The sequence below is a fragment of the Sphingobium sp. YR768 genome, from assembly GCF_900111125.1.
Classification (GTDB): Bacteria; Pseudomonadota; Alphaproteobacteria; order Sphingomonadales; family Sphingomonadaceae; genus Sphingobium.
This window is the reverse complement of the sequence record NZ_FOGE01000002.1, coordinates 115,343-343,565: the sequence shown is the minus strand read 5'-3', so window position 1 is coordinate 343,565 and position 228,223 is coordinate 115,343. Positions and strand designations below refer to the sequence as shown.

Annotated in this window: 205 protein-coding genes, 8 tRNA genes, 1 other RNA gene, 4 pseudogenes and 2 riboswitches (2 of these 220 cut by a window edge); of the genes and pseudogenes, 131 read left to right on the top strand and 87 right to left on the bottom strand. The window is 63.9% G+C overall.

Translation table 11 applies throughout. From position 1 onward, the window contains the following. Positions 1-557: the start of an acyl-CoA dehydrogenase family protein gene (locus BMX92_RS04035; RefSeq protein ID WP_093012221.1), read on the bottom strand. The gene continues 598 nt to the left of window position 1, outside the view; only the first 557 of its 1,155 coding nucleotides appear in the window; it begins with the start codon at positions 555-557; its stop codon lies off the left edge, out of view. Between the two features lie 122 nt (positions 558-679). Here BMX92_RS04035 and BMX92_RS04030 point away from each other — a divergent pair, with 122 nt between their 5' ends. Then, entirely contained in the window at positions 680-1,582 is a 903-nt protein-coding gene (locus BMX92_RS04030) for a LysR family transcriptional regulator (RefSeq protein ID WP_093012629.1), read from the top strand. Positions 1,583-1,675: 93 nt separating this feature from the next. Continuing rightward, complete coding sequence (locus BMX92_RS04025) at positions 1,676-2,305, top strand: class I SAM-dependent methyltransferase (protein WP_093012218.1); 630 nt, start codon at positions 1,676-1,678, stop codon at positions 2,303-2,305. 72 nt (positions 2,306-2,377) lie between these two features. On the opposite strand, the gene BMX92_RS04020 is transcribed toward BMX92_RS04025, so the two are convergent. Further along, on the bottom strand, positions 2,378-3,001 hold the full coding sequence (locus tag BMX92_RS04020) for an RcnB family protein (protein ID WP_093012215.1): 624 nt from the start codon (positions 2,999-3,001) through the stop codon (positions 2,378-2,380). A gap of 151 nt (positions 3,002-3,152) precedes the next feature. Here BMX92_RS04020 and BMX92_RS04015 point away from each other — a divergent pair, with 151 nt between their 5' ends. Together BMX92_RS04015 and BMX92_RS04010 are read left to right on the top strand one after the other, a co-directional pair. After that, a complete protein-coding gene (locus tag BMX92_RS04015; protein ID WP_093012212.1) occupies positions 3,153-4,085 on the top strand; it encodes an ABC transporter ATP-binding protein in 933 nt (310 codons plus the stop codon). Then, the gene (locus tag BMX92_RS04010; RefSeq protein WP_093012209.1) at positions 4,082-4,852 is read left to right on the top strand and encodes an ABC transporter permease; all 771 of its coding nucleotides are present in this window, start codon (positions 4,082-4,084) and stop codon (positions 4,850-4,852) included. The genes BMX92_RS04015 and BMX92_RS04010 overlap by 4 nt, the downstream gene beginning before the upstream one ends. 52 nt (positions 4,853-4,904) lie before the next feature. Here BMX92_RS04010 and BMX92_RS04005 read toward each other — a convergent pair whose 3' ends face one another. The 5 genes from BMX92_RS04005 to BMX92_RS03985 form a co-directional block, all read right to left on the bottom strand. Further along, positions 4,905-5,225: a hypothetical protein gene (locus tag BMX92_RS04005; protein WP_093012206.1), complete on the bottom strand. Its 321-nt coding sequence runs from the start codon at positions 5,223-5,225 to the stop codon at positions 4,905-4,907. A gap of 91 nt (positions 5,226-5,316) precedes the next feature. Further along, a complete protein-coding gene (locus BMX92_RS04000; protein WP_256213275.1) occupies positions 5,317-6,627 on the bottom strand; it encodes an MATE family efflux transporter in 1,311 nt (436 codons plus the stop codon). Positions 6,628-6,803: 176 nt separating this feature from the next. Then, positions 6,804-7,733 (bottom strand): DUF808 domain-containing protein, encoded by a 930-nt coding sequence (locus BMX92_RS03995; RefSeq protein ID WP_093012200.1) that lies wholly within the window; start codon positions 7,731-7,733, stop codon positions 6,804-6,806. 112 nt (positions 7,734-7,845) lie between these two features. Then, positions 7,846-8,085 (bottom strand): hypothetical protein, encoded by a 240-nt coding sequence (locus BMX92_RS03990; protein WP_093012197.1) that lies wholly within the window; start codon positions 8,083-8,085, stop codon positions 7,846-7,848. Beyond that, on the bottom strand, positions 8,082-8,414 hold the full coding sequence (locus tag BMX92_RS03985) for a hypothetical protein (protein WP_093012626.1): 333 nt from the start codon (positions 8,412-8,414) through the stop codon (positions 8,082-8,084). The genes BMX92_RS03990 and BMX92_RS03985 overlap by 4 nt, the downstream gene beginning before the upstream one ends. 119 nt (positions 8,415-8,533) lie before the next feature. Between BMX92_RS03985 and BMX92_RS03980 the strand changes: the two genes are divergently transcribed. Next, entirely contained in the window at positions 8,534-8,839 is a 306-nt protein-coding gene (locus BMX92_RS03980; protein ID WP_093012194.1) for a plasmid stabilization protein, read from the top strand. A gap of 187 nt (positions 8,840-9,026) precedes the next feature. After that, positions 9,027-11,201, top strand: a complete 2,175-nt coding sequence (locus BMX92_RS03975) for a TonB-dependent siderophore receptor (protein ID WP_093012191.1) — start codon at positions 9,027-9,029, stop codon at positions 11,199-11,201. A gap of 98 nt (positions 11,202-11,299) precedes the next feature. Here the strand turns inward: BMX92_RS03975 and BMX92_RS03970 are convergent, their stop codons facing one another. Next, positions 11,300-11,893: a TetR/AcrR family transcriptional regulator gene (locus BMX92_RS03970; protein ID WP_093012188.1), complete on the bottom strand. Its 594-nt coding sequence runs from the start codon at positions 11,891-11,893 to the stop codon at positions 11,300-11,302. Positions 11,894-12,181: 288 nt separating this feature from the next. On the opposite strand from BMX92_RS03970, the gene BMX92_RS03965 reads away from it, so the two are divergent. The 8 genes from BMX92_RS03965 to cobJ all read left to right on the top strand — a co-directional run bounded on the left by BMX92_RS03965 (position 12,182) and on the right by cobJ (position 25,035). After that, positions 12,182-15,577: an acyl-[ACP]--phospholipid O-acyltransferase gene (locus BMX92_RS03965; RefSeq protein ID WP_256213259.1), complete on the top strand. Its 3,396-nt coding sequence runs from the start codon at positions 12,182-12,184 to the stop codon at positions 15,575-15,577. A 66-nt stretch (positions 15,578-15,643) separates the two neighbouring features. Further along, positions 15,644-15,884, top strand: a riboswitch (cobalamin riboswitch). Positions 15,885-16,044: 160 nt separating this feature from the next. Then, a complete protein-coding gene (locus BMX92_RS03960) occupies positions 16,045-17,091 on the top strand; it encodes a HoxN/HupN/NixA family nickel/cobalt transporter (RefSeq protein ID WP_093012620.1) in 1,047 nt (348 codons plus the stop codon). Positions 17,092-17,127: 36 nt separating this feature from the next. Further along, positions 17,128-17,349, top strand: a riboswitch (cobalamin riboswitch). A gap of 188 nt (positions 17,350-17,537) precedes the next feature. Beyond that, on the top strand, positions 17,538-18,575 hold the full coding sequence (cobW, locus tag BMX92_RS03955; RefSeq protein WP_093012185.1) for a cobalamin biosynthesis protein CobW: 1,038 nt from the start codon (positions 17,538-17,540) through the stop codon (positions 18,573-18,575). A 9-nt stretch (positions 18,576-18,584) separates the two neighbouring features. Then, a complete protein-coding gene (gene cobN / locus BMX92_RS03950; RefSeq protein WP_093012182.1) occupies positions 18,585-21,824 on the top strand; it encodes a cobaltochelatase subunit CobN in 3,240 nt (1,079 codons plus the stop codon). Then, positions 21,821-22,948: a cobalamin biosynthesis protein CobG gene (locus BMX92_RS03945; protein WP_093012179.1), complete on the top strand. Its 1,128-nt coding sequence runs from the start codon at positions 21,821-21,823 to the stop codon at positions 22,946-22,948. The genes cobN and BMX92_RS03945 overlap by 4 nt, the downstream gene beginning before the upstream one ends. Continuing rightward, positions 22,932-23,561, top strand: coding sequence for a precorrin-8X methylmutase (locus tag BMX92_RS03940; RefSeq protein WP_093012176.1), 630 nt, complete (start codon positions 22,932-22,934; stop codon positions 23,559-23,561). Before BMX92_RS03945 ends, BMX92_RS03940 begins: the two co-directional genes overlap by 17 nt. 5 nt (positions 23,562-23,566) lie before the next feature. Then, positions 23,567-24,289: a precorrin-2 C(20)-methyltransferase gene (gene cobI / locus BMX92_RS03935; protein ID WP_093012617.1), complete on the top strand. Its 723-nt coding sequence runs from the start codon at positions 23,567-23,569 to the stop codon at positions 24,287-24,289. Further along, positions 24,286-25,035, top strand: coding sequence for a precorrin-3B C(17)-methyltransferase (cobJ, locus tag BMX92_RS03930; RefSeq protein ID WP_093012173.1), 750 nt, complete (start codon positions 24,286-24,288; stop codon positions 25,033-25,035). Before cobI ends, cobJ begins: the two co-directional genes overlap by 4 nt. Here cobJ and BMX92_RS03925 read toward each other — a convergent pair. Beyond that, on the bottom strand, positions 25,011-25,760 hold the full coding sequence (locus BMX92_RS03925; protein ID WP_093012170.1) for a cobalt-precorrin-6A reductase: 750 nt from the start codon (positions 25,758-25,760) through the stop codon (positions 25,011-25,013). The two genes, cobJ and BMX92_RS03925, sit on opposite strands and share 25 nt — an antisense overlap. On the opposite strand from BMX92_RS03925, the gene cbiE reads away from it, so the two are divergent. The 7 genes from cbiE to bluB are packed head-to-tail and all read left to right on the top strand — an operon-like array spanning position 25,759 to position 31,410. Further along, positions 25,759-26,964: a precorrin-6y C5,15-methyltransferase (decarboxylating) subunit CbiE gene (gene cbiE / locus BMX92_RS03920; protein ID WP_093012167.1), complete on the top strand. Its 1,206-nt coding sequence runs from the start codon at positions 25,759-25,761 to the stop codon at positions 26,962-26,964. The genes BMX92_RS03925 and cbiE overlap by 2 nt on opposite strands. Continuing rightward, positions 26,961-27,326: a cobalamin biosynthesis protein gene (locus BMX92_RS03915; protein WP_093012164.1), complete on the top strand. Its 366-nt coding sequence runs from the start codon at positions 26,961-26,963 to the stop codon at positions 27,324-27,326. The genes cbiE and BMX92_RS03915 overlap by 4 nt, the downstream gene beginning before the upstream one ends. Continuing rightward, positions 27,323-28,108, top strand: coding sequence for a precorrin-4 C(11)-methyltransferase (cobM, locus tag BMX92_RS03910; RefSeq protein WP_093012161.1), 786 nt, complete (start codon positions 27,323-27,325; stop codon positions 28,106-28,108). The genes BMX92_RS03915 and cobM overlap by 4 nt, the downstream gene beginning before the upstream one ends. Further along, on the top strand, positions 28,105-29,412 hold the full coding sequence (locus tag BMX92_RS03905; protein ID WP_093012158.1) for a cobyrinate a,c-diamide synthase: 1,308 nt from the start codon (positions 28,105-28,107) through the stop codon (positions 29,410-29,412). Before cobM ends, BMX92_RS03905 begins: the two co-directional genes overlap by 4 nt. After that, on the top strand, positions 29,409-30,164 hold the full coding sequence (cobF, locus tag BMX92_RS03900) for a precorrin-6A synthase (deacetylating) (RefSeq protein ID WP_093012155.1): 756 nt from the start codon (positions 29,409-29,411) through the stop codon (positions 30,162-30,164). The genes BMX92_RS03905 and cobF overlap by 4 nt, the downstream gene beginning before the upstream one ends. Further along, a complete protein-coding gene (gene cobO, locus BMX92_RS03895) occupies positions 30,161-30,766 on the top strand; it encodes a cob(I)yrinic acid a,c-diamide adenosyltransferase (RefSeq protein ID WP_093012153.1) in 606 nt (201 codons plus the stop codon). Before cobF ends, cobO begins: the two co-directional genes overlap by 4 nt. Further along, positions 30,763-31,410 carry a 5,6-dimethylbenzimidazole synthase gene (gene bluB / locus BMX92_RS03890; protein ID WP_093012150.1) on the top strand — a complete coding sequence of 216 codons (648 nt, stop codon included), beginning with the start codon at positions 30,763-30,765 and terminating at the stop codon, positions 31,408-31,410. Before cobO ends, bluB begins: the two co-directional genes overlap by 4 nt. Positions 31,411-31,446: 36 nt before the next feature. Here bluB and BMX92_RS03885 read toward each other — a convergent pair whose 3' ends face one another. The 7 genes from BMX92_RS03885 to BMX92_RS03855 all read right to left on the bottom strand — a co-directional run bounded on the left by BMX92_RS03885 (position 31,447) and on the right by BMX92_RS03855 (position 40,312). After that, on the bottom strand, positions 31,447-32,904 hold the full coding sequence (locus BMX92_RS03885) for a GH1 family beta-glucosidase (protein ID WP_093012147.1): 1,458 nt from the start codon (positions 32,902-32,904) through the stop codon (positions 31,447-31,449). Positions 32,905-32,917: 13 nt separating this feature from the next. Continuing rightward, entirely contained in the window at positions 32,918-35,236 is a 2,319-nt protein-coding gene (locus tag BMX92_RS03880) for a glycoside hydrolase family 31 protein (RefSeq protein WP_093012144.1), read from the bottom strand. A gap of 103 nt (positions 35,237-35,339) precedes the next feature. Beyond that, the gene (locus BMX92_RS03875; RefSeq protein WP_093012141.1) at positions 35,340-36,965 is read right to left on the bottom strand and encodes an alpha-L-fucosidase; all 1,626 of its coding nucleotides are present in this window, start codon (positions 36,963-36,965) and stop codon (positions 35,340-35,342) included. Continuing rightward, positions 36,965-37,759 (bottom strand): SGNH/GDSL hydrolase family protein, encoded by a 795-nt coding sequence (locus tag BMX92_RS03870; RefSeq protein WP_093012138.1) that lies wholly within the window; start codon positions 37,757-37,759, stop codon positions 36,965-36,967. Before BMX92_RS03870 ends, BMX92_RS03875 begins: the two co-directional genes overlap by 1 nt. 17 nt (positions 37,760-37,776) lie before the next feature. Beyond that, positions 37,777-38,565: a GDSL-type esterase/lipase family protein gene (locus BMX92_RS03865; protein WP_093012135.1), complete on the bottom strand. Its 789-nt coding sequence runs from the start codon at positions 38,563-38,565 to the stop codon at positions 37,777-37,779. Further along, a complete protein-coding gene (locus BMX92_RS03860; RefSeq protein ID WP_093012132.1) occupies positions 38,562-39,530 on the bottom strand; it encodes an alpha/beta hydrolase in 969 nt (322 codons plus the stop codon). Before BMX92_RS03860 ends, BMX92_RS03865 begins: the two co-directional genes overlap by 4 nt. Next, positions 39,527-40,312, bottom strand: coding sequence for an IclR family transcriptional regulator (locus BMX92_RS03855; RefSeq protein ID WP_093012129.1), 786 nt, complete (start codon positions 40,310-40,312; stop codon positions 39,527-39,529). Before BMX92_RS03855 ends, BMX92_RS03860 begins: the two co-directional genes overlap by 4 nt. Before the next feature lie 245 nt (positions 40,313-40,557). On the opposite strand from BMX92_RS03855, the gene BMX92_RS03850 reads away from it, so the two are divergent. The 10 genes from BMX92_RS03850 to BMX92_RS03805 all read left to right on the top strand — a co-directional run bounded on the left by BMX92_RS03850 (position 40,558) and on the right by BMX92_RS03805 (position 55,574). Further along, positions 40,558-43,284 (top strand): TonB-dependent receptor, encoded by a 2,727-nt coding sequence (locus tag BMX92_RS03850; protein ID WP_093012126.1) that lies wholly within the window; start codon positions 40,558-40,560, stop codon positions 43,282-43,284. 99 nt (positions 43,285-43,383) lie between these two features. Then, positions 43,384-44,616 carry an L-fucose:H+ symporter permease gene (gene fucP / locus BMX92_RS03845; RefSeq protein WP_256213274.1) on the top strand — a complete coding sequence of 411 codons (1,233 nt, stop codon included), beginning with the start codon at positions 43,384-43,386 and terminating at the stop codon, positions 44,614-44,616. Beyond that, positions 44,613-45,878 (top strand): aldo/keto reductase, encoded by a 1,266-nt coding sequence (locus tag BMX92_RS03840; protein WP_093012123.1) that lies wholly within the window; start codon positions 44,613-44,615, stop codon positions 45,876-45,878. Before fucP ends, BMX92_RS03840 begins: the two co-directional genes overlap by 4 nt. Beyond that, positions 45,875-47,077: a UxaA family hydrolase gene (locus BMX92_RS03835; RefSeq protein WP_093012120.1), complete on the top strand. Its 1,203-nt coding sequence runs from the start codon at positions 45,875-45,877 to the stop codon at positions 47,075-47,077. Before BMX92_RS03840 ends, BMX92_RS03835 begins: the two co-directional genes overlap by 4 nt. Beyond that, positions 47,050-47,805 carry an SDR family oxidoreductase gene (locus tag BMX92_RS03830; protein WP_093012117.1) on the top strand — a complete coding sequence of 252 codons (756 nt, stop codon included), beginning with the start codon at positions 47,050-47,052 and terminating at the stop codon, positions 47,803-47,805. The genes BMX92_RS03835 and BMX92_RS03830 overlap by 28 nt, the downstream gene beginning before the upstream one ends. Beyond that, the gene (locus tag BMX92_RS03825; protein WP_093012114.1) at positions 47,805-48,149 is read left to right on the top strand and encodes an L-rhamnose mutarotase; all 345 of its coding nucleotides are present in this window, start codon (positions 47,805-47,807) and stop codon (positions 48,147-48,149) included. The genes BMX92_RS03830 and BMX92_RS03825 overlap by 1 nt, the downstream gene beginning before the upstream one ends. A gap of 11 nt (positions 48,150-48,160) precedes the next feature. Continuing rightward, the gene (locus tag BMX92_RS03820) at positions 48,161-49,768 is read left to right on the top strand and encodes a DUF5597 domain-containing protein (RefSeq protein ID WP_093012111.1); all 1,608 of its coding nucleotides are present in this window, start codon (positions 48,161-48,163) and stop codon (positions 49,766-49,768) included. 421 nt (positions 49,769-50,189) lie between these two features. Then, entirely contained in the window at positions 50,190-50,927 is a 738-nt protein-coding gene (locus BMX92_RS03815; RefSeq protein WP_143066720.1) for an ImuA family protein, read from the top strand. Continuing rightward, complete coding sequence (locus BMX92_RS03810; protein ID WP_371262274.1) at positions 50,905-52,368, top strand: Y-family DNA polymerase; 1,464 nt, start codon at positions 50,905-50,907, stop codon at positions 52,366-52,368. The genes BMX92_RS03815 and BMX92_RS03810 overlap by 23 nt, the downstream gene beginning before the upstream one ends. Continuing rightward, positions 52,365-55,574 (top strand): error-prone DNA polymerase, encoded by a 3,210-nt coding sequence (locus BMX92_RS03805; protein ID WP_093012102.1) that lies wholly within the window; start codon positions 52,365-52,367, stop codon positions 55,572-55,574. Before BMX92_RS03810 ends, BMX92_RS03805 begins: the two co-directional genes overlap by 4 nt. Positions 55,575-55,749: 175 nt before the next feature. Here the strand turns inward: BMX92_RS03805 and BMX92_RS03800 are convergent, their stop codons facing one another. Further along, positions 55,750-56,421 (bottom strand): spermidine synthase, encoded by a 672-nt coding sequence (locus BMX92_RS03800; RefSeq protein WP_093012611.1) that lies wholly within the window; start codon positions 56,419-56,421, stop codon positions 55,750-55,752. A 129-nt stretch (positions 56,422-56,550) separates the two neighbouring features. On the opposite strand from BMX92_RS03800, the gene BMX92_RS03795 reads away from it, so the two are divergent. Next, positions 56,551-57,003, top strand: a complete 453-nt coding sequence (locus BMX92_RS03795; RefSeq protein WP_093012099.1) for a hypothetical protein — start codon at positions 56,551-56,553, stop codon at positions 57,001-57,003. On the opposite strand, the gene BMX92_RS03790 is transcribed toward BMX92_RS03795, so the two are convergent. From BMX92_RS03790 to BMX92_RS03745, 10 genes are all read right to left on the bottom strand, one after another. Beyond that, on the bottom strand, positions 56,988-58,781 hold the full coding sequence (locus BMX92_RS03790) for a hypothetical protein (protein WP_093012095.1): 1,794 nt from the start codon (positions 58,779-58,781) through the stop codon (positions 56,988-56,990). The genes BMX92_RS03795 and BMX92_RS03790 overlap by 16 nt on opposite strands. Next, positions 58,778-60,892 (bottom strand): DUF4175 domain-containing protein, encoded by a 2,115-nt coding sequence (locus tag BMX92_RS03785; RefSeq protein WP_093012092.1) that lies wholly within the window; start codon positions 60,890-60,892, stop codon positions 58,778-58,780. Before BMX92_RS03785 ends, BMX92_RS03790 begins: the two co-directional genes overlap by 4 nt. Next, positions 60,889-62,031: a BatA domain-containing protein gene (locus BMX92_RS03780; protein ID WP_093012089.1), complete on the bottom strand. Its 1,143-nt coding sequence runs from the start codon at positions 62,029-62,031 to the stop codon at positions 60,889-60,891. Before BMX92_RS03780 ends, BMX92_RS03785 begins: the two co-directional genes overlap by 4 nt. Then, on the bottom strand, positions 62,028-62,921 hold the full coding sequence (locus tag BMX92_RS03775) for a DUF58 domain-containing protein (protein ID WP_093012086.1): 894 nt from the start codon (positions 62,919-62,921) through the stop codon (positions 62,028-62,030). Before BMX92_RS03775 ends, BMX92_RS03780 begins: the two co-directional genes overlap by 4 nt. An 11-nt stretch (positions 62,922-62,932) precedes the next feature. Then, positions 62,933-63,922, bottom strand: a complete 990-nt coding sequence (locus BMX92_RS03770) for an AAA family ATPase (protein WP_093012083.1) — start codon at positions 63,920-63,922, stop codon at positions 62,933-62,935. Between the two features lie 127 nt (positions 63,923-64,049). Next, positions 64,050-64,745, bottom strand: a complete 696-nt coding sequence (locus BMX92_RS03765) for a DUF4159 domain-containing protein (RefSeq protein WP_093012608.1) — start codon at positions 64,743-64,745, stop codon at positions 64,050-64,052. A gap of 136 nt (positions 64,746-64,881) precedes the next feature. After that, a complete protein-coding gene (locus BMX92_RS03760; protein WP_093012080.1) occupies positions 64,882-66,216 on the bottom strand; it encodes a TldD/PmbA family protein in 1,335 nt (444 codons plus the stop codon). A gap of 93 nt (positions 66,217-66,309) precedes the next feature. Beyond that, a complete protein-coding gene (locus BMX92_RS03755) occupies positions 66,310-67,944 on the bottom strand; it encodes a TldD/PmbA family protein (RefSeq protein ID WP_093012077.1) in 1,635 nt (544 codons plus the stop codon). A 274-nt stretch (positions 67,945-68,218) separates the two neighbouring features. Then, positions 68,219-68,295, bottom strand: a tRNA-Pro gene (locus tag BMX92_RS03750). Positions 68,296-68,400: 105 nt separating this feature from the next. Then, positions 68,401-68,700, bottom strand: coding sequence for a JAB domain-containing protein (locus BMX92_RS03745; protein WP_093012074.1), 300 nt, complete (start codon positions 68,698-68,700; stop codon positions 68,401-68,403). A 174-nt stretch (positions 68,701-68,874) separates the two neighbouring features. Here BMX92_RS03745 and thyA point away from each other — a divergent pair, with 174 nt between their 5' ends. From thyA to BMX92_RS03725, 4 genes are all read left to right on the top strand, one after another. Continuing rightward, positions 68,875-69,798: a thymidylate synthase gene (gene thyA, locus BMX92_RS03740; protein WP_371262279.1), complete on the top strand. Its 924-nt coding sequence runs from the start codon at positions 68,875-68,877 to the stop codon at positions 69,796-69,798. A gap of 117 nt (positions 69,799-69,915) precedes the next feature. After that, a complete protein-coding gene (locus tag BMX92_RS03735) occupies positions 69,916-71,211 on the top strand; it encodes a 3-methyl-2-oxobutanoate dehydrogenase (2-methylpropanoyl-transferring) subunit alpha (protein ID WP_093012071.1) in 1,296 nt (431 codons plus the stop codon). Positions 71,212-71,370: 159 nt separating this feature from the next. Beyond that, positions 71,371-72,375: an alpha-ketoacid dehydrogenase subunit beta gene (locus BMX92_RS03730; RefSeq protein ID WP_093012602.1), complete on the top strand. Its 1,005-nt coding sequence runs from the start codon at positions 71,371-71,373 to the stop codon at positions 72,373-72,375. 94 nt (positions 72,376-72,469) lie between these two features. Further along, positions 72,470-73,759, top strand: coding sequence for a dihydrolipoamide acetyltransferase family protein (locus BMX92_RS03725; protein ID WP_093012068.1), 1,290 nt, complete (start codon positions 72,470-72,472; stop codon positions 73,757-73,759). A gap of 17 nt (positions 73,760-73,776) precedes the next feature. Here the strand turns inward: BMX92_RS03725 and BMX92_RS03720 are convergent, their stop codons facing one another. Both BMX92_RS03720 and BMX92_RS03715 read right to left on the bottom strand, forming a co-directional pair. Next, positions 73,777-74,520 carry a class I SAM-dependent methyltransferase gene (locus BMX92_RS03720; RefSeq protein ID WP_093012065.1) on the bottom strand — a complete coding sequence of 248 codons (744 nt, stop codon included), beginning with the start codon at positions 74,518-74,520 and terminating at the stop codon, positions 73,777-73,779. 38 nt (positions 74,521-74,558) lie between these two features. Next, a complete protein-coding gene (locus BMX92_RS03715) occupies positions 74,559-75,035 on the bottom strand; it encodes a hypothetical protein (protein ID WP_093012062.1) in 477 nt (158 codons plus the stop codon). Positions 75,036-75,199: 164 nt separating this feature from the next. On the opposite strand from BMX92_RS03715, the gene BMX92_RS03710 reads away from it, so the two are divergent. From BMX92_RS03710 to BMX92_RS03695, 4 genes are all read left to right on the top strand, one after another. Beyond that, positions 75,200-76,354, top strand: coding sequence for an AI-2E family transporter (locus tag BMX92_RS03710; RefSeq protein WP_093012059.1), 1,155 nt, complete (start codon positions 75,200-75,202; stop codon positions 76,352-76,354). Between the two features lie 42 nt (positions 76,355-76,396). Beyond that, a tRNA-Asp gene (locus BMX92_RS03705) sits at positions 76,397-76,473 on the top strand. Between the two features lie 79 nt (positions 76,474-76,552). Continuing rightward, positions 76,553-76,629 (top strand) — tRNA-Asp (locus BMX92_RS03700). Positions 76,630-76,710: 81 nt separating this feature from the next. Then, a tRNA-Asp gene (locus tag BMX92_RS03695) sits at positions 76,711-76,787 on the top strand. Positions 76,788-76,847: 60 nt separating this feature from the next. Here the strand turns inward: BMX92_RS03695 and aqpZ are convergent. The 5 genes from aqpZ to BMX92_RS03670 all read right to left on the bottom strand — a co-directional run bounded on the left by aqpZ (position 76,848) and on the right by BMX92_RS03670 (position 79,521). Next, on the bottom strand, positions 76,848-77,579 hold the full coding sequence (aqpZ, locus tag BMX92_RS03690) for an aquaporin Z (protein WP_093012057.1): 732 nt from the start codon (positions 77,577-77,579) through the stop codon (positions 76,848-76,850). 241 nt (positions 77,580-77,820) lie between these two features. Beyond that, a complete protein-coding gene (locus BMX92_RS03685) occupies positions 77,821-78,063 on the bottom strand; it encodes a DUF2842 domain-containing protein (RefSeq protein WP_093012054.1) in 243 nt (80 codons plus the stop codon). Next, positions 78,060-78,653, bottom strand: a complete 594-nt coding sequence (locus tag BMX92_RS03680) for a 5-formyltetrahydrofolate cyclo-ligase (protein WP_093012051.1) — start codon at positions 78,651-78,653, stop codon at positions 78,060-78,062. Before BMX92_RS03680 ends, BMX92_RS03685 begins: the two co-directional genes overlap by 4 nt. Positions 78,654-78,965: 312 nt before the next feature. Further along, complete coding sequence (locus BMX92_RS03675; RefSeq protein ID WP_093012048.1) at positions 78,966-79,301, bottom strand: cell division protein ZapA; 336 nt, start codon at positions 79,299-79,301, stop codon at positions 78,966-78,968. Continuing rightward, positions 79,294-79,521 (bottom strand): hypothetical protein, encoded by a 228-nt coding sequence (locus tag BMX92_RS03670; protein ID WP_256213258.1) that lies wholly within the window; start codon positions 79,519-79,521, stop codon positions 79,294-79,296. The genes BMX92_RS03675 and BMX92_RS03670 overlap by 8 nt, the downstream gene beginning before the upstream one ends. 169 nt (positions 79,522-79,690) lie before the next feature. On the opposite strand from BMX92_RS03670, the gene tkt reads away from it, so the two are divergent. The 3 genes from tkt to pgk all read left to right on the top strand — a co-directional run bounded on the left by tkt (position 79,691) and on the right by pgk (position 84,055). Then, a complete protein-coding gene (gene tkt / locus BMX92_RS03665) occupies positions 79,691-81,652 on the top strand; it encodes a transketolase (RefSeq protein WP_093012596.1) in 1,962 nt (653 codons plus the stop codon). A 45-nt stretch (positions 81,653-81,697) separates the two neighbouring features. Next, positions 81,698-82,708, top strand: coding sequence for a type I glyceraldehyde-3-phosphate dehydrogenase (gene gap / locus BMX92_RS03660; RefSeq protein ID WP_093012046.1), 1,011 nt, complete (start codon positions 81,698-81,700; stop codon positions 82,706-82,708). Between the two features lie 144 nt (positions 82,709-82,852). Further along, positions 82,853-84,055 (top strand): phosphoglycerate kinase, encoded by a 1,203-nt coding sequence (gene pgk / locus BMX92_RS03655; protein WP_093012043.1) that lies wholly within the window; start codon positions 82,853-82,855, stop codon positions 84,053-84,055. Positions 84,056-84,075: 20 nt separating this feature from the next. Here pgk and BMX92_RS03650 read toward each other — a convergent pair whose 3' ends face one another. The 3 genes from BMX92_RS03650 to BMX92_RS26830 are packed head-to-tail and all read right to left on the bottom strand — an operon-like array spanning position 84,076 to position 86,052. After that, entirely contained in the window at positions 84,076-85,287 is a 1,212-nt protein-coding gene (locus BMX92_RS03650; RefSeq protein WP_093012040.1) for an MFS transporter, read from the bottom strand. Between the two features lie 58 nt (positions 85,288-85,345). Then, on the bottom strand, positions 85,346-85,849 hold the full coding sequence (locus BMX92_RS03645; protein ID WP_093012593.1) for a TlpA family protein disulfide reductase: 504 nt from the start codon (positions 85,847-85,849) through the stop codon (positions 85,346-85,348). Further along, positions 85,846-86,052, bottom strand: coding sequence for a hypothetical protein (locus BMX92_RS26830; RefSeq protein ID WP_143066719.1), 207 nt, complete (start codon positions 86,050-86,052; stop codon positions 85,846-85,848). Before BMX92_RS26830 ends, BMX92_RS03645 begins: the two co-directional genes overlap by 4 nt. A gap of 66 nt (positions 86,053-86,118) precedes the next feature. Between BMX92_RS26830 and BMX92_RS03640 the strand changes: the two genes are divergently transcribed. Both BMX92_RS03640 and BMX92_RS03635 read left to right on the top strand, forming a co-directional pair. Next, positions 86,119-87,024: a fructose bisphosphate aldolase gene (locus BMX92_RS03640; protein WP_093012590.1), complete on the top strand. Its 906-nt coding sequence runs from the start codon at positions 86,119-86,121 to the stop codon at positions 87,022-87,024. A 1-nt stretch (position 87,025) separates the two neighbouring features. Next, the gene (locus tag BMX92_RS03635) at positions 87,026-87,523 is read left to right on the top strand and encodes a hypothetical protein (RefSeq protein ID WP_093012037.1); all 498 of its coding nucleotides are present in this window, start codon (positions 87,026-87,028) and stop codon (positions 87,521-87,523) included. A 97-nt stretch (positions 87,524-87,620) separates the two neighbouring features. Here the strand turns inward: BMX92_RS03635 and BMX92_RS03630 are convergent, their stop codons facing one another. Continuing rightward, positions 87,621-88,748 (bottom strand): DmpA family aminopeptidase, encoded by a 1,128-nt coding sequence (locus BMX92_RS03630; protein WP_093012034.1) that lies wholly within the window; start codon positions 88,746-88,748, stop codon positions 87,621-87,623. Between the two features lie 97 nt (positions 88,749-88,845). Between BMX92_RS03630 and thiE the strand changes: the two genes are divergently transcribed. Continuing rightward, on the top strand, positions 88,846-89,553 hold the full coding sequence (gene thiE / locus BMX92_RS03625; RefSeq protein WP_093012032.1) for a thiamine phosphate synthase: 708 nt from the start codon (positions 88,846-88,848) through the stop codon (positions 89,551-89,553). 77 nt (positions 89,554-89,630) lie between these two features. Here thiE and BMX92_RS03620 read toward each other — a convergent pair whose 3' ends face one another. Then, on the bottom strand, positions 89,631-90,719 hold the full coding sequence (locus tag BMX92_RS03620; protein ID WP_143066718.1) for a hypothetical protein: 1,089 nt from the start codon (positions 90,717-90,719) through the stop codon (positions 89,631-89,633). A 215-nt stretch (positions 90,720-90,934) separates the two neighbouring features. On the opposite strand from BMX92_RS03620, the gene BMX92_RS03615 reads away from it, so the two are divergent. The 24 genes from BMX92_RS03615 (at position 90,935) to aac(6') (ending at position 113,409) form a co-directional block, all read left to right on the top strand. Beyond that, a complete protein-coding gene (locus BMX92_RS03615) occupies positions 90,935-92,047 on the top strand; it encodes a L,D-transpeptidase family protein (RefSeq protein WP_093012026.1) in 1,113 nt (370 codons plus the stop codon). Then, positions 92,044-92,625 carry a M23 family metallopeptidase gene (locus BMX92_RS03610; RefSeq protein ID WP_093012023.1) on the top strand — a complete coding sequence of 194 codons (582 nt, stop codon included), beginning with the start codon at positions 92,044-92,046 and terminating at the stop codon, positions 92,623-92,625. The genes BMX92_RS03615 and BMX92_RS03610 overlap by 4 nt, the downstream gene beginning before the upstream one ends. A 205-nt stretch (positions 92,626-92,830) precedes the next feature. After that, positions 92,831-93,394, top strand: a complete 564-nt coding sequence (gene efp / locus BMX92_RS03605) for an elongation factor P (protein ID WP_093012020.1) — start codon at positions 92,831-92,833, stop codon at positions 93,392-93,394. Beyond that, the gene (locus BMX92_RS03600; RefSeq protein ID WP_093012017.1) at positions 93,394-93,792 is read left to right on the top strand and encodes a hypothetical protein; all 399 of its coding nucleotides are present in this window, start codon (positions 93,394-93,396) and stop codon (positions 93,790-93,792) included. Before efp ends, BMX92_RS03600 begins: the two co-directional genes overlap by 1 nt. Before the next feature lie 39 nt (positions 93,793-93,831). After that, positions 93,832-94,647, top strand: a complete 816-nt coding sequence (locus BMX92_RS03595) for an inositol monophosphatase family protein (RefSeq protein WP_093012014.1) — start codon at positions 93,832-93,834, stop codon at positions 94,645-94,647. Between the two features lie 428 nt (positions 94,648-95,075). Beyond that, on the top strand, positions 95,076-95,450 hold the full coding sequence (locus BMX92_RS03590) for an NADH-quinone oxidoreductase subunit A (protein WP_093012011.1): 375 nt from the start codon (positions 95,076-95,078) through the stop codon (positions 95,448-95,450). Continuing rightward, positions 95,441-95,995, top strand: a complete 555-nt coding sequence (locus BMX92_RS03585) for a NuoB/complex I 20 kDa subunit family protein (protein ID WP_007714778.1) — start codon at positions 95,441-95,443, stop codon at positions 95,993-95,995. The genes BMX92_RS03590 and BMX92_RS03585 overlap by 10 nt, the downstream gene beginning before the upstream one ends. 1 nt (position 95,996) lies before the next feature. Next, positions 95,997-96,731 carry an NADH-quinone oxidoreductase subunit C gene (locus BMX92_RS03580; protein ID WP_093012008.1) on the top strand — a complete coding sequence of 245 codons (735 nt, stop codon included), beginning with the start codon at positions 95,997-95,999 and terminating at the stop codon, positions 96,729-96,731. Then, positions 96,731-97,966 carry an NADH-quinone oxidoreductase subunit D gene (locus BMX92_RS03575; protein WP_093012005.1) on the top strand — a complete coding sequence of 412 codons (1,236 nt, stop codon included), beginning with the start codon at positions 96,731-96,733 and terminating at the stop codon, positions 97,964-97,966. Before BMX92_RS03580 ends, BMX92_RS03575 begins: the two co-directional genes overlap by 1 nt. Then, on the top strand, positions 97,966-98,634 hold the full coding sequence (locus BMX92_RS03570; protein WP_093012002.1) for a complex I 24 kDa subunit family protein: 669 nt from the start codon (positions 97,966-97,968) through the stop codon (positions 98,632-98,634). Before BMX92_RS03575 ends, BMX92_RS03570 begins: the two co-directional genes overlap by 1 nt. Further along, complete coding sequence (gene nuoF, locus BMX92_RS03565) at positions 98,631-99,974, top strand: NADH-quinone oxidoreductase subunit NuoF (RefSeq protein WP_093011999.1); 1,344 nt, start codon at positions 98,631-98,633, stop codon at positions 99,972-99,974. The genes BMX92_RS03570 and nuoF overlap by 4 nt, the downstream gene beginning before the upstream one ends. Before the next feature lie 2 nt (positions 99,975-99,976). Further along, a complete protein-coding gene (nuoG, locus tag BMX92_RS03560) occupies positions 99,977-101,983 on the top strand; it encodes an NADH-quinone oxidoreductase subunit NuoG (RefSeq protein WP_093011996.1) in 2,007 nt (668 codons plus the stop codon). Continuing rightward, positions 101,980-103,020, top strand: a complete 1,041-nt coding sequence (nuoH, locus tag BMX92_RS03555) for an NADH-quinone oxidoreductase subunit NuoH (RefSeq protein ID WP_093011994.1) — start codon at positions 101,980-101,982, stop codon at positions 103,018-103,020. Before nuoG ends, nuoH begins: the two co-directional genes overlap by 4 nt. A 1-nt stretch (position 103,021) precedes the next feature. After that, positions 103,022-103,507 (top strand): NADH-quinone oxidoreductase subunit NuoI, encoded by a 486-nt coding sequence (gene nuoI, locus BMX92_RS03550; protein WP_004211738.1) that lies wholly within the window; start codon positions 103,022-103,024, stop codon positions 103,505-103,507. 29 nt (positions 103,508-103,536) lie between these two features. Continuing rightward, positions 103,537-104,148, top strand: a complete 612-nt coding sequence (locus BMX92_RS03545; RefSeq protein WP_093011992.1) for an NADH-quinone oxidoreductase subunit J — start codon at positions 103,537-103,539, stop codon at positions 104,146-104,148. After that, entirely contained in the window at positions 104,145-104,450 is a 306-nt protein-coding gene (gene nuoK, locus BMX92_RS03540) for an NADH-quinone oxidoreductase subunit NuoK (protein WP_004211745.1), read from the top strand. Before BMX92_RS03545 ends, nuoK begins: the two co-directional genes overlap by 4 nt. Positions 104,451-104,460: 10 nt before the next feature. Further along, on the top strand, positions 104,461-106,557 hold the full coding sequence (gene nuoL, locus BMX92_RS03535; protein WP_093011988.1) for an NADH-quinone oxidoreductase subunit L: 2,097 nt from the start codon (positions 104,461-104,463) through the stop codon (positions 106,555-106,557). After that, positions 106,557-108,104, top strand: a complete 1,548-nt coding sequence (locus tag BMX92_RS03530; protein WP_093011921.1) for an NADH-quinone oxidoreductase subunit M — start codon at positions 106,557-106,559, stop codon at positions 108,102-108,104. The genes nuoL and BMX92_RS03530 overlap by 1 nt, the downstream gene beginning before the upstream one ends. Further along, complete coding sequence (gene nuoN / locus BMX92_RS03525) at positions 108,104-109,540, top strand: NADH-quinone oxidoreductase subunit NuoN (RefSeq protein WP_093011918.1); 1,437 nt, start codon at positions 108,104-108,106, stop codon at positions 109,538-109,540. Before BMX92_RS03530 ends, nuoN begins: the two co-directional genes overlap by 1 nt. Next, on the top strand, positions 109,537-110,244 hold the full coding sequence (locus BMX92_RS03520; RefSeq protein ID WP_256213272.1) for a biotin--[acetyl-CoA-carboxylase] ligase: 708 nt from the start codon (positions 109,537-109,539) through the stop codon (positions 110,242-110,244). The genes nuoN and BMX92_RS03520 overlap by 4 nt, the downstream gene beginning before the upstream one ends. A gap of 10 nt (positions 110,245-110,254) precedes the next feature. After that, a complete protein-coding gene (locus BMX92_RS03515; RefSeq protein ID WP_093011912.1) occupies positions 110,255-111,034 on the top strand; it encodes a type III pantothenate kinase in 780 nt (259 codons plus the stop codon). Further along, complete coding sequence (locus tag BMX92_RS03510; protein ID WP_093011909.1) at positions 111,034-112,671, top strand: ribonuclease J; 1,638 nt, start codon at positions 111,034-111,036, stop codon at positions 112,669-112,671. Before BMX92_RS03515 ends, BMX92_RS03510 begins: the two co-directional genes overlap by 1 nt. Positions 112,672-112,681: 10 nt before the next feature. Next, positions 112,682-112,951, top strand: coding sequence for a DUF1467 family protein (locus tag BMX92_RS03505; protein WP_093011906.1), 270 nt, complete (start codon positions 112,682-112,684; stop codon positions 112,949-112,951). 8 nt (positions 112,952-112,959) lie between these two features. After that, on the top strand, positions 112,960-113,409 hold the full coding sequence (gene aac(6'), locus BMX92_RS03500) for an aminoglycoside 6'-N-acetyltransferase (protein WP_256213256.1): 450 nt from the start codon (positions 112,960-112,962) through the stop codon (positions 113,407-113,409). 1 nt (position 113,410) lies between these two features. Here aac(6') and glp read toward each other — a convergent pair whose 3' ends face one another. From glp to ssrA, 10 genes are all read right to left on the bottom strand, one after another. After that, on the bottom strand, positions 113,411-114,589 hold the full coding sequence (glp, locus tag BMX92_RS03495; RefSeq protein WP_093011900.1) for a molybdopterin molybdotransferase MoeA: 1,179 nt from the start codon (positions 114,587-114,589) through the stop codon (positions 113,411-113,413). After that, positions 114,586-115,056 (bottom strand): cyclic pyranopterin monophosphate synthase MoaC, encoded by a 471-nt coding sequence (moaC, locus tag BMX92_RS03490; RefSeq protein ID WP_093011897.1) that lies wholly within the window; start codon positions 115,054-115,056, stop codon positions 114,586-114,588. The genes glp and moaC overlap by 4 nt, the downstream gene beginning before the upstream one ends. After that, positions 115,053-115,844 carry an indole-3-glycerol phosphate synthase TrpC gene (trpC, locus tag BMX92_RS03485; RefSeq protein WP_093011894.1) on the bottom strand — a complete coding sequence of 264 codons (792 nt, stop codon included), beginning with the start codon at positions 115,842-115,844 and terminating at the stop codon, positions 115,053-115,055. The genes moaC and trpC overlap by 4 nt, the downstream gene beginning before the upstream one ends. Then, positions 115,841-116,833 (bottom strand): anthranilate phosphoribosyltransferase, encoded by a 993-nt coding sequence (gene trpD, locus BMX92_RS03480; protein WP_093011891.1) that lies wholly within the window; start codon positions 116,831-116,833, stop codon positions 115,841-115,843. The genes trpC and trpD overlap by 4 nt, the downstream gene beginning before the upstream one ends. 156 nt (positions 116,834-116,989) lie before the next feature. Further along, positions 116,990-117,979, bottom strand: coding sequence for a hypothetical protein (locus tag BMX92_RS26825; protein WP_143066717.1), 990 nt, complete (start codon positions 117,977-117,979; stop codon positions 116,990-116,992). Between the two features lie 7 nt (positions 117,980-117,986). Next, positions 117,987-118,577, bottom strand: coding sequence for an anthranilate synthase component II (locus tag BMX92_RS03470; protein ID WP_093011883.1), 591 nt, complete (start codon positions 118,575-118,577; stop codon positions 117,987-117,989). Between the two features lie 228 nt (positions 118,578-118,805). Next, positions 118,806-121,496, bottom strand: coding sequence for a TonB-dependent receptor domain-containing protein (locus BMX92_RS03465; protein WP_093011880.1), 2,691 nt, complete (start codon positions 121,494-121,496; stop codon positions 118,806-118,808). 88 nt (positions 121,497-121,584) lie between these two features. Beyond that, complete coding sequence (locus BMX92_RS03460; RefSeq protein WP_093011877.1) at positions 121,585-123,183, bottom strand: hypothetical protein; 1,599 nt, start codon at positions 123,181-123,183, stop codon at positions 121,585-121,587. A 268-nt stretch (positions 123,184-123,451) separates the two neighbouring features. Next, positions 123,452-123,835 carry a hypothetical protein gene (locus BMX92_RS03455; RefSeq protein WP_093011874.1) on the bottom strand — a complete coding sequence of 128 codons (384 nt, stop codon included), beginning with the start codon at positions 123,833-123,835 and terminating at the stop codon, positions 123,452-123,454. A 331-nt stretch (positions 123,836-124,166) separates the two neighbouring features. After that, positions 124,167-124,511: a transfer-messenger RNA gene (ssrA, locus tag BMX92_RS03450) on the bottom strand. Between the two features lie 24 nt (positions 124,512-124,535). Between ssrA and BMX92_RS03445 the strand changes: the two genes are divergently transcribed. Further along, on the top strand, positions 124,536-125,303 hold the full coding sequence (locus BMX92_RS03445; RefSeq protein WP_093011871.1) for an NRDE family protein: 768 nt from the start codon (positions 124,536-124,538) through the stop codon (positions 125,301-125,303). Here the strand turns inward: BMX92_RS03445 and BMX92_RS03440 are convergent. Beyond that, positions 125,300-125,956: a prolyl hydroxylase family protein gene (locus BMX92_RS03440; protein ID WP_093011868.1), complete on the bottom strand. Its 657-nt coding sequence runs from the start codon at positions 125,954-125,956 to the stop codon at positions 125,300-125,302. The two genes, BMX92_RS03445 and BMX92_RS03440, sit on opposite strands and share 4 nt — an antisense overlap. Before the next feature lie 313 nt (positions 125,957-126,269). Here BMX92_RS03440 and BMX92_RS03435 point away from each other — a divergent pair, with 313 nt between their 5' ends. The 13 genes from BMX92_RS03435 (at position 126,270) to BMX92_RS03375 (ending at position 138,402) form a co-directional block, all read left to right on the top strand. Then, positions 126,270-127,124, top strand: a complete 855-nt coding sequence (locus BMX92_RS03435; protein ID WP_093011865.1) for a type II secretion system protein N — start codon at positions 126,270-126,272, stop codon at positions 127,122-127,124. After that, positions 127,121-129,322 carry a type II secretion system secretin GspD gene (gene gspD / locus BMX92_RS03430; RefSeq protein ID WP_093011862.1) on the top strand — a complete coding sequence of 734 codons (2,202 nt, stop codon included), beginning with the start codon at positions 127,121-127,123 and terminating at the stop codon, positions 129,320-129,322. The genes BMX92_RS03435 and gspD overlap by 4 nt, the downstream gene beginning before the upstream one ends. After that, positions 129,319-130,845 (top strand): type II secretion system ATPase GspE, encoded by a 1,527-nt coding sequence (gspE, locus tag BMX92_RS03425; protein ID WP_093011859.1) that lies wholly within the window; start codon positions 129,319-129,321, stop codon positions 130,843-130,845. The genes gspD and gspE overlap by 4 nt, the downstream gene beginning before the upstream one ends. Continuing rightward, positions 130,838-132,055, top strand: a complete 1,218-nt coding sequence (gene gspF / locus BMX92_RS03420) for a type II secretion system inner membrane protein GspF (RefSeq protein WP_093011856.1) — start codon at positions 130,838-130,840, stop codon at positions 132,053-132,055. Before gspE ends, gspF begins: the two co-directional genes overlap by 8 nt. Positions 132,056-132,065: 10 nt before the next feature. After that, on the top strand, positions 132,066-132,638 hold the full coding sequence (gene gspG, locus BMX92_RS03415; RefSeq protein ID WP_093011852.1) for a type II secretion system major pseudopilin GspG: 573 nt from the start codon (positions 132,066-132,068) through the stop codon (positions 132,636-132,638). A gap of 43 nt (positions 132,639-132,681) precedes the next feature. Further along, positions 132,682-133,179, top strand: a complete 498-nt coding sequence (locus BMX92_RS03410) for a GspH/FimT family pseudopilin (RefSeq protein ID WP_177184922.1) — start codon at positions 132,682-132,684, stop codon at positions 133,177-133,179. A gap of 118 nt (positions 133,180-133,297) precedes the next feature. After that, entirely contained in the window at positions 133,298-133,669 is a 372-nt protein-coding gene (gspI, locus tag BMX92_RS03405) for a type II secretion system minor pseudopilin GspI (RefSeq protein ID WP_256213271.1), read from the top strand. Beyond that, on the top strand, positions 133,666-134,361 hold the full coding sequence (gspJ, locus tag BMX92_RS03400) for a type II secretion system minor pseudopilin GspJ (protein WP_256213254.1): 696 nt from the start codon (positions 133,666-133,668) through the stop codon (positions 134,359-134,361). The genes gspI and gspJ overlap by 4 nt, the downstream gene beginning before the upstream one ends. Continuing rightward, positions 134,354-135,343, top strand: coding sequence for a type II secretion system minor pseudopilin GspK (gene gspK, locus BMX92_RS03395; RefSeq protein ID WP_093011849.1), 990 nt, complete (start codon positions 134,354-134,356; stop codon positions 135,341-135,343). Before gspJ ends, gspK begins: the two co-directional genes overlap by 8 nt. Further along, positions 135,340-136,458, top strand: coding sequence for a type II secretion system protein GspL (gspL, locus tag BMX92_RS03390; protein WP_093011847.1), 1,119 nt, complete (start codon positions 135,340-135,342; stop codon positions 136,456-136,458). Before gspK ends, gspL begins: the two co-directional genes overlap by 4 nt. Continuing rightward, positions 136,455-136,943 (top strand): type II secretion system protein GspM, encoded by a 489-nt coding sequence (gene gspM / locus BMX92_RS03385; RefSeq protein WP_093011844.1) that lies wholly within the window; start codon positions 136,455-136,457, stop codon positions 136,941-136,943. Before gspL ends, gspM begins: the two co-directional genes overlap by 4 nt. Continuing rightward, positions 136,940-137,662, top strand: a complete 723-nt coding sequence (gene gspN / locus BMX92_RS03380) for a type II secretion system protein N (RefSeq protein ID WP_093011840.1) — start codon at positions 136,940-136,942, stop codon at positions 137,660-137,662. The genes gspM and gspN overlap by 4 nt, the downstream gene beginning before the upstream one ends. Then, positions 137,659-138,402 carry a prepilin peptidase gene (locus BMX92_RS03375; protein ID WP_093011837.1) on the top strand — a complete coding sequence of 248 codons (744 nt, stop codon included), beginning with the start codon at positions 137,659-137,661 and terminating at the stop codon, positions 138,400-138,402. Before gspN ends, BMX92_RS03375 begins: the two co-directional genes overlap by 4 nt. A gap of 3 nt (positions 138,403-138,405) precedes the next feature. On the opposite strand, the gene BMX92_RS03370 is transcribed toward BMX92_RS03375, so the two are convergent. Genes BMX92_RS03370 through kdpF form a run of 6 tightly spaced genes read right to left on the bottom strand, consistent with a single transcriptional unit; the run spans position 138,406 to position 146,217 of the window. Further along, positions 138,406-139,098 (bottom strand): response regulator, encoded by a 693-nt coding sequence (locus tag BMX92_RS03370; RefSeq protein ID WP_093011834.1) that lies wholly within the window; start codon positions 139,096-139,098, stop codon positions 138,406-138,408. Continuing rightward, a complete protein-coding gene (locus BMX92_RS03365) occupies positions 139,095-141,761 on the bottom strand; it encodes a sensor histidine kinase (protein ID WP_093011832.1) in 2,667 nt (888 codons plus the stop codon). The genes BMX92_RS03370 and BMX92_RS03365 overlap by 4 nt, the downstream gene beginning before the upstream one ends. Next, entirely contained in the window at positions 141,758-142,348 is a 591-nt protein-coding gene (kdpC, locus tag BMX92_RS03360) for a potassium-transporting ATPase subunit KdpC (protein ID WP_093011829.1), read from the bottom strand. The genes BMX92_RS03365 and kdpC overlap by 4 nt, the downstream gene beginning before the upstream one ends. 13 nt (positions 142,349-142,361) lie before the next feature. Next, a complete protein-coding gene (kdpB, locus tag BMX92_RS03355) occupies positions 142,362-144,398 on the bottom strand; it encodes a potassium-transporting ATPase subunit KdpB (protein WP_093011826.1) in 2,037 nt (678 codons plus the stop codon). Between the two features lie 12 nt (positions 144,399-144,410). Continuing rightward, positions 144,411-146,114 (bottom strand): potassium-transporting ATPase subunit KdpA, encoded by a 1,704-nt coding sequence (gene kdpA, locus BMX92_RS03350; protein WP_093011823.1) that lies wholly within the window; start codon positions 146,112-146,114, stop codon positions 144,411-144,413. A gap of 13 nt (positions 146,115-146,127) precedes the next feature. Continuing rightward, positions 146,128-146,217: a K(+)-transporting ATPase subunit F gene (kdpF, locus tag BMX92_RS03345; RefSeq protein ID WP_093012579.1), complete on the bottom strand. Its 90-nt coding sequence runs from the start codon at positions 146,215-146,217 to the stop codon at positions 146,128-146,130. 361 nt (positions 146,218-146,578) lie between these two features. Here kdpF and BMX92_RS03340 point away from each other — a divergent pair. Together BMX92_RS03340 and BMX92_RS26820 are read left to right on the top strand one after the other, a co-directional pair. Next, positions 146,579-146,830: pseudogene (locus tag BMX92_RS03340) on the top strand (hypothetical protein); the annotation flags it as partial. A gap of 252 nt (positions 146,831-147,082) precedes the next feature. Then, entirely contained in the window at positions 147,083-147,364 is a 282-nt protein-coding gene (locus BMX92_RS26820) for a hypothetical protein (RefSeq protein ID WP_143066716.1), read from the top strand. A gap of 80 nt (positions 147,365-147,444) precedes the next feature. Here the strand turns inward: BMX92_RS26820 and BMX92_RS03335 are convergent, their stop codons facing one another. Continuing rightward, positions 147,445-150,828: a hybrid sensor histidine kinase/response regulator gene (locus tag BMX92_RS03335; protein ID WP_218145732.1), complete on the bottom strand. Its 3,384-nt coding sequence runs from the start codon at positions 150,826-150,828 to the stop codon at positions 147,445-147,447. A gap of 505 nt (positions 150,829-151,333) precedes the next feature. On the opposite strand from BMX92_RS03335, the gene BMX92_RS03330 reads away from it, so the two are divergent. The 9 genes and pseudogenes from BMX92_RS03330 (at position 151,334) to BMX92_RS03290 (ending at position 162,047) form a co-directional block, all read left to right on the top strand. Next, a complete protein-coding gene (locus BMX92_RS03330) occupies positions 151,334-153,532 on the top strand; it encodes a TonB-dependent receptor (protein WP_177184921.1) in 2,199 nt (732 codons plus the stop codon). 86 nt (positions 153,533-153,618) lie between these two features. Beyond that, entirely contained in the window at positions 153,619-155,223 is a 1,605-nt protein-coding gene (locus tag BMX92_RS03325) for a tannase/feruloyl esterase family alpha/beta hydrolase (protein ID WP_218145731.1), read from the top strand. Next, complete coding sequence (locus tag BMX92_RS03320; RefSeq protein ID WP_093011817.1) at positions 155,220-156,482, top strand: MFS transporter; 1,263 nt, start codon at positions 155,220-155,222, stop codon at positions 156,480-156,482. The genes BMX92_RS03325 and BMX92_RS03320 overlap by 4 nt, the downstream gene beginning before the upstream one ends. Beyond that, positions 156,479-157,189 carry a response regulator transcription factor gene (locus BMX92_RS03315; RefSeq protein ID WP_218145730.1) on the top strand — a complete coding sequence of 237 codons (711 nt, stop codon included), beginning with the start codon at positions 156,479-156,481 and terminating at the stop codon, positions 157,187-157,189. The genes BMX92_RS03320 and BMX92_RS03315 overlap by 4 nt, the downstream gene beginning before the upstream one ends. A 300-nt stretch (positions 157,190-157,489) precedes the next feature. Beyond that, positions 157,490-157,888 (top strand): amidohydrolase family protein, encoded by a 399-nt coding sequence (locus tag BMX92_RS03310; protein ID WP_177184920.1) that lies wholly within the window; start codon positions 157,490-157,492, stop codon positions 157,886-157,888. After that, a pseudogene (locus BMX92_RS03305) lies at positions 157,875-158,075 on the top strand (transposase); the annotation flags it as partial. The gene BMX92_RS03310 and the pseudogene BMX92_RS03305, both read left to right, overlap by 14 nt. Before the next feature lie 913 nt (positions 158,076-158,988). Continuing rightward, the gene (locus BMX92_RS03300; RefSeq protein ID WP_093011806.1) at positions 158,989-159,921 is read left to right on the top strand and encodes a BKACE family enzyme; all 933 of its coding nucleotides are present in this window, start codon (positions 158,989-158,991) and stop codon (positions 159,919-159,921) included. Positions 159,922-159,976: 55 nt separating this feature from the next. Continuing rightward, the gene (locus BMX92_RS03295; protein ID WP_093011803.1) at positions 159,977-161,134 is read left to right on the top strand and encodes an iron-containing alcohol dehydrogenase; all 1,158 of its coding nucleotides are present in this window, start codon (positions 159,977-159,979) and stop codon (positions 161,132-161,134) included. 90 nt (positions 161,135-161,224) lie between these two features. Beyond that, positions 161,225-162,047: pseudogene (locus BMX92_RS03290) on the top strand (IS5 family transposase). Positions 162,048-162,074: 27 nt separating this feature from the next. Here BMX92_RS03290 and BMX92_RS03285 read toward each other — a convergent pair. Further along, a pseudogene (locus tag BMX92_RS03285) lies at positions 162,075-162,458 on the bottom strand (transposase); the annotation flags it as partial. 139 nt (positions 162,459-162,597) lie between these two features. Here BMX92_RS03285 and BMX92_RS03275 point away from each other — a divergent pair. After that, complete coding sequence (locus BMX92_RS03275) at positions 162,598-163,203, top strand: hypothetical protein (RefSeq protein ID WP_177184910.1); 606 nt, start codon at positions 162,598-162,600, stop codon at positions 163,201-163,203. 202 nt (positions 163,204-163,405) lie between these two features. Here the strand turns inward: BMX92_RS03275 and BMX92_RS03270 are convergent, their stop codons facing one another. After that, positions 163,406-164,293: a hypothetical protein gene (locus BMX92_RS03270; protein WP_143066715.1), complete on the bottom strand. Its 888-nt coding sequence runs from the start codon at positions 164,291-164,293 to the stop codon at positions 163,406-163,408. A 351-nt stretch (positions 164,294-164,644) separates the two neighbouring features. Here BMX92_RS03270 and BMX92_RS03265 point away from each other — a divergent pair, with 351 nt between their 5' ends. The 4 genes from BMX92_RS03265 to BMX92_RS03250 all read left to right on the top strand — a co-directional run bounded on the left by BMX92_RS03265 (position 164,645) and on the right by BMX92_RS03250 (position 166,707). Continuing rightward, the gene (locus BMX92_RS03265) at positions 164,645-165,397 is read left to right on the top strand and encodes a hypothetical protein (protein WP_093011792.1); all 753 of its coding nucleotides are present in this window, start codon (positions 164,645-164,647) and stop codon (positions 165,395-165,397) included. A 33-nt stretch (positions 165,398-165,430) separates the two neighbouring features. Next, positions 165,431-165,928 carry a DUF5681 domain-containing protein gene (locus BMX92_RS03260; RefSeq protein WP_371262272.1) on the top strand — a complete coding sequence of 166 codons (498 nt, stop codon included), beginning with the start codon at positions 165,431-165,433 and terminating at the stop codon, positions 165,926-165,928. 82 nt (positions 165,929-166,010) lie between these two features. Next, a complete protein-coding gene (locus BMX92_RS03255; protein ID WP_093011787.1) occupies positions 166,011-166,433 on the top strand; it encodes a hypothetical protein in 423 nt (140 codons plus the stop codon). Continuing rightward, the gene (locus BMX92_RS03250; protein WP_093011784.1) at positions 166,423-166,707 is read left to right on the top strand and encodes a hypothetical protein; all 285 of its coding nucleotides are present in this window, start codon (positions 166,423-166,425) and stop codon (positions 166,705-166,707) included. The genes BMX92_RS03255 and BMX92_RS03250 overlap by 11 nt, the downstream gene beginning before the upstream one ends. Positions 166,708-166,941: 234 nt before the next feature. Here BMX92_RS03250 and BMX92_RS03240 read toward each other — a convergent pair whose 3' ends face one another. Next, positions 166,942-167,124: a helix-turn-helix domain-containing protein gene (locus BMX92_RS03240; RefSeq protein ID WP_093011778.1), complete on the bottom strand. Its 183-nt coding sequence runs from the start codon at positions 167,122-167,124 to the stop codon at positions 166,942-166,944. 128 nt (positions 167,125-167,252) lie between these two features. On the opposite strand from BMX92_RS03240, the gene BMX92_RS27265 reads away from it, so the two are divergent. Next, positions 167,253-167,417: a hypothetical protein gene (locus tag BMX92_RS27265; RefSeq protein WP_177184919.1), complete on the top strand. Its 165-nt coding sequence runs from the start codon at positions 167,253-167,255 to the stop codon at positions 167,415-167,417. Positions 167,418-167,656: 239 nt separating this feature from the next. On the opposite strand, the gene BMX92_RS03235 is transcribed toward BMX92_RS27265, so the two are convergent. Further along, positions 167,657-167,746: transfer RNA gene (locus tag BMX92_RS03235), tRNA-Ser, on the bottom strand. A gap of 338 nt (positions 167,747-168,084) precedes the next feature. Here BMX92_RS03235 and BMX92_RS03230 point away from each other — a divergent pair. From BMX92_RS03230 to mazG, 11 genes are all read left to right on the top strand, one after another. Continuing rightward, positions 168,085-169,089, top strand: a complete 1,005-nt coding sequence (locus tag BMX92_RS03230; protein ID WP_371262278.1) for a lytic murein transglycosylase — start codon at positions 168,085-168,087, stop codon at positions 169,087-169,089. 4 nt (positions 169,090-169,093) lie between these two features. Next, positions 169,094-170,086 carry a septal ring lytic transglycosylase RlpA family protein gene (locus BMX92_RS03225; protein WP_256213269.1) on the top strand — a complete coding sequence of 331 codons (993 nt, stop codon included), beginning with the start codon at positions 169,094-169,096 and terminating at the stop codon, positions 170,084-170,086. Positions 170,087-170,134: 48 nt separating this feature from the next. Next, positions 170,135-171,298, top strand: coding sequence for a D-alanyl-D-alanine carboxypeptidase family protein (locus BMX92_RS03220; RefSeq protein WP_093011769.1), 1,164 nt, complete (start codon positions 170,135-170,137; stop codon positions 171,296-171,298). Then, the gene (gene tmk / locus BMX92_RS03215; protein ID WP_093011766.1) at positions 171,295-171,936 is read left to right on the top strand and encodes a dTMP kinase; all 642 of its coding nucleotides are present in this window, start codon (positions 171,295-171,297) and stop codon (positions 171,934-171,936) included. The genes BMX92_RS03220 and tmk overlap by 4 nt, the downstream gene beginning before the upstream one ends. After that, entirely contained in the window at positions 171,933-172,901 is a 969-nt protein-coding gene (locus BMX92_RS03210; RefSeq protein WP_093011763.1) for an AAA family ATPase, read from the top strand. Before tmk ends, BMX92_RS03210 begins: the two co-directional genes overlap by 4 nt. 102 nt (positions 172,902-173,003) lie before the next feature. Then, a complete protein-coding gene (metG, locus tag BMX92_RS03205; RefSeq protein ID WP_093011759.1) occupies positions 173,004-174,572 on the top strand; it encodes a methionine--tRNA ligase in 1,569 nt (522 codons plus the stop codon). Positions 174,573-174,576: 4 nt separating this feature from the next. After that, positions 174,577-175,350, top strand: a complete 774-nt coding sequence (locus BMX92_RS03200; protein ID WP_093011756.1) for a TatD family hydrolase — start codon at positions 174,577-174,579, stop codon at positions 175,348-175,350. Next, entirely contained in the window at positions 175,347-176,138 is a 792-nt protein-coding gene (locus BMX92_RS03195; protein ID WP_093011753.1) for an MBL fold metallo-hydrolase, read from the top strand. Before BMX92_RS03200 ends, BMX92_RS03195 begins: the two co-directional genes overlap by 4 nt. Then, positions 176,138-176,764, top strand: a complete 627-nt coding sequence (locus BMX92_RS03190; protein WP_093011750.1) for a retropepsin-like aspartic protease family protein — start codon at positions 176,138-176,140, stop codon at positions 176,762-176,764. The genes BMX92_RS03195 and BMX92_RS03190 overlap by 1 nt, the downstream gene beginning before the upstream one ends. Continuing rightward, positions 176,761-178,062 (top strand): MFS transporter, encoded by a 1,302-nt coding sequence (locus BMX92_RS03185; RefSeq protein WP_093011747.1) that lies wholly within the window; start codon positions 176,761-176,763, stop codon positions 178,060-178,062. Before BMX92_RS03190 ends, BMX92_RS03185 begins: the two co-directional genes overlap by 4 nt. Before the next feature lie 170 nt (positions 178,063-178,232). After that, on the top strand, positions 178,233-179,021 hold the full coding sequence (gene mazG, locus BMX92_RS03180) for a nucleoside triphosphate pyrophosphohydrolase (RefSeq protein ID WP_093011744.1): 789 nt from the start codon (positions 178,233-178,235) through the stop codon (positions 179,019-179,021). A 51-nt stretch (positions 179,022-179,072) separates the two neighbouring features. Here the strand turns inward: mazG and BMX92_RS03175 are convergent, their stop codons facing one another. From BMX92_RS03175 to dusB, 9 genes are all read right to left on the bottom strand, one after another. Continuing rightward, complete coding sequence (locus tag BMX92_RS03175; protein WP_093011742.1) at positions 179,073-179,909, bottom strand: flagellin N-terminal helical domain-containing protein; 837 nt, start codon at positions 179,907-179,909, stop codon at positions 179,073-179,075. Positions 179,910-180,076: 167 nt separating this feature from the next. After that, entirely contained in the window at positions 180,077-181,087 is a 1,011-nt protein-coding gene (locus BMX92_RS03170; RefSeq protein ID WP_093011739.1) for a 2-hydroxyacid dehydrogenase, read from the bottom strand. A 57-nt stretch (positions 181,088-181,144) separates the two neighbouring features. Beyond that, positions 181,145-182,461 carry a GTPase HflX gene (hflX, locus tag BMX92_RS03165; protein ID WP_093011736.1) on the bottom strand — a complete coding sequence of 439 codons (1,317 nt, stop codon included), beginning with the start codon at positions 182,459-182,461 and terminating at the stop codon, positions 181,145-181,147. A 113-nt stretch (positions 182,462-182,574) separates the two neighbouring features. After that, the gene (hfq, locus tag BMX92_RS03160; protein WP_093011734.1) at positions 182,575-183,057 is read right to left on the bottom strand and encodes an RNA chaperone Hfq; all 483 of its coding nucleotides are present in this window, start codon (positions 183,055-183,057) and stop codon (positions 182,575-182,577) included. 220 nt (positions 183,058-183,277) lie between these two features. Then, the gene (locus BMX92_RS03150; protein WP_093011728.1) at positions 183,278-184,648 is read right to left on the bottom strand and encodes a nitrogen assimilation response regulator NtrX; all 1,371 of its coding nucleotides are present in this window, start codon (positions 184,646-184,648) and stop codon (positions 183,278-183,280) included. Further along, entirely contained in the window at positions 184,638-186,905 is a 2,268-nt protein-coding gene (locus tag BMX92_RS03145) for a sensor histidine kinase (RefSeq protein WP_093011725.1), read from the bottom strand. The genes BMX92_RS03150 and BMX92_RS03145 overlap by 11 nt, the downstream gene beginning before the upstream one ends. 111 nt (positions 186,906-187,016) lie before the next feature. Further along, a complete protein-coding gene (gene ntrC / locus BMX92_RS03140; RefSeq protein WP_093011722.1) occupies positions 187,017-188,462 on the bottom strand; it encodes a nitrogen regulation protein NR(I) in 1,446 nt (481 codons plus the stop codon). After that, positions 188,462-189,571 carry a two-component system sensor histidine kinase NtrB gene (locus BMX92_RS03135; RefSeq protein ID WP_093011718.1) on the bottom strand — a complete coding sequence of 370 codons (1,110 nt, stop codon included), beginning with the start codon at positions 189,569-189,571 and terminating at the stop codon, positions 188,462-188,464. Before BMX92_RS03135 ends, ntrC begins: the two co-directional genes overlap by 1 nt. Then, positions 189,568-190,590: a tRNA dihydrouridine synthase DusB gene (gene dusB, locus BMX92_RS03130; RefSeq protein WP_093011715.1), complete on the bottom strand. Its 1,023-nt coding sequence runs from the start codon at positions 190,588-190,590 to the stop codon at positions 189,568-189,570. Before dusB ends, BMX92_RS03135 begins: the two co-directional genes overlap by 4 nt. Before the next feature lie 97 nt (positions 190,591-190,687). On the opposite strand from dusB, the gene BMX92_RS03125 reads away from it, so the two are divergent. Together BMX92_RS03125 and BMX92_RS03120 are read left to right on the top strand one after the other, a co-directional pair. Then, positions 190,688-191,872 carry a bifunctional 2-C-methyl-D-erythritol 4-phosphate cytidylyltransferase/2-C-methyl-D-erythritol 2,4-cyclodiphosphate synthase gene (locus BMX92_RS03125; RefSeq protein WP_093011712.1) on the top strand — a complete coding sequence of 395 codons (1,185 nt, stop codon included), beginning with the start codon at positions 190,688-190,690 and terminating at the stop codon, positions 191,870-191,872. 4 nt (positions 191,873-191,876) lie between these two features. Further along, positions 191,877-192,389: a CinA family protein gene (locus tag BMX92_RS03120; protein WP_093011709.1), complete on the top strand. Its 513-nt coding sequence runs from the start codon at positions 191,877-191,879 to the stop codon at positions 192,387-192,389. On the opposite strand, the gene BMX92_RS03115 is transcribed toward BMX92_RS03120, so the two are convergent. Together BMX92_RS03115 and lipA are read right to left on the bottom strand one after the other, a co-directional pair. Next, entirely contained in the window at positions 192,341-192,811 is a 471-nt protein-coding gene (locus tag BMX92_RS03115) for a type II toxin-antitoxin system RatA family toxin (protein WP_093011705.1), read from the bottom strand. The genes BMX92_RS03120 and BMX92_RS03115 overlap by 49 nt on opposite strands. Before the next feature lie 7 nt (positions 192,812-192,818). Beyond that, the gene (lipA, locus tag BMX92_RS03110) at positions 192,819-193,817 is read right to left on the bottom strand and encodes a lipoyl synthase (protein WP_177184918.1); all 999 of its coding nucleotides are present in this window, start codon (positions 193,815-193,817) and stop codon (positions 192,819-192,821) included. Between the two features lie 8 nt (positions 193,818-193,825). On the opposite strand from lipA, the gene BMX92_RS03105 reads away from it, so the two are divergent. The 11 genes from BMX92_RS03105 to BMX92_RS03055 all read left to right on the top strand — a co-directional run bounded on the left by BMX92_RS03105 (position 193,826) and on the right by BMX92_RS03055 (position 204,356). Next, complete coding sequence (locus BMX92_RS03105) at positions 193,826-194,464, top strand: carbonic anhydrase (protein ID WP_093011699.1); 639 nt, start codon at positions 193,826-193,828, stop codon at positions 194,462-194,464. A 16-nt stretch (positions 194,465-194,480) separates the two neighbouring features. Continuing rightward, entirely contained in the window at positions 194,481-195,284 is an 804-nt protein-coding gene (locus BMX92_RS03100; RefSeq protein WP_093011696.1) for an NYN domain-containing protein, read from the top strand. Positions 195,285-195,301: 17 nt separating this feature from the next. Further along, positions 195,302-195,559, top strand: coding sequence for an acylphosphatase (locus BMX92_RS03095; RefSeq protein ID WP_093012570.1), 258 nt, complete (start codon positions 195,302-195,304; stop codon positions 195,557-195,559). Between the two features lie 56 nt (positions 195,560-195,615). Continuing rightward, positions 195,616-196,857: a hydrolase gene (locus BMX92_RS03090; protein WP_093011693.1), complete on the top strand. Its 1,242-nt coding sequence runs from the start codon at positions 195,616-195,618 to the stop codon at positions 196,855-196,857. Next, the gene (locus BMX92_RS03085) at positions 196,854-197,873 is read left to right on the top strand and encodes an arginine N-succinyltransferase (RefSeq protein ID WP_177184917.1); all 1,020 of its coding nucleotides are present in this window, start codon (positions 196,854-196,856) and stop codon (positions 197,871-197,873) included. The genes BMX92_RS03090 and BMX92_RS03085 overlap by 4 nt, the downstream gene beginning before the upstream one ends. After that, the gene (locus tag BMX92_RS03080; RefSeq protein WP_093011690.1) at positions 197,870-199,129 is read left to right on the top strand and encodes an N-succinylarginine dihydrolase; all 1,260 of its coding nucleotides are present in this window, start codon (positions 197,870-197,872) and stop codon (positions 199,127-199,129) included. Before BMX92_RS03085 ends, BMX92_RS03080 begins: the two co-directional genes overlap by 4 nt. Positions 199,130-199,157: 28 nt before the next feature. Then, a complete protein-coding gene (locus tag BMX92_RS03075) occupies positions 199,158-199,373 on the top strand; it encodes a hypothetical protein (RefSeq protein ID WP_093012564.1) in 216 nt (71 codons plus the stop codon). A 155-nt stretch (positions 199,374-199,528) separates the two neighbouring features. Further along, positions 199,529-200,437 (top strand): PAS domain-containing protein, encoded by a 909-nt coding sequence (locus BMX92_RS03070; protein WP_093011687.1) that lies wholly within the window; start codon positions 199,529-199,531, stop codon positions 200,435-200,437. A gap of 349 nt (positions 200,438-200,786) precedes the next feature. Next, positions 200,787-201,233: a TadE/TadG family type IV pilus assembly protein gene (locus tag BMX92_RS03065; RefSeq protein ID WP_093011684.1), complete on the top strand. Its 447-nt coding sequence runs from the start codon at positions 200,787-200,789 to the stop codon at positions 201,231-201,233. Beyond that, entirely contained in the window at positions 201,233-202,858 is a 1,626-nt protein-coding gene (locus BMX92_RS03060) for a pilus assembly protein TadG-related protein (RefSeq protein WP_093011681.1), read from the top strand. The genes BMX92_RS03065 and BMX92_RS03060 overlap by 1 nt, the downstream gene beginning before the upstream one ends. A gap of 49 nt (positions 202,859-202,907) precedes the next feature. Then, entirely contained in the window at positions 202,908-204,356 is a 1,449-nt protein-coding gene (locus tag BMX92_RS03055; RefSeq protein WP_093011678.1) for a cobyric acid synthase, read from the top strand. A 57-nt stretch (positions 204,357-204,413) separates the two neighbouring features. Here BMX92_RS03055 and BMX92_RS03050 read toward each other — a convergent pair. The 3 genes from BMX92_RS03050 to BMX92_RS03040 form a co-directional block, all read right to left on the bottom strand. Continuing rightward, a tRNA-Arg gene (locus tag BMX92_RS03050) sits at positions 204,414-204,490 on the bottom strand. 54 nt (positions 204,491-204,544) lie between these two features. Continuing rightward, positions 204,545-204,621: transfer RNA gene (locus BMX92_RS03045), tRNA-Arg, on the bottom strand. A 54-nt stretch (positions 204,622-204,675) separates the two neighbouring features. Continuing rightward, positions 204,676-204,752 (bottom strand) — tRNA-Arg (locus tag BMX92_RS03040). A gap of 117 nt (positions 204,753-204,869) precedes the next feature. Here BMX92_RS03040 and BMX92_RS03035 point away from each other — a divergent pair. After that, positions 204,870-205,361: a hypothetical protein gene (locus BMX92_RS03035; RefSeq protein ID WP_093011675.1), complete on the top strand. Its 492-nt coding sequence runs from the start codon at positions 204,870-204,872 to the stop codon at positions 205,359-205,361. 52 nt (positions 205,362-205,413) lie between these two features. Here the strand turns inward: BMX92_RS03035 and ppdK are convergent, their stop codons facing one another. The 3 genes from ppdK to BMX92_RS03020 form a co-directional block, all read right to left on the bottom strand. Then, positions 205,414-208,113 (bottom strand): pyruvate, phosphate dikinase, encoded by a 2,700-nt coding sequence (gene ppdK, locus BMX92_RS03030; RefSeq protein WP_093011672.1) that lies wholly within the window; start codon positions 208,111-208,113, stop codon positions 205,414-205,416. Between the two features lie 140 nt (positions 208,114-208,253). Then, entirely contained in the window at positions 208,254-210,533 is a 2,280-nt protein-coding gene (gene glyS / locus BMX92_RS03025; RefSeq protein ID WP_093012559.1) for a glycine--tRNA ligase subunit beta, read from the bottom strand. Beyond that, on the bottom strand, positions 210,533-211,432 hold the full coding sequence (locus tag BMX92_RS03020) for a glycine--tRNA ligase subunit alpha (protein WP_093011668.1): 900 nt from the start codon (positions 211,430-211,432) through the stop codon (positions 210,533-210,535). The genes glyS and BMX92_RS03020 overlap by 1 nt, the downstream gene beginning before the upstream one ends. Positions 211,433-211,571: 139 nt before the next feature. Here BMX92_RS03020 and BMX92_RS03015 point away from each other — a divergent pair, with 139 nt between their 5' ends. Continuing rightward, complete coding sequence (locus BMX92_RS03015; RefSeq protein WP_093012556.1) at positions 211,572-212,477, top strand: TraB/GumN family protein; 906 nt, start codon at positions 211,572-211,574, stop codon at positions 212,475-212,477. Positions 212,478-212,482: 5 nt separating this feature from the next. After that, the gene (locus BMX92_RS03010) at positions 212,483-213,364 is read left to right on the top strand and encodes a TraB/GumN family protein (protein WP_093011665.1); all 882 of its coding nucleotides are present in this window, start codon (positions 212,483-212,485) and stop codon (positions 213,362-213,364) included. Here the strand turns inward: BMX92_RS03010 and BMX92_RS03005 are convergent, their stop codons facing one another. Next, the gene (locus BMX92_RS03005; protein ID WP_093011662.1) at positions 213,365-214,426 is read right to left on the bottom strand and encodes a hypothetical protein; all 1,062 of its coding nucleotides are present in this window, start codon (positions 214,424-214,426) and stop codon (positions 213,365-213,367) included. It lies immediately after the preceding gene. A 122-nt stretch (positions 214,427-214,548) separates the two neighbouring features. Between BMX92_RS03005 and argJ the strand changes: the two genes are divergently transcribed. Genes argJ through BMX92_RS02990 form a run of 3 tightly spaced genes read left to right on the top strand, consistent with a single transcriptional unit; the run spans position 214,549 to position 217,201 of the window. Continuing rightward, a complete protein-coding gene (gene argJ, locus BMX92_RS03000; protein ID WP_093012554.1) occupies positions 214,549-215,772 on the top strand; it encodes a bifunctional glutamate N-acetyltransferase/amino-acid acetyltransferase ArgJ in 1,224 nt (407 codons plus the stop codon). Positions 215,773-215,784: 12 nt separating this feature from the next. Further along, on the top strand, positions 215,785-216,582 hold the full coding sequence (locus tag BMX92_RS02995; RefSeq protein WP_093011659.1) for an inositol monophosphatase family protein: 798 nt from the start codon (positions 215,785-215,787) through the stop codon (positions 216,580-216,582). A gap of 10 nt (positions 216,583-216,592) precedes the next feature. Then, positions 216,593-217,201 carry a glutathione S-transferase family protein gene (locus BMX92_RS02990; RefSeq protein WP_093011656.1) on the top strand — a complete coding sequence of 203 codons (609 nt, stop codon included), beginning with the start codon at positions 216,593-216,595 and terminating at the stop codon, positions 217,199-217,201. Between the two features lie 9 nt (positions 217,202-217,210). Here BMX92_RS02990 and BMX92_RS02985 read toward each other — a convergent pair whose 3' ends face one another. The 8 genes from BMX92_RS02985 to BMX92_RS02950 all read right to left on the bottom strand — a co-directional run. Next, on the bottom strand, positions 217,211-217,495 hold the full coding sequence (locus BMX92_RS02985; protein ID WP_093011653.1) for a virulence factor: 285 nt from the start codon (positions 217,493-217,495) through the stop codon (positions 217,211-217,213). A gap of 74 nt (positions 217,496-217,569) precedes the next feature. Next, a complete protein-coding gene (trxA, locus tag BMX92_RS02980; protein ID WP_093011650.1) occupies positions 217,570-217,890 on the bottom strand; it encodes a thioredoxin in 321 nt (106 codons plus the stop codon). A 56-nt stretch (positions 217,891-217,946) separates the two neighbouring features. Continuing rightward, positions 217,947-221,348, bottom strand: a complete 3,402-nt coding sequence (addA, locus tag BMX92_RS02975; protein ID WP_093011647.1) for a double-strand break repair helicase AddA — start codon at positions 221,346-221,348, stop codon at positions 217,947-217,949. After that, positions 221,329-224,298: a double-strand break repair protein AddB gene (gene addB / locus BMX92_RS02970; RefSeq protein WP_093011644.1), complete on the bottom strand. Its 2,970-nt coding sequence runs from the start codon at positions 224,296-224,298 to the stop codon at positions 221,329-221,331. The genes addA and addB overlap by 20 nt, the downstream gene beginning before the upstream one ends. Beyond that, positions 224,291-225,001, bottom strand: coding sequence for a nucleotidyltransferase family protein (locus tag BMX92_RS02965; RefSeq protein ID WP_093011641.1), 711 nt, complete (start codon positions 224,999-225,001; stop codon positions 224,291-224,293). The genes addB and BMX92_RS02965 overlap by 8 nt, the downstream gene beginning before the upstream one ends. Next, positions 224,998-225,984, bottom strand: coding sequence for an aminoglycoside phosphotransferase family protein (locus BMX92_RS02960; RefSeq protein ID WP_093011638.1), 987 nt, complete (start codon positions 225,982-225,984; stop codon positions 224,998-225,000). Before BMX92_RS02960 ends, BMX92_RS02965 begins: the two co-directional genes overlap by 4 nt. Then, a complete protein-coding gene (gene tsaE / locus BMX92_RS02955) occupies positions 225,981-226,451 on the bottom strand; it encodes a tRNA (adenosine(37)-N6)-threonylcarbamoyltransferase complex ATPase subunit type 1 TsaE (protein WP_093011635.1) in 471 nt (156 codons plus the stop codon). Before tsaE ends, BMX92_RS02960 begins: the two co-directional genes overlap by 4 nt. Continuing rightward, on the bottom strand, positions 226,444-228,223 hold the 3' portion of the coding sequence (locus BMX92_RS02950) for a PAS domain-containing sensor histidine kinase (protein WP_093011632.1). It continues 569 nt past the right edge of the window; the window shows 1,780 of its 2,349 coding nt (coding positions 570-2,349); its start codon lies off the right edge, out of view; it ends in the stop codon at positions 226,444-226,446. The genes tsaE and BMX92_RS02950 overlap by 8 nt, the downstream gene beginning before the upstream one ends.

Below are 228,223 nucleotides of genomic sequence, written 5' to 3'. Positions count from 1 at the left end.
CAGCTAATGCCCTTGGGGCCGTCCTCACCGGTACGGAGCATGACGACATAAAGGTCATTCTCGCCGCCGCCGGAGATGAATTGTTTGGAGCCGGTGACGACATAATGATCGCCCTCGGAGTCACTGGCCCTGACCGCCTTCGTCTTCAGCGCGGCGGCGTCCGACCCTGCGCCCGCTTCGGTCAGGCAGTAGCTCGCCATGCGGGTCATGGGGACGAGATCGGGGAGATATTTGTCCTTGAGCGCTTGGCTGCCGAAACGGTCGATCATCCAGGCGCTCATATTATGGATCGAGATGAAGGCGCTGGTCGAGGGGCAGCCATAGGCCATTGCCTCCATGATCAGCGCCGCTTCCAGTCGGCCAAGGCCGATGCCGCCTGCTTCTTCCGACACATAAATCCCGCCGAAGCCCAGTTCCGCCGCCGCGCGGATGGTGTCGCGGGGGAAGATATGCTTTTCATCCCACTCGCCGGCATGCGGCGTGATCGCGTCGGCGGTGAAGCGCTGCGCCATTTCCTGGATCGCCCGCTGATCGTCGGTCAGGTCGAATTGGGTCATGCTCTCCTTCCGTCCTGCCGCGCGACAGGATCTGTATCTTGCCTCTCTCTTAGCAATCTAGCGATATTGCCAGCAATGGGGAAGTTGTGCATGAACGCGCTGCAAATTTGCAGGATGGGCCGATGTTCGACTGGGACGATCTGCGGGTGTTTCTGGCGGTGGCGCGGGCGCGCAAGGTGGCGCCGGCGGCGCGGACGCTGGGGATCGACGCCACGACGATCGCGCGGCGGCTGGCGCGGCTGGAAAAGGCGCTGGAGGCCGACCTGTTCGAAATGGCCGGGGGCGAGCGGGCGCTGACGCCGCGCGGGCAGGCGCTGCTGCGCCATGCGGAGGGCGTGGAAAGCGCGGCGCTGGCGGCGATGGAGGAAGTGCAGGGGCAGGAGCATCGCTTAAGCGGACAGGTGCGGCTGTCGGTCGCGGAGGGCTTTGGCGCCTGGGTGCTGGCGCCGGGCATGGGGGATTTCAACCGGCGGCATCCGGGCATAAGGCTGGACCTGATCACCGCTTCGGGCTTTCTCAATCCGTCGAACCGGGAAGCGGACATGGCGGTGATGCTGGCGCGGCCGCAGCGCGGGCGGCTGACGGTGCGGCGATTGGGCGATTATCGGCTGCACCTTTATGCCTCGCCCGCCTATCTGGAGCGGGTCGGGCGGCCGGGCAAGCCCGCCGATCTGCGCGATTGCACGCTGATCGGCTATGTGCCGGAGTTCATCTTCTCGCCCGAACTGGATTATCTGGACGAGGTGGAGGCCGGGCTGGAGGCGCATCTGCGATCGACCAGCATCATCATGCAGCATCGGATGATCGTGCAGGGCGCGGGGATCGGCGTGTTGCCGGACTTTATCGGGCGGCGCGACCCTGGGCTGATGCCGCTGATGACCGACAAGGTGGAGATCGTCCGCAGTTTCTGGCTGGTGATGCAGGATGATATGCGGCGGCTGGCGCGGATCGGCGCGGTGGCCGATTGGCTCAAGGAAAGGGTCGACACATTATCCGGTTTGCGCGATTTCCAGGACGCCGGATGATGCCATCCGGCTCGCAATCGCGCGAAAGTCAATCGACGTGGCGCTTCCGTCTCGCTAAGGGAGTCGTAATGGTTAGACGGTCGCATCTCGCACATGCAGCATAAGCCCAAGCGCAGCCGCGTGATCGCCGTGCAGAATGGCGAATTCCGTGCGCGCGCCACCGAATATCTCGATTTTCTGGCCGCCTGGGTGAAGAAGCCGCGCCAGACCGCATCGGTGGTGCCGTCGAGTCGGCATCTGGCACGGCTGATGGTGGCGAAGATCGATCCGCAGGATGGCCGCGTGCTGGAACTGGGCGGCGGAACCGGGGTGTTCACCCGCGCCATATTGGAAACCGGGCTGCCGGCCGAGAAGCTGGAAGTGGTGGAGATCAACCCGGCCTTCGCGCGCGGATTGCGGCGGCATTTTCCGCAGGTGGCCGTGCTGGAAACGCCCGCGCAGATCGTGTCGACCGCGACCGCCGGGGAGCCGGGCGACTATCAGATCGTGGTGAGCGGCCTGCCGCTGCTGGCGATGGACCGGGGCATGCACCATGATATTCTGTCCGAATCCTTCCGCATGCTGAAGCCGGGCGGCAGCTTCGTGCAGTTCACCTATTCCATGCGCCCGCCGGTGAGCCGCGAGATCATCGACGCGCTGAAACTGGATGTGGAGCGGGTCGGCCAGACGGTGCGGAATTTCCCGCCCGCGACGGTGTTTCGCTTCTTTCGGCGTGGTGAGTAGGAATGGGCGAATAGGACCGGATAATCGAAAAGGGGGCCGCATCGGGTGATGCGGCCCCCTTTTTCGTTTCGGTCAGTAGAAGGCGCCGTAGATCACGTCGACCACGCGGCGCGTCCTGATCCGCACCAGCAGCAGGTCCGGGCCATAGCGCACCCAGCGATAGCCATAGGGCGGCGCACCGATGCCGAGGCGGGCATAATCGTCATAATAATAGCGCGACGACAGGAAGAGCGACGGCAGCAGCAGGCCGATCGACCAGCGGCGATAGCGATAGCCGTGCGGATAGCGGAAGACGGGACCGGGCATCGGCCGGAAATTAGGCGGGCGTCCGGCGCCGGGGCGATGGGGCGGTTGCGGCTTGACCGGGCGCGGCGGTTGCGGCCGACCGGGACGCGGCGGCTGGATGGCGGGACCGCCATGGCCGGGGCGAGGCGGCTGAATGGCAGGGCCGCCGGTGCCGGGACGGGGTGGTTGCGGCCTTGGTGGCTGGGGTCTGGGCGGCTGGATGGCCGGGCCACCCGGTCGAGGTGGCTGGACGGATGGACCACCGGGGCGAGGTGGTTGCGGTTTAGGAGGCTGCGGTGCGGGGCGGGTGGTTGGCCGGGGCTGGTTGCCCTGATGCTGCTGTTGCTGGGCGAGGGCGAGATCGGGGGCGATGACGAGCGCAATCGAGAGGAACAGCAACGGCTTTTTCATGATGCCTACTCCGCATGACGGGCGGCGATGCTAGACCGGCGCAGGAAAGGCGGCAATGGACTTTGCTTTTGATGGCGGCGGTGCGCGCGGCGGTTGCATAGCGGGGTTGCCGCCCTATCTTTGCCGCAACGCAAAAGGGGCAGAGCCATCCATGGCATCCATCATAGAAATTAAGGGCCTGACGAAACGCTATGCGTCGGGCTTCGAGGCGCTGAAGGGCGTCGACCTGAATATCGAGGAAGGCGAGATTTTCGCGCTGCTGGGGCCGAACGGCGCGGGCAAGACGACGATGATCTCCATCATCTGCGGCATCGCGCGGGCGAGCGGCGGCAGCGTGACCGTGGCCGGGCATGATATCGTGCGCTACTATCGCGGCGCGCGCACCGCGATCGGGCTGGTGCCGCAGGAATTGCACACCGACCAGTTCGAGCGGGTGATCGACACGGTGCGCCTGAGCCGGGGGCTGTTCGGCCTGCCGCGCGACGAGGCCCATGTCGAGAAGGTGCTGCGCGATCTGTCGCTGTGGGACAAGCGCAACAACAGGATCATCGAATTGTCGGGCGGCATGAAGCGGCGCGTGATGATCGCCAAGGCGCTGAGCCATGAGCCGCGCGTGCTGTTTCTGGACGAGCCGACCGCCGGCGTGGACGTGGAACTGCGTCGGGACATGTGGAAGCTGATCGGCGAACTGCGTCAGACCGGCGTCACCATCATCCTGACCACCCATTATATCGAGGAGGCCGAGGAAATGGCCGACCGGGTGGGGGTGATCAATCGCGGCGAACTGATGCTGGTCGAGGAAAAGACCGCGCTGATGAAGAAGCTGGGCAAGAAGACGCTGACCATCGTGCTGGCCGATCCGCTGACGACGGTGCCGGCCGAACTGAGCGAATGGCATGTCACGCTGGGCGCGGACGGGCATGAGATGGAATATATTTTCGATACGCAGGCGGAACGGACCGGCGTGTCGTCGCTGCTGCGCAGGCTGGGCGACCTGGGGATCGGATATAAGGATCTGAACACAAGGCAGAGCAGCCTGGAAGATATTTTCGTGGAACTGGTGCATCAGGAGAAGGCGGCATGAGCCTCCAGAATTTTCGCGCCATCGCCGCGATCTACAAATTTGAGTTGCATCGCTTTCGTCGCACCTTGCTGACCGGGCTGCTGGTGCCGGTGATCACCACAACGCTCTATTTCGTGGTGTTCGGCGGGGCGATCGGATCGCGCATGACGGAGGTGGACGGCATCGCCTATGGCGCGTTCATCGTGCCGGGCCTGATCATGATGTCGATGCTGACGGAGAGCATCTTCAACGCCAGTTTCGGCATCTATATGCCCAAATATAGCGGCACCATCTATGAATTGCTGTCGGCGCCGATCTCCGCGACGGAGACGGTGATCGCCTATGTCGGCGCGGCGGCGACCAAATCGCTGATCGTGGGGACGATCATCTTTGCGACGGCGCATCTGTTCGTCGACATCCATGTCGCCCATCCGCTTGCGATGGCGGGCTTCATGCTGCTGATCGCGATCAGCTTCTGCCTGTTCGGCTTCATCCTGGGCATCTGGTCGCAGGGATTCGAGCAGTTGCAGGTGATCCCGCTGCTGGTGGTGACGCCGCTGACCTTTCTGGGCGGGGCCTTTTATTCCGTGCACATGCTGGCGCAGCCGTGGCAGACGATGACTTTGTTCAACCCGATCGTCTATCTTATCTCCGGCTTCCGCTGGACCTTCTTCGGCCGGGGCGACGTGGCTATCGAATATAGCCTGTTGTTCGTGGCGGGGATGATGGCGCTGTGCCTGGGGATCATCGGCTGGATGTTCCGCACCGGATACAGGCTGAAGAAATGAAAAGGGCGGCCATTGGCCGCCCGCTTTTAATCACCGGTCAGGCTGTACCCTTTCAGGCAGCCTGGCTTTCGGGCGTGACGGCAAACAGGGTCACATTCTTATATTTGTCGTCGGTTTCATTGTAGAGGCCGTACATCGCCTCGAAATTTTCATCGAGAACCTGAATGTCCGACAGCCCGACCAGCTTGAACGTGCCCAGCTTCAGCTCGCGCGGAGGCGTGCCGTTGCGGTCAGTGGTCACGGCGTCGATGAACAATTCATCGTGGCGCGTATAGAGGATGTGCGGCGCCAGCGTGACGACCATTTTATTATAGGTCACCTTCAGGCACTTCTGGAGCGCGATGGCTTCAAAAATCTCGGTCGGGGCTTGCATGATTGGCTTTCCCTGACCGATTTTGCTGATTCTTTCAATTGCTTTGTGCGCCGCACCATGTTTCTGTTGTGCAATCAGTGCGATAAACCGTTCAGGCGGGCAGCAGGCCCAGCCGTTCGCGCAGGCTCCAGCGGGTGATCAGCAGCAGGGCGACCGCGCCAAGGCCGCTGGCAAGGCCCAGCCAGATGCCGACACCCTGCATATGCAGCGGAAAGGCGAGCAGGGTGCCCACGCCAATGCCCACGACCCAATAGCCGATCAGGGCGAAGATCATCGGTACCGTCGTATCCTGTATCCCGCGCAGCACGCCGGCCCCCACGGCCTGCGCCGCGTCGACAAGCTGGAACAGGGCGGCGACGGCAAGGAAGCTGACCGCCAGACTGGCGGTGCGGGCGTTTGCCGGGTTGGACAGGTCGAGGAAGGCCGATACCAAAGTGCGCGGCATCAGGATCAGCAGAGCGGCGGCGCAGCAGGCAAAGCCGGTCCCGATCATCAGCGCCAGCCAGCCGGCGCGGCCGATGCCAGCATGATCGCGGCGGCCATAGGCGATGCCGACCCGGATGGTTGCGGCCTGACCGATACCCATCGGGACCATGAAGACCAGAGCGGCGATCTGGATCGCGACCGCATGGGCGGCGAGCGAGTCGCGGTTGATAAGGCCCATCAGGAAAGCCGAGGCGTTGAACACCGTCGTTTCGAAGCCGAGCGTGATCGCGATCGGCAGGCCGAGCGCCCACACCTGCCGATGCCGTTCGCGATCACGGGTCCAGAAGCGGCCCATAAGGCGATAGCGGCGGAAACGGCGATCGATCAGGATGACGGTCAGCAGGCCGAAGAAGAGGAAGCAGGAGGAAAGGGTGCTGGCAAGGCCCGCGCCGAACAGGCCGAGCGTCGGGAAACCCAGATGGCCGAAGATCAGCGCCCAGCCCATCAGCACATTGACCGGGATTGCCGCCAGCATGATGATGAGGCCCCAGATCGGCCGTTCCAGCGCGGCGATGAAATTGCGCAGGGTGGTGAAGCCAAGGAAGGGCAGCAGCGCCCATTGCAAGCCGTGCATCAGATGTCCGGCCTCCCGCGCCAGATCGGCATCCTGCCCCATGGCGAGCAGGATCGTCTCGCACTCCCAGAGCAGCGCCCAGGCGGGCAGCACGAAGAAGAGGGCGGCGCGCAGCGTCTGCTGCACGGTGCGGCGCACGTCGCGCACGCTGTGGCGGCGGCGGCCCCGTTCGCTGGCGATAAGGGGAGAGGCGGCGGTGACGAGGCCCATGCCGAAGAGCAGCAGGGCGTGGAACAGGTTGATGGCGAGCGCGCCTGCGGCCACGCTTTCCGCGCCCCGGCGGCCGAGCAGCAGCAGGTCGCTGGCGGCGATGGCCGACCAGGCGATATTGCCCGCGATCATCGGCAGAGCGAGCGCGATCAGCGCGCTGGCCTCTATGCGCCAGGGGGAAGGATGGGTCACGGTGCTGGTCCAGACAAAGAATGCGTGCTCCTGCGCAAGCAGGAGCCCAGGGTCGGACGTCATGGTCTGTCGCCCTAGGCTCCTGCTTGCGCAGGAGCACGGCGTTCATAAAGGCCTCAGTGCTTCTTGAACAGATGCAGCGCGGCGACGATGATGCCGCCGACCACCAGTCCGACGATCGCGCCGCCGATGGCTGTCACCAGCCAGTGCAGGATGCTGCCGATCGCGGGCACGGCATGGGCTGCGCTTTGGGCGACATGCTCGATCGTGCCGGGGATCAGGTCGATATGAAATTCGTGCAGGCCATGGACGATCAGCCCGCCGCCGACCCAGAGCATGGCGGCGGTGCCGACCACGGCCAGGATCGACATCAGGACCGGCATCGCCTTCACCAGGCTGCGGCCGATCGCCTGTGTGCCGGCACCATCCTTCTTCGCCAGATGCAGGCCGATATCGTCCATCTTCACGATCAGGCCGACGACGCCATAGACGCCCGCAGTGATCAGGATGGCGACAACGACCAGGATCAGCGCCTGTTCCCATACCGGTTCGCTCGCCACGGTGCCGAGCGAAATGGCCATGATCTCGCCCGACAGGATGAAGTCGGTGCGGATGGCGCTGGACACTTTCTGATTTTCCAGATCGGCGCTGCTGTGCGCCTTGACCGCTTCCTCCGCGACGTCATGGCCGCCCTGAAAGGCTTCGAGCAGCTTTTCCGCTGCCTCGAAACAAAGGAAGGCGCCGCCCAGCATCAGCAGCGGCGGCAGCAGCCAGGGCGCGAAGGCGCTCATCAGCAGGGCGGCAGGCAGCAGGAAAACCAGCTTGTTGCGGATAGAGCCCTTGGCGATCTTCCAGATGATCGGCAGTTCGCGATCGGGAGTAAGGCCCATGACATATTTGGGGGTGACGGCGGCATCATCGATGACCACGCCGGCGGCCTTCGATCCGGCCCGGCCGGCGGCGGCGGCGACATCGTCCAGCGAAGTTGCCGTCAGCTTGGCGATGCCCGCCACATCATCGAGCAGCGCGATCAGACCCGAAGGCATAAATTCAATCCCCTGTTACGGGCCCCCGTTGCGGGTGATGAGGCCCCTGGCCCTGCCTCATAGAGAGCGTGCATCGGGGGAGCAATGGATTGCGACGATTGGAAAAAGAGGGTCAGTAGTTGCCGGGCGGATCGCTGGCGGGGAAGCTCTCGTCGGACTGTTCGTCGACCTTGTCCCACTGGCCGGGCCTGATGCCCTGCTGCGGACCGGCATCGCGGATATAGCCGCTGAGGCCGGCGGCCTCCATCTCATCCATGTCGGCGGTGTCGCCTTCGCCCATCCATTCGCGCCAGCCCTTGAACGCCAATGCGCCAAGGCCGGTGACGATGGCCAGTTTGACCAGCCCCTTCATGCTTTTCTCTCCTGTCCGTGATGGAGATGGACCCAGTCGGCGCGATCATGGCCCACCGCTTCGGGGGCAAGGCTGATTTCGCCTTCCTCGTCAGCGCCGTCCGCCGCCGCTTCGGTTCCGGTGGGTTGGGGGAGCGACCAGCGTTCGCGCAACGCCGCGTCGATCATGGTCGCCCATATCGCCGCATCGCCCGCCATACGCATCGCGCTGTCGGGTTCTTTCATGAGCGCAAGGATGCTGCCGGCATCCTCGACGCGGGCGGGCCAGTTGTCCGGCTGCGACGCGGCGAGGTGGCGGGCCAGTCGCTCGATCAGGGAACGTTCTTCCATGGGGGTGAAACGCATGCCGGGGGCGGCCGTTCCCCGCCATCGTGACGATGGCGCATCGATATGAACATAGCGGAGGGAGAGGGGTTTGGGAGGGACGGGGCGATCATAGGAGACATGGGATGCCGCAGGGTGACAAGAGCCGCTATACCGACAAGCAGAAGCGCAAGGCCGCGCATATCGAGCAGAGTTATGAAGAGCGTGGCGTCGACCATGAGGAGGCGGTGGCGCGGGCCTGGGCCACGGTGAACAAGGATTCGGGCGGCGGCAACAAGTCCGGTTCCGGTCGTGGCAAGCCGGAAAGTCATGCGTCGGCGCGCAAGGGTGGGCGCAAGGGCGGTGAAACTTCGGCCTGCAGAAGCGCGGCGGATCGGTCTGCGGCGGCACGCAAGGGGTGGGAAACCCGGCGGAAACGGGCGGCGGGCTGAGCTGTGGCAATAAGGTGACTCTGCGCAGTTTTTGATATTGCGACGCTTGAAATTTTAAACCTAATATTGCGAAACATTATTATTAGCACTAATGCCGCGCCCGAAAGCGGGCCGGCCCCTTGCCACGGTATCTGACCGGCAGGGGGACAAGGGCAGCCCGTTCGTGATCTTTAGAACGGGGGTTGCAATGGTACGGACATATTTTCTTCTCTTCGGTGCGTCGCTGGGTGCGATCACGGCCATGCCGGCAGCGGCGCAGACGCCGGCTGACGCCGCGCCGACGGAAGATGAGATCGTCGTTACCGGCACCTATACGCTGCCCAACAAGATCGACACGGCGACGGGACTGGGCCTGACCGTGCAGGAAACGCCGCAGTCGGTCAGCATCATGACCGCGCAGCGCATCCTCGACCAGAATCTGATCAGCGTGAAGGACGTGATCGTCAACAGCGTGGGCGTGTCCGCCAACGAGGTCGACGATGTTCGCAACAATTTCTACGCGCGCGGCTTCGAAATCCGCAACACGCAGGTCGATGGCGTTCCGGCGGCCTGGACGCTGGCGGGCGGCAATGGCGAAACCAGCATCGATGTGTCCATCTATGAGCGTGTCGAGATCGTGCGCGGCGCGACCGGCCTGTTGTCGGGTGCGGGTGATCCGTCCGCTTCGGTCAATCTGGTGCGCAAACATGCCGACGCCACGGACCTGACCGGCTATGCCAGTGCCAGCATTGGCAGTTGGAACACCTGGCGCCTGTCGGCCGATGTGGCCGGTGCGCTGACGTCGGACGGTCGCATCCGCGCGCGGCTTGTGGGCCGTTATGAGGAAGGCGAAAGCTATATCGACATTCAGAAGCGCAAGAAGTGGGTGCTCTATGGCGTGGTCGATGCTGACCTGACCGACACGACGCTGGTGCGCGTGGGCATGAGCCATCAGGACACAAAGCCCAAGGGCGCGACCTGGGGGGCGCTGCCGACTTTCTACACCGACGGCACGACCACCGATCTGGCCCGGTCGCAGAGCACGGCGGCGGACTGGACCTACTGGAACAGCACCAACCAGAATATCTTCGCCACCGTGCGTCAGGAATTTGGCGACAAGTGGAACCTGACGGTCAATTACAACCGCTTGAAGAATACCGGCGATACCCAGCTTCTTTATCTCTACGGCAATGTGGATCGGGCGACCGGCACGATCGAGAGTAGCAACCCCTATAAGTCGAAGAGCGACAGCGTTCAGAACAGCATCGACGCCCAGTTGAAGGGGGCCGTCACCCTGTTCGGTCGCGATCACGAGATCGTGGTAGGCGCGCTGCATAGCGTGCTGAAGCGCCACACCGACAATTATGTCGCGCCCAACACCGAAAATAACCCGGCTTGGGGCGAAGGGCTGAACAACTGGCAGACGAACGTCCCGGTGATCGGCGCGGGCGGCGCGGACTTTGAAGAACCAATCTGGGGCACGACCGCCGTGCGCAATGAACAGGAGCGGATCGAGCAGACCGGCTATTATGGCGCATTCCGCCTGAACGTGGCCGAGCCGTTCAAGGTCATTCTGGGCGGCCGCATTTCCAGCTGGAATCAGCGGGGCTTCGCCTGGAGCGGGCCGAGCGATTATGGCGACGACAACGTGTTCATCCCCTATGTCGGCGCGCTCTATGATGTGACGCCCAACCATCGCGTCTATGCAAGCTATACCAAGATTTTCCAACCGCAGAATCTGTTCGACCGGAATCTGCGCCTGCTCGATCCGCTGGATGGCAACGCCTATGAGATTGGTCTGAAGAGCAGCTTCTTCGGCGATGCGTTGCAAACCTCCATCGCGCTGTTCCGTATCGAACAGGATAATGTCGGCCAGATCGGCGACGTCATCATCACCCCGAATGGACCGCAGCAGACCTATATCGCGGCCGAAGGCGTGACCAGCAAGGGCTTCGAAGTGGAAGCGACCGGCCAGCCGCTGCCGGGCTGGAATGTCAACGCCAGCTACAGCCAGTTCAAGGCGGAAGATGGCGACGGCGTCGCCGCGAACACCAACCAGCCGCGCAAGCTGCTGAAGATCTTCACCACCTATGATCTGCCGGGTGCGCTGGCCGGCCTGACCGTGGGCGGCGGCATCAATTATCGCAGCAAGGCCTATTCGGAGGGGCTGAACCCGGTCACGGCTGCCCCCTTCCGCTTTCAGCAGGACGGCTATACGCTGGTCAGCCTGATGGCGCGCTATGCGGTGAGCGAGCAGTTGCAGCTTCAGGCGAATGTCGAAAATCTGTTCGACAAGAAATATTACAGCCAGATGGGCTTCTTCAGCCAGTATCGCTATGGCGCGCCGCGCAACTTCACGATCGGCGCCAATTACAAGTTCTGATCGCTGCGCGGTTGATCGGTCGTTGAAGAGCGTCCTCCCCGATGGGAGGGCGCTCTTTTGCGTTCGGTCACAGGACTGCGGGGGATGACAAAAGAGTATCAGGCGATGGCCGCAGAGAGCGATTCCCGGACTCGCGCGATGGCCAGTTCGAGCGGTTCCGTCTCCCCCAGCAACAGAAAGCTGCCGTTGAGGGCGAAGGTGCAATGGCCATGCACCGTCGCGATCAGGGAGCGCGCCAGTCGGGGCGCCTGATGGTGGGTTTCGTGGGGCAATATCGCCGCGACTTCGCGCACCACCACATCGGTCAGGCCGCCGCGCCGGATGGCGAGCGTGTCGGGCATCGCCATGTCGGCGGGCAGGCGATGGTCGTAGATCGCCGTCCACAGATTGAAATTGTCGGCGGCGAAGCTGAAATAGCCCTGCACCAGCGCCGCGATCCGATCGGTCGAGGGCGATGTCAGTCGCTCTTCCAGATGCGCGGCCCATAGCTCAAAGGTGCGCGTGTTGATCGCGGCGAGCAGCAGATCGTAGCTGCCGAACACATTATAGAGCGTGCCCACGGCATAACCGATCCGCTTTGCCACCTCCCGCGCGGAAAAGCGCGCAAAGCCGACCTCCGCCATCAGGCGATGGCCTTCCTCCAGGATCAGCCCCTCCAGTTCGGCGCGGCTATGGTCGGATCGTCTGCCCATGAGAGCCGGTTTAGAAATTTAATTGATCACTGTCTAATATTTTAATTGATCAGTGTTCAATTCCGGTTTATCCAGCAGTCCTCCATGGCGAATGAAAGGTCTGTCATGCTGGTTGCGCTGCTTTTGATCCCGGTTGGTGTCGCTATCGCTGTCGCAAACGCCAGCAGGGTTTCGCTGGACCGTTCCTGTCTGATCGACCGCGATCGTAATCGGTATCTGCGCGCTGACACCGATTAACGTCTCGTCATTACTTCACGCTTATGGCCTTGATCATGAGGGGTATTGTTCATGTCCGCACCTGATCTGTCTTTGTTGGGAAAACGGCGCTTTGCGCCCTTGTTCGTCGTCCAGTTTCTGGGGGCGTTCAATGATAATCTGCTGAAATTCGCTTTGCTGTTCCTGGCCAATTTCGTCCTGTTCCGGGCGGAGCCGGGCAAGGCGGAATTGCTGGCGACGATCGCGACCGGCCTGTTCATCCTGCCCTATTTCCTCTTTTCCGCGCTGGCCGGGCAGATTGCCGACGCCTGGGACAAGGCGAAGCTGGTGCGGGCGGTCAAGGCGGCGGAAATCGTCATCATGGCGCTGGCGCTGATCGGCTTCTGGCTGCAATCGGTGCCGTTGCTGCTGACCTGCCTGTTCCTGATGGGGCTGCATTCGACGATCTTCGGGCCGGTCAAATTCTCGATCCTGCCGCAGCATCTGAAGCCACAGGAAATGATGGGCGGCACGGGCCTGATCGAGGCGGGTACGTTCCTGGCGATCCTGAGCGGGCAGTTGCTGGCCGGGGTGATTTCCGCACAGACGGCGGGTCTTGTCGCGGTCGGCGTTGCGTTGCTGGGGTTCCTTGCCAGCCTTGCCGTCCCGTCTGCGCCGCCGGTGGCGAAGGGGCTGCGGATCGATCCCAATATATTCCGCAGCACCTGGCAGATATTGAAGGCGGCGCGCCATGGGCGCGGCGTGTGGCTGTCCATCCTGGGGATCAGCTGGTTCTTCGGCATGGGCGCCGTGCTGCTGGCGCAATTCGCGCCGCTGGTGAGCGGCGTGCTGCATGCCAGGCAGGAAGTCGCCACCCTGTTTCTGCTGGTCTTCTCGCTGAGCGTCGCGCTGGGATCGTTGCTGGTGAACCGGCTGCTGCGCGGTGAGGTGTCGGCCCGCTTCGTGCCGCTGTCCGCGCTGGCGCTGGCCGGTTTCCTGATCGATCTGTGGCTGTCGACCAGCGCCTATGTGCCGCAGGGCGACGAAGCGGGCATCGCCGCCTTCGTCGCGTCGGCGGGAAGCTGGCGCATCCTGTTCGACCTGTTCGGCATCGCCTTTGCCGGGGGCATGTTCATTGTGCCGCTCTATGCGATCCTTCAGACCCATGCCCCGCGCGAGGAACGGTCGCGCACCATTGCGGCGAACAACATCGTCAATGCCGCCGTCAGCGTGGCCGTGGTGCTGGTGGTAACGCTGATGCTGGCGCGCGGCGAGAGCGTGCCCGGCGTGATCGGCACGCTGGGCTTTGCGACGCTGACCATTGCGCTGATTTCCTGCTGGCTGTTGCCCGAAACCGTCATCAAGTCGCTGTTCCGGGGGCTGTTGCGCCTGCTCTATCGGGTCGAGGTGTCGGGCGCGGAGAATATGCCGGCGGTGGGTACGCCTGCCGTGGTCGTGGTCAACCATGTGTCCTTCCTCGACGGGCTGCTGCTCGCCGCCTTCCTGCCGGGCAAGCCGACCTTTGCGGTGCATACCCGCATTGCCAGGGCCTGGTGGATCAAGCCCTTCCTGCCGCTGTTCGATGCCTTCCCGGTCGATCCGACCAATCCGATGGCGGCCAAGGCGATGGTGAAGGCAGTGCGCGAGGGGCGGACGCTGGTTATCTTCCCGGAAGGGCGCATCACCGTGACCGGCGCGCTGATGAAGATATTCGATGGTCCGGGCATGGTCGCCGACAAGGCCGACGCGCCGATCATCCCGGTGCGGATCGACGGCGCGCAATTTACGCCCTTCTCGCGCCTGCGCGGCAAGGTGCGGCTGCGCAGCTTCCCCAAGATCAAGCTGACCGTGCTGCCGCCCCGCCGTTTCAGCATTGAGGGTGAGATGACGGCGCGGGCGCGTCGCGCCATCGCCGGTCGCCGCCTCTATGACGAGATGAGCGCGATGATCTTCGCCACGTCGCGGACGGAAGAGACGCTGTTTCAGGCGCTGCTGGAGGCGCGGCATATCCATGGGGGCAAGGCGCCCGTGGTGGAGGATATCAAGCGCGAGCCGATGAGCTATGGCCGACTGGTCGTGGGCAGTCTGGCGCTCGGTCGCCCACTGGCGGCGGCGAGCCGTCAGGGGGAGGCGGTGGGCGTGCTGCTGCCCAATGTGGCGGCTGTGGTCGCGACCTTCTTCGCCTTGCAGGCGCATGGCCGGGTGCCGGCGATGCTCAACTATACGGCGGGCCTCACCAATTTGAAGGCGGCCTGCACCGCGGCGCAGATCCGCACGATCGTCACCGCCCGCGCCTTTGTCGATCAGGCGAAGCTGGGCGAAGTGGTCGCCGCGCTGGAGGCCGAGGGGCTGACCATCCTTTGGCTGGAGGATATCGGCGCGACCATTGGCGCCGGGGCGAAGCTGCGCGCGCTGATCGCCAGCCGCTTTGCCGGGCGGGCGCATAAGCGGTTGCGCATCGTGCCCGATGCGCCGGCGGTAATCCTGTTCACCAGTGGATCGGAGGGACTGCCCAAGGGCGTGGTGCTGAGCCACCGCAACCTGCTGTCCAATTGCCGCCAGTTGGCCGCGCGGATCGATTTCAACAATTCGGACATGGTGCTGAACGCTCTGCCGGTGTTCCATAGCTTCGGCCTGACCGGCGGCACGTTGCTGCCGATCCTGCACGGGGTGAAGACATTGCTCTATCCCAGTCCGCTGCATTACCGGATCGTGCCGGCGCTGGCCTATGACAGCAATGCCACGATCCTGTTCGGCACGGACACCTTCCTGTCAGGCTATGCGCGGATGGCGCATGGTTATGATTTCTATTCGCTGCGCTACATCTTTGCCGGGGCCGAGCGGGTGCGGGACGAAACGCGCAAGGCCTATGCCGACAAGTTCGGCCTGCGCATCCTGGAGGGCTATGGCGCGACCGAGGCCGGGCCGGTGATCGCGGTCAACACGCCGATGCATTTCCGCGCGGGCACGGTGGGCCGCCTGCTGCCGGGGATCGAGGCGAAGCTGGACGATGTGCCGGGCATTACGGAAGGTGGTCGCCTGTCTATTCGTGGCCCCAACATCATGGCCGGTTATATGAAGGCCGATGCGCCGGGCGTGCTGCAACCGCCGGAGGAAGGCTGGCACGACAGCGGCGATATCGTCACCATCGATGGCGAAGGCTTCGTCACGATCCGGGGACGCGCCAAGCGCTTTGCCAAGATTGGCGGCGAAATGGTGTCGCTGCCAGCGGTGGAGGGCTATGCCGCCGCGCTCTGGCCTGATGCCGAACATGCGGTCGTCACCCGGCCGGACGCGCGCAAGGGCGAGCAACTGGTGCTGTTCACCACGCGCAAAGGAGCGAAGGCGGGCGATCTTCAGGCCTGGGGTCGCGCCAATGGCGTCACCGAACTCGCCATTCCGCGCGACATTCGCGAACTGGACGCGCTGCCGGTGCTCGGCACGGGCAAGCTGGACTATGTCAGCATGAATGCGATGGCGGCGAGCTGAAGCGCCATTGGCTTGGCAAGCGCGTGATGCAGCGTTATGCCCGGCCCCGGCCGATGGGTTTACCCGTCGGCCGCCGATCGCGCCGGTGCCCCGTGAGGGGCTTTAAAAGGGAATGCGGTGCGGGGGATATCGCCCCCAAATCCGCGGCTGTCCCTGCAACTGTAAGCGGTGAGTGCGATGCATAGGCCTTTCTGAAATAAGGAAGGCAGCCACTGGGCCGGACGCTAAATCCTGCGAGGCCCGGGAAGGCCATGCGTCAAGCGTCGACCCGCGAGCCAGGAGACCTGCCGGCGTCTGGTCGCTCTTGCCCTGGTCCAGGGGATGGCCATGGCACGGTATCACTCCGTCTGAGCGACGAAAGAGCGGCGGGGGCCGCCTTTGAAACCGTGCGTCGGTCGCTGATGGTGTCCGGTCGATGCGCGCTGGCCCCTGTCTTGTCGCATGATGCCGGGGTGTTTCCTTTTCCCATGACTGACATGTCCAAATCTTCGACGCCGCGCCTGCGGCATCGCGTGACCGGATTGATGGCCGCGCTGATCGTGGCGAATATCGCCGTGTGGCTGTGGGCCTTTGGCCAGTTTCATGACCAGCCATTGATGCTGGGGACGGCGCTGCTCGCCTGGGGGCTGGGGCTGCGCCATGCGGTGGATGCCGATCATATCGCCGCGATCGACAATGTGACGCGCAAGCTGATGCAGGATGGGCAGCGGCCGATCACCGTCGGCTTCTGGTTCGCGATCGGCCATTCGGCGATCATCGCCATCGCCTCCGTCACGATCGCACTGACGGCCAGCGCGCTGAGCCGCTTCGAAAGTTTCCGTGAAGTTGGTGGGATCGTGGCGACCGGCGTGTCGGCGACCTTCCTGTTCGCGATCGCGGCGATGAACCTGATGATCCTGCGATCGGTGTGGAAGAGCTTTGCCCATGTCCGGGCGGGCGGCACCTATGTCGAGGAGGATATGGACCTGTTGCTGGGCAATCGCGGGCTGCTGGCGCGTCTGTTCCAGCCGATGTTCCGACTGGTCAGCCGTAGCTGGCATATGGCGCCGCTGGGCTTCCTCTTCGGTCTGGGCTTCGATACCGCGACCGAGGTGGCGATATTGGGCCTGTCGGCTGCCCAAGCCGCCGATGGCGTGGCGGTCGGTACGATATTGGTGCTGCCTGCCCTGTTCGCCGCCGGTATGGCGCTGGTCGATACGGCGGACGGGGTGGTGATGCTGGGCGCCTATGAATGGGCGTTCGTGAAGCCGATCCGCAAGCTGTACTACAACATCACCATCACGCTGATTTCGGCGCTTGCCGCGATCGTCATCGGCGGGATCGAGGCGATGGCGCTGATCGGCGACAAGCTGGGGCTGGAGGGCGCGTCCTGGCGGATTGCGGCGGAACTGGGCGAGAATTTCAACAGTCTGGGCTTTGCCATCATCGGCCTGTTCATCCTCTGCTGGCTGCTGAGCTTCGGCATTTATCGCTGGAAACGCTTTGACGAGATCGAAGTGCGGACGGCTGGCTGAACAAAGTTGGCTTGGCCGCCAAATTGGTCTAGGGCGACGAACATTGATCGCGCCGGTGCCCCGCAAGGGGCTTCAAATGGGAATGCGGTGAGAGGGGCTTGCCCCCTCAATTCCGCGGCTGTCCCTGCAACTGTAAGCGGCGAGCGCGATGCGCATGCTCTCCTTGCGAGAGCGGCCACTGGACCATCCGGTCTGGGAAGGCGCGCATCAAGCCTTGACCCGCGAGCCAGGAGACCTGCCGGCGTCTGGTCGCTCTTGCTCTGGTCCAGGGGATGGCCATGGCACGGTAGTTTCTTCCGTCTGAGCGACGAAATCGTGCGGCTGGGGCTGCACGGTGCGGGATGCCGGGCGCCCTGTCGCGTCCGCCCGTCGTCGCGCGTCGGCTGGCGTCCTGATGGGATGCCGGCAAGCCCCGCCTGTCGTCGTTCGGCGCGCGGGAGAGAATTATGTCCGATCTGGCCAAGCTGCCGGTCACTATCGTCACCGGCTTTCTGGGCGCGGGCAAGACCACGCTGATCAGCCATCTGATCCGCAATGCGGGCGGGCGTCGGCTGGCGGTGGTCGTCAATGAATTCGGCACTTTGGGCGTCGATGGCGACATATTGAAAAGCTGCGCCATTCCCGATTGCCCGGCGGAAAATATCGTCGAACTGGCCAATGGCTGCATCTGCTGCACGGTCGCCGATGATTTCATTCCCACGGTCGAGGCGCTGCTGGCGCTGGAGCCGAGGCCCGACCATATATTGATCGAAACGTCCGGGCTTGCGCTGCCCAAGCCGTTGCTCAAGGCGTTCGACTGGCCGGCGATCCGATCGCGCATCACCGTCGACGGCGTGATCGCGCTCGCCGATGCGGAAGCGGTGGCGGATGGGCGGTTCGCGCCCGATCTGGAAGCGCTGGAGGCGCAGCGTCTGGCCGATCCGGGCATCGACCATGAAACGCCTTTGTCCGAAGTGTTCGAGGACCAACTGGCCTGCGCCGACATGGTGCTGCTGACCAAGGCGGACCTTGCCGGGCCGGAAGGCGTCGCCGCCGCCCGCGCGGTGATTGCGGCCGAGACGCCGCGACCGCTGCCGGTGATCGAACTGGTCGACGGGGTGATCGATCCGCGTGTGCTGCTGGGCCTGAACGCGGCGGCGGAGGATGATCTGGCGGCGCGTCCATCGCACCATGATGGCGAGGATGATCATGAGCATGAGGATTTCGACAGCATCGTCCTGACGCTGGGCGAGATTGTCGATCCCGCCGACCTGACCGCGCGGATCGAGCGGCTGGCGCGCGAGCAGCAGATTTTGCGGGTGAAGGGCTATGCCGCCGTGGCCGGCAAGCCGATGCGGCTGCTGGTGCAGGCGGTGGGCGCGCGGGTGCGCCACCAATATGACCGGCCCTGGCGCCCCGACGAAGCGCGCGCGACGGCGCTGGTGGTGATCGCCGAGCATGATCGCATCGATGAGGCCGCGATCCGGGCCGTGCTGGAAGGCTGAGCCACCCCGATGCACGTCATCTTCCGCGAGACCCATGGGATCGAGGAAGCGGCTGTCCCGCAGGATCTGGGGCAGACGCCCGCCGATCTTGTCTTCCTGTCCTTTTCTGACAGCGATCTGGCCGCCTTCGCGGCGGGATGGCATGGCGCGCGCGGCGCGCTGCCGAGGTTGCGGCTCGCCAATCTGGCGGCGCTGGCGCATCCGCTGTCGGTCGACACCTATATCGAACGGACGCTCTCCGGGGCGAAGGCGATCCTGATCCGGCTGATCGGCGGCGCATCCTACTGGACCTATGGCCTGCAACAGGTCGAGGCGCTGGCGCGGACGCGGGGGATCGCGCTGGCGGTGCTGCCGGGGGACGGGCGGCCCGATACGCGGCTGGAGGCTGCCTCGACCGTGCCAACTGCTGCGTTGCGGGAACTGGCGCGGCTTTGTGACGAGGGCGGTGCGGTGGCAGCGCAGGCGGCGCTGGGGCTGCTGGCGGGCGCTGCCGGACTAAGCGGGGCGGAGGCGCCGGTTGCGCCTTTGCCGATGGTCGGGGCGTGGGATGGCGATCTGGCGTCTCCGGCGGTTTTCGAAAGCCGGACAGAGCGGCCGCGCATCCTGCTGGTCTTCTATCGATCCTATCTGACCGCTGTCGATACCCAGCCGTTCGAGGCGCTGCGTGATGCCTTCGCCGCGCGGGGTTTCGACATGATCGGATTGTTCGCGCCGTCGCTCAAGCCGGTTGAGATGCGGGATCAGATTGCGGGCCGGGTGAAGGCCTATGCGCCGGCCGCGATCATCAATGCCACCGCCTTTTCCGCGCGGGGGGAGGATGGCACGACCCCGCTCGATGGCGCGGGCGTGCCGGTGTTCCAACTCGCGCTGGCGACATCGGGACGGCGGGCGTGGCAGGAATCGGCGCGGGGCCTGTCGCCCGCCGATCTCGCCATGCATGTCGTGCTGCCCGAAGTGGACGGGCGGCTGTTTGCCGGCGTGGCGAGTTTCAAGGAAGCGCAGACGCGCGACCCCGCGCTGGAATTTGCGCGCGGCGCGCATCGGGCGCACCCGGAGCGGATCGCGGCGATCGTCGATCGGATCGCAGCATGGGTTAGTCTGCGCCAGCGCCCGGTGGCGGAGCGGAAACTGGCGTTGATCCTGTCGACCTATCCCGGCAAGGCGCATCAGATGGCGCATGCGGTGGGGCTGGATGCGATCGCTTCGGCGGAGGCGATGATCGGCGACCTGGCCGGGGCTGGCTATGCGGTCGAGGCGGCGGGGGATCTGGTTGTCGATCTTCAGGGCGAATGTCTGAACTGGCCCCTAGGCGATTATCACTGCGCGCTGGCATCTCTGCCTGCCGCGCTGCGCGATGATCTGCATGCAGCATGGGGCGTGCCGGACAGCGATCCCGATGTGCGGGATGGGGCTTTCCATTTCCCGGCTGTCCGGCGTGGCGCGATGGTCGTTGCGCTCCAGCCGGAACGCGGTTTCACGCATGATCGCGCCGATAGTTATCATGACCTGTCGCGCTGCCCGCGCCATGCCTATGTCGCTTTCTATCTGTGGCTGCGGACGCAGGGGATCGACGCGCTGGTCCATATGGGCGCGCATGGCACGCTGGAATGGTTGCCGGGTAAGGCGGTTGCGCTGTCCGACGCCTGCTGGCCCGAAGCGCTGATCGGACCAGTGCCGGTCGTCTATCCCTTCATCGTCAATGATCCGGGCGAGGCGGCGCAGGCCAAGCGGCGCATCGGCGCGGTCACGATTGGCCATGCGCCGCCACCGCTCGCGCCTGCGCGGCAGGGGGCCGGGCTGGGGCGCATTGAGGCGCTGCTCGATGAATTTTCCAATGCCGACGGGCTTGATCCGGCGCGGCGGCAGCGGTTGCAGGCTGACATAAGCGAGGAGGCGCGGGCGCTGGGGCTGGAGGCGGAACTGGGCATCGACGCCAGCCTGTCCCCGGCCGAGGCGATCAGCCGGATCGACCGCTTCGTTTGCGACGTCAAGGAAAGCCAATATGGCGACGGCCTCCATATCTTCGGCCGCGGCGAGCAAGGCGTGGCGGAGCGTGATGGTCTGCTGGCGGCGCTGGACGGGCGGCGGGTTGCGCCGGGGCCATCGGGATCGCCGCATCGGGGGCGGACCGATGTGCTGCCGACCGGCCGCAACCTGTTCATGGTCGATCCGCGCGCCGTGCCATCGCGCGCGGCGCATGCGCAGGGCATTCGTCTGGCCGAGGAATTGATCCGCCGGCATTTGCAGGACCATGGCGATTATCCGAAGGGGCTGGTGGTCGACCTGTGGGGATCGGCGACGATGCGCACGGCGGGCGAGGATTATGCCATGGCGCTGCATCTGCTGGGCGCCAAGCCGGTCTGGGATTTCGCGTCGGAGCGGGTGACGGGGATCGAAATCCTGCCGCTGGCGATGCTCGATCGGCCACGTATCGACGTGACTTTGCGGGTGTCGGGCCTGTTTCGGGACGCCTTCCCGACGCTGCCTGTGTTGTTCGGGCAGGCGGTGCGTGCGCTGTGCGAAAGGGATGAGCCGGGCGACTGGAACCCCTTTGCGGGGGCGGCGCCCGCCTCGCGCGTCTATGGGCCGCAGCCCGGCCATTATGGGCTGAACATGGGCGATGCGGCGGAAATCTATACCGACGACGCGCGCCGGGCGGCCGGTGAGGCGTGGCTTGCGGCGTCCGATCAGGCGTTGGACGTGGATGCGCGGGATGCGGATGGCCTGCGCGCGCGCGTCGCGGCGGCCGACGCCTTTGTGCATGCGCAGGATTTGCCCGAAACCGACCTGTTGCTTGCTGCCGACTATGCCGCGCATGAGGCGGGCTTTGCCGCCGCGCAGGCGGTGGTCGGGGGCAAGGCGGCGCTTTACCATCTCGACGCGCGCGATCCGGCGAGACTGGCGGCGCGACCGTTGACCGAGGAGATTGCCCGCGTGGTGCGTGCGCGCGCTGCCAATCCCGGCTGGGTGGACGGCATGATGCGCCATGGCTTTCGCGGCGGGGCGGAACTGGCGGCGACGCTCGATCATCTGGGCGCTTTTGCGCATCTGGCAGGCAGCGTGCCGGATCATCTGTTCGATCTTTATCATGATGCGACGCTGGGGCGGGCGGAGGTTCGGGCTTTCCTGAGCGCTGCCAATCCCGGCGCGCTGGCGGCGATGGAAGCGCGTTTTGCGGCGCTTCATGCGGCCGGTCTGTGGCGCACGCGGCGCAATTCGATTCTCGCCAGTCTGGGGGATGCGCCATGAGTGTGATCAAGGGATGGTGCCCCGATGCCTGGCATCCGATGGCGGCGGGCGATGGCCTGCTGGTGCGGGTGCGTCCGATGATGGGACGGATCGATGGCGCGCAACTGGCGGGTCTGTGTGACGCGGCGATGAGCTATGGCAATGGCCTGATCGACCTTACCAGCCGCGCCAATCTCCAGATACGCGGTGTGAGCGAGCGGGACTGGCGGCCTCTTGTCGCGCAACTGGTCGGACTGAACCTTGTCCATGCCGATCCGGTTATGGAGGCGCGCAACTCTTTGCTGGTCGCACCGGACTGGAAAACGGGGGATGATACGGTCTGTATCGCTGCCGAATGGGCCGATCGGCTCGCGGAGTTTCCCGACTTGCCGGCCAAGGTGGGTTTTGCGATCGATGCCGGCCCCGCGCCTCTGTTGATGGGTAAGGCGGGCGATTTCCGGATCGAGCCAGGTGCGCAGGGCGGATTGATCCTGCGCGCGGCAGGCAGGCCGACCGGCGCGGCGGTGACGCGGAGCAGTGCCGTCGATGCGCTGCTGGCCCTGGCGCACTGGTTCGTCGCCAGCGGTGGCCGCGAAGCCGGACGCATGGTGCGGCACAAGGCGGCGCTGCCGGACTGGGCGCAGGGGGATGTCGCGGCGGCGACACCTGTCCTGCCGCTACGACCGGGGCGGCATGCGCTTGGTTTCCTTTATGGCGTGCCGTTCGGGCAGATCGACGCAGCGACTTTGGCGGAACTGGCGCCGCACGCCATCCGGCTGACGCCATGGCGGATGCTGATCGCCGAGGGGGGCGAGGGCAGGGCGATCGATGGCCTGCTGCATGATCCGGCCGATCCGCTGCTGCGCGTCGATGCCTGTCCCGGTCAGCCCTCCTGCTCGCAGGCCAGTGTCGAAACCCGCGCGCTGGCGCGGGAGGTCGCGCCCTATGTGACCGGACGCCTCCATGTTTCCGGCTGTGCCAAGGGTTGTGCGCGATCCGCGCCAGCGGCCCTCTGCCTGACAGGACGCGAGGGCCGCTACGACCTTGCCCGCCATGCCAAAGCCGGCGGGCCGCCGCAGCGGGCGGGCCTTACCCATTCCGACATATTGGCCCATTTGGGAGTGACCGATGCCGCATGTCTATGAAACCGATGGCGCGGCCATCTATCGCCAGTCCTTCAGCATCATCCGGGCGGAAGCGGCGCTGGAGCGTTTCTCGCCCGAAGAGGAGCCGGTTGCGGTTCGCATGATCCACGCGGCGGGCATGGTCGATCTGGCCGAGCATATCCGTTTTTCTCCCGGCTTTGCGCAGGCGGCGCGCGGCGCGCTTGCGCAGGGCGCGCCGGTTCTGTGTGACGTGCGGATGGTGTCCGAAGGGGTGACGCGCGCGCGCCTGCCCGCCGACAATGGCGTGATCTGCACGCTGGGCGATCCATCGGTGCCCGAACGCGCGCGCGCCATGGGCAATACCCGGTCTGCCGCCGCGCTGGAGCTTTGGTGGCCGCATCTGGCGGGGGCGGTGGTGGCGATCGGCAATGCGCCGACCGCGCTGTTCCATCTGCTCGATATGCTGGCTGACCCGGCCTGTCCGCGTCCGGCCGCGATCATCGGTTGCCCGGTGGGCTTTGTCGGGGCGGCGGAATCCAAGGCGGCCTTGTGGGCGGAACAGCCCGTGCCTTGCTGCGTCGTCGAAGGCCGACTGGGGGGCAGCGCGATCACCGTGGCGGCGATCAACGCGCTGGCGAGCCGCGCGGAATGAGCAACATGCCCGGCACCATCCATGGCGTGGGCCTTGGCCCCGGCGCGCAGGATCTGATGAGCGTGCGCACCGACCGGCTGGTGCGCGGCGCGCGCCATATCGCCTATTTCCGCAAGGCCGGTCGCCCCGGTCAGGCGCGCCGCATCGTCGAGGGGATGCTGCGGCCCGACGCGATCGAGATTGCGATGGAATATCCGGTGACCACGGAAATCCCGCTGAGCGATCCGCGCTATAATGAAAGCCTGTCGGCCTTCTACGCCGATTGCACCGACCGGCTGGCCGCGCTGGCGCAGGCCGGCGAGGATGTGGTGGTGCTGTGTGAGGGCGATCCCTTTTTCTATGGGTCCTTCATGCATCTGCACAGCCGCCTGACCGGCGTGGTGCCGGTGCGGATCGTGCCGGGGATCAGCGGGATGGCGGGGGCCTGGACGGCGAGCGGCGCGCCGATCACCTGGGGCGACGATGTGCTGACGGTGCTGATGGCGACTTTGCCAGAGGAGGATCTGGCTCGTCGCATAAGCGATACCGACGCGCTGGTGGTAATGAAGATCGGTCGCAACCTGCCGAAGCTGCGCCGCGCGGTGGCGGCGGCCGGGCGGGAGGCGGAGGCTTGGCTGGTCGAACATGCGGCCATGCCGGAGCAGAAGGTGACTCCTTTGCGGGAGGCGGACAGCGTTACCCCCTATTTCTCGATCCTGCTGATCCACGGGCAGGGGCGAAGGCCATGAGCGGCTGGCTGATGGTTGCCGGTCTGGGGCCGGGCAGCGAGGCGCTGGTGACGCCGGAAGTCACGGCGGCGCTGGTGCAGGCGACCGATATTGTCGGCTATATCCCCTATGTCGCGCGGGTCGCGCCGCGCGAGGGGCTGACCCTGCATCCCACCGACAATCGGGTAGAGGGAGAGCGGGCGGCGCATGCGCTGGCGATGGCGGCGGCGGGGCGGCGCGTGGTGGTGGTGTCGTCGGGCGATCCGGGCGTCTTCGCCATGGCGGCGGCGGTGTTCGAGGCGCTGGAGGCGGGGCCGGAGGCATGGCGCGACATCGACATAAGGGTGCTGCCCGGCATTACCGCGATGCTGGCGGCGAGCGCGCGGGCGGGTGCGCCGCTGGGGCATGATTTCTGCGCGATCAACCTGTCGGATAATCTGAAGCCCTGGGAACTGATCGAGCGGCGGTTGCGGTTGGCGGTCGAAGCGGACTTTGCCATTGCGCTGTATAATCCCCGGTCGAAGGCGCGGCCGGAGGGGTTCGCCCGCACGCTCGACCTGTTGCGCGAAACCTGCGGCGATGATCGTCTGATCCTGTTCGCGCGCGCCGTTTCGACGCCGGAAGAGGTTTTGAATATCGTGCCATTGTCACAGGCGAAGCCGGACATGGCGGACATGCGTACCATGGTCATCATCGGGTCGAGCCAGACGCGGGTCATCCCGCGCGCCGGGGCGCCGATCCTCTACACGCCCCGGTCGGTTGCATGATCCAGCCAGTGAAGAACTATATGTGGATCATGGACTTCCAGCCGGTCGGGCAAAGCTGGCCGGTCGATCATCAGGACCGGCAGGCCGAGCCGCCGGGCGGCGATCAGCTTTGCCTGCGCGCCGGTGCCGCCGGCATTCTTGCAGAGGATCAGGTCGATGCCATGATCCTGCATCAGCCGCATGTCGCCATCGGCATCGAAGGGGCCGCGATCGACCAGCAGATGATGGTTTGGCAGCGCGGGCGGCACGGTCGGCGCATCGACGAAGCGCAGCAGGTAGAAATGCTGCGGCTGGGCGGCGAAGGCATCGGCGTGCATCCGGCCGAGCGCCAGCATGATGCGCCGGGCGGGGCCATCCAGCGCGGCGATCGCGCTGGTTATGTCGGGCACATGGGTCCAGCGATCGCCCGATTCCGCGGGCCAGGCCGGGCGTGTCAGGGCGATGAGAGGGACGCCGGTCTGTCGTGCCGCCATGACGGCATTACCGCTCATCATGGCGGCGAAGGGATGAGTGGCGTCGACCAGATGGGTGACGCCTTGCTGGCGCAGATAGGCGGCCAGTCCTTCCGTTCCGCCAAAACCGCCGACCCGCACCGGCACCGGCTGCGGCCGGGGATTGTCGACCCGGCCGGCATAGCTGAGCGTCGGCCGTTCGCCGCGTTCCGCCAGCAGCCGGGCGAGCGCGCTCGCTTCGGTGGTGCCGCCCAAAATCAGGATGTTGCGCATGGCTGAGCGTCCGGAAGAGCCATGGCTGACGATCGTCGGCGTGGGCGAGGATGGATGGGACGGGCTGGCATCACCGGCCCGCGCGGCGATCGACGCGGCGGAGCTGGTCATGGGACCGGCCCGGCATCTGGCGCTGCTGGGCGAACATAAGGGGCGGGCGATCGAATGGCCAGTCCCCTTTGCGGACGGCATCCCGCTGCTGCTGGCGCAGCGAGGGCGGCGCGTGGTGATGCTGGCGTCGGGCGACCCCTTCTGGTTCGGGGCGGGGAGCAGCCTGACCTGGCATCTGGAGCCGGGCGAGTGGGTGGCGCATCCCGCGCCCTCCACCTTTGCGCTGGCGGCGGCGCGGCTGGGCTGGGCGGTGCAGGATATGACCTCCGTCGCGCTGCATGCCGCGCCGGTGACGCGGTTGCGGCCGCATCTGGTGCCGGGGCGGCGGATCGTGGCGCTGCTGCGCGATGGTACGGCGGTGGGAGAGGTGGCTGCATATTTGGGCGATCAGGGCTTTGGCGCGTCGGCGCTACATATCCTTGAGGCGCTGGGCGGACCGCGCGAACGGGTGCGGCTGGTCCGCGCTGATGCGCCTATCCCTGACGATGTCGAGCATCCTGTCGCGATCGGCATCGATTGTATGGGTGAGGGAAGGGTGCTGCCCTGCGCATCGGGGATCAGCGACGACTGGTTCGACCATGATGGCCAGATCAGCAAACGGCCGGTGCGCGCGCTGACCTTGTCGGCGCTGGCCCCCCGGCCGGGTGAATTGCTGTGGGACATTGGCGCGGGGTCGGGATCGATCGGCATCGAATGGCTGCTCGCCCATCCCGCCAATCGGGCGGTCGCCGTGGAGTATGATCCGGTGCGTGCCACGCGGATCAGGACCAATGCCGATGCGCTGGGCGTTGACCGGATCGCGATCCTGACCGGTCGTGCGCCGGATTTTCTTCCCGACGGCGTGCCGGATGCGGTGTTCATCGGTGGGGGGCTGTCGCAGGCCTTGCTTGAAACGCTCTGGGTACGGCTGCCAGCCGGGCGGCGGCTGGTGGCCAATGCGGTGACGCTGGAGTCCGAAGCCCTGCTGGTGCGCTGGCAGGCGGAGAAGGGCGGCCATCTGTTGCGGATCGATCTGGCCGAAGTCGCGCCGATCGGGTCGCGGCGGGGCTGGCGCGCCAGTTATCCGCTGGTGCAATGGAGCGTCACCCTATGATCGTTGCCGGTTTCGGTTTTCGCACGGGAGCGACGGTGGAGTCGCTGCATCTGGCGCTGGAGGCTGCGCGGCATGGCCGCCTGTCCATCACCCATCTGGCCGCGCCGCAGGACAAGCTGTCTTTGCTGGAGGCACTGGCACAGGATTTGGGCCTGCCCGTCATCGGCGTCAGTCCTGACGCGCTGACCGCCATCGTCACGCCGACCCGCTCCGTTCCCAGTCTGGCCGAACGTGGGGTAGGCAGCGTCTGCGAAGCCGCTGCGCTGGCCGCCGCCGGCCCCGGTGCGCGGCTGATCGTCCATCGCTGCATCTCGTCCGACCATATGGCGACCTGCGCCATTGCCCAGAGGCCGACCATATGACCATTCACTTCATCGGCGCCGGTCCCGGTGCGCCCGACCTGCTGACCCTGCGCGGGCGCGATCTGATCGCGGCGTCGCCGGTATGCCTCTATGCTGGATCGCTGGTCCCGGCGGCGCTGCTTGACCATTGCCCGCCCGGCGCGCGGATCGTAAATACGGCGCCACTGTCGCTGGACGATATCATCGCCGAAATGGCCGCCGCTCATGCCGAGGGCCATGATGTGGCGCGGCTGCATTCGGGCGACCTGTCGATCTGGTCGGCGATGGGCGAGCAGTTGCGGCGTTTGCGGGCGCTGGACATCCCTTTCGACGTGACGCCCGGCGTGCCGTCCTTTGCCGCTGCCGCCGCTGCGCTGGAGGCGGAGCTGACCCTGCCGGGTCTCGCCCAGTCGCTGGTGCTGACGCGCACGCCCGGCCGCGCCAGCGCCATGCCGCCGGCCGAAAGCCTTGCCGCCTTTGGCGCGACCGGCGCGACGCTGGCCATCCATCTGTCGATCCATAATCTGGCGCAGACGGTGGCGGATCTGACCCCGCATCATGGCGCGGACTGTCCGGTGGCGGTGGTGTGGCGGGCTAGCTGGCCCGACCAGCGCATCGTCCGCGCGACCCTTTCCACCATAGAACAGGCCGTCGCCGGCAGCATGGAGCGCACCGCCCTGATCCTTGTGGGACAAGTGCTGGGCGCGCCAGATTTCGCCGAAAGCAGCCTCTACGCGCCCGATTATGACCGGCGTTTCCGCCCGCAATCGGCGGATTCGCACTTTGCGGAGTCCAGCGAATGAGCGTCCCCGGCCTGATGATCGCCGCGCCTGCCTCCGGCACCGGCAAGACCACGGTGATGCTGGGGCTGTTGCGGGCGCTGTGCGAAGATGGTTTGATCGTCCAGCCCTACAAGAGCGGGCCGGACTATATCGATCCGGCCTTTCATCGTGCCGCCTGCGGCCGGGCGTCCTTCAACCTCGACAGTTGGGCGATGACGCCCGGCCTGATCGATGCCATCGCGGGAGAGGCGACTGGCGCGGACCTCGTCATCGCCGAAGGATCGATGGGGCTCTATGATGGCGTCGCCAGCGTGGGCGGGACCGGCCATGGCGCGAGCGCCGATATCGCCAAACGCATGGGCTGGCCGGTGGTGCTGGTGATCGACGTATCGGGGCAGGCCCAGTCCGCCGCCGCCACTGCGCTGGGCTTTGCCCGTTTCGATCCCGACCTGCCCTTTGCCGGCGTGATCCTGAACCGCGTCGCCAGTCCGCGCCATGAGCGGCTGGCGCGAAGGGGCATGGAGGCAGCGGGGATCAGGGTGCTGGGGGCGCTGCCCCGACGCGGCGACCTGACGCTGCCGGAGCGGCATCTGGGGTTGGTGCAGGCGGTCGAGCATCCCGATCTGGATCGCGCCATCGCCGATTATGCGGCTTTCCTGCGCGCCCATGCCGATCTGGAGGCGATCCGGCAGGCGGCACGGGGGAAGGTGCTGGGGCAGGGCGATGGTCTGCCGTCGCCGCCGGCACAGCGCATCGCTTTGGCGCGAGACGAAGCTTTTTCCTTCACCTATCCCCATCTGCTGGAAGGCTGGCGGCGGGCCGGGGCGGAGATATTGCCTTTCTCGCCGCTGGCCGACGAAGCGCCCGCGGCCGACGCCGATCTGGTCTGGCTGCCCGGCGGTTATCCCGAACTCCATGCCGGGCGGATAGCGGCGGCATCGCACTTTATCGCCGGGCTGCGCCGCCATGCGCAAAGCCGCCCGGTGCACGGCGAATGCGGCGGCTATATGGTGCTGGGCGAGGCGCTGATCGACAAGGCGGGCGAGCGTCATGCGATGGCCGGGCTGCTTGGCCTCGTCACCAGCTATGCGCAGCGGCGGATGCATCTGGGCTATCGCCATGCGGCGCTGCTGGCCCCGGTCGCAGGCATGGCAGTCGGGACGGCGCTGCGCGGGCATGAATTTCATTATTCGACGATCATCGAGCAGCCGGACGCCCCGCTGGCGCATGTCACCGATGCCGATGGCGCCGCCGTGCCCGAAACCGGGTCGCATCGCGGGCATGTGACCGGCACCTTCTTTCACATGATCGCGCCTGCCCGATGATCGACCTCAGCCTCATCGGCATCGGCACCGGCGATCCGCAGCAACTCACGCTGGCGGCGATCCGGGCGATGAACGCCGCCGATCTGATCCTGCTGCCGCGCAAGGGCGAGGAGAAGAGCGACCTGATCGCGGTGCGGCGGCAGATATGCGCCGATATGCTGACCGGCGCGACGCGCATAGTCGAATTCGACCTGCCGGTCCGCCGCGCGCAGGGCGATTATCTGGGCGCGGTCAGCGACTGGCATGATGCCATCGCGCTATGCTGGGCGGCGCAGATCGCCGAGCATCTGCCCGATGGCGGCAGGCTCGCGCTGCTCGTCTGGGGTGATCCGTCGCTCTATGACAGCACGCTGCGGATCGCGGACCGGCTGCGCGGGCAGGGCATGGACCTGCGCGTCAATGTCGTGCCGGGGATCAGCAGCCTTCAGGCGCTGACCGCCGCCCATGCCATCCCCCTGAACGCACTGGCCGAACCGGTCGTCATCACCACCGGCCGGCAATTGCGTGACCATGGCTGGCCCGCACAGGCGGACAGCGTTGCGGTGATGCTGGATGGCGGCGGCGCGTTTCAGGCGATCGATCCGGACGGCGTCACCATCTGGTGGGGCGCCTATCTGGGCATGGCGCAGCAGGCGCTGATCGCCGGGCCGCTTAGCGAAGTCGGGCCGCGCATTATCGCAGAACGGGCGGCGCTGCGGGCGCGGCATGGCTGGATCATGGATGTCTATCTGATGCGGAAGGAAACGAGATGAGCGAAGCGGACGAAGCCCGCCACGCCGAAAAGATGCGCAAGAAGCAGGCGGCGCAGGCAAAGATCATGGCAAACAAGACCCAGGAAAAGGGGCTGTTGATCGTCCATACCGGCAAGGGCAAGGGCAAGACCAGCGCCGCGCTGGGCATGGTGGTGCGCGCCATCGGCCATGACATGAAGGTCGGTGTCGTCCAGTTCGTGAAGGGCGCGATGGCGACGGGGGAAAAGGCTGTGTTCGACGCTTTCCCCGACCATGTCGAATTCAAGCCGATGGGCGAAGGCTTTACCTGGAATACGCAGGATCGCAGCCGGGACATCGCCAATGCCCGCGCCGCCTGGGACGAGGTGAAAAGGATGATCGCTGATCCTGGGTATGCCATGGTGCTGGCCGATGAACTCAATATCGTGCTGCGCTACGACTATCTGCCGGTGGAAGACGTGCTGGCCGTGGTTAACGCCCGTGATCCGATGAAGCATGTGATCATCACCGGCCGCAATGCGCCCGATGCGCTGGTCGAGGCGGCGGACCTCGTCACCGACATGGTGATGGTGAAGCATCCCTTCCGGTCGGGGGTGAAGGCGCAGAGGGGCATCGAATTTTGACCGATGCCGCGCCGGATTTCGATGCGGCTTTCGGGGTGCAACTCGACGCGCTGATGCGCTGGCGACGGGACGTGCGCCATTTTCGTAGCGATCCGGTGCCAGACGCGGAGATGCAGGCGCTGCTGGCCAATGTTAGTCTGGCGCCTTCGGTCGGCCATGCCCAGCCCTGGCGGCTGGTGCGGGTGCGATCGGGCGAGCGGCGCGCGCGCCTTGCCGATCATGTCGATGGGCAGGTGCTGGCGGCGGCGGAGCGCTATGCCGATCCCGCTCAGCGTGACCAGTATCGCAGCCTGAAATTGCATGGCCTGCGGGAGGCGCCGGAAATCCTCGCCGTCTTTTCCGACGATCGGCCGGTCGCGGGCCATGGGCTGGGTATCGCCACCATGCCCGAAATGCTGCGCTATTCGACGGTGATGGCGATCCATGGCCTGTGGCTGACGGCGCGGGCGCGGGGGATCGGCATGGGGTGGGTGTCGATCGTCGATCCGGCGGCGCTGGCGGCGATGCTCGACGTGCCGGGCGAATGGACGCTGATCGCCTTGCTGTGCATCGGCTATCCGGCGCAGGCGTCCGACACGCCGGAACTGGAGCAACGCGGCTGGCAGGCGCGCGAGCCGCTGACCGACCGCCTGTTCGAACGATAGGGACGGCCCGGATCACCGGGCCGTCCTTTCATCGGCTCACACGAGCTTGTTGGTGCGCACCAGTTCGCGATACCAGTCGGCGCTGAGCTTGGGCGTGCGCTTCTGGGTCTTGAAGTCGACATGGTGGATGCCGAACAGCTTGGTATAGCCATCCTCCCACTCGAAATTGTCCATCAGGCTCCAGACGAAATAGCCCTTCACCGGAATGCCTTCGCGGGTCGCCCGCTGGAGATGGGTCATATAGTTGCGCAGATACATGACGCGGTCGGTGTCATAGACCTTGCCGTCTTCGGCGACCTCGTCGTCGGCTGAGCAGCCATTTTCGGAGATGTAGAGGCCCTTGGGCTTCCAATTCTCACTGATGGCGCGCATCCCCCAATAGATGACCTCCGGCGTGACATAGAGCCAGGGGGAGGGCATGCGCGGCGCCTGACCCGGATGGGGCAGGATCTTGTAGCCCGACGGCGCAGTCTCGTCGGCGCGGACGGTGTTGCCGGTATAGACATTGACCGACAGGAAATCGAGCGGCGCGCCGATCAGCTTCATGTCGCCTTCCTTGACCGCCGGCGCATCCTTGCCCTGCGCGGTCAGGTAGCTGTCGATATAGCGGCCTTCCATGATCGCGGTGAGGAACATGGCGTTCTCTTCGCGCACCGCCTTTTTCACCGCCTCGATATGCTCGGGGGTCTCGATCGCAGGGACATAGATGTTGGGATTGTCGGCAATGCCGACCTGCGTGCCCGATTTGGTCGCGGCGCGGATCGCCTGCACACCCAGGCCATGGGCCAGCACGCCATGGTGGCGCACCTGGTTCACGTCCTTCATCGGCAGCTTCAGGCCCGGCGCCTTGCCGCCGGTCATGTAGCTCAAATCAGTGAAGCAGCGCAGTTCGTTGACCGTCATGAAGTGATTGACGCGGTCGCCCAGCTTGCCGGCGGTGTAGCCGGCATAGTCGGCAAAGGCATAGCTGGTGTCGCGATTCTGCCAGCCGCCCGGCAGGGCATGGGGCAGATCCCAGTGGAACATGGTGACATGCGGGGTGATGCCCGCCGCCAGCAGCCCGTCGACCAGACGATTATAATAGTCCAGCCCCTTGGCATTGGGCTTGCCCCGGCCATTGGGGAAGATGCGCGACCAGGCGATCGAGAAGCGATAGGCCTTGACGCCCAGCGCCTTCAGCAGCGCGATATCGTCCTGATAGCGGTTATAGCTGTCGCAGGCGACGTCGCCGGTGTCGCCATTGGCGACCTTGCCGGGGGTGTGCGAGAACACATCCCAGTTGGTCTGGCCCCGGCCATCCTCGTTCACACCGCCCTCGATCTGATAGGAGGCGGTGGCGCAGCCCCACAGGAAGTCGGAGGGGAAGGCGAGATTGCCCTGCGGCACGCCAGCAGCAGTTGCTTGCGCGTTGACGCCCGTCGAGCCGGCAAGGCCCGCACCCAGCGCGGCGGCGGTGAGGCCCATGCCCAGTTCGCGGCGGTTGATACCCGTCATGTCTTCAGTCTCCTTATTGACCGACGATCTGCACCAGACCGGCGATCGCCTGACCGGTGGGCAGCTTCGTCTTGCTCGTCAGCGTCTTTGCCTTGCCGTCCCAGACCAGCTCGGCCTTCATGCCACCCTTGCGATAGGCGTTGGTCGTGCCATCATCGTCATAGAGGGTGAAGCGGGCATCGGCGCCGGGATAAACGCGGATGCTCTCCAGCGGCTGCTTCTCGGCCGTGCTCTTCACCTGCACGCCCATCGGCACGATCGAACCGGCCTTCACGAACAGCGGCATGCGGTTGATCGGGGCGTCGACCTCGATCGTCTGGCCACCCTCGAACTTCTGGTTGGTCCAATAATCATACCAGGCGGTGCCGGCGGGCAGATAGACAGGGCGCTTGGTCTGGCCCTGCTTGGTCACCGGGGCGACGAGGAAGGCGGGACCGAACATATATTGGTCGCCGATGTCCGACACCTTGGGATCGTTCGGGAAGTCCATGAACAGGCCGCGCATGAAGGGCGCGCCGGTGTCATAAGTGTGACGGCCCAACGCATAGATATAGGGCATCAGCGTATAGCGCAGGCGCAGCCAGTCGGCCAGGATCGGCTCGGCCGCCTTGCCATATTCCCACAGTGCCGTGCCGGGGCGCTGGCCGTGGATGCGCAGTGTGGGCGTGAAGACGCTATATTCGAACCAGCGCACGAACAGTTCGGGATAGTCGGGATAGTCCGCGCCCATCGCCGTCGCGCCGGCCGGATCGACCAGGATCGGATTTTCCGCCTTCGGGCCGCTAGGCCACTGCCAGCCGCCGATATCGCTGCCCCAATAGGCCAGGCCCGATGCGGTGAAGTTGAGGCCGGCGGGCACCTGCCGCTCCAGCGCTTCCCAGGTCGATTTGACGTCGGACGACCAGAACAGGCCGCCATTGCGCTGCGACCCCAGATAGGCGGCGCGGGCCAGGATCATGTTGCGGAAATTGGGACGGTCGCGCTCCGATCCTTCGGCGACACCGGTGGTGTGCACCAGCGGGAACAGGTTATGATAGCGGTCGCCCGACCCGATCGAATATTGATAGCCGTCGGGCACAAGATCTGGTTCCGTCTCGTCCAGCCAGAACCAGTCGAAGCCCTGTGACGCGATATTGTCGCGCAGCTTGCCCCAGAACCATTCACGCGCCTGCGGATTGGTGCTGTCGATCAGCGCGCCGGCGCGGTCGGAGCGGGAAGGCAGGCCATCTACGGGCAAGCCCTCCTTGTCCTTCAGGAACCAGCCCTTGGCCTTGAGATATTCGAAATAGCGGCCTTCGCGCTCGAAGCGGGGCCATACGCTGATGATCGACCGCATGCCCATGGCGTTGAGCTGGTCGTTCATCCCCTTGGGATCGGGGAAATAGGTCCGGTCGATGTCGAGTTGACCCATGCGGGTCCAGTAGAACCAGTCCAGCACCATGACGTCGAGCGGCAGATTGCGCTGGCGATAGCCATTGGCGATGTCGAGCAGTTCCTTCTGGCTCTCATAGCGCGCCTTGCTCTGGATCAGGCCGAATCCGGCCTTGGGGGGCAGCGGCGTCGCCCCGGTCAGCTTGGCGTAACCGGCATAGAGTTCGTCGGTCGTCTTGCCGGTGATGACGAAGAAGGACACGCGCTCGCCGACCTGAGACTGGAAGCGGGTGGAGCTGTGCAGGCCCGGCCAGACCAAAGTGCGGGCCGGATTGTCCCAGACGATGCCATAGCCCTTGTTGGTGACGAGGAAGGGCACGCAGACGGACTCGCCCGCCGGGGCATCATAGAAATGCTGGCAATCGATCTGCTTGCCGCGCAGGTCCATGAAACCTTCCTGATTCTGGCCCAGACCATAATAATGTTCGTCGGCCGGGGAATCGAAGCTGGCGCCGACCTTGAAGGTCTTTTCGCCATTCACCGTCACCGGAGACATTTCCCAGCCGGTCATTTTGGTGAGGACATTGCCGCTGGCGTCCTTCACCGACAGGCTGACCGGCGGCAGGGCGGGCGCGAAATAGCGCTCCATCTGGGTCGGCGCCTTGGGCCATGCCTTGGCATCGATGGTCAGGCTGATGGCGGAGGAAGAGAAGATATCGCCGGTCGCGTCAGTGCGGTGGGTCCAGCCCGATGCATCCGCCTTCGCATTGGGGCCTTCGCCCGGCGCGGCGGAGGCCAGGTCGGGGTCCACCGCGATCGTCACGCGCACGATGTTGGGCGCATAGGGCTCCACCGCGACCCGGCTGCCGTGACGGTCGAGCAGCGCCATCGGCTGTGCCAGCGCCGGGGCGGTGAGGCAGGACGCGCCCAGCGCGATCCATTTGAAACTCTTTGCGATCATCCCTGTAAATCCCTTGCCTTCTGTCCGTTGTGTTCCTGCGAAGGCAGGAACCCAGTCCCGCCGTCAGAACTGGGCTCCCGCCTTCGCAGGAGCACGTAAGCTTCTAGATCAGGCCATGTCCGTCGATGCGGATGGCCGGTACAAAACCGATGTTGTGCGGCATCTCTACATGGAGGCCGTCCGCATCCTGCCGGAAGCGAAGCGGGCCGCCGCCCAGCAACGCCACATGCTCGATCATGCCCTGTGTCTTGCCGCGCGCCAGTGCGCTTATAGTCGTAGATCCCTGCGCCCGGCCCAGGAACAGCGCGTAGAGCGCGCCCTTGTTGGTGGTGAAGCGGATGTCCTGCGCGGTGAAGGGCTTGGCCTTCTCCTCATTCTGCATGCCCGCGATGAGTTGCGTCGGCCCCTCGCCATAAATGCGCCAGGGTCGCGATCCGAAGATCGCTTCGCCGCCATGGACCATCCATCCGGCCATGCCGTCCAGCACCTTCTCCGTCTCGCTGTCGATGGAGCCATCGCCGGGCTGCGGGATGGAGAGCATGAGGTTGCCGTTCTTCGACACCACATCGGCGAGGCGCTGGATGACCTCCTCCGCGCTCTTGTAGCTTTTATCGTGCAGGCGCGCTTCATTGTAGAACCAGTCGCCAATGCAGGTGTCGGTCTGCCAGGGTTCGTCCCATAGATGGTCGGTGAAGCCGCGCTCCACATCCTGCACCATGCCGAAACGGGCATAGGGCTTGAGCTGCTTGCCGGTCAGCACCACGTCGATCTTGCCGTGCCATTCGATCGAGCGGTTATAATAGTCCGCCGCCGCTTCCAGCCCTACCGGGCCAAAGGGCAGTTCATGATCGTCCATATAGACCATGTCGGGCTTGTACTTCGCGACCAGATCGGTCTGGCGCAGCAGCCAGCGGGTGACATAGGCCGGGTCGTCCTTTGGCCCGGTCTCGATCCACTGGCCGTTATGGACGTCATGCCATTTGTCCATCGCCTCGATCGTGTCGATGCCATCGGGCAGCACGGCATGGCCGCCGGTATAGAGTTCGCGCGGGTCGAGCCCGTCCCACCATAGGCCCTTGCCGTCTTCCTTGCGCAGGCGGAAGGCGTCGTAGCGTTCGCCCTTGCGCGCGCCGACCGGATCATAGCCATAGGCCGGCTGATACCAGTGCCAGGCATGGGCGGCATGGTTGGACACGCCGAACTTCATGCCCGCCTTGCGAGCGGCCTTTTCCCAGATGCCGACGATATCCTTCTTCGGCCCGACGCGCAGGCTGTTCCAGGCGTGATAGCGGCTGTCGTAGCAGTCCAGATTGTCGTGATGGCAGGCCAGCGCCATGAAATATTTGGCGCCCGCCTTCTGGTAGCGGGCCATCAGCGCATCCGGCTCCCACTTGTCGGCGGTCCAGAGATTCTGGATGTCCTTCATCCCCGCGACCGACGGATGGCCGTAGGTTTTCAGGTGATGCTCGTACATCGGGTGGCCCTGCATATATAGGAAGCGGCCATACCAGTCGCCCTGCGCCGGCACCGATTGCGGACCCCAATGCGACCACATGCCCAGCTTCGCGTCGCGGAACCAGTCGGGATAGCGGTAATTGCTGACCAGCGAGGGCCAGCTAGCCTGCACCGGGCCTTTGGCCGTGCCCATCGGGCTGGCCGCGCGGGCGGCATTGGCGAGGCCCAGCGCGGCCGCGCCCGCCAGGAAGGAGCGGCGTCCGAAATCCTGCATCACTTGGCTCCCAGCGCTTTGGCGATCGCGGCCTCGGCCAGCGGGCGCATGATGGCATAGCCTTCCCTGGTCGGATGGACGCCGTCGCTCGACAGGCCCGGCTTCATCGCGCCGTCGGGCTGCGCCATCGCCTGGTGATAGTCGACGAAGGTGAAGCCGTTGGCGCGGGCATAGGCGGCCAGCCACTTGTTGATCGCGGCGACCTGCGGTGCGGGCGTCATGCCGGGGCTCCAGGGGAAGGCGGCGGCGGGGGGCACGGAGGCGATGATGACCTTGATGCCGTGCGCGCGGGCGAGGTCGGCCATTGTCTGGATATTGCCCAGCACCGTTTCCATCGTCGCCGCGCCGCTATTGCCGGCGATATCGTTGGTCATCGCCATGATATGGACGGCCTGCGGCTTCAGCGCGATCACGTCATTGCGGAAGCGCACCAGCATTTGCGGGGTCGTCTGGCCGCTGATGCCGCGATCGACCAGCCCGTTCTGGAACATGGTCGGGTCCAGATTGATCCAGTTGTCGGTGATGGAATCGCCCATGAAGACGACGCGCACCTTTTGGCCCTCGATCGCCTTGTTGGCGGCGGCATAGCGGCAGAGCTGACCGAAATCGCGGGTTAGCATGTGCAGGTTCCAGAGCTTCCAGCCGGCCTCGTCGCCGGGCTTCTCATGGCTAGGGCAGGGATCGGCGACGATGCCGACGGGGTCGTCGGCATGGGGATCGCCCGGCACCTTGGTTTCCGCATGCGCGGCGCCGGCGAGTGCCAGCGCGCAAAGAGCAGCCGTCAGGCGAACCATCCTTATCTTTCCCTTCCTCATTTCTGTCGCAGCGCCCGGTCGATCGCCTTCTGCGCGATCGGCACCATCACGGCATAGCCATTGTCAAGCGGATGCACGCCGTCCTGCGTGTAGGCGGCGGTCATCAGGCCGTTTCGGTCCACCATCGCGCTATGATAATCCGCGAACACATGGCCATGCTGCGCACAAAAAGCGCGCAGCCACTGGTTGAGTGCGACCAGTTCGGCGGGCTTGCGTTCCGCCACCACATCCTTGGCGGCGTCGCTATAGTTGTTGACCGGCAGGATCGATCCGAACACGACCTTGATATGATGAGCGGTGGCGATATCGGCCATCGCTTCCCAATTGGCCTCGATCTGGTCGGGTGTTTCCTGTTGCAGGAAGCCCTGCACGTCATTGATGCCAGACAGGATCACCACGACCTTCGGCTTCAGCGCCACGACATCCTGATGGAAGCGCAGCAGCATCTGCGCCGTCACCTGACTGCCGATGCCGCGATTGACATAGGGCTTGCCGGGGAAGCTGGCGGCGAGGTTCCAGCGATCGGTGATGGAATCGCCCAGGAACACGACACGCTGTTCGTCCGGTTTCGGCGCGGGCAGGGCGGCATTGGCGGGCGCGTAAAGATAGCGTTCGCCGAAATCCTGCATCAGGCTGGGCACCAGCTTCGCGCGGAACGGGCCAAGCCATGGCCCCCAGTCCTTCTCTGCCACGGTGCGGCGCTCGGGCGAGCTTTGATAGTCGCCCGGCGCGGCCTGCGCCGCACCTGCTGTCAGCAGGAACAGGACAGGCAGCATATATTTCATGCCGGGATCAGCCCGTGTTTCGTGGCGAACGTCGTCAGCAGGTCCGGCCAGGCCGATGCCTGCATCGTGCGGGGCAGGCGCGTGCCGAACCCATGGCCGCCATCCTCGAAAATATGCAGCGCGACCGGGCGTTTCGCCGCTTCCATCGCCTGAAACAGCGCGATGCTGTTGGCGGGCGGGACCAGTCCGTCGTCGCTCGCATGGACCAGAAAGACGGGTGGCGTGGCGGCATCGACCCGCAGTTCGACCGACCGGTTGCGGCGCGCCTGCGCATCGGCGCCTTCGCCCAGCAGATTGTCACGCGATCCTTCATGGGTGAAGGGTGCGTCGAGGCTGACCACGGGATAGATCAGCGCCGCCAGATCGGGCCGGGCCGTTTCGCGATCGGCGGCGTCGACGGGATCATAGACCTGCTCGCCATGGCGTGTCGCGAGCGATCCCGCCAGATGGCCGCCGGCCGAAAAGCCGAGCACGCCGATCCGATCCTTTGCGACACCGAGTTGGACAGCTTTGGCGCGTATCAGGCGCATGGCGCGCTGGGCATCCTGAAGCGGCACATCCTCCCGTCGCTTCCAGCCTTCTCCGGGCAGGCGATAGAGCAGGATGAAGGCGGTGATGCCGCGCGCATTCAGCCATGCCGCCTGACTGGTGCCTTCATTGTCATAGGACAGGAAGCCATAGCCGCCGCCGGGCACCACCAGCATCGCCGCGCCATTGGGGCGGGCAGGGCGGCGCACGACCAAAATGGGACGGTCGATGCCGGTCACAAAGCGATCGGGCCTGGCCGGGTCTTTGGACTGATCGTCGATCTTGCGGACGATGCGCGCGCCCGTGCCGCCGGGCGGGGTGCCGGGCCACAGGTCGATAATCTCGTCCGCTGCCGTGATCTGCGCCCCGGCAAGGCTGGGCAGGGCGGCCAGTCCGGCGGCGGCAATCAGCGCGGCGCGGCGGTCGATGGCGGTCATTGTCCATTCTCCATGGGGCGCGGCGGGATAGCCATGAACGGCGACATGGCGGTGCCGATCGCTGCGGCGGCGCTGCGCAGCATGACGTTGCAATCGTCCATGCTCACCCGGTTGGCCGCGCCATCGACAAAGGGCATGGTCAGCGCGGCGCGCGCCACGCCGCCAACCAGGATCGGCGCGGACAGATCGGTAATGCCGGTCAGCATCGGGCTGGGCGAAACGGCGCCACCCGTCGCCACGGCAGCATCCAGTCTGGCGATCAGTTCTGCCTCGTCGAAGGGGGCGCCGGTTGCGCGAATATCCTCCAGCATGGCCGCCCGCGCTTCGGGCGACTGGAAGGCGAGCAGGATGCGACCCGAATTGGACCGGAACAGCGGGCGACGATAACCGACGCGCACGGCGAAGCCCGACAGGCCCGGCGCTTCGATCGCGATGATGACGACCATTTCCGCGCCGGATACGACACCCAGATGGCAACTCTGGCCAGCCTTGCGCGCCAGATCCTGCATCAGCGGCAGGGCGGTGGAGGCGAGGTCGCGGATGGGCGGCTGGCTCATGCCCAGGGCGAAGAGCCGATTGGTCAGGCGATAGCCTTCTTCCGCCCGGGCGATATAGCCATGCTCTTCCAGCACTTGCAGCATGCGAAATATTTCACTGACCGACCGGCCGAGGGCCGTCGATATGTCAGACATGATAAGCGGCTCGGTCGCACCGGCGAGAAGCTCCAATATTTCCAGGCCCTTCGTCAGCGCGGGGGCTTGATAGCGCGTCTTCCCAGTCATTTTCCTCCCCCGAATTTATAGGCCTCTGGCTGTCGCAACCGACTGCATGGACAGCGCTTCCTAAGCGTAATCCACATGTGAAATCAATTTTTATATTTCATAATCGGAAATGTGGGAGTAATAGGGCGGCGTCTTGGTACCGCTCCCAAACGCGGCTCAGGACATGAAAGGGAAATATTTCGGCCAGTTTGCGGCCGCGAATCGAGTGAGCGCTCCGATCGGGAGCCAGGGAGAGGAAGGGTTTCATGACCAAGATGATTTACACGCCGCGTCGCGCCGTGCTGCTGGCCGGCATTTCGATCGCCAGTCTGACGCTGGGCGTCAGCGCCCATGCGCAGGATGCGACCTGCCCCGATCAGGCCACGGCCGCAGTCGATGACGGCGACATCGTTGTCACCGGCGTCCGCGCCAGCCTGTCGAGCGCGCAGGCGATCAAGCGCAACAGCGACGTGATCGTCGATTCCATCGTAGCCGAAGATATTGGCAAGTTGCCCGACCGCAACGTGGCTGAAGCTCTTCAGCGCATCACCGGTGTCCAGATCCAGCGTCAATATGGCGAAGGCAGCTCGGTCGCGATCCGCGGCCTGACGCAGGTCCGCACCGAACTCAACGGCCGCGACATCTTCACCGCTTCAGGCGCGAACCAGCTCAATCTGGAAGATATCCCGTCCGAACTGCTGGCGGGCATCGACGTCTATAAGAATCCGTCGGCCGACCTGATCGAGGACCAGCTTTCGGGCACGATCAATTTCCGCACTCGCAAGCCGTTCGACTATGACGGGCTGAAGGTGGCTGCCTCGTTCACGCAGAGCTATTTCGACCTGGTCGACAAGTTCAAGCCGTCGGCGTCGCTGATGGTCAGCGATCGCTGGGACACCGGCATCGGCGAAATCGGCATCCTTGCGAGCGTTTCATTCCAGAAGACCGCTTTCCGTCAGGACACGATCTCGACCGAGCCTTTCTACACGCTCAATCAGTCGGTCGATGCGGACGGTAATCCCGTTTCGCCGGTCGATTATGCGACCGCCGTCCAACTCGGCCGTCTTGGCCAGACCACGACCCTGCCGCACGGCACCGGCATCGGCGAAGTCTATGGTGATCGCCGCCGTCTGGGCACCGATATCGCGCTTCAGTGGCGCCCCAGCGATACGCTGGAACTGACGACCGAAGTCTTCCGTTCGGATTACAAATTCCGTTTCGACGATTACAGCTTCTTCGCCTACAGTTCGGGCGCTTCGATCACGCCTCAGCCGGGCGCGGCGTTCACCTATGCCGATAATGGCGATTTCCAGAGCGGCACCTTCATCAACGTGCCAGTCGGCAACAATACCAGCGCCCAGACCCGTCATTCGACCACGACGGACTATTCGCTCAACTTGAAGTGGAAGCCGACGAGCAACCTGACCGTCACCGCCGACGGCCAATATGTCGATGCGAAGACCAAGAATCTGCGCTCGATCTTTGGTCTGAACGGCGTTGCCGACACGCTCTATCAGGATATTTCGGGGTCGGTTCCGGTCGTGAATATCGGTTCGGCCACCGGCCTCGCCAACGCCTCGACCTACACCAGCGCCTTCTATCTCGACAATCTCAACGAGTCGAAGGCGTCGGACAAGACCGCGCGTCTGGACGCCGAATATCGCTTTGACGCCGGCATCCTGTCGTCGATCAAGGCGGGCCTGCGCTATGCCGATCGCAAGAACCGCACGATCGACACCGGCTATCGCTATACCGGCCTGTCGGGCATTCCGAGCGAGCTGGAAACGGTTGACCTCGGCGACTTCTTCCGTGGCGACGCGGATCTGTTCGGCAACATCATCGCCTTCAACCGTGGCATCATCCGCAACTATCAGAATACGCTCGATACGCTGGGCATCGCCAGCGCGCCGGCCTATACCCAGAGCGGCACGAACGCACAGCGGCAGAAGACGTTCACCGGATATGCCACCGCTTTCTTCAAGGCCGATCCGGTGGACGGCAATATCGGCGTTCGCGTGATCCGCACCAATCTCGACGTGTCGGGCTATTATCAGCAGACCCCGATCGTGCTGGACGAGAATGGCAATGAAGTCAGCGGTCCGACGGTGTTCAACCCGATCGCGGTGTCGCAGGATTATACCTCGGTCCTGCCGAGCCTGAACCTGCGCGTGCACCTGACCGATAATCTGCAAGTGCGTTTCGCCGCGGCGAAGAATATCTCGCGTCCCAACTTCACGCAGCTGAACCCCAGCCTGACCATCAGCGAGCCGGGTGAAGCCCAGCAGGACCAGATCCATACGGCCAATGGCGGCAACCCGTATCTCAAGCCGATGAAGTCGGACAATCTGGACGCCACGCTGGAATGGTATTTCTCGCGGACCGGATCGCTGACGGCAGCGGCCTTCTACAAGAATATCAAGAACTACATCCAGACCGCCGTGTCCTATCGCGACGTGACCTTCGACAATGGCAACAGCTATGAATATGAAGTCACGTCCTACAATAATGTCGCCAAGGGCAAGGTGAAGGGTTTCGAACTGGCCTATCAGCAGTTCTTCGACTTCCTGCCTGGTCCGTTCGACGGCCTCGGCATGCAGGCGAACTTCACCTATGTGGACTCGCAGGCGCCGTCGCCGGCCACGTCCGGTCCGGTCACCAACGTCCCGCTCGAACTGCTGTCGAAATATAATTATAATATCATCGGCATTTACGAGAAGGGCGACCTGTCGGCGCGCGTCGCCTATAACTGGCGCAGCAAATATGTCGTGACGACGGCGGGCAACGGCACCGGCACCCTGCCGATCTTCAACAAGCCCTTCGGCCAGCTCGACGCATCCGTCACCTATAATGTGACGGAGAAATTCGGGATCACGCTGGACGGCACGAACCTGACCAACACCCGCCGCGCGACCTATTTCGGGATCGACAGCCGTCCGCGCGACGTCGTCGTCAATGATCGTCGCATCAACCTGACCGCCCGCATCTCCTATTGATCCGCGGTGCGGGCGTTCATAGCGTCCCTCCCCTGGCAGACCGGACCCATAAAGGGCCGGTCTGCCTTCTTGGGTAGAAGAGAGGAGAGCCTGATGCACATGCCTGGAGCCAGCGTCGAACGGAGCGACCACGAACGGAGCAGCCGCGCGGCGATGGTGCTGATCACGGGCCTCTTCTTCCTGTGGGGCGTGGCGAATAATCTGAACGACGTGCTGATCGCGCATTTCCGGCACGTCTTTTCCCTGACGGATTTTCAGTCGGGGCTGGTCCAGTCGGCCTTTTATCTGGGCTATTTCTGCTTCGCCATTCCCGCCGCGCTGGTGGCGGAACGGCTGGGTTACAAGGCGACGGTGATCCTGGGCCTGCTGCTGTTCGGCGGCGGTGCCTTGCTGTTCCTGCCGGCCTCAAGCCAGCTCAGCTATGGCTTCTTCCTTTTCGCGCTGTTCGTGATTGCCAGTGGCCTTGCCTTTCTGGAGACGGCGGCCAATCCGATGGTCGCGGTGATGGGCTCTGCGGACAGGTCCGCGCAGCGGCTCAATCTGGCGCAGGCCTTCAACCCGCTGGGGTCGATCGCGGGCGTGGCGCTTGGCGCGACCCTGATCCTGTCCGACGCGCCACAGCAAGGTGCGGCCGGGGCGGCGGCGGTGCGCTTGCCCTATCTTGCCATCGCGATCGTCGTGCTGGGCTGGGCGGTGGTGCTCGCCTTCACACGCTTTCCGCGCGCCGCCACACAGGCGGAGCGCAATAGCGGCCCCGCGCTGGCGGGCTATGGCGCGTTGCTGCGGCGGCCCCGCTATCTGGCCGGAGTGGTCGCGCAATTTTTCTATGTCGGCGCGCAGGTCGGCATCTGGAGCTATCTGATCCGTTATGCCGAACATGTGATGCCGGGCATCGGCGCGCAGAAGGCGGCCTGGCTGCTGACCCTGTCGCTGGCGCTGTTCATGATCGGCCGCTTCGTGGGCGCGGCGCTGCTGGCGAAGGTCGATGGCGCGCGGCTGATGGCGCTTTTTGCAGGCATCAATATCGCTTTGTCGCTGCTGGCGGTGGCGGGCGGGCTTGTCGGCCTTGTCGCGCTGGTCGCGACCAGCTTCTTCATGTCGATCATGTACCCCACCATCTTCGCGCTGTCGCTGCGCGATCTTGGCCCGCTGACCAAGGCGGGGGCATCGATGATCGTCATGGCGATTATCGGCGGCGCCGTGCTGACCATGGCGATGGGGCTGCTGTCCGACATCAGCGGCACGATCCGCATGGCGATGCTGGTGCCCGCCTTCTGTTTCGCCATCGTCGCCCTCTATGCCCGCGCCGCGCGCCGGGAAGGAACCGCATGATCCCATTTCCCACCCTTGGCATGGGCACAGCGCCCATCGGCAATCTCTATCGCGTGGTGAGCGATGCGGAGGCGCGCGCCACGCTGGACGCCGCCTGGGATGCGGGCATCCGTTACTATGACAGCGCCCCCCATTATGGCTTTGGCCTGGCCGAACGGCGGCTGGGCACGATGCTGGCGGCGCGTGATCCGGCGGGTGAAGCTGTGGTGTCGACCAAGGTCGGGCGCCTGCTGGTTCCGACCGACGCGCAGGGCGAGAGGCATGGCTTTGTCGATGCCGATCCGTTCGAGCCGGTCTTCGACTATGGCTATGACGCCATATTGCACGCCTTCGACGGCAGCCGGGCGCGATTGGGGCGCGACCGGATCGACCTGTTGCTGGCGCATGATCTGGGCCGGGTGACGCATGGCGATGCGCATGCCGATCATCTGCGCGCCTTCCTGAACGGCGGCTATCGGGCGATGCGCGATTTGCGCGATGCGGGCGCTATCGGCGCGATCGGCATCGGCGTGAATGAAGTCGCGATCTGCGACGAACTGCTCGATCATGTGGAACTGGACATGATCCTGCTGGCGGGGCGTTATACCTTGCTGGATCGCAGCGCGGAACGACTGCTGGCGCGTTGCGCGGAACTGGGCGTGCGGGTGATCGTCGGCGGTCCCTATAATAGCGGCATATTGGCCCGCGACCTGAAAGGTCCGCTGCATTTCGACTATGCCGCGCCCAGCGCGGAGATCCTGGGCAAGGCGCAGCGCCTGTCCGACGCCTGCGGGCAATATGATGTCCCGCTGCCTGCCGCCGCGCTGCAATTCCCGCTGCGCCATCCGGCGGTCGTCAGCGTCATCCCCGGTCTGGTCGGCGCCGATCAGGTGGCCGACACGATGGCGCGGCTGGCGGTGCCGCTGCCCGATGCGCTCTGGCCTGCGCTCGACGCTTCCTTGAAAGAGACGTCCATGCTTCAGGATGATGCGCGGCTGATCCTGCTGCATCCTGACGACAATGTCCTCATCTGCGTCCGCGCGATCGAGGCTGGCGATATCCTGCCATCATCGGGTGGCACCATCCCGGCGCGCGAGGGCATCGCCATCGGCCACAAGGTCGCCCGCACGGCCCTGCGCGCCGGGGACAAGATCATCAAATATGGCGCACCCATCGGATCGATGACCGCCGATGCCGCCACCGGCGACTGGGTCCATATGCACAATATGAAGAGCGACTATATCAGCAGCCATACCCGGACCGCGCTGGAGCCGGGGGCATGATCCGCGCCTGGCAGAGGCAGGATGGGCGCAAGGGCATCCGCAATGTCGTGGCGGTCGCCTATCTGGTGGAATGCGCGCATCATGTCGCGCGGCGCATCGTCGACAAGGCCGACGATCCCGATGTCCAGTTGATCGGCTTTCCCGGCTGCTATCCCAACGCCTATGCCGCCAAGGTGATGGAGGCGATCGCCACCCATCCCAATGTCGGCGGGCTGGTGATCGTGTCGCTGGGTTGCGAGAGCTTCAACCGTGAGCGCTTGCTGGCGATGACGCGGGCGAGCGGGCGGCCAGCCGAACTGCTGGTGATCCAGGAGGTAGGCGGCACGGCGGCGACGATCGCGGCGGGGCTGGAGGCAGTTACGCGCGTGCGCGCCGCCATCGCGGATGTGCCGCGCGTTGATATGGGCGTCGAGGAACTGGTGGTGGGCACCATCTGCGGCGGGTCGGACGGGACCAGCGGCATTACCGCCAATCCCGCGGTGGGGCGCGCCTTCGACCGACTCGTGGCGGACGGCGCGGCCTGCATCTTCGAGGAGACGGGTGAACTGGTCGGTTGCGAGACGATCATGGCGGATCGTGCCCGCACGCCCGAACTGGCGGTCGCGATCGAGGAGTGCGTGCAGAAGGCCGAACGCTACTACACCATCATGGGCTTTGGCAGCTTCGCGCCGGGCAATGCGGAGGGCGGCCTGACGACGCAGGAGGAAAAGTCGATGGGGGCCTACTCCAAATCCGGCTCCTCCACGATCGACGGCATATTGAAGCCGGGCGACGTGCCACCGACGGGCGGCCTCTATCTGCTGGACGTGGTGCCCGATGGCGAGCCGCGCTTCGGCTTCCCCAACATCTCCGACAATGCCGAGATCGTCGAACTGATCGCGTGCGGCGCGCATCTGACGCTCTTCACCACCGGGCGCGGATCGGTGGTGGGGTCGGCGATTTCGCCGGTCATCAAAATCTGCGCCAATCCCGACACCGGCCGCCGTCTGGCCGCCGACATGGACGTCAATGCCGGGCGCATCCTGGAAGGCGAGGCAACGCTGGAACAGGTCGGCACGGAGATATACGACAAGGTGCTCGCCGTCGCGGCGGGGACACGCAGCATTTCAGAATCCCTTGGCCATCAGGAGTTTATTTTGACCTATAAGGCTTTCGATCCCATCGGCCCCGAATGTCTGCCGACGAGGGCGCGCGCATGAGCGGGCGGCTGGAGGGCAAGGCCGCGCTGATCACGGCGGCGGCGCGCGGCATTGGCCGGGCCACGGCGCAGCGTTTCGTGGCAGAGGGCGCGCGGGTGATCGCGACCGATCGGGATTTCGATGCGCTTGAAGGTCTGGATGGCTGCGAACTGCGCGCGCTCGACGCGACCGATGGCGCGGCGGTGCGGGCGCTGGCGGCGGAGGTCGGCCCGATCGACATTCTCGCCAATATCGCGGGCGTGGTTCATGCGGGCAACATCCTGGAATGCAGCCAAGAAGACTGGGACTTCGCCCTCTCGCTCAACATGACCGCCATGTATCACACGATCCGCGCTTTCCTGCCCGCCATGGTGGAGAAGGGCGCAGGGTCGATCGTCAACATGTCCTCCATCGCCAGTTCGGTGAAGGGCATCCCCAATCGCTTCGCCTATGGCGCGAGCAAGGCGGGCGTCATCGGTCTGACCAAGGCAGTGGCCGCCGATTTCGTGGGGCAGGGGGTGCGTTGCAACTGCATCTGCCCCGGCACGATCGACACGCCATCGCTGCAACAGCGGCTGCACGATACGGGCGATTATGAGGCCGCGCAGGCCGCCTTCGTCTCGCGTCAGCCCATGGGTCGGCTCGGCCGGGCGGAGGAGATTGCCAATCTCGTCCTCTATCTCGCCAGCGATGAAGCCGCCTTCACCACCGGGGCGGTCCATGTGATCGACGGCGGCTGGGTCAATTGATGCGGCATGTCCTGCTGATCGATCTGGCCGACGATGCGGAGGCCATCGCCCATTATGAGGCATGGCACGCATCGGGCGCGCTGCCCCCGGCGATCGGCGCCAGCATCCGCGCGGCTGATATTAGCGCGATGGAAATCTATCGCAGCGGCAACCGCCTTGTCATGCTGATGGAAACCGGCCCGGCTTTCGATCCGGCGGCCAAGGCGGCGGCGGATGCGGCCGATCCGGCGGTGCAGGCCTGGGAAGCGCAGATGGACGGCGTCCAGCACCCGCTGCCCTGGGCCGTGCCCGGCGCCAAATGGACCGAAACGACCCGCATCTTCTCCCTCGACGAACAGCCCTGAAAGGCACCTTCATGACCCTTGCCCGGCTCCTGCTCGCCGCTACTCTTTTGTCTGCGACACCCGTTCTCGCGCAAAGCGATGTCCCCCATCTTGAAACCAAGGCGGGCCGCCATGCCCTGATCGTGGATGGCGCCCCCTTCCTGATGCTAGGCGGACAGGTCAACAACAGCAGCAACTATGCCGCCCCGCTGGAAAAGGTCTGGGCGACGCTCGACCGGATCGGCGCCAACACGGTCGAAGTGCCGATCGCCTGGGAGCAACTGGAACCGAAGGAAGGCACGTTCGACTATAGCTTCGTCCAGACCCTGCTCGAAGAAGCGCGCAAGCATGACAAGCGGATCGTGCTGCTGTGGTTCGGCGCGTGGAAGAATACGGGCCTGGCCTATACCCCCGACTGGGTGAAGCTCGACAATCGCCGTTTCCCCCGCATGAAGACGAAGGACGGCAAGGATCATGGCGTCCTGTCCCCCCATGGCGCGGCCACGCTGGAGGCGGACAAGCGCGCCTTCCTGAAGCTGATGGCCTATATTCGCGATCATGACGCCCAGAATACGGTCATCATGGTGCAGCCGGAAAATGAGGTCGGCAGCTACAAGAACCCGCGCGATTACAGCGCTGCCGCGCAGAAGCTGTTCGACGGGCCGGTGCCCGCCACGCTGACGAAGGCGATGAAGAAGCCCGGCGGCACATGGGCCGGCGTCTTCGGCGATCAGGCCGACCGCGCCTTCAACACATGGTATACCGCCCGCTATATCGAGGCGCTGGCGGCAGAGGGCAAGGCGATCAAGCCGCTGCCCATGTATGTGAACGCATCGCTGGGCGATCCCTTTGCCAAGCCCGATCCCATGGCGCTGTCGAGCGGCGGGCCGCAGGGCGACGTCATCGATATCTGGAAGGCGGCGGCCCCCTCCATCGATATCGCCGCGCCCGACATTTATGATCGCGCCAGCCGCAACGTATTCAAGCATCTCGACCTCTATGCCCGGCCGGACAATGCGCTGATGGTGCCGGAAATCGGCAATGCCCGCGAATATGCCCGCTATTTCTGGGCGACGCTGGGGCGCGGGGCGATCGGCTTCTCGCCCTTCGGCATGGATGACACCGATTATTTCAACTATCCGCTGGGCGCCAAGAGCTTCGACGATGCGACGCTCCATGCCTTCGGCCAGAAATATCGTATCCTGGCCGCCGCACCCTGGGCCAAGATCGCCTTCGACCATCCGGTCTGGGGCGCGGCCAAGCCCGATGACGGCACGCCGCTCAGCAACAGCATGGGCGACTGGACGATCACGGCCAGCTTTGGCCAGTGGCAGTTCGGCCAGCGCGAATGGTTCCCCAAGGCGGACCTGCCCGCCTGGGCGACCGAACCGACCGGCGGCATGGTGGTGGCGCAATTGTCCGCCAATGAATTCCTCTTCACCGGCGACCATGTCCGCGTGGAATTTGCCCCGAAGGAAGGCAGCGCGCCGGGCGGCATGATCGTCAAGGTGGAGGAAGGCCATTTCGACAAGGGGGCTTGGGTCATGGACCGCATCTGGAATGGCGACCAGACCGATTATGGCCTGAACCTGATCGACAAGCCGGTCTGGATCAAGGTGACGATGGGGCGGTATCGTTGAGGGATAATCGGCATTCAGCCCTGGCGGGCTGCAAATGGCGGATTTCCGCGCTTCCGGTGCTCACGTACTTTTAGTACGCTGCGCTCCGGGTCGCGAAAATCCACCATTTTCGCTCCGCCATCATCTGAATGGCGATTGCCCCTGCGGGCGAGCCTTTCGAGCAGTCTGAGTTTAATCAGGATCACACAATCCCCGTTCGGGCTGAGCCTGTCGAAGCCCCGTTCTTTCTTTTCGGCATTGAAGAGAAGAACAGCCCTTCGACAGGCTCAGGGCGAACGGCTTGTTCTTGATATATTTGCTATAAGTTTGCAGTCCATGCGAGGGGCGGTCCGGGGCAATCGGATCGCCCCTTTTGCTGTGGCGGCGGTGGACATAGGCTCGATTAAAGAACATAAAGAGAACAAATTGAGCGAATCGAGATATGGCAGGCAGTATTTCCCCTTGGGGCGGCCGTTCGGCGGGACGGGACACGCCACTGGCGCAAGCGTCGATGCCGGCGCTGGCGCGGGGGCAATTGCATGAAATCCATGCGCAGGGCGCGGACTGGGCGGCAGCGCTGGCCTTCGCGCTGGCCATGGGGGAAAAGGCGCCGGACGGGGCGATCTTCGCGTTGCGCACGCCGCGTCGGCATCGCCTGCCCATGGTTTTTTCCGGGGACGGGCTGGCGCTGCTGGGCATTCGGCCCGACCGACTGACGATCGTCGAGGCAGGCAATGAGAAGGACATGCTGCGCGCGGGGCTGGAGGCGGCCCGCTGCGGCGGCGTGGGAACCGTGCTGATGGAAAGCGAGGGGCGCTTTGCCGATTATGACCTGACCGCCAGTCGCCGACTGGTGCTGGCGGCGGAAGCCTCGCGCGCCTGCTTGCTGCTGCTGCGCGGGGACGCGGAACCCCGGTCGAGCGGGGCGCAGACGCGCTGGTCGATCCGCTGCGCACCGTCGCAGGCATGGGAGGCGGAGGCGCCGGGCTGGCCGGCGGTCGACGCCGAACTGCTCCGCTATCGCGGCGGTCCCGCCGGGGGACGCTGGCGGCTGATGTGGGACGAGGATGATGGACGATTTCGGGATGCAGCCCGGCCCCAGACGGTGCCTGGCGCTGTGGTTCCCCTTTCTCGCCTGCGAACGGGCGCGGATGGGGATGCCCGGCGACAGGTCGCCTGAGCCTTCCGCGCCTGAAGCCTTCGCATTAGTGGCGCGGGTCGGCAATGCGCTGCGGCTGGCGGCGGTGGATCGGCTGGCGCTGGCGCAGGGGCTGGCGGCAGGCATGACGCTGGCCGATGCACGGGCGCGCTGCCCGGCGCTTGTCACTGTACCCGCCGATCCGGATGCGGATGCGCGCGCACTGGACCGGCTTCTGGAGGGGATGCGGCGTTTCACGCCGATGGTCGCGCTCGATCCGCCCGACGGGCTGGTGCTGGACATCAGCGGGTGCGACCATCTGTTCGGTGGCGAGGATGCGCTGGCCGATGCCGCGCGGCGGCAGGCGGGCTTTGCCAGCCGCCATGGCTTTGGTCCCAATGCCATGGCGGCGCGGGCGCTGGCGCGGCATGGCAGCGCAGGCGCGGAAGTACCGATGCTCCCCGTTGCGGCGCTCGATCTGGATGAGGGCGCGCTGGCGGCGCTGCGCCGGGCGGGGTTGCGCACGATCGGCGATCTGGCGCGCCGGCCGATGGGGATGATCGCCGCGCGCTTCGGCGAACAGGCCGTCACCCGGCTGCGGCAGATCATGGGCGAAGCGCCCAGCCCGATCGCCCCGCGCCGCCCACAGGCGCCGATCCGCGCCGACGCTCGCTTTCCCGAACCGATCGCCCGCACCGACGATATGATGGACGTGATCGAACATTTGCTGGCGCAGGTCGCACGGCAGATGGAGGCGCGTCGGCTGGGCGGGCGGCGCTTCGTCGTCCAGCTGGTGCGCAGCGATGGCGCGCGGCAGGGGCTGATGATCGAGACGGGCCAGCCGGTGCGTGATCCCGCCGCCGTGCTGCGCCTGCTGCGTGAGCGGATCGATACGATGGCCGATCCGCTCGATCCCGGTTTCGGCTTCGATTCCGTGCATCTGGCGGTGCCCTGGACGGAGGCGCTGGTCGAACGCCAGCCGACATTGCAGGGCGAAGCGCAGGCGCGGGGGGAGGCGGATGTCATCGCCCTGATCGACCGGCTGGGCATCCGCCTCGGTCCCGATCGGGTGCGGCGGCTGGAGCCATGCGATCGGCATCTGCCCGAAATGGCGCAACATCTGGTCCCGGCGGCGCGCGCCTCCACCCTCGACTGGCCGATGGATAAGGACCAGCCGCCCCGGCCGCTGCTGCTGTTCGATCCGCCGCAAAGCGTCGACGTGATCGCCGGCGTGCCCGATGGCCCGCCGCAGCGCTTCCGCTGGCGCGGCGCATTGCATGAGGTGCGGCTGGCCGAGGGGCCGGAACGGATCGCGGCCGAATGGTGGCGACGGCGCGAGGGGCATCAGCCCGGCGGCGCGGGGCGGACGCGCGACTATTACCGGATCGAGGATGGCGATGGCCGCCGTTACTGGATGTTCCGCCACGGCCTGTTCGGGCAGGAAACGGATATCCACTGGTATCTGCACGGCCTGTTCGCATGAGCGCGCCGCCCTTTGCCGAACTCGTCGCCGCGACCAATTTCAGTTTCCTGCACGGCGCATCGCACCCGCGCGACATGGTGGTGCAAGCGGCGCATCTGGGCATGACGGGCCTGGGCATCGCCGATCGCAACAGCGTGGCGGGGGTAGTGCGGGCGCATCAGGCGATGAAGGATCTGGGCGTCCTGACCGGGGGGATGCGCCTGATCGTCGGCGCACGGCTGGTCTTTGCGGACGGCACGCCGGATATCGTCGCCTATCCCATGACCCGCTTCGGCTGGGGGCGGCTGACCCGGTTGCTGACATTGGGCAATCGCCGCGCGATCAAGGGGGAATGCGAACTGCGCCTGTCCGACCTGATCGATCATGCGCAGGAGATGGCGCTGATCGCGATGGATGGCGACGCGGCTTTGCTCACGATATTGCGCGACCTGACCCCGCATCTCTGGCTCGCCGCGACCATGGGGCGGGCCGGGCGCGACGCGCGGATGCTGGCGAAGCGCATGGCGCTGGCGGCGCAGTGTGGCGTGCCGCTGATCGCCACCAATGATGCGCTTTATGCAGAGGCACACGACCGGCCGATGCAGGATATCCTGACCTGCATCCGCGAAGGGCTGAGCGTGCAGACCGCTGGCCGTCGCCTCGCCATCAATGCCGAGCGGCATCTGAAAGACCCGGCCGAAATGGCGCGGCTCTTCTCGGCCTGTCCGCAGGCGATTGCCGCGACGCAGGATCTGCTCGCCTGCATCACCTTCACGCTCGATCACCTCGTCTATGAATATCCGCATGAGCCGGTGCCGGAGGGCTGGGCGCCGCAGGACTGGCTGGAGCATCTGGTGCAGGAGAAGGCGCAGGCGCGCTTTCCCGACGGCCTGCCGCCGCGCTATCACGAGGTGCTGGACGAGGAATATCGCCTGATCCGGGACAAGAATTACGCCTATTATTTCCTGACCGTCCACGACATCGTCGCCTATGCCCGCAGCCTCGATCCGCCGATCCTGTGTCAGGGGCGTGGGTCTGCTGCCAATTCGCTGGTCTGCTATCTGCTGGGCGTCACACCGATCGACCCGGTCGAACAGAAACTGCTCTTCTCCCGCTTCCTCTCGGAAAATCGCGAGGAGCCGCCCGATATCGACGTCGATTTCGAACATGAGCGGCGCGAGGAGGTGATGCAATATATCTACCGACGCTATGGTCGCGAGCGGGCGGGTATCGCCGCGACCGTCATCCGATATCGCCAGCGCAGCGCGATACGTGAAGTCGGCAAGGCGCTGGGCCTGACCGAGGATGTGACCGCGCGCCTCTCCGGCACCGTCTGGGGCAGTTGGGGCGGGGAGGAAGTGCCCGAAAGCCGGGTGAGCGAAGCGGGCTTCGATCCTGCCAATCCCGAACTCGCCCGGCTGCGCGACATGGCGAGCCGACTGCTCGAATATCCGCGTCACCTTTCGCAGCATGTCGGCGGCTTCGTGCTCAGCCATGGGCGGCTCGACGAACTGGTGCCGATCCACAATGCCGCCATGCCCGATCGCACCTTCATCGAATGGGACAAGGATGATCTCGATACGCTGCGCCTGATGAAGGTCGATGTGCTGGCGCTGGGCATGCTGACCGCGATCCGCAAGAGTTTCGACCTGATGCGCCTGCACGATCTTGGCGACCTGATGCTGGACCGGGTGCCGGTGGAAGACGCGGCGACCTATGCCATGCTCCAGACGGGCGACAGCATCGGCACCTTCCAGGTCGAAAGCCGGGCGCAGATCGCCATGCTGCCCCGGATGAAGCCGAAAGAGTTGTACGACCTCGTCATTCAGGTAGCGATCGTGCGGCCCGGACCGATCCAGGGCGGCATGGTGCATCCTTATCTGCGGCGGCGGGCAGGGGAAGAGGCGCATGATTATCCGGGGCCGCCGGGCGATCCGTTCGAACTCAGGGACGTATTGGAAAAGACGTTGGGCGTCCCCCTGTTTCAGGAGCAGGCGATGAACCTGGCCATCACCGCCGCCAAATTCACGCCTGCCGAAGCGGATGGCCTGCGCCGTTCCATGGCGACTTTCCGCAATCGCGGGGACATGCACAAATGGCATGAAAAATTCACAGGCGGCATGGTGCGGCGCGGCTATCCGCCCGATTTCGCCGAACGCTGTTTCGAACAGATCAAGGGTTTCGGCGAATATGGCTTTCCCGAAAGCCATGCGCAGGCGTTCGGCTGGCTCGCCTATGTCTCCTCCTGGTTGAAATGCCATTATCCCGCCGTCTTCACCTGCGCCCTGCTCAACAGCCAGCCGATGGGCTTCTACGCCCCGGCGCAACTGGTCCGCGACGCGCAGCAGCATGGGGTGGAGGTGCGGCCGATCGATGTGCAGGCGAGCGACTGGCATAGCAGTCTGGAGGGGGAGTGTATCCTGCGCCTTGGCCTCAAGCAGGTGGACGGTTTTCGCGAGGAATGGGCGAAGGCGCTGGTGGCGGCACGGGGCGATGCGCCGATCCGCGACATGGAGGATCTGGCGCGCCGGGCGGGCATGCCGGCCCGCGCGTTGCACCTGTTGGCCGATGCCGATGCGCTGCGGTCGATCGGGCAGAACCGGCGCGAGGCGGGATGGGAAGCGCGGCGCGTGCCGCCTGCGCAATTGCCGCTCTTCGCGGCGCAGGATTTGCCCGAACTCGGCAAGGAAGCGGACGCGGCGCTACCCGCCATGCCTTTGGCGGAGGAAGTGGCGATCGACTATGTGACCCACCGCCTGTCGCTGAAGGGCCATCCGATGCAATTTCTGCGTGCCCGTTTCGCACGCGCCGGGGCGATCGACTGCGCGGCGGTCAATGCGGCGAAGGATGGCGCGAAGGTCCGGGTGGCGGGCGTGGTGCTGACCCGCCAGCGGCCGGGGAAGGGCAATGCGGTCTTCATCACGATCGAGGATGAAAGCGGCATCGTCAACGCGCTGCTCTGGGCACGCGACATGGAAAAACAACGCCGCGCGGTGATGGCCGCCCGGCTGATGCTGATCGACGGCGAAGTCCAGCGCAGCAAGGAAAATGTCGTCCACCTGATCGTCGACCGCGTGACCGACGCCAGCGCCGCGCTGGACGGCCTGCACCATCCCCTGGCGCGCGGTGACGAAGTGACGCATCCGGGGCAACCACGCGGCAGGCCGTCATCACATCGGCATCCCCGCGATGTGCGGATATTGCCCCGATCGCGGGATTTTCATTGAGTGCACGAGACTTTGGATGTGCTGGAATCGATGGTTTCGCGCTATTCCCCTCCCGTTTGCGGGAGGGGCAGGGAGACTTGCGCGCGGAGCGCGTTAGTCGCAGCGAGGTAGGCTGTTGCACCGTCCAGCCCATCCCCTAACCCCCTCCCGCAGGCGGGAGGGGGAGCAGTCCGCCTCACCGCTTCGTAGCGAACCAGATCACATGGCGCGGGCCTTTGCCATTGTCTCGGGCCTTGACCGCGACTTCCTCGACCAGAAAGCCCGCATTATTGAGCCGCCGGGTGAAAGCGTCGTCCGATCCCGCCGACCACACCGCCAATATGCCGCCCGGCTTCAGCGCGGCCTTGGCCGTTTGCAGCCCCGCCCGCGAATAGAGCCGGTCGTTCGCTGCCGCCGTCAGCCCGTCCGGCCCATTGTCGACGTCCAGCAGGATCGCGTCATAGGCGCCATGCCCCGCCTCGATCACCGGCACCACATCCTCGATCAACAGATGCACGCGCGGATCGTCCAGGCATCCGGCCATCAGGTCCACCATCGGCCCGCGCGCCCATTCGATGATCTTGGGCACCAGTTCGGCGACCGTCACCTTCGCCGCCTTGTCCAGCACGCCCAAAGCCGCGCGCAGGGTAAAGCCCATGCCATAGCCACCGATCAGAATATGCGGCGCCTTGCGCCCCCGCAACCGCTCGATCGTCATCAGCGCCAGCTGCTTTTCGGAGCCGCTCATCCGGCTGCTCATCAATTCGTTTCGGTCGAGCACGATCATATGATCGGCGCCGCGCCGATAGAGTTTCAGTTCCTGGCCGCCGGGCACCTGCGCCGAATCCAGATATTCGCGGGGGATCATGTCACGTCCTTCCATTCAGCGCACAACTTGCCGCGCGGCACGCGCATGGCAGCTTGGCTTCCGTCGCGCAAATGCTACAGGCAGCAGCAATTCCCTTTCATCCTATCACGGCAGGCAGTTTCCCCCTTCATGCGGTATTTTCTCGACACCGAATTCAATGGCTTTGGCGGCACGCTGATCAGCGTGGCGCTGGTCCCCGAGCATGAAGGGGACGAGGAATTCTATGTCTCCCTGCCGCTGCCGGACGCGATCGAACCGTGGGTGGAAAAGCATGTCGTCCCTTATTTGCGCCATGTGCCGCCCGCCATCGACCTGCAACTGAACCGGGTGGATGCGGCCGACCATGTCGCCGCCTATCTGGAGGGGGACAGCGATCCCGTCATCATCGCCGACTGGCCGGAGGATCTGGCCCATTTCTGCGCGCTGCTGGTGACGGGACCGGGGAAGATGGCGGGGGTGGATTTCGGCCTGCGGCTGGAACTGATCAACGCGGCGGGTTTCAGCGCGGCGGCCAACAGCCGCGTTCCGCACAACGCCCTGCATGATGCGCGGGCATTGCGCGACTTTTACATGGCGGATTGAGGCGTTTCGGCTGGCGCGGTGCGGCGGCCGAGGCGTGCGCGCTCCAGCCACCAGAGCAGGGCGCTGACCGCCAGCCAGCCCAGCCACCAGAGCCACGTTGCACCGGACTGTCCGGGCAGAGCGGCGCTCGCCTGTTTCGCTTCGGCAGCGGAGAGCAGCGCCATCGCCTTACTATTATGCGCGGCGCGCATGGTCGGCAGGGCATCGGCAGGCTGGACGTAGAAGGCGCTTGCTGCGTCCTTGCTGCGCAGCATATGCCATCCGGCCTGCGTCGGCCAATAGCCGCCATAACCGTTGATCGGCAGCACGCGCACCCGGCCATCGACCTGCGCTTCACCGGTCAGTGCGCACAACGCCATGCGCTCGCCGACCCAGCCGGTGTCCGTCAGGACGCGGCTGCCGGGTGCCGGGCGCGCGACGGTGTCGAGCAGGGCGCTCCACCAGTCGCCATACAGGTCACGCCGCCCCGTCAGGGTCAGGCCATAGCTGTCGATCCCGGTGAACAGCGCGACCCGGCCCGCACCCAGCGCCCGCCACGCGCCCAGCGTCGCGCCACCGGCATCGCGCAGCAGCGGCACGGCGTCATTGCCGCCGGGCGTCAGGCCCAGCCGGCTGATATCGGGCAGATAGTCTTCGGTGGTGGCGATATCGACGGGCGCCTCTTCGCTGCCGATGCCCTGCCGCGTGCGGGCGACGGGTTCGGCATCCACCTTGGGCAGGACCAATGGCGCGACGCCGCCGGGACCGCTGAGGCCGAAGCCAAGCGCCAGCCATTGCGATCGCGTCGTGCCGTCGATCGGTCCGCCGGGCCGCAGCACCAAGCCCATGCCGCCTCGCGCCGCCGCCAGCAGCGCGCCGCGCGCACCGGCCCAGCTTCGATCATCGACAATGGCGGCGTCGAAGCGGCGCAGGCTCGCGGCATCCAGCGCGACCGGCGCATCGCCCAGTGCTATGCCACCGCCCGCGCTCATTTGGGTGGTGACGTCATAGCCCGCGTCGATCGCCCAGCGACGCAGATATTTGACTTCCGCGCCCGGCGCACCGGCCAGGATCAGCAGCTTCGGGCGGGCGTTGTCCGCGACCCAGACCGGCACATCAGCCTGTTCGATGACGCGCTTGTCCCGCCGTACCCGCAGCGTGAAGGACGTGGCGCCTGCCGCCCGCGCGGTGCCTGCGAGCAGGACATGACCATTTTTGTCGGGCGTACCGCTATCCGTTACGCGCCCAGCCGGATCGACCAGTTCTGCCGTCGCGTTCGGCAGGCCCGTCAGCGTCACGCCAACGGTGAAGCGCGCCCCCGGCGCCACGGCTGGCGGCGGCGCGAGATACAGGATGCCGGGATGCAGCGGCGGCGGATCGAAATGCACCGCCAGACCGTGCGCGGCATCGATATCGCGCGGGCCAAGGCCATCGCCCACTATCGTCAGGCTGGTGACGCCGGGATGACGGCGCAGCGCGGTGGCGAGATCGGGCACGGCCTCCCCACCACCGCTAGCGGGCGCTTCGGGCAGCAGAACCAAAGGCGATCCGCCCGCCGTCGCCGCGAGCCGGGATGTGTTGGCGGTGGCGATGCGCAGGCTGGATGTGCTGCCGGACGTACCCGGCGGAAACAGCGCCATATAGAGCAGCCCGGCCGCCATTACCTGCAACAGCAGGAGCAGGCTGGTACGTACCGGCGAAGCAAGCGCCCCTGCCGCGCGATGCCAGAGCAGCAGGCGAATGCCGCCGATCGGCACGGCAAGGACCAGGATCAACGCGACGACGATTTGCGGGGTCATTGCGCCGCTCCGATCCTGTCCAGATAGCGCGCGCCGGCGGCATCGGCCGGGCGGCGGCGGGCGAGATGGCCGGAAGGCCGCTCCATCGCGCCCCAGAGCAAGGCCCGCAGCTTGGCGCGGCAGGCGGTGCAGCCGGGGTCTTGCCGGACCGCATCGATCGCCCCCGACAGCGCCAGCGCATCGGGCAGGCGCGTGGCGTTGGTCCGCACCCAGCCATCCAGCGGCGCCAGGTTGATCGGCCCCCGGATCGCATCCGGCCCGTCGCCCAGCGCGCGCCATGCCGCCGCCGCCGGGCCGTCCTGCTGTTCGATCGGGGTGATTTCCAACTGGCGGCTCGCCAGTCCCTCGCGCTTGCCGGTCATGCGACGAGTGGCGTCGATCGGCGGCAGTTCCGGTCCGACCCGCGACAGGAAGATGCGGGTCGCCTGCTGCACCTCCTTGATGAAGCGCAGCGCCTTATAGGCATAGGGCAGGGCCGTGTCGGGATGGCCGGTCTTGAGTTCGCGTTCGGACTGCCACATTTCATCGACCGCCTGTTTCAGGACCACGCGGGTTTCGGGATCGAGGCTGGAGGCGGGGCTTTCATCATGCGGATGGCCGAATTCCGCCAGCACATCTTCCTTTTCGCCGAAGACATTGGGTGTCGATACCGGCGGGCCGCCATGGTCATGGCCGTCGCCATCGCTATGCGCTTCGCCATCGGCGGTGGGCAGGTCCGGCGCGTCCTCATTCTCGCCGCCCAGAAACTGGCTGTAGCGGCCGCGCAATATCTGCTGGTCGCCGCCGATGGAGGCGGAACGGGCAAGATAACGGTCGGGGGCGAGGCCGCGTTTTTCTTTCAGCAGCTTCTCGATATCGATGATGATCTGGCGCTGGCTGCGGAAATAGGCGGGCAAGGTGGTGTTGACCATGCCGGTGAGTCCGCTGCTTTCGGGCGCTTTGGGGGATAGCCAGCGCAGGATCAGGCTGGGGCCGCGCACTTCCTGCGGATTGGGCGCGCGATTGTCGCGGACGATCAGTTGCACGACCATGTCGCCGCCCGCCGCAAAGCCGAAGGTGGAGAAGTCGAGGCGCGGGGTGAAGCGGCGATCGCGGGCCGGGCCGCTGCCGCTGACCGGGATTTCGCGCTCGGAAAAGGTCACATTCTCGCCCTCGCCGATGGCCAGCGTGACGCGCAGCCGGGCGCTGGCGGCGACGCCATAATCATCGGTCGCGGTAAAGGCCGGCGACCAGCTGCGCTGGCCCGGCTTCACCATGGTCAGGCTGTCGGTCAGCGCTTTCACCTGCGGTGAGGCGTCGGCGATGGCGTCGACGCGGTGGAGCGGCGGCGTTGGCCCGCGCCCGGCGGCGGGATCGACGCGGTAGAGGAAGGCGGCATCAGCGGCGCGGCTGGCGATCCAGTTCGCGCCGTCGGGGCGCAGGGCGATCGGCTGGTTGCCCAGCATCAGCAGCTTGGGTGCGCTGGCCTGCGGATCGAAACGTAGCGTCCATTCGAGGCGCGATCCTTGCGGGACGCGCGCGTCGAGCGAGCCGGAATCGCGCACCGGCAGACCGGTATAGGCGGGCGGAATGATGCGCAGATTTTGCGCGACGAGGCGGGGGACGCCGGGCTTTGCGGGCATGCCTTCGCTGCTGGGGGCAAGCGTGGGTGGACCCTCGCCGGCGCGGGGCCAGAGCATGGCGGCGGCGATCAGTGCGACCGCGAGGAGGCTGGATAGGAGCAGCAGGCGGCTGGACCATGCGGGCGCAAGGTCTTGAGGCGCGCCCTGATCGAGGCGGGCGGCGATGCGGCTGCGCTGGAGCGATTGCAGCGGCGAGGCGGGTGCTTCGTCGGCGAAGAGAAGGGCGCTGCTATCCTCCAGTTCGGGGCGTGTCGTGTCGAGGCTGCGGATCAGCCAGGGACGATCGAAACGGGCCATGCGCTGACGGGCGACGGCCAGTGCGACAGCGAGCGAGACAGTTGCGACGAGAAGGGCAGCGATGAGACCGCCCCATCGCCAGCCGAGGACGGCCAGCGCGAGGACCAGCGGCAGGGCGAGTGCCAGCGTGTCCGCAAAGCGACGGCGGCGCGCGGGCGCGATCCAGTGGGCGAACAGGGTTTCGGCGCTCATGGCGCGATGCTCCGGCGGCGGCTTGTGGCGAGCCAGCGTTCGGCCAGCACGAGCAGCGCGATCAGGATGGCGAGCCACGGGCGCAGTTGCTGCGGCGGCTGATCATAGGCGCGGCCGCCGGTCAGCGGGGCATAGTCCGTCGCGGCGACGCGGGTTGGGCTGGGCGCGGGCGTCAGCAAAGTGCGCAGTTGCGATGGGAAGTCCGCATCCAGCAGGATGGGCATTTGGGAGGGCAGCAGCGGGCGGGTGAAGCGGATCAGGCGGCCGTTACCGAGCGTCATCGCTTCGGCCAGCATCTGCCCCTCCGCATCGCGCCAGAGCGGGACCATCGCCTGATCAGCCGCAAGCCGGGTGTCGCTTGCGACGATCATGGTGCCGCCCTGCTTCACCCAGTCGACAGCGCTGTCCAACATCGTGCCGCCTGCCAGCCAGACGAGGATATGCCCCTTGTCCGGCAACGGCGCGTTGGGCGTGTTACTGTCCACTTCGCCGTTTCGGTTGGCGGGCTGCCATGCCAGCGCGGCGGCGCGGATATAGCGTAACGCTGCGCGATGATCGGCATCGGAGCGGATGGCGATTGTGGGCGGCGGCGCTACCTTGTCGGGTGCTGCCTTGGTTTCTCCGCTGATCCGCCAATTCACTTTGCGGGACAGGCGGAGGCGATCGGCATCGGCACCGTCGATGATGGTCGGCGTGACGATGGTGAGCGGGGTTTTCGCCGGCAGTTCGGCGTCCAACTGACGGATCAGGCTGGCGACGGGCAGCGGGCCGCTCGGCCGCGCGGTGTCGATCTTCGGGAAACCGGGCGCGAGCCAGCGGATACGGGCATCTGCGAAGCTGCCCTGATCGACCTGCGCGCCGGGGACCACCGCAACATAGGGGCGCGCATCGCCCGCGCCGAACAGCACCGGTTGCGCCAGCCAGAGCGCCGCCAGCGCCAACAGCGCGAGGCGCAACAGCAGCAGCGGCCATTCGTCGAAGCGCAGGCGCGACCGGGGTTTGGGCCGGGACCGCAGCCAGCGCAGCGCGGCGAAGTCGGTCGGCAGCTGTTCGCTCTTGCGCGCAATATGGATGACGAGCGGCAGGAGCATCGCCGCCAGCGCGGCCAGCGCCGTCGGGAAGAGCAGGCCCATGCTCATTGATATTCGGCCGCGCCCTGCGCCGCGAACAGGCGGTGCAAAGGCAGGTCGACCGGCTCGTCCAGATAATGGACGGCGTGGCGAATGCCGATCGCGTCCAGCCGGGCATGGAGCGCGGCGCGGGCTTCGGCGAAGCGGGCGAGAAATTCGGCGCGCAGGGCGGCGCCGTCGGCCAGCAACTCCTCGCCGGTTTCCGGGTCGCGGAAACGATAGCCGCCGTCGAAGGGGAAATCCCGTTCGGCAATGGTCAACATCTCGATCACCAGCGTTTCGCGCCCCGCTGCGGAGAGCTTTTCGGCCAGCGCCACCGCGCCTTCATCGAAACAGTCGGACAGCAGGAGGACGAGATCCTGCGCGCCGATCCGCTCCCAGACCGGACCCAGTTGGCTTTCCGGCGCAAAGCCGCGCGCCGGGCGGACGTTGAGCAGTTCCAGCAGCAGCCGGTCGCGCTGGCGCAGGCCGGTGGCGGGAGGAAGCAACGTCAGACCGTCATCGCCCAGCGCCATGAAACCGAAACGATCGCCCTGTTGCATCGCCAGTTCGCCGATGGCGGCGGCCATCGCCTTGGCAGCGTCGAGGCGGCTGTAATCGGGGCGGGTTGCGTCCGACTGACCCATGGAGGCGCTGGCGTCGATCAATATCCAGACCGCAACCGGGCTTTCCCGTTCCGCCTCCCGCACGAAGAATTTGTCCGACCGGGCGTAAAGTTTCCAGTCGATCTGGCGCAGTTCGTCGCCCGGTTCGTAAGCGCGATATTGGGCGAACTCCAACCCCGCGCCCCGGCTATGGCTCTGATGCAGGCCGATGCCATGCGACCCCACCGCCCGGCGCGTGACAAGGCGCAAGCCGCGCAGGCGGCTGCGCACGTCAGGAGGGAGAAGGTCAACCATGGCGGAAGGGATCAGGCGAGCGGAACGGCGCGGACGAGGGCGTCGACCACATCGTCGGCACTGCGCCCTTCCGCTTCGGCGGCGAAGGACAGGAGCAGGCGATGGCGCATCACCGGTACGGCGAGCGCGGTGATATCGTCGCGCGTGGCGGCGAGGCGGCCATGGAGCAGCGCGCGCGCCTTGGACGCCAAAATCAGCGACTGGCCGGCGCGCGGACCCGCGCCCCATTTCACATATTTGCGGATATCCTCCGCCATGCCTTCGCCGGGGCGGCTGGCGCGGATGAGGCGCGTGACCCAGTCGAGCAGGTCGTCGCTGAAATGGACGTCGCGGACGAGCGCTTGCAATGCCAGCACTTCCTCCCCCTGCATCACGGCAGGGACGGCAGCGGGTTTGGAACCGGTGGTCTGGGCCAGGATGGCGCGTTCCTCCGCCTCGGTCGGATAATCGACGCGGATATGCAGCAGGAAACGGTCAAGCTGGGCTTCGGGCAGGGGATAGGTGCCGGCCTGTTCCAGCGGGTTCTGCGTCGCCAGTACGAAGAAGGGCTTGGGCAGGACATGGGTCACGCCGGCATAGCTGACCGTCTTTTCCTGCATCGCCTCCAGCAGGGCGGCCTGCGTCTTGGGCGGGGTGCGGTTGAGTTCGTCGGCCAGCAGCAGGTTGGTGAAGACCGGCCCCTGCTGGAAACGGAAGCTGCGATGGCCGGTGCCATGATCCTCCTCCAGCAATTCGGTGCCGAGAATGTCGCTGGGCATCAGGTCCGGGGTGAACTGGACGCGGCGGAAATCCAGCTTGAGCGCTTCACCCAGCGAGCGGACGAGCAATGTCTTGCCCAGGCCCGGCACGCCCTCCAGCAGGCAATGGCCGCCGGCCAGCAGGCCGATCAGCAATTGCTCCACGACGTCGGCCTGCCCGACGATCGCCTGTCCGATCGCGGCGCGCAGCCCGGTCAAAGCGTCAAGGCGGGTCTGGATGTCGGCTTCGGTGAGGTCTGTCATGATAGTGATGGCCCTTAAATAATGACGTCATCCCCGCGAAAGCGGGGACCCATCTCCCAACCTTGCGGCGAGGGAGAGTGCCGGAGATGGGTTCCCGCTTTCGCGGGAATGACGAGCGATTGAATAATCACACCGACAGCGCGTACATCACGATATTGACCGCGAATTTTGTGTTGTCCTCGGCCAGGAAGCGCTTGTTGCGCCAGTCATAATCCCATTCGCAGCCATAATCCTTGTTGCTGTAGAGAACGCCCAGTCGGCCGTTCACCTCTATGCCTTTCAGATATTCGTGCACGAGATCATCGCCCCAGCCGTTCAATTCCAATCCGGTATTGGGCGGGCCGTCAAATTTGAAGAAGCTGCGGTAGAGGCCGTGGCTCTTGGGTAACTCCTTCAGCGCCTTCGGCCCGAAAATCTTCGCCATCTGCGCTTCGAAGGAACGGGCGAACAGGCCGTCTATGTCATGGTTGCAATCGTCCACCATGACGAAGCCGCCATTGCGGACATAGCGTTCGAAATTGCGCCGTTCGGCGGGCGAGAACTCCACCAGCTTGTGTCCTGCCATATAACAGAAGGGCGCGGTCAGCATCTTTGGGTCCGAGAGGGCGATGACATGCTCCTTCGGATCGACGCGCAACGTGGTGTAATCGATCAGCGAGGTGATGATGTTGGACGGCGTGCGCTGGTCCACGTCCCAGTCGCCACTGTCGTAGCGCAGGCGGGTGAACCAGAAATCGTAGCCCCCGGCTGCGGAGAGTGGCCGGGCCAGCATCGCGCTAGCCAGACCACCCGCCATCAACCGAAGAAATTCGCTGCGTGTCATGAAAACCGATCGGGCCCGGCCATGCTCCATCCTGCGGCATGGATCGTTCCCCGGCGAAGGCCGGGGTCCAGATCGGGCCGAGGAACTGGACCCCGGCCTTCGCCGGGGGACAGATTGGTCATGGCAGGCCCTGTCGTCACACCGCGTCCGACAGCGAAGTGAAGGTGAAGTCGCGCAGCTTCATCGGCGGCACGACGATGTTCATCGACACTTCGTCCGGCGGCACGCGGACCGGCTTGCCCAGCTCTTCCACATTGTTGAGCATGATGACCGGACTTTCGTTGAACCGGAAATTCTTGATCGGATATTTGATCTGCCCGTTCTCGATATAGAAGGTGCCGTCGCGAGTCAGGCCGGTGAGCAGCACGGTCTGCGGATCGACCATGCGGATGTACCAGGTGCGGGTGACGAGCACGCCGCGCTCAGTGGAGCGGACGAGGTCGGCGGTCGACTTGTCGCCGCCCGTCATCAGGATATTGCCCATCTGGCCGGCGGCAGGCTTGCCCTGTTTCTGTGCCCAGTAACGGCTATAGTTCAGGTTCACGATCTTGCCGGCCTTCACCATGTCCATGCGCTGGCGGGCGAGGCCATCGTCGTCCCACGGCTCGCAGGGGGCGACCGGGTCCCAGGGATCGGTGTAGAAATTGACCTGCGGGCCGAACACCTGTTCGCCCAGCTTGTTGCCGCCGCCCTTCTTCGACAGGAAGCTGCGGCCTTCATCGGCCTCGCGCGCGCCGAAGAAGTAGAACATGAAGCCGATCAGGCCCGCAGCCGCCATCGGCTCCAGGATCACCGTATATTTGCCCGGCTCCAGCGCCTTGGCTTCGGACGAGGCCGACGCCTTGCGCATGGCGATCTGGATGTCGCTGTCCGCCTTGAAGCGGGTGGCGTCCTGCGTGTCGGTGCCGACCCAGCCGGAACCCCGGCCATCTTCGGTACGGACGGTGCAGGTGTAATCCAGCATGGTCGAGCGCTGATAACCGAAATTGCCCTTGCTGTTGGCGATCGCGGTGAAGCTCTGATTATCCTCCAGATAGCCGGCCGCGATCAGCTTCTGCGCCTTGCAGGCGTCGATCGAGGTCTTGGCGACCTGCGCACGGTAAGCCGGGGTTATGTCGGCGGTCGACTGGGCAAATGTCGGGCTGGGCTTGTACGCCTGCTTGTCGACGGCGGGCATGAATTCCGGATTGTCGGGCGCCAGTTGCGCCAGCGTTTCGGCCCGGCGCACGACCCGCTCCAGCGAGGCGTCGTCAAACTGGTTGATGGTGGCGGTGCCGACCTTCTTGCCGAAAGCGACCTGCACGGCGAGTTCGATATCGTCGGTCAGGCCTGCGGTCGACACGTCGTTGCGGGCGAAACGGACATTGCCCTGGATCTTGCCGGTGAGTTGGGCGGTGCATTCGTCCGCCTTGGAGAGCGCGACGACCTTCGTCAGGATCGCCTTGGACTGCGCTTCGGTGAGGATGCTCATTATCTTGTCTCCCTAGGAGCCTGATCGTTTCAGGTGGAAGCGCTTTGCGTTTCCACCGGGAGCGTGAATCAGGTTCCAATCAAAATTGCAGCGTCAGCCGAGCGAACGCGCGGTGTTGATGACGTTGATGCCGTTGAAGCGCGCGGTCGATGACCCGTGCGACACGGCGGAGACCTGGGCCGGCTGGCCCTTGCCGTCGAAGAAGGAGCCGCCCAGACGATAATCGCTGCTGTCGCAGACGCCGGTGCAGGCGTTCCAGAATTCCGGGGTACGGATCTGGTAGGCGACATCCTCGATCTGCTGGGTGATCTTGCCCTGCTTGATCTCGTAGAAGAGCTGGCCGCCGAACTGCGCGTTGTAGCGCTGCTGGTCGATCGAGAAGCTGCCGTCGCCGATGATGTAGATGCCGTCCTCGACACCCGCGATCATGTCCGCGACGCTCTTCTTCGCCTTGCCCGGCTCCAGCGAGACGTTGGCCATGCGCTGGAACTGCACATTGGACCAGCTGTCGGAATAGGCACAGCCGTCCGATTCCTTCTTGCCCTCGATATGGGCCTGATCGCGGATCGCCTGATAGCCGACGAGCTTGCCATCTCGGATCAGATCCCACTTCTTGGTCTTGATGCCTTCATCGTCATAGGCGACCGCGCCCAGGCTGCCGACCTGCGTCTTGTCGGCGACGATGTTCACATTGGGGCTGCCATATTGGAAATGGCTTTCCAGCTTGTCCATCGTGGCGAAGCTGGTGCCGGCATAGTTCGCCTCATAGCCCAGCACGCGGTCCAGTTCGAGCGGATGGCCGACCGATTCATGGATGGTGAGCCAGGTGTGCGACGGGTCGAGCACCAGATCATATTTGCCTGGCTTGACCGAAGGCGCCTTCAGCTTGGCGCGCGCCTGCTTGGCGGCGGCGATCGCGTCTTCCTTCATGTCATAGCTGTTGCCGTAGACGACCACGCCATTGGGCAGCACGGTCTTGCCTGACACGGCGCCGTCCAGATATTCATAGCCAAGACCCATCGGCGCAGACAGGCCTTCACGGGTGCGGAACTTGCCGCTGGTCTTGTCGACCGCCGTGATGGTGGTCGGCGCCCAGATGCGGTGCACGTCCTGATCGATATAGCTGCCGTCGGTGCTGGCGAAATATTTCTGCTCGTTGACCAGGAACAGGATGGAATTGATGAAGTCCGCGCCCGCATCCATGGCGGCGGCGTTGACGTCCATCAGCAGCGCGACCTTGTCCTTGATCGGCACGTCCATGGCGTTCTTGACGATCGGCGTCTTCCAACTGACTTCGCCCACGCCCCTGGTCGGGGCAAGCTGCACCGGTGCGCTCTGGGTCGGGGCATTGGCCTTGGCGATGGCGACGGCCTGTTGCGCGGCCTTGGCCACGGCGTCGGCGGTCATCTCATTGGTGGCGGCGAAGCCCCAGGCGCCATTGGCGATCACGCGGATGCCGACGCCGCTCGATTCGGTGTTGACGATATTTTCGACATTGCGTTCGCGGGTGATGACGAACTGGCGCAGGTAGCGTCCGACGCGCACGTCGCAATAGGATGCGCCCACGCTCTTGGCGGCGGTCATCGCGGTGTCGGCCAGGCTCTTCTTCACCGCCACGTCGATGGCGCTGTTCAGTTCCTCGGCGGCGATGACCCTGCCGAACATGGAGGGGAGGACGAAGCCACCCATGCCCATGGCCCCAAAGGCCAGAAAATCGCGTCTATGCAAGGTAAGTCTCCTGCCTGACTATGCCCGCATGGTGCGGGTCGGATTGTGATTGGGTGACGGCGCTGGGGCCGGACCGGTGTGATGGAGGGGATCATCGCGACCCGAACAGGCGGGGTCAAACATCTTTTACGGATGCACAAGAAGTGACCCGCATAGTTTCGACAAATGTCATCTGTCGAAAAATTGCATCGGTTGGACGGAGCGCAGACGCAAAAAATCGGCGGTGATGGCTATGCCATCCCGCTGATAATTCGCTTCTTCCTGTGAAGAAAGTTGGTCGGGGAAAGAGGATTCGAACCTCCGGCCCCTGCCTCCCGAAGACAGTGCTCTACCAGGCTGAGCTATTCCCCGACCGATGCCGAAGCCGCTTTGTGGGCGGCCCCGTAAGGCAGGAGTGGGCCTATAGAGGGGGCTTTCCGGGCTGGCAAGCGGGCAATGACGATTTTTTTGCAGTCATTACAAAAGCCCCGCAGCGCGGAAGCTGAAGCGCGCATTTCCGGCCTCTATCACATGGTCGGCCAGTCGCAGGTCGAGCGGCCGCAGGCTGCGGGCAAGGGTGCGGGTCAGGGCGATGTCGCGGGAATCGGGCAGAGGGCAGGCGGTCGACCGGCGCCGTTGCAGCATGGCGATCCAGTTGCGTTCCGATTCCAGCAGATGCCGCATCACTATGCCCCATTCCTGATGAAAGGGCAGCAACCCGCAGGGACGCCAGTCCGCATCGAGTATCGCCAGCATCAGCCTGAAGTCCCTGTTCATGGAGGAAATCTTGCGGAGCGGGCAGGCTGACGGCGAGAGACAGAAGGCGCCATTATGGCGCAAAGGCGGAAGGGATCGATCCGAAATGACGCCAAGATTGGCGTGCCCGCCGCGCTGGGCTACAGCCGGGGGCAACCAGACTCACGACCGCAGGATCGCGCCTTGACCGACTCTATGCCCCATTATGAAGACCAGTATCTCGATCTCATGCGGCATATCTGGCGCCATGGCGACGAGCGGGTCGACCGTACCGGCGTCGGCACCCGCTCGATCCTCGGCGCGACGATGCGCTTTTCGCTGGCCGATGATGCGGTGCCGCTGCTCACGACCAAGCGCGTCTACTGGAAGGTCGCGGCGCGCGAGATGCTGTGGTTCCTGACCGGCGACACCAATATCCGCGAACTGGTGCGGCAGGGCGTGCATATCTGGACGGACTGGCCGCTCGACGCTTATCGCCGCGCGACCGGGGAGGATCTGGATCGCGATACATTCGAGATGCGGATCGTGGCGGATGATGATTTCGCGGCGCGCTGGGGCAATCTGGGGCCGGTCTATGGCGCGCAATGGGTGAACTGGCCGCTCTATGAACCGGTTGGCGACGGCCTGTATCGCAAGGCGGAAAAGGGCCGCAACCAGATCGCCGAACTGGTCGAGGCGATTCGCGCCACGCCGGGGTCGCGCCGCCTGCTGTTCACGGGCTGGAACGTGGCCGAAGTGCCGCAAATGGCGCTGCCGCCCTGCCACATGACCTATCAGTTTCAGGTGTCGAACGGAAAGCTCAACGGCCTGTTGTTCCAGCGCAGTTGCGACCTGGGTCTGGGTTTCGCCTTCAATATTTTCGGCCTGTCGATGATCACGCGGATGCTGGCGCAGCAATGCGATCTGGAGCCGGGCGAGGTGGTCTGGCAGGGCGGCGACGTGCACCTCTACCTCAACCATGCCGCGCTGGTGGAGGAACAGATGTCGAGAAATCCGTCGGGCGCGCCGAAATTGCGGATCAATCGGCGACCCTCATCCATTTTCGACTATCGGATAGAGGATTTCGACATGCTCGATTATGCGCCGCAGGCCCATATTTCCGCGCCCGTCGCCGTCTGATCGGACAGCGACGGAGACAGTAGAGGGAAATTTGGGACAGCAAGGCTTGCCTTGTGGAGCGTTGAAATATAATATCTGCGCTAAGCAATATTATTGCAATGCACCATAGGAGGCAGGATGAGCGATCCCGATGGAATCGCGGGCTTGGAAGGACAGGCGGGGCGCAATCTGCCCCCGCTGAAGCTACATGTGCCAGAGCCGCCGGCGCGGCCGGGAGAAGCGGCCGACTTCACCCATTTCGATATTCCCGCCGCTGGTGCGCAGCCCCGCCCGGATGAAGCGGCGCAGCCCGCCGACATGCGCGACATGGCCTATGGGCTGGTGCGGGTGCTGGATGAGGATGGCCAGGCGGTCGGCCCGTGGAACCCCCGCTTGTCGGCCGAAACGCTGCTGAAGATGCTGCGATATATGGCGCTGACCCGTGCGTTCGACGGACGGATGTTCCGGGCGCAGCGGCAGGGCAAGACCAGCTTCTATATGAAGTCGACCGGGGAAGAGGCGGTGTCGATCGGCGCGGCGCTGGCGCTGTCCCGCGATGACATGTGCTTCCCCAGCTATCGCCAGCAGGGCGTTTTGATCGCCCGCGACTGGCCCATCATCGACATGATGAACCAGATTTATTCCAACAAGGGCGACCGGCTGAAGGGCCGTCAATTGCCGATCATGTATTCGGCGCGGGAGGCGGGCTTCTTCTCCATCTCCGGCAACCTCACCACCCAATATCCCCAGGCGGTCGGCTGGGCGATGGCGAGCGCGGCCAAGGGCGACACCCGGATCGCCGCGACATGGTGCGGCGAAGGTTCGACGGCGGAGGGCGATTTCCATTCGGCCTGCACCTTCGCCAGCGTCTATCGCGCGCCGGTCATCATGAATGTGGTGAATAACCAATGGGCTATCAGCAGCTTTTCAGGTTTTGCGGGAGCTGAATCCACGACCTTTGCGGCGCGGGCGATCGGCTATGGCATTGCCGGCCTGCGGGTCGACGGCAATGATGTGCTGGCGGTCTATGCCGCGACCCGCTGGGCCGCCGACCGGGCGCGCGCCAATGCCGGGCCGACGCTGATCGAGCATTTCACCTATCGGGTAGAGGGGCACAGCACGTCGGACGATCCCACCGCCTATCGCTCCGCCGAGGAAAGTAGCCTGTGGCCGCTGGGCGACCCGATCGCGCGGTTGAAGGCGCATTGCATCGGCCTGGGCATCTGGGACGAGGAACGCCACGCCGCGATGGACAAGGAACTGGCCGAACTGGTCCGTGACGCTGCGCGGGAGGCGGAGAAGAACGGCATATTGGGCCATGGCCTGCATCATCCGATGGAAAGTATGTTCGAGGATGTGTTCGAGGAAATGCCCCGGCATCTGAAGGAACAGCAGCAACAGATGCTGGACGAATGGAAGGCGGCGGGACTGTGAGTTTCAGAAGAAACCCTAACGCCGTTCGGGCTGAGCCTGTCGAAGCCCTTTACTTCCTTGAAGAAAAAAACAGCCCTTCGACAGGCTCAGGGCGAACGGATCGAGAGGTGTCGCGTCATGACTGATGATGTGATCGAGGCTGTCGCCGAAACCACCCAGATGAACATGATCCAGGCGATCAACAGCGCCATGGACGTGATGATGGCACGCGATCCCGATGTGGTCGTGATGGGCGAGGATGTCGGCTTTTTCGGCGGCGTGTTCCGCGCGACGGCGGGCCTCCAGCAGAAATATGGCAAGAACCGCGTGTTCGATACGCCGATCACCGAATGCGGGATCATCGGCGTGGCGGTGGGCATAGGCGCCTATGGTCTGCGGCCGGTGCCGGAAATCCAGTTTGCCGACTATATCTATCCCGCGCTCGACCAGCTTGTGTCGGAAGCGGCGCGGCTGCGCTATCGCTCGGCAGGCGAGTTCATCGCTCCGATGACGGTGCGGTCGCCCTTTGGTGGCGGCATCTTCGGCGGCCAGACGCACAGCCAGTCGCCCGAGGGCATCTTCACCCATTGTTCGGGGATCAAGACGGTGATCCCGTCCACCCCCTATGACGCCAAGGGCCTGCTGATCGCCGCGATCGAGGATAATGATCCCACGCTCTTCTTCGAACCCAAGCGCATCTATAACGGCCCGTTCGACGGCCATTATGATACGCCCGCGACCAGTTGGGCCGGGCATGCGGATGCGCAGGTGCCGACCGGCTATTATCGCATCCCGCTGGGCACCGCGCGGATCGCGCGGGCGGGGGAGGCGCTGACCATCCTCTGCTATGGCACGATGGTTCATGTGGTCGAAAATACGGTTGCCGAGATGGGCATCGATGCGGAGATTGTCGACCTGCGCAGTCTGGTGCCGCTGGACATCGACACGATCGAAGCGTCGGTGAAGAAAACCGGCCGCTGCCTGATCGTGCATGAGGCGACGCGCACGTCCGGCTTCGGCGCGGAACTGCTCGCCCAGGTGCAGGAGCGCTGTTTCTACCATCTCGAAGCGCCGATCGAGCGCGTCACCGGCTTCGACACGCCTTATCCGCACAGTCTGGAATGGGCCTATTTCCCCGGCCCCGTGCGGATTCGCGAAGCCATCACCAAGATCATGAAGGATTGAGGGCTATGGTTGTTACACCTCCCTGTTCCGTTTGTGCCACGCACGACGTTTACGAAATCATTCTTACGCCCATGCACGAACGGGGGAGGATGTAATGGCGCTGTTCACATTCAAACTGCCGGACATCGGTGAAGGCATTGCGCAGGCGGAGATCGTCGGCTGGCACGTAAAGGTTGGCGACCGGGTCGAGGAAGATCAGCCGATCGCCGACATGATGACCGACAAGGCGACGGTCGAGATGGAAAGCCCGGTCGCGGGAACAGTGGTGCGCATCGCTGGCGAGCCGGGCGATCAGGTGTCGATCGGCGCGATGCTGGTGGAGATCGAGACGGAGGGCGAGGGGGCGGTTGAAGCCGCGGCGGGTAAACAGCCCGAAGCATCAGAAGGGGCAGTCGTCGATGACGTTGCCCCTGTATCCGTTCGCCCTGAGCCTGTCGAAGGGCCTTCTGCTTCGGATACGGATGCCAAAGTGGAAGTGCAGGGCTTCGACAGGCTCAGCCCGAACGGGGGTGAGGTGCCGCCCAGTGTAATCCTCGCCTCCCCCGCCGTCCGTGCGCGGGCGAAGGACCTTGGCGTCGACCTCGCGCAGGTGAAGCCTGCCGGCGACCATATCCGCCATTCGGACCTCGACGCCTTCCTCCTCTACGGCGCGGGGCAAGGTTATACCCCCGCCGGGCGCAACGCCCGACGCGCCGACGAGCAGGTCAAGGTCATCGGCATGCGCCGCCGCATCGCCGAGAATATGGCCGCGTCGAAACGGCATATCCCGCACTTCACCTATGTCGAGGAGATCGATGTCACCGCACTGGAGGAACTGCGCGAGCAGCTTAATGCCGGGCGTGGCGATCGGCCGAAGCTCACCATGCTGCCGCTGCTGATCGTGGCGATCTGCAAGAGCCTGCCCGATTTTCCGATGCTCAACGCCCGTTATGATGATGAGGCGGGCGTGGTGACGCGCCATGGTTCGGTGCATCTGGGGCTCGCGACGCAGACCGATGCCGGGCTGATGGTGCCGGTGATCCGCGACGCGCAGGACCGCAATGTCTGGCAATTGGCGAGCGAAATCCGCCGTCTGGCCGACGCCGCCCGCAGCGGCAAGGCGAAGTCGGAGGAACTGTCCGGCTCCACCCTGACGCTGACGTCGCTGGGGCCATTGGGCGGCATCGCCACCACGCCGGTCATCAACCGGCCGGAAGTGGCGATCATCGGGCCGAACCGGGTGATCGAGCGCCCCGTCTTTCGCGGCAAGGAAGTCGTCGCCGCCAAGCTGATGAACCTGTCGATCAGTTGCGATCATCGCGTGGTCGATGGCTGGGACGCGGCCAGCTTCGTTCAGGCGGTGCGCAAGCGACTGGAGGCGCCGGCTTTCCTGTTCGTGGATTGAGAGGGGAGCGGGGGCGCCTATTTCGTCATCACGACGACGGCGCCCTCCTTCAGGTCCGGGTTGAACAGCATGCGCATCGCGCGTTGCATCATCTTCCAGCGTCGCTTGCTCAGCCAGCGGCCCGAATAGTCCCGCTCCTGATAGAAGGTGCTGTAGAGCAAAGCGGGCATGGGCAGCACGCGAAAGCGGGTGAAGCCCGCTTCCCTGCCGCGCGCGATGATCAGATGCGGGGGCATGTCGCGTTCGTTGACGCCGAATTTCGCCATCGCCTCGATCGATTCGGCCGACTGGCTATGGCCTTCGCCCGGTTCATGGGTGATCAGGATGCCGCCGGGCTTCAGCGCGCGCCAGGCCGACCGGATCGCCGCGCCCTCATCCTCGGCATGATGCAGCGCGTCGAAGAAGATCGCCGCATCATAATGGCCTACCTGCTCCAGCCCCTCGAAATCGCTGCACAGGAAGCGGACGCGATCGGCCAGGCCATTGAGCGTTGCATTTTCCCGCGCCAGGTCGATCATGTCGGGTGCGATATCCTGCCCCGTCACATCATGACCGTGGCGCGCGTAGAACAGGCTGGTCCAGCCACCGCCGCAGCCAAGGTCCAATATGCGGGCCGGTGCTGGCGGCAGAAGCGACATGATGAAGCCGATCGAGGCCAACTGAATGCCGCACTGGGGATCGGAAAAGGGTTTGTTGAGCGAATGTTCGCGGCCATCCTCACCCATATTGGCGAGATAGGCGCGCTCTGCGTCTTTGGGCATGGCCCGGTCTTAGGGGCAGTCGGCCCTTGGCTCAAGCCTTACTGAATGGTGGCGCGATAGCTGAGGCGTCCGCTCTGGCCGGGAAAGGCGTTGTCGGGCAATTGCCAGCGGACATGGGTGACATCCTCCGCCACGGCCCGGCGCACGCCGCCCAGTTGCGTCGGCAGCCATAGCTGGTCGAACCGTGCCCAATGCCGGCCACCGTCGATCGACACCTGCACCGCCGGATCGCGCAGGTCCGGGGTCGTGCCGCGCAGGACGGATCGGGTGGCGGTGAAATCGCGAATCGGTGCCGCGCCCTGATTGCGCCAATGCAGGATCACGATCACGCGGTCGCCGGGCGTGAGGCGGTCGGCGCTTTCCAGCGTGCGGCGCGGGCGTCCGTTGAGGTCAGTGGCGACCTTCTCCACATACATTTGCGTGTCGAGGCGCACCAAGGCCTGTGCGTCTGTCGCTTGCGCTTCTGCTACATGCGCCGCCATCAGGCCAGCCAGCGCGAAAAGCAGCCTCTTCATGCCATTCCCCGTTCTTGCGTCCCCGCGGCCGTCCTAGCCGCTGAGCCCAAATATTTGGTTAAGCCCCTGTTTCCTGTGTCGCTGGCGCAGTTAACGGCTTTGTAAATTGACGGCTTTGCCTGTCCGGCGCACATCGGGGTGAACGAACGGGGAATCAGCCAAGCGTGATCAATAATGACCAGCAGGAGATCAACCGGCGGCGTGACCGGTTGCTGGCGTCGCTTGCGCTGACATCGGGAATAGGCCTGCTACTGGCCTTGCCCTTTGCGCTACGGGCGGGGGCGGAGTTTTTCCTGCCGCTCACGGCCGCGCTGGTGATCGCGATCGCGCTGGTGCCGCTGCTCGAATGGATGGAGCGGCGCGGCATTCCGTCCGGCCTGTCGGCACTGATCGCGGTGGTCGGCTTCCTGCTGGTGGCGAACACGGCGCTGGTGCTGATCGTGGTGCCGGCGACCGACTGGTTCCGCATCCTGCCCCAGCGGCTGCCGCAAATTCAGGCGAACCTGGCGCCGCTGATCGATTTCTACGCCAGTCTCCAGCGCTTCGTGGACGAAACCGTGCAGATGCTGGCGACCGGCCCGGTCGCGGCGGCGCAGACGGCGGCGGTGGACGCGCCCCGGTCGCTGTTGCAGTTCGCCGCGACCTCCGCCCCGTCGGCGATCATCCAGATGGTGTTCGCGCTGCTCATCATCTATTTCTTCCTCGCTGGCTGGACCAAGCTGCGCCGCCGCACGATCAACAGTCGGGGTAGCTTCGACGGCGCCATGGCTGTCGCGCGGGTGATCCAGAATGTGGTCGATGCGACCTCGGCCTATGTCATCACCATCGCCACCATCAATATCTGTCTGGGGCTGGCGGTGGCGCTTGCCCTGTGGCTGATCGGCATGCCGTCTCCGCTGATGTGGGGCGGTATCGTCGCCCTGCTCAACTTCGTGCCCTATTTCGGGCCCATGCTGGCGGCGGTGCTGCTGGGGCTGGGCGGCCTGATGGTGTTCGACGATGTCTATGTCGCATTGCTGCCCGCTGGCTTGCAGGTCGGTTTTCATCTGGTGGAGGCCAATGTCGTCACACCGCTGCTGCTGGGACGGCGGCTGACGATGAACCCGCTGCTGATTCTCGTATCGCTGACCTTCTGGGGATGGGTGTGGGGAACGCCGGGCGCGCTGCTGGCGGTGCCGCTGCTGATCATCATCCAGACCGTGGTGTCGGCTGCCGGAACCCCGGATATTGCCGGTTTCCTGTTTGAACAGGGCACGTTGACGGTCGCGCCGCGCAAAGAAAATGCGGAGAAAGATGAAACCGATGTTGCAGACGGTTGACAGCATCGCAGGACGCTCATAGACGGCGGCTCCACACCAAACGCGGGTGTAGCTCAGTTGGTTAGAGTGCCGGCCTGTCACGCCGGAGGTCGCGGGTTCGAGCCCCGTCACTCGCGCCACTTTCCTTGCAGGAAGGTGGATATGGTGTAGAAGATATGCATCGTCTGGCGGCCTTGGCTGCGAAAGATGCCACCCTGCGCGGGTGTAGCTCAGTTGGTTAGAGTGCCGGCCTGTCACGCCGGAGGTCGCGGGTTCGAGCCCCGTCACTCGCGCCACTTTCCTTGACCGGAAAGTGAATTTTCCCAGATCGTGCATCGTCTGGCGACCGTCATGGTCGGATGAGATGCAGCACCTACGCGGGTGTAGCTCAGTTGGTTAGAGTGCCGGCCTGTCACGCCGGAGGTCGCGGGTTCGAGCCCCGTCACTCGCGCCATCACCCTGATTACCGGGTGATGGAGTCGGCGCATGAAAGCGCCGACATCCTTTTTTCAAATCAGATTTCGCCGCCGGTCACAGGCGGAGGCAGTGGTTCGGTCGCCAGCCAGCGATAGACGCCGCCTGCCGCCAGTGCGCCGACGATGGGCGCGATCCAGAACAGCCATAATTGTTGCAGGGCCAGCCCGCCGACCAGCAGGGCGGGGCCAGTGCTGCGCGCCGGATTGACCGATGTGTTGGTGACCGGGATGCTGATCAGGTGGATCAAGGTCAGCGCCAGGCCGATGGCGATCGGCGCGAATCCGCTCGGCGCCCGGCTGTCCGTCGCGCCCAGAATGACCGACAGAAAGCCGAAGGTCAGCACCAGTTCGATCGCCAGCCCCGATGCCAGCGAATAGCCGCCGGGCGACAGGGCGTCATAGCCGTTCACCGCCAGCCCATTGGCGGCAAGCGCGAAACCCGGCTGTCCGCTGGCGATGAAAAGCAGCAATGCGGCCGCCAGCACGGCGCCGACCAGTTGCGCGACGATATAAGGGGCGATGTCCCGCACCGGGAAGCGGCCGCCGGCCCATAGGCCGAACGTGACCGCCGGATTGAGGTGGCAGCCGGAAATATGGCCGATCGAATAGGCCATGGTCAGCACCGTCAATCCAAAGGCCAGGCTGACGCCCAGCAGGCCGATGCCCACGTCTGGGAACGCAGCGGCCAGAACGGCACTGCCGCAACCGCCGAACACCAGCCAGAATGTGCCCAATGTTTCGGCGAATAGTCTCTTTTCCAATCCAACCATCACTGTCTCCTGTCCCAGTGGGGCCATGCCACCAGAGATGGGATGTGCCGGTGCGGGGTGGCGCCGCCCGACAGGAAATATGGAGAAGGAATGCGCCGCCTATGGCGCATGCGGGACAGTAATGTTGCGATCGGCATGGCGTCGCACTCCGTCCATCAGCAGGTCCGGCCCGACGGATACGGGCAGGCCATTACGCTAAGTCAACGAATGGATAATCATTCGTTGCGGAGTTGTCACGATATTATCCGCGCCGCCAGCGCCCGGTCTCCATCCAGGCCAGCAGGCGCCTGAGTGGCAATATCCAGATCCAGATTATGCCCAGCACCACATAGACCGGCACCTGCGCCCACACCGGCAGCATGCCGATCAGCCCCGAGAGGCTGCCCACCAGCACGGCCCATGCGACGATCAGGCCGACGATGGTCAGCATGCCCACTGGCTTGCGCCAGCTTGGCTGATGATAGTGGCGCGGATCGATGCTCATACTGTCCCGTCCTCGCCTTCACCCTCGATCAGTTCGACCTCGGTCATGATGATGTCCAGCGGCAGATCCCATGGGTCGGCGGGCAGGGCGTCGATCTCCTGCGCGGACCAGGCCAGGCCGACGCGCAGCGCATCGGGGAAGCGGGCGAAGGCGCGGTCATAATAGCCGCCGCCCTGACCCAGGCGGTTCATCGCCCGGTCGAAACCGACCAGCGGCGCGATGATGACGTCGGGCGCCACCGGGCCGTTGCCCGGTTCGGGATGGCTGGTGCCGAACAGGCCGGGGAAGAGTTGATCCTCGGGCTGCCAGGTCAGGAAATCCATGCTGCCCAGCCGGTCGAGCACGCGCGGCAGCGCCACGATCTTGCCCATGGTCTGCAATTGCGCCGCCATGCGCTGGGCGGGCGCTTCATCGTCCATGCCCATATAGAGCGCTACGATGTTCGCATCGGCGATCCGGCGGGCAAGGGGGGAAGGGACCGCCTTGAACGCCAGCCGATGCGCCAGCGGATCGAGCGTGGCGACGAAATTGCGCCGCCGTTGCCGGGCGATCGTGCGCAGGCTGGTCTTGTCGGGCTGGTCGTCGCGCATGGATGGTCCGCTTGGTCTGATAATGGAGTGCTCCTGCCAAGGCAGGAGCCCGGATGCAGGGCAGGGCGTTCGTCCCCAGGCTCCTGTTTTCGCAGGAACATGTCCTTACCGCAATCGGGGCGCTGCTATTGGAAAAAGCGGGTGACGGGACCGCCTCGGTCGTTTGCTGGAATATCCTCTGACGCCTCAACGTCAGGTGGGGACCATGTAGAACGGGCCTGAACCCGCCCAGGGACAGCCCCCTTGGATTTTGATTATCGCCTCAGGGATGTTCGCTAAAGCTCGTGTCGTGCAGTGCCCGTCATCCCTAATCTAGGCGTCCGAGGCGCTGACGGCAAGTCGCTCGCGCAGCTTTTCTATGCGGGCGGCCAGCGCCTCGAACGCGCGGGCGCTCGGCTCATCGTCGGCATCCAGCGCCAGTTGCGTCTGCCGGCCCGCCGCTTCGCGCCGCAGATCGTTGAGTTCGTCGGCTAGAAACAGCGCGGCGAACAACAGGGTGCGCACTTCCGTCATGCCGGGCGTGGACTGCTGCGCCTGACGCGCCTTCTGTTCGATCATGGTCGCCAGATGGGCGATATGCGTTTCCTCCCCGTCGCGACAGCGTATGGGGTAGGGGCGTCCGGCGATCTGTAGCATTATTTCAGCCATGGGTCCGTCCGTTCAGCGAATCGATCAGTTCATCGAGAGATCGGAGTGCGGCACGTGCTGCCGTAGCGTCAAGGGCGGGGGAGGGGGAAGTCGCGGGCGTCTCCAGGAGACGGGCGACATCCTGCTCAAGCCGGGTCACTGCACGCTCCAGCGTGCCGATCGCCTGCATCATGCGGTCGCTTGCCATCGGCCAGTCATAGCGGAAGTCGGGGCCTTGCAAAAGCGGTCTTTAGGGCAGTTTACAGCTTCGATACTGGTCCCGATGGCGCGCCGTTGCGGCGACATGCGGTTGACGCATGGGGCTTGACGCGACAAAGGGAGCGCGATGTCGAATCGACCGCGCGCGCGGTCTTCCCGCTATGCCCGATCAGGAAAGATTCCCGCCCAAGATGACCGTTTCGGAAAAGTCGCTCGCCAACGCCATTCGGGCGCTCTCCATGGACGCCGTGCAGGCCGCCAATAGCGGCCATCCGGGCATGCCGATGGGCATGGCGGATGTCGCGACTGTCCTCTTCGGCGATTATCTGAAATTCGATCCGACTCAGCCCAAATGGGCCGACCGCGACCGGTTCGTCCTGTCGGCCGGCCATGGGTCGATGCTGATCTATTCGCTGCTGCACCTGACCGGCTATGCCAAGCCGACGATCGAGGATATCGCCAACTTCCGCCAGTTGCACAGCCCCTGCGCCGGTCACCCGGAGAATTTCGAGCTGGCAGGCGTGGAAGCCACTACCGGTCCCTTGGGTTCGGGCCTTGCCACCGCCGTCGGCATGGCGATTGCCGAGCGTCATCTGAACGCACAGTTCGGCGACGATCTGGTCGATCACCGCACCTGGGTGATCGCGGGCGACGGCTGTCTGATGGAAGGCATCAACCATGAGGCGATCGGTCTGGCCGGCCATCTGGGCCTCGGTCGCCTGAACGTGTTGTGGGACGATAACAAGATCACCATCGACGGCGCCGTCGACCTGTCGAGCAGCGAAGATGTGCTGGCCCGCTATGCCGCGACTGGCTGGCATGTCGTGTCGTGCGACGGCCATGACGTCGCCGACGTCCGCCGCGCGCTGGCCGAAGCCGTTGCCGATCCGCGCCCCTCGATCGTCGCCTGCGCGACCAAGATCGGCTATGGCGCGCCGAACAAGGCCGGCACGTCGGGCGTCCACGGCTCCGCGCTGGGCGAGGCTGAAGTCGCCGCCGCCCGCGAATTCCTCGGCTGGAAGGCCGAACCCTTCGTCATCCCGACTGACATTGCCGACGCCTGGAAAGCGATCGGCGCCAAGGGCCGCGATGCTCGCGCTGTATGGGAAGATCGCCTGGCAAGCAGCGACAAGGGCGCGGAATTTACCCGCCGCATGGCCGGCGAGCTACCCGCCGACTTCTCGCTTGACGCCTATATCGACAGCCTGATCGCCAATCCGCAGAAGGTCGCGACCCGCAAGGCGAGCGAACTGGCTCTTGGTGCCATCAATGATCTCTTGCCCGAAACGCTGGGCGGCTCGGCCGACCTTACCGGTTCCAACAACACCAAGACCAAGTCGACCGGTCCGCTGACAAAGGACGATTATTCGGGCCGTTACGTCTATTACGGCATCCGCGAATTCGGCATGGCCTGCGCCATGAACGGCATGGCGCTGCATGGCGGCGTGATCCCCTATGGCGGCACTTTCCTCGTTTTCTCGGACTATATGCGTGGCGGCATCCGCCTTGCCGCGCTTCAGCAGCAGCGCGTCATTCATGTTCTGACCCACGACTCGATCGGTCTGGGCGAAGACGGCCCGACCCACCAGCCGATCGAACATGTCATGTCGATGCGCATGATCCCGAATCTGGACGTCTATCGCCCGGCCGACATCGTCGAGACAGCGGAATGCTGGGAACTGGCGCTCAAGGATGCGACCGGCCCGTCGGTTCTGGCGCTGACCCGCCAGAACCTGCCGCAGCTGCGCACGGAAAAGAGCGAGAACCTGTCGGCCAAGGGCGCCTATCGCCTGGTCGCCGCCACCGCCGCGCGCAAGGTGGTGATCCTCGCCACCGGTTCGGAAGTCGAAATCGCCGTCAACACCGCCAAGGCGCTGGAAGAACAGGGCATCGGCGTCGATGTCGTGTCGGTGCCCAGCTTCGCCCATTTCGATGCGCAGGACGCGGCGTACAAGGCCGATATCCTGCCCGCCGATGTGCTGCGCGTGTCGATCGAGGCCGGTACGACCTTCGGCTGGGAACGCTATACCGGCCTCGATGGCCTGCGCTTTGGCATCGACGGCTTCGGCGCGTCGGCCCCGGCGGAAGATCTTTACGACCATTTCGGCCTGACCGCCGCCAAGATCGCGCCGCAAATCGCGGCCGCTCTTTGAACCCGATTACTGAACCGAACAACAACACCCCAGGAGGCTAGTGCAGTGGCAACGAAGGTAGCAATTAACGGTTTCGGACGTATCGGCCGCCTGGTGGCGCGCGCCATCCTGTCGCGCACCGACCATGACCTTGAACTGGTCAGCATCAACGATCTGGGCGCCGTCAAGTCCAACGCCCTGCTGTTCAAGCGCGATAGCGTCCATGGCAACTGGGCTGGCGACGTCAGCGTGGACGGCGATTTCCTCGTCGTCGATGGCAAGAAGATCAAGGTTACGGCGGAGCGCGACCCCGCCAACCTGCCGCACGCAGAGCTGGGCGTGGAAATCGCTCTGGAATGCACCGGCATCTTCACCACGAAGGACAAGGCCAGCGCGCATCTGACCGCCGGCGCCAAGCGCGTCATCATTTCCGCGCCCGGCACCAATGTCGATCGCACCGTCGTGTTCGGCGTCAACCATGACGCGCTGACCGCCGACGACATCGTCATTTCGAACGCCAGCTGCACCACCAACTGCCTGGCCCCGCTCGCCAAGGTGCTGAACGATGCGATCGGCATCGAAAGCGGCTTCATGACGACGATCCACAGCTACACCAACGACCAGAATACGCTGGATCAGCTGCACAGCGACATGCGCCGCGCCCGTGCCGCCGCCCTCTCGCAGATCCCGACCTCCACCGGCGCTGCCCGCGCGGTGGGTGAGGTTCTGCCCGAATTGAAGGGCAAGCTGGACGGATCGTCGATCCGCGTGCCGACCCCGAACGTCTCGGTCGTGGACCTCAAGTTCATTCCCAAGCGCCCGACCACGAAAGATGAGGTCAACAGCCTGCTGAAGGCCGCGTCGGAAGCCGGTCCGCTCAAGGGCGTGCTGGGCTATTCGGACGAACCGCTCGTCTCGATCGATTATAATGGCGATCCGCGCAGCTCGACCGTCGACAGCCTGGAAACCGCCGTAGTCGATGGCAAGCTGGTCCGCGTGCTCAGCTGGTACGACAATGAATGGGGCTTCTCGAACCGCATGATCGACACCACCGGCGTCGTCGCGAAGTTCCTGTAAAATGTGTGAGGGGCAGGATATCCTGCCCCTCTTTTTTCGTCATCCCAGCAAAAGCTGGAATCTCGCTTTCTTCCTCTACGGTGGGAAAGAAGGGAGATCCCAGCCTTCGCTGGGATGACGTTTGTTAGGATCAGGGGAAGATACATGACCAAGCCCTTCAAGACGCTCGACGATATGGGTGATATCACCGGCAAGATCGTGCTGGTGCGTGAAGATCTGAACGTTCCCATGCAGGATGGTTCGGTCAGCGACGACACCCGCCTGCGCGCGGCGATGCCGACCGTGCTGGAACTGGCCGATCGCGGCGCCAAGGTGCTGATCCTCGCCCATTTCGGCCGCCCCAAGGGGCAGAAGAACCCGGAATATTCGCTGTCGAAGATCACCCGTCCGCTGACGCAGGTGCTGGGCCGCGAAGTGCAGTTCATCCCCGACTGTCAGGGCGAAGCAGCCGTAGACGGCATCGCGGTCATGCGCCCCGGCGACATCGCCATTTTGGAAAATACCCGCTTCCATCCCGGCGAGGAAACGAACGATCCGGTGCTGGTGGAAGCCATGGCCGCGATCGGCGACATGTACGTCAACGACGCCTTCTCCGCCGCGCACCGCGCCCATGCCTCGACCGAAGGTCTGGCGCACAAGCTGCCTGCCTTTGCCGGTCGTTCGATGGAAAAGGAACTGGACGCATTGCAGGCTGCTCTGGGCGAGCCTGTGAAGCCGGTCGCGGCGGTTGTGGGCGGCGCCAAGGTGTCGACCAAGCTGGACGTGCTCAACAATCTCGTGGCCAAGGTCGATCATCTGATCATCGGCGGCGGCATGGCCAACACCTTCCTCTATGCCCGCGGCGTCGATATCGGCAAGTCGCTGTGCGAGAAGGATCTGGCCGAAACCGCCGAAGCCATCTTCGACAAGGCGGAAGCCGCCGGTTGCATCATCCATCTGCCCTATGACGTCGTCGTTGCGAAGGAATTCGCCGCGAACCCGCCGTCGTTGCGCACCTGCAACGTGCATGAAGTGGCCGAGGACGAGATGATCCTGGACGTCGGCCCCGCCGCTGTTGAGGCACTGGGCGATGCGCTGAAGAACTGCCGCACTTTGGTCTGGAACGGCCCGCTTGGCGCGTTCGAGATCGCGCCGTTCGACACCGCGACGGTGGCGCTGGCCAAGACGGCGGCGGCACTGACCAAGGAAGGCCAGTTGACCTCCGTGGCCGGTGGCGGCGACACGGTTGCGGCGCTCAACCATGCCGGTGTCGGCAGCGATTTCAGCTTCATCTCGACCGCCGGCGGCGCCTTCCTCGAATGGATGGAAGGCAAGGAACTGCCGGGCGTGAAGGCGCTGACTGTCTAAGTTGCAATCAACCGGGGCGTTCAGCGCGTGACGCTGGCGCCCCGGTCGAACAACAGGAAGCCCAGCGTAGCCATGCCGCCGATCGCCGCGCCGGCCATGGCGCTGGCCGACCAGCCGCCCGCTTCGAATGTGGCGGACCCGATCACCGATCCCAGCGCACCGATGACGAACATCACCGTCACATAAGCGGCGTTGATCCGCCCGCGCGCATGCGGATCGAGCGAGAAGATCAGCTTCTGCCCGGTGATCTGGCTCATCTGCACCGCCGCGTCGATCAGCACCGCCATGATGGTGAAGCCGACCAGGCTGCCCGCCGCCACGGTCCAGTCCGCCAGCAGGAAGCCGATCGTCAGGCCCGCAAGGCCGATCAGCGAAGCCGGTCGCGTCAGCTTGCGATCGGCCAGCCAGCCCGCCACCGGCGCGATCAGCGCGCCGCCAGCCCCCGCCAGCGCGAAGGCGCCGACGCCTGTGTGGCTGAGATGAAAATCGTGGATCAGCGCCAGCGGCGCGGCGGTCCAGAACAGGTTGAAGGCGGCGAACATCATCGCCTGATAGAAAGCGCGCATCCGCACCACCCGATGCTGCACCAGTTGCGCGAAGGTCGATGCCAGCACCTCGCCATAGTGCATGCCGCCCTTGGGCGTGCGCCGGGGGCAGGCGGCCAGCAGCGCCACGGCCACGATCCCCATGGCAACGGCCGACAGGATGAAGGTCGCGCGCCAGCCGACCGATCCGGCCAGAAAACTGGCGATCGGCCGCGCGAGCATGATCCCGAACAACAGGCCGCTCATCACCGTGCCGACGACGCGGCCCTGTTTCTCGGGCGTCGCGAGATGGGAGGCGAGGGGGACGATCACCTGCGCGCCGATCGCGCCGATGCCGGTAACGATCGATGCGATCAGGAAGCTGGTCGGCCCGCTGGACAAAGCGATGCCGATGCAACCCGCGATTGTGAGCAAGATCGATCCCAGGATGATCCGGCGATTTTCGAACAGATCGGCGATCGGTACGATCAGGAACAGGCCCAATCCATAGCCCAGTTGCGTCAGGGTGGTGATCAGCCCGGCCACGCTGGCTGACATGCCGATTTCCGGGCCGATCACGTCGATCAGCGTCTGCGCATAATAGAGATTGGCGACGATCACGCCGCACGCCACCGCCATCAGCAGGATCTTGGCGGCGGACAGGTCTACGCCGGGGGCGGGCGCGGGGGAGGCAATGCTACTGGACATGGCCCGCCTAATGGGTCCTGAAGCGCAACCTTTCAACCCCGGCTGTCGGCTTGCCCGTTTATGAAGGGGCCTTTTCCTTGAGCAGCGGCACCAGCAGACTATTGAGCGCATCCAGATCGAACGCACCCGACTGGGCGTAGCGCAGCACCCCGGCACGATCGATGACGAAATTGGTCGGCACGCCGGTCAGCGGCCCATAAGGCCCCTTGATCCGCCGGGCCGACGGCATCTTCATGGCGTCGAACAGCTTCTTCAACTGGGGGATCGGCACCGATCCTTCGGTGGTGATGGCAAAAACCTTCAGCCCATATTTTTGCTGTGCATCATAATAGGCGTCCAGCGTCGGCAATTCCTTGCGGCACGGGACGCACCATGTCGCCCAGAAATTGAGCACCACCACCTGGCCTTTCAGGTCCGCCAGCGCGACCTTGCTCCCGTCGATCAGGGTGAGTTCGAAGGCGGGCGCTGTGGTGCCCACGACGGGCTTTTCCGCCGCCTGCGCAGGCGAAAGGCTGGTCAGCGACAGCGCCGCCGTCATGGCCAGAAACCGTCCGATCTTCATGCTGCCATCATCCCCCATATAAACCCCACCCTCTCGATAGCATCACCGATCGGACATGCCAGCGATAACAGGCCGTTCCCGCCCAAAATCGCGCCCCCAAATTGCGCCGATGTTTCTTGCGGTGCGGCATGGGACTGGCTAACAGCCGGAAGACCGGCGATCATAATCAGGATGTCGCTCCCGGCCGACAGATGATGGAGCATCTGTCGAAACTCCCATTTTTTCGCGCGCCAGTGCAAGGGCGCGCGCACAAGAGAAGGTATGTGCAGATGCTGGATCAGGACATGAAGCAGAAGATCGCGGACGGTAACGGCTTCATCGCCGCGCTCGACCAGAGCGGTGGCTCTACGCCCAAGGCGCTCAAGGGCTATGGCATCGAAGAAGGCGCCTGGAGCAGCGAAGAGGAAATGTTCGGCCTGATCCATGCGATGCGCAGCCGCGTCATCACCGCGCCGCCCTTCACCGGTGACAAGGTGCTGGGCGCGATCCTGTTCGAACGCACCATGGACGGCACCGTCGACGGCAAGCCGACCCCGGCGGCGCTGATCGAACGTGGCGTCGTGCCCTTCATCAAGATCGACAAGGGTCTGGAAGACGAAGCCAATGGCGTTCAGTTGATGAAGCCCAATCCGGGCCTCGACGCGCTGCTGGCCCGTGCCAAGGGGCTGGGCGTGTTCGGCACCAAGGAGCGTTCGGTGGTGAACCTCGCCAATGCCGAAGGCATCGCCGCCGTCGTCGCGCAGCAGTTTGAAGTCGGCCGCCAGGTGCTGGCCGGCGGCCTGATGCCGATCATCGAGCCGGAAGTGAATATCAAGTCGCCCGAACGCGCCGAAGCGGACGCAATCCTGCTGGCGGAAATCCTGAAGAACCTCGACGCTCTGCCGGAAGGCGAGCAGGTGATGCTCAAATTGTCGCTGCCCGCCAAGCCCGGCCTGTTCGACCCGCTGGTCGATCATCCCAAGGTGCTGCGCGTCGTGGCGCTGTCGGGCGGGTTCAGTCGCACCGAAGCCTGCGCCGAACTGGCCAAGAATCGCGGCATCATCGCCAGCTTCAGCCGCGCGCTGCTGAACGATCTGCGCCACCAGATGACCGAAGATGAATTCAACGCCTCGCTGGGTGAAGCGATCGATGAAATCCACGGCGCATCGGTCGCCAAGCAGCCGGTCGCAGCCTGACATGACGGACGGCGCCGGACCGGCTGAGGCTGGGTCCGGCGTCGCCTTTTCCTATCATCGGACGGTTGCTCCGATGCTCTGGGTGTTGGTCGGCCTGATGATCATTGAGATCGGGGTCGTCCATTTGCTGCTGGCGCTCTGGAGCCGCCGCGCGGCGCTGATTCTGTCGCTGGTCAGCCTTGCCATCCTTGGCTGGTTCCTGCGCTTCATCCGCTCCTTCAAACGCTGCCCTATATGGATCGGCCCGACCCAGCTTATCTGGCGCGTCGGCCATCTGCGCAGCGTCACTGTGCCCCTTTCGCAGCTGGCGGGTCTGCGCAGCGATTGGACGCTGGCCGATCTGGAGGCGGCGGGGGTCTTCAACGGCGCGCTGATCGCCCATCCCAATATCGTCGTCGCGCTGGACCCGCCGGTCAGGATGGGCCGCCGCACGGTCCGTTATCTGGCGCACCGGCTGGATGACCCGGCGGCGTTTAGGCGGGTGATTGAAAACCTTTGATTTAATTCGTCATTGCGAGCGCAGCGAAGCAATCCACTGACACCCACATGGATTGCTTCGCTGCGCTCGCAATGACGATTGACGTCCAGACGTCAATCTAACGCCTCTCCTTCAACATCGGCAACACCTTGTCCAGCGGCAGCGCCTGCGCCGTGCCGCGATGGCCCTCCACCGTCTGCGCCTTGAACAGGGCGTTGAGGACGGCTTCCTCAGTCGCCTCGATGGTCGCCTGAAACAGCGGCGACATGCGGTCATTGGGCAGGTCGTCTACCGCCGCGACGGCATCGCGCTTTGCCGCCGTGCGCCGCACCGCCGGGCTGGTGGAAAAGGCGATGGCATAGTCGCCCGATCCGTTGGAGAAGCTGGAGCCGGTCCGCGCGATCCCGCCAAAGGCGCGCTCGGCCACGCGGCGCAGATTGCGGTCGGACAGCGGCGCATCGGTGGCGATCACGATCACGACCGATCCATCCGCTTTCTTCTCCTCCACCTGCTTGCGATAATCATATTGGCCCAGCTTCACGCCCACCGGCACGCCCGCGATCGTCAGCACGCCGCCATAATTGGCCTGCACCAGCACGCCCACGGTCCAGCCGCCCAACGACACCGGCAGCTTGCGCGACGACGTGCCGATCCCGGCCTTGAACCCAAAGGCCACGGTGCCCGTGCCCGCGCCGACGACGCCTTCCTCGACCGGGCCAGCCTTCGCAACTTCGATCGCGCGGCGGGCGTCGGCGATGGTGACATGGCGCCCGCGAATATCGTTCAGCATCCCGTCATTGGTTTCGCCGACGACAGCGTTGACCGACCGCACCTCCTCATTGCCCGGCTGCGCCAGCGTCCATTCGACCGAGGCGGCGCCGGCCTCCGCGACGTTCAGCGTATTGGTCAGCAGGATCGGCGTCTCGATCTCGCCCAGTTCGGCCACCTGGGTCGATCCCATGAACTTGCCAAAGGCATTATAGGCGACGAAGCCGGCCGGCACCTTGTCCTGAAACAGGTTGCCGCCATGGGGCAGGATGGCGGTGACGCCGGTATTGACGTCATGACTGCGCGGCAACGTCACCTGACCCACCTTCACCCCGGCGACATCGGTAATGGCATTGAGCGGGCCGGGCGTCAGGATGCCCACGCTGACACCGGCTTCACGCGCGCGGGGCCGATTGGCCTCCTTCGCCAACACGGGCGCGCCGGACAACAGCAACAGGATGGCGATGGCGTGGCGCATGATGCTTTCCCCAATTTTATGAACGGCTTCCCCTATCAGGCGCGCAGGCCCGCCGCCATGCTCTTGGCGTGCGCGTCTGAACGGCTATAAGGCGCGCATGACCGACTTTACCGATGAAGAGCTGGCGCTCGATCCGCATTTTGCCGACCAGTTCGAACAGGGCTTTCGCCCGGCGTGCCAGCTCTACCTGATCTCCCCGCCGACGATCGACGAGACGTTCGTCGATCAGCTCGCCGCCGCGTTCGATGGCGGCAAGGTCGCGGCCTTCCAGTTGCGGCTGAAGGGGCTGGACGAGGAGGCTATCGCGCAGGCCGCCGCCCCGCTGCAAAAGCTCTGTGCCGAACGGGATGTCGCCTTCATCATCAATGACAGCGCCGCGCTGGCGCACCGTCTGGGCGCCGACGGCGTGCATCTGGGGCAGGGCGATGGCGATCCGAAGGCCGCGCGCAAGCTGCTGGGGCCGAAGGTCCAGATCGGCATCACCTGCCATGACAGCCGCCATATGGCGATGGAAGCGGGCGAGGCCGGGGCCGATTATGTCGCGTTCGGCGCCTTCTATCCCACCACCACCAAGGAAGTCAGCCATCTGGCCGAACCGTCGATTCTGGGCTGGTGGACCACCTTGTTCGAATTGCCTTGTGTCGCCATCGGCGGCATCACGCCGGATAATGCCGGCCCGCTGGTGGAAGCTGGCGCGGATTTTCTGGCGGTCAGCGGCGCGGTATGGAACCACCCCGAAGGCCCGAAGGCCGGCGTCGCGGCTTTTGAAGCGATACTCGCAAGCAAGGCGCCGCCTCCGCGCTGATGGAAGCGGGTGGCCGGGGTGCGTTGGCCCCCGGCTTCCGGTTGGTGAAATGTCCGCATCGTTGATGGCGCATGGCCCTAAAAGGCGATGCTCCCCGTCAGCGACAGGCTCTTATAATCCGCCATGCCCGGCAGGGCATGTTCGGCGCGGACATAGGTCAGGCCGATGCTCACGGCGCGGGCGCTTTCCGACACAGGCAGGAATTTGAGCATCAGGCTAGCGCGATGGGTATTGTCATAGGCCAGGCTGTCCTTCCCGCCATGGGTGAAGCTGTAATCCGCGCGCAGCGCCATGCTGCGTCCCACCGGCGCCTGATAGGCGATGCCGGCGGACAGCCAGCCATTGCGCTGACGGCTATAGTCGGCCGCATCCTGTCCGGTAAGACCGGTGCGCACGGCCCGGCTATAGCCGACCAGACCGGCCAGTTGCACTTCGCCGCCCAAAATCCCGGTAATGCGCCCGTTGGTCGACAGCGATGATGTCGTCATTTCGCCGTCGCCGCCCAGCAGACGATCCGCATCCATGGCGGTGTAGCTGATGGCCGGCGTGATCCACCAATTGGGTGAAAGCGGGATTTGCAGGCCCAGCCGCACACCCGCCGACCAGGCGCTGGCCCTGCCATGTCCGGCGAGCCACTGGCCCGGCACATCGTTGGCGCGGACATAATGTAGCGGTACGGAAATGGCCAGTCGCGCGCCGCCCAGGCCGCTGAGGGGCACGACGTGGCGATAGCTGAGCGACGCCCGTGCGCCATCCTCCGCTCCGGCCTCGAAACTGCCGATCGAGGCGGTGACGCCCTTGCGCCCATGGCCGTCGAAATCGAAATCCAGATCCAGCGCTTCGGTCATGGCCCGCGCATTGGTGCTGTCCGGGCTGCCGCAGGTCAGTTGTAGCGGGCTGTTGGGCAGCAAAGTGTAGGGAAAGGCGAAGCTGTCCAGATCGGCCAACGGAATATAGGCGATCATCTGGCCGATGCGCTGGACCGGCAGGCGAACCGATCCGTCGGACAAAGTCATAGGGACATAGGTGCCGGGCAACAATCCGAAATCATCCAGCCGGGATGATGGCTCCATGCGAATGCTGCCGGGGGCGTCGCAAGGCTCATTGGCATGGGCGGTGGCGATACCGCCCAGCAGCGCGAAGATGATGGTGGCTGTGCGTTTCAAATCCCGATCCCCTGATATGGAATAGTGAAAGCGACCCGGCGCAGTCATAGCAGAATTGCCGATCAGGAAAATATATTTTGTCTGAATATATTCAGACATCGTACGGAAATGAAAAGATATATTGGAGATCATATGGCGATTTGAATGACCTTTACTCTGTATTTCGATGTGGGGCGGATGTGCAGCCTTCTGTGCCCACGGGCGTTGTGCCCTTTATGAAATTGGAGAGTAGCGCCTTGAAAAATCATCTGTTGCTTGCCGCCCTGCTGTGCGGCGCTTGCAATGTCAGCATGACGAATGCCAATGACAGCCAGCAGGCGCCCGATGCCAGGCCGCCTGTCGACAATGTAGCAGCGCAGGCAGTGGCGAAAAATGCAGCTTATGATTTCGCGATCGTGCCGGAGCAGAATGCAAAACAGCCCAACCGCATCCTGATGGCGCAGGTGGCGCTGGACCGTGCGGGCTTCTCCCCCGGCGTGCTCGATGGGAAGGATGGCATGAGCTACAAAGCCGCCCTGAGCGGCTTTCAGGAAGCCCGCAACCTGCCGGTGACGGGCGAATTCGACCAGAAAACCACCGCCGCCCTGCTGGAGGGGGAGGCGCGGCCCACAACCTGGCTGGTGAAAATTCCCGCCGATTTCGCGCGCGGTCCCTTCTTCACCATTCCCAGGGGGCTGAACGAACAGTCCAGCCTGCCCGCGCTTACCTATCGCAACCTGCTGGAAAAGCTGGCCGAGCGTTTCCACACCACGCCAGAAGCGCTGATCGCCCTCAATTCCCCGAATACCAAGGTCGGTGCCGGCGCGACGATCCGCGTACCAGCCATCGACGGTCAACCCATCGCAAAGATCGAAGGGGACGAGCGCGGCTGGGGCGAAACGCTCGCCAGCCTTGGCGTGGCGAAGGATCAGCCGCAGGCTGACCATCTGGTGGTCGACAAGTCGGAAGGCCTGCTCCGGGTCTATGATGGCGACAACCGTCTGATCGCGCAATTCCCCGTCACCACCGGGTCACAGCATGATCCGCTGCCTCTGGGCGAATGGACGATCAAGGGCGTCAGTCGCAATCCCGAATTTCACTATAATCCCAACCTCTTCTGGGACGCTGCTGCCAAGGATCAGAAGGCGGTGCTGAAACCCGGCCCCAACGGCCCTGTCGGCGTGGTGTGGATCGACCTGTCGAAGGATCATTATGGCATTCACGGCACGCCCGAACCGCAACTGATCGGCCGTACCGAAAGCCATGGCTGCATCCGCCTGACCAACTGGGATGCGGCCCGACTGGCGCAAATGGTGAAGAGCGGGGTGAAGGCGAAGTTTCAGGCATGACCGCTCGGCGGAGGAGGGCGTTATGGGGCGGCGGCATTACGGCGCTGCTGCTTTGTGTCGCCTTCGCTCAATATTGCGTGCGCATCGTCCCGGCGGACCAGGTCTTGCCTGCGCCCAAACCCTTAACTTCCCGGCCGCCAGATCAGGGGCCGTTGCTTATTCCGGTCGAGGGCATTCCCGCCTCCGCCCTGACGGATAGTTTCACGCAGGCGCGGGCGGGAGGCGCGCGGCCACATGATGCGATCGACATCATGGCGGCGCGGGGCAGGGCGGTGCTGGCCGCTGCCGACGGTCGCATCGAAAAACTCTTCTGGAGCGAGGCGGGCGGCCGTACCCTCTATGAACGATCGGCGGATGGCCATCTCATCTATTATTATGCCCATCTGGACGGTTATGCGCCGGGCCTGCGCGAAGGGCAGAGGCTCCGGCGCGGCCAGCACATCGCGACGGTCGGGAGCACAGGCAATGCCGATCCGGCCGCGCCGCACCTTCACTTCGCGGTGAATGTCATGCAGCCGGGCGAACCATGGCATGGCGGGCGACCGGTCAATCCCTATCCGCTGCTGGTCCGGCGCTGACCTGTCCTATGGCGGCATCCACAGGCTATACTTCCCGCAGGACGGTGAAAAATTTCCAACATAGGAAATTTGCGTTCAAGATCTGCGGGAAAAGTGCGAAGTTAAGCACCCCCTTGCCCTGCGGCCCGTCCGGCTGTAAAGGCGCGCCCAGCCTCAAGAGAGGCCGGCTCTTTTCCACATTCAGACATATAGGCAGGCTCTTCCCATGAAGATCAGCGGCGTGGACATCCGTCCCGGCAACAATATCGAATATGAGGGCGGCCTGTGGCGCGCTGTCAAGATTCAGCACACCCAGCCCGGCAAGGGTGGCGCCTATATGCAGGTGGAACTCAAGAACCTGATCGACGGCCGCAAGAATAACGTCCGTTTCCGCTCCGCCGAAAGCGTCGAGCGCATCCGACTCGACACCAAGGATTTCCAGTATCTTTATGCCGAAGGCGACATGCTCGTCTTCATGGATCAGGAAACCTACGAACAGATCAACCTGCCGTCCGAATTGCTGGGCGATGCAGCGGCCTTCCTTCAGGACGGCATGATGGTCGTTCTGGAAATGTATGAAGAGCGCCCGATTTCGGTCCAGCTTCCCGAAACCATCGAAGCGACGGTCGTGGAGGCCGACGCCGTGGTGAAGGGGCAGACCGCTTCGGCCAGCTACAAGCCGGCGATCCTCGACAATGGCGTGCGCGTCATGGTGCCGCCGCACATCGTCAGCGGCACGCGCATCGTCGTCGATGTCTATGCCCGCGAATATGTGAAGCGGGCCGACTGATGCGGTCCGGGCGCAGCACGGCACTGGCCGCCATCTTCGCGATCGGCGCCCTGCCGGTTGTGCTCCCGGCTGCGCTCCCCGCACCGGCATGGGCGCAGGCGCCATCGCGCGCCGCGCCCACCAAGGCGCAACTCGACAGTGCAGCCTACACGCTGCGCATCGTGATGACGGCGCTCCAGTCGAACGAGGTTGAACAGCCGGTCAAGAACGCGCTGTTCGATTGCCTCTATTCCAATTCGATTGGGGAGATCAGTGCGCAGGCGGACAAGGTGATCGCCGCCAACGCTGGCAAGGTCGATCGCAAGGATGCGTCGCAGATGCTGGCGGTGGTCGCCGGAACCTGCGGCTATCGCCCGCCCGCGACCAAGCCTGCCGCCAAGTCCGCCCCCAAGAGATAATCAACAGGCCGCCCCTGTCCGGGCGGCGGAGACAAGACCATGGTATCGCATTCCGGCCTCCTCACCGTCATGGAACGCGCCGCGCGCAAGGCCGGCTCCAAGCTGCGCCGCGACTTCGGCGAAGTCGAACATCTTCAGGTCAGCCGCAAGGGTCCGGCGGACTTCGTGTCCAAGGCGGACCAGCAGGCTGAAAAGACCCTGGTGGAAGAGCTTCAGAAGGCGCGTCCCGACTGGGGCTTCCTGCTGGAAGAAGGCGGCGTGATCGAAGGCGATCCCACCAAGCCGCGCTGGATCATCGATCCGCTGGATGGCACCACCAACTTCCTGCACGGCATCCCGCACTTCGCCATCTCGATCGCGGTCGAGGAGCCTCTCTTTGACGGCAACAAGCGCGAAGTGACCACCGGCCTCATCTATCAGCCGGTGACGGACGAAAGCTATTGGGCGGAAAAGAGCCGGGGCGCCTGGCGCCATGACCAGCGCCTGCGCGTGTCGGCCCGCCGCGACCTGGCCGATTGCGTGATCGCCACCGGCATCCCGTTCATGGGCCATGGCAATATGGCGGAATGGACCCGCATCTTCGGCGCGGTGGCTCCCTCGGTCGCGGGCATCCGTCGTTTCGGCGCTGCCTCGCTCGACCTCGCCCATGTCGCATCGGGCCGCTATGACGGCTATTGGGAAAGCGGCCTTCAGCCCTGGGATGTGGCTGCCGGCCTGCTGCTCGTGCGAGAGGCTGGCGGCTTCGCCAGCGATTTCCGTGGCGGCGATCAGCCGATCGAGCGCAAGGAAGTGATCGCCGGCAACGACGCGATTCACAGCAAGCTGCACAAGCTGGTGGCCGGCGCGCTGCGCTGATCCCAATATCTGGCGAGTCGTTTCAAAGGGTCGCTGCCGGGGCTGTCGAAGGACGTAGCCCTCCGGCAGCGGCCCTTTTTCGTGTCCGACGATGACGAAGGGTTTCTGCGGCGTTGCATGGTCGTGAAACGTGCATCTGTTGTGCGTGGAGCGTGCCGCCGAAGGATCAAAAGTGGCGGGCCGAGAGCAGCCCTTTCCCAGAGTGCGCTGAAGCATCTGAAAACGGTCAAATGCTGGTTTTCAGGGGCTTTCCAGCGCAAGTGACCGGATGGCCGGGAGGTTGATGGCAAGGGGTTCGCGGCCATCCTCAAAGCCCCGTTAAGTGGCGGATTTCTTGCGAATCATTCTCACACCCTTGGCCCCTTGCTTCGCATGTGCAGCGGGCCTAAAGCGCCCCCAACAATGACAATTTGTCCCAGGGGATAACATTGGTCGATCTCGCCCAATATCTGCCGATCCTGATCTTTCTCGGGATTGCCTTGCTGCTCTCCACGGCATTCGTGTTTCTGCCGATGCTGGTTGGCCGCCTCACCGGTGCGCACAAGCCCGACCCTGCCAAGCTCTCCGAATATGAATGCGGTTTTCCCGCGTTCGAAGAGCCGCGTAGCCAGTTTGACGTGCGCTTCTATCTGGTCGCCATTCTCTTCATCATCTTCGATCTTGAAGCGGCGTTCCTGTTTCCCTGGGCTGTAAGCCTCGACCAGATCGGCTGGGCCGGCTGGGCGACGATGATGATCTTCATAGCGGAGCTGGTGCTCGGCCTCGTCTATGCGTGGAAGAAGGGAGCACTCGATTGGGAGTAGAACTGACCAGTCCCATCCCCGGCACCATGCCGCCGATGGGGACGCAGCCCGACCAGGCCTTTTTTGACTCGCTGAACAGCGAAGTGAATGACAAGGGCTTCCTGATCACCTCGACCGAGGAGCTGTTCCAGTGGGCCCGCACCGGTTCGCTGTGGTGGATGACCTTCGGTCTGGCGTGCTGCGCCGTGGAGATGATCCACGTCAACATGCCCCGTTACGACATGGAGCGCTTCGGCGCCGCACCGCGCGCGTCCCCGCGTCAGTCGGACGTCATGATTGTTGCCGGCACGCTGTGCAACAAGATGGCCCCGGCGCTCCGCAAGGTCTATGACCAGATGTCCAACCCGAAATATGTGATTTCGATGGGCAGCTGCGCCAATGGCGGTGGTTACTACCATTATAGCTATTCGGTCGTTCGTGGCTGTGACCGCATCGTGCCGGTCGACATCTATGTGCCGGGTTGCCCGCCGACCGCCGAAGCCTTGCTCTACGGCATCATGCAGTTGCAGCGGAAGATCCGCCGGATCGGGACGATTGAGCGTTAATATGGGCCATTCTGCACCCAAGATCGTGAACCCTGAAGGCATTGCCGAGGAAATCGGCGCGCTGCTGGGTTCGATGCTGATCGAAACCATCGATCATGCCGACGAGCTGACCTTCATCGTCGCGCGCGACGATCTGGCCAATGCCATGATCGCGCTGCGCGACATGGCGCATTATCAGCAGCTGATGGAAGTGGCCGGCGTCGACTATCCGGAGCGTCCGGAACGGTTCGAAGTCGCCTATCATCTGCTCAGCGTCACGCGGAACCATCGTATCCGCGTGAAGGTGTCGACCGACGAGGATACGCCGGTTCCCACCGTCACGCACCTCTGGCCGGTCGCCGGCTGGCTGGAGCGCGAAGTGTTCGACATGTATGGCGTCGTGTTCGACGGCAATACCGACCTGCGTCGCATCCTGACCGACTATGGCTTCAAGGGCCATCCGCAGCGCAAGGACTTCCCGCTGACCGGCTATGTCGAACTGCGCTATTCCGAAGAGGATAAGCGCGTCGTCTATGAGCCGGTGAAGCTGGCACAGGACTTCCGCAGCTTCGACTTCATGTCGCCGTGGGAAGGCGCGCAATATGTGCTGCCGGGCGATGAAAAGGCTGCTGCGCCTGCCGCCCCCGCTGCACCTGCCGCCGCTTCCACCCCCAAGGTGACGGAGAAGAAGGGCGTGAGCGGGGCAGGGGAGCCAACCGACAGCGCGGCGAACAAAAAGTCTGAGGACAAGGCCTGATGTCCGACTATCTCGAAAAGATGGATCATGTCACCGACGCGGCCGACCCGGCCTATGGCGACACGGAAATCCAGAATTACACGATCAACTTCGGTCCGCAGCATCCCGCGGCCCACGGCGTGCTGCGTCTGGTCATGGAACTGGACGGCGAAATCGTCGAGCGTTGCGATCCGCATGTCGGCCTGCTGCATCGCGGCACCGAAAAGCTGATCGAGTACAAGACCTATATGCAGGCGCTGCCCTATTTCGACCGGCTGGACTATTGTTCGCCGCTCGGCATGGAGCATAGCTATGTTTTGGCGGTCGAAAAGCTGCTGAACCTGGAAGTGCCGCTGCGCGCGCAATATCTGCGCGTGTTCTTCGCGGAACTGACCCGCATCTGCAATCACATGCTGAACCTTGGATCGCATGTGATGGACGTCGGCGCGATGACGCCGAACCTATGGCTGTTCGAAATCCGCGAGGATTGCCTCAACTTCTTCGAGCGTGCGTCGGGCGCCCGCATGCATTCGGCCTATTTCCGGCCGGGCGGCGTGCATCAGGACGTGCCGCTCAAGCTGCTGACCGATATCGCCGAATGGCTCGACACCCGCCTGCCGCGCCTGTTCGAAGACGCGATGAGCCTGGTGGTCGACAACCGCATCTTCAAGCAGCGTAACGTCGACATCGCCATCGTCGGCAAGGAAGATGCGCTGAAATGGGGCTTCTCCGGCCCGATGCTGCGCGGTTCGGGCATCGCCTGGGACGTGCGCAAGGCGCAGCCTTACGATGTCTATGATCGCATGGACTTCGACGTTCCGGTCGGCACGGCCTATGACTGCTATGACCGGTTCATGGTCCGCGTCGAGGAAGTGCGTCAGTCTGCGCGCATCATGAAGCAGTGCCTGAATGAGATGCCCGAAGGGCCGATCGCCAGCTTCGATCGCAAGGTTTCGCCGCCCAAGCGCGGGGAAATGAAGCGTTCGATGGAAGCGCTGATCCACCATTTCAAGCTCTATACCGAGGGCTTCCACGTCCCCGCAGGCGAAGTCTATGTGGCGACCGAAAGCCCCAAGGGCGAATTCGGCGTCTATCTGGTCAGCGACGGCAGCAACAAGCCCTATCGCTGCAAGATCCGCCCGACCGCTTTCTCGCATTTGCAGGCGATGGACTTCCTGATGAAGGGCCACATGCTGGCCGATACCACCGCTGTCCTGGGCGCCATGGACATCGTGTTTGGAGAATGTGACCGCTAATGGCTGACGCAGTTCATATCCCGGACGAGGCTGAAACCCGTGCGCGCTGGGGCGCGTTCGAGTGGACCGCCGAAAATGCCGAACAGGCCAAGAAGGTGATCGCGCGCTATCCCGCCGGTCGCCAGCAGTCGGCGGTGATGCCGCTGCTCGACCTGGCCCAGCGTCAGGTCGGTGCGGAAACGCAGACCAATGGCTGGCTGCCCGTGCCGGTGATGGAATATATCGGGCGTCAGCTCGATATGCCCTACATGCGCGTCTATGAAGTCGCGACCTTCTACACCATGTATAACCTTGCGCCGGTCGGCCGTTATCATGTGCAGGTGTGCGGCACGACGCCGTGCATGCTGCGCGGTTCGGACGATGTCTTTTCGGCTTGCAAGAACAAGGGTCTGGTCAAGGGCGGTACGACCCCCGACGGCCTGTTCACGCTGACCGAAGTGGAATGCCTTGGCGCTTGCGCCAATGCGCCGATGGTCCAGATCAACGACGATAATTTCGAAGATCTGACCTATGACAGCATGAGCGCGATCCTGGAAACGCTGGCCGCTGGCGGTCAGCCCAAGATCGGTCCGCAGATCGACCGTCAGACCAGCGCGCCGGAAGGTGGCCCGACCACCCTCAAGGAAATGGTCACCGAAAATCACGACTATCGGGGGGATTGGGCATGACCGACGCACCCGCACCGGCGGCACCGCCGCCCTTCGTTGGTCCGCTGACCGACAAGGACCGTATCTTCACCAACGTCCACGGCTTCCAGGATTGGGGCGTCGACGCTGCCATGAAGCGCGGCGATTGGGATAATACCAAGAAGCTGATGGAAATCGGCCAGGATGGTATCATCGACATCATGAAGGCGTCGAACCTGCGCGGCCGTGGCGGCGCAGGCTTCCCGACCGGCCTGAAATGGTCGTTCATGCCCAAGGAAAGCAAGGACGGTCGTCCCAGCTTCCTGGTCATCAACGCCGACGAATCCGAGCCGGGATCTTGCAAGGACCGCGAAATCATTCGCCACGATCCGCACAAGCTGATCGAAGGCGCGCTGATCGCCGGTTTCGCGATGCGGGCGCGTGCCGCCTACATCTACATCCGTGGCGAGTTCATCTATGAAGCGAAGGTTCTCTTCGCCGCCGTCGAGCAGGCCTATGAAAAGGGCTTCATCGGCAAGAATGCCTGCGGGTCGGGCTATGATTTCGACGTCTTCGTCCATCGCGGCGCTGGCGCTTACATCTGCGGCGAGGAAACCGCGCAGATCGAAAGCATCGAAGGCAAGAAGGGCCAGCCCCGCCTGAAGCCGCCTTTCCCGGCGGGCGCGGGCCTCTATGGCTGCCCGACCACCGTGAACAATGTGGAATCGATCGCGGTCAGCCCGACGATCCTGCGGCGCGGCGCGGCTTGGTTCAACGGCTTTGGTCGTGAGAACAACCGTGGCACCAAGCTGTTCCAGATCAGCGGCCATGTGAACAAGCCCTGCGTCGTCGAAGAATCGATGTCGATCCCGTTCCGCGAACTGATCGACCGCCATTGCGGCGGCATTCGTGGCGGCTGGGACAATCTGCTGGCGGTCATCCCCGGCGGGTCGTCGGTGCCCTTGGTTCCTGCGAAGGAGATCATGGACGCACCGATGGACTTTGACGGCCTGCGTGCGCTGGGCTCCGGCCTTGGCACCGCCGCCGTCATCGTCATGGACAAGTCGACCGACATCGTCCGCGCCATTTCGCGTCTCTCCTACTTCTACAAGCATGAGAGCTGCGGCCAGTGCACGCCGTGCCGCGAAGGCACCGGCTGGATGTGGCGCGTCATGGAGCGTCTGCGCACCGGCGACGCGGACCAGAGCGAAATCGACATGCTGTTCCAGGTGACCAAGCAGGTCGAAGGCCACACCATCTGCGCGCTTGGCGACGCGGCGGCATGGCCGATCCAAGGGCTGATCCGGCACTTCCGTCCGGAAATCGAGCGCCGGATCAACGAGAACAAGGGTAGTGCCCCCGTCATGGAGGCAGCGGAGTAACCATGCCGAAGGTCAAAGTAGACGGCGTAGAACTCGAAGTCCCGGCGGGCGCCACAGTCCTCCAGGCTTGCGAGCAGGCGGGGAAGGAAATCCCCCGTTTCTGCTATCATGAGCGCCTTTCCATCGCGGGCAATTGCCGCATGTGCCTGGTCGAGGTGAAGCCCGGACCGCCCAAGCCGCAGGCTTCGTGCGCGCTCCCGGCCACTGAAGGTCAGGAAATCCGCACCGACAGCGAAATGGTCAAGAAGGCCCGCGAAGGGGTGATGGAGTTCCTGCTCATCAACCACCCGCTCGATTGCCCGATCTGCGATCAGGGCGGCGAGTGCGACCTTCAGGATCAGTCGGTTGCTTATGGCCGTGGTTCGTCGCGCTATGACGAGAATAAGCGCGCCGTGACCGAGAAGAATATGGGTCCGATCGTCAAGACGGTCATGACCCGCTGCATCCAGTGCACCCGTTGCGTGCGCTTTGCAGAGGAAGTCGCGGGCGTGCCGGAAATCGGCGCCATCTATCGCGGCGAAAATATGCAGATCACCACCTATCTCGAACATGCCGCCAAGAGTGAGCTGTCGGGCAATGTGGTCGATCTCTGCCCGGTCGGCGCGCTGACCGCCAAGCCCTACGCTTTCGAAGCGCGTCCGTGGGAACTCAAGAAGACCCATGCGATCGACGTGATGGATGCGCTCGGCACCAACATCCGCCTCGACAGCCGTGGCCGTCAGGTGCTGCGCGCCGTGCCGCGCATCAATGACGACGTGAATGAAGAGTGGGCGTCAGACAAGACCCGGCACAATGTCGACGGTCTGGTCCGCAAGCGCCTCGACAAGCCGTTCGTCCGCAAGGATGGCAAGCTGGTCCCGGCGACCTGGGCGGAAGCCTTTGCCGCTGTCGCCGCTGTTCAGCATGGCGGCAGCGTCGCGGCGATCGCGGGCGACCTGCTGGACTGCGAAACCATGTTCGCCGGCAAGGCGCTGGTCGAAAAGCTGGGCGGCACGATGCTGGAAGGCCGCCAGACCGGCTTGTCTTACGATGTGTCGAGCCTGTCGTCGGTGGTGTTCAACACGCCGCTCGCCGATCTGGAAACCGCTGACGTCATTCTGCTGGTCGGCACCAACCTGCGCTGGGAAGCGCCGCTGGTGAACACCCGCATCCGCAAGGCGATCAAGAAGGGCGCGAAGGTCTTTGCCGTCGGTCCCGAATTCGACCTGACCTACAAGGTCGAATGGCTCGGCAATGACGCATCGCTGCTCGCCAAGCTGCCGGAAGCGGTGACCGAAGCCTTCAAGGGCGCTGCCCGTCCGGCGATGATCGTTGGCGGCGGCGTGCTGGCCAAGGACGGCGCGCATGGCGATACGCTGGCGCTGGTCGAAACGCTGGGCCTCGTGAAGGACGGCTGGAACGGTTATAACGTCCTGCACTTCGCGGCGGCCCGCATGGGCGGCCTGATGCTGGGCTATGCGACCAAGGGCGGTATCAAGGCCGTGGCGGAAGCCGCGCCGAAGCTGCTTTTCTCGCTGGGCGCGGACGAAGTCGACTATTCGGCGTTCGACGGCAGCTTCAAGGTCTATGTCGGCCATCATGGCGACAAGGGCGCGCATGCGGCGGACGTGATCCTGCCGGGTGCAAGCTATGCCGAAAAGGCGGGCACCTACGTCAATCTGGAAGGCCGGGTGCAGTTCGGTGAAAAGGCCGTGTTCGCGCCGGGCGACGCTCGCGAGGACTGGTCGATCCTGCGTGCCCTGTCGGAAGCGCTGGGTGCCAAGCTGCCGTTCGACAGCTTCGACGCGCTGCGCGCCGAAATGGTCAAGGCGGTTCCGGCGCTGGGCGTCGAAGGCATCGCCGACTATGGCTGGTCCGTTCCTTCGCTGCCCACCGGTGCGACCGGCGAATTCGGTTCGCCGATCAAGGATTTCTACCTCACCAACGCCATCTGCCGTGCCAGCCCGACGATGCAGCAATGCTCCGCCGAGCTGATCCATGGCGTTGAGTATGCGGAGGCCGCAGAGTGACCGCTTTCTTCCAAGGCCTGGGCCTGCCGTTTGAAGGCGCCTGGCTTCTTTCCACCATCGTCGGCATCCTGGTCATTGCGCTGCCGCTGATGCTGGCGGTTGCCATGATCATCTATGTTGACCGCAAGATCTGGGCCGCCATGGCGCTGCGTCGTGGTCCCAACGTGGTTGGCCCGCTGGGTCTGCTCCAGTCCTTCGCGGACGGTCTGAAGGTCTTCCTTCAGGAAACCATCGTTCCGTCGGCGTCGAACAAGGCCCTGTTCCTGATCGCGCCGATCATCACCTTCACCGTGGCGCTGATGGCCTGGGCCGTCATCCCCTTCGGCGTTGGTGTGATGGTGTCCAACATCAATGTCGGCCTGCTCTACATTCTCGCCATCTCGTCGCTCGGCGTTTATGGCGTGATCCTGTCGGGCTGGGCGTCCAACTCCAAATATCCCTTCTATTCCGCGATCCGCGCATCCGCGCAGATGATCAGCTATGAAGTCTCGATCGGCTTCATCCTGATCACCGTGGTCCTGTGGGCCGGCAGCTTCAACATGTCGGCGATCGTGGAAAGCCAGAAGGGCTATTACGGTTTCGTCAACGGCAACTTCATCAACCCGTTGCTGTTCCCGATGGCGATCATGTTCCTGATTTCGGCTCTGGCGGAAACGGCGCGCGCGCCCTTCGATTTGACCGAAGCGGAATCGGAACTCGTCGCGGGCTACCAGACCGAATATTCGTCCATGGCCTTCGCGCTTTTCTGGCTTGGCGAATATGCCAACGTCATCCTGATGTGCGGCCTGAACGCGATCCTGTTCTGGGGCGGTTATCTGCCGCCGTTCGACTGGGCCCCGCTCTATCTGGTGCCGGGTATCATCTGGCTGCTGCTCAAGATGGCCTTCTTCTTCTTCGTCTTCTCCTGGGTGAAGGCGACGGTGCCCCGCTACCGTTATGACCAGCTGATGCGGCTGGGCTGGAAAATCTTCCTGCCGACCTCGCTGCTGTTCGTCTTCCTGGTTTCGGGCTTCCTCATGCTGACAAGGTATTCGTGACATGAGCCTTGGCTATTACGTCAAAAGCTTCACCCTCTGGGAGTTCGTGAAGGCGCATTGGTTGACCTTGAAATATTTCTTCAAGCCCAAGGCGACGATCAACTATCCCTATGAGAAGAACCCGATTTCGCCGCGTTTCCGTGGTGAACATGCGCTGCGCCGCTACCCCAATGGGGAAGAACGCTGCATCGCGTGCAAGCTGTGCGAGGCCATCTGTCCGGCGCAGGCGATCACCATCGAGGCGCAGCCGCGCGACGATGGCAGCCGCCGCACCACGCGCTACGACATCGACATGACCAAATGCATCTATTGCGGCTTCTGTCAGGAAGCCTGCCCGGTGGATGCGATCGTCGAAGGCCCGAACTTCGAGTTCGCGACCGAAACCCGCGAGGAGCTGATCTACGACAAGGCCAAGCTCCTGGAAAACGGTGACAAGTGGGAGCGTGCTATCGCCGCGAACCTTGCCGCTGATGCACCCTATCGTTAAGCCGCCGGCGTCAAAGGGAATATGAACCTGTGATCCACGTCCTCGCCTTCTACCTGTTCGCCATTTTGGTGGTGAGCAGCGGCGCGCTCACGATATTGTCGCGCAACCCGGTCCATTCGGTCCTCTGGCTGATCCTGGCCTTCTTCAACGCTGCCGGTCTGATGATTCTGCTCGGCGCCGAATTCATCGCGATGCTGCTTGTCATCGTCTATGTCGGTGCGGTCGCGGTGCTGTTCCTGTTCGTCGTCATGATGCTCGACATCGACTTCGCCGAACTGCGCGCCGGCTTCGTCAGCTATCTGCCTTTCGGTCTGCTGATCGCGGCCGTGCTGCTGGCGGAAATCGTCCTTGGCATCGGCCTGTGGAGCGTCGGTCCGATCGAACTGGCGCAGCGTGCCGCGCCGGTGAACCCGGAACTGAGCAATATCCAGGCGATCGGCGGTCTTCTCTACACCCGCTATATCTTCCTGTTCGAAGCGGCGGGCATTGTCCTGCTGGTTGCGATGATCGGTGCGATCGTCCTGACGCATCGGGCACGGGGCGGCGTGAAGGGCCAGAATGTCGCCAAGCAGAACCGCCGTCGTCCGCAGGACGCCGTGCGCAACATCAATCAGCCCGTGGGGCAGGGGGTGGAGCTGTGATCGGCCTTCAACATTATATGGTGGTCAGCGCCATCCTCTTCGTGATGGGGGTGCTGGGCATCTTCATCAACCGCAAGAATGTCATCATCATCCTGATGGCGATCGAGCTGATCCTCCTCAGCGTGAACATCAACCTCGTCGCGTTCAGCGCCTTCCTGGGCGATCTGGTAGGGCAGGTCTTCTCGATGTTCGTGCTGACCGTCGCGGCGGGTGAAGCGGCCATCGGCCTCGCCATCCTCGTCATTTACTTCCGTGGTCGCGGCACCATCGCCGTCGACGATGTCAACCGGATGAAGGGCTGAGCCTCCTGACATGATTCAGTATATCGTCCTTCTTCCGCTGCTGGCTGCTGCCATCGCCGGCCTTGGCAACAAGGCCCTTGGCAAGCTGCCCGCAAAGATCGTCACTACCGGCGCGCTGTTCATCGCTTGCGCGCTGAGCTGGGCGACCTTCATTCCTTTCCTGACCGGCCATGCCGAAGCGACCGTGACGCCGCTCTTCACCTGGATCGAAAGCGGCAGCTTCGATGCCCAGTGGGCGCTGCGCGTCGACACGATGACGGCGGTCATGCTGGTGGTCATCACCAGCGTTTCCAGCCTCGTCCACCTGTATAGTTGGGGCTATATGGACGAAGAGCCGGATCAGCCGCGCTTCTTCGCCTATCTCTCGCTCTTCACCTTCGCGATGCTGATGCTCGTGACCGCGAACAATCTGTTGCAGATGTTCTTCGGCTGGGAAGGCGTGGGTCTGGCTTCGTACCTGCTGATCGGTTTCTGGTTCCGCAAGCCGAGTGCAAACGCGGCCGCGATCAAGGCGTTCGTCGTCAACCGCGTCGGCGACCTTGGCTTCATGATGGGCATTTTCGGCACCTATCTGGTGTTCAACACCATCTCGATCCCGGAAATCCTGGCCGCAGCGCCCTCGATGGCCGGTTCGACCATTGGTTTCCTCGGCTATCGCTTCGACACCATGACCGTGCTCTGCCTGCTGCTGTTCGTCGGCGCCATGGGCAAGTCGGCCCAGTTGGGCCTGCACACCTGGTTGCCGGACGCGATGGAAGGCCCGACCCCGGTGTCGGCGCTGATCCACGCGGCGACCATGGTCACTGCCGGCGTCTTCATGGTCTGCCGTCTGTCGCCCATGTTCGAAACGTCGGAAACGGCGATGCATGTCGTCACCTATGTCGGTGCCGCGACCTGTCTGTTCGCGGCTACCGTCGGCACGGTGCAGACCGACATCAAGCGCGTGATCGCCTATTCGACCTGTTCGCAGCTGGGCTATATGTTCTTCGCGGCGGGCGTGGGCGCCTATGGCGCGGCGATGTTCCACCTGTTCACGCACGCTTTCTTCAAGGCGCTGCTGTTCCTGGGCGCCGGCTCGGTGATCCATGCGATGCACCATGAGCAGGACATGCGTTACTATGGCGGCCTGCGTAAGAGCATCCCGATCACCTTCTGGACGATGACGCTTGGCACTCTTGCCATCACCGGCGTCGGTATCCCGCTGGTGGGCGTTGGTTTCGCCGGCTTCTATTCGAAGGACGGCATCCTCGAAGCGGCCTTCGCGGCCGGTGGTCCGGGCGTTGGCGCCTATTATGTCGGCGTGTTCGCTGCGCTGTTGACCAGCTTCTACAGCTGGCGCCTGGTGTTCCTCACCTTCTTCGGCAAACCGCGCTGGACCCAGTCCGAGCATATCCAGCATGCACTGCATGACGCCCATGGCCATGCGCATGATCATCACGCCCACGGCCATGATGATCATGCGCATGCCGCCCATGACCATGGTCACGGTCATGACGATCATCATGCCCATGATGCAGGCGACGGCCATGCTACCGATGGAACTGGTGGCTATCACCCGCATGAAAGCCCGCTGGTCATGCTGGTGCCGCTGCTGGTGCTCAGCCTGGGTGCGGTGTTCGCCGGCTTCGTCTTCCACGACCAGTTCATCGGTCCGGAAGGTGGCGTGGAATTCTGGAAGGGCGCGCTCTTCTTCGACAGCCACCTGATGCATGCGGCGCATGAAGTGCCGACCTGGGTCAAGTTCGGTCCGTTCACCGTGATGCTGACCGGTCTGCTGATCGCATGGCTGGCCTATATCAAGAATACGGACTGGCCGCAGCGCTTCGTCGCGACCTTCGGTGCCCTGTACCAGTTCCTGCTGAACAAGTGGTATTTCGACGAACTGTACAACTTCCTGTTCGTCAAGCCTGCCTTCGCCATCGGCCGCTTCTTCTGGAAGTTTGGTGACGTCGGCTTCATCGACCGCTTCGGCCCCAACGGGCTGGCTGCTTTGGTCGTGCAGGGCAACAAGATCACCCGTCGGCTTCAGTCCGGCTACCTCTACACCTATGCGCTGGTGATGCTCATCGGGCTCGCCGCGGCTGCAACCTGGGCGATGACACGATAATGGACGGCTTCCCCATCCTTTCCCTGATGATGGCAGTGCCGATGGCTGGGGCCATCGCCTGTCTCTTCGCAGGCGCCAATGGCGCGCGCTGGATAGCTCTGATCGCCACTCTGGTCGATCTGGTGCTGGGCATCGCGCTCTGGGTGAATTTCGACCAGGGCGGGCTGCAATGGCAGTTCCAGGAATATTATCCCATCTTCGGGCGCTTCGCCTGGGCGCTGGGTATCGACGGCATCGCCCTGATGCTGATCGCGCTCACCGTCTTCCTGATGCCGATCTGTATCGGCGCCAGCTGGGAAGCCATTCAGAAGCGCGTGCCGGAATATATGGCGGCTTTCCTGCTGATGGAGGTGCTGATGATCGGCGTCTTCGCGGCGCAGGATCTGTACCTTTTCTACATCATGTTCGAAGCCGGCCTGATCCCCATGTATCTGGTGATCGGCATCTGGGGCGGCGCGGATCGTATCTACGCTTCGTACAAATTCTTCCTCTACACGCTGCTCGGCTCGGTCCTGATGCTGATCGCGATGATGTGGATGGTGCATGAAGCCGGCACGACCGAAATTCCGGTCCTGATGACCTATAATTTCGATCCGCATGTCCAGACCTGGCTATGGCTCGCCTTCTTCGCCAGCTTCGCGGTGAAGATGCCGATGTGGCCCGTTCACACCTGGTTGCCTGACGCGCACGTTCAGGCGCCGACGGCCGGTTCGGTCATTCTGGCGGGCGTGCTGCTGAAGATGGGTGGCTATGGCTTCATCCGCTTCTCGCTGCCGATGTTCCCGGAAGCCTCGGCCCAGTTCGCCTGGCTGGTGTGGGGTCTGTCGATGGTCGCGGTGGTCTATACCAGCCTCGTCGCTCTCGTTCAGTCCGATATGAAGAAGCTGATCGCTTACTCGTCGGTTGCGCACATGGCGATCGTGACCGTCGGCCTGTTCGCCTTCAACCAGGCGGGCATTGAAGGCTCGATGATGGTCATGCTGGGCCATGGTCTGGTGTCGGGCGCGCTGTTCCTGTGCGTCGGCGTTATCTACGACCGGCTGCATACCCGTGAGATCAGCCGCTATGGCGGCCTCAGCATCAACATGCCGAAATATGCGGTGCTGTTCCTGCTGTTCACCATGGCGTCGGTCGGTCTGCCGGGCACGTCCAACTTCGTCGGCGAATTCCTGTCGCTGATGGGCATCTATCAGGCATCGAGCTGGGTTGCGCTGGTCGCCACCACCGGCATCATCCTGGGCGCGGCCTATATGCTCTACCTCTATCGCCGCATCTGTTATGGCGATCAGGTGAATGCCGATGCCGCCGCGATGCCCGACCTGTCGGTGCGTGAAATCGCTCTGCTGGCACCGCTGGCTGTGGCCACCCTGTGGATGGGCGTCTATCCCGAGAGCTTCCTGGCTCCGATGCGCGCCGACATCCATGCGCTTGAAGCGCGTCTCGCCCCTGCGGCTCCCGCAGGAGATTCCAAGATCAAGATGGGTGCGCCCAAGCCTGCGGGCGAGGGCCATCACGAAGAAGCTGCCGCGCACGGGGAGGCGCACTGATGATTGACTCCGCTTCCCTTCTGGCGGTCCTGCCGGAACTCACCCTGACGGCGGGTGGCCTCATCCTCATGCTCGTCGCCGCTTTCGGCGGTGACAACTCGGCCCGCCTGGTCAATTGGCTGGCGGTTCTGGTCCTGATCGGTGCGGGTCTGGCTCTGCCTTGCTCGCTGGCCCATGGCCCGGACGCCTTTGACGGTCTGATGCGTGCCGACGCCTTCTCCGCCTTTGCCAAGGGCCTGATCTATGTCGCGGCCGCCGCCGCGATCCTGCTGGCTCCACGCTTCTTCTCGGTCGGCGGGCGTCCTCGCCCAGAATATCCGGTGCTGATCCTGTTCGCTGCCATCGGCATGGGCATGATGGTGTCGGCGGGCGACCTGCTGACGCTCTATGTCGGCCTGGAGATGAACAGCCTGGCCTCCTATGTGCTGGCCAGCTTCATGCGTCAGGACGAGCGTTCTTCCGAAGCGGGCCTGAAATATTTCGTGCTCGGTTCACTGGCGAGCGGCATCCTGCTCTATGGCTCGGCGCTGCTCTATGGCTTCACCGGCACCACCGCGTTCGATGGTATCGCGGTCGCCATGGGCGACGGCGTGTCAAAGGGCGAACTGTTCGGTCTCGTCTTCCTGCTGTCGGGCCTGGCGTTCAAGATCAGCGCCGTGCCGTTCCACATGTGGACGCCCGACGTCTATGAAGGTGCGCCGACCCCGGTTACCGCCTTCTTCGGCAGCGCGCCCAAGGTTGCAGCGATCGGCCTGACCGTTCGTGTCGCGATCGAGGCGCTGGGTCCGGCCGGTCTGGACTGGCAGCAGATCGTGATCTTCGTTGCGCTCGCTTCCATCCTGTTCGGTGCGGTCGCGGCCATAGGCCAGACCAACATCAAGCGCCTGATGGCCTATTCGTCGATCAACAATGTCGGCTTCGCGCTGGTCGGCCTTGCCGCCGGCACGCCTGCCGGTGCGGCTGCCACGATGAGCTATATGGCGATCTATGTCGTCATGACCATCGGTGGCTTTGCCTGCATCCTTCAGATGCGCGATGCGGACGGCAAGCCGATTGAGGCGATCGCAAGCCTCGCCGGCCTGTCGCAATCGCGCAAGGGACTGGCCGCCGCGCTCGCCATCTTCATGTTCTCGATGGCTGGTATCCCGCCGCTGTTCGGCTTCTGGGCGAAGTTCCTGGTGTTCGATGCGGCCGTGGCGTCCGGGCTGACGGCGCTGGCCGCCTTCGGTATCGCGATGTCGGTGATCGGCGCCTTCTATTATCTCAAGATCATCAAGACGATGTATTTCGACGAGCCAACCATCAGCTTCGAAGCAAAGGGCGGTGCAGTCGAGAATGTCATCCTGACGGCCTGCGCCGTGGTGATCCTGCTGGGTTATCTGCTCAATCCCGTACTGGATCAGGCGAGCGCTGCCGCTGCGGCGTCGCTCTTCTGACAAATCTTCTCTTCGTAGAGGAAACCGGCTCCACCAATGCGGACATGTTCGCGTTGGTGGAGCAAGGTGTATCGGAGGGCTGCTGGCTGCGCGCCGGCCGCCAGACCGGAGGACGGGGCCGCATGGGCCGCGTCTGGGAAAGCCCGACTGGCAATCTCTATTGCTCCACGCTGGTCCGGATCGGTGCCAACGATCCCCTGCCGCATACGCTGGCGCTGGTCGCCGCCAATGCGGTGCATGCGCTGATTGCGCCGCTCTGTGCTGGGCAGGCGCGGATCAAATGGCCCAATGACATATTGGTCGAAGGCGCCAAGATTGCCGGCATCCTGCTGGAGCGGGTCGGCGACGCCATCGTCATCGGCATCGGCATCAATGTGACCGATCATCCCACCGATCTCGATCGCCCCGTCACCAGCCTGTTCGGGCAGGGGAGCAGGGATGCGGAGGCTGGCGCGCTGCTCGAACGGCTGGCGCAGCTTTTTGCTCATTGGCTGAGTATCTGGCGGGCGCAGGGGCTCGACCCCGTTCGCGCACATTGGTTGCTGAACGCACATCCCCTTGGCACCGCCATGCGCGTCGTTCAGCCGGATGGCGAGGTGGTCGAGGGCCAGTTCGACACGCTCGACCGGCACGGCATGTTGATCCTGCGCTTGGCGAATGGCGATAGCCGTGCCATTCACGCCGGCGACATCATTCTGACCTGAAGGACGGGCCATGCTTCTCGCGATCGACGCGGGCAACACCAATGTCGTTTTCGCGCTGCTGGACGGGCGGGACATCCGCACGCGCTGGCGGATCGCAACGGACCCGCGCCGCACGGCGGACGAATATGCGGTCTGGCTGCACCAGCTTCTCCAGTTGGAGGGCTATACGATGGCCGATGTCGATGCGGTCATCATTGCGACGGTCGTGCCGCGCGCGCTGCACAATCTTCAGGTGCTGGCTGACAAATATTTCAAGACGACGGCGCTGGTTGCAGGGCAATCCCCGGTTGACTGGGGCATCGAACTGGACGTGGCGGAGCCGGCATCGGTGGGCGCGGATCGGGTTGTAAATGCCATCGCCGCCCACCATCTTTATTCCGGCGATCTGATCGTCATCGATTTCGGGACGGCGACTACATTCGACGTGGTGGACTATAGCGGCGCCTATAAAGGCGGGATCATCGCGGCGGGCATCAACCTGTCGCTGGATGCGCTGGTCGCGGCGGCGGCGAAGCTGCCAAAGATCGCGATCGAGCCGCCGGAGAATCGGTCGGTGATCGGTCGCACGACGGTCGATGCGATGCAGATCGGTGTATTCTGGGGCTATGTGGCGATGATGGAAGGGCTGGTCGCGCGCATTCGCGCGGAAATCGGTCGCCCTGCCAAAGTAATTTCGACGGGCGGCCTGGCCGTCCTTTTTGACGACAATAGTGATATTTTCGATGCGATCGCGCCGGACCTGACCATTCAGGGATTGGCGCTGTTGTACGAACGGAGTTTGAGAACATAATGATACCCAAGGATGAGCTGCTCTTTCTGGCCCTGGGCGGGTCGGGTGAGATCGGCATGAACGTCAATCTATATGGCTGCCAGGGCAAATGGGTGATGGTCGATCTGGGCCTGACCTTTGCCGATCCGGCCTATCCGGGCGTGGAACTGGTCCTGCCCGACCTGTCCTTCATCGAGGACCGCAAGGACGATCTGCTCGGCATCGTGCTGACCCACGGGCATGAAGATCATATCGGCGCCATCCCCTATCTGGCCGCCGATCTGGGCGTGCCGCTCTATGCGACGCCCTTTACCGCAGGTCTGATCCGGCTGAAGCTGGAGGAAGAGGGCCTCACCAAGGACGTAAAGCTGCACGTCATCGAGAATGAAGGCAGCTTCAATCTCGGCCCGTTCGGCTTCCGTTATGTGCCGCTGGCCCATTCGATCCCGGAGGGCAATGCCGTCCTGATCGACACGCCGCATGGCCGCATCTTCCACACCGGCGACTGGAAGCTGGACGAGCAGCCTTTGCTTGGCCAGCCGTCGACCCCGGCGGAATTGACCGCGATCGGCGACGAAGGCGTGCTGGCGCTGGTGTGCGACAGCACCAATGTCTTCAACCCCGAAGCCAGCGGCTCCGAAAGCGATGTACGCGAAGGGCTGATGCAGACCATCGCGAGCGCCAAGGGCCGTGTGCTGGTGACGACCTTTGCGTCGAACGCCGCGCGCGTGCAAACGCTGGGCGAAGTCGCGGTGGCCACCGGGCGCAAGCTGTGTGTGGCCGGGCGTTCGCTCGATCGCATCATCGGTACGGCCAAGGCCGCGGGCTATCTGAAGGATTTCCCGCCGATGATCGATTGGGACGATGCGATGGCCTTGCCGCGTCGCGACGTGATGATCGTCGCGACCGGCGGGCAGGGGGAAGCGCGGGCCGCGCTGTCGCGCATTGCGTTCGACAGCCATCCGATCAAGCTGGCGGAAGGCGACACGGTCGTCTTTTCCTCCAAGCAGATCCCCGGTAATGAAATCGCCATCGGCCGCATCCAGAATGCGCTGGCGGCGAAGAATATCCTGATGGTTACGGACCGGCAGGCGGAAGTGCATGTGTCGGGCCACCCCGGTCGCCCGGAACTGGAGGCGATGTATCGCTGGATTCGCCCGGAAATCCTGCTGCCGGTCCATGGCGAACGGCGCCATATGGCGGAGCAGGCACGTCTGGGGCTTGCCAGCGGTTTGCGCCATGCGGTGGTGCAGTCGAATGGCGATGTGCTGCGCCTCGCACCCGGTGCGCCGCAGATCATCGGTCAGGAAGATACCGGTCGGCTGGTGCTGGACGGCGATGTCATCCTGCCGGCCGACGGATCGACCATGAACGAGCGGCGCAAGCTGGGCCTGCATGGGCAGATCAGCGTGGCCGTGGCGATCGACCGCAAGGGCAAGCTGATCGGCGATCCGGCGCTGCGCACGCAAGGTGTGCCGGTGGAGGAAGATAAGGCGGCATTTCTGGCGGAAGCAGCCGATGAGGCTGCCGCCGTGATCAGCAAGGGATCGCTGGAGGACGACGCGCTGCGTGAGCGTGTCCGTCTGGCCGTCCGTCGGACCGCGACCCGCTGGACCGGCAAGAAGCCGATAGTGGACGTTTTGCTCATCCGCGCCTAATCAGGTCGCCATGAACTGGTACGCTGTCTTTGCCATCTATTTCCTGATGTGGGTGATCAGCGCCTTCATCATGTTGCCCTTTGGTATTCGCACCCCGGATGAAACGGGGGAGGTGTTGCTGCGGGGGCAGGCGGACAGCGCGCCCAGCAACTTTCGGCCCGGCCGGGTGGCTATGCGGGCGACGATCCTGTCCGCCGCACTCTTCGCGCTCTATTATGCCAATTATGTGCAGGGCTGGGTAACGCTGGATATGCTGCCGGGCTATCATTCCGGGCGATGAGCGCAGTTGTGCGCATCGTTCGGGCCGAGGCCGCTCATGTCGAACGATGGGCGCTGATGCGGCATGCGCTGTGGCCGGACGGCTTGATCGACGAGCATCGGGACGAGATATTGGCGATGCTCCGCGAAGGCGGAGCCGATGCTCTGGCCCTGCTGGCGATCGATGCGGCGGAGGAGCCTGTCGGCTTTGCCGAAGCGGCGCTGCGGCATGATTATGTCAACGGGTGCGATAGCAGTCCGGTGCTGTTTCTGGAGGGCATCTATGTCGAGCCGTCGGCGCGCCTGGCCGGAGCGGCGCGGAAGTTGACCGATGCGGTGATGGATTGGGGCAAAGGCCGGGGCTGTACCGAAATGGCGTCCGACGCCGATCTGGCCAATCAGGCAAGCCATGATTTTCATGCGGCGATCGGCTTTGTCGAGACGGAACGGGTCGTCTACTTCCGCCGGATGATCGAATAGGTCAGAGTTGCAGGATCGTGACCCGGTCGCCGGACGATGCTGCGGGTGATCCGGCGGGACGCAAGATCAGGCAGTCGGCCTGCGCCATGGCGGCGGTGGCGGCGCTGTCCTGCGAGGTGACGGAAACGATGCCATCCGGACTGCGGAAGGCGCGCAGATAATCGTCCCGCTCGGCGGTGGCCGGAAGCGGCGCGGCGAGCGTGGATTCACCCGTCAGGGGCAGCGGATTGGCGGCGCCACAAATATGGCGGACCAGCGGCAGCAGGAACAGCGTGCCGGTGACGAAGGCCGACACCGGATTGCCGGGCAGGCCCAAAAACAAGGCATCATTCAGGCGACCAGCCATCAGCGGCTTGCCTGGGCGCATGCGGATTTTCCAGAAATCGAGCGAGCCGCCGGCCTTAAGGAAGGCGGGGCGCACCAGATCATGGTCGCCGACTGACGCGCCGCCGGTGGAAACGATGATGTCCGCCTGCGCCGCCTGTTCCAGCGCGGCGACCATGGCGTCCAGATCGTCGGGCACGATGCCGAGATCAATGACTTCGCAGGGCAGCGTGGCGAGCATGGCGGCCAGCATCGGCGCATTGGACGAAGGCAGAAAGCCGGGGGGCGTGGGCAGGCCGGGTGCGACCAGTTCATTGCCGGTGGAGAGTAGAGCGACCTTGGGCCGGGCGCCGACCGGTAACTGGCCATGGCCGCCCAGCACGGCGAGGGCGATCTGGGCCGGGCCGAGAAGCGTACCGGCTTTGAGCAGCAGGCTGTCCCGCGCAAAATCCGATTCGGCGCGGCGGATATGGCGACCGGCGGGCAGGGGATCGGCGCTCGCGGCCAGGCTGTCGCCGTCTCGCGTGGCATTTTCCTGGATCAGGACGGCGTCGGCGCCGGGCGGCAGGGGCGCACCGGTGAAGATGCGCATCGCTTTACCGGAAGCGAGCGGCGCGAGATCGGCTGACCCGGCGGCGCTTTCTCCGATGACCTGCCAGGGGCCGGGATATTCGGCGGCGCGCACGGCATAGCCGTCCATGGCGGACAGGTCGGCCCAGGGCTGGTCGCGCATTGCCAGCACATCCCGCGCCAGCCAGCGACCGGCCGCCTGAGCGATCGGCACGGTTTCGACCGGCAGGTGGCCGGCGAGGGCGAAGAGGCGCGCCTGCGCGTCGGCGACCGGGAGGAGGCTCATGCTGCGCGCCAGTCGCCGGACTTGCCGCCGCTCTTGGCGATCAGGCGGACGCCGCCGATGATCATGCCCTTGTCCAGCGCCTTGGCCATGTCATAGACGGTCAGCAGAGCGACCGAGGCGGCGGTCAGCGCCTCCATCTCCACGCCGGTCTGGCCAGCGGTGCGGGCGGTGGCGGTGACGGTGACGCCGCTATCGTCGAGGGCGAAGTCGACCGTCACGGCACTGAGTGCGATCGGGTGGCAGAGTGGGATGAGATCGGCGGTCTTCTTGGCCGCCATGATGCCCGCGACCCGCGCCACGGCGAGGACGTCGCCCTTTTTGACCAGCCCATCCGCGATCGCTTTGGCCGCTTCGCCGCTCATGTCGATGCGGCCGGAGGCAACGGCTTCGCGGGCCGTCACTGCCTTGGCACCGACATCGACCATGCGCACCGCGCCATCCTCGTCCAGATGGGTGAGGCCGGTCATTGCCCGGTCAGGAGATTGTGCGTGGCCGCCTCGACATCGGCCTGACGCATCAGGGTTTCGCCGACCAGGAAGCAGCGCACGCCATGGTCGGCCATGGCGACCAGATCGGCATGGGAGCCAAGGCCGCTTTCGGCGACGAAGGTGCAGCCTTCGGGCGCCTTGCCCACCAGTTCATAGGTGCGGGCGAAATCGACGCTGAAGTCGCGCAGATCGCGGTTGTTGACGCCGATCAGGCGCGAGCGGAGTTTGAGCGCGCGCTCCAGTTCGGCTTCGTCATGGACTTCGATCAGGGCGTCCATGCCCAGGCCAAGGGCGGCGTCCTCAATCTCCTGCATCTGGCCGTCGTCCAGCGCGGCGACGATGATCAGGATGGCGTCGGCGCCGAGCGAGCGGCTTTCCAGCACCTGCCAGGGATCGACCAGGAAATCCTTGCGCAGCACGGGCAGGGCGCAGGCGGAGCGGGCGGCCATCAGATAATCGTCATGACCCTGAAAATAGGGTTCGTCTGTGAGGACCGAGAGGCAGGCCGCGCCGCCGGCGGCATAGGCTTGTGCATGGGCGGGCGGATCGAAATCGGCCCGAATAAGCCCCTTGGACGGGCTGGCTTTCTTCACTTCGGCGATCAGGCCGAAGCCGGAGCGGGCGGCATCGTCCAGCGCCTTGCGAAAGCCGCGCGGGGGCGTCTGTTCGCTGGCGCCGGCGTGGAGCGTGGCGATGCTGGTCGCGGCCTTGCGACGGACGACGTCCTCGCGCTTGAAGTCGCAGATTTCGATGAGCTTGTTGGTCATGAGTAAGCAATCCAGCAATTCAGAAGGGCGTTGGCAAGGCCGCGATCGATGGTTTCGGCAGCTTCCTCGACGCCTTCGCGCAGATCATGGGCCGCGTCGGCGACGACAAGGGCGGCAGCGGCGTTCAGCAGCACCGCATCGCGATAGGGGCCGGGCTCGCCCTGAAGCAGGGCGCGCAGGGCGGCGGCGTTGTGGGTGGCGTCCCCGCCCCGGATCGCTTCGACCGGATGGGTGGAGAGGCCGAGTTCGGCGGCGGTCAGGCGGTGCATGGCGACGAGGTCATGGCCCTTCACTTCGGCCATGTCGTTGCCGCCGGCGAGCGAGAGTTCGTCCAGTCCCTCGTCACCCGAAATGATCATCGCCCGGTCGACGCCCAGTTCGGCGAGCGCTTCGGCATAGATGGGGACATAGGCCGGGCGGGCGATGCCGACGAGCTGGCGGCGGACATTGGCCGGGTTGGCGAGCGGTCCCATCAGGTTGAAGATGGTACGCTCGCCGATCGCCTTGCGGATCGGGCCGAGGCGTTTGAGCGCGGGATGGTAATTTTGCGCGAAGAGGAAGCAGATGCCGAGATCGGTCAGGGTGGCTTCGGCAGTGGCGGCGGCCTTGTCGAGGTTGAGACCGAGCGCTTCGAGCGTATCGGCAGCGCCCGCCTTTGACGAAGCGGCGCGGTTGCCATGCTTGGCGACAGGGACACCGGCTGCCGCCACGACAAGGGAGACGGCGGTGGAGACGTTGAGCGTGTGATGGCCATCACCCCCGGTGCCGCAGACGTCGATCGCGCCGGCCGGAGCGCTGACCGGGATCATCCGGGCGCGCATGGCGCGGGCGGCCGCGGCGATTTCGGTCGCCGTTTCGCCGCGCCGGGCCATAGTGACGAGGAAGGCGGCGATATCCTCTTCCGGCAGATCGGCATCGAACAGCAGGTCAAAGGCCGTGGCGGCGGCGGCGGCGGAGAGCGGTGCGGAAGGATCGGGCAGGCTGGTCATCGCCTCTGCCTTAGTCGGCGGGGGGCGGTAGTGTCGAGGGGGCGCACATGCTTAACTTCGCATATTTCCCGCAAATCCTGACATATAATTTCCTATTCGGGTCATATTCGCAATGGATGCCGGGGCAGTATAGACGCGCCTGCCCGGATAGGACAATTATGGGGTGGAAGGTTCGGCAAAGCCGTCTTTTGCCAGAGGAGCGGTCGCCTGAATGACGGTGGCTTTGCCCGGACCCAGAAGATAGTTGTTTGCTGCGACGCAGAGATAGGGGCGCTCAGGCAGATTATCGGCATCGCGGCGCAGTGCGGGCCATTTGCCGGTGCAGTCCGATGTCTTGCAACGGCAGAGCAGGAGGTCGGAGGGCGTGCCTTCCTCCGGCGTCAGGCGCTCCGTGAAGGTGCGTTCCTGTTGCGTGTCGGGCGGGACATGGGCGAATGCGGCTTTGCGTGCGGTTAGCCGGGCGAAATTTTGCCGGGCTTCCTTCGCCCACGGCGGACTGTCATAATAGGGCTCGCTCAGCCGGACGAAAGCATTCTGATCCCGTTGCGCTAGCGCGTTGAACAGGGCGTGGGCTGCGTCTCGCATCGCGGGAAGTGCGGGCCAGTCAGTGGGCGCATCCATGATATCGCGCTGTTCCGGCGGCACTTCCGCTTCGGTCAGGCGCATGGGGCGTGTCGGATCGATCACCCGGATATGGGACGGGCTGATATAGGTGGCGAGGGAGGTGTGGCAGTAGCCACTGACCATGATGAAATCATTTTGCGCGGCAGCCTGCATTTCGGCGACAGCATCATGCGCGTCCTGACAACTGCCGACCCGACCCGTGACTTCGAGTGTGGCCGGCTGCTGTATTTGGCGACGTGAAGTTTCGCGATTGGGAAGAAGCAGGATCGACCGGCGAGCGCCTGCGCCAAAAGGCGGGGTCTGTTCGGTCAGGGCTTGTCGATCGGCATAAACGTGACGATCGACACCTATCCCCCGTACCCGTACGCATTGACCGGCCCAGTCGCGATATTGGGACTGGATGGTTTCAATGTCTGTGGGCTTGGCTGTAGCCGGAGAACAGCGATCGGTGGATTTTGCCGAAGCCGTGCCGGCAAGGGCCAGCAGCGGGGTGGCGATCAGGAGAGCCAGTCGCCGCCGCATGGCCGGGTCAGGCTGCTTCGCGTTCCCGCACGGGCAGTCCGGCGATGCGCAGGAAATTGGCCAGCATGTCATGGCCATGTTCGGTGGCGATGCTTTCCGGGTGGAACTGCACCGAATGGATCGGCAGGCTCGCGTGGCGGAAGCCCATGACCGAGCCGTCTTCGCTGGTCGCGTTGACGACCAGCGTGTCGGGAATATTCTCCACGATCAGCGAATGATAGCGGGTCGCGGTGAAGGGCGAGGGAAGCCCTTCGAACAGGCCGGTGCCGTCATGGCTGACCGGTGAGGTCTTGCCGTGCATCAGGCCCCCACGGACCACCTGACCGCCGAAATGCTGGCCGATCGCCTGATGGCCCAGGCACACGCCTAGCAACGGCGCGCCGGCATCCGCGCAGGCGGCGACCAGATCCAGGCTGACGCCTGCTTCATTGGGGGTGCAGGGACCGGGCGAAAGCAGGAAGGCCTTCGCCCCGCTGGACAGCGCCTGTCCGGCGGAGATGGCGTCGTTACGGACGACCTCCACCTGTGCGCCAAGCTCCATCAGATAATGGACGAGGTTCCAGGTGAAGCTGTCATAATTGTCGATGACGAGGATCATGACAGAGCCTTAGCGTGACATGCGGGCGGGGGGAAGGGGTCCCATCCCGTTGCTGCATAAAGGCAAAGGGACCGGGCTTTGTCTGGAAAATGCCCTTGCGGGCATTTTCGAAGCGGCACCGGCCCGCTCCCCCGCCCGGCCACCCATAGAATACTGCCGTTGGGTGGCCGGGTGGGGGAGCGGGCCGGTGCCGCTAAATTCGCATTCGGCGAATTTCTAAAAGGAAAATCAGAAGGCGACGGTCAGCGAGGCGGCGATGGTCGTGCCCAGCTTATATTTGTTATAATAGACCTTCGTGCCGCCCTGTTCCTGGAATTCCTGATATTTGCGGCCAGTGATGTTGCGGGCCTCGAATTTCAGTTCGCTGTTGATGCCGCCGGGCAGGGTGATGCCCTGACGCGCGACGAAGTCCAGTTGCAGGCCCGGCTTTTCCTTGATGTCGGGTTGCAGGTTCGGGCCACGGCTGGTGACGCGGGGGCTGGCATAGGTGAGCAGCAGGGTCTGCTGCGACAGCTTGTCCGTATCCTCCAGGCCGAGTTGCAGATTGACCAGATGGTCCGACTGGCCGGTGAGCGGCGCGCCATCCACGAAATAGTCCGACGCCGCCGGCAGATCGCCGGTGGTGTAGGTATAGGGGATGGTGGTGTCGCCTTCGCTGACCTTGAGCTTCGATTGGGTATAGGTATAGTTGGCGATCAGCGCGACGCGGCGGGTCTGGAAGAAGGCCGAATCCCAATTGTCGAGCGGGATATATTTCTGCGCTTCGAACTCGGCGCCGTAGAGCGTGGCTTCCGGTGCGTTGGCGAAGCTGGTCGTCACCGCATAGGTATCGCTGATCGTTGTGTAGGTTTCGATCGGGTTCTTGATCTTTTTGTAGAAGGCCGAGGCCGTCAGACGCTCTTCGCGGCCCATATACCATTCCGCACGGATGTCCGCATTCCACAGTTCGCTGTCCTGGAGGAAGGGGTTGCCGCGATAGAAGCGGTTGGAGTCGGTGTCGATGAAGGGCTGGGCGATCAGTTCGCGGAACTGCGGGCGGGCGAGGGTCTTGGAGCCCGAAGCCCGGAATTGCAGGCCGCCGCCGGCATCATAGGTAAGGGTGACGGCGGGCAGCCAATAGTCGTTCTTGATCTGGTTGAACGGGGTCACGCCGGTCGAATAGACGTCCACACCCGTCACCGACTGGCGGCCGCTTTCATAGCGGACACCGGCATCGATGCTGAGGCCGTCGAACAATTCTGCCTTCACCTGACCATAGCCGGCATGGACGCGCATCGCGGCGTCATAGACCGGATAATTGCCCGAGAAGTCGAGCAGGGTCAGATCGTACAGCTGGATCGTCGCGTCCGACAGCAGATAGTCGGGGCGCAACTGCTGCACGGCGATCGGCAGGTTGGTGGCGTCGAAATGCAGCTCGTAGCGCGACGAGGTGCGCTTCGTGTCGGTATAGGCATAGCCGCCGGTGATCGTGAACTTGGGCGAAATCTTGTAGCTCAGGTCCGCGCCGCCCGACCACAGATCTTCGTTCAGATCGCTGAACGTGACCGAGGCATCGCCGCGCTGGCGATTGAGGGCGTTGACGAAGCGGTCGCCGACCGGATCGATATCGAGATCGCGGTTGGAGCGGACATAGACAAATTCCCGTTCATAGGGGGCTTCGCGCTGCGAATTGGCATAGCCGCCGCGCAGATCGAGGCTGAGTTCGTCGCTGAACTTGAATTCGCCGGTGAACTGGGTGTCGATCAACTGACGTTCATACCAGGCGGTCTGCTGCGTCATATAGTCCGCGCCCTGAATCAGGCCGTCATTCTGGCCGACCGACAGCGCGGCGCGCTTCAGGGTGTCGCGGATATAGAGGTTGGTCCAGCGGACCTTCTGGTCGCCCCATTCCAGACCGAAGCCGAGCAGACCGTTGACCGTCACCTGATTGTCGGTGACGACCTGATGATAATCCTTGCCCGCGCCTTCCGACACGGTGAGCGAAGCCTGCTGGAGATTGTCGCGGGTGCGCCACTTGTTGCTGTAGCCAGCGGTGGCGATGATGCCGAGGCGCGCGTCGCCAATATCCAGCGCGGTGCCGGCGTTGAGCGAGCCGGAGAAGTTGAACGGCAGGCTGTTGGTCCGTTGCAGGACCGACGTGCTGCTGTTGAGGAACTGCATCGACATCGCCTGAAGATCGCTGCGATCCATATTGGCGAAGGGCGTGCCCGAACCGAAGGCCTGCTTCAGCAGCGGCGGTACGTCGCGCGAGCTGTCGTCAAAGCCGGTCCAGTCGGATTTGCTGCCATAATAGGTGTAACCCATCTGGCCCGAACTTTCGGTATTGCCGGCAACGCCGCCGCCGATTTCCAGATAGGATTCGGTCGGGATCGCCTTGGTCGTCAGGTTGATGACGCCGCCGCCAAACTCGCCGGGGAAGTTGGCGGAGAAGCTCTTCTGCACCAGGGTCGATGCGATCACGCTGGTCGGGAAGATATCCAGCGGAACGACGCGCTTGAGCGGTTCCGGGCTGGGGAGGGGCGAACCGTTCAGCAGGGCGAGCGAGTAGCGATCGCCAAGGCCGCGAACATAGACATAGCCGCCAGACACGACCGACAGGCCGGTGACGCGCTGGAGCGAACCGGCGATGTCGCCTTCGCCCGTGCGTTTGATGTCGGCGGCGGACAGGACGTTCACCACCTGCGGTGCGGCCTGCGAGATATTGCTGGTGCGGCGGCCGGTGACGATGATGTCGGAACCGGGGATCGACACATCGACATTGCCTTCCTGCGCGGCGGCCTCATCGGCGGCGCTGGGTGTGGTCGACATGCCGGCATCGCCAGCGGGAGCGGCGGTCGTGTCGGTCTGCGCCATCGCCATAGGTGCGACCAGCGCGGTGGAAATCAGGAGCAGGCGCGCCAGACTGAGCGGCTTCGACATGCTATTAGTCCCCCTTGGGAAAATCAGTGCAAAGAAGGCGGGGAAGCGAGTGCACGCTCCCCCGCCCCTGTTGAGGTCGTGGGTCCGATCAGGTCGTCGGGATGGCGGTGCAGTTGCCGCTGGCGCTGCCGAAGCTGGCGGTCACCGAATTGCAGGTCCAGCCGGCATACCAGGTGTCGCTGCTGTCCTTGACCGCACCGATATAGGCGGTGGTGGTGAAGGCGCTGTCGATCGTCTTGGGGTCGATCGCGGTCACGGCCGTTTCGGTCGCGCCGTTGATGAACAGGCTGGTGAGCGAAGGGGTGTAGGTATAGCTGCTGTTCGCGCCGGCGGTGAAGATCGACTGGACCAGAGCGGCGTCGACGCCGGTGCCGGTGCCTTTGAACGGCGTGCTGTTGCACTGCATCACGACCGACAGGTAGCGCGGCTTGCCGGCGTCCTGAAGGGTGGTGTCAGCATCGCGAACCGCAGCGGCACCGTTGATGCGCAGGCAGCTCTGGTTCGGGCTGACGATGATGCCGTTGACCAGCGCCAGATCGGCGCCGCCGCGCAGCAGCATCGATGCGCCGTCGTCGCCGGTGTTCGAACGCTGGATGTGCGTGAAGTTGGCAACCTTCAGATACTGGCGCGGCAGGGCGTCTTCGCTGGCGTTGCTGTTGGTGGCCGAACCGTTCGAGTCGGTTTCGAGGAAGGTGTCGCCGATATTGTTGCCTTCGCGCTGGGCGGAGATGACGAACTGGGCGGTGCCGCGGAAGCCGACGTCGGTGTCGAGATTATCGTCTTCGTTGCCGGTCAGGACGAGATACTTCATGTTCGCGCTGCCGCCGAAGGCTTCGATGCCGTCGTCCGAGCTGTTGTGAACCTGAATATGGTCGAGGACCGTGCCGGTGCCGACGCCCGAGGGGGTCAGACCCTGCAATTCCCGGCTGTCGGCCAGAACGAAGCCGGAATAGCGGATCTGGACATAGCTGAGGCGGCCCGAATTGTCGGCGTCGTTGGCGCCGCCATACAGGGCGTTGCTGGTGCCTTCGGTGTCGCGTTCGCAGGCGGTGGTGCCAGGTGCTGCGGCAGGCGCCTGACAGTCGGTGATCTTCGCGCGGCCGAGCAGCACGATGCCGCCCCACTGGCCCGACGACTGGTCGGTCGCGGCGCCGGTGACATTTTCGCGGCTGGTGAAGATGATCGGGGCGCTGGCGCTGCCGACGGCGTTGATCTTGTTGCCGCGGTTGACGGCCAGATAGGCGTTGCCGGTGCTGGCGAAGACGACCACGCCCGGATCGATGTTGAGCGTGACGACGCTGTTGGTGCTGGCAGCGCCCTGATCGGTGCCGACATCGACGCGGCCGGGCAGCGAGTAGATCACGCCGGTGGTCTTGGCGATCGCCGTCGTGCTGTTGAAGCGCGAGGGGAAGCCGCAGTTGCGCCAGGTGTTGGTGCCGTCCGTGATGGTGCCCAGATTTTGGAGCTGGTCCGAACCGGCGATGGTCGGGCAGTCGGCCGCAGGCGTCACAGCCGTCGGGGTCGGCGTGGGGGTCGGTGTCGGGGTGGGGGTCGGCGTGGGCGTCGGGGTCGGGATGACGATCGTGCCTTCACCGGGCGAGGCGATGTCGTCGGCGCCGCAGGCGCTCAGGCCCAGGCAGGCGCAGCTCGCCATCAGGATGGTGTGAATACGGTTAATCTTGGCCATGTCGTCTCCGCTCCGGCTGGGCCGGGATTGTTGGAATGCGGAGCGCAGGGGAATTTCGAATCGGACAACGCCCCCTGTCGCCCTCGGTAGGGGCAGTTAGGCGCGGCAAATGACGTGCTTGTTTTGGTTCTGTGACGAAATGGCGTCGTTAAAATGACAGATCGAAGACTCTCGTTTCAATCTGATGACATGGTGAAGGGTGTCGTAAGCAAAGGGCGCCGTCCTAGTCGGACGACGCCCTGCTCCCTGCACCTATGCTGTTGCGATATCAGCGCATTGCGTAGCTTGGATTGAGGCGGTTGAGGGCGCGCTGGGCAATGGTGCGCGACGATTCCTCGCTGCCGTCGGCGAGTGCCAATGTGGTTTCCGGGGCGAAGCGCGCGGAGCGATAGGCCTCACGGGCGGCGGTCATGCGGCCCATGCCGGCATAGGCGTTGCCCAGATTGATCAGGCGGGCAGCGTCGTTGGCGCCGTCCGGCCACATCGCCTGCAACTTGCGGGCGGCGGCGTCATAATCGCGCGCGACCAGCGCCTTGGCGGCCAGATTGCCGTCCGGAACGCCAAGGACGACAACGTCTTCGGCGGCGGCCTGGGCGATTCCCGGCGTCATCGCGGCCAGAGCGAGACCCAGCATCAGCGCGACTTTCTTCATCGACAATCTCCAGAAAAAACTTCCTACTATAGCCGGAAGTATTTCATCTTGATGACAATCGAGCAAGGGCGATCAGGTGCGCGAAAAACGATTTTCTTCTTAGGAAAATCATACACTTATAACTTTTTCATTAGACTGTCATAAAAGCGTAATCGAATGGATTGTGATTTCGCGCTGTCATTCGAATCGGGGTAAGCGTCCGTTGCCGCCATCCGTTCGCGGTCGGCGGACACGGACATGCCTTCACGCTCGCCTGACCGGGCGAGGGAGGTTGATCGCTGTAGGAGTTAAGGTCCGGAGGCTTCTGTTGCCCGGCGCCTCCGGGGGCCGCTGAATTCCCTTCTGTTGCCCGGTGGGTTCAACCGCGCTATTTTAGGGTAATGTCAGGCCGTGAGGCCCTCAATTACGCTGCAATGGCGAGTGCTTCGTTATCGTTGGCACTTGTGAGTTTTGCACAGTTTAACGGCTTACACGGGCCGGGTAAAAACATCGCCTTTGAACACACGTCGATCCTAGTTCGGCCCCGTCAGACACCCCGTTGAGAACGGGGTATGTGGTGGAACCGCCGGGTACTGCCCCCGGGTCCGCTGCGTCTATTACACGACATAATTTATCACCATAGCCGGGCGAACCCGGCAGCCCCTATATGGAGCGGTGCGGGCGATTTATCAAGTCGTTGCTGGCGGGAACGGAGAACAGAATGTGCATCATGGCGATGGCTTGGGATACGCATCCGCGCTGGCCTCTCGTCCTGATCGGCAATCGTGACGAATATCATGCCCGGCCGACCGCGCCGCTGGCGCACTGGGCGGACCGTAAAGGCGTGATCGCCGGGCGCGATCTGCGGTCGGGCGGCACATGGCTGGGCGTGTCGGAAGAGGGGCGCGCAGCGATCGTCACCAATTTGCGGGGCTATGGCGGTCCTGATCCCGATCGGGCGTCACGCGGGGCGCTGGTGACGGATTTGCTGGCGGGGGATGGCCTGTATGCCGATCCGGCACAGGCGGTGATCGGCGATTTCAATCCGTTCAATCTGATCCTGATCGACGGGGCGGGCGCGCATTTCCTGACCAACCGGCCGGAGCCGATCCGAACCATGCTGGGGCCGGGGCTCTACGGCCTGTCGAACGGCGCGCTGGATGCGCCATGGCCCAAGACGCTGACGTTGAAGGCTGCGTTGTTGGGCTGGCTGATGGCGGGGGCGGAACGGCCGGAAATATTGTTCGACGCCCTGCGGCAGGACAATCTGTCGGATGCGGGCATCGCGCCCGACGCACCGTCGGATGCGCCGGACGAAGCGGCGGCATCGCCGATCTTCATTCGCCATCCACTCTATGGCACGCGGTGCAGCAGCATCGTGGCGATCGGCCGGGATGGGCGCGGCCAGATATTTGAGCGGCGGTTCGATGCGGGCGGGGAGCAGGCGGGCGAAACCGTCATTGGCTTTGACTGGCGTAACGAGAGTTAGCCCCAGGGGCGTTCGCGATACCATTTGGTGATGACGTGCTTGACGCCGCTGCGCACCTTCATGCCGTGGTGGAGGCTGGCCGGGTTGGGCTGGCCATCGGGCAGGCGATTATTCCAGGCGAGCAGCTTGCCACTTTCGGGCTGCACCATCTTGCCGATCTTCGTGAAGCGGGTCGCGCCCCCCGCCGCCGGTTCGTTCAGATAGATCATCAGCGTCCAGGTGCGGTTGCCGGCGACGCCGCAATATTTGGGGTAATCCGCGCCCTTGGGATCGAAATAGTCGGTATGCGCCTTGAATTCCTGCCCCGCGGCATAGCGTTGGCCCTGAATGGGTTCGCCATGCGCGGTGGCGATGCCGGCAAAGGCATCTAGTCGCGCATTGATCGCGGCAACGAAGGGATCGCTATGATCCAGATCGCATGTCTCGCTGGTGCGGAAGTACGTGTCGCCATTGGCGTCGGCGATGGTTGAGGGGCGACGCTGCGTATCGATTCGCTCGACCAGCGCCGCGCATTCCTCCGCGGTCAGGAAGTTCCGCTGGATGAAGAGCGTCAAATCCCTGTTCGGCACGCGCTGGATGCGCGGATGGGCTCCGATCAAGAGCGGATCGCCATCGATGGCGAGGGGGGTGACGATGGTTGTGGTTGCGGTCATGACGGGCCCTGCCGGGATAAGGTGCAGCTAAGAGACTGTTTGAAAATGGATGCAGGTCGGTCTGCCGGTGCTTTTGCACACTGGCGGCGTCGCGATGTCACCACGATGCACCGCATCGCGGTTTCGATCCCTCCTAGCCAGCCCTCAACCGCACCATTCTCGAACAGTCTCTAAGACGTCGCCACAGCTATCGTTCAGCCTTGCAAATGCAAGGGGTGCGATGCATGTCATATTACCGTCACATAATTGTCATTCTCCAGTAAGATCACCTGCCTAGCAGGCTCTCAACTTGACGGGGGCTTGGGTCAAAATCATGCGGGTGCCGTTTGGCGACAAGATAAGCGGCTTCGGGCGCGGGAGGGGGCAATTCTTTCCGGCGTTCGACTGGCTTGCGTGGATCGAGCGGGGGCTGCTTGTCCTGCTGGCGCTGTTGATGGTGCGGCTGATCTGGGTGATCGTGACGCCGGTCGGCAGTTTCGGGCCATGGGAAGGGCGGCAGGCGCAATTGCTGTCCCCCAATGCGCGGCAGGCGCTGTTCGCCAGTTTCGATCCCTTTTTCCGTAGCGAAGCGCCGCAGCCGGGCGGTGGGGTCGTCACCTCGCTGGCGCTGACCGTCTATGGCATCCGTCTGAATGAAGGGTCGGGGCTGGGGTCGGCGATCGTCGCCGGGCCGGACGGCGTGCAGAACAGCTTTGCCGTGGGCGACGAAATCCTGCCGGGCGTAGTGCTGAAATCGGTGGCCTTCGATCATGTGACGATCGACCGGGGCGGGGCGGAGGAGCAAGTGTTCCTCGACCAGTCTACGCCTGCACCGGAAGCGACGCCGGCCGCGCCTGAAAGCGGGCAGGGCTGGCAGAGCGCCGCGCCGCCGCCGCAGGCGCCGCCTGCCGGTTCCGCAGGGCCGACCGTCGACAGCCTGAAGCGGGAAATCGGCTTTGCGCCGCGCATGCAGAATGGCCGTGTCACGGGCCTTGCCGTCATGGCCAAGGGCCCCGCCTTTGCTGGCGCGGGCTTCCATCCCGGCGACATCGTCAGCAAGGTCAACGGCCAGCCGGTCGGCGACCTGCAATCGCTCCAGAACCAGATCGCGCCCGGTGCGCGCCTTTCCCTGACCGTAGAGCGCGGCGCCGCCGTCGCGACCGTCAACCTGATAGTGCAAGGCCAATGACCCGCAAATTCCTTCTTTCCGCTGCCATGGCCCTTGCTCTGGCGACGCCGATCGCTGCCTCCGCGCAGCAGACTTTGAACGTCCGTGACGCCGATATCCGGGCCTTCATTCAGGATGCGGCGCGGGTGACGGGGCGCACCTTCATCATCGACAACAAGGTGCAGGGCAAGGTGTCGGTCGTGACAGACCGGCCGCTCAGCCGATCGGAATATTTCGAGATTTTCCTGTCGACCCTGCGTGCCAACGGGCTGGTCGCGGTGCCAGCGCCCGGTGGCGCTTATCGCATCCAGCCGGTCGATGGCGCGGCGGGCCAGCCGAGCGGCGTGGGCAGCGCGGCCAATCGCAACAGCTTCGTTACCGAAGTCTTCCGCCTGCGATCGATCGATGCGGCGAGCGCGCTGGAAACGCTGCGTCCGCTGGTGAGCAAGGAAGGCTCCGTTACGGCCAACCGGGCAGGCAACAGCGTGGTCGTGGCGGACTATGCGGATAATGTCGCGCGCATCCGGCAGGTGATCGCCCGGGTCGATCGCGACACGGCGGCGACGCAGATGGTGATGCTGAAAAATGCCGGCGCGCGCGAGATCGCGACCTCGCTTCAGGCGCTGGTCGCGAGCGGCGGCGGCGAGAATGCCGCGCCGTCGGCCGCGACGGTTGTGCCGATCGACAGCAGCAATGCGGTCGCGATCCGGGGGGACGCCAATACCGTCGCGCGGCTGGCGGCGATGGCCCGCCAGTTGGATCAGCAGGCGGCGAGCGGTACGGAAATCCGCGTCTATTGGCTGGAACATGCCGATGCCGAAAAGCTGTTGCCGGTGCTTCAGCAACTTGTGGGGCAATCGACCAGCCAGCCGGTGAGTTCCGACGCGCCCGCGAGCAAGGGCAGCGCTGCCCCCGCTTCGCAGGCGGCGGCGCCGGTGGCAGCCTCCTCCGGCTCCTCCTCTTCGGCAGGAGGCATCAACACGCGCGGCCCGGCGATCGTCACCCGTTATGAAGGCGCCAATGCGATCATCGTGGCGGCGAACAGCGACGTGCAGCGGATGCTGGGTGAAACCATCCGCCAGATCGATACGCGGCGCGAACAGGTGCTGGTTGAGGCGATCATTGTCGAAATCAGCGACGCCGCCGCCAAGAAATTGGGCGTGCAATTTCTGTTGGGCAGCACATCGACCGGTTTTGCGGCAACCAACTATAGCAACGCATCGCCCAATCTGCTGACACTGGCAGGGGCCTATGGCGCGGACAAGCTGGGCACCACCAAGACGACGGTGGTGGCGGCCGACGGCACGACCACGACGACCGAGACACAGACCAACAGCGATCTGGCCAGCACGCTCCAGTCGGCGGCGCTGACCAGCCTGCAAAGCGCCACCGGCGCGATCGGTGCGCTGGGCGGGAGCATCGGCAAGAACGGCATTTTCGGCGCGATCATCAATGCGGTGAAGTCCGACACGAAGAGCAATCTTCTGTCGACGCCGTCGATCATGACGCTGGACAATCAGAAGGCGTCGATCCTGGTCGGGCAGCAGGTGCCGGTGACGACCGGGGAAGCGCTGAGCCAGAATTTCGACAACCAGTTCCGCACGGTGCAGCGGCAGGATGTCGGCATCAAGCTGGAGGTCAAGCCCCAGATCAACACCGGCGGCGCGATCAAGCTGTTCCTGAAGCAGGAAGTGTCGAGCGTGGCCGGGCCAGTCAGCAACAGCAACAGCGACCTCATCATCAACAAGCGCGAAATCGAGACGACCGTCACGGTGGATGATGGCGAGATATTGGCGCTGGGCGGCCTGCTGGATGATAATGAGCGCCGCACGATCGAGCGTATTCCGCTGCTGTCGGACATTCCGGGCATCGGCGAATTGTTCAAATCGCGCAGCAACAGCCGGTCGAAGACGAACCTGATGGTCTTCATCCGGCCGACCATATTGCGGTCCAAGGAGGATGCGCAGAAGCTGACGCAGCAACGCTATGGCTATGTGCGCGGCATGCAGTTGCAGCGCGATCCGCAGTCCGAACCGACGATCGACGAACTGGTGCGCGACTATATGGGCGCGACGCCGCCGATCGCTGCGCCGCAGCCGGGCGATGCGGTGGCGCAACCGGGCGCGTCGGCTGATCCGCAAGTCATCGAACCCACGGTCCGCCAGTCGAGCGGCGTTGTTCGCCCGGTCGAAATCCCCGCCAGCGGAGAACGCAAGTGAGCGACGAAACGCACGCTGTTGCTGCGAACCGTCCCATCGACATCCCTTATGGCTTTGCGCGCAAGCATGGCGTGGTCATGCTGCCACCCGAAGGCGAACGGCTGACCATCGCGGTGCGTGACGGCAGCGATCCGCGCGTGCTGCTGGAAGTGCGGCGGCATCTGGCGCGCAGTTTCGACGTGCGATTCGTGGAGCCGGCGCAGTTCGACCGGCATCTGTCCGAGCATTATGCGATGGATGGCAGCGCGGCGGCGATGGCGGGATCGCTGGAGGTTGGCGCGGACGAACTGGATATATTGGCGGCCGACATTCCGACCGCCGACGATCTGCTCGACAGCGCGGACGACGCGCCGGCGATCCGCCTGATCAATGGCATCATTGCCGAGGCGGCGCGACAGGGCGTGTCGGATATCCATATCGAACCCTATGAAACCGGCCTGATCGTGCGCATGCGCATCGACGGCGTGCTGCGCGAGACGCTGCGCATGCCGCCGCATGTCGCGCCGGTGGTGGTGAGCCGCATCAAGGTGATGGCGCGGCTCGACATTGCCGAACGGCGCGTGCCGCAGGACGGGCGCATCGGCCTGACGCTGGGCGGCAAGCTGCTCGATGTGCGCGTCTCGACCCTGCCGAGCCGGGCGGGCGAGCGGGTGGTGCTGCGTATTCTCGACAAGGAAAATGCCGGCATCACGCTCGACCTGCTGGGCATGACCGGCGCGCCGGACCGGATTTTCAGGGAAGGGCTGAGCGAGCCTAACGGTATCATTCTCGTAACCGGGCCTACGGGTTCGGGCAAGACGACGACGCTTTATGCCGGTTTGCGGACGCTGAACGATGGCAGCCGCAACATCCTGACCGTCGAAGATCCGGTCGAATATGCGATCGAGGGTGTCGGCCAGACGCAGGTGAATGCCAAGGTCGGGCTGACCTTCGCGGCGGGGCTGCGCGCGATTCTGCGGCAGGACCCTGACGTGGTGATGGTCGGCGAAATCCGTGACCGGGAGACGGCGGAGATCGCGGTGCAGGCATCGCTGACCGGGCATCTGGTGCTGTCGACCGTGCATACCAATGATGCCGTCGGCGCCATCACCCGGATGCGCGACATGCGGGTCGAACCGTTCCTGCTGGCTTCCACGCTGCGCGCGGTGATCGCCCAGCGGCTGGTGCGGCGGCTGTGCCAGCATTGCCGCGAGCCGGTGCAGGCGGACAAGTCGGCCAGTGCGTTGCTGGGCTTCGATCCCGGCACGATCATCTATCGGGCGAAGGGCTGCGAGGAATGCAGCGGCACCGGCTATAAGGGCCGGATCGGCGTGTTCGAGGCGATCCGGGTGGACGACACGATCCGCCGCCTGATCAATGACGGTGGCGATGAATCGCTGATCGCGCGTCACGCTTTCCTGAACGCCCCCAATCTGGGATCGGCCGCGCGCGCGCTGGTGCGCGATGGCCAGACCACGGCGGAGGAGGCGATCCGCGTATCGCGGCGCGATGCGGTCGAGGCGGAAACTATCGCCGATGGCTGATTTCGACTATGTGGCGATCGACCCGGCGGGCAAGGAGCGTGGCGGGAAGGTCAAGGCCGACACGATCGAGGATGCGCGGGCGAAGCTGGACGCGCGCAAGCTGTTCGTCGTGCGGCTGGAGCCGGGCGCGGTGGAGGCGGCGCGCAAGCGGGCGGGCCTGTCGCTGCGCGCGCCGCGATTGTCGTCCAAGGAATTGACGCTGTTTACCCGCCAGCTTTCCACGCTGATCCAGGTCAGCCCGCTGGAAGAATCGCTGCGCACCATCGGCAAACAGAGCGAGCAGGATCATGTCCGCGCGATCGTGGGCAAGGTGCATGGCGGCGTGCTGGAAGGGCGGCGGCTGGCCGATGCGCTGGGTGCGGAGCCGAAGAGTTTCCCGCCGCTCTATCGCGCGATGATTTCCGCCGGTGAAAGCTCGGGCAGCCTGCCCACGATCATGGAGCGTCTGTCCGACCTGATGGAGCGGCAGGCGGTGATGCGATCGAAGGTGCTGACCGCGATTGCATATCCATCCGTGCTGGCAGCCTTTGCGGTTTTCGTGGTCGCCGCGCTGATGATCTTCGTCGTGCCCAAGGTGGTGGAGCAGTTCGATACGGTGGGGCAGGAATTGCCGTTCCTGACGCGGATGGTGATGGCGATTTCCGCCTTCCTCGCTGGCTATTGGTGGCTGCTGCTGATCCTGATGGCGCTGGCGGGCGTGGGTTTCTGGCGGGCGATGAAGGTCGAGAGTTTTCGCTATCGCTTCGACGCTATGCTGCTGCGCCTGCCGCTGCTGGGGCGATTGATCCGCGACCTGCATGCGGCGCGGATGGCGCGGACCTTATCCACGATGATCGCGAGCCGGTTGCCGTTGATGGAAGGCCTGTCGCTGACCGCCAATACCGTTCACAATCGGGTGCTGCGCAAGGCCTCGGACCAGATTGTCGAGGCGATCCGGGGCGGCGGCAGCCTGTCCGCCGCGCTGCGCCGGGCGGGTGTGTTTCCGCCATTGCTGGTCTATCTGGCGGCGAGCGGGGAAAGCGCGGGGCGGCTCGATACGATGCTGGAGCGCGCGGCAGATTATCTGGAGCGCGAGTTCGACAGCTTCACCTCGGCCGCTCTGGCGATGCTGGAGCCGATCATCATCATACTGATGGGCGGCATCGTCGCCGTCATCATCCTGTCCATCCTGCTGCCGATCTTGCAGCTGCAAAGCCTCACCGGGGCTTGAAGGAGTGTATATGAAGAATCTTTTCGTTCATCGCTGTTCAGTGCAGTGCTCCTGCGAAAGCAGGAGCCCAGAGTGCGAGGCGCCGCATCAAGAACCCTGGGCTCCTGCTGTCGCAGGAGCACGCTCAAGTGTCGATGAGCGTGGCTTCACGCTTTCGGGGCGTTCCGCCGAAGACGGCTTCACGCTGGTCGAACTGATGGTCGTGATCGTGATCATCGGCCTGCTGGCGACGATCGTGGCGATCAACGTCATCCCGGCGACCGACACCGCTCGCATCGAAAAGGCGAAGGCCGATATTTCGACGATCGAGCAGGCGCTGGAGCAATATCGGCTCGATAACCTGACCTACCCGGCCGGTTCCGACGGCTTGCAGGCGCTGCTCAATCCGCCGGCTTCGCTGGCGCAGCCGCAGCGCTATCGCCGGGGCGGATATATCAAGAAGCTGCCTCAGGACCCGTGGGGCCGCGCCTACGTCTACACCGTGCCGGGCCGCAAGGGCGCGTTCGACATCAGCTCGCTGGGCGCCGATGGCCAGCCGGGTGGCGAGAATGAGAATGCGGATATCTATTCCAGCGAACTCTGATCGCATGGCATTCCTGTGCTCCGGCGAAAGCCGGAGTCCAGGGTTGCACGCACAGCGTTCGGAACCCTGGACTCCGGCTTTCGCCGGAGCACAGCATCCTGCGGGGCAGGGTGGATTTACCCTCTTGGAACTGATGGTCGTGCTGACGATCATCGGCTTCATTTCGGCTGCCGTCGTTCTGGCCATCCCCGATCCGCGTGGACGGGTGGTGGAGGATGCCGACCGCTTCGCCGCGCGCGTGGCTGCCGCGCGCGACGAAGCGGTCGTCACTGCACGCCCGATGGGCCTGTGGGTGTCGGCCTCTGGCTATGGTTTCCAGCGCCGCGAGGGCGAGCAATGGGCGCCGATCGAGGACAAGCCCTTCGTCACGGCCAACTGGAAGAGTGGCACCCGCGCGCTGGTGGGCAAGGATGGCCGCCAGCAAATCGCTTTTGACGGCACCGGCCTGCCGACCGATCCCCTAACTGTGACCCTGGCGCGGGAAGGCGAGCGGGTGTCCGTGACGGTCGATATGGCGGGGAAGGTCATGGTCGGTGGCTGAAAATCTCGCATCTTGTCCTCAGTCCGTTCGCCCTGAGCCTGTCGAAGGGCGCGCGCAACGCCCTTCGACAGGCTCAGGGCGAACGGAATTTGAGCTGAGCAGTAAACAACGGGGGGGGCTGTCTTTTCATCGTTCCGATGAGCGCGGCTTCACGTTGCTCGAAATGCTGGTTGCGCTGGCGGTGTTCAGTCTGGCGGCTTTGGCGCTGGTGCGGTTGCAGGGGGTGACGTTGCGGACGGCCGCCGATCTCGACAGCAAGGCGCTGGGTCAGATCGTGGCGCGCAACCTGATGGTCGAGGTGCAGAGCGATCCCGTGCCGCCTTCGGTCGGGCAGGAGGATGGCGAAGTCGAAAATGGCGGGCGGCGCTGGCACTGGAGCCGCAGCGTCAAGGCGATGGAGGACAAGCGCCTGTTGCAGGTCGACCTGACCGTCGACGGTCAGCCGGGTGCGTCGCCCGTGGTGCTGAGCTTCATGCGGGTGGTGGAATGATGCTGGATTCACCGACCCCGGAATGCGCCAAGGTGCCCTGGGTCCCCGCCTTCGCGGGGACGCGATCGAGTGTCGACGATCGCGGCTTCACGCTGATTGAATTGCTCGTCGCGCTGATGATCTTCGCGATGCTGGCGGCGGCGGGCGTTCTATTGCTGGGCAACAGCGTCTCCGCGCAGGCGCAGGTCAAGGCGCGGCTGGATGATCTGGCGGCGGTGCAGCGGGCGGGCGGGGCGCTGGCGGGCGATCTGGGGCAGGCGGTGCCGCGCATCACGCGCACGGAAGCGGGCACCAATGCGCCGGCCTTCTGGGCGCATGACGATGGCGAAAGCCAGCCGGTGATGCAGTTCGTGCGCGGCGGCTGGGACAATCTGGGCGATCTGCCGCGGCCATCGCTGCAAAAGGTCGAATATTGGGTGCGGCAGGGGCGGCTGGAACGGCGGACCTATGCGCAACTGGATGGGGCGGCAGGCGATGATCCGGCGGCGCTGCTGGACAATGTTGAGGCAGTGAAGCTGCGTTTCCGCGATGTACGGGGCAAATGGCTGGAGGAATGGACGCCGCCGCAGCCCGACCTGATGCCGCTGGCCGTGGAAATGACCGTGACGCGCACGGGGGAGCCACCGGTGACGATGCGTTTTCTGGTGGCGCCCGGCCCGCAGGAAAAGCTGGAGGGCGCGACCGGTGCCTGATCCGCGCAATGAGAAGGAACGGGGCGCGGCGCTGCTGACCGTATTGCTGCTGGTGGCAGTGATGGCGGTTGTCGCCGCGACCGCGCTGGAGCGGGTGGCGCTGGCGACGCGGATGACCGGCAATGGCGGCGCAGTCGATCAGGCGCGGGCCTATGCCGACGCGGGGACGGAGATGGCGCGGCTGCGCATCGGCGATCTGACCGCCAGCAATCCGGTCAAGATCACGTTGGCGGGCAATTGGTTGGGCGCGCCGCAAGCGGTGGCGGTGCCGGGCGGCGTGGCCACCGCGCGGGTCACGGATGGCGGCAATTGCTTCAACCTCAACAGCGTGGTCAGCGGTCAGAGCGAAGCCGCGCTGAAAGTCCGGCCGATCGGCGTGACGCAGTTTCAGGCGCTGCTGGAAGCGCTGGGCGTGCAGACGCGACAGGCGCAGGCCGTGTCCGTGGCGCTGGCCGACTGGATCGACAGCGACAGTGTGCCCCAGCCCGGCGGCGCGGAGGATGACAGCTATGCCCAATATGCGCGGCCCTATCGCACGCCCAACCGGATGATGGCGGACCCCAGCGAATTGCGGGCTGTGGCCGGGGTGACGCCCGCCATCTACGCTTTGGTGAAGCCGTGGATATGCACCTTGCCGGTCACGGATTTGTCGCCGATCAACATCAATACGCTGCTGCCGGGCCAGTCGCCCTTGTTCGCGATGTTGCTGCCGGGGCAATTGTCGGTGGCGCAGGCGCGGCAATTGCTGGCGCAGCGGCCGGCGGACGGCTACGGCAGTACGGTGCAATTCTGGGCTTTGCCTTCGCTGGCGGGCCTGTCGCCCGCGACCGAGGTGGCAGAGCAGGTGAAGTTGAAGACGGGATTTTTCGGAGTGACTGTGTCGGTGGAAGTCGGGGGAACGCAACTGGTGGAGCGCGCGCTGATCGATGCGCGGGAAAGCCCGGCGAGGCTGGTGCGGCGCAGTTGGGGTGGTGAGGCATGAGCAGTCGCGATGCCCTGATCCTGTTGCTGCCCGAAGCGGCCGAGGCGCCGGTGCGCTGGATGCGCGTGATCGACGGCGCGCTGGTCCAGTCGGGCGAGGGCGCCAACTGGCTGGCGGCCTGTGGCATCGCGACGCTGCCGGACAAGGCGCGCGTGCTGCTGGTGCCGCCGGCTGCGCTGGTGACGCTGCACTGGATCGCCCATCCCGAACTGCCGGTGCGGCAGGGGCGGGCGGCGGCGCGCTTCAGCGCGCTGGCGGGGAGCCTGCTGCCCGCCGACCAGCTTTTCGCCGCGACCGATGCCAATGATGATCCGGGCCGGCCGCATATCGTTGCCGTGGCCAGCCGGGCCGACATGCAGCATTGGCTGCTCTGGGCGCAGCATCATGGGCTGGACCCGGACATCATCGTGCCCGCGCCCCTGCTGTTGCCGGAGCCGGAAAGCGGTTTTGTGCGCGGCCGGATCGCCGACGAGATGGTGCTGCGCGGCGTGGACATGGCGCTGACGGCCGATATGGCGCTGCCCGAACTGATCGGCGACACGCCGGTCGTGGATGTCGCGGCGGGCGTGATCGAAGGTCGAGCCATCGCTGCGCTGGATGCGCCGCCGATCGATTTGCGGCAGGGCGACTTCGCCAAGCGGGTGCGGCGTGCCGTGGACAAGCAGGCGCTGGGGCGCATCATCTTGTGGGGCGTGTTGATCCTGCTGCTTTGCCTTGCCGCTGTTCTGGTCGGCATCGTGAAGCAGCATATGGCGGCGAGCCGACTGGACCGGGAGAGCGTGGCGCTGGCGCAGCAGATAGTGCCGGGTGCCAGCGACGCGGCGCAGGCGCAGGTGGAACTGGAGGGGCGTCTTGCCGCACGGGGCGCGGGTGGACGCGCCTTTACTGCGCCGGTCGCCGGGCTGCTGGCGGCCGTGCAGGATGCGCCGGGCGTGGCGCTGACCAGCCTGTCGCGAGATCCGGACGGGATGATCCGGGCGACGTTGGCGGCGGCCAAGGCGGACGACATCAACATGGTCCTGCTGGCGATACAGGCTGCGGGCTTCACGATCACGGCGACTCCCTCCCAGGAACCGGGCGGGCGGACGGTGGCGGATATCACGGTGCGGTCATGATGGAACGGATAACAGCATATTGGGGCGAGCGATCGCCCCGCGAGCAATGGATGCTGGGGGTGATGGTCGTGCTGCTGGCGGCGACCTTCCTGTGGTTCGGCGTTGCCGCGCCGCTCGACCGGGCGCAGCGTGGCGCGCGGGAGACGTTGCTGGAGGCGACCGACCGCAATGCCGCCGTGCGCGCAACGGTGAAGCAGTTGAAGACGCTGCCCCGCACGCCGGCCTCGACCGGTCCCGCCGTGCCGCTGGACCAGTTTGTCGGGCAGGCCGCGGGTGAGGCCGGGCTGACGCTGGAACGGGCGCAGGCGCAGGGCAATGACCGGATGGAAATCGCCATCGCTTCAGTCCGGCCGGTTGCGCTCTTTTCCTGGCTGGCCGGGCTGGAGGCGCAGGGCGTGCGGGTGGAAACGATGAGCGCGCGGCCATCGCCGACGGCGGGCAGCGTGTCGGTGCAGGCCGTGCTGGTGCGGGGAGAGGGGCAATGATGGGCCTGATCCTGTCGCGGCGGATGCGGATCGTGCTGATTGTCATATTGCTGCTGGGCCTGATGATCTTCCTGCCGATGCGCGTCGCGCTGGGGCTGGCCGGGCTGGAGCGGATCGGCGTTGCTGCGCGGGAAGTCCGCGGCACGGTGTGGAGCGGGCGGATCGACCAGTTGATGCTGGGCAATATGCCGCTGGGTAGCGTTCGCGCCGGCCTGTCGCCCATCTCGCTGCTGATGGGGCGTGCGCGCTTCGACATCGCCCGGACCAAGGGGCTGCCGGATGATGTGAAAGGGGCGCTGACGGTCGGCTTTGGGCGCATTGGCGTGGATGACGTGACCGGCGCGGTGCCGCTGGGCAGAACCTTCGCGCCGCTGCCGGTCGGCAGCCTGATGCTGGAAGATGTGAGCGCCTATTTCAGCGGCGATCGCTGCGGCCATGCCGAAGGGCGGGTGCGGGCGCGGATGGCCGGGCAGTTTCCGGGATTGAACCTAAGCCAGGGCCTGTCCGGTACGGTGGCCTGTGACGGTGACGCGCTGCTGCTGCCTTTGGTCAGCCAGTCGGGGCTGGAGAAGGTCAGCCTGCGGATATGGCGATCCGGCCGCTATGTTGCCGAGATGCGGATCGAAACCGCCGATACCGCGCTGACGGGCATATTGGGGCAGGCCGGGTTCGCCCCGGTCGGCAATGCGCAGATTTTAAAGGTCGAAGGGACGCTGTGATCCAGCCGACCCCGGCGCTTATCGGCGCGCTGGCGGGCGCGATCCTGGGCAGCTTTCTGGCGACCCTGATCCTGCGCTGGCCGCAGGGCCGTGGCGTTGTGCGGGGGCGATCCGCCTGCGATGGCTGTGGCCGCACTTTGACGGCGCGCGACCTGATCCCGATGCTGAGTGCGATGCTGAGCAAGGGGCGCTGCCGCACCTGTGGCGGGGCGATCGATCCGCTGCATGGCCGGGTGGAGGCGGACTGCGCGATCATCGGCGCACTGGCGATCGGTTTCCGGCCCGATCTGGGCGGGATCGGCTGGGCGTTGCTGGGCTGGCTGCTGCTGACGCTGGCGGTGCTGGACTGGCGCCATTTCTGGTTGCCCGATGCCTTGACCCTGCCGCTCGCTTTTTTTGGCTTCACCATCGGCCTGTGGGCTACGGATGTGGGGCTGACGGATCGCGTGATTGGCGCAATTGTCGGTTATGGCACGTTGCTGGGCATTGCGCTGGGTTACAAGAGCTTGCGGGGACGAGACGGACTGGGGTTGGGCGACGCGAAGCTGTTGGGCGCGCTGGGCGCCTGGTTCGGATGGCAGGCGCTGCCCTTCCTGCTGCTGATCGCATCAGCGATGGGACTGGTGGTCATGCTGGCCACTGGTCGCGCAAAGGCGCGAACCGCGCGGGTTCCACTAGGGACATTTTTGGCGCTGGCGGCGGTGCCGGCGTGGGCGCTGGCCGACCGCCTGATCGGATAGGCGCTATTCGGCAGGGCGCAGCCGATAGCCGATGCCCGGTTCGTTGGTGATGATGCGCGGTTGTTGCGGATCATCCTCCAGCTTTTGCCGCAGGCCGCGCACCAGTACGCGCAGATATTCGACATGATGGTCGACCTCGTTAGGCCAGACCTGCGCCATGATCTGGCTGTGGGTAATGACACGGCCGGGGAAGCGGGCGAGTTGGGCCAGCGCGGTGAATTCCTTGGGCGTCAGGTGGACCTCGGCTCCCGCCCTTGTGACTTTGTGGGCGAGCAGATCGATGCTGACGTCGCCAACGGTGAGCGCCGATGCCGCGCCGTCCCGCGTCAGACGGTTGCGCAGCGCGACCCGTACGCGGGCCAGCAGTTCGTCGGTATCAAAGGGCTTGGTCAGATAATCGTCGGCGCCCAGATCGAGCGCGGCCACCTTTTCATCGGTGGCGTCGCGCGCCGACACGACGATCAGGGTGGTATCCGACTGCTGCTTGATCAGTGGCACCAGTTCCAGCCCGTCCCGGTCTGGCAGACCAAGATCGAGCAGCAATATATCGGGTCGATCACGCCGCAGCAGATCGAGCGCGCTGCGGCCATTGTCCGCCTCCATCCCTTCATAGCCGGCGCGGGTCAGTGCGGCCTGGATCAGTCGGCGGATATGCGGTTCGTCATCGACGATCAGGATCTTGTGGCGCAAAGTCATGGATCATCCCTGTCAACTGGCATGGTGACGATCAACCGTCCCGGAATATGAATGGTGAAGCGGGCGCCTTGCGGTGAAACCTGATTGCCGGCTTCTACTGACAGGCCCATGGCTTCGGCGAAACCCTTGACGATGGCAAGGCCAAGTCCGGTGCCATGGCGGACCCGATCAGACCCTTCCAGCCGGGTGAAGGTTTCGAAGACCCGCTTTTCCTGTCCCGGTGGAATGCCCGGCCCCTGATCGATCACTGACAGGAGCAGGGCGTCAGGTGTCCGTCGCCCGGCGATCAGGACCGGGGTGTCGGGATCGGCATAGCGTCCGGCATTGTCGAGCAGGTTGATCAGGCAATGATGCAGCAGCACCGGATCGACCCGGACAAGGGGAATGTCGGGCGGGATATCGACGGTCACATCATGCCCGGCCAGCGCCGCGCGGCTATCCTGCACGGCACTGGCGACGGCGTCGAACAGGTCGGTCGCCTCCGGCTTCATCGGCAGGGCGCCCGCCTCCACTCGCACCATGTCGAGCAGATTGGCGACGAAACGGTTCAGTCGGCGCGCTTCCGTTTCCACCGTGTCGGCCAGCGCCTGCGACGGATGAAGCTTCATTTCCTGCGCGGCGGAGAGGATAGTGGTCAGCGGGGTGCGCAGATCATGGCCGACCGAGGATAGGAGGGCGGCACGGAGGCGATCGCGCTCCCCGATCTGGCGCGCGATCAGATTTTCTTCCTCCAATGCCATCCGATCAAAGGCGATCGACGCCTGGTCGAGCAGGCTCATGAGCAGCGGCAGCCGATCGGACCGGAGCGGTTCGCCTGCATCCTCCCGCGCCATGCCGAGCGCGCCGAGCACGCCGCGCGAGGTGCCAAGCGGATGGAACAGCCAGTCGGAGGCGGTCAGGGTGGACGATCCCCGGCCGGCCGGTTGTTCATTGTCCATCGCCCATTGGGCAGCAGCACGCTCGATTTCGTCCAGCCGGTCTTCCGGTGGGAAGGCGGCGGCCAGTATCGGGCCGTCGGGAGAGGGGAGTAGCAGCACGGTGCGGACATCGAGCAGGCGCGCGACTTCGGCACAAATGGCCTGCATCAATTCATCTTGCGTGACAGAGGCCGTCAACTGGCGCGAGAAACTGGCAAGGGCGGCATTCTGGCGTGCGCTGGACCCCGCCAGTTCGGCCTGCGCCCTTACGCGCGCGGCAAACTGGCTGGTGACGATGGCTACCCCCAGCAGCACCAATATGCTGACGATATTTTCGGGATTGTTGACCGTCAGCGTGCTGGTGGGCGGCAGGAAGAAGAAATTATAGGCGAGGCTGGAGGCTATGCCGGTGAACAGCCCGGCCCGTAGTCCGAAGGAAGCGGCGGCGAACATGACAGGCACGAGATAGAGCAGAGCGATATTGCCCAGATCGATCAGTTCCAGCAACAGACGACCGATCGTCGTCATTGCTGCAACCATCAGCAGCGACCAGCCAAATTCGATCGCCTGCCCCCAGCGGACCGGGCGATAGACAGGCGCGCGTTTCACCGGCGGGGTGTCGCCGCCGGGGAGGACATGGATGGCGACGTCGCCAATCGTGCGCACCAGTTGGTCGACAACTGACCCGTGACGCCGTTCGAACCACCAGGAGCGCGCCGACTTGCCAATGACGATCTGGGTCGCGCGGGCATCCAGCGCGAAACGATGTAGCCCCTCCACCACATTGGCGGCCGGGATGCTGGCGGTGGATGCACCCAGTCGCGATGCTAGCGCCAGCGTGTCGGCGAGCTGGTGCCGGTCGGCATCGGCAAAATAGCGGTCGCGCTGGGTTTCGATATGCACCGTAGTCCAGGGCGCCTTGAGTGCATCGGCCAGTCGTTTGCCTGCACGCACCAGACCGGCGGCATGGGGCAGTTCGCTGACGGCGACGACGATCCGTTCGCCTGCGGCAAAGCTGCCCGCCAGCGCATGGGCGCGGACATGCTCCAGCATCTGTGCGTCGACCGCCTGCGCCGCGCGCCGCAGGGCCAGTTCGCGCAGCGCCGTCAGGTTGGATTTGGAGAAAAAGTGGCCGAGTGCGCGGCTCGCCTCCTGCGGGATATAGACCTTGCCGTCCTTCAGCCGCTCGATCAGTTCATCGGGCGGAATGTCCACCACTTCGATTTCGGCCTGTTCCAGGATCGAATCCGGCACGGTTTCGCGGACCCGCACGCGGGTGAAGGAGGCGACGACGTCGTTCAGGCTCTCCACATGCTGGATATTCAGGGTGGAATAGACGTCGATGCCGGCGTCCAGCAGTTCCTCCACATCCTGATAGCGTTTGGGGTGGCGGCTGCCCGGCGCATTGCTATGTGCCAGTTCGTCGACCAGAGCCAGTTGCGGGCGACGGGCGAGGATTGCATCGACATCCATTTCGCCCAGTCGATGGCCTTTATGATCGACGGTCAGGCGCGGGATGAGTTCATGATGCTGGACCAGTGCTTCCGTTTCGCGCCGGCCGTGGGTTTCGACCACGCCGATCACGACGTCGATCCCGGCGTCGCGGCGCTGTCGCCCGTCGGTCAGCATCTCATAGGTCTTGCCGACGCCCGGCGCCGCCCCAAGAAATATCTTGAGGCGGCCGCGGCCTTCCTGCGCGGCGACACGCAGAAAGGATTCGGGATCCGGGCGGCGCTGATCGTTCACCGGACTTGCTTAGCGCCAATCGCGTCGAGCCGTCGATTCAGTTCGAACAGGTTGACGCGCGGTTCGCCCAATATACCCAGCATTGGCCGATCCACGTTCTGCTCCACCAGCGCGCGCACTGTCGCGACGGGGAGGTTGCGGGTCCGAGCGATGCGGTCGGCTTGATAAAAAGCTGCCTCGGGGCTGATATCAGGGTCCAGTCCCGAGGCAGAGGCAGTCACCAGATCGGACGGAACTAAACGACCGGGTGCAGCAGCCTGATAGGTTTGAAGATCGCCCTTCACCCGGTCGACCAGCGCCTCAGACGTTGGGCCGAGGTTGGAGCCGGAGGAAGCAAGGCCGTCATAGCCCTTGCCCGCCGCCGAAGGGCGACTGTGGAAATAGCGGTCCGACGTGAAGGCCTGACCGACGATGGTGGAGCCTATGACGACGCCCTTGTCGCGCACCAGACTGCCATTGGCCTGACTAGGGAAGACGGTCTGGCCGACGCCGGTCAGCACCAGAGGATAGGCGATGCCCAGCAGCAGCGCGAAGAGCAGGGTCATGACCAGCGCGGGGCGCAGGGCGGATGTGAGATCGTTAAACATGATAGTCCTTCCCTCAGGCGAGGCCGAGTCCATTGACGGCGAGATCGATCAGCTTGATCCCGATAAAGGGCGCGATAAGCCCGCCCAGCCCGTAGACTGCGAGATTGCGCGCCAGCAGCGGCCCCGCGCCGATCGGGCGATAGGTCACACCCTTCAATGCCAGGGGCACGAGGCAGGGAATGATCAGCGCGTTGAAGATGATGGCCGACAGGATGGCGCTTTGCGGCGTGGCGAGGCCCATGATGTTGAGCACGCCCAGCCCCGGATAAAGGGCAATGAACATCGCCGGGATGATGGCGAAATATTTGGCGACGTCATTGGCGACCGAGAAGGTGGTGAGGGCGCCGCGGGTCATCAGCAATTGCTTGCCCAGTCCCACTATCTCGATCAGCTTGGTGGGATCGCTGTCAAGGTCGACCATGTTGCCGGCCTCGCGCGCGGCCTGCGTGCCGGTGTTCATGGCGACGCCGACATCGGCCTGGGCGAGGGCGGGCGCATCGTTGGTGCCGTCGCCGCACATGGCGACCAGGCGTCCGCCCTGCTGCTCCTTGCGGATCAGGGCGAGCTTGTCCTCCGGGGTGGCCTGTGCCAGGAAATCATCGACCCCGGCCTCCGCCGCGATGCTGGCGGCGGTCAGCGGATTGTCGCCGGTGATCATCACGGTGCGGATGCCCATGGCGCGCAGTTCGCCGAAACGTTCGCGAATGCCGGCCTTGACGATATCCTTGAGGAAGATCGCCCCCAGCAGCCGTCCATCCTGTGCCACGGCTAGCGGCGTGCCGCCGGCGCGGGCAATCTCGTCAGTGATGCGGCGCAATTCGGTGGCGGCGGCTGTTTCGTTTAGGCTCGGATTGGCGCGGAGGATCGAATCCACGGCGCCCTTCTGGATGACGGAACCGGCGATACGGACGCCCGAAATGCGGGTCTGGGCGGTAAAGGGAATGACTTCGGCATCGTCAGGCAGGCTGGCCGTGGTTTGACCGAAGCTGTCGCGCGCAAGCAGGACGATGGAGCGCCCCTCCGGCGTTTCGTCGGCAAGGCTGGCAAGCAGGGCGGCCTGTGCCAGATCGTGCCGATTGGCGCCGCCCACCGGACGGAATTCCGTCGCCTGCCGGTCGCCCACCGTGATGGTGCCGGTCTTGTCGAGCAGCAGCGTGTCGATGTCGCCCGCCGCCTCGACCGCGCGGCCCGACTTGGCGAGGACGTTGAAGCGCACCAGCCGATCCATGCCGGCGATGCCGATTGCCGACAGCAAGGCGGCGATCGTCGTCGGGATCAGGGTGATAAGCAGCGCGGCGAGGATAGCGACCGGCACCGATCCCCCGGCATAGCTGGCGAAACCGGGTATGGTGCCGACCGCAATCAGGAAGATGATGGTCAAGCCGACGAGCAGCAGGGTCAGCGCGATTTCATTGGGTGTCTTCTGGCGCTCGGCTCCCTCGACCAGCGCGATCATGCGGTCGAGAAACCCCTGACCGGGGTTGATCGTGACGCGCACCTTGATCTGGTCGGAAATGACGCGCGTGCCCGCCGTTACCGCCGAACGGTCACCACCAGCCTCGCGGATGACCGGCGCGGATTCTCCGGTGATGGCGGCTTCGTTGACGGAGGCGACGCCGGATATGACTTCGCCGTCGGACGGGATGAGATCGCCGGTTTCGACCAGCACTATATCGCCCAGTTTGAGCGCGCTGGCGGGCACGCTTTCATGAGTGTCGCCGCCGTTCTTCAGCCGTTTGGCGGTGAGTTCCGCCTTGGCTGCGCGCAGGGAGGCGGCCTGCGCCTTGCCGCGCCCTTCGGCCAGCGCTTCGGCAAAGGTGCCGAACAGGACGGTGAGCCAGAGCCAGATGACGAGTTGCAGCTTGAACCAGACCGACAGCCCATCCTGCCCGATGGCGAGGAGCAGGGTCAGCAGCACCGCGACAATGGCGGTGGTGAACATCACCGGGTTGCGGATCAACTCGCGGGGATGAAGCTTGCGGAAGGCGTCCCTGATCGCCGGAACGATCAGGTCAGCCGTGAAGAGTGATTTTTGTTCGGACCGAGCCATATCTATATGTCCTTAGAAAAGCTGGCCATGGATCATCGCAAGATGATCGGCGATGGGGCCGAGGGCGAGGCTGGGCAGGAAGGTAAGGCCGCCGACGACGAGGACGATGCCGACCAGCAGCCCGGTCCACAGCGGCCCGGTGGTAGGGAAGCTGCCGGCGCCTTCGGGTGTATGGCGCTTGGCGGCCAGTCCGCCCGCAATCGCCAGCATCGGGATGATGATGAAGAAGCGGCCGATCCACATCGCGACGCCCAGCATCCCATTGTAGAAGGGCGTGTTGGCGGTCAGTCCGGCAAAGGCGGAGCCATTATTCCCCACGGCGGATGTGAAAGCGTAGAGAATTTCGCTGAAGCCATGCGGTCCCTTGTTGAGGGGGCCTGCCAGACCGGCGGGTAGTATGGCCGCGATGGTGGTGAAACCCAGGATGATCAACGGCAAGACGGCTATGGCCAGCACAGCCAGCTTCACTTCCCGGCTCTCAATCTTCTTGCCGACATATTCCGGCGTGCGCCCGACCATCAGGCCGGCGACGAAGACGGCGAGGATGGCGAACAGCAGGAAGCCATAGATACCCGCACCGACGCCACCGACCACGACTTCGCCCAACTGGATGTTGATCAGCGGGATCATGCCGCCCAATGCGGTGAAGCTGTCGTGCATGGCGTTGACGGCGCCGCAACTGGCCGCCGTGGTGACGACCGAGAAAAGGGATGAGGCGGCAATGCCGAAGCGGGCCTCCTTACCCTCCATATTGCCGCCGGCCACGCCCAGATGATGCAGCACCGGATTGCCCGCTGCCTCCTGCCAATAGGTGACGGTTGTGCCTGCGAGGAACAGGATCATCATGGCGGCAAGGATCGCCCGGCCCTGACGAACGTTGCCGACCGCCTTGCCGAAGGTGTAGGTGAGGCCAGTGCCGATCGCGAAGATCGATAGCATCTGCACGAAATTGGTCAGCGCTGTCGGGTTCTCGAACGGATGAGCGCTGTTGGCGTTGAAGAAGCCACCGCCGTTGGTGCCCAGCATCTTGATCGCTTCCTGGCTGGCGACGGGACCCAGCGCCAGCGTCTGCCTGATGCCCTCCAATGTGGTGACGTCGACCGACCCGGCGAGCGTTTGCGGCACGCCGCTGGCGATGTAGAAGAGGGCAAGCACGATGCAGAGCGGCAGCAGCAGATAGAGCGTCACCCGCGTGATATCTGCCCAAAAATTGCCGATCCCCGTTGCATTGCGCCGCGCGAAACCGCGAAACAGCGCGAAGGCAAGCGCGATGCCGGTCGCAGCCGACAGGAAATTATGGATCGTCAGCGCCAGCATCTGGCTAAGGTTCGACAGGGTCGATTCCCCGGCATAGCTTTGCCAATTGGTGTTGCTGGTGAAACTGATTGCGGTGTTGAAGGCCAGATGCTCGCCAACCGGGCCATAGCCCAGCGGATTGAGCGGCAGCAGCGCCTGCATACGCAGAAGTGCGTAGGTCAGGAGCAGAAGTGCTGCGTTGAATATCAGCATATGGACGGCGTAGCGCCGCCATCCCTGGTCTTCCGTGGGATCGATGCCGGAAAATCGATAGAAGCCCCGCTCAACCGGGCCGAGCAGGGGGTGAAGGAATGTGCGACGCCCTTCATACAGAGCGAAAAGCCACAGGCCGACCGGCCGGGCGAGCGCCAGCGTGATGGTGGTGAAGGCCGCGATCAGCAGCCATCCTTGCAGGGTCATGGACGCCTCCCGTTCAGAAGCGTTCGGGCCGTGCGAGCACGGCGACGAGATAAAGGAGAAGGCCGAGCGCGGTGACGCCCGCCAGCCAGAGGTCGAGGGTCATCGGCATGGCTCCTTCAGGCGTGATCGCACAGGCGGGCATAAGCAAGGCTCGCCGCCAGAAGGCCAAGGATGATGCCGATCCAGATAAGATCCTGCATGATGATGCTCCCGCAAAACGTCCGTCGCGGCGTGCGGCGAGATTCGTCTGCGGTCGTTCAACTAGGGCGACAGGTCGTTTGAATGCGAGACGTGCGATCGGGCGCGCGCATAGTATTTGCGTATGATTTTGCCGATGCGGCGGGAGTGGCCGGAAATATGGCCATTTGCGCACAAAGTTGCGTTCGATACGCCCACGAGACGTAGCGAAACTCAGCTTCGATTTTGCCAGATTCCTCTCATTCCCGCTGGAGGCATTTTCCGGGATAGGGTCATCGAAGCAGGGCGACCGATACTTGCGCCGACTGCTCGTTGTCGGTGCGACTGCCGTCATGCGGCACGTCAAAGATAAGCCAACACCCATGGCGGACTGGATCAGAAAGCTGTCGGAAAAGAAGCCCTTCCGCCTCGTCTCCGTCGCGCTCGCCAACAAGCTTGCCCGGATCGCATGGGCCGTGCTGACCCGAAAGGAAGCCTTACAGGCCGTATCAGCAACTGGCCGCCTGATAGAAGTCTAAGAGTCCGTTTGGGAATGCGCCTTTGGCGCATCCGCACCGGCCCTCACCCCCACCCGACCGCCCAACAGGGTACCATATGTGGGCGGTCGGGTGGGGGGGAGGGCCGGCGCGGCTACAAAAATGCGCTCTTTCGCGCATTTTTCAAACGGTCTCTCAGCAACCGAATTGGCAGTGGCAGTCGATGATGAGTAACGATCGAGCCAATGGTGAGACCAACCCGTCTGATTCACTGCGCCTCAAAAGCGCGTCACGTTGATCAGGGACCTCATCGGCGGATTTCCATCAGGGCCAGCGGTAAATGCGATGCCGCATAAACAGGCCGGACACATGAAAGCAATCGATCAAATCCATCCCGACAAAAAGCCCTTGCCAAAGGGGGCGTCCACACATGAATCACCTCACGCCATCAGACGCTACCGGATTTTCGAGATGTCCAGCTTTTTGCCCGATCTCCCCAAAGCCTTGCAAACTCGGTTACTTCAAATTCACGAGAAAACTGCCATTTCTGCTGGATTCTGCGTTCCTCACTGCTGACGATCCAGGAAACGGCCAATTAGCCTGCGAGCCACGCGCTTGCCTCCGCCCGCCATGCGCGCTGCTAACTGCAGGGCGGGCTACTGGGCATCGAGCTCGTCATCGTCGAGCCTCGCACCGGCATGGTGCAGGAACGAGCGCAACGATGCAGGCGCCAGAGGCTTGGGCAATATGGTCACGCCCCTTTTTGCCGCAGTCGCCAGCACCGACGGTTCACGGCTTGCCGTAATCAGTGCCGGGATTCGCGCCCGCCCGCCCAGCCGCTTGATGAGTTGAAGGCCGTCACCGTCGTCGCCGAGGTGGAAATCCGCCAGTACGACGTCCCAAGGGCCGGCCCGTTGCAACGCATCGCTGACCGATCCAGCCATCTCGACCTGCATGCCCCAGCGCAAAAGTAGGGTCAAAAGCCCCTCCTGAATCGCCGGATCGTCCTCCACGCACAGCAATTTCATGACCTTCAGCCCGCCGGCCAACGGGTGGGAGACGGGCGCGACGGCAAGGCTATCCGCCCGGCGAACGGTGACGCTGAAGACGCTGCCCTGTCCGGGTTTCGAACGGACCGCGAGGGCATGACCCAGGGCGCCGCAGATCCGTTCGGCGATGGCAAGGCCAAGACCCGTGCCGGGCGCCGTGCCAGCCCCGGATGGCAGGCGCTGGAATTCCTTGAAGATCAGCGGCAAGTCCGCCGCGGCAATACCAGGGCCGCTGTCGCGCACTTCGATCCGGACTTTGTCGCCCTCCCGCCGGCATATAACGGCGACCGACCCGGTGAGGGTATAGCGCACAGCATTGCCGATCAGATTTTGCAGCACGGACCGAAGCAGATCGGGATCGGACAGGACCGACGGCGTGGCTGGGACCATGCGGAGCCTGATGCCTTTTCCGAGGGCGAGGGGGGCGAACTCGTGGTGCAGCGCCTGCAGCAACGGGCCGACCGCGACCGGGGAAAAGGTCGGCGTCACGCCGTCCAGTTCGAGGCGCGAGAGATTGAGCAAAGCGCGCAACAGGCTGTCGGCCGCCTCGATCGACAGGTCGGCCTTGCGGAGCAGTGCGCGTTCGTTCGAGCGGGGCTCCGTCGCCTCTGCGGCGGCGCCGACAAAGAGGCGGGCCGCGTTCAGCGGTTGCAGCAGGTCGTGGCTCGCCGCAGCCACGAAGCGGGCTTGCGAGCGGGTGGCCTTCTCCGCCACCATATTGGCGGCGGCCAGCGCGGTGTTCGCCGCGGTCAGTTCGCGGGTCCGGTCCCGGACCCGGTTCTCCAGTTCCTCGTTGACGTGGCGCAGCGCCCGGGCCGACGCGCGCAATTCGGTGACGTCGGTGAAGCTGGTCACATATTCGCCGCTCGCCAGCGGCTGGCCCACGACGCGAAGCGTCAGGCCCGGATTCCAGTCGTGTTCGAAATCCTGGGGCTCGCGGCGCCGGATCGGGCCGAACCGGCTTTCCAGAAAGGCTGCCAGATCCCCCGGATCGTCATGGCTGGTGTGGCGGATCAGATCCTCCAGCGACTGGCCCACATGGATGATGTCCGCCCGGATTCCCAGCAGCCGCAGATAGGCGTCGTTCCACGCGACCAGCCGCAGGTCGGCATCGACCACCACGACCGCCTGGGCCAGGCTGTCGAGCGTCACCTGCAGCAATTCGCGGCTGAACTGGACGGCATGGGCGGCCTCGTCCAGGATGCGGCCGATGTCGGCGGGCTCCCGGCCCGGATCGGCCAGAACCCATTGGATGACGCTCCGTGCCGATGAGGCACCGATCGCTCCCGCCAGCATGCGCTCGGCCGCGCGCGCCGAAAGGGCGTCGACGGGGTCGCTGTCGCGGATCGGCCGCGACCGGCCTTGCCCGAAATCCTCGAAAGCGCGGTGCGCGTCCTGCCGGCCGAGAAACTGTTCGACCAGCGTGCGCAAATCGCCGATCGTGCCGCGCATCGACCCTATGCCCGAACCGCTTGCCGGTGCCGGTCGGCCGACAAAGGCGTGCGCCTGGATGAGGTCCACCAGGCGCGGCGCGGCGCCGAACGAGACGCCGATATAGAGGCATATGTTCAGGACGAGGCTGGCCAGCACGCCCACCTCGAACGGGATGCCGCGGCCCGGCGCGGCCAGCGGCCATTCCGGCGCCAGTTGCGGCATGGCGACCACGCATGCCCACATGCCGATGCCACCGACGATGCCGGCCACAGCACCCAGGGAATGTCCCCGCCGCCAGATGACCGCGCCGACCAGCGCGGGCAAGAGCTGCGCGGATGCCGCGAGCGAGGTGAAGCCGAGATTGGCGAGGCTGTCGCCATGATCGATCGTCCGATAATAGGCCCAGCCGAGCAGGAGGACGAGCATGATCGAGGCGCGACGGATGTTGACGATCGCGCGGCCGATAGTGACCGAAGGGCGCGCCGAGCGGCGCAGACGCGCCAGGAGGGGGAGCACGAGTTCGTTGGAGATCATGGCGGAAACGGCCACGGTTTCGACCATCACCATCGATGCACCAGCCGAAAATCCGCCGACGAGCACGAATCCGGTCAGCACCGGGCCCGCCACCTGCATCGGCAGGCCCAGGACGTACATGTCGGGATCGCCGTTCAACAACAGGCGTCCCGCCGCGACGATCGGCGGTACGGTGATCGCGGCCAGAAACATGTAAAGCGGGAACTGCCAGCGTGCGGCTTTAAGGTCGTCCACATCTTCCAGTTCCACGAAGCTCAGGTGAAACTGGCGGGGCAGCGTGATCGCCGTTACCATGCACAGCAGTGTTGCCGTCATGAACGACAGGCCAAGCGCCGGAGCGTCGGCCAGATCGCCGACCGTCGCGACGCTAGGTCGCCATCCCTCACGGCCAAGGAGCACGGCGACCGCTAGGACCGCGACCGCGGCGAGCGCTACGATCTTGACGACGGACTCGATCGCGACGACGCGCACCAGCCCCCGGCTGTGTGCGGTCAGATTGGCCCGGCGCGCCCCGAACAGGATCGCGAAACCGGCCAGCACGGCAACGATGATGGGCAAGGCCAGCGCGGGCGGCGCCGCGGGGGCAGCGACGACCGCCCACGCCCGCGACAGCGACGACAGCTGCAACGCGATATAGGGCAATGCGCCCAGGATCGCGACCAAGGCCACCACTATGCCCAGCGGCCGGCTGCGGCCATAGCGGGAGGAGAGAAAGTCCGCGATCGAGCCGACATTCTCACGCTTCGCGGCTATCGCGATGCGCTGCCAGATCGGGAAGAACAGCACCAGCGCGAGGATGGGGCCAAGATAGTTCGGCAGATAGGCCCATCCGTCCCGCGTCGCGGTGCCGACCGCGCCGAAATAGGTCCATGATGTGCACAGAACCGCGAGCGAGAGGCTGTAGATGAGCTTGCGCCGCCCGCGGCCTTCCTGCGACGCAGCAGTGCGATCCGCGCGCCACGCGACCAGGAACAGCCCGGCCATATAGAGCAGCAGGATGGCAAGGATATACGCGCCGGTCATGCGGTGCTCTGCGGTGTGCTGGTCCGCGAACGAGCGCGCGACGGCGGACGGCTGGCCCTGGTGCGATAGACTTGCATCCTTTTCTCCCCGGTGTCCCGATCATAACGACCACACATCATGCGATCGACGGCCATATACTAGCCATATTGCTACATTGCCCACGGGTGGATTGGCTTGATATAAAGCGAACAGCAAACTCATTGTAGAAAAGCAATGATGTCTGGAAATAATGAAGAAATTCATTCAAGTAATTTCCAATAACTTGTTATAATGTAATATATATATTGTATTTATTATCAATATATTTCCACGATTCCACGAACATTCGTGATCAAGAGATGGAATATATCATGAGAGAGGATGGGGCATGTTTAGAAGTCGCAAACTGAACAGACGCGTCGGTCGAGCATATTGGCTGCGTGGTGTGGCGTCGGGCGGATTTTTGGTAGCTTCGGCTTTTGGCGGCACAGCTCAGGCCCAGGATCGGGTCCAGCCCCAGGACCGTATGGGGGTTACGCCATCGGCCGATGCGAACACGTCGGGCATCGGAACGGCGGACGCGACTCTCGCCTTCCAGGAGGACAGCGAAATTGTCGTTACCGCCCAAAAGCGATCGGAATCGGCGGCGCGCGTGCCGATCGCGATGAACGTAATCAATGGCGATTCGCTTCGTGAGCAAGGGATCGCAAGCGTCGCGGACCTGCAGAATATCACGACGGGCCTGGCCGTTACTCGGACCGGTTTCGGTCTCAATTTGAACATTCGCGGCGTGACCACCACCGATACGTCGGTGAAGGGCAGCCAAGGCATCGCCTATACGGTCGACGGCGTGCCGATCAATCGGCCGCAGGCACGCGGCGTTGCGTTTTTCGATATCGAGCGGGTCGAGGTTTTGCGCGGCCCCCAGGGCACGCTGTATGGCAGCAGCACCACCGGCGGCGCGGTCAACGTCATCACCAAGGCGCCCGGGCCGGTTCTGTCGGCCAGCGGACGAGTCGAGATCGGCAATTACGACACCAGGCGCGCCGAATTCGCGGTCAACCTGCCGCTGGGGGATCGTTTCGCCTTTCGTGTCGCCGGCAATATCAACGATCGGAACGGCTATCTCTATCCGGTGGACGGATCGCCCGCACGCGGCGGCCAGAGCGACCGGACCGTCCGCGCGTCGCTGCGCGGCGAGCTATCCGACGACATCACCGCGCGCATCACGGTGACGGCGGGCCATATCGGCGGAAACCGGGTGGGCGGGGTGCCGCTCGGCACCTTTTCGAGCCAGGACGGGCGGGCGCAACGCACACTGTCCGGCAATCCGTTCCGCTCCTCGGTCGATGACAATTTCTTCACCGCCAACTGGGAATTGCAGGCCGCGCTGGGGAGCGCCCAGATCACCTATCTCGGATCGCGGCAGATCTTCAATCTGAACGAGGTCGATACATCGACCAACGATCCGACGGGCAACGCTCCGGCGCCCAGCTATGTGTGGTCGCCCTGGCGTGTGCGCGACCGGACGGACAGCCACGAACTGCGCATATCCAATGCCGATCCGGGCCGGATCGACTATGTGGTGGGCGCCAATTATATGCGCGAGCCGCTGCGGGAAAATTATCATTCATTCGCCGCCCCGCTGAACGATCCCACGGTTGCCGGGAGCATCAGTACCCTCAATGCGATCAACCGCACCGTCCTTAAATCCGCCGGCCTGTTCGGTCAGGTCACATTCCACCTGAACGACATTCTGGGCCTGGTCGCGGGCGTGCGCTATTCGAAGGACGAGGTCCGGCGCACGGGCACTTTTTCCGTCGGCAACCGGAATGTGGACGGCCAGACCTGCGTGGCGCCGAACGATTGCGTGGGCGGACCCAATAATGGTTTTCAATCGGCCAGCAAATTCACCTACCGGCTGGGTTTCAATGCCCAACTGGACCCGTCGAACCTTGTCTATGGGTCGGTATCGACAGGCTATAAGCCGGGCGGGTTCAACGATTTCGATCCGGCCACGGGCCAGGTCGGCACCTATGAACCGGAATCGCTGCGCGCCTATGAACTGGGATATAAGGGGCGCCTGTTCGACAATCTGCGCTTCGATTCCTCGATCTTCTATTATGATTATTCGCTCAACCAGATCAGCAGTCTGGTGCTCTTCCCCCTGACATCCGGCGGCGTGGTCGGGGTGATCTATACCCGGGCGGCATCGACCGAGGTGAAGGGATGGGAAAACGAACTCACCTACACGGTCGCGCCGCGCACCAGCATCACCGCGCGGGCGGCCCTTCTCGATTCCCAATATAGGTCATTGCGGGTCGGCCTGTTCCGTCAGATCGACTGGCGCGGGGAGAGACTCGATTCCAGCCCGTCCTTCGTCGGGTCGATCGGGGTCAACCACGCGTTCGAATTGTCGAACGGGGCCGAGCTTCGACTGCGCGCTTTTTCGAAATATAGCAGTTCCTACCTGCTCAGCGATCTGGCCCAGGCGCAGCGATTCAAGCAAAAGGGATATACGCGCAGCGACATCAGCGTGACCTATGCGGCGCCGGGCGACAAATATTATGTGCAGGCCTTTGTCGAGAATATCGAGGATGCATTGCAGGCGACGCAGGCGCCCAGCTTCAACGCCGCCAGCCTGGCGGGCAATCTGAACGCCAGCACGGTCGGCGTGACGACGCCGCGCTTCTTCGGCATCCGTTTCGGCTTCAACTTCCAATAGCATGCGCTACACCATCGCGGGGCGCCGGACTGGGCGCTTCGCGATGATATTTCCTGAAATATGACATTCCCGCGATGGAGTAATCGATGCCAAGGCTGATCCTTCTCGCCGGCGCCATGTTTGCCCTCTTCCCGGGGCAGGCGCTCGCCCAGGCCCGCCCGCCGCTAGCAGATCCGGCTTGCGCCGCGCTGGCGAAAATCGTGGTTCCCGCGGACAAAATTGCGCTGCCCACCCGCGGCGCCACCATCCTGTCGGCCAGCATGGCGCAGGGCGCCGGATCGAGCCGCCAGTGTATCGTCCTGGGTATGATCCATGCCCGCAGCCCGGGCGCACCGCCCATCTTGTTCCGCCTGAACCTTCCGGTGGAATGGAATGAGAAGGCCGTTCAGCTGGGCGGTGCCGGCTATAACGGACGCATCGCCGAAACCGCCCAGACGAAATACGCGGCACCCGGCGTTCCGGACCCGGTGCAATCGGGATATGCCGTTTTCGCCAGCGATTCCGGCCATCAGCAAGCGCCCGGCGAAGACCCCGCGGCCTTTGCGGCCAATGCCGAAGCGCTGGCGAACTTCGCCGGCGACCAGTTGAAGAAGACCCATGACGCGGCCCTGTTCCTGATCGCGCGCGCCTATGGAACGGCGCCGCGCAGGGTATATTTCCATGGCAGCTCGCAGGGCGGGCATGAGGCGTTCACCGTCGTTCAACGCTGGCCGGCCGATTATGACGGCGCCGTCGCCATCCATCCGGTCTATAATTTCACCGCGTTGCAGACCGACGGCGTCCTGCTAGGCCAAGCGATCTACAACCGGCCGGGCGCCTGGATTTCGCCGGCCAAGACCCAGGCGATCGCCGAGCGGGCCTATTCGCTATGCGACGGGCTGGACGGCCTCAAGGACGGAGTCATCGCCAATGTCACGGCCTGCACCGCGCAACTCAAGCCCGAGACCCTGCGCTGCCCGCAGGGTCTCGACAGCGGCGGCGATTGCCTGTCCGATGTCCAGGTCGCGCTGATCCGCAGCTTCACGGCACCCATGGCCCTGAAGGTCGCCCTTGCGAGCGGCGACCATTTTTCCGGCTGGCCGGTCCTGACGGGGGCCCGTTCCCAGGGGTTTTTCATCACCTTCGGAGACCGGCCCGATCACCCGCGCCCACCGAAACCGGGTGATTCCTTCCCGTTCTTCATGGGAGACCAGATGGTCCGGCATCTGGCCACCGGTGATCCCGCCTATGACAGCCTGACTTTCGATCCGGCCCTGCATGCGGATCGCCTGAAGGCGCTGTCCGCCGCGATCGACACCGCCGACCCGGACATTTCCGCATTCCGGCAGCGCGGCGGCAAGCTGCTGCTGATGCATGGCACCGTCGACATGGCGGTGCCGCCCGGCAACAGCGTCGCTTATTATGATCGCCTGGTCGAACGGTTCGGGCCGGATCTGAAGCAGTTCGTGCGCTTCTATCTGGCGCCCGGTTTCGGCCATGGCGACGGGCCGTTCCAGGTCGGCTGGGATTCGCTTGGGGCGCTGGACGCCTGGGTCGAACGCGGAAAGGCGCCCGAGGCCCAGATCGTCACCGATACCGCCAAAGGCTCCGAAGGGCGGACTCGTCCGCTTTGCGAATATCCGGCATTTCCGCGCTATCGGGGCGAGGGGGATGTCGAGACGGCTGCCAGCTTCGTGTGCGCCACGCGATGAACGGCGCGGTGGATCGGCAGGCGATGGCGCCCGGCATCCGTCAGGCCGGTGGAGGCGGCGGCGCCTCCCCGCATGGACGCAAACGGGCGACGGTCATCGGCATCTGTTTTCTGATCGCGGCGATCGAGGGTTTCGACATCCAGGCCTTCGGCGTCGTCGCTCCGCGGCTCATCGCCGAACTGAAACTCGATGCCGCGGGCCAGGGCTGGGCCGCGAGCCTGGCCATGACGGGGCTGGTCATCGGCGCATTTGCGGGCGGATGGCTGGCCGACCGGATGGGGCGCAGGCCCGTCTTGTTCGCGTCGGTGCTGATATTCGGGACGGCATCGATCGCGACCGGGATGACCTATGATTATGATACCCTGCTTCTCGCCCGGCTGGTGTCCGGGCTTGGCTTTGGCAGCGCGCTGCCCAACCTGATCGCCATCGCGGCGGAGATCAGCCCGCCCCATCGGCGGGGACTGACGACGAGCGCGATGTTCTGCGGCATGCCCGCCGGGGGAGCGATCGTCGCGCTGTTCGCAAGCCTGGCGGACGATGATCTGCCATGGCGGACATATTTTATGGCCGGCGGCGTCCTGCCGCTGCTGATCGCGCCGCTCATCCTGTTCGTGCTTCCCGAAACCCGGCCCGCACGCGACGACACGCGCCCCATTTCCCTGTCCCGCACGCTTTTTGCCGACGGGCGTGCGCTGCCGACATTATTGCTGTGGCTCGCCAATTTCCTGACGCTTCTGATACTCTATCTGATGCTCAACTGGTTGCCGACGCTGGTGGTGGCCAAGGGGTTTCCCGTCACCGGCGGCGCGACGGCATCCCTGGCGTTCAATCTGGTGGGGGTGGTCGGCGCCCTCTTCATTGGATTGGTCATCGACCGGTTCGGATATAGATGGTCGCTCTTCGTGACCTATGCCCTGTTGGCGGGGGTGTTGCTGGCATTGGGTACGGCCAGTTCGATCGTGTCGATCGTGACCGTTTCCGCGCTTGCCGGCTTCCTCGTACTGGGCGCCCAATATGCGCTCTATGGACTGGCCCCCACACTCTATCCACAGCGGGGACGCGGGGGCGCGGCGGGTGCCGCCGTCGCGGTGGGACGCCTGGGATCGATCGTCGGGCCGCTGATGGCGGGAGGTTTGCGGCAGGCTGGCTGGTCGCCCGCCGCCGTGCTGAATGCGCTGTTGCCAATATCGCTGACGGCCGGCGTGGTTTTGGTCATGTTGACCTATCGCACGCGACTGGCCCCTGAGGACGAGCGATGAGCGAGCCCGTCCCTTGTGACGCGACCATGGCATTGGCAGGCTTGGCCATGCGCAGGCGGATCCTGCTTGCCGACGACCACCCTCTCTTCCGCGAAGCGCTCAAGACGGCGCTGCACCGGATCTTGCCCGAAACGCGGGTGGAAGAGACGGATTCGATCGCGGGCGTGCGGGCAGCGCTGAGCAGCGACGTGACGGTCGAGCTGCTGTTGCTCGATCTCAAGCTGCCGGACAGCGAGGGATTTGCCGGCCTCATGCTGTTGCGCGTCGAATATCCGCAAGTGCCCATCGTGATCGTATCCGCCACCGAAGACGCCAGCGCCATCAGCGACGCGCTGGCGATGGGCGCACAGGGCTTCATCTCGAAATCGGCATCGCTGCAGGAAATGGCCGACGCGCTGACCGCGATCCTGGATGGCGAGGTGTGGAGCCCGCGCGGCATCAACCTGCGCCATCCCTCGCACAGCGTGCAGGTGCTGGCGTCGCTGACGCCCGCCCAGCGCAGGGTCCTGTCCCATCTGAAAAGCGGCCTCATGAACAAGCAGATCGCCAACGAGATGGGCGTTTCCCAAGCGACGGTCAAAGCCCATCTCGCCGCGCTGTTCCGGCGCCTGGGGGCGAGTAACCGGACCCAGGCCCTGGCCAGGGCATTTGCGATGGACGGCGATCCCGCCAAAGCCAGCGCCGCCCCCCCCGACGCATGCGGATAGGGCGGACTACGCTTGGCGCCCACCGATATCGTGGGATACCTTCGATGCTCATAGGAGGGGGCGCGGGCATGGGACCGGCTTTTCGGAGGGCGTTTCGACCGACGCAGCACGCGGGCCCGGCTGGCGCGTCCGTACCCCGAAGCGGGCGTATAGGGTCAGCAAGACGAACAGCGGTAGGCCTTCGGTTCAGCTTGCGATCACCCATAAGTTTCGAGCCCCACGTCGATCTGGATGTCGGCAAGGCGACGTAGGCCGCGCCAGACGACGGTGTTTCTCGGGGGCGGGTCTGAAAATAACGGTATGAAGGTCTCGCAACCGCTGCTCGACGAGATCGTCACTCGGCTGGATCAAGAAGGGGTGACCGTCAAGATGCATGCGATCGGCGATGGGGCTGTGCGTTCCGTAATTGACGCGATCGCCAAGGTGCGGCGAAACAATGGTGTCGTTGGACCAACGCACTCCATTGCACATGCCAGTTTTATCGCCCCTGTTGACCTGAAGCGCATGGCGGACATGAACCTCTCCGTCGATATTTCACCCTATTCTCTTTTTCGCGCACCGATGATTGAGGAGATCGCGATCAGCGTCGGCATGTCGAAGCGGACGATCTACACGCTGCATGATGAGAAATCGGCGCTGTTCAGGACCCATAAACGGGATTCCCTTGGCGGCGCGAATGTGATTCATGCTCGGCGATAGCAGGAGCTTGGATTTAAGCGAGTTCTGGTTGAGTGAAGGGCAGTTCGAGCTGCTTCGGCCGTTGCTGCCGAACAAGGTGCGAGGCGTTGCCCGGGTCGATGACCGGCGTGTGATCAGCGGCATTATCCATGTCGTGAGATCTGGCAGTCGCTGGGTCGATGCGACACAAGCGCCGGGACCCCATCGAGGTTCGTGCCTCCAAAGACGCGCAATTGCACAAGCATTTCGGCATTGATGTCCGGCGTGGCTGTCCCTGCGATGTCAGGCACCGGCAGCGTACAAGGGGCGCTGTCGATGCCCTTTCCGGTGCTGGCATGAGATAGCCCTGGAAAATATAGTCCCGCCATCGACCCGAGCAGAGCCAGAAGCTGCCTTGTCTCCGCCCGGGTCTTCAGGCCGTCAGCCTCACATGAGCGCAGCGCTTCGCGGAAAAGCAGCCTTTCGTCTGACAATATAAGATGGCTTGCCATATTATGTCCTGTCTGGCGACGAAGCGCTCGATGCCTCGGCAATTTGGAGGGCCCAGAAAGCAAGGGCGGAGAACAGAGCAGGCCGCCAATGCAGCATCTATCTCCTCACCGTGGCGCGGTGCCGCCACTTCTTCTCCAGTGCCCAATCTCATTTGTATCTCAGAAAGAAACGAGGTATTGTAAAAAGATACATTATTGCCGTAATGGGTTGACCGCGGCAGAAGAGTATGTATCGTAATGAGATATATAATACCGTATTAGGAAACATGGGAATTGCTTTTTTCAATATTCTCGAGGATTAGGCTAGCGGCAAAAGCACCTCTCGTCGGCGCTTTGGCCGAGCTCCGCAGCACTAGGTGTTCCGTCGGTGGCGCCAGAACGGCATTGCGAGGAGAAACAGGGCAATAAGATGGTTGCATAATATTGTTGTTAAAATACGAGTTGCGGAGCCGTGTGGATTCGATCTTGATAGACACAGCGAGCCTACATCTTCCCGTAGTTTGATCATATGCAATCTGGGCCTCAATCCCGCCGCAAATGACTATAGCTCTCATAGCGGATTGTCGGGCTGTCAACATGTCGGCGCGCCAACTTTCTCGACTCTCCACTTTCAAAAAGGATTCCTGCAACATGGCATTGCCGCGAAAAGTAATTATTTCTTGTGCAGTGACCGGAGCTATTCACACGCCGTCCATGTCGCCTCATTTGCCGATCACGCCGCAGCAGATTAGCGAGTCATCGATCGCAGCTGCACAAGCGGGAGCTGCCATTGTGCATCTACATGCGCGCGATCCCGTTACGGGGCAGCCGGATCAGCGGCCAGAATCATTCCTGCCATTCCTGCGATCGATCAAGCGGGAAAGTGATGTGATCATCAACTTAACGAGTGGAGGCGCGCCTACCATGTTGGTGGATGAGCGAATAGCTCCTGCCGCACAATTGCGTCCGGAGATTGCCAGTCTCAACATGGGCTCGTTGAATTTCGGTTTGTTTCCAATGCTAAAGCGGTACACGTCATTTCAGCATGACTGGGAAAAGCCTTATCTGGCGGCGACAGATGATCTTATCTTCCGTAATACGTTCCGCGACATCGCATACGCTTTGGAGGTTTGCGCGGAAAGTGGCACTCGCTTCGAGTTTGAATGTTACGATGTCGGTCATTTATACAATCTAGCCCATTTCATTGATCGAGGTTTCCTAAAGCCTCCCTTTTTCGTGCAGAGCGTTTTTGGGATTCTAGGCGGTATCGGCCAGCATCCCGAGGACGTTATGCATATGCATCGCACGGCAACGCGTTTGTTCGGCCAAGATTTGCGCTGGTCAGTACTCGGAGCAGGCCGTGCGCAGATGCAGATCGCCGCGACGGCGGCCGCGGTCGGAGGGCATGTGCGGGTCGGACTGGAGGATAGCCTCTGGATCGCACCGGGCCGGCTCGCCCAAAGCAATGCCGAGCAGGTAAGTAAGGTTCGTGCGATCATAGAAGGGTTGGGGCTTGCCGTAGCGACCCCGGACGAAGCGCGTGAAATTCTCGATTTGAAAGGCGCCGACCAAGTCGGCTTTTGATTTTAATTATACCGCCTTCCCGCCATAGGCCGGGATTTCAGATGGAGAGTTGTTCATGTCTGCGATATTTCTGCCGCGTGCCATGCGTATCGGCGCTGGCGCCATAAATGAACTCCCCGGCGCGCTCGCGCAACTCGGGCTGAAAGCACCAGCCATTTTAACCGACCCATTTCTTGCGGATAGCGGCATGCTAGGACGCCTGCTCAAAGTTCTGGAGGACGCCGGCTTCCCCGTACGCAGCTATAGCGGAGTTACGCCCGATCCCACTACGGCTTCGGTCGATGCTGCGGTGTCGTTTATTAAAGGCGGCAATCACGACTGCGTAATCGGATTTGGTGGCGGTAGTTCGATCGATACTGCCAAGGCTGTGGCGGTGCTCGCTGTCCGTGGGGGGAAAATTCATGCGCTTAAAGCGCCGAATGAAAATAACGAGGCCGGTATGCCCATTGTCGCAATTCCGACTACGGCCGGAACAGGATCCGAAGCTACCCGCTTTACCATCATAACCGATGAGGTCACCGATGAAAAGATGCTCTGTGCGGGTCTAGCCTATCTGCCCGTTTTGGCGATCGTGGACTACGAACTGACGCTGACCAAGCCAGCGCGCCTCACCGCCGACACAGGTATCGACGCGTTGACACATGCGATCGAAGCTTATGTCTCTACGTTTGCGAATCCGTTTTCAGATATGATGGCGATTTCTGCGATGCGTGCAATATGGCCGAACCTCCGCAGTGCTTTCGTGTCGCCCAGCAACCGTCCTGCACGAGAGGCGATGATGGTGGGATCCTTGCAGGCGGGAATCGCTTTCTCTAATGCCTCGGTTGCGCTGGTGCATGGCATGAGCCGACCGATCGGGGCCCATTTTCATGTTCCTCACGGCCTCTCCAATGCAATGCTTCTGCCCGTGGTGACTGCTTGGTCGGCGCCTGCTGCCGTCGCTCGCTATGCCGACTGTGCTCGCGCAATGGGAATAGCCACGTTTGAGGACGACGATCAATCTGCGGTTACTCGTCTCGTCGAAGCGCTTCGGGGCCTAAATACCGATCTCGCCATTCCCTCGCCCAAGATCTACGGAATAGATGAAGATCGCTGGAATGCACTTTTGCCGATTATGGCGGAGCAAGCGCTGGCTTCTGGTTCGCCCAACAAGAATCCGCGCGTTCCCGACAGCGCGCAGATCCAGATGCTTTATCGCCAGGTTTGGTCATGATCTTGGTTTTGAGGAGGGCAGGGCAAGAGGCTGTTTGGAAAATCAGCTGAGGGGTTTGCGCAACTGGCGTGCGGGTGATTTAGGCTTTGCATGTGGACGCAGCAAAGCCGGGGGCGAATGGCCCAGATTGCCAGAAAGACGAAGCGTTATCCGAGCGATCTGACCGACGAGGAGTGGGATTGCCTGGCGCCGTTGATGCCCAAGCTCGGGCGTAGAGGGCGTCCCCGTGAGGTGGACTTTCGCGAGGTGATCAACGCCGTGCGCTATCTCGTCCGCTCCGGCTGTGGTTGGCGCATGCTGCCGGTCCATTTGGGCGCCTGGCAGACGGTCTATAGCTGGTTTCGGGAACTGGCACGCCGGTTCCTGTTTCAGACGATCCACGACATCGAACTGATGCTCGATCGCGAGCGCCAAGGACGAGAGGCCAGTCCGAGCGCCGCAGTGATCGACAGCCAGTCGGTTAAGGTGCCCTCGGCGCAAGAGCGCGGATTCGACGCTGGAAAGAAGATTGTCGGGCACAAGCGACACATCGCCGTCGATACCGATGGAAGGTTGCTAATGGTCAACCTGACCACTGCAGATATTTCGGACAGCGCGGACGCCCAGACCATCCTCGATGGCATCCGCAGACGCTGGCCCTGGGTCAAGCATCTCTTCGCAGATGGTGCCTACGACCGCCTCAAGCTCATGGACAAGGCCAGCTATCTGGATCGTCGTGGAGGTCATCCGACGCAGCGATCAGCAGCAGGGCTTCAAGGTGCTGCCGAGGCGCTGGGTCGTCGAGCGGACCTTTGGCTGGATGATCCAATGGCGCTGATTGGTCCTGGACTATGAGAAGCGGATCGACGTCTCGCAGGCGATGATCCTCGTCGCCATGGGCGGAAATCTCCTACGCCGAAATGCTCATCCCTGATTTTCCAAACGGACGTAAGCGGTGTTCTCAGGCCACGTGGATCCAGGGCATGAGTTCCTGAACGCGATTGGCGGGGTGGCCGTTGGCGAGTGCAGTCAGTGTCTGATTCAGCCAATCGTGGGGATTGATGCCGGCCAGCTTGCAGTTTTCGATGAGTGTGGCGATGACGGCCCAGCTATCGCCGCCCTCGTCGGAGCCGGCGAAGAGGGCATTCTTACGATTCAAAGCCAAGGAGCGGATTGATCGCTCGACGGTGTTGGTGTCGAGTTCGATCCGACCATCGTCGATGAAGCGGACGAGGCCGTCCCAGCGGGTCGTCGCATAGCGGATGGCTTCGGCCAACTTGCTCTTGGCGGTGTGAACCGCGCCGGGTTTGCCGGAGGCTATTTGGTTTAAGTTACGCAGCCATGGGGACGTCGTCCAGCATGGCGTAGTACAATTCCTCAGCTTCAGCTGGCGGGATATTGCAGATGGGCTCGAGCAGGCGCCGGTTGTTAAACCAGTCCCGCGGAAGGTCGATCTCAATGACGCTGGGCAGCTCCGCACAGTCTTGGAACCGTGGCTGATCCTCGCGCAGACTTACAACATTGCGATCATCTGCGTGACGCACTTTGCTAAGGACACAAACCGTTCAATGCTTCACCGCGTCCTTGGCTCCAGTGCGTTTGTTCAGACCTGCCGTAGCCTGTGCGCCGTGATGGAGCAGCCCCGCACGGAGGAGGAAGAGCCAGACCCGCACGCCAAAGTGTTCATGCAGGTGAAGATGAACCTCCCTGAGCATCCCGGCGGCGCATGGAAATTCCATACCGAGCGTGTCGAGGTTGGCGTTGACCACAGAAACGGCAAGCCGATTTACGCCACCCGCCCGGCATGGGACGAACTGGACGCGGGGCTGACCCCGAACAGCACCGTGGGCAAGGCGCGCGGACCCAAGAGCCAGTATGAACCGCAATTCGCCATGTGGTTCCAAGGCTTCTACCTGATCTATCCTAACCACGAGTGGCTGCCTGTCAGCACGGTGAAACAGGTCGCTTTGCAGGAGAAGGTCGTCTCAGCAAGCTGGTGGGACAAGCATAGCGGTGACCACATGGAGAAAGAAAATGTAAGCGGGCAGTGGATGTGCCGACCGAAGCGCGCCGCCCCCGCTAAAGAGTGAGTTAGGTGGGGAAAGTGGGGTGTGTGGTTGCAAACTGGGGAAACTGGGGAGGGTGGTGGCTAAGTGCTTGGTTTTGCTCACTCGGCTACCACTTTCCCCAAAGCCCCCACTTTCCCCACCTTGCGGGGTTTCGTTACATGCGCGCCCGCCCGTGCCTGCGCTGTGGTCAGTTCAATCTTTTGGTCATAACTGACGGCGCTGCTCATTCGTAGTCACGTCTGCTCCGGCGCTTTTCTCCGGGCATAGTCTCGTCTGCGCGGACAAACCAACTGGCATCATTATAGCTCAGCAATTGTGGCGATACGGGTAAAATACCAAAGGCTGCGCTGAACTCCTTCGGGGACATAACTTTCGTCTTGAGGGTATTCAGCGGTATCTTCTTACGAAGCTGATTGCAGGCGGAAAGAAGAGGCTTGTCCATCGTCAGGAAGCAATAAATGTTGTGAACTTCGGCGGTGCGAATATGCCACGCGTCCTGATCACCCTTTTTGCCGAGCTGTTCTTTAAGGCGCTCATGCAGCGCATGGAATAAGGTGTCGCCGGACCTGGCAAGGCGTTCGCGTTGTTCCTTCGCCCAATCGCGCGGCTTGATGGACCATCCCATCATGATTTCCTCGACGTCCCCATCGACGCTCGGGATAGATCCGGCTTCAAAAACTGAGCGGTCGAAATAGGAATATCCCCTGTAAAGTCCCGCCGGTTGACGATCTCGCTCGCTCCTCAATTCAGCAGACTGGAACAGTTTAATGAGCCCCGTTTCTGCCAAGAACGCAATTCCGGGAAGGAACTGCACCTGCTCGTAAATCCAAGTATCATTGTGCTTTGAATGAACAGGGACACGGGCTGCATAGCCAGTGCCCCGTATTTCGCTTCCCCAACGAGCCGTTCCAGTTTGAATCCATTTGGTCTCGTGGGTAACGCCATGCGCCAAGACAGAATTATCAATCAGGATAGTGATGGGCGCGCTTGAGCCGATAATTTCTTGAGCACGTCTGGTCGACCGCCTTAGTTTCCACGCTGCGAGCCTAGGATAAAACTTGAATCTCATACGCTCGGGGATGGTCTTCATACGTCTAATCGGATCAAACATATTGGGATTCCCCTCGCACATATTGTCAAGATATGACGGTCCGGAGCCGGGAGCGCCATGGTTTCCTTATGGTCGCCACATGCCGCGAACAGCGCCGGGGCTAGGGGCGCGAAAGCCGCACCGTCGCCGCTAGGGTGGCACCGCAACCCCGCCGGTGCTGTAGCGCCCCGTAGCGCGGGTAAGTGCATGTAGTTCAAGCCAAAAAGCTAGGAACGGCAAATATACAATTTTATGTTCGCGGCGGGAGACTAGAGCTAAGTGGCTGTTTTTACATAATAACAGTTGCTGACCTTCGACTCGGCTAGTTACGCATAAGCCTACCGTAACTTTTGTCCGAAGGTTTAGTTCGATATGTCCGATGATAACGATACTCGAATTTCGCCTACTCTTCATCCCGGTATTGCTGGTGAAATTGGCGACTATGACGATGACACCCGTCCTCTACTTGGGCAGACCGAAACGGCGGTCAGCGAGGCCTTTAAAGCGTTGCAGTCCATCCACAACGCCAAGGAGGGCGCGAAGCTCAACCCGACGCTAAACGACTTTGAGCAATTGGTCGCCGTGGACGATCACGCCACCAAGGTCATGAGCAAGGTCTATAGCACATGGTCTCGCACGGTGGACACGCTGAACAACAATATCACGGCGATGGAGAAAGACCTTTACGCGCCCGTTGAAAGCAAGGCCTCCCGCGCTATGGCGACTGAAATTCGGCAGCACTTCGCGAACCTTGAAATGGGGCCGCGCATGAATGCGCTGCGGAAGGCGATTGAGGCAGGCGACGAGATGACCGCGACCGCTGTGCTTGGCGCGCCTTGTTATCTCTCCGGCCTCGACCCTGAACTTCATGCTGAGTATCTGCACGACTGGCACAACGCTCAGCGCCCACTCGAAGCGAAGAAGATTCGCGCCATGCGTGCCGCCGCCGAAATGCTCAACGAACGCTACGCCCTGCTAACGAAAGCGGTCGAGAAGGCGGTCGGCGTCCATGAGGAATATCATGAAGACCGACAGGGTCGGCGCGTCCTCACTCGGACATGGACAGCCGGTGAGATACGCAATCGCGTAAAAGCGTCAAATGAACGCTTCGCCGTCCCGGTCTGATCGGCATCTGTTCTTTACAGTTCGAGGCATCCAATGACTGACATGATTGCACCGCCTTGGGGGACGGACTGGAAGCCTGCGCCTACCCCGCATCCGACGAACCCCGCGAATGATAGCGCGCCTTGGCGATTCCAGCCGGGGCAGAGCGGCAACCCTCGTGGTAGGCCGCCAGGGCGACCGGATCGACGCTTGTTGGCGACGCAACAGATGCTCGATGAGATGCGGAACATCATCGCCGTGCTGGTCGGCAAGGCGCTGGAGGGGGACACTAACGCCGCCAGCATCGTGCTGGCGAAAATTCTGCCCTCGGTAAAAGCGCAGGCGGAGAAGGTTAGTTTCGACTTTGACGCATCAGCGCCCATCAGTGAGCAGGTCGCTCAGGTGCTGGACGCGGTAGCCGCTGGTGCGGTGGCACCTGATGTGGGCAGGCTCATTATCGACAGCATCAAATCACTAGCTGACGTTCGGGCGACCGAGGAACTGGCCGCTCGTATCGAAGCCCCTGAGGAGGCGCGCGATGCCCGACGCTAATTTCGAACTATTTGCACTTCGGTTGGAAAAGTCGGGTCTGCGAACGGCTTGCGTTCAAATTGACATATAGGGGGACCGCTGCATGACGACGATAACCACACAACGGAACAAGGTCATCACAGAGGAGCCGGAACCGGGGGACGTGTTTGTCCGCATATCGCTGCTGACCCCCGGAGACACCACCGGCACGCTGCACCCGCGCTGCCTGCGCTATCAGCCTATCAGCGAGTATCAGGCAGCAGTGGATTGGGCGGTCAGCATTGCCGACCAGATGGCGCACCGTATCTATGTCGTTCCGCTTAGCTACAGAGACATTCGGAATACTGAGCGGTTCACACCTATCTGCGAAGCCGTTGCCAGCATGGACGATCGCCAGCGCGGGGTTATGCGACGGGATGTGGTCAACAGCATGTGCGAGGTGCTGCGCGACTGTGACGACTGGCAGGTTCGCTCCAACGCCTATGACGTTCTCGCTCAACTGAAAGTGATCCATCATGAAAGCTGACGAACCACGCCCCGCCTTCACCAAGTATGGGATGCCCGTCGAATATGCCGACTGCATCGTTCAGCGTCATTTTGATGTTCTAATTGAGGGGCAGGCAATTCACGCCGCGAGCATGGCTCACAACATGCGTGTCGCGCCCGCGATGGTCGCGGCGTTGGAGCGGATGCCGCTGCCCAATGTGTCGGCCGCAGCACCTGCGCTGGTGCAGCCGGTCGTGCAAGCTGACGAAGTAGAACATGCGCAGGATTTGCGCACCCGGCTCGGACTGAGTTGACCACATGAGCCTCCGCGCCCTTCAACGTCGCGTCAAGCGGATTGAGGAGGGCCGGAGGCTGCGACCATCGCCTATCGTGCTTTGGTATGGCTCCTTCGACTCGTGGGTTGAGAGTCAGATTCTTCCTGGCATGTTGGACGGGATGTTGGACCGCCGGGACATGGTCGTCGTCATCGCTGCCCTCAGACGTTGGGAGGATAACGGAGTATGGGGCAGGCTTAGCTGATATCCCTGTTACGCGTGGCGTCTGAGTAACTCGGCTGGCTCAGTCCCGAGGGCCGCCGCAATTCGGGCTAATACCAATAGGCTGGGATTTCGCTTTCCGCGCTCGATTCCGCCGACATAGGTTAAGTCGATTGCGGCGGCGAACGCCAACTGCTCCTGTGTAAGCTTGGCACGCTGGCGCGATTGCCTCACATTCTGTCCAACAATGGCGCGCTAATCGTCCATCCAGCCATGGATGGCGGTCGGGCATATATTCTCTAGGGAATATAGTCCATATTAAGACTTAAGCAGGTAACAACCCTCGAATGATGGAGGGGATTATGAAACTTTTAGTCACGCTCGCGATCGCGCTGGTCCCATGTTCGGCATACGCCGCACCGGTCTATCTTTCATGTCAGCTAGATCAGGGAGCAAAAGGGGGTGTTGGTGGCGAAGATTTTGCAACGAAGGCGCCGATGAAAGTTACGCTTAATGAAGATGCGTGAACAGTAACATATGCTTTCCCGGACATGGGGCGAGCCTTTACGACGCGTGGAGTGTTCACTGCCGACAAGGTGCAGTTCAATAGCTTCACTGTCGATCGCACGGATTTCTCATTTCAGCGAGTTTCGCTTGGCGTAGTTGACCGTGGACGGTGCGCGTTGGTCGAAGTTAAGCGAGCATTCTAATCGTATTCGCTTGCAGCGCACACGCCCAAAGATTCGCGCACTCGCGCGAGAGGGGATGGCGGAAGAGGTGGGATTCGAACCCACGGACAGGTTTCCCCGTCGCCGGTTTTCAAGACCGGTTCCTTAAACCACTCGGACACTCTTCCCCGCCGTTTCGGGGCTGACAGCTTACGACAGGCTTATGGGCGAACGCACCACTGAAACCGATCTGCCGCTAACCCCTTGTAACCACACTCCTAATTCAGCTTCGCGCCGACAAGCTCCGGTAGCTTTCAAGACCGCTGCCTTAAACCACTCGGCCACACTTCCGTTGCCCGCTTCCTAGCGTGCCGCGCTGGCTTGCCAAGTGTTAATTCACGTCCGCTCGGTTCATCGTCTTCCATGACCCGACGGCAAGAAGGGGTTTCATCTGTCACGCACCCTGTGCCACAACGGGCTTATGGGAGATTCTTTGCGTTCGTCTTTTCTGTCCTTGTTGCTCGGCATGGCCGCGGTCACGGGCGGCAGTCTGCTGGTGGGGCCTGCACAGGCGCAGGATAGCGGTGATTTCCGCACCTATCTTGAAAGCCTGCGGCCCAAGGCGCGGGCTATGGGGATCAGGGACGCGACGCTGGACAGTGTGTTCCCGACGCTGACCGCCAATCCGCGTGTGATCCAGCTTGACCAGAGCCAGCCGGGCGGTGGCGCCTATTCGCCTATCCCGAGTTTCGAGCCCTATCGCCGCCAGCATGTCGATGCAGCACGGATCAGTCGCGGGCGTGTCGCCTATCAGGCGAACCGGGCGCGACTCGCCCGGATCGAGGCGGAAACGGGTGTGCCCGAAGAGATCATGGTCGCCATCTACGGTCATGAAACCAATTATGGCAGCTATACCGGTGACTTCGATCTGATCCGGTCGCTGGCGACACTGTCCTGGGAAGGGCGACGGCGGAGCCTCTTTGAGCCGGAATTGCTGGCGACGCTTAAAATGTTGGACAATGGCGTGCCGCGCAGCCGGCTGGTCGGCAGTTGGGCGGGCGCGACCGGCTATCCGCAATTTCTGCCCAGCGTCTATCTGCGCATCGCCAAGGATGGCGACGGGGATGGCAAGGCCGATATCTGGACCAGCGAGGCGGATGCGTTGGCCTCCATCGCCAATTATTTCGTGCAGTCCGGATGGCGGAAGGGCCAGCCCTGGGGCGTGGCGGTGAGTGTGCCGGCTGGCTTCAACCGGGCGTCCGTTCTGGCCAAGACCGAGCCGGCCCGCTGCCCGCGCGTGTTCAACCGGCATAGTCGCTGGCTGTCCATGGCGGAATGGCGCAAGCTGGGCCTGTTCCCCAATAGCGGCGTGTGGCCGGCAGACGGGGTGATGGCGACGCTGCTGGAGCCGGACGGACCGGGCAAGACCGCCTATTTGCTGACTAGCAACTACCGGGCAATTCTGGATTATAATTGTTCCAACTTCTATGCCTTGTCGGTGGGATTGCTGGCGGATGCTGTCAAACAATAAGGAGATGGCCGTGATCGCCATGCTGATGGCGATCGTGGCTGGCGGACGATTGGCGGCGCAGCCTCAAGGGCGGGCGATGGTTGAGGATGGCGCGCCGATATTGGGTGCGCCCTATGCCATTGGCGGTACGCGCTACACGCCCGCTGATCCGGTCTATTATGACGAGGTAGGCTATGCCGGGGCGATCGAGGATGGCAGTCAGGGCGGCACGACCGCAACGGGCGAGACTTTCGTTCCGTCAGCCATCACCGCCGCGAACAAGACCTTGCCCTTGCCCAGCTATGTCGAGGTGACGGCGCTGGATAGCGGGCGGACGATATTGGTGCGGGTGAATGATCGCGGGCCGATGCGCAATGACCAGTTGATCGCCCTGTCGCCGGGGGCTGCGGCGCAACTGGGCATTGCCGGACAGGGTGCTGCGGCGGTGCGCGTGCGGCGGGTCAATCCGCCGGAACAGGAACGCGCGGCCCTGCGCGGCCATGGTCAGGCGGCCGAGCGGCTGGAAACGCCGGAGGCGTTGCTCAAGGTGCTACGGGGCAAGCTGGTGCCGGTTCGTGCTGCTGCGTCTTCGCCCGTGGCGCAGCCGCCAAAGCCCAAGCCCGCGATGGCACCGGCAAAACCGGCAAGCGCCGTCCGACCAGGGGCAGATTTCGATCGGCCCGCTGCCGCGCCAAAGCCCGTAGCAGCACCTGCCAAGATACCTTCCAAGGCCGTGGCCACACCGGCCAAGCGGGCTTCCCCACCCAAGCCATTGCCTGCACCGTTCCCCGCGCCCGCAAAAGCGGGCGGCTATGTCGTGCAGGTCGGCGCCTATTCCTCCCAATCGCGGGCTGATGCTCTGGCGAAGAGCCTTGGCGGGCGGGTCGAATCAGCGGGCGGGGTATGGCGGGTGCGGCTTGGCCCCTATGCCACGAAGCAGGCCGCGCAGGCTGGCGTGCGTACGGCAGCGGGCAAGGGCTTTGAGAATGCCACCATCATGGCTAATGACGCGCGATAGAGATCGCGGGTTGCGAGCGATTCCATTCCATTCGAAGGCAGTGTTCCGATGAAGAAAAGCGTTGCAGTCCTCCTTGCCGCCGGGCTGCTGGCCCAGCCGTTGATCGCGGCCGCGCCGCCCTACACCAGCGAAGCGCCGATCGCTTACATGAAGGATCTGTCGTCGGGCGCGGTGCTCTATGACAAGGGCGGCGAAACCCGGATGCCGCCGGCATCGCTGGCCAAGATGATGACCGCGCATGTCGCCTTCCGCCTGATCCAGAAGGGTGAGCTGAAGCTCGACACCAAATTCACCGTGCGGCCTGAAACCTGGAAGCAGTGGCATGGCCCGCAAGCGGGATCGACCATGTTCCTGTCGGTCGGCGAGCAGGTGTCGGTCGAAAATCTGCTGCATGGCATCGTCACCCTGTCGGGGAATGACGCTTGCGTCGTGCTGGCAGAAGGCATTGCCGGGACCGAGCAGGCCTTCGTCGCTGCGATGAATGAGGAAGCCAAGCGGCTGGGCCTGAAGAACAGCCATTTCGGCACCAGCAATGGCTGGCCGGATGAAGGCGTGACCTATGTCACGGCCGAGGATCTGGCGAAGCTGGCCGAAGCGACGATCGTGGAGACGCCCGATCTCTACAAGCGTTTCTATGCGACGCGCGATTTCACCTGGGGCAAGACCATGGGCGGGTCTGCGATCAATCAGGCGAACCGTAACCCGATCCTGGGCAAGATTCCCGGCGCGGACGGGCTGAAGACCGGTCATACCGAAGAAGCCGGTTTCGGCTTTACCGGTTCGGCTGAACAGGATGGCCGCCGTCTGGTGATGGTGGTTGCGGGCCTGCCGACCTTCAATGGCCGGATCACCGAATCCGTGCGCTTCATGGATTGGGGCTTCAAGGCGTGGAAAGCCCAGCCGCTGTTCAAGAAGGGGCAGACGGTCGAGACGGCCGAAGTGCAACTGGGCAGCGCGACAAGCGTGCCGCTGGTCGCGCCGCAAAATCTGGCGGTCACCCTGCCGCGCACGGCTTCGGCCAATGTGCAGGTGAAGGTGGTTTATACCGGCCCGATCAAGGCGCCGATAGCCAAGGGGCAGCAGATCGCCCAGTTGATCGTCCAGACGCCGGACACCCCGCCGCAGATCATGCCGCTGGTCGCGGGTGAAGATGTCGCCGAAGCCGGCATTTTCGGTCGGCTGTGGAATGGCCTGAAGTCGTTGTTCGCTTGACGCCCAAGTCATCAGATAGCGGACGGTTCATAACGCTGGAAGGCGGCGAAGGGGCGGGCAAATCGACGCAACTTCGCGCGCTGGCGGTTGCGCTGCGCGCGCGCGGACTGGATGTGGTCGAGACGCGCGAACCGGGCGGGAGCGAGGGGGCGGAGGCGATCCGTGCCCTGCTGCTGACCGGTGGCGCCGATCGCTGGAGCCCGCGCGCCGAAGCGCTGCTGTTCGCGGCGGCGCGGGCGGATCATATCGAAAAAACGATCCGACCGGCGCTGGAGCGCGGCGCATGGGTGTTGTCCGACCGGTTCCTCGATTCGAGCCGGGCCTATCAGGGGCAAGGCGTTCTGAGCGACGCCGATATATTGGCGCTGCACCGGATCGGCAGCGCGGACTTTCTGCCCAATCGCACCTTGCTGCTGACCCTGCCCGAAGCGGAAGCGACGGGGCGGGCCAAGGCGCGCGATGGCGATGCAGAGGACCGGATTGGCGGACGGGCCAGCGACTTCCATCGCGCCGTGGCGGACGCCTTCGCCCGTTTTGCGGTTGAAGAGCCGGATCGGGTCCACGCCGTGGATGCATCCGGCACGGCAGATATGGTGACGGCGCGTCTGATCGAAGCGATCGAAGACCTGCTGCCATGACTTTGCTGCTGGGCCATGATGCGCAGGCTCGAACCCTGATCGACGCCGCGCGGAGCGGGCGGATGCACCATGGCTGGATATTGTCCGGGCCGAAGGGCATCGGCAAGGGCAGCTTTGCGCGGGCGCTGGCGCTGCGATTGCTGGCGGACGCGGCTGGTCCGCCGGTAGAGGGGGAGGGGCTGTCCGTGCCGGAAAGCCATCCCATCCGTCGCCTGATCGAGGCGGCGGCCCATCCGGACTATGCCGAACTGGCGCCGCTGGAGAAGGAAACCGGCACCGCGCGCAATATCAGCGTGGATCAGGTGCGTGGGCTTGCACGGCTGATCCAGTCGGCGCCTTCGCTATCGTCGCGCCGTGTGGTGGTTATCGACAGTGCGGATGATCTGGAGCGTGGAGCGGCCAATGCGCTGCTCAAGACGCTGGAGGAACCGCCGGCCGACATGATCTTCCTGCTGGTCAGTCATGCGCCAGGGCGATTATTGCCCACGATCCGGTCGCGTTGCCGTTTGCTGCGCTTCGATCCGCTGGATAAAGCAACCATGCGCATGGCGCTGAAAGCGGCCGACGAGACGCTGTCGCCGCAAGAGGTGGACGCGCTGGTACGGGCCGGGGACGGATCGCCGGGGCAGGCGCTGCGCTATGCAGGTCTGAACCTGTCGGAGATCGAACAGATATTGGGTAGTCTGGCGGCGCACGGCGATCACGGCAATCGCCAGCGACTGGCATTGGCCAAGGCCCTGGCGCTCAAATCCGCCAAGCCGCGCTATGAAGCCTTTCTGGAGCGCGCACCGGCCTTCATCGCGCAGGCGGCGCGGAGCCGGCACGGCCCGGCGCTGGGCACAGCGCTGGCGCATTGGGAGAAGGCGCGGCATCTGGCCGGGGGCGCGGTGATCCTGTCGCTCGATCCGGCGGCGGTGGTATTCGAACTGGCGGGGCATGTTGCGGCACTGGCGCCAGAGGCCTGACCTTCCCTGCGTTCTTTATTTATGGCGACATGCATCTGCTTCGAAAATGCGTTGGCTGAAAAGCGGCTTTGCGGCGGCGCGATGAGAGGCTAGGGAAGCGCCATGTCCAAGCCTTTTACCATCACCACCGCCATTTCCTATCCCAATGGCCGCCCGCATATCGGCCATGCCTATGAGGTGATCGCCACCGATGCGGTCGCCCGTTTCCAGCGGATGATGGGCCGCGACGTCTTCTTTCAGACCGGCACTGACGAACATGGGCTGAAAATGGCCCAGACGGCGCGCGGCCGCGGTATCGAGCCGCGCGAACTGGCCGATGAAATGGCTGGCTATTTCAAGCAGATGAACGAGCGGTTGAATATCAGCCATGACCGTTTCATCCGCACCAGCGAAGCGGATCATCACGCCGCCAGCCAGGCGATCTGGCGGGCGATGGAGGCCAATGGCGACCTGTATCTGGGCCGTTATGAAGGCTGGTATTCGGTCCGCGATGAAGCCTTTTATGATGAGAAGGAAATTATCGAGGGGGAAGGGGGCGTCAAGCTATCCCCCCAGAACACGCCGGTCGAATGGACGATCGAGGAAAGCTGGTTCTTCCGCCTGTCCGCCTATCAGGACCGGTTGCTGGCGCTGTATGAAAGCCAGCCCGATTTCATTCAGCCTGACAGCCGCCGCAATGAAATCCTGCGCTTTGTCGAAGGCGGTCTGAGTGACCTTAGCATATCCCGCACCAGTTTCGACTGGGGTGTGAAGGTGCCGGGCACCGAAGGCCATGTCATGTATGTGTGGGTCGATGCGCTCACCAATTATCTGACCGGTTGCGGCTATCCCGACGATGCGGAGCGGATGGCGCGCTATTGGGCTGAAGGTGGCGATATCACCCACATCATCGGCAAGGATATCGTGCGGTTTCACACGGTGTACTGGCCGGCTTTCCTGATGAGTGCGAAGCTGCCTTTGCCCAAGCAGGTGTTCGGCCATGGCTTCCTGCTGAACCGGGGCGAGAAGATGTCGAAGTCGGTTGGCAATGTCGCCGACCCGATGGAACTGGCTGACCGGTTCGGGGTCGATCAGTTGCGTTATTTCCTGCTGTCCGAAGTGACCTTTGGCAATGACGGCAGCTATAGCGCGGAGGCGATCGTCCAGCGGGCGAACAGCGATCTGGGCAATGCATTCGGCAATCTGGCGCAGCGCGCCCTGAGCTTCATCGCGAAGAATCTGGAAGGCCGCCTGCCGGCGATCCATGGCCATGATGCAGCCGATGACGAGCTTTTCACGCTGCTGGACAAGACCATCCGCACCGACATGCCTGCCGCTTTCGCCGAACTGGCGCCGAGCGTGGCGATCGAGGCGTGGCTGCGTGCCTGTTTCGCGTGCAACCAATATATCGATGCCCAGGCGCCCTGGGCGCTGCGCAAGACCGATCCCCAACGGATGGAAACGGTGCTCGCGACCCTGTACATCGCCATCGCCCAACTGGCGGTCGCCATATTGCCGGTCATTCCCGCGAGCGCGACCGCGTTGCTCGACCTTATGGGCGTGCCGGAAGACAAGCGCAGCTATGAGGCGATCGGCGGCCATTGGTATTCGTCGCTCGCCGAAAGCGGCTTCGTGCTGGCCGCGCCCAAGCCGCTGTTCCCGCGCCTCGAACTGGCCGAAGCGGACGCCTGAGCCCATGCTGATCGACAGCCATTGCCACCTGAACTACAAAGGCCTGATCGAGGATCAGGCCAATGTGCTGGACCGGGCGCGGGCGCGGGGCATCGATCTGATGCTCAACATCGCCACCCGCGAGAGCGAGTGGGACTCGGTACTGGATACTGCCGTGCGCGAGGCGGATGTCTGGGCGACGGTCGGCATCCATCCGCATGAGGCGGACGAGCATCCCCATGTCGATACCGCCAAGCTGGTCCAGCGCGCAGCGCATCCGCGTGTGGTGGGCATCGGCGAAACCGGCCTCGATTATTATTATGATCATAGCGATCGTGAGCGGCAGCAGAAGAGCTTCCGATCGCATATCGCCGCCTGCCGCGAAACCGGACTGCCGCTGATCGTCCACACGCGCGAGGCGGAAGAGGATACGCTGGCGATCATGCGGGACGAGATGGAGAAGGGGCCTTATTCGGGCGTCATCCATTGCTTCACCGCGAGCGGGGCCTTTGCCGATGCGGCGATGGACCTGGGCTTCTACATCAGCATTTCAGGCATCGTGACCTTCAAGAGCGCGAAGGATTTGCAGGAGACGGCAGCGCGCCTGCCGATCGACCGGCTGTTGGTGGAAACGGATTCGCCCTTTCTGGCGCCGGTGCCGCACCGGGGCAAAAGCTGCGAACCGGCCTTCGTCGCGGATACGGCGCAGTTCCTCGCCAATCTGCGCGGCGAGAGTGTCGAGGCGCTGGCGGCAGCAACCTCCGCCAATTTCCGCACGCTTTTTGCCAAGGTCGCATGAGCCTGAAGCTCACGATCCTGGGCAGCGGCACATCGTCCGGCGTGCCCCGTATCGGCAATGACTGGGGCGATTGCGATCCCGCCGAGCCGAAGAACCGGCGGACCCGCGTATCGATATTGGTGGAAAGCGCCACGACCCGCATCCTGGTCGACACCTCGCCGGACATGCGGGCGCAGTTGCTGGCAGCGGACGTCATCCAGATCGACGCGATCCTGTGGACGCATGATCATGCCGATCATACCCATGGACTGGACGATGTCCGCCAGCTTTATCATCATCGCCGCATGCCCGTTCCCGGCTATGCACGGGCGCAGACGCTGATGCTGATGCAGCAACGCTTCGCCTACGCCTTTGACGGGCGGAACGGCTATCATCCTACGATCGAGGCGCATGTCCTGCCCAATGGCCTGCGGATCGGCGATATCGATATTGCCTGCGTCGACCAGCCGCATGGCGAGATTTATTCGACCGGCTTTCGCTTCAGCCATGGCGGCCGATCGATCGGCTATGCGACCGATTTCCATGCACTGACGCCGGATATGCTGGCGCTTTATGACGGGCTGGATGTCTGGGTGGTGGATGCCCTGCGGCAGAAACCGCACCCGACCCATCCGCATCTGGCGCTGACGCTGGACGGGATCGCCGCGACCCGGCCGGGCCGTGCCATCCTGACGCATATGGACCAGAGCATGGATTATGCGACATTGTGCGATACTCTCCCCAAGGGGGTAGAGCCGGGCTATGACGGCATGGTGGTGGTGTTGGACGCAATCGAGCAGGGGGCCTGATGGACGGCGATCAGACAGCATCGACCATCTGGTATGTGCTGGCGATCGTCTTCGTCGCATCCTCGCTGATCGGCCGTCGGCTGGCGTGGGGCAGCGTGCTCAAGATGGCGTTGCTGTGGGTCGCGATCTTTGCCGGGCTGCTCGGCATCTTCAAATTCGCACAGACGCAGGGCTATCTGACCGGCCGCTGGGTGGAGGAGGGGGAGGCCGTATCTGCGGATGAAGCCCCTGCCTCGCTTCCCAAGGCGCGTGCCGAAGGGGGAACGCTGCGGATACCCGTGGCGCCCGATGGCCATTATTGGGTCGAAGGCAGGATCAATGGTTCATCCGCGCGCTTCCTGATCGATAGTGGGGCGACTTTCACGGCTTTGTCGGAAAATACGGCGCGTGCCGCTGGCCTCAATTACGATGTCGGCGCGCCGGGTGTCGTGCTGTCGACCGCCAATGGCAAGGTCGAGGCGCGGCAGTCCAGCATCGCCACGCTGGAAATCGGACCGATCCGCGCCAGTGACCTGCCCGTCGTGGTGTCGCCGGCCTTTGGCGAGGTCAATGTGATCGGCATGAACACGCTGTCGCGCCTGAAAAGCTGGGGCGTGCAAAATGGGGAAATGGTGCTGACGCCATGACGACATCAAAGGATGCGGGCGCGCCGACGCAGGCCCAGCGATTGAAGGCGATTATCGGCGGATCCACCGGTAATCTGGTCGAATGGTATGACTGGTATGCCTATGCCGCCTTCACCCTCTATTTCGCGCCGCATTTCTTCCCGAGCGAGGATCGCACCGCGCAATTGTTGAGCGCGGCGGGCATCTTCGCCGTCGGTTTCCTGATGCGACCGATCGGGGCCTGGCTGATGGGCGTTTATGCCGACCGGCATGGGCGCAAGAGCGGGCTGACACTGTCGGTGGCGCTGATGTGTGCCGGGTCGCTGCTGATCGGGATCACGCCGGGCTATGAGACGATAGGTGTCGCGGCGCCGCTGCTGCTGGTATTGGCCCGGTTGATGCAGGGCCTGTCGATCGGCGGCGAATATGGTGCGAGTGCGACCTATCTGTCGGAAATGGCGGGCAAGAGCCGGCGCGGTTTCTTCTCCAGTTTCCAATATGTCACGCTGATCGCCGGGCAATTGGTGGCGATCTGTGTCCTGCTGTTGTTGCAGGCGACCTTGACCGAAGCGCAACTGGATGCCTGGGGATGGCGCATTCCCTTTTTCATCGGCGGGGCGCTGGCGATCATCGTCTTCTGGTTGCGGCGCGGGTTGGCGGAGACACAGAGCTTCGCGGTGGCCAAGGCGCAGGGCGCCCCCAAATCCAGTTTCGTGGAACTGATCACCAATCATCCGCGCGAGACGCTGACGGTGATGCTGTTGACGGCGGGCGGCACGATCGCCTTCTATGCCTACAGCATCTACATGCAGAAATTCCTGGTGAATACGAGTGGGTTGAGCCGGGAAACCGCGTCGCAGATCAATGCAGTGACATTGTTCCTGTTCATGCTGTTGCAGCCGGTGGCGGGCGCGCTGTCTGACAGGATCGGGCGAAAGCCGCTGATGGTTGGCTTCGGTGTGCTGGGTATGCTCTGCACCTATCCGATCTTCACTACATTGGCGACGACGAAAGATCCGGTGGTTGCCGGGGCGCTGGTGATGGTCGGACTGGTGATCGTGACCGGCTACACGTCGATCAATGCGGTGGTGAAGGCCGAACTCTTTCCCGCGCATATCCGGGCGCTGGGCGTGGCGCTGCCTTATGCGCTGGCCAATACCTTGTTCGGCGGCACGGCGGAATTCGTCGCGCTGTGGTTCAAGCAGGCTGGGATGGAGCAGGCATTCTACATCTATGTCACGGTGATGATCGCGATTTCACTGACGGTCTATGTGAAGATGCGCGACACGGCGAAAAACAGCCTGATTGCCGAGGATTGAAGTGTCGGTGCGACAGCGAGGTAGACATATGGAAGCGATGATGGATTATGGGATTATTTAACATAATCCTTATTATCGAACTTTATGTGATGGCTAGTGATGGGGGCTTTTCAGTGCATCGCGCAGCCCCTATCGAATTGGCATAGCCTTTCCTCTGTTCGGATTTCCTCATGTCAAAAGCCAGTCCTGCCGACATCATGCCGCTTGCCAATGTGATGGCGCGGTTGCGCGATCCGGATACGGGTTGCCCTTGGGATATCGAGCAGGATTTCGCATCGATCGCGCCCTATACGATCGAGGAAGCCTATGAGGTTGCCGATGCGATCGAGCGCAATGACATGCAGGCGCTGCGCGACGAACTCGGGGATGTGCTGCTTCAGGTGGCTTTTCACAGTCGCATGGCCGAACAGGCCGGTCATTTCGCCTTGCAGGATGTGATCGACGCGATCACGCAGAAGATGATCCGCCGACACCCGCATGTCTTTGGTGAAGGTGCGCGGCGTGAGGATGGCCATGCGCAATGGGAGGTCATCAAGGCGGCCGAGCGCGCCGAAAAGGAACCCGATCCGAGCGCTCTGGCTGGCGTAGCCGCAGCCCTGCCCGCACTGCTGCGGGCGGAGAAGTTGCAGAAGCGCGCGGCGCGGACCGGCTTTGACTGGCCGGACACGGTCCGCGTGATCGACAAGATCGTCGAGGAACTGGACGAAGTGCGCGAAGCAGAGAGCCAGGATGCGCGTGAGGAAGAGATAGGTGATCTGCTCTTTGCGGTAGTCAACCTTGCACGCCATCTGAAGATCGATCCAGAAACTGCTCTGCGCAAGGGCAATGCCAAATTCGACCGGCGCTTCCGCACGATGGAAGCATTGGCTGGCGGGGTGTTCGCTGACCTGTCTTTGGAGCAACAGGAAGCGCTGTGGCAGGAGGCCAAGCGCGCAGAAAAACTTTCCGGATTGATGTGATCGGGCACCTCCCCCCGCCTGGCCGATCACGATATCCGTCAGCCGAGCCCTTTAGCCCAGCAGCTTCAATATGCCCTGCTGGCTCTGGTTGGCCTGCGCCAGCATGGCGGTCGACGCCTGGCTCAATATCTGTGCCTTTGCCAATTGGGTCGTTTCATGCGAAAAATCGGCATCCTCGATCCGGCTGCGAGAGTCCGTCAGGCTCAGCATTTCGGTCGAAAGATTGGTGATCACCGATTCCAGCCGGTTCTGCATCGCGCCGAAGGTGCCGCGCGCCGCAGAGATGCTGTTGATCGCATCGTCGAACTTGACGAGGTCGGCAGCCGAAAAGGCTGGATCGGTAACATCCACCGTGGCGACCGTGCCGTTGACCACGGCCGCCAGCGTTGCGTCGGTGCTCAGGTCCGTCAGGTCAATCGACAGGCCGTTCGAAGCATTGGCGCCCGCCTGAATATGGACGGATGTGCTCGACCCGTCGAACAATTTTGTGCCGTTAAATTCCGAATTGGTGAATTCGTCGGTGATCTGCGTCGCAAGCTGATCCATCTCGGTCTTGATGGCGCTGCGTGCATCATTGTCATTTGTGCCGTTGAGCGCCTGCACCGTCAGTTCGCGCATGCGTTGCAGCATGTTGCTCATTTCCGCCAGCGCCCCATCCGCGGTCTGTGCGAGCGAAAGGCCGTCACTGGCGTTGCGGATGCCCTGTGTGATACCGCGGACCTGCGCCGTCATCATCATGGCGATGCCCATGCCGGCAGCATCGTCCTTGGCGGAGTTGATCCGCTTGCCTGTCGATAGCCTTTCCATGGCATTGTTCAACATCATGGACGCGGCCGTCGATGAATTGGACACACGCAATGCGATCGAATTGGTCCCCACAACCGTCATACAGTCCCCCACCGATAAATATGATTAACCGGCTGAACCAGAAGCGTTCGGCCTGATAGTTCCAAGAACGATCCCGGACGCGCCATTTTTAGGGATTTTCGCGAAATTCTTATCAAGCTGGAAAGGATAACTCATAATGCCCTGACTCCAATGGGAATTAATTCTGGTTATCGTGCGGCTGCCGTTACTGGATAGAGAGGCGCGCCATTCGCTTCGAAGGCGGCGATATTGGCGATGGTGGTTTCGGCGATCGCGGTTAGCGCCTCACGGGTGAAGAAGGCCTGATGGCCGGTGATCAGGACATTGGGGAAGGTCAGCAGCCGGGCGAAGAGGTCATCGCGGATCGGCTGATCGGACAGGTCGTTGAAGAACAGCCCCTCCTCTTCCTCATAGACGTCCAGCCCGACATAGCCGATGCGGCCAGCTTTCAGGCCTTCGACCAGGGCACGGGTGTCGACTACGGCGCCGCGACTGGTATTGATCAGCATCACGTCCGGCTTCATCTGCGCGATGGCATCGGCATCGATCAGATGGCGCGTGTCGGGCGTCAGCGGGCAATGCAGCGAGATGATGTCCGACCGTTCCAGCAATTCGGGCCAATCGACATAGGTGCCGCCGATCGCCGTGAGGCCTGCCGGGTCGGGAAAAGGATCATGCGCGATCACGCTACAGTCGAAGCCGCGCATGATGCGCGCGACGTTGAGGCCGATCTTGCCAGTGCCGACGATGCCGACCGTCCGCCCGCGCAGATCGAAACCCAGCAGGCCGTCCAGGGCAAAATTGCCTTCGCGAACCCGGTTATAGGCTTTGTGGATCTTGCGGTTCAGGGTCAGGATCATCGCGACCGTATGTTCGGCTATCGCGTCTGGCGAATAAGCGGGCACTCGCGCAACGGACAGGCCCAGTTCCGCCGCGGCGGCCAGATCGACATGGTTGAAGCCCGCGCTGCGCAGGGCCAGCAGGCGAACGCCCTGCCCCGCCAATATCTCCAGTGTCGCCCGATCGAGCCGGTCGTTGACGAAGGCGCAAATCGCCCGATGACCGGCGGCGAGCGGCGCGGAGACGCTGTCCAGTCGGGTTTCCAGATAGGTCAGTTGCTGTCTCGGCTCCGCCCCTTCATTGGCGGCATCGAAGAAGCGGCGATCGAACGGATGGGTACTGAAAACAGCAACTTTCATGGCATGGCTCCCATGGATCGGGAGCCATGTTAGCCGCTGACAGCTGCGATTTATAGCCTAAGCGCGCCCGCGCTTGGAAAAGCGGGCGAAGGCCGCGTCCGACAGGCGGGCTTCGACGCGGGTTTCTTCATCTTCGACGACGGTAGACAGGACTTCGCCATGTTCATGCAGCCAGGCGAGGGTCGCGCCGTCGGACACCGGGATGCGCAGACCATAGACTTTGGCACCGCGGGTCATGCGGTCGCTGACGGTGCGCTGGAGCGTATCGACGCCCTCCCCGGTCAAAGCCGAAAGGATGACGACATCGTCCCGGCGCGCGGCCTGTTCACGGACGAGCGCTGCGTCTTCATCCTCCAGCAGGTCGAGCTTGTTCCACGCCTCGATGATCGGCGGCGCGTCTTCGTCCGCATTTTCGCCGACGACATCGAGTTCGCCCAGCACGTCGAGCACATCGTCGCGCTGCGCTTCCGTATCGGGATGGGCGATGTCGCGGACATGGACGATCAGGTCGGCCGACAGCACTTCTTCCAGCGTCGCACGGAAGGCCGCGATAAGCTGGGTCGGCAGGTCGGAGACGAAGCCCACCGTGTCGGACAGGATCGCCTTGTCCAGGCCGGGCAGCGCGATTTGGCGCATGGTCGGGTCCAGCGTGGCGAAGAGCAAATCTTCCGCCATGACGTCAGCACCGGTCATCCGGTTGAAAAGCGTCGATTTTCCGGCATTGGTATAGCCGACCAGCGCGATCACCGGCCATGGTGCGCGCTGGCGCCGGGCGCGGTGAAGGCCACGGGTGCGTGTGACCTGATCCAGTTCGCGGCGAATTTTCGCCATGCGATCGCGGATCATGCGGCGGTCCGCTTCGATCTGGGTTTCGCCGGGGCCGCCAAGGAAACCGAAGCCGCCGCGTTGCCGCTCCAAATGGGTCCAACTGCGCACCAGCCGCCCGGCCTGATAGTCGAGATGGGCGAGTTCGACCTGCAACCGGCCTTCATTGGTGGCGGCGCGTTCGCCGAAGATTTCCAGGATCAGGCCGGTCCGGTCGATGACCTTAGCCTCGCAGGATTTTTCCAGATTGCTCTGTTGCACCGGCGACAGACTGTTGTCGACGATGATGAGTTCGGCCTCTTCCTGCCGGGCCAGTGTGGCGATCTGGTCCACCTGCCCGCTTCCGAACAGGGTGGCGGGCTTGCGGTCGCGTACGCGGAAAGCCTGCGCTGCGCGTACATCTATGCCGATGGCGAGGGCCAGGCCGCGCGCTTCTTCCAGCCGGGCATCGCTGTCGCGGCGGTCTGCATTATGGGTTTCGGCATGAACGACGACGGCGCGCGCGCCGCGCGCCACTTCGTCATCGGAGTCGCGGTTGAATATGGCCATGGCGGCTTAAAGCACTGGAGGGATGAGAGGTCCACATAATCCACACCTGCGTTCGCGCGCGTGCTTCGACAAGCTCAGCACGAACGGAGGTGGGATTGGCCTACTCCAACCGATCAGTCGTCCTGTTCGTTCTCGCCGGTCAGGTCGAGCGCATGGAGCGGCTGGACTGTCGAAATGGCGTGCTTGTAGACGAGCTGAACCATGCCGTCGCGTTCCAGCAGCATGCAGAACAGGTCGAAGGCGGCGATTTCGCCCTGAAGCATCACGCCATTGACCAGGAACATGGTGACCGGGCTGCCCGATTTGCGGACGGCCGACAGGAAGATTTCCTGCAACAGCTTGGACTTGCCATTGCCGTCGCTGGCCTTGCGCAGGTCCGTCAGGTCCATCGGCTGGGCCGGCATTACCGTGGAGATGGCGTGCTTGTAGACGAGCTGCGACTGGCCATCGCGGCGCAGCAGCACGGAAAAATTGTCGAACCAGGTGATGATGCCCTGAAGCTTCACGCCCTTGACCAGGAACATGGTCACCGGGGTCTTGCTCTTGCGCAGGCTGTTCAGGAAGATATCCTGAAGATTATTCGCTTTATCGGCCATGGATTACGCCGTCCTATATTCTTGGCGGGACGTTACCCGCGCGCGCGCCCTTAAGCAGGGTGTCTTGCCTGTCCCCGCGGACCGGGAACAAGGGAAGTCCTACCGCAATTGCGAAGAGGCGTCCATGGCCGAGAAAGGATTGGGCAAAATTCTGCCTATGTCCATTTACCAGCCGTTCGGAAAGGCGGCGCTGGCCCCTGCCGAACGGCCGTGAGCCTGCCTATTCCTTGCCCTCGGTAATGCCGAGAAGCTTCAGCTTGCGATGCAGCGCCGACCGCTCCATGCCGATGAAGGTCGCCGTGCGCGAAATATTGCCGGAAAAGCGGCGGATCTGGATACGCAGATATTCACGCTCGAAACTCTCCCGCGCTTCCCGCAGCGGCGCGCCCATGATGGCGGACTGGCCGATCCCCTCCCCGCCGCCACCGCTCGTCAATTCGGACGGCAGCATGTCCAGTTCGATCCGGCCGATCCGATCGCCGGGCGCCAGGATCATGGTGCGTTCGATGACGTTGCGCAACTGGCGCACATTGCCCGGCCATTCATTGGCTTGAAGCGCGGCCATGGCGTCGCTCGCGATCTCGGGCGGTGCGACGCGACGGTCGGCGGCAAAACGGGCGAGATAATGTTCGACCAGCGGCGGAATATCGTCACGCCGTTCCGACAAAGGCGGAATGGCGAGCGGTACGACATTCAGGCGATAGAAGAGATCCTCGCGGAAACGGCGTTCCTCAATTTCGCCCGACAGGTCGAGCGCGGTGGAGGAAATGACGCGCACGTCGACCTTCACCTGCCGCTGGCCACCGACGCGGGTGAAGCTCTGGTCGGTCAGCACGCGCAGAATCTTGCCCTGCGTCGTCAACGGCATGTCAGCAATTTCGTCCAGATAGAGCGTGCCGCCATGCGACTGTTCCAGGAAGCCGGGGCGAACGAGTCCGCTAGGGTCCTCGACACCGAACAGTTCCTCCTCGACCCGGTCGGGGTCCATGCGGGCAGCCGCGACGATGATGAAGGGCGAGTCCGCACGGCCGCTCCAGCTATGGAGCATGCGGGCGGCGATTTCCTTGCCGACGCCCGCAGGGCCGGAAATAAGGACGCGACTACCGGTGCCGGCTACCTTCTTGATCGTGGCGCGAACGCTGTTGATCGACGCCGATGTGCCGGTCAGTTCGTCATCCTGCCCGAAGCGCGCGCGCAGCACCTGATTTTCGCGCCGCAGCCGTTCAGTCTCGGTCGCGCGTGACACGAGGTGGAGCAGTCGGTCGGCTTCGAACGGCTTTTCGATGAAGTCGGCCGCACCCTTACGGATGGCGGCGACTGCCGTGTCGATATTGCCGTGGCCGGAAATCATCAGGACCGGGATGCTGGGATCACGTCGCTTGATTTCGTCCAGCAGTTCAAGGCCGTCCATCCGCGAGCCCTGGAGCCAGACGTCCAGCAGCACCAGCGATGGTCGTCGCGCATCCAGCGCATCGATCGCGCTGTCGCTGTTGGCGGCGGTGCGGGTGGTGAAGCCTTCATCCTCAAGAACACCCGCGACGAGATCACGAATATCCTCTTCATCGTCGACTATCAGAATATCAAGCGCCATTGGCCGTCACTTTTCCCGTCATTTTACCCTGGGGCATGGCGATTACCTGCCCCTCTTCCATTTTTTCCAGTGCCCCCGCCGCAAAGCGGAGGGTTACGCATGCGCCGCCACCCACGGCGTCATCGAAGCGAATCTCTCCCAGATGCTCCTCGACAATCTTCTTGACGATGGCCAAGCCAAGACCCGTCCCCTTGGTCCGTGTCGTCATATAGGGTTCCAATATCCGGTCGCGTTCAGGCGGCAGTCCAATGCCGTCGTCGCGCACGGTGATGATCAGGTCGTCGTCACCCTGCGCCATCGTCATGCTGACATGACCGCGAAGCGCGCCTTCCGATGGTGGTCCTTTAGGTTCAATGGCTTCCACCGCATTCTTGACGATGTTCGTCAACGCCTGCCCCAATTGGCGGCGATCGCAGACCAGTTCCGCATCGGGCGTTTCGGTATGATATTCGAAACGGATATCGGGATGCGCGACTTCATGCAGGAATAGCGCATGGCGGGCGATGTCACCGACAGCTTCGCGCCGGAACACCGGTTTGGGCATCCGCGCGAAGGAGGAGAATTCGTCCACGATGCGCCGCAGGTCGCCCACCTGACGGACAATGGTGCCGGTCAGGCGGGTGAAGGTCGCCTTGTCGCTAGTGATTTCCTCGGCATAGCGGCGCTGGAGCCGTTCGGCCGCAAGCTGGATCGGTGTCAGTGGGTTCTTGATCTCATGCGCGATGCGGCGCGCGACGTCGGACCAGGCAGCGCGGCGCTGGTCGGATAGCTGTTGGGTGATGTCGTCGAAAGTCAGGATGTGACGCGAGGCATCCTGCGCCACCTTCACCGCCAGCGTGCGCAGGTCGCCATGAGCGCGCACCTGTACGATGCCGGAATCCTCTTCTGATGCAACGAATTCCGCCAGTTCGGGCGAAACTTCCGCAAGCGGACGGCCCACTGGATCGTCGCCCTCCTCCACCAGGATCGCAGCCGCCGAACTGTTGAGCAGCAGGATCATGCCCTGAAGATCGACCGACAGCACACCTGCGCTGACACCCGACAGGATGGCTTCAATGAAGGCGCGCCGCTCGCCCAACTGGCTGTTAGCGGCGACCAACGCGCCGGTCTGCGCTTCCAGCCGCTGGGTCATGCGGTTGAAGGCGGACGCCAGCGTACCGATTTCATCGCGCGATTGCGGGCTGGTGACGCGGGCGGACAGATCGCCGGCGGTAATCCGCCGCGCTGCCGTCACCAGTTCGTTGACGGGGCGGACCATCCAGTCGGCGACGGCCAGCGCGATATAGACAGCGATGCCGACCAGCAGCAGCGACCCAAGAAACAGCGCGATGTTGAACCGCAACTGGAGCGCGCGGGACTGGGCGGCGAACACGTCATAGTCGGCGATCACCTTCTGTGCGCGCGCGACATTGCTGAAGGAGGATGTGTCGGCGCTGCGGGTGACGTAGAGATAGATTTTGCTGCTGGGATAAAGCAGCGTCACCGCTTCGATCTGGTTCGGGCGCGCCTGTACGACGGCGGCTTCACCCCGGCCCAGGCGGCGGATGATTTCCGGCGTCAATATGTCCGACGCGGCCCGCTTGTCCGGCTCGACTGCGGCGGCGGTGCGAGCAATGCCGTCCTTCCCGACCTCTATGATGGAGGACCGGTTCAGCTTGCGGGTGACGACCTGATAGAGATAGCCTTCCGCGAATTTCGGACTGGAGACAGGGGACTGGTTCAAATAGGCGCGCAAATCGCCCGCCATGGTGATGGTTTCGTCCTGAACCTCGCTCAAATTCTGCTCATAATAGCCCCGCGCCAGATCGCTGGCGTTCTGGAGCATGCCGCGCGCGCTGTCCGATGCCCAGAACTGGACGCCATATTGGAACAGCAGGGACGCGAAGATGACGACCAGCAGCGTCGGCACGCTGGCGGCGATCGAGAAGATAGCGACAAGCCGGACGTGCAACTGCCCGTCGCTGCCGATCGCCGATTGGGCCGCGCGCCGTTTGGCGACGCGCCGCCCAACCAGCATCAGCAGGGCGATGGCGGGGACTAGATTCGCAACCAGCAGCAGCGCAACAATAGGCGGCGTCAGCAGCGTGTCCGATTGTCGCCCGCCCGACAGCAAATGATAGGTCAGGCCCGCCATCGCCAGCAATATGGCGAGCGTAACCGCCTCGACCAGCACCGCCAGTCGCCCTTTGCGCAAGAAGGCCGGCAGATGTCTCCGCCATGCCGATGCCCGCCTTGGGAGTGTCGTCGCGCCGCTCATAGTGGCTTTGTTACAACAACCCCGTGCCCGTTCAAACACAGTAATTGCAGATGGGTGATGCCGTTGGTCGACGCAGCCCGTCGGTTCGTCCTGAAATGCGACTGATCCCGATCAATCATTCAGGCGCAACTGTAGCGGATCGAGGCCATAGTCGGTCAATTTCTTGCGCAGCGTATTGCGGTTGATGCCCAGCAGACCGGCCGCGCGAATCTGGTTCCCGTCCACGCTGGCCAGCACTTCCTGCAACAATATCGGTTCGACGACTGCGAGCAGATCATCATGCAGGCTGCGTTGTGGCTGGCCAAGGCCGATGCCGACCTGACGCTTGGCCCAGTCGCGCACCGCATGCGCCAGATGGTCGGCGGGGACAGCATGGTCGGTCGGCATCGCATCGAGCGGCAGCATGTTCCGCAGCATGTCCGCAGTAATGACATTTTCGCGGCTCAGCACCGACAGGCGCTGCATCATATTCTGCAATTCGCGGACATTGCCGGGCCAGTGCCACACCATCAACAGTTGGGCCGCGTCATCGGCCAGCGCCTTGCGCGGCAGGCCCTCTTGCGCGGCGCGTTCCAGGAAATGGCGGGCGAGCAGGATGACATCCTCCCGCCGTTCGCGCAGGGCCGGCAGGGCGATCGGGACGACATTCAGGCGATAATAGAGGTCCTGACGGAAGCGTCCGTCTTCGATCAACAGGGGCAGATCCTTGTTGGTCGCGGCGATGATGCGGACGTTGACGCGCACCGGCTTGGAGCCGCCAACCGTCGTCACTTCGCCCGACTGGAGGACGCGCAGCAGCCGGGTCTGCGCCTCCATCGGCATGTCGCCGATTTCGTCGAGGAAGAGCGTGCCGCCCTGCGCCTGTTCGAACTTGCCGGCGGTGCGGACATGGGCCCCAGTGAAGGCTCCCTTCTCATAGCCGAACAATTCCGCCTCGATCAGTTCGCGCGGAATGGCGGCCATGTTGATCGGCACGAAGGGCTTGGTACGGCGCTGGCCCAGACTGTGGATCGCTTCGGCCACCAGTTCCTTGCCAGTGCCCGATTCGCCCAGAACCAGGATTGAAAGGTCGTTGGACAGGACGCGGGCGATGGTGCGGTAGACTTCCTGCATCGCGGGCGACCGGCCGACCAGCGGCAGGCCGTCATGGGGCAGGCCGACCTCGCCGCCTGCTTCCTCGGCGCTCTGGCGTGTGCCGAGCGCATCGGCGACGGCGCGGGTCAGTTCGTTGAGATCAAAGGGCTTTGGCAGATATTCGAATGCACCCTTTTCGGTCGCGCGGATCGCGGTGTTGAGCGTGTTCTGTGCAGACAGGACGATGACGTTGAGGTCGGGCCGGGTCGCGAGTATATCGGCTACCCCGTCCAGTCCGTCGCCATCCGGCAGCATGACATCGGTGATCAGCACGTCGGGAGTGAAACTGTCCATCAGGGAGGCGCGCTCACGGATGGATGCGGCGGTTTTCACCTTATGCCCCTGCCTGCGAAGGGCTTCGCCCACCACCACGCAGATGGCGGGGTCGTCATCCACGACCAATATTGTGCCGATCGCAGCCATCACACCGCCCCCATCGGCAGCAGGATGCGGAAGGTAGATTCGCCCGCTTCGACATCGCGCGAATATTGGACGAAGCCGCTCATGTCCCGGACCAGCTTATCCACCAGCGCCAGACCCAACCCCTGCCCGTCCCGCTTGCCGGTGATGAAGGGATTGAAGAGATGATCGAGAATATGTTCGGGCACACCGGGTCCATTATCGACGACGAGAATTTCGATCGGCAGCACGGCGCTGCCCTTGCCATCGCCGACTAACACGGAGACGCCATGACGGAAGGCAGTCTCCACGCGAATGCATGGTTTTTCTGTATGATCAAGGGCTTCTGCTGCATTTTTCAGCAGATTTATCATCACCTGCACCAAGGCATCATCATTGATGTTTGGAAATGGTAATGATGGATCATAATGTTTTGTAATTTTTATATTTTTCGCAAATCCAGCGGCTGCAATGCCGGCTGCCCGATCGATCAATGGGTAGATGTTGCCAGGATGGCATTCCAATGTGCGATCGGTTGTGAAATCCTGCATCCGGTCGATCAGCGCGGCGATCCTGTCGACCTCGTTGCAGATGAGTTGAGTCAGTGCCGCGTCGCGCCCGCCATGGCTGGATTCCAGAAGTTGCGCGGCGCCACGAATGCCTGACAGCGGGTTCTTGATTTCATGCGCGAGAATAGCGGCGGCGCCCATGGCCGATCGGGCGCCACCGGCGGAGCCACGATGACCGATCTTGCGCGCCTGACTTTGGGCGTGGAGGGATACGACGCGCCAGCCGTCGTGATCCACGATCGGCGCGATCATCAGGTCGACCTCCATTTCGGCGGTCCGGCCGGCATGAACCTTGATATCATAGGCGGCGATCGGCTTGTTGCTGTGCCAGATATCGAAACGTGCGCCGGCCTCCGCAATGCGGATGGTGCGGGAAACATCGCTGCCGATGATCGCCGATCGGGCCATGTTGAGTAATGTTTCGGTGCGGACATTCGCATCGGCGATGCTGTTGTCCGGTTTCACGATCAGCGTTGCTACGGGCAGCGCCGTCATTTGTTCGCCCAGCGATGGTCCATCCTGCTGCATCCGAAGTGGCGGGATGGACGTCAGCATGCCGGTCATGCAGCCCTGCGCAGCTCCGCCGGCTGGAGGCCGGTGGCGATCAGCGGCTCATAGAAGCGGGCGAGCATGTCCAGCACTGTCGCCGCATCCGGCTCCTGATTGACGCTGTGGCGGAACTCGGCCGAACCGGGCAGCCCTTTGGTGTACCAGCCGATATGCTTGCGGGCCATATTGACGCCGGTGTAATTATCATAATGTTCGAGCATTGCATGATAATGCCCGATAATTGCCTGATATTGTTCTGTGAGCGTCGGATCAGCAAGGCGCGTTCCATCAGTCAGCCAGGCCATGACCTGACCGATCAGCCAGGGGCGGCCATAGGCGCCGCGACCGATCATCACGCCGTCCGCGCCGCTCTGTTCCAGCGCCGTGTCGGCATCCTCGATCGAACAGATGTCGCCATTGACGATGACCGGCAGCTTGACCGCGTCCTTGACCGTGCGGACGAAGGCCCAGTCGGCCGACCCCTTATACATCTGGTTGCGGGTGCGGCCGTGGACGGTGATCAGCTTTGCGCCCAGATCTTCGGCGATATGGGCGAGTTCCGGGGCGTTGAGGCTGCTATGATCCCAACCCATGCGCATCTTCACGGTGACGGGCACATCGACCGCCTCCACCGTCGCCTTGATCAGCGAGGCGGCAAGCGGGAGGTCGCGCATCAGCGCGCTACCAGCGTCGCCATTGACGACCTTCTTCACCGGGCAGCCCATATTGATGTCGATGATCGCCGCGCCGCGATCGGCATTCAGCTTGGCGGCTTCGGCCATTTCGGTCGGAGAGCAACCGGCAAGCTGCATCGACACCGGTTCTTCCAGCGGATGCCAGGCGGCTTTTTGCAGGGACTGGCGGGTTTCCCGGATCATCGCCGCCGATGCGATCATTTCCGTCACATTGAGGCCGCAGCCATAGCGACGGACGAGCGTGCGGAAGGGCATGTCGGTGACGCCCGTCATCGGAGCGAGAACGACCGGCATGTCGATGGTGATCGGGCCGATGGAGATGGGAGCAAGTGTGCGCATGGTCTGAATGAAGATACTGCCTAAAAAACAGGCAGCCCTTAGCGGAAAATGGGCGGAACGGCAAGCGAGGGGCTGGCGGTGCCCGACGCCCTCGTCTATGCGGCGGCGCATGACATCGGCAAAGCCTCGCATCGTCGCGCTGATCGTCGCCGCAGGCGAGGGTAGCCGGGCGGGCGGCGAGATCCCCAAACAATTTCGGATGATCGCGGGTAAGGCCGTGCTGGCCCATGCCTATGACGCTTTGACGGCCCATGGCGCGATCGACTCCATTCACATCGTTCTGGCCGACGGGCAGGACGCCGCTGCGCGCAACCTGCTGGGCGATCGGGCGGCTCACTTCGTGACCGGCGCGGACAGCCGGCGCGGTTCGGTGCGGGCCGGGCTGGAAGCGATCGCATCGGCCGGTAGCGCGGACTTAGTGCTGATCCACGACGCGGCGCGGCCCTTCCTGCCGGGGGCAGTGGTCGACCGGCTGCTGTCAGCGCTTGAAGGCGCTGAGGGCGCTATCCCCGCCCTGCCCGTCTCCGATACGCTGGTGCGGGGCGCGGCGGATGTGATGGGCGGTGGTGTGGACCGCGCCGACCTCTACCGGGTGCAGACGCCGCAGGTCTTCCGTTTCGACACGATCCTGGCGGCGCATCGCGGCTGGGACGAGTGCCTTGAAGCAACCGACGATGCGCAGATTTTGCGGGCCTGGGGCCATGACGTCATTTTGGTGCAAGGCGATGAAAGGCTTGAGAAATTGACCTATCCGCAGGATTTCGCCCGCGCCGAAATGCAGCATGCGACACCGCGATCGACGCGGGTTGGCATGGGTTATGACGTGCATCGCCTCGCGCCCAATGAAGAATTGTGGCTGGCGGGGATATTGGTGCCCCATGATCGCGGCCTCGCCGGGCATAGCGATGCCGATGTGGCGCTTCATGCGATTGTCGATGCCATGCTCGGCGCGCTGGCGGAGGGGGATATCGGCAGCCATTTCCCGCCGTCCGACGCGCAATGGCGCGGCGCATCGTCCGATCGCTTTCTGGCCTATGCGCGGGATCGGGTGGCGGCGCGGGGCGGCCGGATCGAGCATATCGACCTCACCATCATCTGCGAGGCGCCCAAGATCGGGCCGCATCGGGACGCCATGCGCGCGCGGATCGCCGAGATATTGGCGGTGCCGGTCGACCGGGTGAGCGTGAAGGCCACGACCACCGAACGGCTGGGCTTTGCCGGGCGGCGTGAAGGCATTGCCGCACAGGCGGTTGCCACCCTGTCGCTCCCCGCGCTATCCTGATCCGATGATCGACACTGTCCTTCCGACCGAACTGGTCGAACTCGCCGAAAAGGTCATCATCGCGAACCGCCGTGCCGGCCGCACGATATCGGTCGCGGAAAGTTGCACCGGGGGACTGGTGTCGGCGGCGCTTACCGAAATCGCCGGGTCATCCGACGTATTTGACGCCGGTTTTATCACCTATTCCAATGATATGAAGGCGGAACTTCTCAAGGTCTCGCATGATGTGCTGGATACGTTCGGCGCTGTCTCCATCGCCACCGCCTGGGCCATGGCGCAGGGCGCGCTCAAGAAAAGCCATTCCCATGTCGCGGTCGCCATCACCGGCATTGCCGGGCCGGGCGGCGGCAGCGAGCAGAAGCCGGTCGGCACCGTCGTCTTCGCCCGCGCCGAACGCGGCGCCAGCCCCGACAAGGTCGTGGCCGACATGCATCATTTCGAAAATAACGGCCGGGGCGGCGTGCGCCTTCAGGCGGCGCTGTGCGCGCTGGAACTGCTGCTGCCCGACGGGGCATAAAGCTGGGCGGCGCGGCTTTCGAACGCGCCGATCATCTTGCGCAACGCCTTGTCGAAAAACTGGCCGGCCAGCATTTCGAACAGCCGGTTCTTGAATTCGAATTCGACCTCGAAATCGACCAGCACCCCGCCCTGCCCGTCGTCGCGGAAACCCCATTCATTGTGGAGATGCTTCAGAGGGCCGTCGAGATAGTCCACACGAACGCGATCCGGCCGATGCTTGTGCACCCGCGACGTGAAACTCTCCGACACGCCCTTGAAGCCGACGATCATGTCGGCGACCATTTCCGTCTCGTCGTCGGACCTTACCCGGATCGCACTGACCCAGGGCAGAAATTCCGGATAGGCCGCGACGTTCGACACCAGATCGAACATCTGGGTAGGCGTGTAGGGCAGATGGCGCGTTTCGTTATGTCTGGGCATCGAGCGATCAGGCCTTCGCCGCCGCCTTGGCCAGCTTGGCTTCACGCGCGGCGCGCATTTCCGCGAAATCCTTCCCGGCATGATAGCTGGAACGGGTCAGCGGGCTGGACGCGACCTGCAGGAACCCCTTGGCCCGTGCGATGCCGGCATAGGCGTTGAAGGCGGCCGGGGTGACGAATTCCATCACCTTGGCATGCTTGGGCGTGGGCTGGAGATATTGGCCCATGGTCAGGAAGTCGATGTCGGCCGAGCGCATGTCGTCCATCACCTGATGTACTTCCAGACGCTCTTCGCCCAGACCCAGCATGATGCCCGACTTGGTGAAGATCGACGGATCGAGCTTCTTTACCGATTCGAGCAGGCGCAGCGACGCATAATAGCGCGCGCCGGGACGAATGGTGGGATAGAGGCGCGGGACCGTTTCGAGATTGTGATTATAGACGTCCGGCCGGGCAGCGACGATCATCTCGACCGCGCGCTCATGCTTGTTGCGGAAGTCGGGCGTCAGGATCTCGATGGTGGTCTTCGGCGTGGTGCGGCGCAGCGCCTCGATCACCTTGACGAATTGCGACGCGCCGCCATCGGGCAGGTCATCGCGGTCGACCGAGGTGATGACGATATGTTCCAGACCCATTTCGGCCGACGCATCGGCCAAATTCTGCGGTTCGTTGACGTCGACCTTGCGCGGCATGCCCGTCTTGACGTTGCAGAAGGCGCAGGCGCGGGTGCAGACATCGCCCAGGATCATGACCGTGGCGTGCTTCTTCGTCCAGCATTCGCCGATATTCGGACAGGCCGCTTCCTCACACACCGTGTTGAGGCCCTTGTCACGCATCAGCTTGCGCGTTTCATGATAAGCAGGGCTCGTCGGCGCCTTGACGCGAATCCAGTCGGGCTTGCGGGCGCGTTCGGGCTTTTCGGGCGCGGGGATCGGAGCGATATCGGTCATGCGCCCCAGATAGCGATGCGCGGCCACTCTTGCCAGCCCCCTATTTGTGCGGCACATCGCTGGCCATGACAGATTTTGCCGACATGCTTCAGGGCTATCGCCGTTTCCGCAACACAGGCTGGAGCGAGCAGCGCGAACGATGGGACGAACTGAACGAAGGCCAAAGCCCCGGCGTGATGGTGATCGCCTGCTCCGACAGTCGAGTCGATCCGGCGCAGATTTTCGATACCAGCCCCGGCGAGATTTTCGTGGTTCGCAATGTGGCGGCGCTGGTGCCCCCGTTCGAGACGACGCCCGGTCTGCACGGCGTGTCGGCAGCGCTGGAATTTGCGGTGCAGGTTTTGGGCGTTGGCGAGATCGTGGTGATGGGCCATGGAAAATGCGGCGGTTGCAAGGCGGCGCTGAGCCATGATCTGAAGGACGCGCCTCCGGGTGAAGGCGGGTTCGTGCATAATTGGATCAGCCTGCTGGACGGTGCCCGCGAAGTGGTGATCGATCGCCATGGTGATGATCGCAGCCGCGAGGTGGAACGGGCCATGGAGCAGGAAGGCGTGAAGGTCAGCCTGGCCAATCTGCGCAGCTTCCCCTGCGTACGTACCAAGGAGAAGGCCGGCACGCTCAAGCTGGTCGGCGCTTTCTTCGCGATTTCCGACGGGCAACTGCACCTTCTGGACGAAGAAACGGGCGTTTTTTCGCCCGCATAGAATAGGGAAATAGCCGATGGCGACACGACAGGAAGGCCGCGGCAATATCGCCCTGCTGATCGATGCGGACAATGCGTCGGCGGCGCATTTCGACTCGGTGATGACCGTGCTGGCGGAATTGGGAACGGTGAATATTCGCCGCGCCTATGGCAATTGGAGCAAGGCGACGCTCAAAACCTGGGCGGCGCTGTCCATTGCGCAGGCGATCGAACCACAGCAACAGTTCGACCTGACCAAGGGCAAGAACGCCACCGACATGAAGATGACGATCGACGCGATGGACCTGCTGGCCAGCGGGCGCGTCGACGGCTTCGGTCTGATGTCGAGCGACAGCGATTTTACACCGCTGGTGACGCGCCTGCGACAGGATGGCATTCCGGTCTATGGCTTTGGCCTTGCCAGCACGCCGGAAGGGTTCCGCCGCGCCTGTACGCGCTTCATCGACGTGGCCGCACTCAAGGCCGCCGAAGTGCCGGTGGTGAAGAAGCCGACCGCAAGCACGGCAAAGGCGAAGGCGCCAGCGGTCAAGGCGCCGACGGCCCCTGCCCCCGCCGCGCCGAGCCCAGCCGCCGTCACGCCGCAACGCAAGGCGGTCGATCCCGAAGTCGTGCGCCTGCTGATCGACGCCTATGATGAAGCGAAGCGCGACGAGCGTGGTTTTGTCGCTCTGGGTCCGGTGGGGCAGCGGGTGGGGAACCGTTCCAGCTTCGACGTGCGCAACTATGGGTTCAAGCGGCTGTCAGATCTGGTCGCCGCCATCCCCAATTTCATTACCGAAGTGCGCGAAGGCGGCCAGACCTGGATCAAGCGGATCAAGTGATCGTCGCCCGCCATCTGATGATCCATGGCCGGGTGCAGGGCGTCTGGTATCGCGGCTGGACGGTGGCGACGGCGCGCGAACTGGGGCTGGTCGGCTGGGTCCGCAATCGCATGGACGGCGGCGTCGAAGCGCTGGTGCAGGGCGACGCGGCCGCAATTGATCGCTTCATGATGCTGGCGCAGGACGGGCCGCCCGCCGCCAGGGTGGCGGGGATCGATGTGGAGAATGCACCAGTCGAGGATTTGCAGAGCTTTGAACAACGGGCGACAGCCTGACCAGGATTACACCGCAAGGGGTGGAGGCGCGGGCCGGGCTCTGATAGACCCTTGGGATGACTCTCTTGTCCCCCACCGAACGCAGGATATTGGAAAGCGCGGCCGCCGCGCCGATGCTGGATCAGGTGCAGGACTGGGCTGCGATCAACAGCGGATCGCGCAATCTGGATGGGCTGGCACGGATGGCCGATCGGCTGGCCGACGCCTTTTCCATCCTGCCCGGCACCCTGCGTCTGATCGATGCCGCGCCGGTCGACAGCGTGTTGCCCGACGGCCGTATCCAGCCGATCGCGCATGGCCGTCATCTGCATATTTCGGTGCGGCCCGATGCGCCGATCCGGCTGCTGCTGACGGGGCATATGGATACCGTCTTTCCGGCGGATCATCCCTTCCAGCAACAGACATGGCTGGAGCCGGGCGTACTGAACGGGCCGGGCGTTGCCGACATGAAGGGCGGAATCGCGGTCATGCTGGCAGCGCTGGAGGCGATCGAGGCATCGGGCGCGGCCACGCAGCTTGGTTATGATGTGGTGATCAACAGCGACGAGGAAGTCGGCAGCGCTTCTTCTGCGGCGCTGTTGCGGGAAGTAGCAGTCGGCAAGATCGCGGCCTTCACCTATGAACCTGCCTTACCGGACGGCACGCTAGCGGGAGCACGGGCCGGCAGCGGCAATTTTTCCATCACCGTCACCGGGCGCAGTGCCCATGCCGGTCGCAATCCTGATGAAGGGCGCAATGCGCTGCTCGCCGCCGCCGATCTGGCGTTGCGGCTGAAGGCGGGGAGCGGCGTCGGCTTTTCCTGCAATCCAGCGAAGATCGACGGTGGCGGGCCAAATAATGTGGTGCCGGATCACGCTGTGTTGCGCGTCAATTTTCGGCCCCGCACGCCGGAGGATGAAATCATCGCCCGCGCACTGATCGACGGGGAAATGGCGGACGTGGCCCGCAGTCATGACGTTAGCCTGCATCTCCATGGCGGTTTTGGTCGCCCGCCAAAGCCGATGGATACGAAGGCCGAACGGTTGTTCGGGCTGGTCCGGCAATGTGGCGCAGATCTGGGCCTGCCGATCGGTTGGCGGGACACGGGTGGCGTGTGCGACGGCAATAATATCGCGGCCTGCGGCGTGCCGGTGGTGGACACGATGGGCGTACGCGGCGGCAGCATCCATAGCGACGCCGAATTTCTGCTGGCCGACAGCCTGCCCGAACGGGCGCAATTGTCGGCGCTGGCGATCTGGCGGATCGCGCAGGGACAATTTCAACCAGAACAGAAACAGGTGGAAGGGAATATCGCTTGAGCTTCATCATGCGCATCGCGCGCGCGGACGATTTGCAGACGCTGTATGAAATGGCGAAGCTGACCGGAGGGGGCTTCACCAATTTGCCGCCCGACCGCACGGCGCTGGCGGCGAAGCTGGAACGGACCGAAAAGGCGCTGGCGCGGCAGGGCGACGGTATCGAAGACGAACTGATCGTCATGGTGCTGGAAAATGTCGAGACGGGGCAGGTCCGTGGAACGTGTCAGATATTCTCGACCGTGGGGCAAAGCTGGCCTTTCTATTCCTATCGTCTGGGTGTGCTGACCCAGCATAGCCGGGAACTGGGCCGCACCTTCCGCGCGCAGATGCTCTCGCTCACCACCGATCTGGAAGGATCGGCGGAGGTAGGCGGCCTGTTCCTGCATCCGCGCGAACGGGCCGAGGGGCTGGGCCTGTTGCTGGCCCGCAGCCGCTATCTCTATATCCGCGCCCATCGCAGCCGCTTTGGTGACAAGGTGCTGGCCGAACTGCGCGGCGTGATCGACGAAGCGGGCGGATCGCCCTTCTGGGATGGGCTTGCCGGACGGTTCTTCGGCATGAGTTTTCAGGAGGCGGACGAATTCAATGCGGTGAACGGCAACCAGTTCATCGCCGACCTGATGCCCAAGACGCCCATCTACACCGCGATGCTGACCGACAGCGCGCGCGCCGTCATCGGCCTGCCCCACCCCAATGGCCGGGCGGCAATGCGGATGCTGGAGACGGAGGGCTTCGACAATGCCGGTTATGTCGACATTTTCGACGGCGGGCCAACGATGGTGGGCCAGATCGACCAGTTGAAGACGATCGCGGCGGCGCGCGACGTCACCCTGTCTGCGACGCATGAGAAGGGCGGCGACCGGATGCTGATCGCGACCGGTAGGCTGGCCGACTATCGCTGCACCTGGGGTTTGGTGCAAGAAGCTGCGGACGGCGCGATTTCGCTCGACGCGGCGAGCGCGGCGCGGCTGAAGATCGAAATCGGGGACAGCTTCACCATGGCGGGACGGGCATGAGCGTCAGGGAAATCAATTTCGACGGAATCATCGGTCCCAGCCATAATTATGCGGGGCTGAGCCTGGGCAATCTCGCTTCGGCGCGGAACGCGGGGGCCTTGTCCTATCCGCGGGCTGCCGCATTGCAGGGGCTGGAGAAGATGCGGGGCAATGTCCGGATGGGGCTGACGCAGGGCATTTTTCTGCCGCAATGGCGGCCGGACGTCGCCTGGCTCGGCAAGTTGGGCACGGATGTCGGCAATGCGGAGCCGCATATCCGCGCGGCGGCCATGTCCGCCTCGTCCATGTGGGCGGCCAATGCAGCGACCGTATCGCCTGCCAGCGATACGGCGGACGGGCTCACCCATCTGACCGTCGCCAATCTCGTCACCATGCCACACCGCAGCCATGAATGGCCGCAGACGCTTGCGCAGTTGCGCATCGCCTTTTCCGACGAGAAGGCGTTCGCCGTGCATGATCCGATCCCCGCGCCCTTTGGCGATGAAGGCGCGGCCAATCATATGCGACTGACGCAGAGCCATGGCGAGGCTGGCGTGGAAATATTCGTCTACGGCCGGTCGGGCGGCGCCTTCCCGGCGCGCCAGCATGTCGAGGCGAGCAGGGCGATTGCGCGCATCCACGGCCTCGATCCGGCGCGCACCCTGTTTGTCGAGCAATCGGAAGAAGCGATCGCGGCCGGGGCTTTCCATAACGATGTTGTCGCGGTGGCGAACGAGCATGTGCTGTTCACCCATGAACTGGCCTTTGCGGACAAGGCGGCTTTCTATGCCGACTTGCGCGCCGCCCTGCCCTGCGTCGAGATTGTCGAGGTGCCGGCCAGTGCGGTCAGTCTGGCCGATGCGATAAAATCCTATCTGTTCAATGCGCAGTTGGTGACATTGCCGAATGGCGGCATGGCGCTGATCCTGCCGACCGAGGCGCGCGAGACGCCAGCCGTATGGAACTGGCTGGAGCAGATGATCGCGGGCAATGGGCCGATCCGGCAACTGGTGCCCGTCGATGTGCGCCAGTCCATGGCCAATGGCGGCGGTCCCGCCTGCCTGCGCCTGCGGGTCGTCGCCGACCCTCGTGACATCGACCCGCGTTTTCTGGTCGATGAGGCGCAACTGGATGCAATTGCACAAATTGTGTCCGATTACTGGCCGGAATCGATCGCTCCGGACGATCTTGGTGATACCAGACTGATTGCACGTATCGAGCAATCATGGTTAACTCTTGTTGACCATTTGCAGCTTTCGGGCGACCTGGTTCCCTGACGTCGGGGATGCGCCAAACGGAATGACCATGAACCGGATCAAAAGCCTCTTCATCATCAAGACCAAGTTCGAGGCTTTCATGGTCATTTACGCGCTTGCGCTCGGCGCGACCGAGCGCGGCGCGGTCTATATGCACCAATATCCCGGCATTGGCGGCCAGTTGCTGGCACTGGCCTGTTCAGGCGCCGTCTTCATGGCGGGCGGCAAGATTCTCGACGCGCTGGAATATCAGCGCGGATTTTAACTCTCTGCGTCGGAGTCATATGGCTCCGCAATGGATGAAACCAAATTCATTCCACATGCGCTCAACAGCGGAAGCTGTTGTCTGTCATATGATGGGTTGACAGCGAATCTCTTTAAGATGTTAATATAGATCGAGAAACGAGAAGAGGATTCCGCATGCCGAACTCTCGAGGAGGTCGAAGCGTAACCGCCGCCGAACTGGTGCGCAATTTCGCGCATTGGCGGGAGGTTGGGGCCAAGGAGCCCGTACTCGTTACCCATCATGGTCGCGAAACCCATATTTTGATGGGTATCGAGCCCTATAGCCGACTGACGGGGTCGAAGGGGGCAGCGGACCTTCCGGATCGCACACAGGAACTCGCAAACCATATTCATCAGGGACTTTTCCTGTGCCGGGGTGACCTCTGCCTCGATTTCGTCAACCCGGTCGCCCTGTCGATGACCAAGCGTTGGGATCGGCAACTGGAAGGCAAACCGCTGTTCGAGGCTCTGCCCGAATTTGCGGGCGCAGTAACGGAAGCGCATATCCGGCATACGCTCGCGTCGGGTGAAGCCAGCGCCGCCGACATCCCTTCTCCCTTCCGCAAGGATAGCTGGCTTCATTTCGAGACATTCCCCTTCGGTTCCGGGATCGCGATCCTGCTGCGCGATATTACAGACGACATGCAACATCACCGGCTCGCTGATATAAAATCAGCCATTCTCAAGGCAATGGGCCTGCATGATGGTATCAGTTATCTGCGTGTATCGATGCGGGGCTTCATCGAGGTCGTGGACGACAGCTTCTGCACCATGATGGGCCTGCCGTGCGAAAAACTGATCGGGGTGCCGCTGCACGACCTGATCGCCATGCCGGTGCGTCGGATACTGCGGGAGGATTTGGAGCAGGTGCTCAATGGGCAGGGCGATCGCCGAACAACCACCCAGTTCCTGAGCAATCGGGGCAATGTCGTCCCGGTCGATGTCAGTCTGGTAAGACTGCACGGCACATATGGTACGGAGGGCGCGGTCATGGTGATTGCGCCGGAAGGACGGGCTCTGTCTGCTATAGCCGCCCAGCATTAAGAGACCGTTTGAAAAATGCGCGAAAGAGCGCATTTTTGTAGCCGCACCGGCCCTCACCCCACCCGACCGCCCAACAGGGTACCATATGTGGGCGGTCGGGTGGGGGTGAGGGCCGGTGCGGATGCGCCAAAGGCGCATTCCCAAACAGGCTCTAAGACGGGTCATAATTAATACGGCTATTTACACATAAAATATGTAGTCTGATGACAAGGTGGGGCGTAGACTGACAGATTTGCACGCAATGACCCGCTTTATTTCCAGCGATTAGCGGCGATAACTACATATATTGCGCAGCGCCTTTTGGTAGGTTGAACACCCTTTGTTGGCCGGCGAGAAGTAATCTGGGGACATGGCAGATCATGTCCCTTTTCGCTTCAAGGCCCTTGGCCGCAGGCTTTCGCTATTGCGCGCGGATCGGCGTGGCAGTTCATTGATCGAGGCGGCCTTTGCCCTGCCGATCCTGATCACCATGCTTATGGGCATAATGGGTTTCGGCAGTTGGTTCATGACCGCGCACAGCCTGCAACAGGCGGCCAATGATGCTGCGCGCGCGTCCGTCGCTGGCTTGAGCACCACGGAACGTAGGTCGCTGGTGGACCAGAGCGTTACCGCCAGTCGCAGCGCTTTCCCCGTACCAGGAGCACAGTCGATCACCACGGCTACGACCGAAAGCGGCGGCTATTACACCGTGACGCTCAGCTATAATCTGTCGAACGCGCCGTTATTTTCCGCCATTCCGATCAAATTGCCAGGCGGCGTTTTGCAACGCAGTGCTGTCGTGCGGATCACCACATAATGAAATTCTTCCGACGCAATAAGCTGGCAACCGATCGGCGTGGCGGCGCGACTGTGCTTTTGGCCGGTTCGCTGTTCATGCTGGCGGGGGCCGCCACCGTGGCCGTCGATCTGGGATCGGTCTATCTGGCCCGCCGACAATTGCAGGGTATTGCGGACGCAGCCGCCCTTGCCGCAGCACAGGGCGGCCGATCCGCGGCTGAACAACTGGTTACGCAGAGCGGGGTCAATGGCGTTACGCTCTCGACGATGGAAAATGGAGCCTATACCGCAGATTCATCCGTTGCGGTAGCGGACCGTTTTCGCGTCGGCGATGCCAGCGGCGGCGCAACACGGGTGGTGGTGACCCGTCGCACCCCCCTCTTCTTCGGACGCTTACTGGTCGGGCGTGATGGCGTCGATCTGTCGGCACGCGCTGTTGCCGCGCGCAGCGATGCTGCCGCCTTTTCATTGGGTACCGGTCTTGCCTCGTTGAGCGGTGGTCTGCCCAATATGCTGCTGTCCAGTCTGGCAGGGACCGAACTCAATCTGTCTGTCATGGACTATAACGGGCTGATCAGTGCCAATATTGACCTGCTGCGCTTTGCCGATGCGCTGAAGGTGCGGACGGGACGCAATGATGATAGCTATGCCACGCTGTTCGACCGGCAAATCCCGATATCCGACCTGCTGGGGGCGATGGGAGACAGTATCGCTGGCAGTCAGGCGGCGACGACGCTGCTGACGCTGGCGAGCCGGATACCCGGTCGATCTGTGCGGTTGAGCGATATCGTCGACCTGGGCCCGGCACGCAATGCCACCAACGCTACGGGGCAGCCGAATATTCTGCTGGATGCGTTTTCGATGTTGCGCATGGTGCTGAGTCCTGTGTCGGGCACGTCGGTACCCATGGATTTGAAGGTCGCTATTCCGGGCCTGACCAGCACGCGCTTGATGATAGTGACCGGCGAGGGACAGACTCGGACACCGCTCGTCAGCATCACGTCCAAAAAGGATGTGGTGTTGCGAACAGCGCAGACGCGCATCTATCTGGAGAGCACCGTGGCGTCAGTCCTGGCAGGCATCGCGACCATCAGGATACCGCTCTATATCGAACTGGCGGCGGCCGAAGCGCGCCTGTCCGATATCCAGTGCGGCGACAATGGCGGCGTCACACTAGCCGTCACGCCGTCGGTCGGTACGGCGGCACTCGCTGATATCGATGTCAACGCGCTGACCAATTTCTCGACGCCTGCCAATCCTCGTTCTGCCCTGCTGGCGCAAACGCTGTTAGGTACGAAAGTCAGCGCTTATACCAATATATCGCTGGGCGGCACGCAGGCACAGAATGTCTTCTTCTCCCCCAGCGAGATCAACGCCCAGCAGGTCAAGACAGTTAGTACGCGCGACCTGACGCACGGGATTGCCGCCAGCCTGACCAATCAGACGCAAGTGCAGGTGTCGGTGTTGGGCATCACCATCAGCAATAGCCCGCTCAGTCCGCTGGTCGGCGCGGTGCTGGGCACGACCGCACCGCTGCTGGATGGCATATTGAACAGTGTTACCGCCACGCTGGGCGTGCGTATCGGCACGGCCGACGTCCGGGTGCATCAGCGGCGCTGCGGTATCGCCTCCGTCGTCGCCTGATCCCCCGCTTCCTCTTGCCTTGCGGCCCATGCCCCGTCAGGAGCGGGGCATGGGCGCTATCATGTTGCAGGGAACCGGATCGGACGTAGGCAAATCGGTGCTGGTCGCCGGGCTATGCCGGGCGCTGGTACGGCGGGGCTATCGGGTCCGGCCGTTCAAGCCGCAGAATATGTCGAACAACGCCGCCGTCACCAGCGATGGCGGCGAGATCGGCCGGGCGCAAGCGTTGCAGGCGATCGCCTGTGGCGTGGCCCCGCATACCGATATGAACCCCGTACTGCTGAAGCCCCAGGCCGATCGAACATCGCAACTGATCGTTCATGGCCAGGTGCGCGGTGCGCTGGGATCGGGCAATTTCCGCAGTGCGCGCGGGCAGTTGCTGGGCGCTGTGCTTGAAAGCTATGAACGGTTGCGCGCCGAGTGCGACATCGTCGTGGTGGAAGGTGCGGGGTCGCCTGCCGAGATCAATCTGCGCGCCGGGGACATCGCCAATATGGGCTTCGCTCGCGCGGCCAATGTGCCGGTGGTGCTGGTCGGTGACATCGACCGGGGCGGCGTGATCGCGGCGGTGGTAGGAACACGGGCGGTGATCGATCCCGAAGATGCCGCGATGATCCGGGGTTTCCTGATCAACAAGTTTCGCGGTGATCCGGCTCTGTTCGAGGATGGCTATCGACAGATTGAGGCGCTGTCGGGCTGGCGTGGATTTGGCGTGGTGCCGTGGCTGGATGCTGTCGCCCGCTTGCCGAGCGAGGATGCGGTCGTGCTGGAGCGGCGATCCTTCTCGGTCGAGGCGCCGCTGATCATCGCCTGTCCGGTGCTGCCGCGCATTTCCAATTTCGATGATCTCGATCCCCTGAAACTGGAGCCAGGGGTCGATCTGCGCATGATCGGGCCGGGACAGCCGATCCCGGCGGAGGCCGCGCTGGTGATCCTGCCCGGCTCCAAGGCGACGCTGGCCGATATGCGGGCGATGGTGGCACAGGGCTGGGACATCGACATCAAGGCGCATCATCGCCGTGGCGGCGCGGTGCTGGGCATTTGCGGTGGTTATCAGATGCTGGGGCGAATGATCGCCGATCCCGACGGGCAGGAAGGGCCAGCGGGCATGATCGACGGACTGGGCCTGCTGGAGGTCGATACGGTGCTGAGCGGCACCAAGACGCTGGAAGCCGTTCGGGGCCGCGCGCTGGAGGCGGATTTCGGCGGCTATGAAATGCATATGGGTCGAACGGCGGGGCCGGACTGCGCGCAACCTTTCGCCCTGCTGGATGGCCGCCCGGATGGGGCAATCAGTCGCGATGGGCGTGTGATGGGCAGTTATGTCCACGGACTGCTCGCCAGCACGCAATTGCGGGATGCCTTGTTGCGCCGGGTTGGCGGCGAATCGGCTGGGGCGGATTATGATCGCTCGGTCGAGGATGCGCTGGACGAGATTGCCGCGCTGCTCGAAAATCATGTCGATATCGACGCCATGGTGACGCTGGCGACCGGCTGACGGACAAAGAACAAAGGCCGCCGGAGCAGCCTCAACTTTTACCGCCTCTTGAGGAAATGGTGCACCCGGAGCGATTCGAACGCCCGACCCTCAGATTCGTAGTCTGATGCTCTATCCAGCTGAGCTACGGGTGCACATTTCTTGAAAGAACAAAGGCTTGAAGCCCCATTCTTCGACAATGTTCCCAATGGTGCACCCGGAGCGATTCGAACGCCCGACCCTCAGATTCGTAGTCTGATGCTCTATCCAGCTGAGCTACGGGTGCATATTCTCTGCAAGAACAAAGGCCTTAAGCCCTATCCTCCGAAAATGTTTCCAATGGTGCACCCGGAGCGATTCGAACGCCCGACCCTCAGATTCGTAGTCTGATGCTCTATCCAGCTGAGCTACGGGTGCGTGGAGACGCGCTGATAGAAGCGACCGGACGATTGGGCAAGCTCCTTTTTTGCACTTTTTTGGCAGGGCAACTTTTATTGCCCTCTCAACGTTCAGTCGGTCAGGAGGACGCGGAAAATGAGCTTCACCCTGAACCAACTTGCGCTGTTGCTGATCATGTTGGCAGTCGGCTGGCTGCTGGGCCTGATCATGAGCGGGCGCGGCAAATATCGGCGGCTATGGCGGGACGAGCAGATCGCCCATCATGCGGCCATCAAGGAGCGGGATGCGCGGGTAGAGGCGGCCAATGCGCGAATCGCCGAGTTGGAACGGCAATCGGGTCCGATCGGTCCGGGTACCGCTACCGCCGTTGGCGGCGCCGTACATGGTCGCGATGATCTGAGCCGAATCAATGGCATAAGCCAGACGCAGGAGGTTGCGCTGAATGAGGCAGGCTATCATCGCTATGGCCAGATCGCGGCGCTCAATGACGAGCAGGAAGCGACGCTGGAGGCGCGGTTGGGCCTGAAGCCCGGCACGATCACGCAGGAGGACTGGCGCGGTCAGGCGACCGAACTGGAACGCAGCCACAAGCCGGGCCTGTTCAGTCGGCTGACGGGATCGGCCTGAACGGATAATCCCTGAATGAAGAAGGGCGGGAGTTGCCTCCCGCCCTTTTCTGTTACTTCTTTGCCAGAGCAGCCTGTGCCGCCGCCAGACGCGCGATCGGCACGCGATAGGGCGAGGCCGAGACATAATCGAGGCCAGTCTGTTCGCAGAAGGCGATCGAGGCCGGATCGCCGCCATGTTCGCCGCAGATGCCCAGCTTGATGCCGGGGCGGGTCGCCCGGCCGCGTTCGGCGGCGAGCTGGATCAGTTCGCCAACGCCCTCCACATCGATGCTGACGAACGGATCGCGGGCGAAGATGCCCTTGTCGACATATTGGGTCAGGAATCGGCCGGCATCGTCGCGGCTGATGCCGATCGTGGTCTGCGTTAGGTCGTTGGTGCCGAAGGAGAAGAATTCACCGACTTCAGCGATCTCGCCAGCCTTGAGCGCCGCGCGGGGCAGTTCGATCATCGTGCCGACCAGATAGTCGACCGATGCGCCCTGCTCGGCGAACACATCCTTGGCGACCTGATCGACGATCGCCTTCATCAGTTCCAGTTCCTTGCGGGTCGCAACCAGCGGGATCATGACTTCGGGGATCGGGGCTTCGCCGCTGCGCTGCTTCACGATCAGCGCGGCTTCGAAGATGGCGCGAGCCTGCATCTCGTAGATTTCAGGATAGGTGACGCCAAGGCGGCACCCGCGATGGCCCAGCATCGGGTTGAATTCATGCAGTTCGGCGGCGCGACGCTTGAGGGTGTCGACGCTGACACCTGCGCCCTTGGCCACTTCCTCGAACTCCGCTTCGCCATGCGGCAGGAATTCGTGAAGCGGCGGATCGAGCAGACGGATGGTCACGGGCAGGCCGGCCATCACCATGAAGATCTGCGCGAAATCGTCCCGCTGTTCGGGTAGCAGCTTGTCGAGCGCAGCGCGCCGGCCCTTCTCGCTGTCGGCCAGGATCATCTCGCGGACCGCCGTGATGCGCGCCGCGTCGAAGAACATATGCTCGGTGCGGCACAGGCCCACGCCCTCGGCGCCGAATTCGCGTGCGACCTTGCAGTCCTGCGGCGTTTCGGCGTTGGCGCGGACCTTGAGGCGACGAACCTTGTCGGCCCATTCCATCAGGATGCCGAAGTCGCCGGCCAGTTCGGGCTGCACGGTCGGCACTTCACCCGCCATGACTTCGCCGGTGGCGCCGTCGATGGTCAGGATGTCGCCTTCCTTCAATTCCCGGTTGCCGATGCGCAGGATCTTGGCCTTGTTGTCGATCGACAGGCTGCCCGCGCCCGAGACGCAGGGACGGCCCATGCCGCGCGCCACCACGGCGGCGTGCGACGTCATGCCGCCACGCGCGGTCAGGATGCCCTTGGCCGCGTGCATGCCGTGAATGTCTTCCGGGCTAGTTTCGACGCGGACGAGGATGACCGAATCGCCCAGTTCGTTGCGACGCTCGGCAGTGTCGGCGTCGAACACGATCGCGCCGCTGGCCGCGCCCGGCGAGGCGGGCAGGCCCTTGGTCAGCACATCGCGCGGCGCCTTGGGATCGAGGGTCGGGTGCAGAAGCTGGTCGAGCGCGGCAGGATCGACGCGGGCGACGGCTTCTTCTTCGCCGATCAGGCCTTCATTCGCCATGTCGACCGCGATCTTGAGCGCGGCCTTGGCGGTGCGCTTGCCCGAGCGGGTCTGGAGCATCCAGAGCTTGCCCTGCTGCACCGTGAATTCGATGTCCTGCATGTCGCGATAATGGGTTTCGAGGATCTGGAACACCTTCGCCAGTTCGGCGTAGGTTTCGGGCATCGCCTCTTCCATCGACAGCGGCTTGGCCCCTGCCCGCTCGCGCGCCTGAAGGGTCAGATATTGCGGCGTGCGGATGCCCGCCACAACGTCTTCACCCTGGGCGTTGATCAGATATTCGCCATAATAGGCGTTCTCGCCGGTGGCGGGATCGCGGGTGAACGCCACGCCGGTTGCCGAGGTGTCGCCCATATTGCCGAACACCATCGCCTGCACATTGACGGCGGTGCCCCAGTCACCGGGGATCGAGTTCAGGCGGCGATAGACCTTCGCACGGTCGGCCTGCCACGAACCGAACACGGCCGAAATCGCGCCCCAGAGCTGATCATGCACGTCCTGCGGGAAAGGCTTGTCCCACAGCTTGGCGACCAGCGCCTTATATTCGGTGACCAGCGCCTTCCAGTCGTCGGCGGTCATTTCGGTGTCGAGCGTATAGCCCTGATCTTCCTTGGCGATTTCGAGGGCTTCCTCGAACGCGCCATGATCGAGTTCCAGAACGACGTCGCAATACATCTGGATGAAGCGGCGATAGCTGTCCCAGGCGAAACGCTCGTCACCCGACGCCGTGGCAAGGCCCAGCACGGTTTCATCGTTGAGGCCGAGGTTGAGGACAGTGTCCATCATGCCGGGCATGGAGATGCGCGCGCCCGAACGGACCGACACCAGCAGCGGATCGGCCGCGTCGCCGAACGTCTTGCCGGTGATGCCCTCGATATGGCCGATGCCGTTGGCGACTTCGGCCTTCAGGCTGTCGGGATAGACGCCGCCATCGGTATAATAGCGGGTGCACATTTCGGTGGTGATGGTGAAGCCCGGCGGAACCGGCAGGCCGATGGCGGCCATGCCGTCCAGGTTCGCGCCCTTGCCGCCCAGCAGGTTCTTGTCGCCCTTGCCCCCATCATTCACGCCGCCGCCGAAACGATAGACATAGCGTGTCGAAGTGGTGCTCATCTGGGCCTCATCCGTCATTACCATAGTAGCGGCTCTCCCTGCACTGATTGCCGTGTTTGTGCGTTGCAATAATAATGCCGCAATTAGCGGCGTAAAGCCTGTGACGATAGGATTTATCGTCCTTAGCTTCGCATATTTCCCGTAAATCTCAGAATATTCTTACCTCATCCGGTAATTTTCGAAAAGTCGGCGACATTGTGCACTGCATCACGAACCCGCGCCAGCAATGCGAGGCGAGTCGTGCGCTTCGCCGGATCGGCGTCATTGACCATGACGGTATCGAAGAAGGCGTCGATCGGCGCCCGCAATGTCGCCAGTGCGGCCATGGCCCCTTCGAAGGTTTCGTCCGCCACCGCCTGCGCCGCGCGCGGTTCCGCGGCGTCCAGCGCCGCGATCAGGTCAGCTTCTGCCTTTTCGGGGGTGTAGGACAGCGAAAGGGCCCCGGCGCTCTCCACGCCTTCCTTCTTCAGGATGTTCGCGGCGCGCTTATAGCCGGCGAGCAGATTGGCGCCATCGTCGGTCGCGACGAAGGACTGAAGCGCCTTCACGCGAGCGAGGAGGCGAACAAGATCGTCCTCCCCGCCGAGCGCGAACACCGCGTCGATCAGGTCGTGACGAACGCCGGCTTCCTTCTGCTGAACCTTGAGGCGGTCAGCGAAGAAGTCGAGGAATTGGACTTCAAATCCAGAGAATCGGCTCTTGAGGGAAGCCGATCCAGTAGGAAATTCTAACTCGATGTATTCATCAACAGCAGGCTGGCTACTACCAAATGCAGCCATAACATCCCCATCTTCATGGATGTGTTTGGGAATATGGCTTCCTTTTAAGATCACTTCATCACGTGCAGCTCGATCAATCGATCGCTGGTTATTTTCAATCACACCCACTGCGGCAATGATTCTAGTTGTCAGCATCCGCAACTTGAGGCGCAGGTTGTTCTTGGTAAGTAGGGCTATCACGGCGAGTGCCGCTCGGCGCAACGCAAAGGGATCGCGAGAGCCGGAAGGCTGCATTTCTCGCATGAAGAACCACAGCAACGTATCCAGCTTATCCGCCAGCGAAACCGCTACCGTCACCGGCGCAGTCGGCACATCATCCCCCTGCCCGACCGGCTTATAATGATCGCGGATCGCGTCGGCCACGGCATCGGGCAGGCCTTCGGCGCGGGCATAATAGCCGCCCATCACGCCTTGCAATTCGGGGAATTCGCCGACCATTTCGGTGACGAGGTCAGCCTTGCACAGTTCCGCCGCCTGACGCGCGAGCGCCGGATCGCAATTGGGGACGATGCCTTCGCTCGCCAGCCATTCGGCCAGCTTCGACACCCGCTCTACCTTGTCCGCGACGGTGCCGAGCTTTTCGTGGAAGGTGATGCGTTCCAGTTTCTGCGCATGTTCGGCCAGCGTCTTGCGGGTCGAGCGGTGGCGCGCGGCCCCCGTGCCCTCATGATGCCACTGATCCTCTTCCCAGAAATGGCGCGCGTCGCTGAGGCGGGCGGCCAGCACCTTGCGGTTGCCCTCCACGATCGCCGCGCCGCCATCGATCGCCTCGATATTGGCGGTGCAGATGAAGGCGGGCGCCAGTTTTCCCGCTGCATCGCGCAGCACGAAATATTTCTGGTTGATCCGCAGGGTTAGCTGGATGACTTCAGGCGGCACCTCAAGGAAGGCCGGGTCGAAATCGCCCAGCAGCGGCACCGGCCATTCGGTCAGGCCCGCATTTTCCGCGACCAGCCCCTTGTCCTCGATCACGCTATAGCCCTGCGCGGCGGCGGCTTCGTTCGCTTTCGCTTCGATGATCGCCTGCCGCTCCTGATGGCTGGCGATGACATAAGCGGCGCGCAGCTTTGCGGCATAATCGTCGGCGCCGTCGATGGTGACGGGGCCAGTCGAATGGAAGCGGTGGCCCACGGTTTCGCGACCGGCGACGATGCCGTCAAGCTCGATCGCGATCACCTCGCCACCCAGCAGCGCGACGATGCCCTGCAAGGGCCGGACCCAGCGCAGGCTTTCGGTGGTCTGGCTGGCGGTGCCCCAGCGCATCGATTTGGGCCAGGGGAAGGCGCGCACGACGGCGGGCACGGCCTGCGCCAGCACATCGGCAGTGGCGCGGCCGGGCTTGTTCACCACGGCGAACCAGACGCCGTCGCGATCCTGCAACTGATCCTGGGTCAGGCCGGTCTTGCGCAAGAAGCCGTCCAGCGCCTGCGCGGGGGCGCTGGTGCGGGGGCCTTTGAACTCCTCACTGACCGCCGCGGTTTCCAGCGGCAGGCCGCGCGCGATCAGCGCGAGGCGGCGGGGCGTGACGAAGCTGTCGATCGCGGCAGGCTTCAGCCCCGCCTTCGCCAGCTCTTCGGCAAAGAGGCGGGCGAGATCGTCCGACGCCTTCAATTGCATGCGCGCGGGAATTTCTTCGCAGCGCAGTTCGAGGAGGAAATCGGTCATCATGCGGTCCACCCCGGGAATTTCGCGGCCCATTCGTCGGCGTTGGTGGCGATCCATGCTTCGCAGCTGCCCTTAGCCATATCACGCACCTGGCCCATATAGCTGGCGCGTTCCTGCACGGAGATGACGCCGCGCGCCTGGAGCAGGTTGAACACATGGCTGGCCTTGATCGCCTGATCATAGGCGGCGAGCGGGACGCCATTGTCGATGCACTGGCGCCATTCGGACTGGCAATCCTTGAACCAGCGGAACAGTTTTTCGGTGTCGGCGACCTCGAAATTCCATTTCGACATCTGCTGTTCATTGGCCAGGAACACGTCGCCATAGGTGACGCCGGCATCGTTGAACTTCAGGTCATAGACGCTGTCGACGCCCTGAATATACATGGCGAGCCGTTCGAGGCCATAGGTCAGCTCGCCCGCGACAGGCTTGCAGTCATAGCCGCCCATCTGCTGGAAATAGGTGAACTGGGTGACTTCCATGCCATCGCACCAGACTTCCCAGCCAAGGCCCCAAGCGCCCAGCGTCGGGCTTTCCCAGTCATCCTCGACGAAGCGGATGTCATGGACCAGCGGATCGATGCCGATTTCCCTGAGCGATCCCAGATAGAGATCCTGAAGGTTCGCTGGCGACGGCTTCATGATCACCTGATATTGGTAATAATGCTGGAGCCGGTTGGGGTTTTCGCCATAGCGGCCGTCGGTAGGTCGGCGGCTGGGCTGCACATAGGCGGCGTTCCAGGGCTGAGGCCCCAGCGCGCGCAGCGTGGTCGCCGGGTGGAAGGTGCCTGCGCCGACTTCCATGTCATAAGGTTGCAGGATGACGCAGCCCTGCTTCCCCCAATAGGCATGGAGGGTCAGGATCAGGTCCTGGAAGGAAAGCACTTTGCCTTCGGCCACGGATAGTCCTTTTATACGCTATATGCTGATTTTCGTGGCTCGCGCCTTGGCCCATGCCATTGTTACGGTCAAGGGAAAGCGGCGGCAAACAGGGTTAAGCCGCTTGCCGGAACGCGGCCTGCACCCCATTGAAGGGGATATGAAGATATTCCCCACCCTGCTGCGCCTGATCGGCCCGGCATTGCTGCTGGTCGGCGGCGCGGCGCAGGCCCGCGCGCCGATATCCAAGAGCGTCGTCGCCACCCCCGCCCTGTGGCAGGTGAAGGATGCCGATACGACCATCTGGCTGTTCGGCACCGTCCATGTGATGAAGCCGGATGTCGACTGGTTCGGCGGTACGGTGAAGAAGGCTTTCGACGGGTCGGACCAGCTGGTGCTGGAGATTATCGAGCCGGACGATCCGCAGGCGCTGAGCGCGACCATGGCGCAGATGGCGATCGCGAAGGACGGGGTAAAGCTGTCCGACCGGCTGACGCCGGAAGCGCGGACGGCATATCAGGCGGCGATGGAGGCCAATGGCCTGCCCTGGCAGACGTTCGACATGTTCAACCCGTGGATGAGCGGCATGGCGCTGTCCGTCGCGCCGCTGGAGAAGCTCGGCTACAAGAGCGATATCGGCGCGGAGAAGATATTGCGCGCTGCTGCGCAGGGCGCGGGCAAGAAGGTCGACGCGCTGGAGACGGTGGAGCAGCAGGTCGGCTTCTTCGCGGGCCTGCCGATGGAACAGCAGGTGCAGTTCCTGAACGCCACGGTCGACGGCCTGCCGGAGATGGAGACGGAATTCGCCAGCCTGCTGCGCTACTGGCAAGCGGGGCAGCCGGACAAGCTGGCAAAGTCCATGAACGAGTCGCTGGAGGCGACGCCGGAACTGGCGCAGGTGCTGCTGTCCGGGCGCAACGCCAATTGGGCCAAGTGGATCAAGGCCCGGCTGGACCAGCCGGGCACTGTGTTCGTCGCGGTGGGCGCGGGTCATCTGGCCGGCAAGGGCAGCGTGCAGGATCAGTTGAAGGCGCTGGGCATCGCCACGCGCCGCGTCAAGGAGTGACATAGATGCGCAGGATGAGCCGCCTTCTCGCCCTCTTCGCCCTGACGCTGGCAGCCGCATGCAGCAAGGCGCCGGAGGCGCCGCCGGCGCAGGGTGGCCCGGCGCTGTGGCAGGTGCAGCGCGGCGCCTTCAAGGGCTGGCTGTTCGGGACCATTCATGTGCTGCCGAAAGGCGTCGCCTGGGATACGCCGACGATCAAGGAGGCGATGACCGGCGCGGATCGGCTGATCCTGGAGGCGGCGGATCTTCAGGATGAGCAGAAGACGCTGGGCCTGTTCGAGAAAATGGGCCGCAGCCCCGGCCTTCCGCCGCTGGAGCAGCGTGTTCCGGTGGAGGAAAAGGCAGCGCTGGACAAGGCGATGCGGGATGGCGGCACCAATACGCAATTGCTGTCCGGCTATGAAAGCTGGGCGGCGGCGATGCTGTTGTCGGCCGCCAGCCAACAGGATCTGGGCGTCAGTCAGAGCGACGGCGTGGAGCCGGTGCTGATCGACACCTTCAAGAAGGCGAAGAAGCCGATCGGCGGGCTGGAGACGGTGGAGCGGCAGTTCGGCGCCTTCGACACGCTGCCCGAAGCGGCACAATCCCGATTGCTGGTGCAGACCGTGCATGAGGCCAAGGGGATGAAGGCGCTATATGACCGCATCCTCAAGGCCTGGCTGAAGGGCGATATGGAGGCGATCGCCAAGGAGGATGAGGTTGGCGAGCAGCCTGATCCGATGGTCGAGGAAGCGATATTGGTGCAGCGCAACCGGGACTGGGTGAAGGCGATCGAGCCGATGACGGGCAAGCCCTTCATCGCGGTCGGCGCGGGACATCTGACGGGGCGGGAAAATCTGATCGACCTGCTGGAGGCGCGGGGCTTTACCGTCACCCGCATCCAGTGATCAGGGCGCTGGCCGGCGGGCGGAGACTTCATCCAGCACCGCCGTCCAGCGCTCTGCTACATGCCGACGCCCATAATGGCGGTCGAGATGATCGCGCGCCTGCGCCAGCAAGGACTGTTCCCCCTCCCAGCCATGGGCATAGCGGGCAAGCCCCGCCTGCCAGTCGTCCAGCGCGATGAAGGGCCGCAATTCCTCATAGGATTCGATCGAATCCGCGATCACGCCCAGCCCGGCCATGATCGCCGTCGCCGGGCGGTTGATCGACTTGCCCAGCGTATAATCGTTGCGCGCCACGGGGATGATCGCGACCCGGTGCCGCCGCAGCGCCAGCGGGAAACTGGCGAGCGACCAGGGCATGAAGAAGCTGGGGATGCCCCAGCCGGGCGCGGCGGCGCGATAGCTTTTGGGCTGATTGTTGATGATGGTCAGCGTGACCGGATGGCCCGCCGCGAAGGCGCGCAACTGCGCCATGGCGTCGTCCAGCAGGCCGACGCCGGACACGCCCGCCATATTATTGCCGAACCAGACGCAGTGCAGCGCGCCGGGATGCGCCGCCAGAAAGGCGCGCAACCGCGACAGGCGGAAGCGCTCGATCAGCGACAGGCGCAGCGTGCCGAGGCTCGACAGATCCTCCAGCATATCGGGCACCACCCGCACCCGCCCTGCGATTTGCGGGGTGGAGGCCAGCAGCAATTGCCCCATCCGTTCGGTCGGCACCGTCACCAGATCCGCCTGCGACAACAGGTTGCTGGTGCGCTGACCGTGATGCGGGGCGTTCTTCACCCGGTTATTGGCGAAGCGATTGTCGCATATGTCGAAGATCAGCCCGCATCCGGCGGCGCGCGCGGCCTTGATCGCCTTGCGCGCGCCGCGACCGAACGCCTTGGAAATGATCACCGCCTCATAGCCCGCCGGCCCCTTGAGCCGGGGATAACGGCCGACATCCACCCCGGCTTCGCGCAGCGCCAGGATCGGCTCCAGCACGCGCAGGCGGATGCTGGCCTTCTTCTTCGAATAGCGCTTGGCGTAGAAGGCGAAACGGCGACCGTCAGTGGCTGTCATGAAATGCGGTACTCGGTGGCGGTGGGATCTCATGCGCAGACGCTATGGGCATTGCAAGTCCGTTCCCGATTTGAGCATTATGGAGACTGGCATTTGGCATGACCTGCCCTTATGGCGGCGGCATGGAAAAATCCCCCCTCGCCCCCGCCGCCTTCCCGTCCCTTCCCGCTATCGCCGGCGTGACGCTGCGAACGGCGCGTGCGGGCTATAAGGCGTGGGAGCGGTGCGACCTGACCTATGTCGAACTGGATGCGGGGACGGCCGTCGCGGGCGTTACCACCCAGAGCAAATGCCCTTCCCCCGAAGTCGAATGGTGCCGGGACGCCATTCCGCTGGGGTCGGCGCGCGCGCTAGTGGTCAATGCGGGCAATGCCAATGCCTTTACCGGCCATCGTGGTCGTGCGGCGGTGGAAGCGATCGCCGCCAAGGTGGCCAATCACCTGTCCTGCTTGCCGTCCGACATATTCGTCTCCTCGACCGGGGTGATCGGCGTGCCGTTGCCGGTGGACAAGGCCGAAGCGGGGCTGGAAGCCGCGTTTACCGCTACGCCCTGCGGCTGGGAAGATGCCGCCGTTACGATCGGCACCACCGACACTTATCCCAAGGGCGCTTCGGCTTCCGCGATGATCGGTGGCGTGCGGGTCGAACTGGTCGGCATCATCAAGGGATCGGGCATGATCGCGCCGGATATGGCGACGATGCTCGGCTATATCTTCACCGATGCGGCGATCGATCCGGCGCTGCTGCAACAGATGCTGTCGGCCGCGAACAAGCGGACCTTCTCCTGCATTACGGTGGATAGCGACACGTCCACCAGCGACACGGTGCTGGCCTTCGCCACCGGCAAGGCGGGCAATGCGCCGCTGACATCGATGGACGATGCCGGGGCCGATGCCTTCCATGCGGCGCTGAGCGATCTGTGCCGCCAGCTTGCCCATCTGGTGGTGCGCGACGGCGAAGGCGCGACCAAGTTCGTCGAGATTACCGTCGAGGGCGCGGAAAGCGACGAGAGCGCCCATCGCATCGGCCTGTCGATTGCCAATTCGCCGCTGGTGAAGACCGCGATTGCTGGCGAAGACGCCAATTGGGGACGTGTCGTCATGGCAATCGGCAAGGCGGGCGAGCCGGCCGATCGTGACAAGTTGTCCATCCGTTTCGGCGCCACGCAGGTTGCGACCGGTGGCCTTGCGGTCGAGGGTTATGACGAGGCGCCGGTGGCCGCGCATCTGAAAGGGCAGGATATCGTCATCGGTGTCGATCTGGGGCTGGGCAATGGCCGGGCTACGATCTGGACCTGCGATCTGACCCATGGCTATATCTCGATCAACGCGGATTATCGCAGTTAAGGGACGGGGCGGATGCTGCTGGAACTCCATGATCCCGTCGTCGCTCTGATGCGGCAGGTCGGGCGCGATATCGTTATGCCGCGCTACCGCAACCTGTCCGCCGACGAGATAAGCGAGAAGGCGGCGAACGACTTCGTCACCATCGCCGACAAGGAAAGCGAGTTGCGGCTGGCCGAGGGGCTGGCCGATATCCTGCCCGAAGCCGGGGTGGTCGGCGAGGAAGCCTGCGCGGCTGACCCCAGCATATTGGAGCGGGCCGGCGAAGGCCTGAACTGGATCATCGATCCGATCGACGGCACTGGCAATTTCGCGTCGGGCAATCCGCCCTTCGGCATCATGGTGGCGCTGGCCGATGGCGGCACGACGCTGGCGGGGTGGATACTCGATCCGCTGACCGGGCGGCTGTGCCACGCGATGCTGGGCGGCGGCAGCCATATCGACGGCGAGCAGGTGACGGCGCGGGAAAGCGGCGGCGATCTGCCGATCGCGGCGCTGGCCGTCTATTTCATGGACCCGCAGGAGCGCGCGGACATTCAGCGCCGGTCGCAGGCCAGCTTCGCGCTGGTGGATATTCCCCGCTGCGCCGCCGAACAATATCCCCGGCTGGTGCTGGGGCAGAATGACGTGTCGGTCTTCGCTCGCACTTTGCCCTGGGATCATGCGGCGGGCACTTTGTTCGTCAATGAGGCGGGTGGTTGCTGCCAGCGGATCGACGGCACGCCCTTCCGGGTGGGCGATACGCGCCGTGGATTGATGGGCGCCTCCTCCCCGCGTCTGTGGGACAGGGCGGCGGAGACGTTGTTCGGGTAAGGGAATTTCGATGCTGACGATCTGGGGCCGGCTCAACTCGCACAATGTGAAGAAGGTCGCCTGGTTCGCCGACGAGATCGACCTGCCCTATGTCCGCCATGATGTGGGCGGCAAGTTCGGCATGGATGATGCCTATCTGGCGAAGAACCCCAATGCGCTGATCCCGACGATCGAGGATGGCGACGTCATCCTGTGGGAATCCAACGCGATCCTGCGGTATCTGGCCGCGCGCTATGCACCGCAGATGTGGCCTGCCGATCCGGCCGAACGAGCGCAGGGCGACAAGTGGATGGACTGGCAATTCGCCTTTGCCGATGCGCAACGCGACGCCTTCCTGCAACTGGTGCGGACGGCGCCGGAACAGCGAAGTGAACAGGTGATTGCGAAATCGGCCGAGGCGAGCGGCAAGGCTATGACGATACTGGACCGAGCACTGGCGAAACAGCCTTGGCTGTCAGGTGTCGATTTCGGTGTCGCGGATGTGCCGATGGGTGTTTACGCCCACACCTATTTCACGCTGGATATGGCGCGGCCCGACCTGCCGCATCTACAGGCTTGGTATGACCGGCTGCGCGGACGGCCGGGCTATGCGAAATCGGTGATGATCCCGCTCACATAGGCGATATGGTCATTCAATAGCTGGGGCGAGATCATTATTTTCCTCGATCCGCAACATTCTGATGTCGCGAACGGAAGGCTTGAACCAGCTATAGGTACGTCGCAATTCCTGCACGGCGAGAACGCAATCGACCGGCGTCACACGTTCATTGCCGAAATAGGTCGATCCCTGCTGCCACTCGAAACCTCTGGATTCCAGCACCTTTCGGATATCCGAATAGGCGTTAGTCCATGAAGGGGCATGATACGCGCTCTGTAGAATGGTCGTGTCCAGATCAAACACGATCGCATACATCCGGTCGTTCCCCCGATTATGGCCTAGTCCAGCAATCATGTTGCCAATCTAGGCCATTCTCGGGGGGAAGCCAATTACAATACGCTTTCGATCCAGCCCTTGAGCGCGCTCTTGGGGGCGGCGCCGACCTTGGTCGCGGCGGCTTCGCCATTTTTGAACAGGATCATCGTCGGGATGCCGCGCACGCCATACTGACCCGGTGCGTCAGGATTCTCGTCGATATTGATCTTGGCGATGACCAGCTTGTCGGCCAGTTCCTCGGAGATCTCCTCCAGAGCCGGGCCGATCATCTTGCACGGGCCGCACCATTCGGCCCAGAAATCGACGAGCACGGGCTTGTCGGAATCGATGACGTCTTCCTTGAAGCTGATATCGGTAACTGCCTTGGTGGCCATGAATGTCTCCTTTAGTTGAGGCGTATCTAGGGTGAGCGCGCGTCCGGCTCAACGGGTCAGAGCGGCAAATTCTCCTGCGCGGGCACAAAGCCGGGCTTGTGCGCCGCCAGCAGCGCGGGCGGCAGGGTGATGAGGCGCGGCGCGCTGGTGTAGAGCAGCCCCGCCTCGATCATGCGATCAGGGAAGATCACGGCGAGCGCGGCGGCATAGGCGGCCATCTGGCGGACATGCGCGACCGGCACGTCGGCCAATGTCAGCGGCGCGACCCGGCCGGTCTTGAAGTCGACGAACTGCACCCGGTCCGGGCCGATGCACAGGCGATCGACCGTGCCGGCGATCACCGCTTCCCCCACTACCGCCGCGATCGGCGCTTCGGCAAGGGCGTCCGGGCCGAAGAGCGCGGCATAGTCGGGCGCTTCGATGACACGGAGCGCCTGTTCGATGACGTCATGACGCTGCGCCGCATCCTCTGCCCCTTGCTGCACCAGCCAGCGATCGGCGGCGTCGCGGCGGCGATCGACCGGGACGGCGGGCAGGCGTTCGAACAGCGCGTGAAGCCAGCGCCCGCGCTCAGCCGCCTGGCGCATCGCTGGGGTTGGCGGTGGATAGGGCACGTCATCCTCGACCTGCGCGGAGGGGGCGAGAGGGCGTGGCGGCCGGGCTTCGGCGGGCGCAGCTTGTCGTAGCCAACCCGGTTCGGCCAGTGCCGTTCGTTCGGCGATCGTCTCCGGCTCGGCCTTTCTGGGCGGCAATATCTCGCTGCCCTGCCAACGGCGGGTCGCGCCCCAGAGCGGATCGGCATCCCATTCCGCGCCCAGCGACACCATCGCGCCTTCGACGGCAGCGAACCAGCTTTCCGGCTTCACTTCGCCTTTGGCGCGGGGGCCGAGCGATCCGGCGACGATCAGCCTCTCCTCGGCGCGGGTCAGGGCGACATAGAGCAGCCGCCAATGCTCTTCCCGATCGACTTGCGCGGCGGCAGCCGCGACATCGCCGATCGGTCCCTGCCGTTCCGCCTTGCGCGGGGCGAGGATGGGCAGGCCATTCCACTCCAGCGAGTCCGATCGATTGCCGGCATCGGGATCGATACAGGCGTCGGCCAGGATGACGATCGGGGCTTGCAGGCCCTTCGCACCGTGCACGGTCAGCAGCCGCAGCATGTCGCCTGCCGCCGCCGCATCGCGCACGATTTCCACTTCGCCCCGGTCGAACCAGTCGATGAAGCGCTGAAGCGAGGGATGATCGTCGCTCTCAAAGGCGAGCGCGGCGTTCAGCAATTCCTCGATCGGGTCGGCCGCTTCGGCACCCAGTCGCGCGATCAGCCTGCGCCGTCCGTCCATCGCCCCGGACAGGATCGCCTCCAGATAGCGATAGGGGGTGGTGAAGTCCGCCACGCCCAGCAGATCGCGCAACGGCTGGAGCAGGGCGTCGGGCTGCGTCTGGTTGAGGTGCCGCCACAGGCCGGTCTTGCGCCCGATCAGCCGGGTCATCAGTTCGTCCTGGGTCCAGCCGATCAGCGGCGACACCAGCAAGGCGGCGAGGTTCAGTTCATCCTCGGGCTGCACGGCAAAGCGCAGCGCGGCCAGCAGATCGCGCACCGCCAGCGGGGCGTTCAGGCGCAGCCGGTCGATCCCGGCGACGGCCACCTGTTCTTCATAGAGGCGCGCGACGATGAGGCGCGCCAGTTCGCTGCGGCGGCGGACCAGGATCATGATGTCGCCCGCGCGCACCGGGCGGCCCCGGCTTTCCAGCATCAGGCCTTCGTCGATCCACTGCTTGATCTGTCGGGCGATCCGTTGGGCGAGAACACGTTCCTGATCCTCGGCCCAATCCTCCTCGCCCTCTGCTTCTTCGGACAGGTTGGCGACGACCGGTTTCCACAGCAGCACTTCGCCGGGGTGGCGGTTGGCGCTGATATGATGGACTTCGCCGCTTTCCAGCCCCAGCCGTTCGCCGCGCAGCGTAGCAATGGTGCGGTCCACCACGTCCAGCACCGCCGGGGTCGAGCGGAAGCTGCGGTCGAGCGAGAGATTGAAGAAGTCATGGCCGGACTGGTCGGCGTCGCGCTTGAACAGCAGGCGGGCGGCTTCGAAATTGGCGGGGCTGGTGCCCTGAAAGCCGAAGATCGCCTGTTTGAAATCGCCCACGGTGAAGATGGTGCGGACCTTTTGCTCCGGCGACCATTCGACTGCGAAAAATTCCTCGGCCAGCGTGCGGACGATCCGCCATTGCGCGGCATTGGTGTCCTGCGCCTCATCGACCAGGATGTGGTCGATCCGCTGGTCCAGCTTGTAGCGTATCCACTCGGCGATGCCCGGCTGTTCCAGCAGGCTGGCGGTGCGGGCGATCAGATCGTCGAAATCCACCGCGCCGGCCAGCCGCTTGGCCTGCGCATAGCCGCGCGCATAGGCGCGGCCGGCATGGAGGGCCTGCGCCAGCACAGCGGCATAATCGGCGCGCAGCTTCATCGCGATCAGCGCGCCGCAGCGCTCATAGAGGCGCATCGCCATATCGGCATAGCCGTCGACCGGCGGGACGAAGCCCTTGCTCTCCAGAAAATCGCCGTCGGCCTTGGCCCAGGCGCGATGCAGGTCGGTCAGCGTCGCCGCCCGGCCTGCGGGATCGAGCACGCGCCATGCCGCGATCCGGTCGCATCGCTCCAGTGCGCGGGTCTTGCCCCAGTCGACATTGGCGCGGACCACCCAGTCGAGCGCACGCATATCGAAGACATCATCGGAACATTGGTCGGCAAGCCATTGATCGATATCGCCATCGGGCAAGCCGAGTTGTTCCGCAACCCATGGTGCGATCGCTTCGGGCAGGTCGCTCAGCGCATCCCCCCGCGCGGCGCAGCGCAGCAGGAACTGCTCCGCCCCGCCCTCGCCCAGTCGCAGGCTCAGCGACTGGAGCGCTTCCATCAGCGCGGCGTCGCCCTGCTCCTGCGCCGTTACAACGAGGTCGGCGAGCGTCTGGCGCGCCAGGCTCGATTGTTCGCGCTGATCGAGCGGGCGGAAGCCCGGCGCGAGATCGGCCTCCAGCGGGAAGGCGGTCAGCAATTGCTGGCAGAAGCCGTGAATGGTCTGGATGCGCAGGCCGCCGCCGGTGGACTCCAGCACTTCGGCGAAGAGGCGACGGGCATGGTCCTGCATCGCCGGGCCGAAATCCTCGCCCAGCGCCATCAGGTCCGTCGCCAGCGCAGTCCCGTCCATCTGCACCCAGGCGGCGAGCCGATCATGGATACGGTCGGCCATTTCCGCCGCGCCTGCCTTGGTAAAGGTGAGGCAGAGGATATTTTCCGGCCGCACCCCCTGCAAAAGCAGGCGGAAGACGCGCGCAGTCAGCACGTGGGTCTTGCCCGTGCCGGCGGAGGCCGACAGCCAGACATGGGCATTGGGCGCGGCCGCGCGGGCCTGATCGCCCAGCAATTTCTGGAGCGCTTTAGCCATCGTCGCGGCCATACCATTCCTCCAGCCGCATCAGCTGGTCATAATCGCCATAATTGGCCACTTCGGGGTTGATTTCCGCCCGGAACGGCGCGGCTCCGAGCAGATAGTCGTTGGCGACCGCTTCGAAATGTTCATGGGCATGGGCAGTGAAGCTGTCGGTGACGATCTTGTCGCGCTTGCCCATTGGGTCGACCGGCCGTTCGCGATAGCCGAACTGGTCGCCCTTCTTGGCGAGCGACCAATATTCGAAATCGCCCGCCTGCACGCGCGTTCCCAGCCCTTCGAACCCGCCCAGTTCGGCGATCACGCCCAGCAGGCCGAGTTGCAGCGTATAGCCGGCCTTCACCTGCCGCGCGCTGGGCGGCTTGCCGGTCTTGTAGTCGATGATGCCGATCCGGCCGTCCACCAGGCGGTCGATCCGGTCGGCCTTGCCCATCACGGTGACGCCGGCGATCTCCGCGCGTCCCTCCTGCTCGACGGCCAATATGGTGCGGCCTTCGGCCTTGTCCTTGGCCACTTCGGCCGCGATCCAGCGGATCGCCTCGATCAGGCGGGGTTGCCACAGGGCCTTGAGCAGCGGATGCACTTCAGGCTGGTCGAACATGGCGCGGGCGCGCGCTTCCAGATCGGCGGGGTCCAGCGTGCCCGCTTCGGCCCAGCGTTGCAGCACGTCATGCACCGCCGTCCCGCGCCAGGCCGGGCCGGCATCGGCATCGACCGGATCGAGCCGGGTGAGGCGCAACACGCGCTTGGCGTAGAAGGCGAAGGGATCGGCCTTCAGCCGGTCGACATCGGTGACGGGAATGACGGTAGGCCGCGCCAGAGCGGGCGGCACGGGCGCGGGGCGTTTGGCCGGATGGTAAGCGGCGGGCGCGTCGATTGCGCGGGCGAAACCGGCGTAGCGCTCCGCCGATTTCCATTGCAGTCCGGCCATCGCCTTCAATCGCAGCCAGAAGCGGGAGGCGACCGCCGGGCCGCCGCTGCCACGACGAGCGCGGGTGATCAGGACGTGCGGGGCGCCCAGCGCGCTGGCGAAGTCATGGGCGGCAAGACCGATGCGGGTTTCCAGCCCCGGCAGGCCAAGTTCGCGCCGGATGCGCGGGGCGAGCCAGGGATCGGGCGCGGGCAAGCCCGGCCAGGTGCCTTCGTTAAGGCCGCCCAGGATCATCAGGTCGGCCTGCATCAGACGTGCTTCGATCAGGCCCAATATGGAGATGCGCGGATGGCCGCCCTGCGGCGGGCGGACGGAGACGCCGCCCAGCATATGATCAAGCAGCGCGGGCAGCGCGCGCGGATCGGCCTGCCGTGGCCCTTCCGGCGCGGCGGCCTCCATTTCTGCGAACAGATCGGCGGCGGCATGGCCCTGATGCCCGGCCCAGACGGTTTCGCCGGTCAGCATGCTGGCCTGTTCGCGCAGCACCGCCAGTTGGGCGGCGAGATCGGTGGCCGTGGCGAAGCCCGTTTCCAGCGGTTCCAGCAGCACGCGGGCGGTTGGCCACCAGTCGCTCACCTGCGCGCGCAACACCCGCTGCCGATCGTCGGCACGGGGATGCATCAGCAGGTCGATGCCGATCAGGCCCGCCTGCGGTCGTGGTCCGCGCAGCAGCAGGTCGAGCGCGCGGACGCCCTCCAGCCAAGGCAGGCGCCCCTCCCCCTTCATCACCAGCGGATGTTTGAGCAGGGTCAGCAGCGATACCGGGGCGAAGCGTTCGGACACGGCTTCGGCCATGGCGATCAGCAGCGTGCCGGGCAGCAGGCGGGAGAGTGGCGAACCGGCGCTGTCGTCCGCCTCTATCCCCCAGCGACGCAGATGGGCGGACACACGTGTCGCCAGTTGCCGGTCGGGCGTCACCAGCGCGGCGGTGCGTGCCGGCGTTTCCAGCGCCTCCCGCAGGGCGATGGCGATGGCCTGCGCTTCCTCGCCGGGTGTCGCCACCTCCAGCGCCTCGACCCCGGCCAGCGAGCGATCCGCCGTTTTCAGGTCACGCCAGCGACTGGTGAGTTTGGGCGGCAGCATCGCGTTGGAGATATTGCGCCCGCGCACCGCCCGCGCATCATGCTCGCTGCCCCAGCGCCAGTTGGCGACATCCTCGCGCGTGGCGCTCATGCCGTCGAGCAGGCGCTTCAGCGCATATTGGGGATGGCTTTCATGGCCCGGCTTGCGCTGGCCGGTGAGCGGATCGGGATCGAACGGGCCGATCGCATCCCATGCCTCCGGGTCCATATGCTGGTCCAAGCCGGCGAACACCACCGACCCGTTCGGCATCATGCCGATCCGGCGCAGCAGTCGGGCGACGGCGGGGGCCGTGGTGGAGATGCCGGCCGCCACGGCGAAGCCCGCAGGCGGATGCGTTGCCCAGCGGGCCGTCAGTCGATCGAACAGCCGATTGCGCCGGTCGGCCAGATCGATGCAGCCGGTCCGCGCCAGTTCATCGGGCCAGCGGGCAATCAATATCTCGAATATTTTCAAGGAAGTCTGCCAATGTTTTGACAGGTCTTCCGAAAGGGTCAGGTCGCGCAGCGCGGTCAGCGGCACGCGCTCCACCTGCATCTGGTCCAGCACGGCGCCCAGCGCCTGCCCCAGCAACAGCGCCTGCCCGGCGTCGACCTCCGGCTTGGCCTGCTGCACCATGCGGGCCAGGATCATCTGTCGGCGCATCGGCGCGATGGCGGGCGGGATCGCCTCCTCCTCGCCCAGCGGATCGAGCGCGCCGCCGACCTGCTCGCCAAGATCGGGATCGCCGATTGCCACCAGTCGCGGCAAGAGCAGCCCGCCGCCCGATTGCCGGACGAAAGCGTCGCTGACCGCCCGGATGGCGCGGTTGTTGGGCAACAGGACCATGCCCTGCGCCAGCGCCATCGGATCGCCGCGATGCTGGGCCAGCAGGCCCGCGACCAGAGCGTCGGCGAAAGCGCGATGCGCCGGAATGGTGAACAAGGCGGGGTGTGTGCGATCACCCATGGGCGATCATCGACTCCACCACCGGAATGGCCTTTGGCGTGCCGACGTCGAACCAAAGTCCCTGATGCGACACGCCGTAGAGGCGGCCCTTTTCGATCGCGCGGTTCCAGAAGATGTTGGTCGAGAAGACGTCGGCTGGGGGATCGACCAGCAGGTCGGACGAGATGATCTGGATGCCGATATAGACGAAGGGCGCGACATGACCCTGTTTGCGCCGGGTCAGGCGGCCATTGGCGTCCATATGGAAATCGCCCGGCCCGGAATGGCACATGGCGCGGGCCTGCGGGATGAGCAGCAGCAGCGCATCCATTTTTGCAGGGTCCCATATCCGGCGCATCATCGCGAATGTCTCACTGGGACCGTCGATCCAGTAATTGTCGCTGTTGACGCAAAAGACGGGGCCGTCGCCGAGCAGCGGTTTTGCTTTGATCAGGCCACCGCCGGTTTCCAGAAGCTTGGCCCGTTCGTCCGAAACGGCGAAGTCCAGCCCGCATTTGCGCGATTTCAGATGCGCTTCCACCGTGTCGGCCAGATAATGGACGTTGACGACGACCTTCCTGATGCCGCCCGCTTCCAGCCGGTCGAGTGCATGGTCCATCAGCGGCTTGCCCGCCACCTTGACCAGCGGCTTGGGCCGGGTCGCGGTGAGCGGACGCATCCGCTTGCCCAGCCCTGCGGCCATCAGCATGGCGGTGTCGATCATGCGGGGGCATACTCCTGTAGGGCATGATGGCGCTGATCGGCCGGGATATTCGCGTCGAACCAGGCGGCGACGGGCGCCAGCGCCGGATGCGCAAGGTCGCGTTCCAGCAGGCCCCACATGCGCGGCAGGAAGGACAGGTAGCGCGGCTTGCCATCGCGCTTCCACAGGCGGGTGAAGATGCCGATAATCTTGGCATTGCGCTGCGCGCCCAGCACCGCATAGGCGGCGTCGAAATCGGCGGGGGGCGATGCGATAGCCTTATAATGGGCCAGCATCGCGGCCTCGACCTCAACCGGCACGTCGCGCCGGGCATCCTGCAACAGGGATACCAGATCATAAGCGGGGTGGCCCGCCAGCGCGTCCTGAAAATCGAGCAGGCCAAGGCCATGGGAGGCCGCCCGGTCGATCAGCATGATATTTTCGGCATGATAGTCGCGCAGCACGGTGACGGTCGGGCTGACCGATTCCTCGACCAGCGGCAAGACCGCGTCCCAGGCGGCGACATAGGCGTCATCGTCCACCGACAGGCCGATCGCCGGGCAGTACCATTCGGTCAGCAGGCCGGCTTCCCGCTGATAGACCGCCCGATCATAGGGCGGCAGGTCGGCGGGCGGCAGGCGATGCAGATCGGCGATCAGGTCGACGGCACGGGCGTAGAGCGACAGTTCGTCGGCCGGATCGGCCTCCAGATGCTCCTTGATCCGCAGGTCGCCGAAATCCTCGATCAGGACCAGCCCTTCCTTCAGGTCGCGCGCCAATATGCGCGGCGCGGCGAAACCGTCGGCCAGCAGATGTTCGGCGATGGCGATGAAAGGGCGCGGATCTTCATGCGGCGGCGGCGCATCCATCAGCACGGCGCGGCGTCCGCCGTCCAGCACGCGGAAATAGCGGCGGAAGGAGGCATCGCCGGCGAGCGGGACGATGGCGGCGCCATCCCAGCCAGCATCGGCAAGAAAGGCGGGCGCCGAAACGGGCGGGATCATATTTGTGACCATCGCTCCGTCCAAGCGTCCGGCACGTCCGCTGTCAAGCGTCGCGCGTTATCTCCCGCCCCATCCTGGACAAAGTCGATGGTGAGGCGCAGGCTGTGGGACCATAGTCCGCTGCCCAGACGATCGGGCCATTCGATGATCAGCAGGCTGTCCATCAGATAATCGCCGAGCGCCAGTTCCTCCACCTCGTCCGGCCCGTCCAGCCGGTAAAGATCGACATGGGCGACCGGCAGGCGGACTTCGGGCACGTCATAGGGCTGGACGATCGCGAAGCTGGGACTAGGCGCTTCGCCTTCCAGCCCCAGCGCTTCGAGCAGGCCGCGCGCCAGCGTCGTCTTGCCCGCGCCCAGCCCGCCTTCCAGCATGATCACGTCGCCGATGCGGACATGGGTGGCGATGCGCCGGCCAAGGTCCAGCATCGCGGCTTCCCCGCTCAGGTCCAGTACCGCCTCAGCCACGGGGCAGTTCGATCGTTGCCATGGTGCCCTGTCCGGGGCGGGACAGGAGGGTCAGACTGCCGCCATGCGCCTCCGCCAACTGGCGGGCGAGCGGCAGGCCGATACCGGCGCGGCCGCCATTGCGGGCCTGATCGGCACGGGCGGCGGGATCGAAGATTGCCTTTTGCTGGGCCGCGGAAATGCCGGGGCCATTGTCCGACACGACGATCCGCGCCTTGTCCCCCGTGCCGTCGCCATGCAGCAGGATGCGGGCATCCTTTCCGCAATAGCGGATCGCATTTTCCAGCAGATGCTCGATCGCCTGCCCGATCCGGCGGGCATCGCCCTTTACCGTGCCAAGACTGCCCTGAAGCGAGGTGGCGAGTTCCATGCCCTTGGCCGCCGCCTGCGCCTTCAGTCGCTCGGCGCTTTCGCGCGCTACCGCCGTCAGGTCGACCGGCGCGCGCTCGATCGGCAGAGTGCCGACTTCGCCCTGCGTCAGGTCCAGCACATTGTCGATCAGCATCGACAGACGGGCCGTGCTCTGGAGAATGCCGTCGACATAGCCCGTGGCCGCTTCGCTCAATTCCCCGGCATAGCCCGCACTCATCATCTCGGCGAAACCGGAAATGGTGGTGAGCGGCGTGCGCAGTTCATAGCTCATATTGGTGACGAAGGCGGTCTTGACCTGATCCGCCTGTTCCAGCGCCTCGTTCCGGTCGCGCAGCACCTGTTCGACCCGGCGGCTGTCGGTCACGTCAAGCATGGTGAACAGCGCGTTGCCGTCCGGCAGGGGCATGGCCGCAAATTCGAAAATGCGCCCATCGGCAAAGCCGACATGGCCGGCGCGCTGCTTGCGCTCCACCGTGGCGGCGCGCACCAGTTCGCGGACCAGATTGCTCTGCTGCGGCTTGGCAAGCTGGGCCTGCACGGCGCGCATCAGGTCGTCGATGCGGGGATGGGAAGCGAGCAGATCCTCGCTGGCGCCCCAGATGGTGCGGAAACGGCTGTTCCACATTTGCAGTCGGCCGTCGGAGGCGAAGACGCCGATCGATTCGAACAGATTGTCGAAAGTCGCGGTGCGCACGCGCAGCAGGGTATCGCGCGCGCTCGAAAGCTGGACCTGCTCGGTCCGATCCTCGAAGATCAGCAGCAGGCCGCCGTCGGGCAAGGGCTGGGCATAGACGCGCAAATGCGTGCCGTCCTGCAACAGCCAGTTTTCTTCCTGCGGGTCGGGCGAAAGGAACCAGTTGCGCCGTTCGGTGCGCCATGCGGGAAAATCGCGATGTTCGGGCAGGCGGCGCGCATCGCGCATCTGGTCCAGCACCCGCTCGAACAAGGGAGCGTCGTTGAGCGCATCCTGGCGCAGGCCGAACAGGCTGATGAAGGGCTGGTTCCAGAAGCGCAGCGCCCGGTCCGGGCCGAAGCGGGCCACGCCGGCGGACAGGCGGTCGAGCAGGTCGCGTTGCGCCGCTTCCAGCCGTCGCTGTTCGACGCGCGCGGTTTCCAGTTCATGCTGGTCGACGGCATAGCCGGCCACGCCTGCCGGGCCGAGCGGCACATCCACCACGCGCATGGTGCGGCGTTCGCCATCGATCGTCGCCGGGACCATGCGTTCGATCGGGGCATCCTGCGCCACGGCATCCGCGGCCGCAGCCTGTGGGCTGACGCCACCGGCCATTTCGACCAGTTCGATGCCGTTGGCGATCACTTCGCCGGCATCGTCGCCGTCTACCGCGCGGACATAGGCGCTGTTGACCAGGCTGAGGCGCAGGTCGGGCGTGCGATGCCAC

Excerpts from the sequence above, each read along its gene's own strand:
- BMX92_RS03780 (WP_093012089.1), bottom strand. The coding sequence starts at position 62,031 with ATGAGCATGGGCCTGCTCTTCCCGACGGCGCTGGCCGCGCTGGCGGCG.
- BMX92_RS03250 (WP_093011784.1), top strand. The coding sequence starts at position 166,423 with ATGAAAGCTGACGAACCACGCCCCGCCTTCACCAAGTATGGGATGCCC.
- BMX92_RS03600 (WP_093012017.1), top strand. The coding sequence starts at position 93,394 with ATGCGGTCCGGGCGCAGCACGGCACTGGCCGCCATCTTCGCGATCGGC.
- BMX92_RS03990 (WP_093012197.1), bottom strand. The coding sequence starts at position 8,085 with ATGAAGGGGCTGGTCAAACTGGCCATCGTCACCGGCCTTGGCGCATTG.
- BMX92_RS03835 (WP_093012120.1), top strand. The coding sequence starts at position 45,875 with ATGATCCGCGCCTGGCAGAGGCAGGATGGGCGCAAGGGCATCCGCAAT.
- nuoG (WP_093011996.1), top strand. The coding sequence starts at position 99,977 with ATGCCGAAGGTCAAAGTAGACGGCGTAGAACTCGAAGTCCCGGCGGGC.
- addB (WP_093011644.1), bottom strand. The coding sequence starts at position 224,298 with ATGGGTGATCGCACACACCCCGCCTTGTTCACCATTCCGGCGCATCGC.
- gspG (WP_093011852.1), top strand. The coding sequence starts at position 132,066 with ATGAAGAATCTTTTCGTTCATCGCTGTTCAGTGCAGTGCTCCTGCGAA.
- BMX92_RS27265 (WP_177184919.1), top strand. The coding sequence starts at position 167,253 with ATGAAACTTTTAGTCACGCTCGCGATCGCGCTGGTCCCATGTTCGGCA.
- BMX92_RS03855 (WP_093012129.1), bottom strand. The coding sequence starts at position 40,312 with ATGACTGGGAAGACGCGCTATCAAGCCCCCGCGCTGACGAAGGGCCTG.
- metG (WP_093011759.1), top strand. The coding sequence starts at position 173,004 with ATGTCCAAGCCTTTTACCATCACCACCGCCATTTCCTATCCCAATGGC.
- BMX92_RS03640 (WP_093012590.1), top strand. The coding sequence starts at position 86,119 with ATGCTGGATCAGGACATGAAGCAGAAGATCGCGGACGGTAACGGCTTC.
- BMX92_RS03370 (WP_093011834.1), bottom strand. The coding sequence starts at position 139,098 with ATGACTTTGCGCCACAAGATCCTGATCGTCGATGACGAACCGCATATC.
- BMX92_RS02995 (WP_093011659.1), top strand. The coding sequence starts at position 215,785 with ATGCTGCTGGAACTCCATGATCCCGTCGTCGCTCTGATGCGGCAGGTC.
- BMX92_RS03460 (WP_093011877.1), bottom strand. The coding sequence starts at position 123,183 with ATGGCCAAGATTAACCGTATTCACACCATCCTGATGGCGAGCTGCGCC.
- BMX92_RS03790 (WP_093012095.1), bottom strand. The coding sequence starts at position 58,781 with ATGACCCCGCAAATCGTCGTCGCGTTGATCCTGGTCCTTGCCGTGCCG.
- BMX92_RS03825 (WP_093012114.1), top strand. The coding sequence starts at position 47,805 with ATGCGGCATGTCCTGCTGATCGATCTGGCCGACGATGCGGAGGCCATC.
- BMX92_RS03760 (WP_093012080.1), bottom strand. The coding sequence starts at position 66,216 with ATGAGCATCCTCACCGAAGCGCAGTCCAAGGCGATCCTGACGAAGGTC.
- BMX92_RS03875 (WP_093012141.1), bottom strand. The coding sequence starts at position 36,965 with ATGCAGGATTTCGGACGCCGCTCCTTCCTGGCGGGCGCGGCCGCGCTG.
- BMX92_RS03995 (WP_093012200.1), bottom strand. The coding sequence starts at position 7,733 with ATGCCTTCGGGTCTGATCGCGCTGCTCGATGATGTGGCGGGCATCGCC.
- BMX92_RS03335 (WP_218145732.1), bottom strand. The coding sequence starts at position 150,828 with ATGACCGGCGCGTATATCCTTGCCATCCTGCTGCTCTATATGGCCGGG.
- BMX92_RS03775 (WP_093012086.1), bottom strand. The coding sequence starts at position 62,921 with ATGGTTGACCTTCTCCCTCCTGACGTGCGCAGCCGCCTGCGCGGCTTG.
- BMX92_RS03075 (WP_093012564.1), top strand. The coding sequence starts at position 199,158 with ATGAACCGGATCAAAAGCCTCTTCATCATCAAGACCAAGTTCGAGGCT.
- gspM (WP_093011844.1), top strand. The coding sequence starts at position 136,455 with ATGATGGAACGGATAACAGCATATTGGGGCGAGCGATCGCCCCGCGAG.
- BMX92_RS04025 (WP_093012218.1), top strand. The coding sequence starts at position 1,676 with ATGCAGCATAAGCCCAAGCGCAGCCGCGTGATCGCCGTGCAGAATGGC.
- BMX92_RS03105 (WP_093011699.1), top strand. The coding sequence starts at position 193,826 with ATGACAGATTTTGCCGACATGCTTCAGGGCTATCGCCGTTTCCGCAAC.
- BMX92_RS03905 (WP_093012158.1), top strand. The coding sequence starts at position 28,105 with ATGAGCGTCCCCGGCCTGATGATCGCCGCGCCTGCCTCCGGCACCGGC.
- tkt (WP_093012596.1), top strand. The coding sequence starts at position 79,691 with ATGACCGTTTCGGAAAAGTCGCTCGCCAACGCCATTCGGGCGCTCTCC.
- BMX92_RS03800 (WP_093012611.1), bottom strand. The coding sequence starts at position 56,421 with ATGATCCCCCGCGAATATCTGGATTCGGCGCAGGTGCCCGGCGGCCAG.
- BMX92_RS03580 (WP_093012008.1), top strand. The coding sequence starts at position 95,997 with ATGGGCCATTCTGCACCCAAGATCGTGAACCCTGAAGGCATTGCCGAG.
- BMX92_RS04010 (WP_093012209.1), top strand. The coding sequence starts at position 4,082 with ATGAGCCTCCAGAATTTTCGCGCCATCGCCGCGATCTACAAATTTGAG.
- BMX92_RS03015 (WP_093012556.1), top strand. The coding sequence starts at position 211,572 with ATGAAGATATTCCCCACCCTGCTGCGCCTGATCGGCCCGGCATTGCTG.
- BMX92_RS03170 (WP_093011739.1), bottom strand. The coding sequence starts at position 181,087 with ATGAAAGTTGCTGTTTTCAGTACCCATCCGTTCGATCGCCGCTTCTTC.
- addA (WP_093011647.1), bottom strand. The coding sequence starts at position 221,348 with ATGGCCGCGACGATGGCTAAAGCGCTCCAGAAATTGCTGGGCGATCAG.
- mazG (WP_093011744.1), top strand. The coding sequence starts at position 178,233 with ATGTCAAAAGCCAGTCCTGCCGACATCATGCCGCTTGCCAATGTGATG.
- BMX92_RS03830 (WP_093012117.1), top strand. The coding sequence starts at position 47,050 with ATGTCTGCCGACGAGGGCGCGCGCATGAGCGGGCGGCTGGAGGGCAAG.
- nuoL (WP_093011988.1), top strand. The coding sequence starts at position 104,461 with ATGATTCAGTATATCGTCCTTCTTCCGCTGCTGGCTGCTGCCATCGCC.
- BMX92_RS03860 (WP_093012132.1), bottom strand. The coding sequence starts at position 39,530 with ATGACCGCCATCGACCGCCGCGCCGCGCTGATTGCCGCCGCCGGACTG.
- BMX92_RS03310 (WP_177184920.1), top strand. The coding sequence starts at position 157,490 with ATGAAGGTCTCGCAACCGCTGCTCGACGAGATCGTCACTCGGCTGGAT.
- lipA (WP_177184918.1), bottom strand. The coding sequence starts at position 193,817 with ATGTGCCGCACAAATAGGGGGCTGGCAAGAGTGGCCGCGCATCGCTAT.
- BMX92_RS03505 (WP_093011906.1), top strand. The coding sequence starts at position 112,682 with ATGAACTGGTACGCTGTCTTTGCCATCTATTTCCTGATGTGGGTGATC.
- kdpA (WP_093011823.1), bottom strand. The coding sequence starts at position 146,114 with ATGACCCTGCAAGGATGGCTGCTGATCGCGGCCTTCACCACCATCACG.
- cbiE (WP_093012167.1), top strand. The coding sequence starts at position 25,759 with ATGGCTGAGCGTCCGGAAGAGCCATGGCTGACGATCGTCGGCGTGGGC.
- BMX92_RS03865 (WP_093012135.1), bottom strand. The coding sequence starts at position 38,565 with ATGAAATATATGCTGCCTGTCCTGTTCCTGCTGACAGCAGGTGCGGCG.
- BMX92_RS03225 (WP_256213269.1), top strand. The coding sequence starts at position 169,094 with ATGGCCGTGATCGCCATGCTGATGGCGATCGTGGCTGGCGGACGATTG.
- trpD (WP_093011891.1), bottom strand. The coding sequence starts at position 116,833 with ATGACCAGCCTGCCCGATCCTTCCGCACCGCTCTCCGCCGCCGCCGCC.
- nuoN (WP_093011918.1), top strand. The coding sequence starts at position 108,104 with ATGATTGACTCCGCTTCCCTTCTGGCGGTCCTGCCGGAACTCACCCTG.
- nuoF (WP_093011999.1), top strand. The coding sequence starts at position 98,631 with ATGACCGACGCACCCGCACCGGCGGCACCGCCGCCCTTCGTTGGTCCG.
- BMX92_RS26830 (WP_143066719.1), bottom strand. The coding sequence starts at position 86,052 with ATGCTCCATCATCTGTCGGCCGGGAGCGACATCCTGATTATGATCGCC.
- BMX92_RS03060 (WP_093011681.1), top strand. The coding sequence starts at position 201,233 with ATGAAATTCTTCCGACGCAATAAGCTGGCAACCGATCGGCGTGGCGGC.
- BMX92_RS03885 (WP_093012147.1), bottom strand. The coding sequence starts at position 32,904 with ATGACGGGTATCAACCGCCGCGAACTGGGCATGGGCCTCACCGCCGCC.
- BMX92_RS04000 (WP_256213275.1), bottom strand. The coding sequence starts at position 6,627 with ATGATCGCGGGCAATATCGCCTGGTCGGCCATCGCCGCCAGCGACCTG.
- BMX92_RS03575 (WP_093012005.1), top strand. The coding sequence starts at position 96,731 with ATGTCCGACTATCTCGAAAAGATGGATCATGTCACCGACGCGGCCGAC.
- BMX92_RS03515 (WP_093011912.1), top strand. The coding sequence starts at position 110,255 with ATGCTTCTCGCGATCGACGCGGGCAACACCAATGTCGTTTTCGCGCTG.
- BMX92_RS03080 (WP_093011690.1), top strand. The coding sequence starts at position 197,870 with ATGAGCGTCAGGGAAATCAATTTCGACGGAATCATCGGTCCCAGCCAT.
- BMX92_RS03135 (WP_093011718.1), bottom strand. The coding sequence starts at position 189,571 with ATGACCGGCATGCTGACGTCCATCCCGCCACTTCGGATGCAGCAGGAT.
- aqpZ (WP_093012057.1), bottom strand. The coding sequence starts at position 77,579 with ATGGTTGGATTGGAAAAGAGACTATTCGCCGAAACATTGGGCACATTC.
- BMX92_RS03635 (WP_093012037.1), top strand. The coding sequence starts at position 87,026 with ATGACGGACGGCGCCGGACCGGCTGAGGCTGGGTCCGGCGTCGCCTTT.
- BMX92_RS03795 (WP_093012099.1), top strand. The coding sequence starts at position 56,551 with ATGCGGTATTTTCTCGACACCGAATTCAATGGCTTTGGCGGCACGCTG.
- BMX92_RS02960 (WP_093011638.1), bottom strand. The coding sequence starts at position 225,984 with ATGATCCCGCCCGTTTCGGCGCCCGCCTTTCTTGCCGATGCTGGCTGG.
- BMX92_RS03975 (WP_093012191.1), top strand. The coding sequence starts at position 9,027 with ATGGTACGGACATATTTTCTTCTCTTCGGTGCGTCGCTGGGTGCGATC.
- BMX92_RS03785 (WP_093012092.1), bottom strand. The coding sequence starts at position 60,892 with ATGAGCGCCGAAACCCTGTTCGCCCACTGGATCGCGCCCGCGCGCCGC.
- ppdK (WP_093011672.1), bottom strand. The coding sequence starts at position 208,113 with ATGGTAATGACGGATGAGGCCCAGATGAGCACCACTTCGACACGCTAT.
- fucP (WP_256213274.1), top strand. The coding sequence starts at position 43,384 with ATGCCTGGAGCCAGCGTCGAACGGAGCGACCACGAACGGAGCAGCCGC.
- BMX92_RS03925 (WP_093012170.1), bottom strand. The coding sequence starts at position 25,760 with ATGCGCAACATCCTGATTTTGGGCGGCACCACCGAAGCGAGCGCGCTC.
- kdpF (WP_093012579.1), bottom strand. The coding sequence starts at position 146,217 with ATGACCCTCGACCTCTGGCTGGCGGGCGTCACCGCGCTCGGCCTTCTC.
- cobJ (WP_093012173.1), top strand. The coding sequence starts at position 24,286 with ATGAGCGGCTGGCTGATGGTTGCCGGTCTGGGGCCGGGCAGCGAGGCG.
- BMX92_RS03315 (WP_218145730.1), top strand. The coding sequence starts at position 156,479 with ATGAGCGAGCCCGTCCCTTGTGACGCGACCATGGCATTGGCAGGCTTG.
- BMX92_RS03325 (WP_218145731.1), top strand. The coding sequence starts at position 153,619 with ATGCCAAGGCTGATCCTTCTCGCCGGCGCCATGTTTGCCCTCTTCCCG.
- BMX92_RS03090 (WP_093011693.1), top strand. The coding sequence starts at position 195,616 with ATGACTCTCTTGTCCCCCACCGAACGCAGGATATTGGAAAGCGCGGCC.
- BMX92_RS03320 (WP_093011817.1), top strand. The coding sequence starts at position 155,220 with ATGAACGGCGCGGTGGATCGGCAGGCGATGGCGCCCGGCATCCGTCAG.
- BMX92_RS03255 (WP_093011787.1), top strand. The coding sequence starts at position 166,011 with ATGACGACGATAACCACACAACGGAACAAGGTCATCACAGAGGAGCCG.
- BMX92_RS03850 (WP_093012126.1), top strand. The coding sequence starts at position 40,558 with ATGACCAAGATGATTTACACGCCGCGTCGCGCCGTGCTGCTGGCCGGC.
- BMX92_RS03940 (WP_093012176.1), top strand. The coding sequence starts at position 22,932 with ATGCCGCATGTCTATGAAACCGATGGCGCGGCCATCTATCGCCAGTCC.
- gspN (WP_093011840.1), top strand. The coding sequence starts at position 136,940 with ATGATGGGCCTGATCCTGTCGCGGCGGATGCGGATCGTGCTGATTGTC.
- BMX92_RS03470 (WP_093011883.1), bottom strand. The coding sequence starts at position 118,577 with ATGATCCTCGTCATCGACAATTATGACAGCTTCACCTGGAACCTCGTC.
- BMX92_RS03945 (WP_093012179.1), top strand. The coding sequence starts at position 21,821 with ATGAGTGTGATCAAGGGATGGTGCCCCGATGCCTGGCATCCGATGGCG.
- BMX92_RS04005 (WP_093012206.1), bottom strand. The coding sequence starts at position 5,225 with ATGCAAGCCCCGACCGAGATTTTTGAAGCCATCGCGCTCCAGAAGTGC.
- hflX (WP_093011736.1), bottom strand. The coding sequence starts at position 182,461 with ATGGCCATATTCAACCGCGACTCCGATGACGAAGTGGCGCGCGGCGCG.
- BMX92_RS03070 (WP_093011687.1), top strand. The coding sequence starts at position 199,529 with ATGCCGAACTCTCGAGGAGGTCGAAGCGTAACCGCCGCCGAACTGGTG.
- BMX92_RS03770 (WP_093012083.1), bottom strand. The coding sequence starts at position 63,922 with ATGACAGACCTCACCGAAGCCGACATCCAGACCCGCCTTGACGCTTTG.
- BMX92_RS03730 (WP_093012602.1), top strand. The coding sequence starts at position 71,371 with ATGAACATGATCCAGGCGATCAACAGCGCCATGGACGTGATGATGGCA.
- gspD (WP_093011862.1), top strand. The coding sequence starts at position 127,121 with ATGACCCGCAAATTCCTTCTTTCCGCTGCCATGGCCCTTGCTCTGGCG.
- BMX92_RS03220 (WP_093011769.1), top strand. The coding sequence starts at position 170,135 with ATGAAGAAAAGCGTTGCAGTCCTCCTTGCCGCCGGGCTGCTGGCCCAG.
- BMX92_RS03870 (WP_093012138.1), bottom strand. The coding sequence starts at position 37,759 with ATGGTTCGCCTGACGGCTGCTCTTTGCGCGCTGGCACTCGCCGGCGCC.
- cobN (WP_093012182.1), top strand. The coding sequence starts at position 18,585 with ATGCACGTCATCTTCCGCGAGACCCATGGGATCGAGGAAGCGGCTGTC.
- BMX92_RS03680 (WP_093012051.1), bottom strand. The coding sequence starts at position 78,653 with ATGCGCGACGACCAGCCCGACAAGACCAGCCTGCGCACGATCGCCCGG.
- BMX92_RS03270 (WP_143066715.1), bottom strand. The coding sequence starts at position 164,293 with ATGTTTGATCCGATTAGACGTATGAAGACCATCCCCGAGCGTATGAGA.
- thyA (WP_371262279.1), top strand. The coding sequence starts at position 68,875 with ATGCCCCATTATGAAGACCAGTATCTCGATCTCATGCGGCATATCTGG.
- BMX92_RS03300 (WP_093011806.1), top strand. The coding sequence starts at position 158,989 with ATGGCATTGCCGCGAAAAGTAATTATTTCTTGTGCAGTGACCGGAGCT.
- BMX92_RS03765 (WP_093012608.1), bottom strand. The coding sequence starts at position 64,745 with ATGACACGCAGCGAATTTCTTCGGTTGATGGCGGGTGGTCTGGCTAGC.
- BMX92_RS03035 (WP_093011675.1), top strand. The coding sequence starts at position 204,870 with ATGAGCTTCACCCTGAACCAACTTGCGCTGTTGCTGATCATGTTGGCA.
- BMX92_RS03440 (WP_093011868.1), bottom strand. The coding sequence starts at position 125,956 with ATGACCGCAACCACAACCATCGTCACCCCCCTCGCCATCGATGGCGAT.
- BMX92_RS03725 (WP_093012068.1), top strand. The coding sequence starts at position 72,470 with ATGGCGCTGTTCACATTCAAACTGCCGGACATCGGTGAAGGCATTGCG.
- BMX92_RS03965 (WP_256213259.1), top strand. The coding sequence starts at position 12,182 with ATGTCCGCACCTGATCTGTCTTTGTTGGGAAAACGGCGCTTTGCGCCC.
- cobO (WP_093012153.1), top strand. The coding sequence starts at position 30,161 with ATGAGCGAAGCGGACGAAGCCCGCCACGCCGAAAAGATGCGCAAGAAG.
- BMX92_RS03985 (WP_093012626.1), bottom strand. The coding sequence starts at position 8,414 with ATGGAAGAACGTTCCCTGATCGAGCGACTGGCCCGCCACCTCGCCGCG.
- BMX92_RS03065 (WP_093011684.1), top strand. The coding sequence starts at position 200,787 with ATGGCAGATCATGTCCCTTTTCGCTTCAAGGCCCTTGGCCGCAGGCTT.
- BMX92_RS03190 (WP_093011750.1), top strand. The coding sequence starts at position 176,138 with ATGGACGGCGATCAGACAGCATCGACCATCTGGTATGTGCTGGCGATC.
- gspL (WP_093011847.1), top strand. The coding sequence starts at position 135,340 with ATGAGCAGTCGCGATGCCCTGATCCTGTTGCTGCCCGAAGCGGCCGAG.
- gspJ (WP_256213254.1), top strand. The coding sequence starts at position 133,666 with ATGATGCTGGATTCACCGACCCCGGAATGCGCCAAGGTGCCCTGGGTC.
- BMX92_RS03195 (WP_093011753.1), top strand. The coding sequence starts at position 175,347 with ATGAGCCTGAAGCTCACGATCCTGGGCAGCGGCACATCGTCCGGCGTG.
- kdpB (WP_093011826.1), bottom strand. The coding sequence starts at position 144,398 with ATGGCTCGGTCCGAACAAAAATCACTCTTCACGGCTGACCTGATCGTT.
- BMX92_RS03645 (WP_093012593.1), bottom strand. The coding sequence starts at position 85,849 with ATGAAGATCGGACGGTTTCTGGCCATGACGGCGGCGCTGTCGCTGACC.
- BMX92_RS03615 (WP_093012026.1), top strand. The coding sequence starts at position 90,935 with ATGAAATTGGAGAGTAGCGCCTTGAAAAATCATCTGTTGCTTGCCGCC.
- BMX92_RS03510 (WP_093011909.1), top strand. The coding sequence starts at position 111,034 with ATGATACCCAAGGATGAGCTGCTCTTTCTGGCCCTGGGCGGGTCGGGT.
- BMX92_RS03185 (WP_093011747.1), top strand. The coding sequence starts at position 176,761 with ATGACGACATCAAAGGATGCGGGCGCGCCGACGCAGGCCCAGCGATTG.
- BMX92_RS03330 (WP_177184921.1), top strand. The coding sequence starts at position 151,334 with ATGGGGGTTACGCCATCGGCCGATGCGAACACGTCGGGCATCGGAACG.
- BMX92_RS03295 (WP_093011803.1), top strand. The coding sequence starts at position 159,977 with ATGTCTGCGATATTTCTGCCGCGTGCCATGCGTATCGGCGCTGGCGCC.
- cobM (WP_093012161.1), top strand. The coding sequence starts at position 27,323 with ATGACCATTCACTTCATCGGCGCCGGTCCCGGTGCGCCCGACCTGCTG.
- BMX92_RS03145 (WP_093011725.1), bottom strand. The coding sequence starts at position 186,905 with ATGAGCGGCGCGACGACACTCCCAAGGCGGGCATCGGCATGGCGGAGA.
- BMX92_RS03055 (WP_093011678.1), top strand. The coding sequence starts at position 202,908 with ATGGGCGCTATCATGTTGCAGGGAACCGGATCGGACGTAGGCAAATCG.
- BMX92_RS03435 (WP_093011865.1), top strand. The coding sequence starts at position 126,270 with ATGCGGGTGCCGTTTGGCGACAAGATAAGCGGCTTCGGGCGCGGGAGG.
- BMX92_RS03175 (WP_093011742.1), bottom strand. The coding sequence starts at position 179,909 with ATGACGGTTGTGGGGACCAATTCGATCGCATTGCGTGTGTCCAATTCA.
- cobF (WP_093012155.1), top strand. The coding sequence starts at position 29,409 with ATGATCGACCTCAGCCTCATCGGCATCGGCACCGGCGATCCGCAGCAA.
- BMX92_RS03265 (WP_093011792.1), top strand. The coding sequence starts at position 164,645 with ATGTCCGATGATAACGATACTCGAATTTCGCCTACTCTTCATCCCGGT.
- BMX92_RS03100 (WP_093011696.1), top strand. The coding sequence starts at position 194,481 with ATGGCGACACGACAGGAAGGCCGCGGCAATATCGCCCTGCTGATCGAT.
- BMX92_RS03570 (WP_093012002.1), top strand. The coding sequence starts at position 97,966 with ATGGCTGACGCAGTTCATATCCCGGACGAGGCTGAAACCCGTGCGCGC.
- BMX92_RS03880 (WP_093012144.1), bottom strand. The coding sequence starts at position 35,236 with ATGATCGCAAAGAGTTTCAAATGGATCGCGCTGGGCGCGTCCTGCCTC.
- BMX92_RS26825 (WP_143066717.1), bottom strand. The coding sequence starts at position 117,979 with ATGCGGCGGCGACTGGCTCTCCTGATCGCCACCCCGCTGCTGGCCCTT.
- BMX92_RS03810 (WP_371262274.1), top strand. The coding sequence starts at position 50,905 with ATGCCCGGCGACAGGTCGCCTGAGCCTTCCGCGCCTGAAGCCTTCGCA.
- BMX92_RS03115 (WP_093011705.1), bottom strand. The coding sequence starts at position 192,811 with ATGCCCAGACATAACGAAACGCGCCATCTGCCCTACACGCCTACCCAG.
- dusB (WP_093011715.1), bottom strand. The coding sequence starts at position 190,590 with ATGCGCACACTTGCTCCCATCTCCATCGGCCCGATCACCATCGACATG.
- pgk (WP_093012043.1), top strand. The coding sequence starts at position 82,853 with ATGACCAAGCCCTTCAAGACGCTCGACGATATGGGTGATATCACCGGC.
- BMX92_RS02965 (WP_093011641.1), bottom strand. The coding sequence starts at position 225,001 with ATGATCGACACCGCCATGCTGATGGCCGCAGGGCTGGGCAAGCGGATG.
- thiE (WP_093012032.1), top strand. The coding sequence starts at position 88,846 with ATGACCGACTTTACCGATGAAGAGCTGGCGCTCGATCCGCATTTTGCC.
- BMX92_RS03150 (WP_093011728.1), bottom strand. The coding sequence starts at position 184,648 with ATGGCGCTTGATATTCTGATAGTCGACGATGAAGAGGATATTCGTGAT.
- BMX92_RS03125 (WP_093011712.1), top strand. The coding sequence starts at position 190,688 with ATGCGGCGGCGCATGACATCGGCAAAGCCTCGCATCGTCGCGCTGATC.
- BMX92_RS04015 (WP_093012212.1), top strand. The coding sequence starts at position 3,153 with ATGGCATCCATCATAGAAATTAAGGGCCTGACGAAACGCTATGCGTCG.
- BMX92_RS03260 (WP_371262272.1), top strand. The coding sequence starts at position 165,431 with ATGACTGACATGATTGCACCGCCTTGGGGGACGGACTGGAAGCCTGCG.
- BMX92_RS03630 (WP_093012034.1), bottom strand. The coding sequence starts at position 88,748 with ATGCGCCACGCCATCGCCATCCTGTTGCTGTTGTCCGGCGCGCCCGTG.
- BMX92_RS03915 (WP_093012164.1), top strand. The coding sequence starts at position 26,961 with ATGATCGTTGCCGGTTTCGGTTTTCGCACGGGAGCGACGGTGGAGTCG.
- cobI (WP_093012617.1), top strand. The coding sequence starts at position 23,567 with ATGCCCGGCACCATCCATGGCGTGGGCCTTGGCCCCGGCGCGCAGGAT.
- cobW (WP_093012185.1), top strand. The coding sequence starts at position 17,538 with ATGTCCGATCTGGCCAAGCTGCCGGTCACTATCGTCACCGGCTTTCTG.
- BMX92_RS03745 (WP_093012074.1), bottom strand. The coding sequence starts at position 68,700 with ATGAACAGGGACTTCAGGCTGATGCTGGCGATACTCGATGCGGACTGG.
- glp (WP_093011900.1), bottom strand. The coding sequence starts at position 114,589 with ATGAGCCTCCTCCCGGTCGCCGACGCGCAGGCGCGCCTCTTCGCCCTC.
- BMX92_RS02985 (WP_093011653.1), bottom strand. The coding sequence starts at position 217,495 with ATGTATGCGATCGTGTTTGATCTGGACACGACCATTCTACAGAGCGCG.
- kdpC (WP_093011829.1), bottom strand. The coding sequence starts at position 142,348 with ATGTTTAACGATCTCACATCCGCCCTGCGCCCCGCGCTGGTCATGACC.
- BMX92_RS03230 (WP_371262278.1), top strand. The coding sequence starts at position 168,085 with ATGGCCGCGGTCACGGGCGGCAGTCTGCTGGTGGGGCCTGCACAGGCG.
- BMX92_RS03210 (WP_093011763.1), top strand. The coding sequence starts at position 171,933 with ATGACTTTGCTGCTGGGCCATGATGCGCAGGCTCGAACCCTGATCGAC.
- BMX92_RS03200 (WP_093011756.1), top strand. The coding sequence starts at position 174,577 with ATGCTGATCGACAGCCATTGCCACCTGAACTACAAAGGCCTGATCGAG.
- BMX92_RS03815 (WP_143066720.1), top strand. The coding sequence starts at position 50,190 with ATGGCAGGCAGTATTTCCCCTTGGGGCGGCCGTTCGGCGGGACGGGAC.
- ntrC (WP_093011722.1), bottom strand. The coding sequence starts at position 188,462 with ATGGCTGCGATCGGCACAATATTGGTCGTGGATGACGACCCCGCCATC.
- BMX92_RS03820 (WP_093012111.1), top strand. The coding sequence starts at position 48,161 with ATGACCCTTGCCCGGCTCCTGCTCGCCGCTACTCTTTTGTCTGCGACA.
- BMX92_RS03595 (WP_093012014.1), top strand. The coding sequence starts at position 93,832 with ATGGTATCGCATTCCGGCCTCCTCACCGTCATGGAACGCGCCGCGCGC.
- trpC (WP_093011894.1), bottom strand. The coding sequence starts at position 115,844 with ATGACCAACAAGCTCATCGAAATCTGCGACTTCAAGCGCGAGGACGTC.
- BMX92_RS03445 (WP_093011871.1), top strand. The coding sequence starts at position 124,536 with ATGTGCATCATGGCGATGGCTTGGGATACGCATCCGCGCTGGCCTCTC.
- BMX92_RS03960 (WP_093012620.1), top strand. The coding sequence starts at position 16,045 with ATGACTGACATGTCCAAATCTTCGACGCCGCGCCTGCGGCATCGCGTG.
- BMX92_RS03610 (WP_093012023.1), top strand. The coding sequence starts at position 92,044 with ATGACCGCTCGGCGGAGGAGGGCGTTATGGGGCGGCGGCATTACGGCG.
- BMX92_RS04030 (WP_093012629.1), top strand. The coding sequence starts at position 680 with ATGTTCGACTGGGACGATCTGCGGGTGTTTCTGGCGGTGGCGCGGGCG.
- BMX92_RS03970 (WP_093012188.1), bottom strand. The coding sequence starts at position 11,893 with ATGGGCAGACGATCCGACCATAGCCGCGCCGAACTGGAGGGGCTGATC.
- BMX92_RS03005 (WP_093011662.1), bottom strand. The coding sequence starts at position 214,426 with ATGACAGCCACTGACGGTCGCCGTTTCGCCTTCTACGCCAAGCGCTAT.
- trxA (WP_093011650.1), bottom strand. The coding sequence starts at position 217,890 with ATGGCCACCAAGGCAGTTACCGATATCAGCTTCAAGGAAGACGTCATC.
- BMX92_RS03455 (WP_093011874.1), bottom strand. The coding sequence starts at position 123,835 with ATGAAGAAAGTCGCGCTGATGCTGGGTCTCGCTCTGGCCGCGATGACG.
- gspF (WP_093011856.1), top strand. The coding sequence starts at position 130,838 with ATGGCTGATTTCGACTATGTGGCGATCGACCCGGCGGGCAAGGAGCGT.
- BMX92_RS03095 (WP_093012570.1), top strand. The coding sequence starts at position 195,302 with ATGATCCATGGCCGGGTGCAGGGCGTCTGGTATCGCGGCTGGACGGTG.
- hfq (WP_093011734.1), bottom strand. The coding sequence starts at position 183,057 with ATGGCCGATAAAGCGAATAATCTTCAGGATATCTTCCTGAACAGCCTG.
- moaC (WP_093011897.1), bottom strand. The coding sequence starts at position 115,056 with ATGACCGGCCTCACCCATCTGGACGAGGATGGCGCGGTGCGCATGGTC.
- BMX92_RS03120 (WP_093011709.1), top strand. The coding sequence starts at position 191,877 with ATGATCGACACTGTCCTTCCGACCGAACTGGTCGAACTCGCCGAAAAG.
- BMX92_RS03980 (WP_093012194.1), top strand. The coding sequence starts at position 8,534 with ATGCCGCAGGGTGACAAGAGCCGCTATACCGACAAGCAGAAGCGCAAG.
- BMX92_RS03715 (WP_093012062.1), bottom strand. The coding sequence starts at position 75,035 with ATGAAGAGGCTGCTTTTCGCGCTGGCTGGCCTGATGGCGGCGCATGTA.
- BMX92_RS03650 (WP_093012040.1), bottom strand. The coding sequence starts at position 85,287 with ATGTCCAGTAGCATTGCCTCCCCCGCGCCCGCCCCCGGCGTAGACCTG.
- BMX92_RS03010 (WP_093011665.1), top strand. The coding sequence starts at position 212,483 with ATGCGCAGGATGAGCCGCCTTCTCGCCCTCTTCGCCCTGACGCTGGCA.
- BMX92_RS04020 (WP_093012215.1), bottom strand. The coding sequence starts at position 3,001 with ATGAAAAAGCCGTTGCTGTTCCTCTCGATTGCGCTCGTCATCGCCCCC.
- BMX92_RS03735 (WP_093012071.1), top strand. The coding sequence starts at position 69,916 with ATGAGCGATCCCGATGGAATCGCGGGCTTGGAAGGACAGGCGGGGCGC.
- BMX92_RS03720 (WP_093012065.1), bottom strand. The coding sequence starts at position 74,520 with ATGCCCAAAGACGCAGAGCGCGCCTATCTCGCCAATATGGGTGAGGAT.
- BMX92_RS02990 (WP_093011656.1), top strand. The coding sequence starts at position 216,593 with ATGCTGACGATCTGGGGCCGGCTCAACTCGCACAATGTGAAGAAGGTC.
- BMX92_RS03675 (WP_093012048.1), bottom strand. The coding sequence starts at position 79,301 with ATGGCTGAAATAATGCTACAGATCGCCGGACGCCCCTACCCCATACGC.
- nuoI (WP_004211738.1), top strand. The coding sequence starts at position 103,022 with ATGAGCCTTGGCTATTACGTCAAAAGCTTCACCCTCTGGGAGTTCGTG.
- BMX92_RS03530 (WP_093011921.1), top strand. The coding sequence starts at position 106,557 with ATGGACGGCTTCCCCATCCTTTCCCTGATGATGGCAGTGCCGATGGCT.
- argJ (WP_093012554.1), top strand. The coding sequence starts at position 214,549 with ATGGAAAAATCCCCCCTCGCCCCCGCCGCCTTCCCGTCCCTTCCCGCT.
- BMX92_RS03465 (WP_093011880.1), bottom strand. The coding sequence starts at position 121,496 with ATGTCGAAGCCGCTCAGTCTGGCGCGCCTGCTCCTGATTTCCACCGCG.
- efp (WP_093012020.1), top strand. The coding sequence starts at position 92,831 with ATGAAGATCAGCGGCGTGGACATCCGTCCCGGCAACAATATCGAATAT.
- BMX92_RS03805 (WP_093012102.1), top strand. The coding sequence starts at position 52,365 with ATGAGCGCGCCGCCCTTTGCCGAACTCGTCGCCGCGACCAATTTCAGT.
- glyS (WP_093012559.1), bottom strand. The coding sequence starts at position 210,533 with ATGACCGATTTCCTCCTCGAACTGCGCTGCGAAGAAATTCCCGCGCGC.
- BMX92_RS03840 (WP_093012123.1), top strand. The coding sequence starts at position 44,613 with ATGATCCCATTTCCCACCCTTGGCATGGGCACAGCGCCCATCGGCAAT.
- BMX92_RS03685 (WP_093012054.1), bottom strand. The coding sequence starts at position 78,063 with ATGAGCATCGATCCGCGCCACTATCATCAGCCAAGCTGGCGCAAGCCA.